238 protein-coding genes and 1 riboswitch are annotated in these 219,196 nt (G+C 61.1%); of the genes, 118 read left to right on the top strand and 120 right to left on the bottom strand.

What is annotated here, in order from left to right:
- The first annotated feature begins 58 nt into the window (after window positions 1–58).
- Complete coding sequence (locus EHF33_RS01155) at window positions 59–682, top strand: hypothetical protein (protein ID WP_124867247.1); 624 nt, start codon at window positions 59–61, stop codon at window positions 680–682.
- Between the two features lie 61 nt (window positions 683–743).
- Window positions 744–1,364 carry a DUF4097 family beta strand repeat-containing protein gene (locus tag EHF33_RS01150; protein ID WP_124867246.1) on the top strand — a complete coding sequence of 207 codons (621 nt, stop codon included), beginning with the start codon at window positions 744–746 and terminating at the stop codon, window positions 1,362–1,364.
- A 16-nt stretch (window positions 1,365–1,380) separates the two neighbouring features.
- Here EHF33_RS01150 and EHF33_RS01145 read toward each other — a convergent pair whose 3' ends face one another.
- From EHF33_RS01145 to EHF33_RS01060, 19 genes are all read right to left on the bottom strand, one after another.
- Entirely contained in the window at window positions 1,381–2,499 is a 1,119-nt protein-coding gene (locus EHF33_RS01145; protein WP_124867245.1) for a pyridoxal phosphate-dependent aminotransferase, read from the bottom strand.
- Window positions 2,500–2,610: 111 nt separating this feature from the next.
- Window positions 2,611–3,129 carry a hypothetical protein gene (locus tag EHF33_RS01140; RefSeq protein WP_124867244.1) on the bottom strand — a complete coding sequence of 173 codons (519 nt, stop codon included), beginning with the start codon at window positions 3,127–3,129 and terminating at the stop codon, window positions 2,611–2,613.
- A gap of 157 nt (window positions 3,130–3,286) precedes the next feature.
- Entirely contained in the window at window positions 3,287–3,622 is a 336-nt protein-coding gene (locus EHF33_RS01135; protein ID WP_124867243.1) for a hypothetical protein, read from the bottom strand.
- 5 nt (window positions 3,623–3,627) lie between these two features.
- The gene (locus EHF33_RS20980; protein WP_164473374.1) at window positions 3,628–3,777 is read right to left on the bottom strand and encodes a hypothetical protein; all 150 of its coding nucleotides are present in this window, start codon (window positions 3,775–3,777) and stop codon (window positions 3,628–3,630) included.
- A 139-nt stretch (window positions 3,778–3,916) separates the two neighbouring features.
- The gene (locus EHF33_RS01130; protein WP_124872670.1) at window positions 3,917–5,329 is read right to left on the bottom strand and encodes an NADH-quinone oxidoreductase subunit N; all 1,413 of its coding nucleotides are present in this window, start codon (window positions 5,327–5,329) and stop codon (window positions 3,917–3,919) included.
- A gap of 38 nt (window positions 5,330–5,367) precedes the next feature.
- Window positions 5,368–6,795 (bottom strand): NADH-quinone oxidoreductase subunit M, encoded by a 1,428-nt coding sequence (locus EHF33_RS01125; RefSeq protein WP_124867242.1) that lies wholly within the window; start codon window positions 6,793–6,795, stop codon window positions 5,368–5,370.
- A 91-nt stretch (window positions 6,796–6,886) separates the two neighbouring features.
- Window positions 6,887–8,800 carry an NADH-quinone oxidoreductase subunit L gene (gene nuoL / locus EHF33_RS01120; RefSeq protein WP_124867241.1) on the bottom strand — a complete coding sequence of 638 codons (1,914 nt, stop codon included), beginning with the start codon at window positions 8,798–8,800 and terminating at the stop codon, window positions 6,887–6,889.
- Between the two features lie 3 nt (window positions 8,801–8,803).
- Entirely contained in the window at window positions 8,804–9,112 is a 309-nt protein-coding gene (nuoK, locus tag EHF33_RS01115) for an NADH-quinone oxidoreductase subunit NuoK (protein ID WP_124867240.1), read from the bottom strand.
- A complete protein-coding gene (locus EHF33_RS01110) occupies window positions 9,113–9,667 on the bottom strand; it encodes an NADH-quinone oxidoreductase subunit J family protein (RefSeq protein WP_124867239.1) in 555 nt (184 codons plus the stop codon). It abuts the gene before it with no gap.
- 64 nt (window positions 9,668–9,731) lie between these two features.
- On the bottom strand, window positions 9,732–10,271 hold the full coding sequence (gene nuoI / locus EHF33_RS01105) for an NADH-quinone oxidoreductase subunit NuoI (protein ID WP_124867238.1): 540 nt from the start codon (window positions 10,269–10,271) through the stop codon (window positions 9,732–9,734).
- A gap of 32 nt (window positions 10,272–10,303) precedes the next feature.
- On the bottom strand, window positions 10,304–11,479 hold the full coding sequence (gene nuoH / locus EHF33_RS01100) for an NADH-quinone oxidoreductase subunit NuoH (RefSeq protein WP_124867237.1): 1,176 nt from the start codon (window positions 11,477–11,479) through the stop codon (window positions 10,304–10,306).
- Window positions 11,479–13,644, bottom strand: coding sequence for an NADH-quinone oxidoreductase subunit NuoG (nuoG, locus tag EHF33_RS01095; RefSeq protein ID WP_124867236.1), 2,166 nt, complete (start codon window positions 13,642–13,644; stop codon window positions 11,479–11,481). Before nuoG ends, nuoH begins: the two co-directional genes overlap by 1 nt.
- Window positions 13,645–13,747: 103 nt before the next feature.
- On the bottom strand, window positions 13,748–15,082 hold the full coding sequence (nuoF, locus tag EHF33_RS01090) for an NADH-quinone oxidoreductase subunit NuoF (RefSeq protein WP_124867235.1): 1,335 nt from the start codon (window positions 15,080–15,082) through the stop codon (window positions 13,748–13,750).
- Entirely contained in the window at window positions 15,079–15,741 is a 663-nt protein-coding gene (nuoE, locus tag EHF33_RS01085; protein ID WP_124867234.1) for an NADH-quinone oxidoreductase subunit NuoE, read from the bottom strand. Before nuoE ends, nuoF begins: the two co-directional genes overlap by 4 nt.
- 1 nt (window position 15,742) lies before the next feature.
- Window positions 15,743–16,234: a DinB family protein gene (locus EHF33_RS01080; protein ID WP_124867233.1), complete on the bottom strand. Its 492-nt coding sequence runs from the start codon at window positions 16,232–16,234 to the stop codon at window positions 15,743–15,745.
- Window positions 16,231–17,472: an NADH dehydrogenase (quinone) subunit D gene (nuoD, locus tag EHF33_RS01075; RefSeq protein WP_124872668.1), complete on the bottom strand. Its 1,242-nt coding sequence runs from the start codon at window positions 17,470–17,472 to the stop codon at window positions 16,231–16,233. Before nuoD ends, EHF33_RS01080 begins: the two co-directional genes overlap by 4 nt.
- A 121-nt stretch (window positions 17,473–17,593) precedes the next feature.
- A complete protein-coding gene (locus EHF33_RS01070; RefSeq protein ID WP_206431590.1) occupies window positions 17,594–18,289 on the bottom strand; it encodes an NADH-quinone oxidoreductase subunit C in 696 nt (231 codons plus the stop codon).
- Entirely contained in the window at window positions 18,277–18,813 is a 537-nt protein-coding gene (locus tag EHF33_RS01065) for a NuoB/complex I 20 kDa subunit family protein (RefSeq protein WP_124867232.1), read from the bottom strand. The genes EHF33_RS01070 and EHF33_RS01065 overlap by 13 nt, the downstream gene beginning before the upstream one ends.
- Window positions 18,814–18,856: 43 nt before the next feature.
- A complete protein-coding gene (locus EHF33_RS01060) occupies window positions 18,857–19,183 on the bottom strand; it encodes an NADH-quinone oxidoreductase subunit A (protein WP_124872664.1) in 327 nt (108 codons plus the stop codon).
- 319 nt (window positions 19,184–19,502) lie between these two features.
- Window positions 19,503–19,610, top strand: a riboswitch (TPP riboswitch).
- 54 nt (window positions 19,611–19,664) lie between these two features.
- Here EHF33_RS01060 and EHF33_RS01055 point away from each other — a divergent pair.
- A complete protein-coding gene (locus EHF33_RS01055) occupies window positions 19,665–20,711 on the top strand; it encodes a thiamine ABC transporter substrate-binding protein (protein ID WP_124867231.1) in 1,047 nt (348 codons plus the stop codon).
- Window positions 20,712–20,720: 9 nt separating this feature from the next.
- On the opposite strand, the gene EHF33_RS01050 is transcribed toward EHF33_RS01055, so the two are convergent.
- Genes EHF33_RS01050 through rlmB form a run of 3 tightly spaced genes read right to left on the bottom strand, consistent with a single transcriptional unit; the run spans window position 20,721 to window position 22,909 of the window.
- Entirely contained in the window at window positions 20,721–21,281 is a 561-nt protein-coding gene (locus tag EHF33_RS01050; protein ID WP_124867230.1) for a class I SAM-dependent methyltransferase, read from the bottom strand.
- The gene (locus EHF33_RS01045) at window positions 21,282–22,187 is read right to left on the bottom strand and encodes an aldose 1-epimerase (RefSeq protein ID WP_241191197.1); all 906 of its coding nucleotides are present in this window, start codon (window positions 22,185–22,187) and stop codon (window positions 21,282–21,284) included.
- Window positions 22,184–22,909 (bottom strand): 23S rRNA (guanosine(2251)-2'-O)-methyltransferase RlmB, encoded by a 726-nt coding sequence (rlmB, locus tag EHF33_RS01040; protein ID WP_124867229.1) that lies wholly within the window; start codon window positions 22,907–22,909, stop codon window positions 22,184–22,186. Before rlmB ends, EHF33_RS01045 begins: the two co-directional genes overlap by 4 nt.
- 39 nt (window positions 22,910–22,948) lie before the next feature.
- On the opposite strand from rlmB, the gene EHF33_RS01035 reads away from it, so the two are divergent.
- The 6 genes from EHF33_RS01035 to EHF33_RS01010 all read left to right on the top strand — a co-directional run bounded on the left by EHF33_RS01035 (window position 22,949) and on the right by EHF33_RS01010 (window position 26,398).
- A complete protein-coding gene (locus EHF33_RS01035) occupies window positions 22,949–23,341 on the top strand; it encodes a hypothetical protein (protein ID WP_124867228.1) in 393 nt (130 codons plus the stop codon).
- Window positions 23,338–23,661 carry a hypothetical protein gene (locus tag EHF33_RS01030; RefSeq protein WP_164473373.1) on the top strand — a complete coding sequence of 108 codons (324 nt, stop codon included), beginning with the start codon at window positions 23,338–23,340 and terminating at the stop codon, window positions 23,659–23,661. The genes EHF33_RS01035 and EHF33_RS01030 overlap by 4 nt, the downstream gene beginning before the upstream one ends.
- Window positions 23,662–23,670: 9 nt before the next feature.
- Window positions 23,671–24,066: a hypothetical protein gene (locus EHF33_RS01025; protein ID WP_124867226.1), complete on the top strand. Its 396-nt coding sequence runs from the start codon at window positions 23,671–23,673 to the stop codon at window positions 24,064–24,066.
- Window positions 24,067–24,104: 38 nt separating this feature from the next.
- Window positions 24,105–24,728, top strand: coding sequence for a DNA-3-methyladenine glycosylase (locus EHF33_RS01020; RefSeq protein WP_124867225.1), 624 nt, complete (start codon window positions 24,105–24,107; stop codon window positions 24,726–24,728).
- A gap of 102 nt (window positions 24,729–24,830) precedes the next feature.
- Window positions 24,831–25,133, top strand: a complete 303-nt coding sequence (locus EHF33_RS01015) for a hypothetical protein (RefSeq protein ID WP_124867224.1) — start codon at window positions 24,831–24,833, stop codon at window positions 25,131–25,133.
- A 245-nt stretch (window positions 25,134–25,378) separates the two neighbouring features.
- Window positions 25,379–26,398 (top strand): aspartate-semialdehyde dehydrogenase, encoded by a 1,020-nt coding sequence (locus EHF33_RS01010; protein WP_124867223.1) that lies wholly within the window; start codon window positions 25,379–25,381, stop codon window positions 26,396–26,398.
- A gap of 88 nt (window positions 26,399–26,486) precedes the next feature.
- On the opposite strand, the gene acs is transcribed toward EHF33_RS01010, so the two are convergent.
- A complete protein-coding gene (gene acs, locus EHF33_RS01005; protein ID WP_124867222.1) occupies window positions 26,487–28,439 on the bottom strand; it encodes an acetate--CoA ligase in 1,953 nt (650 codons plus the stop codon).
- 165 nt (window positions 28,440–28,604) lie between these two features.
- Between acs and moaA the strand changes: the two genes are divergently transcribed.
- From moaA to nrdR, 7 genes are all read left to right on the top strand, one after another.
- Complete coding sequence (gene moaA / locus EHF33_RS01000) at window positions 28,605–29,642, top strand: GTP 3',8-cyclase MoaA (protein WP_338135029.1); 1,038 nt, start codon at window positions 28,605–28,607, stop codon at window positions 29,640–29,642.
- A gap of 225 nt (window positions 29,643–29,867) precedes the next feature.
- The gene (locus tag EHF33_RS00995) at window positions 29,868–30,560 is read left to right on the top strand and encodes a GntR family transcriptional regulator (RefSeq protein WP_124867221.1); all 693 of its coding nucleotides are present in this window, start codon (window positions 29,868–29,870) and stop codon (window positions 30,558–30,560) included.
- A 73-nt stretch (window positions 30,561–30,633) separates the two neighbouring features.
- Window positions 30,634–31,236 carry a TetR/AcrR family transcriptional regulator gene (locus EHF33_RS00990; protein WP_124867220.1) on the top strand — a complete coding sequence of 201 codons (603 nt, stop codon included), beginning with the start codon at window positions 30,634–30,636 and terminating at the stop codon, window positions 31,234–31,236.
- Between the two features lie 249 nt (window positions 31,237–31,485).
- Window positions 31,486–32,832: a replicative DNA helicase gene (gene dnaB, locus EHF33_RS00985; protein WP_124867219.1), complete on the top strand. Its 1,347-nt coding sequence runs from the start codon at window positions 31,486–31,488 to the stop codon at window positions 32,830–32,832.
- Window positions 32,832–33,692, top strand: coding sequence for an NUDIX hydrolase (locus tag EHF33_RS00980; RefSeq protein WP_241191196.1), 861 nt, complete (start codon window positions 32,832–32,834; stop codon window positions 33,690–33,692). The genes dnaB and EHF33_RS00980 overlap by 1 nt, the downstream gene beginning before the upstream one ends.
- A 73-nt stretch (window positions 33,693–33,765) precedes the next feature.
- A complete protein-coding gene (locus tag EHF33_RS00975; protein ID WP_124867218.1) occupies window positions 33,766–34,461 on the top strand; it encodes an SDR family NAD(P)-dependent oxidoreductase in 696 nt (231 codons plus the stop codon).
- Window positions 34,458–34,904, top strand: coding sequence for a transcriptional regulator NrdR (gene nrdR, locus EHF33_RS00970; protein ID WP_124867217.1), 447 nt, complete (start codon window positions 34,458–34,460; stop codon window positions 34,902–34,904). Before EHF33_RS00975 ends, nrdR begins: the two co-directional genes overlap by 4 nt.
- Before the next feature lie 4 nt (window positions 34,905–34,908).
- Here the strand turns inward: nrdR and EHF33_RS00965 are convergent, their stop codons facing one another.
- Window positions 34,909–35,511, bottom strand: a complete 603-nt coding sequence (locus EHF33_RS00965; RefSeq protein WP_124867216.1) for a 1-acyl-sn-glycerol-3-phosphate acyltransferase — start codon at window positions 35,509–35,511, stop codon at window positions 34,909–34,911.
- Between the two features lie 48 nt (window positions 35,512–35,559).
- Here EHF33_RS00965 and EHF33_RS00960 point away from each other — a divergent pair, with 48 nt between their 5' ends.
- Window positions 35,560–35,787: a DUF3248 domain-containing protein gene (locus EHF33_RS00960; protein WP_124867215.1), complete on the top strand. Its 228-nt coding sequence runs from the start codon at window positions 35,560–35,562 to the stop codon at window positions 35,785–35,787.
- A 28-nt stretch (window positions 35,788–35,815) separates the two neighbouring features.
- Complete coding sequence (locus EHF33_RS00955; RefSeq protein WP_124867214.1) at window positions 35,816–36,289, top strand: DUF3809 domain-containing protein; 474 nt, start codon at window positions 35,816–35,818, stop codon at window positions 36,287–36,289.
- Window positions 36,290–36,370: 81 nt separating this feature from the next.
- On the opposite strand, the gene EHF33_RS00950 is transcribed toward EHF33_RS00955, so the two are convergent.
- Complete coding sequence (locus tag EHF33_RS00950; protein ID WP_124867213.1) at window positions 36,371–37,321, bottom strand: NUDIX domain-containing protein; 951 nt, start codon at window positions 37,319–37,321, stop codon at window positions 36,371–36,373.
- A 56-nt stretch (window positions 37,322–37,377) separates the two neighbouring features.
- Between EHF33_RS00950 and EHF33_RS00945 the strand changes: the two genes are divergently transcribed.
- Window positions 37,378–38,655, top strand: a complete 1,278-nt coding sequence (locus tag EHF33_RS00945) for an aminotransferase class I/II-fold pyridoxal phosphate-dependent enzyme (protein WP_124867212.1) — start codon at window positions 37,378–37,380, stop codon at window positions 38,653–38,655.
- 16 nt (window positions 38,656–38,671) lie between these two features.
- Here the strand turns inward: EHF33_RS00945 and EHF33_RS00940 are convergent, their stop codons facing one another.
- Complete coding sequence (locus EHF33_RS00940; protein WP_124867211.1) at window positions 38,672–39,454, bottom strand: glucose 1-dehydrogenase; 783 nt, start codon at window positions 39,452–39,454, stop codon at window positions 38,672–38,674.
- Window positions 39,455–39,614: 160 nt separating this feature from the next.
- Here EHF33_RS00940 and EHF33_RS00935 point away from each other — a divergent pair, with 160 nt between their 5' ends.
- Genes EHF33_RS00935 through EHF33_RS00925 form a run of 3 tightly spaced genes read left to right on the top strand, consistent with a single transcriptional unit; the run spans window position 39,615 to window position 41,866 of the window.
- Window positions 39,615–40,565, top strand: a complete 951-nt coding sequence (locus EHF33_RS00935; RefSeq protein WP_124867210.1) for an FAD:protein FMN transferase — start codon at window positions 39,615–39,617, stop codon at window positions 40,563–40,565.
- 53 nt (window positions 40,566–40,618) lie between these two features.
- The gene (locus tag EHF33_RS00930; protein WP_124867209.1) at window positions 40,619–41,215 is read left to right on the top strand and encodes a DUF2271 domain-containing protein; all 597 of its coding nucleotides are present in this window, start codon (window positions 40,619–40,621) and stop codon (window positions 41,213–41,215) included.
- A 6-nt stretch (window positions 41,216–41,221) separates the two neighbouring features.
- Window positions 41,222–41,866 carry a PepSY-associated TM helix domain-containing protein gene (locus EHF33_RS00925; protein WP_124867208.1) on the top strand — a complete coding sequence of 215 codons (645 nt, stop codon included), beginning with the start codon at window positions 41,222–41,224 and terminating at the stop codon, window positions 41,864–41,866.
- A 388-nt stretch (window positions 41,867–42,254) separates the two neighbouring features.
- On the opposite strand, the gene leuB is transcribed toward EHF33_RS00925, so the two are convergent.
- The 5 genes from leuB to EHF33_RS00900 all read right to left on the bottom strand — a co-directional run bounded on the left by leuB (window position 42,255) and on the right by EHF33_RS00900 (window position 48,143).
- Entirely contained in the window at window positions 42,255–43,292 is a 1,038-nt protein-coding gene (gene leuB / locus EHF33_RS00920) for a 3-isopropylmalate dehydrogenase (protein ID WP_124867207.1), read from the bottom strand.
- Window positions 43,285–43,875, bottom strand: coding sequence for a 3-isopropylmalate dehydratase small subunit (locus tag EHF33_RS00915; RefSeq protein WP_124867206.1), 591 nt, complete (start codon window positions 43,873–43,875; stop codon window positions 43,285–43,287). The genes leuB and EHF33_RS00915 overlap by 8 nt, the downstream gene beginning before the upstream one ends.
- A 1-nt stretch (window position 43,876) precedes the next feature.
- Entirely contained in the window at window positions 43,877–45,157 is a 1,281-nt protein-coding gene (locus EHF33_RS00910; RefSeq protein WP_124867205.1) for a hypothetical protein, read from the bottom strand.
- Complete coding sequence (locus tag EHF33_RS00905) at window positions 45,157–46,458, bottom strand: homoaconitate hydratase family protein (RefSeq protein WP_124867204.1); 1,302 nt, start codon at window positions 46,456–46,458, stop codon at window positions 45,157–45,159. The genes EHF33_RS00910 and EHF33_RS00905 overlap by 1 nt, the downstream gene beginning before the upstream one ends.
- Before the next feature lie 314 nt (window positions 46,459–46,772).
- On the bottom strand, window positions 46,773–48,143 hold the full coding sequence (locus tag EHF33_RS00900; RefSeq protein ID WP_124867203.1) for an MFS transporter: 1,371 nt from the start codon (window positions 48,141–48,143) through the stop codon (window positions 46,773–46,775).
- Between the two features lie 307 nt (window positions 48,144–48,450).
- Between EHF33_RS00900 and EHF33_RS00895 the strand changes: the two genes are divergently transcribed.
- Window positions 48,451–49,491, top strand: coding sequence for a C40 family peptidase (locus tag EHF33_RS00895; RefSeq protein WP_164473372.1), 1,041 nt, complete (start codon window positions 48,451–48,453; stop codon window positions 49,489–49,491).
- Window positions 49,492–49,559: 68 nt separating this feature from the next.
- Here EHF33_RS00895 and EHF33_RS00890 read toward each other — a convergent pair whose 3' ends face one another.
- The gene (locus EHF33_RS00890; RefSeq protein ID WP_124867201.1) at window positions 49,560–49,994 is read right to left on the bottom strand and encodes a M67 family metallopeptidase; all 435 of its coding nucleotides are present in this window, start codon (window positions 49,992–49,994) and stop codon (window positions 49,560–49,562) included.
- Window positions 49,995–50,105: 111 nt separating this feature from the next.
- Here EHF33_RS00890 and EHF33_RS00885 point away from each other — a divergent pair, with 111 nt between their 5' ends.
- The 3 genes from EHF33_RS00885 (at window position 50,106) to EHF33_RS00875 (ending at window position 54,875) form a co-directional block, all read left to right on the top strand.
- Complete coding sequence (locus EHF33_RS00885) at window positions 50,106–53,165, top strand: FtsK/SpoIIIE family DNA translocase (RefSeq protein WP_124867200.1); 3,060 nt, start codon at window positions 50,106–50,108, stop codon at window positions 53,163–53,165.
- Window positions 53,166–53,296: 131 nt separating this feature from the next.
- On the top strand, window positions 53,297–54,016 hold the full coding sequence (hspR, locus tag EHF33_RS00880) for a heat shock protein transcriptional repressor HspR, fused homodimer type (RefSeq protein ID WP_124867199.1): 720 nt from the start codon (window positions 53,297–53,299) through the stop codon (window positions 54,014–54,016).
- A gap of 28 nt (window positions 54,017–54,044) precedes the next feature.
- Window positions 54,045–54,875, top strand: a complete 831-nt coding sequence (locus EHF33_RS00875) for a metallophosphoesterase (RefSeq protein ID WP_124872656.1) — start codon at window positions 54,045–54,047, stop codon at window positions 54,873–54,875.
- A gap of 8 nt (window positions 54,876–54,883) precedes the next feature.
- Here the strand turns inward: EHF33_RS00875 and EHF33_RS00870 are convergent, their stop codons facing one another.
- Entirely contained in the window at window positions 54,884–55,372 is a 489-nt protein-coding gene (locus EHF33_RS00870; protein ID WP_124867198.1) for a peroxiredoxin family protein, read from the bottom strand.
- A gap of 41 nt (window positions 55,373–55,413) precedes the next feature.
- Window positions 55,414–56,907, bottom strand: a complete 1,494-nt coding sequence (gene gltX, locus EHF33_RS00865; RefSeq protein WP_206431589.1) for a glutamate--tRNA ligase — start codon at window positions 56,905–56,907, stop codon at window positions 55,414–55,416.
- Between the two features lie 59 nt (window positions 56,908–56,966).
- Between gltX and EHF33_RS00860 the strand changes: the two genes are divergently transcribed.
- Window positions 56,967–57,350, top strand: a complete 384-nt coding sequence (locus tag EHF33_RS00860; protein ID WP_124867197.1) for a 4a-hydroxytetrahydrobiopterin dehydratase — start codon at window positions 56,967–56,969, stop codon at window positions 57,348–57,350.
- Window positions 57,347–57,796 carry an acyl-CoA thioesterase gene (locus tag EHF33_RS00855; protein WP_124867196.1) on the top strand — a complete coding sequence of 150 codons (450 nt, stop codon included), beginning with the start codon at window positions 57,347–57,349 and terminating at the stop codon, window positions 57,794–57,796. The genes EHF33_RS00860 and EHF33_RS00855 overlap by 4 nt, the downstream gene beginning before the upstream one ends.
- A gap of 106 nt (window positions 57,797–57,902) precedes the next feature.
- Here EHF33_RS00855 and EHF33_RS20975 read toward each other — a convergent pair whose 3' ends face one another.
- Window positions 57,903–58,067 (bottom strand): hypothetical protein, encoded by a 165-nt coding sequence (locus EHF33_RS20975; protein WP_164473371.1) that lies wholly within the window; start codon window positions 58,065–58,067, stop codon window positions 57,903–57,905.
- Between the two features lie 268 nt (window positions 58,068–58,335).
- Here EHF33_RS20975 and EHF33_RS00850 point away from each other — a divergent pair, with 268 nt between their 5' ends.
- The 3 genes from EHF33_RS00850 to EHF33_RS00840 all read left to right on the top strand — a co-directional run bounded on the left by EHF33_RS00850 (window position 58,336) and on the right by EHF33_RS00840 (window position 60,817).
- Complete coding sequence (locus EHF33_RS00850) at window positions 58,336–58,695, top strand: phage holin family protein (RefSeq protein ID WP_338135028.1); 360 nt, start codon at window positions 58,336–58,338, stop codon at window positions 58,693–58,695.
- Between the two features lie 75 nt (window positions 58,696–58,770).
- Complete coding sequence (gene panC, locus EHF33_RS00845; protein ID WP_124867195.1) at window positions 58,771–59,679, top strand: pantoate--beta-alanine ligase; 909 nt, start codon at window positions 58,771–58,773, stop codon at window positions 59,677–59,679.
- Window positions 59,680–59,743: 64 nt separating this feature from the next.
- Entirely contained in the window at window positions 59,744–60,817 is a 1,074-nt protein-coding gene (locus tag EHF33_RS00840) for a type IV pilus twitching motility protein PilT (RefSeq protein ID WP_124867194.1), read from the top strand.
- A gap of 14 nt (window positions 60,818–60,831) precedes the next feature.
- On the opposite strand, the gene EHF33_RS00835 is transcribed toward EHF33_RS00840, so the two are convergent.
- Entirely contained in the window at window positions 60,832–61,314 is a 483-nt protein-coding gene (locus tag EHF33_RS00835) for a DUF664 domain-containing protein (protein ID WP_124867193.1), read from the bottom strand.
- Window positions 61,315–61,352: 38 nt separating this feature from the next.
- Here EHF33_RS00835 and mnmE point away from each other — a divergent pair, with 38 nt between their 5' ends.
- Entirely contained in the window at window positions 61,353–62,660 is a 1,308-nt protein-coding gene (gene mnmE, locus EHF33_RS00830; RefSeq protein WP_124867192.1) for a tRNA uridine-5-carboxymethylaminomethyl(34) synthesis GTPase MnmE, read from the top strand.
- A gap of 40 nt (window positions 62,661–62,700) precedes the next feature.
- Here the strand turns inward: mnmE and EHF33_RS00825 are convergent, their stop codons facing one another.
- Complete coding sequence (locus tag EHF33_RS00825) at window positions 62,701–63,849, bottom strand: TerD family protein (protein WP_124867191.1); 1,149 nt, start codon at window positions 63,847–63,849, stop codon at window positions 62,701–62,703.
- Between the two features lie 171 nt (window positions 63,850–64,020).
- Here EHF33_RS00825 and dnaJ point away from each other — a divergent pair, with 171 nt between their 5' ends.
- A complete protein-coding gene (dnaJ, locus tag EHF33_RS00820; RefSeq protein WP_124872650.1) occupies window positions 64,021–65,130 on the top strand; it encodes a molecular chaperone DnaJ in 1,110 nt (369 codons plus the stop codon).
- 86 nt (window positions 65,131–65,216) lie between these two features.
- Window positions 65,217–65,381 (top strand): hypothetical protein, encoded by a 165-nt coding sequence (locus EHF33_RS20970; RefSeq protein ID WP_164473370.1) that lies wholly within the window; start codon window positions 65,217–65,219, stop codon window positions 65,379–65,381.
- Between the two features lie 27 nt (window positions 65,382–65,408).
- On the opposite strand, the gene EHF33_RS00815 is transcribed toward EHF33_RS20970, so the two are convergent.
- The 4 genes from EHF33_RS00815 to EHF33_RS00800 form a co-directional block, all read right to left on the bottom strand.
- A complete protein-coding gene (locus tag EHF33_RS00815) occupies window positions 65,409–65,984 on the bottom strand; it encodes a DUF1579 domain-containing protein (RefSeq protein WP_124867190.1) in 576 nt (191 codons plus the stop codon).
- A gap of 177 nt (window positions 65,985–66,161) precedes the next feature.
- The gene (locus EHF33_RS00810; protein ID WP_124867189.1) at window positions 66,162–66,611 is read right to left on the bottom strand and encodes a hypothetical protein; all 450 of its coding nucleotides are present in this window, start codon (window positions 66,609–66,611) and stop codon (window positions 66,162–66,164) included.
- Window positions 66,608–68,260: a phosphoglucomutase (alpha-D-glucose-1,6-bisphosphate-dependent) gene (gene pgm, locus EHF33_RS00805; protein ID WP_124867188.1), complete on the bottom strand. Its 1,653-nt coding sequence runs from the start codon at window positions 68,258–68,260 to the stop codon at window positions 66,608–66,610. The genes EHF33_RS00810 and pgm overlap by 4 nt, the downstream gene beginning before the upstream one ends.
- 341 nt (window positions 68,261–68,601) lie before the next feature.
- Window positions 68,602–69,216, bottom strand: coding sequence for a DUF2726 domain-containing protein (locus tag EHF33_RS00800; RefSeq protein WP_124867187.1), 615 nt, complete (start codon window positions 69,214–69,216; stop codon window positions 68,602–68,604).
- A 272-nt stretch (window positions 69,217–69,488) separates the two neighbouring features.
- On the opposite strand from EHF33_RS00800, the gene EHF33_RS00795 reads away from it, so the two are divergent.
- Together EHF33_RS00795 and EHF33_RS00790 are read left to right on the top strand one after the other, a co-directional pair.
- Window positions 69,489–70,121: an MOSC domain-containing protein gene (locus EHF33_RS00795; RefSeq protein ID WP_124867186.1), complete on the top strand. Its 633-nt coding sequence runs from the start codon at window positions 69,489–69,491 to the stop codon at window positions 70,119–70,121.
- Window positions 70,122–70,323: 202 nt separating this feature from the next.
- Window positions 70,324–71,451 (top strand): prephenate dehydrogenase, encoded by a 1,128-nt coding sequence (locus EHF33_RS00790; protein ID WP_124867185.1) that lies wholly within the window; start codon window positions 70,324–70,326, stop codon window positions 71,449–71,451.
- A gap of 122 nt (window positions 71,452–71,573) precedes the next feature.
- Here the strand turns inward: EHF33_RS00790 and EHF33_RS00785 are convergent, their stop codons facing one another.
- Complete coding sequence (locus EHF33_RS00785) at window positions 71,574–72,179, bottom strand: LON peptidase substrate-binding domain-containing protein (protein ID WP_124867184.1); 606 nt, start codon at window positions 72,177–72,179, stop codon at window positions 71,574–71,576.
- Between the two features lie 183 nt (window positions 72,180–72,362).
- On the opposite strand from EHF33_RS00785, the gene EHF33_RS00780 reads away from it, so the two are divergent.
- From EHF33_RS00780 to EHF33_RS00770, 3 genes are read left to right on the top strand one after another with little or no spacing between them, the layout of a single operon-like run.
- Window positions 72,363–73,307, top strand: a complete 945-nt coding sequence (locus EHF33_RS00780) for a diacylglycerol/lipid kinase family protein (RefSeq protein ID WP_241191195.1) — start codon at window positions 72,363–72,365, stop codon at window positions 73,305–73,307.
- A 44-nt stretch (window positions 73,308–73,351) separates the two neighbouring features.
- A complete protein-coding gene (locus EHF33_RS00775; RefSeq protein WP_124867183.1) occupies window positions 73,352–73,666 on the top strand; it encodes a PadR family transcriptional regulator in 315 nt (104 codons plus the stop codon).
- An 11-nt stretch (window positions 73,667–73,677) separates the two neighbouring features.
- The gene (locus EHF33_RS00770; RefSeq protein WP_124867182.1) at window positions 73,678–74,328 is read left to right on the top strand and encodes a hypothetical protein; all 651 of its coding nucleotides are present in this window, start codon (window positions 73,678–73,680) and stop codon (window positions 74,326–74,328) included.
- Between the two features lie 35 nt (window positions 74,329–74,363).
- Here EHF33_RS00770 and EHF33_RS00765 read toward each other — a convergent pair whose 3' ends face one another.
- Window positions 74,364–75,116, bottom strand: coding sequence for a DsbA family oxidoreductase (locus tag EHF33_RS00765; protein WP_124867181.1), 753 nt, complete (start codon window positions 75,114–75,116; stop codon window positions 74,364–74,366).
- Window positions 75,117–75,407: 291 nt separating this feature from the next.
- On the opposite strand from EHF33_RS00765, the gene carB reads away from it, so the two are divergent.
- Window positions 75,408–78,503 carry a carbamoyl-phosphate synthase large subunit gene (carB, locus tag EHF33_RS00760; protein ID WP_124867180.1) on the top strand — a complete coding sequence of 1,032 codons (3,096 nt, stop codon included), beginning with the start codon at window positions 75,408–75,410 and terminating at the stop codon, window positions 78,501–78,503.
- A 128-nt stretch (window positions 78,504–78,631) separates the two neighbouring features.
- Window positions 78,632–79,087 (top strand): SHOCT domain-containing protein, encoded by a 456-nt coding sequence (locus tag EHF33_RS00755; RefSeq protein WP_124867179.1) that lies wholly within the window; start codon window positions 78,632–78,634, stop codon window positions 79,085–79,087.
- 75 nt (window positions 79,088–79,162) lie between these two features.
- Here EHF33_RS00755 and EHF33_RS00750 read toward each other — a convergent pair whose 3' ends face one another.
- From EHF33_RS00750 to EHF33_RS00715, 8 genes are all read right to left on the bottom strand, one after another.
- The gene (locus tag EHF33_RS00750) at window positions 79,163–79,510 is read right to left on the bottom strand and encodes a type II toxin-antitoxin system PemK/MazF family toxin (RefSeq protein WP_124867178.1); all 348 of its coding nucleotides are present in this window, start codon (window positions 79,508–79,510) and stop codon (window positions 79,163–79,165) included.
- Window positions 79,501–79,746, bottom strand: a complete 246-nt coding sequence (locus EHF33_RS00745; protein WP_124867177.1) for a CopG family ribbon-helix-helix protein — start codon at window positions 79,744–79,746, stop codon at window positions 79,501–79,503. The genes EHF33_RS00750 and EHF33_RS00745 overlap by 10 nt, the downstream gene beginning before the upstream one ends.
- 67 nt (window positions 79,747–79,813) lie before the next feature.
- Window positions 79,814–80,233, bottom strand: coding sequence for a type II toxin-antitoxin system VapC family toxin (locus tag EHF33_RS00740; protein WP_277425536.1), 420 nt, complete (start codon window positions 80,231–80,233; stop codon window positions 79,814–79,816).
- A 2-nt stretch (window positions 80,234–80,235) separates the two neighbouring features.
- Window positions 80,236–80,616, bottom strand: coding sequence for a helix-turn-helix domain-containing protein (locus tag EHF33_RS00735; protein ID WP_124867175.1), 381 nt, complete (start codon window positions 80,614–80,616; stop codon window positions 80,236–80,238).
- A 220-nt stretch (window positions 80,617–80,836) separates the two neighbouring features.
- Window positions 80,837–81,373: a hypothetical protein gene (locus tag EHF33_RS00730; RefSeq protein ID WP_124867174.1), complete on the bottom strand. Its 537-nt coding sequence runs from the start codon at window positions 81,371–81,373 to the stop codon at window positions 80,837–80,839.
- Between the two features lie 61 nt (window positions 81,374–81,434).
- Entirely contained in the window at window positions 81,435–81,932 is a 498-nt protein-coding gene (locus EHF33_RS00725) for a hypothetical protein (protein WP_124867173.1), read from the bottom strand.
- A 77-nt stretch (window positions 81,933–82,009) separates the two neighbouring features.
- Entirely contained in the window at window positions 82,010–82,819 is an 810-nt protein-coding gene (locus EHF33_RS00720; RefSeq protein WP_124867172.1) for a Cof-type HAD-IIB family hydrolase, read from the bottom strand.
- 34 nt (window positions 82,820–82,853) lie between these two features.
- Window positions 82,854–83,675: a class I SAM-dependent methyltransferase gene (locus EHF33_RS00715; RefSeq protein ID WP_124867171.1), complete on the bottom strand. Its 822-nt coding sequence runs from the start codon at window positions 83,673–83,675 to the stop codon at window positions 82,854–82,856.
- 115 nt (window positions 83,676–83,790) lie between these two features.
- Here EHF33_RS00715 and trmFO point away from each other — a divergent pair, with 115 nt between their 5' ends.
- The gene (trmFO, locus tag EHF33_RS00710) at window positions 83,791–85,173 is read left to right on the top strand and encodes a methylenetetrahydrofolate--tRNA-(uracil(54)-C(5))-methyltransferase (FADH(2)-oxidizing) TrmFO (RefSeq protein ID WP_124867170.1); all 1,383 of its coding nucleotides are present in this window, start codon (window positions 83,791–83,793) and stop codon (window positions 85,171–85,173) included.
- Between the two features lie 149 nt (window positions 85,174–85,322).
- Here trmFO and EHF33_RS00705 read toward each other — a convergent pair whose 3' ends face one another.
- A complete protein-coding gene (locus tag EHF33_RS00705) occupies window positions 85,323–87,905 on the bottom strand; it encodes a BamA/OMP85 family outer membrane protein (RefSeq protein WP_124867169.1) in 2,583 nt (860 codons plus the stop codon).
- Between the two features lie 365 nt (window positions 87,906–88,270).
- On the opposite strand from EHF33_RS00705, the gene EHF33_RS00700 reads away from it, so the two are divergent.
- Both EHF33_RS00700 and EHF33_RS00695 read left to right on the top strand, forming a co-directional pair.
- Window positions 88,271–88,939, top strand: coding sequence for a YggS family pyridoxal phosphate enzyme (locus EHF33_RS00700; RefSeq protein ID WP_124867168.1), 669 nt, complete (start codon window positions 88,271–88,273; stop codon window positions 88,937–88,939).
- Window positions 88,936–89,877, top strand: coding sequence for a DivIVA domain-containing protein (locus EHF33_RS00695; protein WP_124867167.1), 942 nt, complete (start codon window positions 88,936–88,938; stop codon window positions 89,875–89,877). Before EHF33_RS00700 ends, EHF33_RS00695 begins: the two co-directional genes overlap by 4 nt.
- Before the next feature lie 15 nt (window positions 89,878–89,892).
- Here EHF33_RS00695 and EHF33_RS00690 read toward each other — a convergent pair whose 3' ends face one another.
- Genes EHF33_RS00690 through EHF33_RS00680 form a run of 3 tightly spaced genes read right to left on the bottom strand, consistent with a single transcriptional unit; the run spans window position 89,893 to window position 91,617 of the window.
- Complete coding sequence (locus EHF33_RS00690; RefSeq protein WP_164473369.1) at window positions 89,893–90,831, bottom strand: alpha/beta hydrolase family protein; 939 nt, start codon at window positions 90,829–90,831, stop codon at window positions 89,893–89,895.
- Between the two features lie 32 nt (window positions 90,832–90,863).
- On the bottom strand, window positions 90,864–91,331 hold the full coding sequence (gene msrB / locus EHF33_RS00685) for a peptide-methionine (R)-S-oxide reductase MsrB (protein WP_124867165.1): 468 nt from the start codon (window positions 91,329–91,331) through the stop codon (window positions 90,864–90,866).
- Window positions 91,332–91,377: 46 nt separating this feature from the next.
- Window positions 91,378–91,617: a hypothetical protein gene (locus EHF33_RS00680; RefSeq protein ID WP_124867164.1), complete on the bottom strand. Its 240-nt coding sequence runs from the start codon at window positions 91,615–91,617 to the stop codon at window positions 91,378–91,380.
- A 65-nt stretch (window positions 91,618–91,682) separates the two neighbouring features.
- On the opposite strand from EHF33_RS00680, the gene EHF33_RS00675 reads away from it, so the two are divergent.
- From EHF33_RS00675 to sucD, 8 genes are all read left to right on the top strand, one after another.
- On the top strand, window positions 91,683–92,207 hold the full coding sequence (locus EHF33_RS00675) for a DUF2946 family protein (RefSeq protein ID WP_124867163.1): 525 nt from the start codon (window positions 91,683–91,685) through the stop codon (window positions 92,205–92,207).
- 47 nt (window positions 92,208–92,254) lie between these two features.
- Window positions 92,255–92,710 (top strand): DUF1775 domain-containing protein, encoded by a 456-nt coding sequence (locus EHF33_RS00670; RefSeq protein WP_124867162.1) that lies wholly within the window; start codon window positions 92,255–92,257, stop codon window positions 92,708–92,710.
- A gap of 108 nt (window positions 92,711–92,818) precedes the next feature.
- Window positions 92,819–93,232 carry a copper resistance CopC family protein gene (locus tag EHF33_RS00665; RefSeq protein ID WP_241191193.1) on the top strand — a complete coding sequence of 138 codons (414 nt, stop codon included), beginning with the start codon at window positions 92,819–92,821 and terminating at the stop codon, window positions 93,230–93,232.
- Window positions 93,233–93,240: 8 nt separating this feature from the next.
- Entirely contained in the window at window positions 93,241–94,329 is a 1,089-nt protein-coding gene (locus tag EHF33_RS00660; RefSeq protein ID WP_124867161.1) for a CopD family protein, read from the top strand.
- A gap of 140 nt (window positions 94,330–94,469) precedes the next feature.
- Window positions 94,470–95,081 (top strand): ParA family protein, encoded by a 612-nt coding sequence (locus EHF33_RS00655; protein ID WP_124867160.1) that lies wholly within the window; start codon window positions 94,470–94,472, stop codon window positions 95,079–95,081.
- Between the two features lie 7 nt (window positions 95,082–95,088).
- A complete protein-coding gene (locus EHF33_RS00650; RefSeq protein WP_124867159.1) occupies window positions 95,089–95,343 on the top strand; it encodes a hypothetical protein in 255 nt (84 codons plus the stop codon).
- A gap of 208 nt (window positions 95,344–95,551) precedes the next feature.
- The gene (sucC, locus tag EHF33_RS00645) at window positions 95,552–96,730 is read left to right on the top strand and encodes an ADP-forming succinate--CoA ligase subunit beta (protein ID WP_124867158.1); all 1,179 of its coding nucleotides are present in this window, start codon (window positions 95,552–95,554) and stop codon (window positions 96,728–96,730) included.
- Window positions 96,727–97,632, top strand: a complete 906-nt coding sequence (gene sucD, locus EHF33_RS00640; protein ID WP_124867157.1) for a succinate--CoA ligase subunit alpha — start codon at window positions 96,727–96,729, stop codon at window positions 97,630–97,632. Before sucC ends, sucD begins: the two co-directional genes overlap by 4 nt.
- 158 nt (window positions 97,633–97,790) lie before the next feature.
- Here the strand turns inward: sucD and EHF33_RS00635 are convergent, their stop codons facing one another.
- Window positions 97,791–99,020, bottom strand: coding sequence for a transcription antitermination factor NusB (locus EHF33_RS00635; protein ID WP_124867156.1), 1,230 nt, complete (start codon window positions 99,018–99,020; stop codon window positions 97,791–97,793).
- 263 nt (window positions 99,021–99,283) lie between these two features.
- Here EHF33_RS00635 and EHF33_RS00630 point away from each other — a divergent pair, with 263 nt between their 5' ends.
- Window positions 99,284–99,676: a hypothetical protein gene (locus tag EHF33_RS00630; RefSeq protein WP_124867155.1), complete on the top strand. Its 393-nt coding sequence runs from the start codon at window positions 99,284–99,286 to the stop codon at window positions 99,674–99,676.
- Window positions 99,677–99,685: 9 nt separating this feature from the next.
- Here EHF33_RS00630 and EHF33_RS00625 read toward each other — a convergent pair whose 3' ends face one another.
- On the bottom strand, window positions 99,686–100,300 hold the full coding sequence (locus tag EHF33_RS00625) for a hypothetical protein (protein WP_420889949.1): 615 nt from the start codon (window positions 100,298–100,300) through the stop codon (window positions 99,686–99,688).
- A 311-nt stretch (window positions 100,301–100,611) separates the two neighbouring features.
- Here EHF33_RS00625 and EHF33_RS00620 point away from each other — a divergent pair, with 311 nt between their 5' ends.
- From EHF33_RS00620 to EHF33_RS00600, 5 genes are all read left to right on the top strand, one after another.
- A complete protein-coding gene (locus tag EHF33_RS00620) occupies window positions 100,612–101,475 on the top strand; it encodes a GNAT family N-acetyltransferase (RefSeq protein ID WP_124867154.1) in 864 nt (287 codons plus the stop codon).
- A gap of 89 nt (window positions 101,476–101,564) precedes the next feature.
- Window positions 101,565–101,882: a hypothetical protein gene (locus EHF33_RS00615; protein WP_124867153.1), complete on the top strand. Its 318-nt coding sequence runs from the start codon at window positions 101,565–101,567 to the stop codon at window positions 101,880–101,882.
- Between the two features lie 42 nt (window positions 101,883–101,924).
- A complete protein-coding gene (locus EHF33_RS00610) occupies window positions 101,925–102,878 on the top strand; it encodes an RluA family pseudouridine synthase (protein WP_124867152.1) in 954 nt (317 codons plus the stop codon).
- Between the two features lie 291 nt (window positions 102,879–103,169).
- A complete protein-coding gene (locus EHF33_RS00605; protein ID WP_124867151.1) occupies window positions 103,170–103,793 on the top strand; it encodes a superoxide dismutase in 624 nt (207 codons plus the stop codon).
- A gap of 149 nt (window positions 103,794–103,942) precedes the next feature.
- Window positions 103,943–104,440: a hypothetical protein gene (locus EHF33_RS00600; RefSeq protein WP_124867150.1), complete on the top strand. Its 498-nt coding sequence runs from the start codon at window positions 103,943–103,945 to the stop codon at window positions 104,438–104,440.
- An 84-nt stretch (window positions 104,441–104,524) separates the two neighbouring features.
- On the opposite strand, the gene EHF33_RS00595 is transcribed toward EHF33_RS00600, so the two are convergent.
- Complete coding sequence (locus tag EHF33_RS00595; RefSeq protein WP_164473368.1) at window positions 104,525–105,025, bottom strand: DUF4142 domain-containing protein; 501 nt, start codon at window positions 105,023–105,025, stop codon at window positions 104,525–104,527.
- 215 nt (window positions 105,026–105,240) lie between these two features.
- Between EHF33_RS00595 and EHF33_RS00590 the strand changes: the two genes are divergently transcribed.
- From EHF33_RS00590 to EHF33_RS00570, 5 genes are all read left to right on the top strand, one after another.
- Window positions 105,241–106,773 carry a sensor domain-containing diguanylate cyclase gene (locus tag EHF33_RS00590; protein WP_124867148.1) on the top strand — a complete coding sequence of 511 codons (1,533 nt, stop codon included), beginning with the start codon at window positions 105,241–105,243 and terminating at the stop codon, window positions 106,771–106,773.
- Between the two features lie 80 nt (window positions 106,774–106,853).
- Window positions 106,854–109,427 carry a DNA mismatch repair protein MutS gene (mutS, locus tag EHF33_RS00585; RefSeq protein WP_241191192.1) on the top strand — a complete coding sequence of 858 codons (2,574 nt, stop codon included), beginning with the start codon at window positions 106,854–106,856 and terminating at the stop codon, window positions 109,425–109,427.
- A gap of 49 nt (window positions 109,428–109,476) precedes the next feature.
- Window positions 109,477–111,129, top strand: a complete 1,653-nt coding sequence (mutL, locus tag EHF33_RS00580; protein ID WP_124867147.1) for a DNA mismatch repair endonuclease MutL — start codon at window positions 109,477–109,479, stop codon at window positions 111,127–111,129.
- A gap of 79 nt (window positions 111,130–111,208) precedes the next feature.
- Entirely contained in the window at window positions 111,209–111,433 is a 225-nt protein-coding gene (rpmE, locus tag EHF33_RS00575; RefSeq protein WP_124867146.1) for a 50S ribosomal protein L31, read from the top strand.
- Window positions 111,434–111,554: 121 nt separating this feature from the next.
- Window positions 111,555–112,166, top strand: a complete 612-nt coding sequence (locus EHF33_RS00570; protein WP_124867145.1) for a thymidine kinase — start codon at window positions 111,555–111,557, stop codon at window positions 112,164–112,166.
- 12 nt (window positions 112,167–112,178) lie between these two features.
- On the opposite strand, the gene EHF33_RS00565 is transcribed toward EHF33_RS00570, so the two are convergent.
- Both EHF33_RS00565 and recO read right to left on the bottom strand, forming a co-directional pair.
- Window positions 112,179–112,703 (bottom strand): hypothetical protein, encoded by a 525-nt coding sequence (locus EHF33_RS00565; protein ID WP_124867144.1) that lies wholly within the window; start codon window positions 112,701–112,703, stop codon window positions 112,179–112,181.
- A 52-nt stretch (window positions 112,704–112,755) separates the two neighbouring features.
- Window positions 112,756–113,487: a DNA repair protein RecO gene (recO, locus tag EHF33_RS00560; RefSeq protein ID WP_124867143.1), complete on the bottom strand. Its 732-nt coding sequence runs from the start codon at window positions 113,485–113,487 to the stop codon at window positions 112,756–112,758.
- Between the two features lie 148 nt (window positions 113,488–113,635).
- Here recO and EHF33_RS00555 point away from each other — a divergent pair, with 148 nt between their 5' ends.
- Window positions 113,636–114,019 carry a hypothetical protein gene (locus EHF33_RS00555; RefSeq protein ID WP_124867142.1) on the top strand — a complete coding sequence of 128 codons (384 nt, stop codon included), beginning with the start codon at window positions 113,636–113,638 and terminating at the stop codon, window positions 114,017–114,019.
- 17 nt (window positions 114,020–114,036) lie between these two features.
- Here the strand turns inward: EHF33_RS00555 and EHF33_RS00550 are convergent, their stop codons facing one another.
- On the bottom strand, window positions 114,037–114,894 hold the full coding sequence (locus EHF33_RS00550) for a VOC family protein (RefSeq protein ID WP_124867141.1): 858 nt from the start codon (window positions 114,892–114,894) through the stop codon (window positions 114,037–114,039).
- Window positions 114,891–115,373, bottom strand: a complete 483-nt coding sequence (locus EHF33_RS00545) for a MarR family winged helix-turn-helix transcriptional regulator (protein ID WP_164473367.1) — start codon at window positions 115,371–115,373, stop codon at window positions 114,891–114,893. Before EHF33_RS00545 ends, EHF33_RS00550 begins: the two co-directional genes overlap by 4 nt.
- 217 nt (window positions 115,374–115,590) lie before the next feature.
- Here EHF33_RS00545 and EHF33_RS00540 point away from each other — a divergent pair, with 217 nt between their 5' ends.
- The 4 genes from EHF33_RS00540 to pruA all read left to right on the top strand — a co-directional run bounded on the left by EHF33_RS00540 (window position 115,591) and on the right by pruA (window position 119,334).
- Window positions 115,591–116,316, top strand: coding sequence for a GntR family transcriptional regulator (locus EHF33_RS00540; protein ID WP_124867140.1), 726 nt, complete (start codon window positions 115,591–115,593; stop codon window positions 116,314–116,316).
- On the top strand, window positions 116,313–117,245 hold the full coding sequence (locus tag EHF33_RS00535; RefSeq protein ID WP_124867139.1) for a proline dehydrogenase family protein: 933 nt from the start codon (window positions 116,313–116,315) through the stop codon (window positions 117,243–117,245). Before EHF33_RS00540 ends, EHF33_RS00535 begins: the two co-directional genes overlap by 4 nt.
- A gap of 23 nt (window positions 117,246–117,268) precedes the next feature.
- Window positions 117,269–117,682, top strand: a complete 414-nt coding sequence (locus EHF33_RS00530) for a hypothetical protein (protein WP_124867138.1) — start codon at window positions 117,269–117,271, stop codon at window positions 117,680–117,682.
- A gap of 80 nt (window positions 117,683–117,762) precedes the next feature.
- Window positions 117,763–119,334: an L-glutamate gamma-semialdehyde dehydrogenase gene (pruA, locus tag EHF33_RS00525; protein ID WP_124867137.1), complete on the top strand. Its 1,572-nt coding sequence runs from the start codon at window positions 117,763–117,765 to the stop codon at window positions 119,332–119,334.
- A gap of 180 nt (window positions 119,335–119,514) precedes the next feature.
- Here the strand turns inward: pruA and deoD are convergent, their stop codons facing one another.
- Together deoD and EHF33_RS00515 are read right to left on the bottom strand one after the other, a co-directional pair.
- A complete protein-coding gene (gene deoD / locus EHF33_RS00520) occupies window positions 119,515–120,225 on the bottom strand; it encodes a purine-nucleoside phosphorylase (RefSeq protein WP_124867136.1) in 711 nt (236 codons plus the stop codon).
- Between the two features lie 81 nt (window positions 120,226–120,306).
- Window positions 120,307–121,053, bottom strand: coding sequence for a metallophosphoesterase family protein (locus EHF33_RS00515; protein ID WP_124867135.1), 747 nt, complete (start codon window positions 121,051–121,053; stop codon window positions 120,307–120,309).
- A 305-nt stretch (window positions 121,054–121,358) separates the two neighbouring features.
- Between EHF33_RS00515 and EHF33_RS00510 the strand changes: the two genes are divergently transcribed.
- The 4 genes from EHF33_RS00510 (at window position 121,359) to EHF33_RS00495 (ending at window position 124,829) form a co-directional block, all read left to right on the top strand.
- Window positions 121,359–121,964 carry a C40 family peptidase gene (locus EHF33_RS00510; protein WP_124867134.1) on the top strand — a complete coding sequence of 202 codons (606 nt, stop codon included), beginning with the start codon at window positions 121,359–121,361 and terminating at the stop codon, window positions 121,962–121,964.
- A 193-nt stretch (window positions 121,965–122,157) separates the two neighbouring features.
- The gene (gene ftsZ / locus EHF33_RS00505) at window positions 122,158–123,231 is read left to right on the top strand and encodes a cell division protein FtsZ (RefSeq protein ID WP_124867133.1); all 1,074 of its coding nucleotides are present in this window, start codon (window positions 122,158–122,160) and stop codon (window positions 123,229–123,231) included.
- Window positions 123,232–123,316: 85 nt separating this feature from the next.
- Entirely contained in the window at window positions 123,317–123,907 is a 591-nt protein-coding gene (locus EHF33_RS00500) for an NUDIX domain-containing protein (protein WP_124867132.1), read from the top strand.
- Window positions 123,908–123,914: 7 nt separating this feature from the next.
- Window positions 123,915–124,829 (top strand): bifunctional riboflavin kinase/FAD synthetase, encoded by a 915-nt coding sequence (locus EHF33_RS00495; RefSeq protein WP_124867131.1) that lies wholly within the window; start codon window positions 123,915–123,917, stop codon window positions 124,827–124,829.
- A 49-nt stretch (window positions 124,830–124,878) separates the two neighbouring features.
- Here EHF33_RS00495 and hpf read toward each other — a convergent pair whose 3' ends face one another.
- On the bottom strand, window positions 124,879–125,433 hold the full coding sequence (gene hpf, locus EHF33_RS00490; RefSeq protein ID WP_124867130.1) for a ribosome hibernation-promoting factor, HPF/YfiA family: 555 nt from the start codon (window positions 125,431–125,433) through the stop codon (window positions 124,879–124,881).
- Window positions 125,434–125,606: 173 nt separating this feature from the next.
- Between hpf and EHF33_RS00485 the strand changes: the two genes are divergently transcribed.
- On the top strand, window positions 125,607–126,200 hold the full coding sequence (locus tag EHF33_RS00485) for an MOSC domain-containing protein (protein ID WP_124867129.1): 594 nt from the start codon (window positions 125,607–125,609) through the stop codon (window positions 126,198–126,200).
- Window positions 126,201–126,286: 86 nt separating this feature from the next.
- Here the strand turns inward: EHF33_RS00485 and EHF33_RS00480 are convergent, their stop codons facing one another.
- From EHF33_RS00480 to EHF33_RS00460, 5 genes are all read right to left on the bottom strand, one after another.
- On the bottom strand, window positions 126,287–127,417 hold the full coding sequence (locus tag EHF33_RS00480) for a bifunctional 3-deoxy-7-phosphoheptulonate synthase/chorismate mutase (RefSeq protein WP_124867128.1): 1,131 nt from the start codon (window positions 127,415–127,417) through the stop codon (window positions 126,287–126,289).
- Between the two features lie 102 nt (window positions 127,418–127,519).
- Window positions 127,520–128,293, bottom strand: coding sequence for a twin-arginine translocase subunit TatC (gene tatC / locus EHF33_RS00475; protein WP_124867127.1), 774 nt, complete (start codon window positions 128,291–128,293; stop codon window positions 127,520–127,522).
- Window positions 128,294–128,307: 14 nt separating this feature from the next.
- Complete coding sequence (gene tatA, locus EHF33_RS00470) at window positions 128,308–128,475, bottom strand: twin-arginine translocase TatA/TatE family subunit (protein ID WP_420889948.1); 168 nt, start codon at window positions 128,473–128,475, stop codon at window positions 128,308–128,310.
- 210 nt (window positions 128,476–128,685) lie between these two features.
- Window positions 128,686–130,161, bottom strand: coding sequence for a bifunctional UDP-N-acetylglucosamine diphosphorylase/glucosamine-1-phosphate N-acetyltransferase GlmU (gene glmU / locus EHF33_RS00465; protein WP_241191191.1), 1,476 nt, complete (start codon window positions 130,159–130,161; stop codon window positions 128,686–128,688).
- A gap of 111 nt (window positions 130,162–130,272) precedes the next feature.
- Window positions 130,273–133,404 (bottom strand): DEAD/DEAH box helicase, encoded by a 3,132-nt coding sequence (locus tag EHF33_RS00460; protein WP_124867125.1) that lies wholly within the window; start codon window positions 133,402–133,404, stop codon window positions 130,273–130,275.
- A 531-nt stretch (window positions 133,405–133,935) separates the two neighbouring features.
- On the opposite strand from EHF33_RS00460, the gene EHF33_RS00455 reads away from it, so the two are divergent.
- On the top strand, window positions 133,936–134,259 hold the full coding sequence (locus tag EHF33_RS00455) for a hypothetical protein (protein WP_124867124.1): 324 nt from the start codon (window positions 133,936–133,938) through the stop codon (window positions 134,257–134,259).
- 342 nt (window positions 134,260–134,601) lie between these two features.
- Window positions 134,602–134,745, top strand: a complete 144-nt coding sequence (locus tag EHF33_RS20965) for a hypothetical protein (protein ID WP_164473366.1) — start codon at window positions 134,602–134,604, stop codon at window positions 134,743–134,745.
- A gap of 62 nt (window positions 134,746–134,807) precedes the next feature.
- On the opposite strand, the gene EHF33_RS00450 is transcribed toward EHF33_RS20965, so the two are convergent.
- The 4 genes from EHF33_RS00450 to EHF33_RS00435 form a co-directional block, all read right to left on the bottom strand.
- Window positions 134,808–135,347: a hypothetical protein gene (locus EHF33_RS00450; RefSeq protein WP_124867123.1), complete on the bottom strand. Its 540-nt coding sequence runs from the start codon at window positions 135,345–135,347 to the stop codon at window positions 134,808–134,810.
- Between the two features lie 12 nt (window positions 135,348–135,359).
- On the bottom strand, window positions 135,360–136,286 hold the full coding sequence (locus EHF33_RS00445) for a hypothetical protein (protein ID WP_124867122.1): 927 nt from the start codon (window positions 136,284–136,286) through the stop codon (window positions 135,360–135,362).
- Between the two features lie 325 nt (window positions 136,287–136,611).
- Window positions 136,612–136,908, bottom strand: a complete 297-nt coding sequence (gene nadS / locus EHF33_RS00440; protein ID WP_124867121.1) for a NadS family protein — start codon at window positions 136,906–136,908, stop codon at window positions 136,612–136,614.
- Window positions 136,905–137,222, bottom strand: coding sequence for a type II toxin-antitoxin system RelE/ParE family toxin (locus EHF33_RS00435; RefSeq protein ID WP_124867120.1), 318 nt, complete (start codon window positions 137,220–137,222; stop codon window positions 136,905–136,907). Before EHF33_RS00435 ends, nadS begins: the two co-directional genes overlap by 4 nt.
- Before the next feature lie 117 nt (window positions 137,223–137,339).
- Between EHF33_RS00435 and EHF33_RS00430 the strand changes: the two genes are divergently transcribed.
- Window positions 137,340–137,540 (top strand): YwbE family protein, encoded by a 201-nt coding sequence (locus EHF33_RS00430; protein WP_124867119.1) that lies wholly within the window; start codon window positions 137,340–137,342, stop codon window positions 137,538–137,540.
- 6 nt (window positions 137,541–137,546) lie between these two features.
- On the opposite strand, the gene EHF33_RS00425 is transcribed toward EHF33_RS00430, so the two are convergent.
- Both EHF33_RS00425 and EHF33_RS00420 read right to left on the bottom strand, forming a co-directional pair.
- Window positions 137,547–138,704, bottom strand: a complete 1,158-nt coding sequence (locus EHF33_RS00425) for a sensor histidine kinase (RefSeq protein ID WP_124867118.1) — start codon at window positions 138,702–138,704, stop codon at window positions 137,547–137,549.
- Between the two features lie 99 nt (window positions 138,705–138,803).
- Entirely contained in the window at window positions 138,804–140,852 is a 2,049-nt protein-coding gene (locus EHF33_RS00420; RefSeq protein WP_124867117.1) for a M3 family metallopeptidase, read from the bottom strand.
- 155 nt (window positions 140,853–141,007) lie between these two features.
- On the opposite strand from EHF33_RS00420, the gene EHF33_RS00415 reads away from it, so the two are divergent.
- Both EHF33_RS00415 and EHF33_RS00410 read left to right on the top strand, forming a co-directional pair.
- Window positions 141,008–143,257, top strand: coding sequence for an ATP-binding cassette domain-containing protein (locus tag EHF33_RS00415; RefSeq protein ID WP_124867116.1), 2,250 nt, complete (start codon window positions 141,008–141,010; stop codon window positions 143,255–143,257).
- Window positions 143,258–143,324: 67 nt separating this feature from the next.
- The gene (locus EHF33_RS00410; protein ID WP_124867115.1) at window positions 143,325–144,308 is read left to right on the top strand and encodes a GNAT family N-acetyltransferase; all 984 of its coding nucleotides are present in this window, start codon (window positions 143,325–143,327) and stop codon (window positions 144,306–144,308) included.
- Window position 144,309: 1 nt separating this feature from the next.
- On the opposite strand, the gene queA is transcribed toward EHF33_RS00410, so the two are convergent.
- The 4 genes from queA to EHF33_RS00390 all read right to left on the bottom strand — a co-directional run bounded on the left by queA (window position 144,310) and on the right by EHF33_RS00390 (window position 147,808).
- On the bottom strand, window positions 144,310–145,356 hold the full coding sequence (queA, locus tag EHF33_RS00405) for a tRNA preQ1(34) S-adenosylmethionine ribosyltransferase-isomerase QueA (RefSeq protein ID WP_241191190.1): 1,047 nt from the start codon (window positions 145,354–145,356) through the stop codon (window positions 144,310–144,312).
- Between the two features lie 3 nt (window positions 145,357–145,359).
- Complete coding sequence (locus EHF33_RS00400; RefSeq protein WP_124867113.1) at window positions 145,360–145,902, bottom strand: LabA-like NYN domain-containing protein; 543 nt, start codon at window positions 145,900–145,902, stop codon at window positions 145,360–145,362.
- A 215-nt stretch (window positions 145,903–146,117) separates the two neighbouring features.
- The gene (locus EHF33_RS00395; protein WP_206431588.1) at window positions 146,118–146,861 is read right to left on the bottom strand and encodes an AIM24 family protein; all 744 of its coding nucleotides are present in this window, start codon (window positions 146,859–146,861) and stop codon (window positions 146,118–146,120) included.
- A gap of 101 nt (window positions 146,862–146,962) precedes the next feature.
- Window positions 146,963–147,808, bottom strand: a complete 846-nt coding sequence (locus EHF33_RS00390; RefSeq protein ID WP_164473365.1) for an META domain-containing protein — start codon at window positions 147,806–147,808, stop codon at window positions 146,963–146,965.
- 179 nt (window positions 147,809–147,987) lie between these two features.
- Here EHF33_RS00390 and ftsY point away from each other — a divergent pair, with 179 nt between their 5' ends.
- Window positions 147,988–148,977 (top strand): signal recognition particle-docking protein FtsY, encoded by a 990-nt coding sequence (gene ftsY, locus EHF33_RS00385; RefSeq protein ID WP_124867111.1) that lies wholly within the window; start codon window positions 147,988–147,990, stop codon window positions 148,975–148,977.
- A gap of 691 nt (window positions 148,978–149,668) precedes the next feature.
- On the opposite strand, the gene mnmA is transcribed toward ftsY, so the two are convergent.
- Complete coding sequence (mnmA, locus tag EHF33_RS00380; RefSeq protein WP_124867110.1) at window positions 149,669–150,793, bottom strand: tRNA 2-thiouridine(34) synthase MnmA; 1,125 nt, start codon at window positions 150,791–150,793, stop codon at window positions 149,669–149,671.
- 81 nt (window positions 150,794–150,874) lie between these two features.
- Here mnmA and lysA point away from each other — a divergent pair, with 81 nt between their 5' ends.
- Complete coding sequence (lysA, locus tag EHF33_RS00375; protein ID WP_124867109.1) at window positions 150,875–152,008, top strand: diaminopimelate decarboxylase; 1,134 nt, start codon at window positions 150,875–150,877, stop codon at window positions 152,006–152,008.
- 89 nt (window positions 152,009–152,097) lie between these two features.
- On the opposite strand, the gene EHF33_RS00370 is transcribed toward lysA, so the two are convergent.
- From EHF33_RS00370 to EHF33_RS00300, 15 genes are all read right to left on the bottom strand, one after another.
- On the bottom strand, window positions 152,098–152,301 hold the full coding sequence (locus EHF33_RS00370) for a hypothetical protein (RefSeq protein ID WP_124867108.1): 204 nt from the start codon (window positions 152,299–152,301) through the stop codon (window positions 152,098–152,100).
- 55 nt (window positions 152,302–152,356) lie between these two features.
- On the bottom strand, window positions 152,357–153,049 hold the full coding sequence (locus tag EHF33_RS00365; protein WP_124867107.1) for an aspartate/glutamate racemase family protein: 693 nt from the start codon (window positions 153,047–153,049) through the stop codon (window positions 152,357–152,359).
- Window positions 153,050–153,073: 24 nt separating this feature from the next.
- A complete protein-coding gene (locus EHF33_RS00360; RefSeq protein WP_124867106.1) occupies window positions 153,074–154,066 on the bottom strand; it encodes a lipocalin-like domain-containing protein in 993 nt (330 codons plus the stop codon).
- Between the two features lie 75 nt (window positions 154,067–154,141).
- On the bottom strand, window positions 154,142–154,507 hold the full coding sequence (locus EHF33_RS00355; RefSeq protein WP_124867105.1) for a hypothetical protein: 366 nt from the start codon (window positions 154,505–154,507) through the stop codon (window positions 154,142–154,144).
- Window positions 154,508–154,601: 94 nt separating this feature from the next.
- Window positions 154,602–154,982, bottom strand: a complete 381-nt coding sequence (locus tag EHF33_RS00350) for a hypothetical protein (RefSeq protein ID WP_124867104.1) — start codon at window positions 154,980–154,982, stop codon at window positions 154,602–154,604.
- 16 nt (window positions 154,983–154,998) lie between these two features.
- Window positions 154,999–155,292, bottom strand: a complete 294-nt coding sequence (locus EHF33_RS00345) for an antibiotic biosynthesis monooxygenase family protein (protein WP_124867103.1) — start codon at window positions 155,290–155,292, stop codon at window positions 154,999–155,001.
- Window positions 155,289–155,675, bottom strand: a complete 387-nt coding sequence (locus tag EHF33_RS00340) for a hypothetical protein (RefSeq protein ID WP_124867102.1) — start codon at window positions 155,673–155,675, stop codon at window positions 155,289–155,291. The genes EHF33_RS00345 and EHF33_RS00340 overlap by 4 nt, the downstream gene beginning before the upstream one ends.
- Before the next feature lie 90 nt (window positions 155,676–155,765).
- Window positions 155,766–157,352: a 2-isopropylmalate synthase gene (locus EHF33_RS00335; protein ID WP_124867101.1), complete on the bottom strand. Its 1,587-nt coding sequence runs from the start codon at window positions 157,350–157,352 to the stop codon at window positions 155,766–155,768.
- Between the two features lie 245 nt (window positions 157,353–157,597).
- Complete coding sequence (locus tag EHF33_RS00330) at window positions 157,598–158,149, bottom strand: YsnF/AvaK domain-containing protein (protein WP_124867100.1); 552 nt, start codon at window positions 158,147–158,149, stop codon at window positions 157,598–157,600.
- A 94-nt stretch (window positions 158,150–158,243) separates the two neighbouring features.
- On the bottom strand, window positions 158,244–159,110 hold the full coding sequence (locus EHF33_RS00325; protein ID WP_124867099.1) for a PRC and DUF2382 domain-containing protein: 867 nt from the start codon (window positions 159,108–159,110) through the stop codon (window positions 158,244–158,246).
- A 356-nt stretch (window positions 159,111–159,466) separates the two neighbouring features.
- Window positions 159,467–160,207 (bottom strand): DUF4388 domain-containing protein, encoded by a 741-nt coding sequence (locus tag EHF33_RS00320; protein WP_241191189.1) that lies wholly within the window; start codon window positions 160,205–160,207, stop codon window positions 159,467–159,469.
- Between the two features lie 82 nt (window positions 160,208–160,289).
- Entirely contained in the window at window positions 160,290–160,631 is a 342-nt protein-coding gene (locus EHF33_RS00315; RefSeq protein WP_338135027.1) for a hypothetical protein, read from the bottom strand.
- The gene (locus EHF33_RS00310; RefSeq protein WP_206431587.1) at window positions 160,615–160,980 is read right to left on the bottom strand and encodes a YbjQ family protein; all 366 of its coding nucleotides are present in this window, start codon (window positions 160,978–160,980) and stop codon (window positions 160,615–160,617) included. The genes EHF33_RS00315 and EHF33_RS00310 overlap by 17 nt, the downstream gene beginning before the upstream one ends.
- 40 nt (window positions 160,981–161,020) lie before the next feature.
- Complete coding sequence (locus tag EHF33_RS00305; RefSeq protein ID WP_124867098.1) at window positions 161,021–161,824, bottom strand: [LysW]-aminoadipate kinase; 804 nt, start codon at window positions 161,822–161,824, stop codon at window positions 161,021–161,023.
- A 65-nt stretch (window positions 161,825–161,889) separates the two neighbouring features.
- The gene (locus tag EHF33_RS00300) at window positions 161,890–162,996 is read right to left on the bottom strand and encodes an AI-2E family transporter (RefSeq protein ID WP_124867097.1); all 1,107 of its coding nucleotides are present in this window, start codon (window positions 162,994–162,996) and stop codon (window positions 161,890–161,892) included.
- A 289-nt stretch (window positions 162,997–163,285) separates the two neighbouring features.
- On the opposite strand from EHF33_RS00300, the gene EHF33_RS00295 reads away from it, so the two are divergent.
- Complete coding sequence (locus tag EHF33_RS00295) at window positions 163,286–163,909, top strand: hypothetical protein (RefSeq protein WP_124867096.1); 624 nt, start codon at window positions 163,286–163,288, stop codon at window positions 163,907–163,909.
- Between the two features lie 47 nt (window positions 163,910–163,956).
- Entirely contained in the window at window positions 163,957–164,397 is a 441-nt protein-coding gene (locus EHF33_RS00290; RefSeq protein ID WP_124867095.1) for a response regulator, read from the top strand.
- Window positions 164,398–164,421: 24 nt separating this feature from the next.
- Here the strand turns inward: EHF33_RS00290 and EHF33_RS00285 are convergent, their stop codons facing one another.
- From EHF33_RS00285 to icd, 4 genes are all read right to left on the bottom strand, one after another.
- A complete protein-coding gene (locus EHF33_RS00285; RefSeq protein WP_124867094.1) occupies window positions 164,422–165,645 on the bottom strand; it encodes an alanine--tRNA ligase-related protein in 1,224 nt (407 codons plus the stop codon).
- A gap of 4 nt (window positions 165,646–165,649) precedes the next feature.
- Window positions 165,650–166,168 carry a GNAT family N-acetyltransferase gene (locus EHF33_RS00280; protein WP_124867093.1) on the bottom strand — a complete coding sequence of 173 codons (519 nt, stop codon included), beginning with the start codon at window positions 166,166–166,168 and terminating at the stop codon, window positions 165,650–165,652.
- A gap of 39 nt (window positions 166,169–166,207) precedes the next feature.
- A complete protein-coding gene (locus EHF33_RS20960; protein WP_164473364.1) occupies window positions 166,208–166,357 on the bottom strand; it encodes a hypothetical protein in 150 nt (49 codons plus the stop codon).
- 107 nt (window positions 166,358–166,464) lie between these two features.
- Window positions 166,465–167,712: an NADP-dependent isocitrate dehydrogenase gene (icd, locus tag EHF33_RS00275; RefSeq protein ID WP_124867092.1), complete on the bottom strand. Its 1,248-nt coding sequence runs from the start codon at window positions 167,710–167,712 to the stop codon at window positions 166,465–166,467.
- Window positions 167,713–167,859: 147 nt separating this feature from the next.
- Here icd and EHF33_RS00270 point away from each other — a divergent pair, with 147 nt between their 5' ends.
- From EHF33_RS00270 to EHF33_RS00260, 3 genes are all read left to right on the top strand, one after another.
- Window positions 167,860–168,108 carry a hypothetical protein gene (locus tag EHF33_RS00270; protein ID WP_124867091.1) on the top strand — a complete coding sequence of 83 codons (249 nt, stop codon included), beginning with the start codon at window positions 167,860–167,862 and terminating at the stop codon, window positions 168,106–168,108.
- Window positions 168,109–168,263: 155 nt separating this feature from the next.
- Window positions 168,264–170,432: a polyribonucleotide nucleotidyltransferase gene (gene pnp, locus EHF33_RS00265; RefSeq protein ID WP_124867090.1), complete on the top strand. Its 2,169-nt coding sequence runs from the start codon at window positions 168,264–168,266 to the stop codon at window positions 170,430–170,432.
- An 11-nt stretch (window positions 170,433–170,443) separates the two neighbouring features.
- Entirely contained in the window at window positions 170,444–171,010 is a 567-nt protein-coding gene (locus EHF33_RS00260; protein WP_241191188.1) for a nucleotidyltransferase family protein, read from the top strand.
- A 3-nt stretch (window positions 171,011–171,013) separates the two neighbouring features.
- Here the strand turns inward: EHF33_RS00260 and EHF33_RS00255 are convergent, their stop codons facing one another.
- Complete coding sequence (locus EHF33_RS00255) at window positions 171,014–171,295, bottom strand: hypothetical protein (protein ID WP_124867089.1); 282 nt, start codon at window positions 171,293–171,295, stop codon at window positions 171,014–171,016.
- 22 nt (window positions 171,296–171,317) lie between these two features.
- Window positions 171,318–171,605 (bottom strand): hypothetical protein, encoded by a 288-nt coding sequence (locus EHF33_RS00250; protein ID WP_124867088.1) that lies wholly within the window; start codon window positions 171,603–171,605, stop codon window positions 171,318–171,320.
- A gap of 92 nt (window positions 171,606–171,697) precedes the next feature.
- Between EHF33_RS00250 and EHF33_RS00245 the strand changes: the two genes are divergently transcribed.
- On the top strand, window positions 171,698–172,012 hold the full coding sequence (locus EHF33_RS00245; RefSeq protein WP_124867087.1) for a hypothetical protein: 315 nt from the start codon (window positions 171,698–171,700) through the stop codon (window positions 172,010–172,012).
- Between the two features lie 9 nt (window positions 172,013–172,021).
- Here EHF33_RS00245 and EHF33_RS00240 read toward each other — a convergent pair whose 3' ends face one another.
- Genes EHF33_RS00240 through trhO form a run of 4 tightly spaced genes read right to left on the bottom strand, consistent with a single transcriptional unit; the run spans window position 172,022 to window position 174,609 of the window.
- Entirely contained in the window at window positions 172,022–172,411 is a 390-nt protein-coding gene (locus tag EHF33_RS00240) for a YbaN family protein (protein ID WP_124867086.1), read from the bottom strand.
- A gap of 54 nt (window positions 172,412–172,465) precedes the next feature.
- Window positions 172,466–173,305 carry a metallophosphoesterase gene (locus tag EHF33_RS00235; protein ID WP_124867085.1) on the bottom strand — a complete coding sequence of 280 codons (840 nt, stop codon included), beginning with the start codon at window positions 173,303–173,305 and terminating at the stop codon, window positions 172,466–172,468.
- Entirely contained in the window at window positions 173,302–173,610 is a 309-nt protein-coding gene (locus tag EHF33_RS00230) for a hypothetical protein (protein ID WP_124867084.1), read from the bottom strand. The genes EHF33_RS00235 and EHF33_RS00230 overlap by 4 nt, the downstream gene beginning before the upstream one ends.
- Before the next feature lie 24 nt (window positions 173,611–173,634).
- On the bottom strand, window positions 173,635–174,609 hold the full coding sequence (gene trhO / locus EHF33_RS00225; protein WP_124867083.1) for an oxygen-dependent tRNA uridine(34) hydroxylase TrhO: 975 nt from the start codon (window positions 174,607–174,609) through the stop codon (window positions 173,635–173,637).
- Between the two features lie 307 nt (window positions 174,610–174,916).
- Here trhO and purC point away from each other — a divergent pair, with 307 nt between their 5' ends.
- The 10 genes from purC (at window position 174,917) to EHF33_RS00180 (ending at window position 182,789) form a co-directional block, all read left to right on the top strand.
- Entirely contained in the window at window positions 174,917–175,648 is a 732-nt protein-coding gene (purC, locus tag EHF33_RS00220; RefSeq protein ID WP_124867082.1) for a phosphoribosylaminoimidazolesuccinocarboxamide synthase, read from the top strand.
- A 77-nt stretch (window positions 175,649–175,725) separates the two neighbouring features.
- The gene (purS, locus tag EHF33_RS00215) at window positions 175,726–176,004 is read left to right on the top strand and encodes a phosphoribosylformylglycinamidine synthase subunit PurS (RefSeq protein ID WP_124867081.1); all 279 of its coding nucleotides are present in this window, start codon (window positions 175,726–175,728) and stop codon (window positions 176,002–176,004) included.
- A complete protein-coding gene (locus tag EHF33_RS00210) occupies window positions 176,001–176,372 on the top strand; it encodes a cupin domain-containing protein (RefSeq protein ID WP_124867080.1) in 372 nt (123 codons plus the stop codon). The genes purS and EHF33_RS00210 overlap by 4 nt, the downstream gene beginning before the upstream one ends.
- Window positions 176,369–177,031: a phosphoribosylformylglycinamidine synthase subunit PurQ gene (gene purQ, locus EHF33_RS00205; protein ID WP_124867079.1), complete on the top strand. Its 663-nt coding sequence runs from the start codon at window positions 176,369–176,371 to the stop codon at window positions 177,029–177,031. Before EHF33_RS00210 ends, purQ begins: the two co-directional genes overlap by 4 nt.
- A gap of 18 nt (window positions 177,032–177,049) precedes the next feature.
- Window positions 177,050–177,406 (top strand): hypothetical protein, encoded by a 357-nt coding sequence (locus tag EHF33_RS00200; RefSeq protein WP_124867078.1) that lies wholly within the window; start codon window positions 177,050–177,052, stop codon window positions 177,404–177,406.
- Window positions 177,403–177,870, top strand: a complete 468-nt coding sequence (locus tag EHF33_RS00195) for a DinB family protein (RefSeq protein WP_124867077.1) — start codon at window positions 177,403–177,405, stop codon at window positions 177,868–177,870. The genes EHF33_RS00200 and EHF33_RS00195 overlap by 4 nt, the downstream gene beginning before the upstream one ends.
- Before the next feature lie 16 nt (window positions 177,871–177,886).
- Window positions 177,887–178,036 carry a hypothetical protein gene (locus tag EHF33_RS20955; RefSeq protein WP_164473363.1) on the top strand — a complete coding sequence of 50 codons (150 nt, stop codon included), beginning with the start codon at window positions 177,887–177,889 and terminating at the stop codon, window positions 178,034–178,036.
- A gap of 63 nt (window positions 178,037–178,099) precedes the next feature.
- Window positions 178,100–180,373: a phosphoribosylformylglycinamidine synthase subunit PurL gene (gene purL, locus EHF33_RS00190; protein WP_124867076.1), complete on the top strand. Its 2,274-nt coding sequence runs from the start codon at window positions 178,100–178,102 to the stop codon at window positions 180,371–180,373.
- Between the two features lie 71 nt (window positions 180,374–180,444).
- Window positions 180,445–181,899 (top strand): amidophosphoribosyltransferase, encoded by a 1,455-nt coding sequence (purF, locus tag EHF33_RS00185; protein ID WP_124867075.1) that lies wholly within the window; start codon window positions 180,445–180,447, stop codon window positions 181,897–181,899.
- Window positions 181,900–182,114: 215 nt separating this feature from the next.
- Window positions 182,115–182,789, top strand: coding sequence for a haloacid dehalogenase type II (locus EHF33_RS00180; protein ID WP_124867074.1), 675 nt, complete (start codon window positions 182,115–182,117; stop codon window positions 182,787–182,789).
- A gap of 43 nt (window positions 182,790–182,832) precedes the next feature.
- Here the strand turns inward: EHF33_RS00180 and EHF33_RS00175 are convergent, their stop codons facing one another.
- A complete protein-coding gene (locus EHF33_RS00175) occupies window positions 182,833–183,072 on the bottom strand; it encodes a hypothetical protein (RefSeq protein ID WP_124867073.1) in 240 nt (79 codons plus the stop codon).
- A 72-nt stretch (window positions 183,073–183,144) separates the two neighbouring features.
- On the opposite strand from EHF33_RS00175, the gene EHF33_RS00170 reads away from it, so the two are divergent.
- From EHF33_RS00170 to EHF33_RS00150, 5 genes are all read left to right on the top strand, one after another.
- Window positions 183,145–184,140, top strand: coding sequence for a type I phosphomannose isomerase catalytic subunit (locus EHF33_RS00170; protein ID WP_124867072.1), 996 nt, complete (start codon window positions 183,145–183,147; stop codon window positions 184,138–184,140).
- A 36-nt stretch (window positions 184,141–184,176) separates the two neighbouring features.
- Complete coding sequence (gene zapE / locus EHF33_RS00165) at window positions 184,177–185,196, top strand: cell division protein ZapE (RefSeq protein WP_124867071.1); 1,020 nt, start codon at window positions 184,177–184,179, stop codon at window positions 185,194–185,196.
- Between the two features lie 283 nt (window positions 185,197–185,479).
- Entirely contained in the window at window positions 185,480–186,625 is a 1,146-nt protein-coding gene (locus EHF33_RS00160; protein ID WP_124867070.1) for a M20 family metallopeptidase, read from the top strand.
- A 40-nt stretch (window positions 186,626–186,665) separates the two neighbouring features.
- The gene (locus tag EHF33_RS00155) at window positions 186,666–186,974 is read left to right on the top strand and encodes a hypothetical protein (protein ID WP_124867069.1); all 309 of its coding nucleotides are present in this window, start codon (window positions 186,666–186,668) and stop codon (window positions 186,972–186,974) included.
- An 80-nt stretch (window positions 186,975–187,054) separates the two neighbouring features.
- Window positions 187,055–188,050, top strand: coding sequence for a hypothetical protein (locus EHF33_RS00150; protein WP_124867068.1), 996 nt, complete (start codon window positions 187,055–187,057; stop codon window positions 188,048–188,050).
- Between the two features lie 61 nt (window positions 188,051–188,111).
- Here EHF33_RS00150 and EHF33_RS00145 read toward each other — a convergent pair whose 3' ends face one another.
- The 5 genes from EHF33_RS00145 to EHF33_RS00125 form a co-directional block, all read right to left on the bottom strand.
- Entirely contained in the window at window positions 188,112–191,657 is a 3,546-nt protein-coding gene (locus EHF33_RS00145) for an efflux RND transporter permease subunit (RefSeq protein WP_241191187.1), read from the bottom strand.
- A gap of 3 nt (window positions 191,658–191,660) precedes the next feature.
- Window positions 191,661–192,941, bottom strand: a complete 1,281-nt coding sequence (locus EHF33_RS00140; protein WP_124867067.1) for an efflux RND transporter periplasmic adaptor subunit — start codon at window positions 192,939–192,941, stop codon at window positions 191,661–191,663.
- On the bottom strand, window positions 192,941–194,032 hold the full coding sequence (locus EHF33_RS00135) for a TolC family protein (RefSeq protein WP_124867066.1): 1,092 nt from the start codon (window positions 194,030–194,032) through the stop codon (window positions 192,941–192,943). Before EHF33_RS00135 ends, EHF33_RS00140 begins: the two co-directional genes overlap by 1 nt.
- Entirely contained in the window at window positions 194,029–195,525 is a 1,497-nt protein-coding gene (locus EHF33_RS00130) for a TolC family protein (protein WP_164473362.1), read from the bottom strand. Before EHF33_RS00130 ends, EHF33_RS00135 begins: the two co-directional genes overlap by 4 nt.
- Window positions 195,526–195,622: 97 nt before the next feature.
- Window positions 195,623–196,231, bottom strand: coding sequence for a TetR/AcrR family transcriptional regulator (locus EHF33_RS00125; RefSeq protein WP_124867064.1), 609 nt, complete (start codon window positions 196,229–196,231; stop codon window positions 195,623–195,625).
- 278 nt (window positions 196,232–196,509) lie between these two features.
- Here EHF33_RS00125 and hisD point away from each other — a divergent pair, with 278 nt between their 5' ends.
- The 3 genes from hisD (at window position 196,510) to EHF33_RS00110 (ending at window position 200,220) form a co-directional block, all read left to right on the top strand.
- Window positions 196,510–197,826 carry a histidinol dehydrogenase gene (hisD, locus tag EHF33_RS00120; RefSeq protein ID WP_124867063.1) on the top strand — a complete coding sequence of 439 codons (1,317 nt, stop codon included), beginning with the start codon at window positions 196,510–196,512 and terminating at the stop codon, window positions 197,824–197,826.
- A gap of 249 nt (window positions 197,827–198,075) precedes the next feature.
- Entirely contained in the window at window positions 198,076–199,467 is a 1,392-nt protein-coding gene (locus EHF33_RS00115) for a hypothetical protein (protein ID WP_124867062.1), read from the top strand.
- A 108-nt stretch (window positions 199,468–199,575) separates the two neighbouring features.
- Window positions 199,576–200,220: a glycosyltransferase family 2 protein gene (locus EHF33_RS00110; RefSeq protein ID WP_225429895.1), complete on the top strand. Its 645-nt coding sequence runs from the start codon at window positions 199,576–199,578 to the stop codon at window positions 200,218–200,220.
- A gap of 109 nt (window positions 200,221–200,329) precedes the next feature.
- Here the strand turns inward: EHF33_RS00110 and EHF33_RS00105 are convergent, their stop codons facing one another.
- Together EHF33_RS00105 and proC are read right to left on the bottom strand one after the other, a co-directional pair.
- Window positions 200,330–200,872: a hypothetical protein gene (locus tag EHF33_RS00105; RefSeq protein ID WP_124867060.1), complete on the bottom strand. Its 543-nt coding sequence runs from the start codon at window positions 200,870–200,872 to the stop codon at window positions 200,330–200,332.
- A gap of 60 nt (window positions 200,873–200,932) precedes the next feature.
- On the bottom strand, window positions 200,933–201,724 hold the full coding sequence (gene proC / locus EHF33_RS00100) for a pyrroline-5-carboxylate reductase (protein ID WP_124867059.1): 792 nt from the start codon (window positions 201,722–201,724) through the stop codon (window positions 200,933–200,935).
- Window positions 201,725–201,794: 70 nt separating this feature from the next.
- Here proC and EHF33_RS00095 point away from each other — a divergent pair, with 70 nt between their 5' ends.
- From EHF33_RS00095 to EHF33_RS00080, 4 genes are all read left to right on the top strand, one after another.
- The gene (locus EHF33_RS00095; RefSeq protein WP_124867058.1) at window positions 201,795–202,613 is read left to right on the top strand and encodes a 50S ribosomal protein L11 methyltransferase; all 819 of its coding nucleotides are present in this window, start codon (window positions 201,795–201,797) and stop codon (window positions 202,611–202,613) included.
- Between the two features lie 13 nt (window positions 202,614–202,626).
- Complete coding sequence (locus tag EHF33_RS00090; RefSeq protein ID WP_124867057.1) at window positions 202,627–203,325, top strand: 16S rRNA (uracil(1498)-N(3))-methyltransferase; 699 nt, start codon at window positions 202,627–202,629, stop codon at window positions 203,323–203,325.
- A 39-nt stretch (window positions 203,326–203,364) separates the two neighbouring features.
- Window positions 203,365–203,748: an Hsp20/alpha crystallin family protein gene (locus EHF33_RS00085; protein WP_124867056.1), complete on the top strand. Its 384-nt coding sequence runs from the start codon at window positions 203,365–203,367 to the stop codon at window positions 203,746–203,748.
- 102 nt (window positions 203,749–203,850) lie between these two features.
- Window positions 203,851–204,531 carry a Bax inhibitor-1/YccA family protein gene (locus EHF33_RS00080; protein WP_124867055.1) on the top strand — a complete coding sequence of 227 codons (681 nt, stop codon included), beginning with the start codon at window positions 203,851–203,853 and terminating at the stop codon, window positions 204,529–204,531.
- Window positions 204,532–204,726: 195 nt separating this feature from the next.
- Here the strand turns inward: EHF33_RS00080 and EHF33_RS00075 are convergent, their stop codons facing one another.
- Window positions 204,727–205,791: an SGNH/GDSL hydrolase family protein gene (locus tag EHF33_RS00075; protein ID WP_124867054.1), complete on the bottom strand. Its 1,065-nt coding sequence runs from the start codon at window positions 205,789–205,791 to the stop codon at window positions 204,727–204,729.
- An 85-nt stretch (window positions 205,792–205,876) separates the two neighbouring features.
- Between EHF33_RS00075 and EHF33_RS00070 the strand changes: the two genes are divergently transcribed.
- Both EHF33_RS00070 and aat read left to right on the top strand, forming a co-directional pair.
- Window positions 205,877–206,311 carry a PaaI family thioesterase gene (locus EHF33_RS00070; protein WP_124867053.1) on the top strand — a complete coding sequence of 145 codons (435 nt, stop codon included), beginning with the start codon at window positions 205,877–205,879 and terminating at the stop codon, window positions 206,309–206,311.
- A 110-nt stretch (window positions 206,312–206,421) separates the two neighbouring features.
- Window positions 206,422–207,063, top strand: a complete 642-nt coding sequence (gene aat, locus EHF33_RS00065; protein ID WP_164473361.1) for a leucyl/phenylalanyl-tRNA--protein transferase — start codon at window positions 206,422–206,424, stop codon at window positions 207,061–207,063.
- A 217-nt stretch (window positions 207,064–207,280) separates the two neighbouring features.
- Here the strand turns inward: aat and glgC are convergent, their stop codons facing one another.
- Both glgC and EHF33_RS00055 read right to left on the bottom strand, forming a co-directional pair.
- Complete coding sequence (glgC, locus tag EHF33_RS00060; protein WP_124867051.1) at window positions 207,281–208,522, bottom strand: glucose-1-phosphate adenylyltransferase; 1,242 nt, start codon at window positions 208,520–208,522, stop codon at window positions 207,281–207,283.
- 168 nt (window positions 208,523–208,690) lie between these two features.
- Window positions 208,691–209,494, bottom strand: a complete 804-nt coding sequence (locus EHF33_RS00055) for a WecB/TagA/CpsF family glycosyltransferase (RefSeq protein WP_124867050.1) — start codon at window positions 209,492–209,494, stop codon at window positions 208,691–208,693.
- Between the two features lie 142 nt (window positions 209,495–209,636).
- On the opposite strand from EHF33_RS00055, the gene EHF33_RS00050 reads away from it, so the two are divergent.
- From EHF33_RS00050 to EHF33_RS00015, 8 genes are all read left to right on the top strand, one after another.
- Window positions 209,637–210,311, top strand: coding sequence for a Crp/Fnr family transcriptional regulator (locus EHF33_RS00050; protein ID WP_124867049.1), 675 nt, complete (start codon window positions 209,637–209,639; stop codon window positions 210,309–210,311).
- A 73-nt stretch (window positions 210,312–210,384) separates the two neighbouring features.
- Window positions 210,385–211,977, top strand: coding sequence for a bacillithiol biosynthesis cysteine-adding enzyme BshC (gene bshC, locus EHF33_RS00045; protein WP_124867048.1), 1,593 nt, complete (start codon window positions 210,385–210,387; stop codon window positions 211,975–211,977).
- 74 nt (window positions 211,978–212,051) lie between these two features.
- Complete coding sequence (gene murF, locus EHF33_RS00040) at window positions 212,052–213,344, top strand: UDP-N-acetylmuramoyl-tripeptide--D-alanyl-D-alanine ligase (protein WP_124867047.1); 1,293 nt, start codon at window positions 212,052–212,054, stop codon at window positions 213,342–213,344.
- The gene (locus EHF33_RS00035; protein ID WP_241191186.1) at window positions 213,341–214,114 is read left to right on the top strand and encodes a hypothetical protein; all 774 of its coding nucleotides are present in this window, start codon (window positions 213,341–213,343) and stop codon (window positions 214,112–214,114) included. The genes murF and EHF33_RS00035 overlap by 4 nt, the downstream gene beginning before the upstream one ends.
- 126 nt (window positions 214,115–214,240) lie before the next feature.
- Window positions 214,241–215,164 (top strand): phospho-N-acetylmuramoyl-pentapeptide-transferase, encoded by a 924-nt coding sequence (locus tag EHF33_RS00030; protein ID WP_124867046.1) that lies wholly within the window; start codon window positions 214,241–214,243, stop codon window positions 215,162–215,164.
- A 209-nt stretch (window positions 215,165–215,373) separates the two neighbouring features.
- Window positions 215,374–215,922 (top strand): YceI family protein, encoded by a 549-nt coding sequence (locus tag EHF33_RS00025; protein ID WP_124867045.1) that lies wholly within the window; start codon window positions 215,374–215,376, stop codon window positions 215,920–215,922.
- Between the two features lie 117 nt (window positions 215,923–216,039).
- A complete protein-coding gene (locus EHF33_RS00020; RefSeq protein WP_124867044.1) occupies window positions 216,040–217,059 on the top strand; it encodes an aldo/keto reductase in 1,020 nt (339 codons plus the stop codon).
- 243 nt (window positions 217,060–217,302) lie between these two features.
- Window positions 217,303–217,758 (top strand): tellurite resistance TerB family protein, encoded by a 456-nt coding sequence (locus EHF33_RS00015; RefSeq protein WP_124867043.1) that lies wholly within the window; start codon window positions 217,303–217,305, stop codon window positions 217,756–217,758.
- 99 nt (window positions 217,759–217,857) lie between these two features.
- On the opposite strand, the gene EHF33_RS00010 is transcribed toward EHF33_RS00015, so the two are convergent.
- The 3 genes from EHF33_RS00010 to EHF33_RS21385 are packed head-to-tail and all read right to left on the bottom strand — an operon-like array spanning window position 217,858 to window position 219,196.
- Window positions 217,858–218,655, bottom strand: coding sequence for a type III pantothenate kinase (locus EHF33_RS00010; RefSeq protein WP_124867042.1), 798 nt, complete (start codon window positions 218,653–218,655; stop codon window positions 217,858–217,860).
- Window positions 218,656–218,706: 51 nt separating this feature from the next.
- Window positions 218,707–219,000, bottom strand: a complete 294-nt coding sequence (locus EHF33_RS21390; protein ID WP_241191331.1) for a response regulator — start codon at window positions 218,998–219,000, stop codon at window positions 218,707–218,709.
- Window positions 219,001–219,025: 25 nt separating this feature from the next.
- Complete coding sequence (locus EHF33_RS21385; protein WP_241191185.1) at window positions 219,026–219,196, bottom strand: response regulator; 171 nt, start codon at window positions 219,194–219,196, stop codon at window positions 219,026–219,028.

Below are 219,196 nucleotides of genomic sequence, written 5' to 3'. Positions count from 1 at the left end.
GCGAACCCTGACCAAAGACAAAAACCCATTCGCCGCCCTTCACCGTAGACTGAGACCAATGTCTCACTGCCATCTCCGTTTTCCATTGGTCAGTTTATTGGCTGTTTTCACCCTCTGCACTGGCAGTTTGGCCGGACTTGCAGAAACGTACAACAGCCTGAACCTCACTTTAATTCAACAAAAGGGCAATTTAAGCGTCAGTAAAGAAGTAGACGCGCCACCGATAAGTAAGGCCATTGCTAGAAATAAAGTGGGTTTTGCAACGCTCAACAGCACTTCCCCGAATTGGTCGCTTCAACTGAGTCCCGAGCGGCCAATCAGCTTAACTGTGCAGCACAATCAAGGCAACGCCAGACTGGATCTTCGTTCGCTCAAACTCAAGACTCTCCATGTGACACAGCAAGACGGCATTTTAGAAATCTGGCTTCCCAAAAGCAGCTTGGTTTTGACTCTTGACCAGCAGCAGGTGACCACCCATTTGCACTTACCAAAAAACGTCGGTGTTTTGGTCAAGATAGATCAGTTTAGCCAGGGCGATTTGATTCTGTTCGGAAAAACAATAGCGACCGGCACGGACTCAGATGACCGCTATCAAAGCCACAACTACGCCACTGCCAAAGAAAAAGTCGTGGTGCATTTAACGATGATTCAGGGCCACCTAGAGATTGAAGAACAATCTTGAGCTCTTCACTTCAATAAGTGATCTGACACGGATTTGACTTCGGTCATCTATACTCAGGGCCATGTCCTTACATTCTGTTTTTAGCCGTGGGCTGAATTTTTCAGCATTTGCCTTGCTTCTCAGCAGCGCAGCACTGGCCGCCACGCCGTACAACAGCGTCAACCTCACACTCAAGCAGGAGTTGGGGAATTTGTCGCTCAGTGTCAATACCAAGGCTTCGCCCATCATGGGTGTCAGCAAACCCACCGTCAAGAACGGCGTGGCTTATATCAGCGCGTCACACTCGATGGGCGACTGGGCCATTGGCCTGAGTCCAAAGCTGCCTCTCAGCTTGACCCTAGACCGGCAACAAGGCGACGCCGCACTTGATTTGCGCTCACTCAAACTCTCGGCGCTCAGCATTACTCAGCAACTCGGCGACCTTACTTTGAACCTTCCTGCCGCCACTTTGCAGGCAACGCTCACCCAAACGCAAGGCGACACGACCATTACTTTGCCGAGCAATGTGGGTCTGCGCTTGAATGTCAAGAAATTTACCCAAGGCACGCTCATCATGAGCGGCAAAACAGTAGCGGACGGCTTTAAATTTAGCGGTGTTTATATGACTGCCAATTATGACAGCGCCGCCTATAAAGTGAACATGACCATCAATAAAGAACAGGGCAATTTGACCGTCAAGTAACGGCAGCCTCTGAGGATTAGCGCTCCAAAAAAGTTTTGAGCCGCCGCAGCGCTTCTTGAATCTCGGCTTCTTTTTTGCAAAAAGCAAACCGCATCATATCGGGCGGCGCAGCGTGCTGGCGGTAAAAAGCGCTCATAGGAATCACCGCCACGCCGCCCCTAATGACCAGTTCTTCAGCATTGACATTCGGTAAGCGGGCGGTGAGAAAGTAAGTGCCCTGCGGCGTAAACACTTCTGCACCCAGCTGGCGCAACCCCGCCGCCAAACTTTGCATTCGGGCCGCATAACTGGCCCGCAATTGATCGTAAAAGCCGTTTTGCCGCGCTTCTATGAGTGCAGAGGCCACCGCCGCTTGAAGGGGTGCGGGGGCGCAAAACGTTGTCCACTGATGCAGGCCAGCGACTTCGGGGGCAAGCCCCTCGGGCGTGATGATCCAGCCGATGCGCCAGCCAGTCGCTTCCAAGCGCTTGCCCGCGCTGCCCACCGTAAAGGTGCGTTCGGGGGCCAGTGTGCGCAGCGATATGGGCCGCTCAGCGTAATACAGTTCGTCGTATACCTCGTCGCTGATCAGCCAGAAGTCGTGCTGGCGGGCCAGATCTACCACCGCTTGCAACTCGGCCCGCGTAAAAATGCTACCAGTGGGGTTAAAGGGGCTGTTGATGATGAGCGCTTTGGTGCGCGGGGTGATGGCCTGCCGGAGTGCATCAATATCCAACTCCCAGCCAGCCGCCCCCAGCACCATCGGCACGCCGACGAACTTCGCGCCGACGATCTCAGTTTGCGGCACGTAAATGTCAAAGACGGGTTCAAAGGCAATCACCTCATCGCCCGCACCGTAGAGCGTTTGTGCCAGCGCCAGCATCGCCTCGGTTGCGCCGCAGGTGATGACCACTTGCTCCGCATTCACCTCTAGGTCTTGGGCGACTGCCTCTCGCAGCAGAGGCAAACCAATCGGCGGCGAATACTGATCCACTGTGCCCACCGCTTGTCTGGCGGCTTCCAGCAAAAAAGTGGGCGGCGGGTTGCTGGGAAAGCCCTGTCCCAAATTGATTGCGCCGTGCTGAAGAGCGAGGCGGCTCATGCGCGAGAAAATGCTTTCGGCAGAGAGGGACGTGCGGGCGTGCAAACTGGGCATAAGTCAGTCTGGCGCTTTGGAGCAGCGTGCGGGGCGGCGCGTACAGACAAGCACAAGCAAGCCAAAAAAACTCCCCCACCCAGCAGGCGAGGGAGCACTTCAAACAGCTGTTTAGTTCAGGCGGTAGTTGGCGCCCAAACGCAGGCCGGGGGCAAAGTAAACGCTGGTGCCGCCCCCACCCAAGCCGACGCCCAAGCCCACTGACCCTTCCAAGAAGACGCTAAACGGATCGGCCAAGTTGAACTCGACGCCCACCAGTGCGGCAGGAGCTATAGTGAAGCCCGCACCCGTGTAACCGGCGACTCTTGCGATGTTAGCTCCTAAGCCGAGTTGCGCTCCGTAGTAAAGGTCGTAGGCTTTGACTGCATCGACACCGTTGACGACACTTTGCGCTGCGCCAACAGTCGTGTTGAGAGGCAGCAGGTAGGAGATGTCGCCACCGATAGAAATATAACCGCCGCTGTTAAACAAGCCCAGGCCCGGAACGCCGACGCCGTAGCGCAGGGCGGTACCGTTGCTCTGCTCCTGAGTATATTGAGCGCCTAATAAGTAGCCGCCGACTTTATCAGCGGAAGCGGTGGTGGCCGAAGCAAAAGTGAGTGCAGCAAGTCCAACGAGAATCTTATTCATAAGAGGCAGTATGAGACACTGGGCTGGCCCCCGCCCAAACGTCTTCTTAATAATAACGAGAGAAACAGCAGAACGCTGGCGAGAAAGGAGCCGCTCAGTTGGCGCTAAACGTGAGGTTTTTAAAACTTAGAGGAGCGCTGCCGAATCATCATAAACCTCACCCGGCGGTTTCACGCTGTCTCCAACCCTCCGCAGCGGAACGCAGCGCACGCCCACCTTCTGAGCCGCCTCGGCGTCGTAGTGGGTATCTCCGACCACCAGCGCCAAGTTTTCCTAGCGCCGCCGCCACAATATTGGTGGCGGGTTTGCTGGCCTTCACTTCACCGGAAGCCACACACCAAAGTTTGAGTTCTCCTCGTCTGAGGTACTCCAGTTCCTGCTCCATGATCTCGTCTTCCCCACTGCTGCTCAGCATGATTTTGAGGCCCAACTCACCCCACAGGTACGTCACCAACTCGGAGGCAGTGTGGGTGGCCCTGAGGCTGGGAATCATCAGATTCAGGGCTGTGTGTAGCTTTGAATCAGCGCTTTGCTCTGCCCGCTCTTTGCGTCTATGCCGCTCATTCTAGAAATGATTTTGTTGCCACCCATGCCCATCAGAGTGATAACGGCTTGAGTTTGGGATGCTTGTTTGGCCAAAGAAGTCATGGAGCAAGGCTAAATAGTAAGGGCCTGCGACGAGAGGTGTGCAGCTTGTAAAAAGGAAAATGGTTTGTTGAGTTGATCCAAGTAAAAAAGCCTCCGTTCACTGTTCAGAACGGAGGCTGCCTTACCGGGTACAACTTTCCTATCTGCCCGCCAAAACCGTCCAAATCGCCGGATTGGCAACCAAGCCGTAGGCCAGATTCGGAAGGACGCCCAGTACGGTGACGCCGACCACGCCCAACACCACAGCGGCGGTGGTGGGTGTGCGCTCGCCGGGATACTCGCGGGCGGGGGTGCGGTCATGCATGAACATCAGCATGGCGGGGCGCAAATAATAAATCAGCGCCGCCACGCTGCCCATTGCCGCGATGAGGGTCAGGCCGACATAACCGGCTTGGAAGGCGGCCTGAAACGCCAAATACTTGCCCATAAAGCCTGCGAACGGCGGTAAGCCTGCCAGCGAGGCGAGGCAAACCGCCAGCGCCACCGCGTAAGCCGGATGGCGGTAAAACAGGCCGCGCATGTCATCTAAAGAAAAGCCTTCCTCGGTGCGCTGGAGGGCGGCCAAGACAGCAAACGCGCCCGCCGTCATCAGGGTGTACACCAGCAGGTAATAGGTCAGGGCCGGGCCGCCCGTCGCCGGATTGGCCAGCAAAGCCAGCGCCAGAAAGCCGGTGTGGGCCACCGCCGAGTAGGCCATCAGGCGCTTGAAATTGGTCTGGAAGAGTGCCCCGAGATTGCCTATCACGATGGTGGCAATAATCAGGATTTGCATCACGCTGGCCCAGGCCGGAACATTTTGCATGGCTCCGCCGAAAACGCGCAGCATTCCGGCAAAAGCGGCCACCTTGACCACCGTGCTCAGAAAAAGGCCGACCACGGTAGGCGCACCCGAATACAGATCCGGAGTCCACTGGTGAAAGGGAGCCAGCGCCACCTTGAAGCCGAACCCGCATAGCAGCAGCAGTGCGCCGACGACCAGCAGACTGATGTTCTCGACTTGCAAGCCCGCCGTCGCGTCGCGGATGCCCACGTAGCTGAAGGTGCCGGTTGCGCCGTAGACCAAAGCGATACCGTAAATCAGCGTGGCGCTGCCGACTGCGCCGAGCAGGAAGTACTTCATGCCCGCTTCCTCGGCGCGGCGGCTGTTTTGCAGGGTGGCGATCACGTAACCCGACAAACTCATAACTTCCAGGCCAATCAGCATGGTGACCAGATCACCGGAAAAGGCGATCAGCAGCGTGCCGGTCACGGCATAGAGCAGCAGCGCGTCAAATTCTGGGAAGGCTAGCTTGGCGCGGGCAGCAGTGTCAAAACTGACCAGCAGGGTCATCAGCGAGCCGAGCAGAATAATCAGGCCGATAGAAAGCGCCACGTTGTCGGCCTGCAAACTGCCGTTAAAGGAAGTCAGACCGCCGTTCCAGAGCGTGACCATGCTGACGCCCGACAGTACCAGCGTCACCATGCTGATGACCGTAATAGCGCGGCGCGGCAAGAAAAAGCCCAGCAAGGTGGCCGCAATTGCGCCGAGCAAGGTAATCAGAATCGGCAGCATCGGCGCGAGCGCGACGTCGGGAAGAACCAAAGCGGGATTCACAGTCCTCCTCCCAGTCCAGCCATCCAAGTCCTGACGACCGGCTGCACCAACGCGAGAGCGGGGCCGCTATAGACGCCGAAGAAAATCGACACCGCAATCGGAGCGCCCAAAATCAACCAGTCCAAATCTCTCAGATCATGTGCCAGCACCGCGCCAGCGGGCCGAACTTGCCAGTAGGTCGTTTGGAAGGCCGTCAGACCGTAAGCGGCGGCGGCAATGGTGGTCAGGCCCGCGATAAAAGCGAGCCAGGGCGAGACCTGATAAGCGCCCAGCAAAATGCTGAACTCGCCCACGAAGCCGACCAGTCCCGGCACGCCGATCGAGGCGAACCAAAGGGTCATGGTCATGCCGCTGAGCGCTCCGGCCTGGGTCATGATCCCGCCGACCTTGGTGCTGAGGCTGCCGACCCGTTCCTGAAGCATTCCAGCGGCCAGAAACAGCGCTCCGGTGTAGATATTCTGGAAGGCCAGCAAAAAGAGCGCTCCGATCATGGCGGTTTCGTTCATGGAGAAGATGCCCAACCCGACAAAGCCCATATGGCTCAACCCCGCGTAAGCCAGGAGCCGCTTCCAATCGGTTTGCGAAAAGGCAATCCACGCCGCGTAAAGGGCAGTGAAGGCCGCCAAGCCCATCAGAATCGGGCGCAGTTCCAGCATGGCGTCGGGAAACAGCACCACCGCAAAACGGAACAAGCCGTAAGCACCGACCTTGTAGAGCGTGCCCATCACGTCGGCCACACCGCTGTCGTGGTTTTGGGCGTGGAAATCCGGCAGCCAGGCGTGCATTGGAAAGAGCGGGAGCTTGACGGCCATCGCTGCCAAAAAGCCGAGGAACAGCCACGTTTGCAAGGTGCCGGTGACCGGGTGCGCCTGCAAATCCACGAGCGCGAAGGTGGGGCTGCCGCCGTAATACTTGAGGCCAATGATAGAGATCAGCATCAGCAAGCTGCCGAACAAGGTGTAGGCCGCGAATTTGACGAGGGCGGCCATTCGGTTGGCTTTGCCGTAAATGGCCAGCATCAGCAGAGCCGGAATCAGCGCGTCCTCGAAGAACACATAAAATAACACCAGATCGCGGGCAGCATAAATGCCCAACAGTCCGGTTTCCATCATCAGAATCAGCGAGAGCATGGTGCCGGGGTTGGGAATGCGTTTTCCGGCGTAGATGATGGCGATCAGGGTCATGAAGGCGGTGACGATGCCGAGCAGCAAGCTGACACCGTCCATCTGCACGCTGTAAGTAACGCCCAGCGCCGGAATCCACGGAACCGAGTAATACGACAGTCCGCCGACTGACCAAGACCACAGCCCGCCCGCTAAGGTCAGGCCCGCCGCCGCGCCCGCGAACTCCTCACGCCAGCGCACCGGCACCAGGAAGATCAGCAAGCTGGCGAGAACGGGCAAGAAGATGAAGAAGTGGATCATTGAAGGCCCGCCTTAACCGCAAGATGTTGGAAAGAGTAAGAGCTGGGGAGGAGGTTACACTCGACTTTTTTCAACTGAACGAAAAAGTCCCTCATACGCCTCCCCCAATGGCTTTGAGCGCCCAGTAACCCACAATCAGCGCGGTGCCGAGGAGCATGCTCAGAGCGTAAACGCGCACGAAGCCGCTTTGCCAGACCGTCACCAGCCAGCCCGGAGCGCCGACGTTGCGGGCGACGCCGGACATGGCTCCGTCCACGCCGTTGTCCATAACGTCCAGACCCTGCGAAATGACGCGGCTGCCCCCACCGATCACCGCGTTGTAAAAGCGGTCGAGGTAGAGCGCCTGCAAACTGGTTTGGCCCAGCGGCCCGACTTGCAGGGCGCTCCGGCGGTGGTCGTAAAAGGCCCAGCCGAGGCCAATCAGACCGGTTGCTACCGCGATGCCGGTAATGAGCCACTCGGTGCTGACCGGGATTTCGTGTTCGTGAACGGGGATGGCTCGGCCCAGAAAATTGTCCAGAACGTGGGTGCCACCGAACAGAAAAGCGGGCACATTGAAAAAGCCGCCGATGGTCGCCAGCGCCGCCAGCACGCCCAGTGGAGCGCTCAGCAGGGCGTCGCCGTCGTGGGGGTGCAATTGGGCGTCTCCCCTGTAAGTGCCGCGCCACACCAGGAAATACCAACGGCCCATATAAAAGGCAGTCAGCAGTGCCACGAACAAACCGATCAGGTACAGCGGGGTGTTTTGGGCAAAGGCCGAAGCCAGGATGCCATCTTTGGAGAAAAAGCCCGCGAAAATCGGAATGCCGGTGATGGCAAGTACCCCAATGGCTGAAACCCAGTGGGTAAACGGCATGGATTTGGCGAGGCCGCCCATTTTGCGGACATCTTGTTCTTCGTGCAGGGCGTGAATAACCGCGCCCGCCGCGAGGAACAGCAGTGCCTTGAAGAAGGCGTGGGTGACGAGATGAAAAATCGCCGCCGTGTAGCTGTGTAGACCCACCGCCAAAAACATGTAACCGAGTTGCGAAACGGTGGAATAGGCCAGAATCTTCTTGATATCGGTTTGATTGAGCGCCGAGAGTGCGCCGTAAAGGGCGGTGAGTCCACCGGCCCAGGCCACCCACATGCTCGCGCCGGGGGCCAGATCGTAGAAGAAATTGCTGCGGGCAATCAGGTAGACGCCTGCCGTGACCATCGTGGCGGCGTGAATCAGGGCCGAAACGGGGGTAGGGCCAGCCATCGCGTCGGGCAGCCAGGTGGTGAGCGGAAGCTGTCCACTTTTGCCGACTGCGCCGACCAAAAGGAAAAGGCAGATCAGCTCGATCAGCGGGCGCGAGGTGACCAGCAGAGTCGCCCCCTGTGCGGCGAGTTCGGGAATCACCAGCGTGCCAAAAACCTTATAAATCAGAAACATGCCCAGCATGAAGCCCAAATCGCCGATGCGGTTCATGATGAAGGCTTTGCGGGCGGCGTTGGAGTTATTGACGCCCTCGGCTGCGTTGTGGTCTTTGTGTCCGGCGAACCAAAAGCCGATCAGCAGGTAACTGGCCATGCCTACGCCTTCCCAGCCGACGAACATCAGCGGGTAAGAGTCGGCCAGCACCAAAATCAGCATCATCGCCACGAAGAAATTCATGAAAGCGAAGAAGCGGGTGAAGCGGGCGTCTCCCTTCATATAGCTGATGGAGTAGACGTGAATCAGGAAGCCGACGCCGGTAATCACCAAAGTCATGACCGAGGAAAGCTGATCGAGATAAAAGCCGATTTTCAAGTTGGCCGAGATGCCCGCTGTGCCGAGCGCCATGTTGGGCAGCCAGGTCCAGAGGGTTTCGTGGGCCGGAACGTCGCTGAGGCCGAAGAAGCGGATCAGAGCGACAACAAAAGCCGCACCGATCAGGCCGGAGCCGAGCCAGCCGCCGGAGGTACCGCTAAACCATTTGCCACCGCAAATCAGCAGCGCGAAGCCGATTAAGGGGAGTAAGGGGAGCCAGTAGAGTGCCATCAATTACCCCTTGAGGGACGCCAGATCGTCCACATTGGTAGTTTCGCGTTTGCGGAAAATGGCCACGATGATGGCCAGCCCGATGGCCACTTCAGCGGCGGCGAGGGTCATCACGATAAAGACTGCGGTTTGGCCGACCAGATCGCCCCAAGCGCGGGCAAACGCCACCAAGGACAAGTTGGCGGCGTTGAGCATCAGCTCGACCGATAAGAAGACCATCACGGCGGTGCGGCGCGTCAGCACACCGATCATGCCCAGCGCAAAAAGAATGCCGGACAGGGCGATGTAGTAGGCGGTGGGAACTTCAGCCACTTAAGCCACCTCTCCTTCCAGCGCAGCCAATTCGGGTGTTTGCTCGGGATCAGCTTGCACGGCGGGCCGCTGCACCAACGCCACCGAACCCACCACTGCCACCAGCAGCAAAATGCTGACGGCTTCAAACGGCAACAAAAAGCGGGTCAGCAAGGTTTCACCGACGGGGCCGGGTGCGCCGTTGGCCAGCGCGGCGGTACTTTCGGCCAGGGGGCGCGGGTCTTTGTAGGTGAAGGCCAAAATGGCGAACGCACCTGCCAGAATCGCTCCGCCCACGCCTGCCAGCGGCGCGACGAACGGCAGCGGGTTAGCTTCCTCGACAGGACGGTTGGCGTCCAGCAGCATGATGACGAAGAGGAACAGCACCATCACCGCGCCCGCGTAGACGATGACCTGAGTGGCGGCCAGAAACGAAGCATTCAGGGTGGCGTAAATACCCGCCACCATCAGCAAAGTGCCGACCAGGCCCAGCGAAGCGTGAACCGCATTCCGCGCCGAGATGGTCAAAATTCCGCCCGCGACGGTCAGGACGGCGAGAACGAGGAAGGTCAGCACAGGCGACCTCGCCTTGGGGCCTTTGATCGTTCGGCAAGCCGCAATTTACAAGCTACAAGCCTTTTCATGTTGGGTACTTGACTCCTTCCAGCTCGGCACGCGGCCCGCCTTCCACCTTGAAGCCCACCCGCACCGGCTGGTTTTTTTGTGCGGCCTCGCGGCGCTGCGGAATACTGCCTTCCACGCCCACCAGCATGTCTTCTTTGGCATAGACGAAATCGCGGTAACGGTAATCGGCCATTTCAAATTCGTTGCCCATCACCACCGCGCCGGTTGGGCAAGCTTCCTCGCACATCCCGCAGAAAATACACCTGAGCATGTTGATCTCGTAGACGCTGGCGTAGCGCTCGCCCGGCGAGGTTGGGTTGGCTGGATCGTTCTCGGCGGCTTCTACATAAATGGCGTAGGAGGGGCAAGCGGCGGCGCACAGCGAGCAGCCGATGCACTTTTCCAGACCAGTGCCGGGGTGACGGGTCAGGATGTGCCGCCCCCGAAAGCGCGGCTTGATGCTGGCCCGCTGCTCGGGGTAACTGACGGTGACGGGCTTGGTAAACAGTTTGCCAAGCGTGACGCCCATGCCTTTGGCGAGTTCTAGAACGCCCATTGGGCACCTCCGGTGAAACGGTAAACAAACATTCAGTCTCCCCCGACAGGCCGGCTGGCCGCTGGCCGCTCGGCATCTGGCCGGTGCGTGGGCGTATTCCAAAGGCGGCGGGCGCGGTCACTCATGACGATCAGCAGCACCAAGCCGATCAAGCCCAAAATCCCCAGCGGCCACAGGCCCGCGCCCCGGAAGTAGGTCAGGTAAAAGCCGGTGATCACGGTGTTGGCCAGCGACAACGGGAAGATGAGCTTCCAGCCGAAGCGCATCAGTTGGTCGTAGCGCAGACGCGGCAAGGTGGCCCGCACCCAGATGAACAAAAATAGGAAGAAGGCGATCTTGAGAATCAGCCAGATAAACGGCCAGTTGGAAATGCCGGGAATCAGGCCGTCGAGGAAGACCGGCCCTTTGTAGCCGCCGAAAAACAGCGTCGCCATCAGCGCCGAGGCGGTGATCATGTTGACGTACTCGGCCATTTGAAACAGCGCCCACTTGATCGCCGAATACTCGGTCAGGTAGCCGGCCACCAGTTCCTGCTCGGCTTCGGGCAGGTCAAAGGGGGTGCGGTTGACTTCAGCAAAACTGCTGACCAGAAAAGTGGCGAAGGCAAAGACCTGAAAGACGATCAGCCAGCCGTTGGTGGCTTGCCAGCCGATGATCGACTGAAACGAAGCGCTGCCCACCAGCATGAGGAGGCCCAGAATGCTCAGCCCCATGCCGAGTTCGTAGGAGATGATCTGCGCCGCGCTTCGGAGACCGCCCAGCAGCGGGTATTTGGAACCCGATGCCCAGCCGCCCAAAAAGATGCCGTAGACGCCCATGCTGGTAATCGCCAGCAGGCCGATCACGCCGACGTCCAAGCTGTAGACCCAGGGATTGAGGCCGAAGAAACTGCCTGCCGGGCCAGCCGGAATGCCGCCAAACGCGGTGAGGGCGCAGGTGATGGCGATCAGCGGCGCGAGGGTGTAGACGAGCTGATCGGCCTTGGTGATCCGCAAATCTTCTTTGAAGATACTTTTAATGGCGTCGGCCAGCGGTTGCAGCAGGCCCATCGGCCCGACGCGGTTCGGCCCCCAGCGAATTTGCATGCGGGCCAGCAAGCGGCGCTCGATCAGGGTCATGTAAGCAAAGGTGGTCAGCAGCGCCAGAGCCACCAGCACGCCTTTAACCACCGTCCAGAGCAGGTCGAGCCACCAAGCAGTGTCAGGCATCAGTCGTCACCGGCCACGAACGTGGGGGTGGAGGCCATCGGGAGTTCAATCATTCCGGCGCTGTAGACGGGGTCGCTGCGTTTCATGCCTTCCTTCCAGAGAAGCGGGGTATACGGTGCGGCGGGCGCGTCGTAGCGCATCCCCAGCGGAGCGATCAGCCCGTGAATAGGCAGTTCGGCCACGTTGACGCCCAGCCGCTCACTGAGCAAGTTCTGGGCGCTGCGGATGCCGCGAATGCTGGTTTTGATCTCCAGCGCTTCGGCCACGATGCTCAGGGCACGGATAAAATCGGCCGCCTCACCGTTTTTGAGGGCGGCGGGGCGCAGCGGCAGCAGACGGCCTTCCAAGTTGACGGTGGTGCCGCGCTTCTCATAATTGGTCACGGCGGGCAAGATCACGTCGGCTTGCAGAGCGGTGGCGGTCAAGTGAGTGTCGTGGGAAATCAGGAAGCGGGGGCGGCTCTGCCCCTCGGCCAGCGGGTTGAGGCGACTCACCAAAGCGACCCGTGCCTGAGAAAGTTGATCGTAGCGCAGACCGCCGGAACGCGGCACCAAGTTCAGCGAGGCCAGCCCGCGTGCATTGGCCCCGGCGGGCAGAGCCAGAATGCGGGTCTTGGTGCGCTGGGTGAGGGTTTGCAGAGCGCTGCGGGCCGCGCCGCTGAGACTGGCTAATGCTTCCGCGCCCAGAACCAGAATCGGGCGCTCGGCGGTTTTGAGGATGTTGGCGGCGGCGCTCACGGCAGCATTATCGGAGCTGCCCGTCAGGCCCGCCAGCGCAGTGGCAGCGTCCAGCTGAGCGCTGAATCCGGCGTTTTCGCTGAGGCGGCTGGATTTGGATGAAATGACGGCCAGCTTCTCGCGCTTGCGGGCGGGGCGCTCCACCAACCGGAGATCGGCAATGGCGGTGCCGTGGTCAAACTCAGCCGGCAAAATCCCGCCGCGCAGCATTTCCAAAATGCGGAGTTCCAGGATGGGGGCTTCCTCGCCCAGATCGGCTCCCAGCACGACAACGCCGTCAGACTGCGCGACTTCAGTCAGCGTGGGAGCGTCAGTGCCGTAGGTGGCCTGACGCGGCCAGTAATCGACGCTGGCCAGTCCGGTCAGCCCCACGAAGGCTTCGGCAGCGATACCCTCTTCCAAAGTGGAATCGGCGTTGAGGAAGATGGCCAGATCGTGCGCGTCCAGTCCGGCCATGCCTGCGCGGATGGCGTCTACCGCTTGATCCCAGGTGGCGGCAACCAGTTCGCCGTCTTCGTTGCGGATCATCGGGGTGGTCAGGCGGTTTTCGGAGGCGAAGACGTGTCCGAAGCGTCCAGCGTCGCAAATCCAGGCTTCGTTGACCTCGCGGTTTTCACCCGCCACTATGCGCTCGAGCTGGCCGTTGCGGGCGTCCACCGTGATGGAGCAGCCGACCGGGCACAGCGTGCAGGTGGTGTGGGTGTGGTCGTACTCCCAGTTGCGGCCCCGGAAGCGGGCCACGTTGTCGAGCAGCGCCCCCACCGGGCAGATGTCGGTGATGTTGCCCTGGAAGCCGACCGGCAAGCCGCCCTCCGCCGTGTCAATGAAAGTGTGGCTGCCGCGCTCGATGAAGTCGAGGACTTCCTGGCCCGGCACCTCCTCGAAGTAACGCACGCAGCGTTTGCAGTGAATGCAGCGCTCCTGATCGAGAATCACGTAATCGGACAGCGGGTAGTGCTTCTCGGCGTGGCGGCGGTCGAAGCCGAAGCGGCTCGCGCCGTAGCCGTACTCGAAGGCCCGGTCTTGCAACTCGCACGCTCCGCCCTTGTCGCAGGTGGGGCAGTCGAGCGGGTGATTGAGCAGCGTGAACTCCATCATGCCTGCTTGCGATTTGGCGACGACTTCACTGGTGGCGGCAGTCTTGATCTGCATGCCCTCGGTGGCCATCATGGTGCAAGCAGCCATCGGCTTGGGAAACCAGAAGATTTTGGGCGTGGCGGCGTTGCCCTCACCTTCCATGATGAAGGTGCCGTCCGGGTTCTTGCGCGGGCTGCCGGACTCGACGAGGCACATCCGGCACGCTCCCACCGGCGAGAGGTACGGGTGGGCGCAGAAATACGGCACATCTTTTCCGGCCTGAAACACCGCGTCGATGGCGGACGTTCCGGCGGGGAGATCTAGGGAAATGCCGTCTACATGGACTTTCATAACTTGCCTCCGGCAAAGGCCTGTGAATCATGGTTTGTGGTTCGTGGACAAAGAAAGGGACGGCCAAAGCTTAAACGCTTGCTCCCGCCTCCGCAAGCCGTACTCACGCGTCCCGCCACCGATTCCGCGCCGGATAAATGGGTTTGCCGGTATTCGCCAGCGAGTCGTACTCGTCGCGGAACAATTTAATGCTGCTCATCACCGGCGAGAGGCAAGCGTCGGCCAAAGCGCAAAAACTTCTGCCGCCGATGTTGTCGCACATGTCCAGAATCAGTTGCACGTCGCCGGGTTGGCCCTGACCGCGCACCTGTTTCTCGTACATCTTGACCATCCAGCTACCGATGCCCTCGCGGCAGGGCGTGCATTTGCCGCAGGATTCGTGGGCATAAAAGCGAACGATGTTCCAGGTGGCGTTGACGATGCAGTCGGCTTTGGGAATCAGGGTGACGCCGCCGGTGCCGAGCGAACTGCCCGCCGCCGCCAGCGCTTCGTAGTCCATGCCGGTGTCGAGAATCGCCTCGGTGTAGGGCAACATCATGCAGCTGCTGCCGCCGGGAATAATCACCTTGATATCTTCGAGCGGCCCGCCCGCCCAGTCGAAAATCAGTTCGCGGAAGGTGGTGCCCAGCGGCAACTCGTAAATGCCGGGCCGGGCAACAGGGCCGGAAATCTGAAACAGCTTGGTGCCCTTACTCTTCTCGGTGCCCATGCCCGCGTGCCATTCCCAGCCGTATTTCAGAATCTGGGTGGCGGCGCAGAATGTTTCGACGTTGTTGATGGTGGTGGGCAGCCCGTAAAGGCCCGAGGCGGCGGGAAACGGCGGCTTGAGGCGCGGATTGGCCCGCAGTCCCTCCAGACTGTTCATCAGCGCGGTTTCCTCGCCGCAGATGTACGCGCCCGCGCCCCGGTGAACTTGCAGGTCGAAGTCGAAGCCGCTGCCGAGAATATTCTTGCCCAGGAAACCGGCTTCCCGTGCCTCTTGTATAGCGGCCCAGATACGCTCGGCGGCCTGCACATACTCGCCCCGGATATAGATGTAACCGAGGCTGGCCCGCATGGCGAAGCCACCGATGATCATGCCCTCGATCAATTGGTGCGGGTCTTCGGACATCAGATAGCGGTCTTTGAAGGTGCCGGGTTCGGATTCGTCGGCGTTGCACAAAATCAGGTGCGGCTTGCCGTCATTGAGCGGCATAAATGACCACTTGAGCCCGGTGGCAAAGCCCGCGCCACCGCGCCCACGTAGGCCCGACTTCTTGACTTCGTCAATCACCGCGTCGTTGCCGATGGCAAAGGCCCGCTGCACGGCTTGGTAGCCGCCGGACAGCAGATAACTGCTGAGCGTCCAGCTTTCGGGGCGGCCCACGTTGGCGTACAGCGTCGGCGCGAAGCGGGGGTCTTTGCCACTGGTCACGGGTCTGGGGGGAGCGATGGTCATGATGGGTTCCCGTTGGCCGCTGCTTGATGGGGCAGCGGGTACAAAGCGTCAGTACTGCCGCCCGCCGCCTCGCCGCTGGAGAGGTACTGGCGTCCGTCTTCAGCGACGACCACGGGTACCGGATGGTGGTCTACGGCCAGTGCGTTTCCTAGCCGCATGGCCTGAAGCAGATGGTCGCAGCGGGCGCGGGTCACGGATTCGTAGTAGCCCTCATCGTTGAGTTGCATCACGGGCGCGGTGCCGCAACTGCCCAAGCACTCCACCTTTTGCAAGCTGAAATAACCGTCCGGCGTGACTTCACCCGGCTGCACGTCTAGTGTCTCGACCAGGTAATCCCACAGCTCGTCGCTGCCCGAAAGCGCACACATCAGCGTGGAGCAGACTTGCAGGTGATACTTGCCGGTGGGGAGGGTGTGATAGGTGGAGTAAAAGCTCATGACGCTGCGGACTTCGGTGGGGGTGGTACCGCACAGCGCAGCGATTTCGGCCAGCCGCGATTCGTGAACGAAGCCCTCGGCATCTTGGACTTCGCGCAGCAGCGGCATGAGAGCGCTTCTCTTGCCCTGCGGCGAGTTGGGGTAGCGGCTGAAGATATCAGCAACCAGGGGTTGTTTATTGGCAAAGTAGTGAACAAGGGAAGCAGTCTGGGCTTGGGTCACGTCATTCTCTCCAAATCGGCCAAGTGGCACTTTCCAGCGCGGCCATCTGCTCGGCGGTGTGCCCGCCTTGCCGCAGCAGGGTCATCAGCTGTCCCCGGTGGTGGGCGTCGTGGACGAGGGTGTGCTGCAAAAAGTGAACCGGATGGCTTTCGTACTGTCCTTCAAAGTTCCGGTGCTCGCTGAGCGCGGCTTCCACAGCAGCCAGCACGGCGCTGTCACTTTCAGTAAAGGCGCGACGCAACTCGCCTAGGTCGCGGGTGGTGAGCGTATTGTTTGAACCCAGCTCAAACTCAATCGCGTCGGCGTGAGCAGGCGAAATCTCGTTGAGCCAGTCCTTGCGGAAGCCTGCCATATGCGCCAGTTGCTCCACGACGCTCATCCCGCCCTGTCCGTCGGAGATGTTCAGATCGGCGTCGGAGAGGTGATCCAGCACAGCGGTGTTGACTCTGGCATTGCGCGAAAAGGATTCCAAGATCAGTTCGGGTATGCTCACCGGTCCACATCTCCCAGCACTGGGTCAATCGTCGCCAGAATGGTGATCAAATCGGCGAACTGCCCGCCCACACAGGCGTATTCCAGCGCCTGAAGGTTGACGAAACTCGGAGCGCGAATCTTGACACGGTACGGCATAGAGCCGCCGTCGGAGATGATGTAATAGCCGACCTCGCCGCGTGCAGTTTCCACCGGCACATACACTTCGCCAATCGGCGGGTGAAAGCCTTCGGTGACCAGTTTGAAATGGTGAATCACCGCTTCCATGCTGGTTTCCAGCTCGTGACGCGGCGGCAAGCTGATTTTGCGGTTGGGGTCTTTGACCGGGCCGGGCTTGAGGCGCTTGAGGGCCTGGCGCACGATCTTGGCACTCTCGCGCATTTCGTCGAGGCGCAGCACGAAGCGGGCCTGCGAGTCTCCAGCTTGGCTGACCGGCACGTTGAAATCGTAGGTCTCGAAGCCGCAGTACGGATTGGCTTTGCGGTGATCGAGCGGTACTCCCGAAGCGCGGAGGTTCGGCCCGGTCAGGCCCAGATCAATAGCCACGTCCGCCGGAATAACGCCCACGCCCACCGCACGGTCCAAGAAAATCGGGTTGGTGACAAAAAGACTCGCGTATTCGTCCACGTGCTTGTCAAAGGTGTCGACAAACTTCTGCACGTTTGCAGTCCAACCGTCGGGAATGTCGCGTGACAACCCACCCACCCGGAAGTAGCCCTGATTCATCCGGTAGCCGCAGACTTCTTCAAAGAGGTCTTGCACCGCTTCTTTTTCGCGGAAGCAGTAGAAAAACGGCGTGATCGCGCCCAAATCCATCAGCGCCGTGCCGATGAACACCAAGTGCGAGTGAATCCGGCCCAGTTCGTGCAGCAGCACACGCACGGTGGTGGCGCGTTCGGGCACCTCGGCCTGCATCAGCTTTTCCACGCCCAGCACGTAGGCCAGCTCATGGCCGAACGAATGCAGGTAATCGGTGCGCGGCGCGTAAGTCACGCCCTGCTGATAGGTGCGGTGCTCAAATGTCTTCTCAAAGCCGGTGTGCAGGTAGCCCATGTGCGGCGTCACTTTGATGACGTATTCGCCGTCCATGTCCACCACCAGACGCAACACGCCGTGGGTGCTGGGGTGCTGCGGCCCCACGTTCAGACTCATGATCTCGGTGTGCATCAGTGCCCCGGACTGCGCGGTCAGCGATCCGACCCGCTCCGGGCGGCTGCTTTCCTGATGGTCGGGCTGCATCTCGCGGCGGGGTAAGGTGCCGCTCTTCTTGTCTACTGGGGGTCTTTCTTTGAGACTCATGGTGTCACCTCAGTCCGTACACGAGTGGGGCAAGCTGCCGCGCCGCCTGATCCTGAACCGCTCACTTCGGCCCGCCTTCGGGCATCACCGGCGGCTCGATCTCGCGGGTGCTGCCTTTACGCAGGCTGCCGCGCCAGCCAGTTAGGCCCGCGCTCTGGCCGGTCATGCCCGCGCGGAAGGCGGCGGGGTCGAGGAAGCGGCCGTCCCGGAACAAAGTGGGCGTCTCCTCCAGCGGAAAATCCTTGCGGAGCGGATGGCCTTCCAAATCGTCGGGCGTCAGCACTTTGCGCAGATCAGGATGATCGTCAAACACCACGCCCATCAGGTCGTAGACTTCACGCTCAAGGTAATTGGCCGATTTCCACACTGGGTACAAGCTCGGCAACGACTCGCCGTCGCGCAGCCAGACGCGCATAAACAGGCGGCGGTGATCGTAGGGGTGGTAGATGTTGTAGAGCACGCTGAACCGCTGCGGGCGCGGCTGTACGTATGCGCCGTAGTCCACGCCCACCACGTCCATCAGCATGAAGCCTGCCGACTTGAGGCGCTCGGCGGCGGAGCGCAGTTGGTCGGCCTCCACCACGCCAGTCGGCTCGGCGGCGTCTTCGGGAATCAGGCCCAGCTTGCCCATCAAGGCTTCGACCACGTCTTTGAGTTCGGCAGGCGCGTGGTCGCCAGACACACTGACTCCATCTACCTGCACGCTGCCGCCGCCCGCGCTCAGCACGACTTTATCCTTGCCGTCTAGCGCGTCCATGCGTCCACCATCGGTAACTGATTGCCGAGTTGGTCAAAAGCCTCGCCGCGCACTTTTTTCTGAAGTTGCATCACGGCAAAAATGAGCGCTTCAGGCCTCGGTGGGCAGCCCGGCACGAAGATGTCCACCGGCACCACGCTATCCACGTTTTGCACGACGGCGTAATTGTTGAACATACCGCCGCTGCTGGCGCACGCGCCCATGCTGATGACCCATTTGGGATCAGGCATCTGGTCGTAGACGCGGCGCATGATCGGGGCCATTTTCTTGGAAAGGCGTCCGGCCACGATCATCACGTCGGCCTGGCGGGGCGAGGCGCGGAACACCTCCGAGCCGAAACGGGCCAGATCGTTGCGCCCGTCGGTGGCGCTCATCATTTCGATGGCGCAGCAGGCCAGACCAAAGGTGGCAGGCCAAAGCGAGTTGCTGCGGCCCCACGCCACCAGTTTTTCCAAGCTGGAAAAGAGAATGCCTTCAGATTCCAATTCTTGCCAATCGCGTTCAAAAAGTTCTTTAAGGGGCATCAAAACCCTCCCGTAGAGGAGCTTAGGAAAAAGGCCAAAGGGTTCAGTTCCATTCCAATACGCCCTTTTTGAGAATATAGAAGTAGCCCACCAGCACCAAAATCAGGAAGGTGATCATTTCCCAGAAGGCGAACGCGCCAACTTTTTGATACGCCACCGCCAGAGGATAAAAGAAGGCCGTTTCGATATCGAAGACGATAAAAAGCATGGCGACGAGGTAAAAATGCACCGGGAAGCGCTCGCGGCCTGTGCCTTCGGGATCGTTGCCGCTTTCGTAGGGCATCAGTTTGCTGAAGCTCGGCTTTTTCGGCCCCAGCAAAATGCTGACGACCACCGCCAGCACGCCGATGCCGCCTGCAATCAGCAGCATCACGATCAGGTGGGCAAATTCACTCATAGTCCTCCTTGTTGCTCTTCAACGTATTCAATCTTACGGGGTAGTCGGGCGTTTGGGTGGGCTTGTGCCGTTTTTCACGAGCGAGCCACAAAAAAGGGGGCTTGAAGAGGGGGCCTGAAGGTAAATCCGCCGCAGCGGGAAGAGTTGTGTGTGCGCCTCCCAATTTACCACGTAAAGCGGAAAAAAGGGTGCCGGGGAGCGGCGGCAGCGGCCACTCGGCCTGTCCTTAACCTGACCTTTGGTTTTGAGCTGAGAGGGCATTTTGCAGCGCCGCACTTTGCTATCTTCCCAGGTGCGTCACCGGGGGTGTCTGCCCGCACAGTTGCGGGCCGGGCTGAGATCAAACCCTAGGAACCTGAACCGGATCATACCGGCGGAGGGAGCGTGACTGCCGACCTGCCACTTATCTTGGAGGTTGGCAACGCTTCTCCTCTGACGCCAGAGGGGATTTTTTATGTTGAAACACAAACGTACATTTTTGAGTTTGTTACTGCTCGGCGGCCTCGCTTCGGCAGTCAGCGGCTCAGCCGCTCCGATCACCCTGACGGTCATCACCCACGACAGTTTTGACCTCAACAAAAAGCTGATCGCCAGCTTTGAGCAGCAAAACAACGCCAAGGTGCGCTTCATCAAGGGCGGTGACGCGGGCGAGATGCTCATCCGCCTCATTCTGACCAAAGCCAATCCGCTGGCCGACGTGGTGTACGGCTTGGACAACACGCTGGCTCCCCGCGCCGCCGCTGCCGGCCTCTTGGACGCTTACAAAAGCCCGGCGCTGAGCAAAGTGCCCGCCACTTACCGCCTCGACGCCTTTAACCTGAATACCGTGGACTACGGCTACGTGGCCTTCAACTATGACCGCGCTTGGTTCGAGAAAGCTGGTCTGGCGCTGCCCAAAACATTGGACGACCTCAAAACGCCCACCTACGCCAAGCTGACGGTGGTGGCCTCGCCCGCGACCAGCAGTCCGGGCCTCGCCTTTTGGCTGGCGAGCGTCAACCACTACGGCCAGGCCGGAGCGGTGGCGTGGTGGCAGGCGGCCCGCACCAATGGCATGAAGGTCACGCGGGGGTGGAGCGATTCGTACAACAAAGAATTTAGCCGCAACGGCGGCAAATATCCGATCGTGCTGAGCTACGCCAGCAGCCCCGCCGCCGAAGTCGCCTACGCCGAAGGCTACGACCCCAAGAAGCTGCCTGCCCAGTCACCCACCGGCAATCTGCTCCTTCCGGGCAGCGCCTTTTTGCAACTGGAAGGCGTCGGCGTACTTAAAGGCACCAAGCAGCCCGCGCTGGCCCGCAAGTTCGTGGATTTCATGCTCTCGGCAGCGGTGCAGGCCGACTTCCCGACCCGCATGTGGGTTTATCCAGCGTTGGAAGGCGCTGCACTCGATCCAGTGTTCGGGTTCGCGCAGGTGCCGAGCGGCGTCAAGGCGCTGACGCCCACCAACACGCAGCCGGTGGTGGACGTGTGGGTCAATCAGGTGTTGCGGGGGCGCTGAAGCAGCGGGTCAGGCACGCTTACGGGCGTCCAGAATGATGGAGGCAAAGCCCAGCGGCCCCTGACCCGACCTATAAGCGGCGTTGCGGTGATCAAGCAGCGCCGAGCGGTAGACCGGCCCGCCCGCTATGCTCCACGGCTGGCGGTGAAACTGGCCCTTAGCGTCGTGGTATTCCAGCAGGGTCACTTCAAAGCCCACTTGCCTGAACACTTCAGCGAAGGTTTCAACGTCGTAGACGATCTGATGGTCGGCGGCGGGATGGTCAGCAGGGCAGGGGCCGCCCACTTGTACGGTGCGCTGGTACTCAGCGTCAGGGAAGTGAGCGTCCGGCACAGCCACCCGCAGCTGTCCACTCGATTTGATAAAGCGCCAGCACAGGCGAGCGGCGGCGCGGCCCTCCTGCAAAGTCAGGTGTTCCCAGACGTGTTCGCACAAAAAAGCGTCGGCTTGCTCAGCGCTGAAAAAGCGCTCAAAACTTGAAGGGTTGGTCAGGTCAAGTTGCTCTTGCTGGGTGGCCGTCCAGCCTTCCCAAGCCTGCTCACCCGCGCCCAAGATGATGCGCTCGCCCACTCACCACTCTCCGTCCAAGCTCAGCCGCACTGCGCCGGAGAGCGATTGCTGCGGCGTGAGCGTTTTCATGTCGGTGCCGTGGACGCCATGACTCGCCAAGTTAAAAGCGTCGGTGGCATGTGAAACAGGTTCCAGCGCCAGTGAACCGTCGGGGGCGGTGAAGAGCACCAGATGCGAAAAGACGTTATCGGCAGTGAGCGTCAGCGAGCGCTGGGGCCAGCCCTCACCTGACCAGCTCAGCCGGGCCGTGCCTTCCCACGAAGCGAACACCGCATCAATTTGGGCGTCCCCGACTTGGCGGGCCGAGCTGAAGTCCAGGGCTGCGGGAATGGCCTGTGCGCCGCCCAGCGGCAAGCTGTTTTCGTCAGTGGCGTACCAACCGCCCGCTTCAAATTGCAAGGTGGGCTCTTGGCCGCCTTGCAAGCGCTGGAAGTAAGGGTGCAAACCTATTCCGGCGGGCATAACGCTGCCTGACACGTTGGTGAGCGTCAGCGCCGTGTCGCAGTGCGGGCCATTTAAGTGGTACTCCATCTGCGCGGTAAAAGCCCAGGGCCAATTGACATCGGCAAGCTCACGGCTGTCAAACGTGCACCTGATTTGGGTTTCACTAATTTTCTGAACCTGCCAGGGCCGGTTGCGAACGTCACCGTGCTGGATCAGCGTGCTGCCCGCTTTGGGGCGGAGCTGAACGGTGCGGTCTTCAAATTCAAAACGGGCGTCGCGGATACGGTTGCTGTAGGGCATCAGTGCAAACATGGCAGTGTCGCTGCTGGAGTGGACTGACTCTGTGTTTACCGGGCGCATCACCGAGCGGCCCGAAGCGGCGCTGAGATTCAGGATACTGGCTCCGTATTCCGGTGCCATGTCCAGCGTCCAGTACTCGTTTTGGATGGTGCAGGTCTTCACGGCTTCGCCTTGACCGGGCGGCTGCTGACGGCGTGGTGAATCAAGATACCTGCCGCCACACCCGCGTTGAGGCTCTTGATTTGGCCGCGCACGGCAATGCTGACCAGTTCGTCGCACTTTTCGCGCACGAGGCGGCGCATTCCCTCGCCCTCCGCGCCGATCACGAGGGCCAGTTTGCGGTCATAGTCCAGGCGGCGCAGATCAGTAGCCGCTTCGCCTGCCGCGCCGTAAATCCAAACGTTGTCTTCTTTGAGCTGGTCGATCAGCCTCGGCAGATTTTTGGTTTGGGCCACCGGCAAGTAACTGGTCGCGCCCGCCGCCGCCTTGGCGACCACGGCACTCAGCGGAGCGCTGCGGCGTTCTTCCACGACTACGCCGTGAGCGCCCAGCACCTCGGCGCTGCGGATGATCGCGCCAAAGTTGCGCGGGTCGGTGACGCCGTCAAGGAGAATCATCAGCAGTTGCTCGCCCTTTTCGTCGGCCCGGTCGAGGATGTCGTCCACCGTGGCCCATTCGAGGTCTTCCACTTCGGCCATCACGCCCTGATGCTGGGTGGTTCCGGCCAGTTGATCGAGCTCGATGCGCGGGGCAAATTTGAGGCGCACGTCAAAGGTTTTGAGTTCGCGCACGAAGCTTTCTTCGATGCCCTTGGCGACGAGCAGTTCGGAAACGCGCCCGCCTTGCAGGGCTTCTAACACGGGATTACGGCCATAAAGGAGCATACGGAGGAGTCTAGCGCGGGTCGAAGTAAACTGAGCCGCATGTGGCTGACTTACCTGATGGCTGGCTTGACTGCTCTCCTGGCCTTTCATGCGTTTCAGGAAGGCGGCCCGCTCACTGTATCGGCTGGCGTGCTGGCACTGTGCGGGTCGGTGTGGGCCATTTGGCTTGCGTACACTTGGCCACGTCAAAAAGGCAAGCTGCTTAGCACTACTCTAACCCTCCCTGTCATCGCCTTGAGCGCACTGCAAAGGCTGGCTGAACACCACGAACACGGCCCGCACCCGACTCAGCATGAAGTGTTTCTGGTGGGCGGTATGGTGATTGGTAGTGCCTTTATGGTCTGGTCTTTGCTGAAAGACCGTTCTTCAGAAGTTTTGGAGCAAAAGTGGAGAACAATCCAGTGTTTTTCCGCCAAATCATCCTCTTTATGATCGCTTTTAAAGGACTCCTAGCCCCTACAGGCATCGGCAAAGGCATGTGGAGTTTAATTGCCACTGTTTTGCTGGTTAGCGTAGCGGGAATGGCCTTTTGGCAAGTGTGGCGCTCGCTGCCGGGTCAGCCCTATATTCTGATTTGGTACATGGCTACCATGACCGCTTGGTTTTTTCAAGTATTAGCGCGAGATACTGAACATCACCTACTGATTGGTGCTTGGGATATGATTTTCCCGATTTCTACTTTGTTTACCACACTCTACTTGTGGTGGAAGATCCGGACTGGGCTGCAAAACTCTCTGCAAACGAAGCGCTAGACTTAGCCCGTGTTGAACTGGCTGCCTTACGTTGTGTATTTCATTTGCGTGCTTACAGGCCTATCTTCCCTTCGTATGTTTTGGATGGGCGGCACGCCTACACTGCTGAGCGGCTTTTTGGCACTTGGTGGCGCGATCTGGGCGGCTTGGTACGTTGCTACCGTGTCCAAACGACCGCACTTGTCAGCGGCCTTCAAAGATTTGGCCTTCTCATCCGTCTGCGGAAGCGTTAGCGCTCTGGGCTGGATGCAACGTCTGGTTTTACGCTCAGAACATGGCCCCGCACTCGATTCCTTTGAATCCGGTGTCTTCATCTTTCTGCTCTGCTTTTTGGTTTTTATGGCCGTGTCATGGCTGGTGATCCACCGCGCTCAAGACTTCAAGAGTCGCGCGGGCAGAGTGTAATTTGACTGATCCGAACCCGCTGTAAACTAAGAACATTCATGCCCACTCCCTACACCCCGGCCCACTTCGACGCTAATCCGGTCACGCTTGCCCGCGAACTGCTCGGCGCGAGGCTGGAGCGCACCCTACCTGACGGCAGAGTTTTGGCAGGCCGCGTCGTGGAAGCCGAGGCGTATGACTGCCCCCGCGATCCGAGTTGCACGGCGGGGAGGTTCCACCACATCAAAACGCTGGAGCTGGCCGCGCCGCCGGGACAGTTCGTCTTCTGGGTAGCCTACGGGCATCCGCTGCTGCAAATCGCCTGCCGCGCTGAGGGCACCGCCGCCAGCGTGCTGATTCGCGCCCTAGAGCCGCTGGAAGGCGTGGACGCCATGCTGGAACACCGCCCAGTGGCTAGTGAGCGCAACCTCACCAGCGGCCCGGCCAAGCTGGTGCAGGCACTGGCGCTCAGTCCAGCTACGTTTCGCGGCCAATCTGTCAACGGAGCGGCGCTGCGGCTGCTGCATGGCGAGGCCGTGCCAGATGAGCGGGTCAGCATCACAGCGCGGGTGGGCATCGCGGCAGGGCGCAACTTGCCTTGGCGCTTTTTTGAGACCGGCAGCAAATGGATTTCAGGCGGCGTGCCGAGCATGGAACTTGCGCCAGGTGAGCGAGGTCTTTGAGAAAAGTCCAAAGACGAAATCGCGGCGGGGCGGCTGGGGTGCGCTATCATGCCGCATTATTCCAACTGTACGGCGGGCCGATGGAAGCCGCTGGGGAGCGCTATGCCTGTCACCATTCGAATTTTTGGTCAAGAGGCCCAGTTTCATCAGGGGCAGTGGCATTGTGAAGACGACGGCGTGCTGGCCATGCTCGACGCGCTGGCTGACCCACGCGCCCAAACCCCAAATGCCGAAGAAGAACACGCGTTTTACTGCGCGGGGCGGTTCGGCGGCTCGGTCTGGGTGGGAAGCGAGTGGAAGATGGCCGAACTCCCCGAACCCGAACTCAAACTCGACGCTTACGCCCTGCCCTCGCCCAAGCCGGAGCGCGGCGGCTGGCTGCCCTGGAGCCGCAAGAAGCGCTGAAGGCTGCGCTTGGAAAGTGACAAGTGGGAAGAACGGAGGAAACAAACAACTCCCTTGACGGCCCCTCATCTGGCCGCTACTGTAACGCTATGCCGGTTGCCGCCGTTTCCTTGACTCTCCGCGTGATTCTCACTTCGCGGTAGCGGCCTGCTTCACGCATTGCCGCCCGCCCTCTTCTCGGCGGGCTTTTTTATTTTCGGTTGACGCCTCTCCCCCGCCCTTCTCAGCCCCACAGGAGAACATTTATGCGCCTTGCCATTGTCGGAGCCACCGGAGCGGTTGGACACGAACTTCTCAGCGTTCTCGAAAAAAGCAGCCTGAAGTTTGACGAGTTGCTGCTCTACGCCTCGCCGCGTTCGGCGGGCAGCACCCTCAAGTTCAAGGGGCAAGACCTGACCGTGCAGGTCACTCCTGAGGGAGCCATTCCCGCCGACGTGATTTTGGCCTCGGCGGGCGGCAGCATCAGCAAAGCACTGGCCCCCGCGTGGGTGGCGGGCGGCGCTGTAGTCATCGACAATTCCAGCGCCTTCCGCTATGACGACAGCGTGCCCTTGGTCATTCCAGAAGTCAACGGCGAGGCGGCCTTAAATCATCAGGGCATCATCGCCAATCCCAACTGCACCACCGCCATCGCCGCCGTCGTGGTCTGGCCGCTTCATCAGCGTTACGGCGTCAAGCGCATGATCGTCAGCACTTATCAGGCCACCAGCGGCGCGGGCGCAAAGGGAATGGAAGAGCTGGAAACCCAGACCCACATGGTTTTGCACGGTAAAGAAGCTCAGGCCAGCGTGTTCGCCCACCCGATTCCCTTTAACGTCATTCCGCACATCGACAGCTTTCAGGACAACGGCTACACCAAAGAAGAAATGAAAGTGGCCTGGGAAACCCAGAAGATCTTTGGCGACCCGAATCTGATCATCAGTTGCACCGCCGTGCGGATTCCCACCATGCGGACGCACTCCGAGGCGATCACCTTGGAATTTGAGCGCCCCGCCACGCCAGATGAAGCCCGCGAGTTGCTGCGGGCCGCTCCCGGCGTGGAAGTTCGCGACGATCCCGCCGCCAACCTCTACCCGATGCCCCTGACCGCCAGCGGCAAATACGATGTGGAAGTGGGCCGCATTCGCACCAGCCTCGCCTTCGAGGGCGGCCTAGAACTCTTTGTCAGCGGTGATCAGTTGCTGAAAGGCGCAGCCCTCAACGCCGTGCAAATCGCTGAATATTTGCAGGAAAAAGGGGTGTTGAAAGAAAAAGAACTGAGCTAATCTAGAGTAAGTTCATAAGGAAAAACGCCGCAACTCTGTAAATTGCGGCGTCTTTCCTTATTGAAATTTCAGATAGCTCTCCAAAGAATTACAACACTTCAGCCGCTTGCAACCGTTCCAGCACACTGGGGTCTTCTAAGGTGCTGGTATCGCCCTGAATTTCTTTGCCCGCCGCGATCTGGCGCAGAAAGCGGCGCATGATCTTGCCGCTGCGGGTTTTGGGCAGGGCGTCGGCCACGATGATGGCCTCGGGGCGGGCCAGTGCGCCGATTTCTTTGGTAATGAAGGCGCGGATGGCTGCCGGATCACACTCCATCCCACTTTGCGGCGTCACGAAGGCCACCACGCACTCGCCTTTCACCTCGTCGGGGCGGCCCACCACGGCGGCTTCCGAAATGCTGGGGTGGGCCACCAATACCGATTCGATCTCCATCGTCCCGAGGCGGTGGCCCGACACGTTCAGCACGTCGTCGACCCGGCCCATCACGGTAATGTAACCGTCGGCGTCTTTGCGTGCACCGTCACCCGCAAAATACACATGCGGAATTTCACCCCAGTAGGTCTTGCGGTAGCGCTCGTCGTCGCCGTAAACGGTACGGAGCATACTCGGCCAGGGGCGTTTGATGACCAATAAGCCTCCCTCGTCGGGGCCGAGTTCGTGGCCATCACGGGTCAGGATGGCCGGTTCGATGCCGAACATCGGCAGGCCCGCGCTGCCGGGTTTGGCTGGAAAAGCCCCCGGCAAGGTGGTCAACATGATGGTGCCGGTTTCGGTTTGCCACCAGGTGTCGATGACCGGGCAGCGCTCGCCGCCAATGACGCGGTGATACCACATCCACGCTTCGGGGTTGATCGGCTCGCCCACGCTGCCCAGCAGCCGCAAGCTGGAGAGGTCGTAGCGGTTGGGGTAGTCGTCACCCTGACGCATGAACGAGCGGATGGCAGTGGGCGCGGTATACAGAATGTTGATCTTGTGCTTTTCGATGACGCTCCAAAAGCGGCCCCAATCCGGGTGGTTGGGCGCTCCCTCGTACATCACGGCAGTTGCGCCGCACAGCAGCGGGCCGTAGACGGTGTAGCTGTGGCCGGTGACCCAGCCGACATCCGCCGTACACCAGAACACGTCGTCTTCCTTGAGGTCAAAAGCGGTCTGCATGGTCAGGAAGGCGCTGACCATATAGCCGCCAGTGGTGTGCAGCACACCTTTGGGCTTGCCGGTGCTGCCGGAAGTGTACAAAACAAACAACGGGTGCTCGCTGTCGAGCGGCGCGGCCTGGTGCTGATCGCTGGCCTGACCCACCGCCTCGCTCCACCACACGTCGCGGCCCTCTTTCATCGGCACGGCCACTCCTGCGCGGCGCACCACCAGCATTGTTTCCAAGCTCGGGGCAAGCTCGGCGGCGGCGTCGGCGTTGGCCTTGAGCGGCACGGGCGCACCTTTGCGGTAGCCCGCGTCGGCGGTGATCAGCACCTTACTCTGGGCGTCGGTGATACGGTCAGCCAGCGCTGACACCGAGAAGCCGCCGAACACCACGCTGTGCACCGCGCCGATGCGGGCGCAGGCCAGCATGGCAATCGCCGCTTCGGGAATCAGCGGCAAGTACAGCGTGACCCGGTCGCCGACTTGCACGCCCAAATCGGTCAGCGTATTGGCGGCCTTGCTCACCCCGCGCAGCAGTTCGGCGTAAGTGAATGTCCTGACTTCGCCGTCCTCGCCTTCCCAGATAAACGCCCGCTTGTCGCCGCGCCCCAGCTCCACTTGGCGGTCAAGCGCGTTGTAAGCGATGTTGGTCTGCCCGTCCACGAACCAGCGGGCATGCGGCTCTTGCCAGTCAAGCACCTGCGTCCACGGCTGCGTCCAGGTCAGTTGGCCCGCCACTTCCGTCCAGAAGGTTTCGGGATCATCCAGGCTCTGGCGGTAGCGGCGCTCATACTCCCCGCGCTTGATACTGGCCTTCGCCGCAAACTCGGCGGGCGGCTCAATGACGCGGGTTTCGTGAAGCACGTTGTCAATCAGCATGTTGTCAATTTGGTCGGTCATGCAGGGTCCCCTTGTGTGTGGTGCTGTGGAATTCGGTCGTGGTGCCATGCTATACCCGCCCGCCGATTGGCACGGGGGGTTGAAACTTATTTTCGGGAAGGCCGGGGCGGTGGATTGAACTCCAAACCCCTACGCTGCCGCCGCCGCTGAGCTATAACCGGAAGCGTGATCTCCCCCGCGCCCTCCCTGCAAAACAACTTCGTGCAAGACGCCTTGGGCCGCCCGCTGCGCGATTTGCGCATCAGCGTGACCGACCGATGCAATTTGCGCTGCACCTACTGTATGCCCCGCGAAATCTTCGGCCCCGATTACGATTTTTTGCCGCGTGAGGAGCTGCTCAGCTTCGAGGAAATCGAGCGGCTCTCTCGGCTGTTCGTCGAACTTGGCGTCCAAAAGCTCAGGATCACTGGGGGCGAGCCGCTGCTGAGACGCGATTTGCCGCAGCTCATCGAGCGCCTGAGCCGGATTGAAGGCGTGGACGACTTGGCCATGACTACCAACGGCCTGCTGCTCCCGCGCTTGGCGGGCGACCTCAAAGCGGCGGGCCTGCGGCGCGTAACGGTCAGCTTAGACAGCCTCGATCCCGAAACCTTCGGCAAGATGAACGGGCTGGGCGTTCACCCTGACAAAGTGCTGGCGGGCATTGAAGCGGCCTTGCAAGCGGGGCTGGGCGTCAAAGTCAACACGGTGGTTCAGCGCGGCGTCAACGACTCAGCGCTGGTGGAGCTGTGGACAGCGCTGCGCTCAAAGGCCGTGGTGCGCTTCATCGAGTTTATGGATGTGGGTAACCACAACGGCTGGGAGATGAGCCAAGTGGTGCCGTCGAGCGAGGTGATCGCCCGTTTGGCTGGATCAGGTTCGCCGCTGCGCCCGCTCGACGCCCATTATCAGGGTGAGGTGGCCTCCCGCTACGCCGACGCGCAGGGCTTTGAAGCGGGCGTGATCAGCAGCGTCACCGCGCCGTTTTGCGGCGACTGCTCACGGGCAAGGCTCTCGGCAGTGGGGCAGCTCTATACCTGCTTGTTTGCCACCCAGGGCACCGATCTGCGCGGCCCACTGCGGGCAGGCGAAAGCGACGCCGAACTGCTTGAACGGCTCAGGGGCGTGTGGCAAGTCCGGCGTGACCGCTACAGCGAGGAGCGCGGCGAGGCCAGCGGGAAACGCCGTGAGCAGAAAGTGGAAATGTCTCACATCGGCGGCTGAGGGCAGCCAGCGCTGGCCTTTGAACTTCAGTTCAGGCCGTCTCTCTTGGAAGCCTCAGGTTCAGCTTGCTTCCTTCGGTGTAACGGGCGCATGAACACTCCGCAGCGCAGCAGGTGTTCTCGGTACGCAAACGCGCTCCAATTCAGTTAATATGAAGCCAACTCGGCACTCGTCTAGAGGAGTGCCAGAGCAAATCTTCATGAATAGGCTGCACCGGAGGGTCAAATGGCGAAATACCCACTGATTAAAAGCACGTTGAAAGACCGCTTGCTCGGCGGACATTATCAGGAGGGATTACCGTTGCCCAGCGAGCCGCAGCTCGCCCGCGAATTTGAAGTCTCGCGGATGACCGCCCGGCGGGCCATTGACGAACTTGAGCGCGAAGGCTACGTCTACCGGGTGCAGGGCGCGGGCACCTTCCCCACCGGCAAGCGGTTTCGTCAGGGGATGTTCCGGGTGCGGCCCTTCAAAGAGTGGGCACGCCACCCCGACCACCGCACCGGGGTGCTGCACGCCATGCAGATTCAGGCCACACCGGAAATCGCCATCGTGTTGCAGGTGCAGCTCGGCGATCCGGTGATTTTTATTCACCGCCTCAGAACTGCCGGAGACGAAGCCCTGGTCATTGAAAAGCGCTATATCAACGCGGCGTTGGTGGGCGATTTGCTGTCACAAAACCTCGGCGTGGAGAGCATTCACGAAGTGATGGTGGCGATGGGCGTGCCGCTGACGCGGGTGGAGCAGGCCCTAGAAGCGGTCAACCTGCGCCAAGAAGAATCAGACTTGCTGCGGGTGCCGGTGGGATCGGCGGCCTTTTTGCTGCGCCGCACCACCTACAGCGGCACCAAGCGGGTGTCTTACGTCAATTACTGGGTGCGCGGCGACCGTTACGCCTTTCAAGACAGTTTTGAGCCGTGAGCGACCTTACTGGAAGCTTGGCCGCGTTGTACCCCGTACAAATTTGAACTCCTGTGCAGTATTTTAGATGAATATGGACGCCCCCTCCCTGCGCGAACGGCAAAAAGAAAAGCGCCGCACCCGCATTTATCACGTTGCGATTGATCTCTTCAAGCAAAGCGGCTTTCAGGCCACGACTGCCACCGACATCGCCAAAGCCTCCAACGTCTCACGCGGGACTTTTTTCAATTACTACCCTTACAAAGAAGCGGTGCTGCTCGATTACGGCGCTCAGATTATGGCGCGGCTGCGCGAGCTGGCCGAAACCCGTTTGGCACAGGGCCACGCTCCGCGCAGTGTGCTGGAAGAAGTCTGGGACAAACTGGCCGAGGAAAGTGGGCAGGAGCGCGGCCTGATTCCGCCACTGGCCTACGAAGTGATGAATCCCAGCCCTGAACGTGCCCGCACTGCTTACCAGGCTTTGCCGCTCAGCCGCGTCATCGAGCTGATCTTGCGACCGATGCAGCAGGCCGGGCAACTGAGGAGCGATCTGAGCTTGCAACGTATGAGCAACTTGATTGCCGACACCTACCTCATTATTGCCCTGCGCTGGAGCGCTTACGGCACCGACCGCTCGCTGAGCGAAGAAATGCGCCTCACGCTGGGCTTTTTGATGGAAGGCGTGGTGAAGCGCTAGAGTATTTGCTCCTTCCAATTCACCTGGGGCCGGGCTGGAGGGCTTACCTCTCCCCGCTGAACTTGGTATGATCTGCTGTAGGTCAGGCAGGGAAGCGAGATTCGCTTTTTTGCCGGGCGGGGACTTTCACCCCACATTTCAACTCTCCCACCGCAAGGCCGCGCCGCCCGCACCCCAACGGCGCTGCGGCGTTTGCGTGTGCTGGCCGCCTCTGCTCAGCCGAGCCGGGCAGCCAGTCAAAAGGCTTCTATGGAACTGACTCCCCGTGTGCCCCCCCACAACAACGACGCCGAAATCAGCGTGCTGGGCAGTATTTTGCTCGAAAACGACGTGCTGATCCAAGTCGGCGATACGGTCGCGCCGGAGATGTTTTACCGCGAAAGCCACCGCAAGATTTTTTCTGCGATGCGGACGCTGCAAGAGCGCGGCGAGCCGGTCGATTTGGTCACGCTCAGCGACGAACTGACCAAGCGCGGCACCCTCGACGAGGTGGGCGGCCTGACCTACCTGATCGGGCTGTCGGATCAAGTGCCGACCTCGGCCTACGCCGAGCACTACGCCCGCTTGGTGCAGGAAAAATACACCTTGCGTCAACTCATTTCGGCCAGTTCGCAGGCGATGAAGCTGGCCTACGACGGTCAACTGCCGCTCGAAGACTTGCTCGACAAAGCCGAGAAGCTGATCTTCGAGGTCTCCGAGCAGAAGAAAAAAGGCGAGCAACATCAGGCCATGAGTGAAGTGGTGCAAGACACCTTCGAGTACATCACCTTGCTTCACAGCAACAAAGGCATTCCCGACGGCGTGGCCAGCGGCTTCCGGGATCTGGACGAGCAGATTTCGGGCCTTCAGAAGGGCAGTTTGAACGTGCTGGCGGCCCGGCCGAGCATGGGAAAAACGGCCTTCGCCCTTTCGATTGCCCAAAACGTTGCCCTGCGCGGCGACAAGACGGTGGCGGTCTTCAGCTTAGAAATGCCCAGCGTGCAACTGGCCCTGCGAATGCTGTGCGCCGAAGCGCGGGTGGATATGAACCGCATTCGCAGCGGCAACCTCAATGAGCGCGACTTCGAGCGCCTCGCCCACGCCGCCGGACGCTTGGCCGAGGCTCCGATGGTCATTGACGACGAACCGGATCTGACGGTCAATGCGCTGAGAAGCAAGCTGCGGCGCATTCAGGCGCAGTACGGCAATCTGGGCTTGGTGGTCATCGATTACCTGCAACTGATGTCGGGCAGCAAGGGCAGCACCGGCGCGAACGAAAACCGCCAGCAGGAGATCAGCCTCATTTCGCGCAACCTCAAGAGTATTGCCCGCGAACTGGAAGTGCCGGTGATGGTGCTCTCGCAGCTCTCGCGGGCGGTGGAGCAGCGGCCCAATCACCGGCCGATGCTCTCGGATTTGAGAGAATCAGGCGCGATTGAGCAGGACGCCGACATCGTGATGTTCATTTACCGCGACGAGTATTACAACAAAGAAACCGACCAACAAGGCATTGCCGAAATCATCATCGGCAAGCAGCGTAACGGCCCGGTCGGTACCGTCAAACTGCAATTTCACAGCGCCCACGTGCGTTTCAACGACCTGGCAGGAGAGAGCTGATGCCCGAACAAAACCCCAAGGGCAAAGGCCCCACCGCCCGCACACCGTCTACTCCCCAGACGGCTTCAACCCATGCAGCGCCAACTCAAGCCGCCTCCACCCCACCGGCTCAGCCCAGCGCTCCCAAAGACCCCAATCAAGCGTCGCAGCCCAGCCGCAACAGCCGCCGCAGCCGCAGCCGGAGCCGCAACAACAACCGCAGCGGCAGAAACGACGCCCCCAGCCCGGGCCGCAGCAAAGCCGAAGTGCTGCCACCCGTGACCGCCCCGCCTTCCAAAGGCCGCAACAAACGCCCGCTGGCCGAGCCGCGCATCGGGGTGGGCTGCATCGTCATGCGCGGCGACGAAGTGCTGATCGTGCGCGAGCGGGGCCGCTGGAGCCTGCCCAAAGGCGGCCTCGAAGTCGGCGAACTGATTCAAGACGGCGCACGCCGCGAAACCTATGAAGAAACTGGGCTGATCGTGGAGCTGCGCGAGCTGGCCTTCATGGTGGAATTTCAGGCCGAGACGTGGGGCCACCATCTGCAATTTTTCTATGCTTGCCGCGAAGTCGGCGGCACGCTGGGGCCACGCGACCCTGACCGTGACGTGCAGGAAGCCAAATTCGTGCCGGTGCGCCACCTGCGCGAGTATCTGCGCTTCCGGCCCCGTTTGGTGGCCCTTGAGAGCTGGCTGCGCGACAAACGGCCCAAGCATTTTGTCTTCGACCTCGACAAAGAGCCGGCCATGCTCAAAAAGCGCACGCGGGTAGAAACCGGAGTGGGCAGAGTTGGCCGCCGCAGCGCCCATTCCAAACTGACGCCGCAAGACCCCGATCTGGAGCGCCTGACTTTTGAAGCGGGCGAGGATGAGTTGCCGTAACAAGTGGCTGTACTGTGTCCAGCGGTATCCGGTGCCCGTTTCTAAAAGGCTGCCCGCGCTATGATGCCCAGCTATGGAGCCTTCCCGTTTACGAGGCCAGATCATCGCCGTGACCAGCGGCGACCAGGGCTATGGCCGCAGCATCAGCGCCGCCTTGGCCCGCGCCGGAGCCAGTGTGGTGCTGATCGGGATCAATCCGGAGACGCTCTCCGCCCATGCCAGCAGCATCGAGCAACTCGGCGGCACCGCTATTCCGCTCAAAGCAGATGTGAGCGTGCCGCTCGATTGGGCCAGTGCCCAAGCCCGCATGCTCGAAATTTTCGGAGCGCTGCACGGCATTGTACATCTGGCCGACAAACGCTCACATTCCAATTTCACCTTGCTCAGCGAGAGCGAGTGGATGGAGCTGTTCAACTGCAACATCAAAAGCAGCGTTTCGATGACACAAAATATTCAGCGGCGCTTGCCCGGCACCTGGCTCACCATCGTCGGGCCACATTTAGATGAAATTGGCCTACAGGCTTTTCCCCAGCGCGGCGCACTGCGCGGCTTGGTGGAACGGGCGGCCAGCGATGAGCTGCGGCTGAATATGGTGCTGCCGGGCCGGGCCAGCAGTGAGGAAAAATACGACGCGCCGCTGTGCGAGGTGGTGCTGACCTTGGCGCTGCCGGAGATGCAACATCTGCGCGGCAACGTCTTGGAAGTGCCGCTGCCCGCCGTGCCCAAGTACCGCGATCAGGAGCGCGAGGTTCTGGTGAGAAATTCTTGAAGTGCCCCTACTGCTCCGCCGCCGACAGCAAAGTGGTCAATTCGCGCTCCAGCGACGACGGCACAGCCATTCGCCGCCGCCGCGAGTGCCTCAGCTGCGCCCGGCGCTTTACCACCTACGAGCGTGCCCAGCTTGAGCCGCTGATGGTCATCAAGCGCGGCGGCCTGCGCCAAGCGTTCAATCCTGACAAACTGCTGCGCGGCCTGGCGCTGGCCAGCGAAAAGCGCCCGATTCCCCAAGAAACTTTGCGGGCCTTTGCCTATGGCTTTGAAGATGAAGTGGGAGCGCCGGAAGTCGAGAGCGGCGAGATCGGCAAGCGGGCCATGGGCTTTTTGCGCCCGCTCGACGACGTGGCCTATATCCGCTTTGCCAGCGTCTACCGCGAATTTGACAGCTTGGAGCGCTTTATTGAAGAGATTCAGGGACTGAAAGAGAAAGAGTGAAGGCTCAGTCCATCACCGCCTTAGACCGAATCGGCGTGGCTTTTTGTGGGTGCTTGCCCTCTACCCCCTGATACACCGCCCGAATCTGCTGATAATCGGCTTCCATATCGTCGCTCGGCGTCAAATAGCCCAGCACGCCTACCCGCTTGCGCCGCCAATCGAAGACGATCAGCGCAATCGGCACGCCCGCTGCCTGACTCATGTGGTAAAAGCCGCTCTTCCACGCCTCGGCTTTTTCACGTGTGCCTTCCGGCGCGAGGCCCAGCACGATTTCAGGTTGAGCGGCGATCATTTGGGCCACCGCTTCTACGAAGTTGCCGCCAGCTTTGCGCCGGTCAACCGACACCCCGCCCCACGCCCGAATCAGCAGCCCCAGCGGAGGCCTGAACAAACTGTGCTTGGCGACAAATTTGAGCGGCGTGCCGGTGGCCCGGGCCCACAGCAGCGCCGGCAGCAAATCCCAGTTGCTGGTGTGCGGATAAGCCACGCCCACCAATTTGACGGATGGTTCGGCAGGCAGCAGGGCCGTCCAGCCGCTGAGGCGCAGCAAGGCCGCCGCCAACCGCGAGCGGAGGGTGGGCGGGCGGTTTTGCCAACGCGGGGTCATGAAGCGAGTATAGAGACAGCAGCGTCTGGGCCGCATTACAATACCCTCATGACCGACTCCCCTCTTCCTGAGTTGACAGCGCAGCTCGAAGCGCTCGGCGGGCAATTGGTGTGGCGTATCGGCAAAGATGACGCCAGCGACGAAGTGGTGGTGCGGCTCGGCTACGCTTCAGCCACGCCGCGCTTTGCCCACCTGCCGCGCCTGCGCAGCGCCAGCGACGACGACCTGAGCGCCGCGCTGTCGCAGGGTGCGGTGGTGATCGAATGGGTAGACTGAGTGATGGCCAGCAGCTCACGGAGCGCTTTTGATCGTTGAAGCGAGCGAACGCTTTGAATTGCCCGCGCCCGCCGACGACGCCAGTGCGTTGGCGTTTTTGCGCGACCCGGCCCGCTCACTCGCCAAGGTGCGCTTTTTGCGCGAGCTGGCGGTCAGCGGCCATGAGGTACGCGGCGTGCTGGCCGTGCAGCTTCCGATGCTCGGCGAAGTGACCTTGCCCTTTTTCAGCGTGCTCGAAGTTACACCGCTGGGCGCACGCCTGATTCCCCAACCCTTAGACAATGAGCGGGCGTGGATTGAAGTCGGCGGCGAAGGGCAACTGAAGGAAGCAGCCTTGGCTTACGTGTTCGTGTTCCGCGCTCACTTGCAGATGCCCGCCGCCGAAAAGTGGGGCGGTGAGGCTTTCGAGAAGATGGTCAGGGCCGCCGCTTCACGCACCATCGCGCGGGTGGCGCAGGAATTGCCGAGGGCAGTGGGAGAAGCGCTGGAAGGCGGGTTTTAGAGCAGCCGCTGAGGCGCACTCACCTCCTTTACCGCTTTGAAGAGTAAAGAGAGAACTTCCGCTTTGCTCCTGTAGTCTCCCTCAAATCCACTCTCTCAAATTGGCCCCAATCAGCGGCCCGCTTAACTCCTCAGCGTTGGGCAATTGATCTGGCGCGAACCAGGCCGCCTCGGTGATCTCGTCAGCAGGTAACGTCAGAGCGCCGCCCATAAACTGTCCCTCGAAAAGCTGGGACACGTAGTCCACCACGTCGCCGTGAGGATAAGTAAAGCGGTACGCCGGGCCGATATAGAGTTTGAGCGCTCGGAGTTCGCTCACTTCCAGTCCCGCTTCCTCTTTCAGTTCGCGCCGGGCAGCCTGCTCGAAGGTTTCGCCGAGTTCCATACTGCCGCCCGGCAAAGTCCAGCGCCGCATATCGCCACTTCTGAGCAGCAGCACCCTCCCCTGCTCGTCCCGTAGCAGCACATTCGCGCCGGGAGCAAACAGCGGGCGCGGCCCCACCACGGCCCGCAGCTCGCGCAGATGTTCGCCGGTGGGCTTGGGCGGCACCCAATCCAGCGGCAGCGGCGGCAGTCCCACTTCCGAGCGCAGCAAGCTGAGCGTTTGCTTGTTGACGTTGGCGCTGATGGTCGGCAGATGGGCAAGGTCAAACCAAGCCAGCTCCAACGTCTCGCCGGAGTCGTCGGGAGCGGCCTGGGCAAGCGCGGCGGCGGGCAAGTGGCCCCGGCACAGCCCGCCCACGAAGTACACTTGATCGCCATTGGGATAGCGGTGATACAGGTGCGGGCCGCTGACGGCTTGCCAGAAAGTGAGCGGCGTGTCGAGTCCGGTTTCCTCATTCAGCTCGCGGCAGGCGGCCCCTTCAAAGGTTTCGCCCAACTCCAAGCCGCCGCCCGGTAAGCCCCACAAGCCGTCGTCGCCTCGCCGCTGAAGCAGCACCCGCTGCCTTTCATCTTGCACAGCAGCGCTGGCACCGACGCTGAACAGGGGCCGAGTGCCGAGGGCGGCGCGGAGTTCACTGAGATAAGACACCCGCACACTCTAGCCGTCTGCTCTTGCTTACGGCTCAGGAGGGTTAGCATCAGGGCATGACTCCGCCTGATTATGACGCCACGCTTGATTTGCCACCCGAACTCGCCGCCGACCTTTCGTATGACACTTTAGCCGTCCACACCGGCATCGGGCGCGGAACGGGCGTGGGCGTGGGCATCCCGATTCAGCAGATGGCCGCTTTTCAGTTTGACAGCTTAGAGGCCGCCGCCAGAGAGTTTCAGACCAACACGGGCAGCAGTTACTCGCGCATTCAAAACCCCACTGTCAAAGCGCTGGAGCGCCGCATCACCGCGCTGGAAGCAGGCAGTGAGACAGTCTGCCTCAGCAGCGGGCAGGCCGCCAGCTTCACGGCGTTCTTGAGTGCTTGCCGCGCCGGAGACCACATCGTGGCGACCAGCAGCTTATTTGGCGGGTCGGTGGCGATGCTCAGCAATGTTTTGCCGCTGATGGGCATTACGGCCAGCTTGGTGCCGAATACCCCCGACGCCGTGAAAGCCGCTATGCAGCCGAACACCAAACTCATCTGGGCCGAAACCATCGGCAACCCCGCCGCCGACGTGGCCGATCTGAGCGCTCTGGCCGAGATCGCCCACGCACAGGGAGCACTGTTGGGCGTGGACAACACCTGGGGCGGGGTGGGCCTGCTGTGCCGCCCGCTGGACTTTGGAGCCGACATGGTGACCCACAGCCTAACCAAATGGGCCGGAGGACACGGCTCGGTGCTGGGCGGCAGCGTCACGGTGGGCGAGCGGCACGACCTGACCCGCAACGCCATTTACACGGACGGCGAACCGAGTTTGCTGGAAGTGCGGGGCGCGGGCGCATTGGCTTGGCGGCAGCGCTGGTTCGGCGCTTCGCAGCTCGGCATGATCTTGCCGCCGCAAAGTGCCTACGCTATAGCTCAGGGCCTGGAAACCTTGTCGCTGCGCCTCACGCGGGAATGCGAAACGGCTTTGGCGCTGGCTGAGTTTTTGGAAGGACACGCGGGCGTGGGGCGGGTCAATTATCCGGGCCTTGAGGGCAGCGAGTTTCACGCTCTCGGCCAACAGTACCTGAGCGGCGGCTTCGGGGCCGTCATGTCGTTTGAAGTGGCGCACCCCGAAGAATTTTTATCGCGCCTCAAGGTCATTCGGATGGCCCCCAACTTGGGCGACACCCGCACGCTGGTGGTGCATCCCTGGACGACCACCCACGGCAAAATGCCCGAAGCCGCCCGCCGCGCCGCTGGCGTAACGCCGCAGAGCATCCGCATGAGCGTAGGCGTGGAGTCTCTGGCCGACTTGCAAGCGGATTTGAAGCGGGCGCTGAGCTAAAGCGGCTCAGAGGCTTCTATCCTCCGTGTGAGAACGCTGGGAAATCGGTCATCGCGCCGTCTACGTAAATGGTGGTGCCGGTGACGTAACTGGCCTGCGCCGAACACAAAAACACCACCATGTTGGCAATGTCAGTGGTTTCGCCCATGCGCCCCAGTGGGATTTTGGTCAGGAGGTCGGCCAGGGTGGTGGGATCACTCCAAACACTCTGATTGATCGGCGTGCGAACCGCGCCGGGGGCCACCGCCAGCACCCGCACCCCAAACGGCGCGGCTTCTTGGGCCAAGGTCTTCATCATCATGCTTTCGCCGCCTTTGCTGGCGGTGTAAGCGCTGTAGCCGCTCCAAGCAATCTGGTCATGCACACTGGTGATATTGAGAATCACGCCGCTCTTTTGCGGCACCATCCGTTTGAGGGCTTGCTGAGCGCACAAAAACGAGCCAAACAAGTTGATCTGGAGCACCCTGAGCCAAGCGGCGGGATCGGCGTCCCAACTCAGGGCGTGCGCTCCGTCGATGCCGGCATTGTTGACCAAAATGTCCAGGCCGCCGTAGTGGCTGTCTATTTGGGCAAACATGGCAGCCACCTGCGCTGGATCGCTGACATCGGCCAACACGCTAAACGCCTCGCCGCCCGCCGCCTGAATGTCCTGCACGATTTTGTCGGCAGCTTCAGGGTGAGAAACGTAGTTGACGACCACCCGCGCTCCCGACGCGGCCAGCCCGCGCACCACCGCTTCTCCAATGCCTGAGTTGGCTCCTGTGACGAGGGCACGCTGATTGTTCAAAGTGATATCCATACCGCTCAGCTTGGAGTGAATTGGGGGGAGAGAAAATGAAATCCACCGGGCTTGGTTTGAGAATGAGGCGCAGCTTAGAGGCCATGAGCGCCGTTTGAAGAGCATAACCACATCTGAGCTGCGAAAAATCTTCACATTGCTCCGCCAGACTAACCGGGTCATGCCCTGGCCCACGCTTCCCCACTCCTTTAAACCTCGCTCCAAACGGCGTTTACGTCACTATGAAGGCGTTCTCGGCACGGCGCTGGAACTGCAACTGGTGGCAGGAAGTGAAGACCAGCTTGACACGGCAGAAACCCAACTTTTGGCCGAACTAGAGAGATTAGAGCAGGTCTTCAGCCGCTTTTTACCGCACAGCGAACTCAACCGACTGCACCATCAGCGCGGGCAACCCGTCCGTGTGTCGCCGGAGTTCGCGGCACTGCTCACCCAAGCCCAGCGCATCATGACGCTGACGGGCGGCGCATTTCATCCGGCGGCGGATACACTGGCGCGGCTGTGGGCGGTGGGCGAGCCGGACAGTCAAACTTTAAGTGGCGTGCTGGAGCAGATGCGCCAATCGCTCTGGACGCTTGAGCACCAGCACGTCACGCTTCACACTGAGCTGACGCTGAATTTCAATGCCCACGCCAAAGGCTTCATCACCGACGCGGCGGCTCAGGCGGCTTTTCAGGTGGCGGGCGTGCGGGAAGTCGTGCTCAATATCGGCGGCGACGTGCGGCACCTCGGCGCTCAGAGCGTGCCGGTGGGCATCGAAGCGCCCGGCCGCTTGGCCGACAACCGGGAGCCGCTGGCGTTTGTGCGCCTGAGCAACCAAGCGGTGGCCACCAGCGGCCTGAGTCACCGGGGAGCACATATTCTCGATCCGCGCAGTGGGCAGCAACTTACAACCCACAGCAGCGTCTCGGTGCTGGCTAAGACTTGCGCCGAGGCCGACGCGCTGGCCACCGCCTTTTTGGTGCTGGGCACAGAAGAAAGTCTGCGGCTCGCGGACTCGCTGCCGAATGTGGGCGTGCTGATTTTGGAAGAAGTTCAGGGCGGCAGCGTTGAGCAGCGCAGCAATGCCTTTTGGCGACGACATCAAACCCCCAGCTCGACACCGGCTTTCTAACCCCCGTTTTACTTCCTTATGCCACCCTTGTTTCACTGCTCAGAGGAGCCACCATGACCGATTTCAAAGCGTCCAATCCCCAAACCCGCCGCCACTTTCTGGAACGCGCCCTCAAGCTAAGCGTCGCCGCCGCTGCCGCACTGACCTTACCTCGCCTCGGCTTGACTTCGGCTTCGGCCGCTGCCGCACCCGCCGCGCTGCCCAGCACCATGGAATTGGCCGTCAACTTGACCTTGGCCGCCCCCAGCGGTTTCCGGTACAACCGCCCCTACGTGGCCGTCTACATCGAAGACGCGCAGGGCAATCCGGTGCGGACGCTCAGCTTGTGGGCCGAAACCAACCGCCACGCCCGCTACCTTTCCGACTTGCGGCGCTGGTTTTCGCAGAGCAGCGATCTGGTCGCCACCGTCTCCAGCCCGACCCGCAACCCCGGCAGCTACAGCTTGGTGTGGGACGGCAAAACCGACACCAAAAAGCCAGCAGCGCAGGGCGATTACTTTGTGTGCGTCGAAAACGCCCGCGAGCATGGCCCTTACGGCTTGGTGCGCGAGAAGATCACACTGGGGACGACCCCGCTCAAAAAGACGCTGGACAGTGGCAGCGACGCCGATTTGAGCAGCGTCACTGTGGATTACCGCAAGAAGGCGTAAGTCCTGATGCCGCCAACCACCACTACCGACGCTACCGACACGCCGCCTGCCAAGCCTACGCGCCGCCCGCGCACGCTCAAAGCCAGTTTGAACAGCTGGCTGCGCTGGCTGCACACCTACATTTCCATGTTCAGCTTGCTGCTGATTCTGTTTTTTGCGGGCACGGGCGTGACCCTCAACCACCCGGATTGGACATTCGGCGGCGTGGAAAAGCAGCAACAATTCAGCGGCAGCTTACCGGCAGGCTGGCAAAAAAACGGCACGGCCGACGCGCTGAGCATCGCCGAGTTTTTGCGGGCCAAGTACGGCCTCCACGGTATAGCCAGCGACTTTCAGTATCAGGGTGGGATAGGCGGGCTGAGCTTCCGCACGCCCGGTTACAGCGCCGACGTGCAGTTTGACCAGAGCGGCAAATACTCGGTCAACGTGGACGCGCAGGGCGCACTGGCCGTCGCCAACGATTTTCACCGGGGCAAGAATTCCGGCGGGGCGTGGCTGTGGTTTATCGACGCTTCCGGCATTTTCTTGATGGTGGTGGCGCTGACGGGGCTGGGCATCATGCTGTACTTGAGAAAAGTCCGCACGGCTTCGCTCATCAGCATCGTGGTGGGCGGGGCGGTGATGGGATTACTGATGTGGCGGGCCATGTAGTGTTGGCATCAAAAAACAGCCGCCTGTGGAGTTGGTCAGGCGGCTGCTTTCTTTTAGCGGCTTGTCGTTAGGCTTTGGCTTTCTGCTTTTAGCATTGGCCCCACCCCCCAGCCCCCGCCCCAGTGGGGCGAGGGAGCAGATCGCTGCGCTCAGCACTGTGTCTTCGCGGCGTTCCTACTGGGTGTGTCCTCCCACGTTCTCCACGATTGGCCATTCGTCTAGATTCTGGCCGCTGCGTTCCGTATCTGCCCAGTTTTCAAAATGGGAAGGCGAAGGCTGACTTCAAAGCGGAGGAAGGCTGGGGCTGGCACAGCTCCGCAGGAGAGGGGTAAATTGGCTGACACTCCCCAGGAAATAGGTGCTATCTAACCCCTGACCTTCCACCAACTCAAAGCATTGCCAGCACCGCCGCGCCCAGTTCCTGCGTCGTTCCCTTGCCGCCCAAATCCGGCGTACGGACTTCGGTGAGTGCGGCTTGAACGGCGTCTTCGATGCGCTTTGCCTCGGCGTCGCGTCCCAGCGAGTGCCTCAGCAGCATCGCCACGCTCAAGATGGTGCCGCTGGGATTGGCGATGCCCTTCCCAGCAATGTCGGGAGCGCTGCCGTGAATCGGCTCGTAGAGGCCGGGGCCGTCGCCAAGGCTGGCCGAGGGCATCACGCCCAGCGAACCGGGAATAACGGCGGCGAGGTCGGACAAAATGTCACCGAACAGATTCTCGGTCACGATCACGTCGTAGCGGCCCGGCGTTTTGACCAGCAGCATCGCCACCGAGTCCACGTATTCATGTTCCAGCTTGATATCTGGATATTCAGTGTCGTGCAGGTGCTGCACCACGCCGCGCCACAGCTCCGAGACTTCCAGCACATTGGCTTTGTCCACACTGGTGACTTCGCCCTTGCGGGTTTTGGCCGCTTCAAAAGCGACGCGGGCCACGCGGTCGACTTCTGCTTTGCTGTAGCCGATGGTGTTGTAGGCGCTGTCACCTTCGATGGCGCGGCGGGGGTCGAAGTAAGCGCCGCCGAGCAGCTCGCGCACGATCAGCACGTCCACTTGCTTGGCGAGGTCTTCGCGTAGCGGAGATAAGCTTTCCAGTCCCGGCATCACCTTGACGGGCCGCAAGTTGGCGTACACGCCCAGGGCCTTTCGCAGTTGCAGTAAGCCCGATTCGGGCCGTAAGGGGCGCGGGAGGCTGTTCCAAGGCGAGTTTTGCGCTCCACCCACCGTGCCGAGCAGCACCGCGTCGCAGTTTAAGACCGCTTCACGGGTGGCGTCGGGAAACGGCGAGCCGGTCTGGTCATACGCGCCGCCGCCGAGCAGGTGGTATTCCAGCTGCACATCCGGCGCGACTTTTTGCAGCACTTCTACCGCGCTGGCGCAGACTTCCGGGCCAATCCCGTCACCGGGCAAGACAACAACTTTAGGCACGCTGGGTTCCGGGTGCAGGGTTCTCGTCGCTGTCATGCCCGGCGTGGCCGTGTCCAGCCTCAGTGCTTTCGGCGTTCAGGGTTTCGGCTTCCAACTCCGCTTTGGAGTGGTCGCGCATGTATTCCAGCCAGCCACCCGCCGCCTTGACGTCCAGCGCGAACTGCGGCACCGGCGAGAAGGCCACGCTCTGGCCGGTGCGCTGGTTGGTGATTTTGCCGGTGGCGAGGTCAATGTCGGCCTCGTCGCCGTCCTCGAAAGCGGCCACCACATCTTCAGACTCAAGAGCCAAAAAGCCGTTGTTGATGGCATTGCGGTAAAAAATGCGGGCGAAGTTGGGCGCTAAGATGGCGCTGATGCCCGCCCCGCGCAGGCACCAGACCGCGTGTTCACGTGAGGAACCGCAGCCGAAATCCGATCCCGTCACCATGATGTCGCCGGGCTTGACGCGGTTAACAAAGTCTTTGTCGTAATCTTCCATCGCAAATTTGGCGAGTTCAGATTCGATGTCGGTGGTCAGGTAGCGGGCCGGAATAATTTCGTCGGTATTGATGTGGTCGCGGGCAAAGACATGGACTTTGGGCATTTTACTGTTCCTCGCTGGCGCTCATGAGTTCATCCGGCAAATCTTCGTAGAGATCGTGCCAAGTCTCGCCGTCAAAGCTGATCTCGTCTTCGATGACCTGAGCTTCAAATGAATCGCCGCCGTCTTCATCCTCGTAGAGATCGTTCGGCACATTGATCTTGATGGCTTGGACTTGCGGCAAGTCCTGATTTTCGTCTTCAATTTCGTAGAACGATTTCAGCACGCCCTCGGTGTAGCTTTTCCAGTTTTGTGGGTCGTCCGCTCCGGTGTATTTTTGCAAGTCGGCGCTCAGGCGCGGCGCGAGCGAAGCGTCTAAAGCGTCCTTGGGCCAGTCCATCCGCCCATCCGCCCAGATGGTCGCCGTGAAGGTGTCCACGTCGGTGAAATCACCAAATTCACCGTCATCGTCTTCCGGTTCATTCACCGGATAGTCTTGCCACGTTTGGCCGCCGTCAAGCGAGTAGGCTTGCTCCTCGGCCAGCGGATAAACCTCGAACGGGCCCACGAAGTCAAAGGGCGGGGCAAAAAACGATCTCAGCGGCGCGGGCTGGCGAAGCTCGAAGCCGGATTTGAGGGCGTTAGGCGTTTGGGCAGCATCCGTTTGGGCCTCGCCTGTTTGAATTTCGTCTGGGTCTTGCTCCAAGCGCTCGGCGTGAATCTCGGCCCACTCTTCAGGCGTTTCACCGTGCCAGCGCTGAACAAACGTCGTCAGCGCGTTCTTGAGTTCTTCCGGCGGCTGGGGCGTCCAGGTGATTGAGCCGTCACTGGACTGCTCAGCGCTGTAGCGGCCTACCCCATCGCCCTCAAGCTGCAAGGCGGGATGCTGAAAAAGGTAGCCGAGCATCTCGGCAGGGTCTTCCGGCTCGGAGAACTGCTGCCAGCTTTGATTCTCAAAGGCGTGCTGGCGGCTGCGGATTTTGACCCACGTGTTTTCAGCGCCTTCCACTTTGATTTCGCCGGGTTCATCTTGGTGATTACCCGCAGGCCACACCGCCAGCTCGCCCAGAATGCGGCGGCGCGGCGGCACGGGAATTTTTTCCACGTCCTCGCGGGTGATCAAGCGCTCTTCCGGCATTCCCGCCGAGACGAAGTCGGTGCGGTACATCTGATCCCAGTACGCGCCGCGCGGCAAGTGCTCCAGCGCCTTGATGATCTGCTGGCGCTGCACCTGACCCTCGGGCAAGCTCACCGGGGTCAGTTCACCTTCGCGGTCGAGCAAAACTTCAAAAGGATAGACGGTGGGCATCAACCCCAAAGCTTTACGGCGTTTGGCGTCTCCCATCAGTCTGCCGCCCCGCCCGTCACTTGGCCGAGCGTATGGTTGTAGGCGCGGGGATCGGCGATAAAGCCCGCCACCGCGCTGGCCGCCACCGTCGCGGGCGAGGCCAGATAAATGGCCGCCGAAGGATCGCCCATGCGGCCCACGAAGTTGCGGTTGGTGCTCGAAATACACACGTCGTTCGGCCCCAGCACACCCGAGTGCATGCCCAAACACGCGCCGCATGACGGATAAGAGACACTCGCGCCCGCGTCCACGAAGATTTCGAGCAGGCCTTCTTGCGCCGCTTGCTTCCAGATCAGTTGGGTGGCCGGAACCACGATCATCTGCACACCCTCGGCGACTTTGTTGCCTTTCAGAATGCGGGCCACGTCGCGCAAATCAGAGATGCGCCCGTTGGTGCAGCTTCCGACATAAGCGTGGGTCACGGGGATGTGGTCGCTGCCGGCCACTCGTCCGTTGCTGGGAATGTTCGGGTAGGCCACCGTCGGCTCGACCTGGCTGGCGTCCACCTCAACCACCACTTTGTATTTGGCGTCGGGATCGGACTGGTACTCGGTGTACTGATCGGGGGTCACGCCGCGCTCGGCCATGTAAGCGCGGGTGGTGTCGTCCACGGCGACGATGCCGGTTTTGCCGCCCGCTTCGATGGCCATGTTCGCCAGAGTAAAACGGCCTTCCATATCGAGGTTGTCGATATAGTCACCGACCCACTCCATCACCAGGTAGTTGGCTCCGTCGGCTCCGATGCGCTTGATGACTTCCAGCACGATGTCTTTGGGGGTGACGCCCTGCTGGGTCTGGCCAGTGACTTTAATTAGCATGGTTTCGGGAACTTTGAACCAGACCATGCCCGCGTAGATGGCTCCGGCGAGGTCGGTGCTGCCGACACCTGTGGCAAATGTTCCGAGCGCTCCGGCGTTGCAGGTGTGCGAGTCGCCAGACACCAGCGTTTGGCCGGGCTTCATCAGGCCGGTATTTTCGAGAACGACGTGGGCAATGCCGCCGCGCCCCACGTCGTAAAAGTGCTTGATGCCTTTTTCTTTGACCCAGCTCTTGAGCTTTTGGTACATCTGGGCGGCTTTAATATTCATGGCCGGAACCGAGTGATCCGGCACCGCCACGATTTGATCGGGGTTAAAGACCCTGTCCATGCCGCGCTCTTCGAGCATCCGCAGGGCGGCGGGAGTGGTGATCTCATGGCACAGCACCCAATCGGTTTGGCACTCGATGAGTTGGCCCGGCGTGAGGGTGGTATGGCCGCTGTGGGCCGCCAGAATTTTTTCGGCAATCGTCATTCCCATGTGCTTGCTCCTCCTCCCAGCTCCCGCCCATAAAAAGTCCCCGAACTGCGAGTGAGTTCGGGGACGGTGGACGAACGCGAGGGCCTGCGCTCACCGCCCCGAGCAAAGAAGAAGCACGCCTTTGTGGGCGTCTCCGGCTTGGCGGGCGGTCAACATGCTGAGCAGTCTAGTGCTTTGGGAGCGGGGGGGCAAGGGCGAGGAGAGGAAGCAGAAAAGAAAACGAGAAAGCAGGCGGTAGCGTCAACTTGGGAGAATATTTTCAAGATCTTTCACAATCAACCGTCCTTCCCCAAATCAAGAATAGGCGAACTGTTTCATCGCTTCTCCCCCATCACTGGCGCTTGCATCGGCTTTTTACCGGCCTCCAGCGTTCCAGCTTGCACGGCCTGGGCCACTTCCAGCGGTGTTTCGGCGCGGGTCATGCCTTTAGGCAACCGCCGCCAGACCGCCACCACTGCCAGCAGCGCCAGCACTCCCACCACGATCAGCCCCTGACGCGGCCCCAGCGGGCCAGATTTGTCAATCAGGTAACTGACCAGCAAAGCTCCGGGCGGCCCCATTCCGGCCAGCACCAGCGAATACAGGCTCATCACGCGGCCCCGCAGGGCGTTGGGCACGGTGAGCTGAACGGTGCTGTTGGCGCTGATCAAAAAAGTCAGCATCCCGAAGCCGCAAACGGCCAGCACCAGCGAGGCCAGCAAAGCCGAGGGCGTCAGCGCAAAGACTGCCAAACTGATAATCAAAATTATTGCGCCGGAACGCAAATTTTTGGCTGGATCGGCCTGCGAGGCTTGCCACAGCGCCCCCACCATCGCGCCCACCCCGAACGCGGCGTTCATGGCCCCAAAGCCGCCCTCGCGCAGGTTATAGACCGCGCGAGCAAAATACGGAATGATCACGTTGAAATTGATGGCTGTTAAGCTCAGCAGCGCCACCAGCACCATCGTCATGGCGATATTGGGCGTGGCACGCACATAGCGCAGGCCCTCTTTGATGTCGTCGATGACCGCCCGCTGCCCGCCCACTTCACGCGCCGGAAATGGCAAAGTCGCCAGCACGTAAATCACCAAACCGAACGACACCACGTTCAGGTAAAAGGGAAACGCGAGGCCCTCGATGGAGCTGCTGGCTGCCCCGCGCCCGGCGAACAAAGCCACGCCCAGCGCCGCCACTCCGCCGAATACCGCCTGCCCCAAAGTGCGCGAGACATTAAACGACAAGCTGTTGAGCGCCACCGCGTTGGGCACGTCCTCACGCGGCACGAAGTCCACCACCATACTTTGACGGGCCGGCATGTCAAAGGCGTTGGCTATCCCGCTGATCCCCGCCAAGATCAGCACCAGCTCGAAGCTGACCAAGCCGAGGTGGGTGGTGATGGCCAAGATGATGGCGGTGATCATCAAGGTGATCTGGGTCGACATCAGCACTCGGCGGCGCGGCACCCGGTCAACAATGGCTCCGGCAAACAGCGACAGCAGCAAACTCGGGGTGAACTGGGCCGCCGTGACCCACCCCAGAGCCGCCGCGTTGTTGTTGGTCAGTTCTAAAACCAAGTACGACTGGGCCGTGGACTGCATCCAGGATCCCACCAAGCTGAGAAGCTGTGAAAACCAGTACCGGCGGTAATTGGGATGGCGCAGAGCGCGGAAAGTCTTGACGCGCCACGCCTGAGCGGCAACGAGCATGAGTTTACCGTGCGCCCGCATCAGATTGGAAACATGAGTGCCGGTGAAACTCAGCTTGTCTCACCCCAAATGCCCCCCGTCAGCGTCTTTAGGAAGCTTGATCTGGGTCTCACATTCTACCGTGAACCGTGTTACACTAGGCCAAAGCTTCACTGGACATTCATCTGCGCTTCCCCCGCATCTTCCACCCCGAACCGCCGCGCCGAAGGCCCCAGCCGCTGCACTTTGAGCACTGACCGCCTGCCAGCCAACCGAGGTCTCCGTGTTGAGAACGCCAACGTGCCGAACTTTCCTGAGCTGCCTCTCATTGGGCAGGCCCTTAACGAGCTGGACTTTACCGCGCCGAACGCTGGTCTGCGCTTCTCTCCTACTCCCCGGCCTCGCGCTGGCGTCCAGCGGCTCCGCTGCAAGCTCGGCAAGTTCGTTTCCGGCGGGCCTGAGCATCAAAGTGCAGCCCAAAGACACCGCCTACAGCTTGGCCAAAAAGTACAACCTCAGCGTAGATTCGCTGCTCAGCCTCAACAATCTCAGCTCTTCAAATTTAACGGTTGGACAACTCCTGCTCGTGTCGCCCCCGACGTACACCGTCACCAAGGGCGACACGGCTTTTTCAATTGCACGCAAAAACAACTTGACGGTCGACGCTCTGCTCAGCCTCAACAACCTCAGCAGCACCAAAGTCAACTTGGGGCAGGTGCTGAAAGTGGTGGCCGTGAGCGCTTCCACCGCAAACTTGGCCAGCGGCGCGGCGAGCAGCAGCGCGGTCAGTGTGGCCAGCACCGTGATCAGCTCCAGCATCACCGTGACGCCCGCTGCCGCTGCCGTGCCGCCCGTGAGCTACGCGCAGGAAGCGCCGCCCAGCACCCTGCTGGAAGCCGCGCTGACCCCGCCCGTTCAGACCACCACCGCCAGCATCATCACCACCTTGCCGCCCACCGCCTCCGCTGACTCGCCCAGTCTCAGCACCGACTGGCTCAGCAATGCCCAGGGCCTTTTGGGCGTGCCTTATGTCTACGGCGGCAAAAGCCGGAGCGGTACCGATTGCAGCGGCTTTGTCTTGCAAGTGTTCACGCCGCTGGGCCTGAGCTTGCCGCGCGTCAGCGCCGATCAAGCCCAGGTCGGGGTTTCGGTGGAGCGCTCGAATCTTCAGAGCGGCGACTTGGTGTTCTTCGATACCGAGGGGCGCGGCAAAGTCACCCACGTCGGCATCGTGGTGGACGGCAACAGTTTTATCAATGCCAATTCATTCGCGGGCCGCGTCACCATCGACGACCTCAGCAGCCGCTACTGGGCCACCCGTTACCTCGGCGCGAGGCGCGTGCTGGGCGTGATGGCCGCCAGCCACTAAATACCGGCTCCTAACAACGAAGTTGGGAAGAACAGGACTTGGAGCGGGGGGATGGAATTTCTCCCGCTCTACTCGTCTGGCCTCAATTCGCACTCCACTCCCTCTGGCAACAGATAAGCACTCAGGTGGCCGCTGAAGAGATCGGCGATAAGGTACGGCACGTCGTAAGCAGCCTGCTGCTGGTCAGTAAGGCTGAAGTGGGCTGGGCCGTGCGGGTGGCTGTGATAGATGGCCACCAGCTCCAGCGCCTCTGCCCGCATGGATTTCAGAGCCCGCAGCAGGCCCGCCGCTTCGGCCAGGTACTCGCGCTGGGGGTGGGCGGCTCGGTTGACCAGCGGATACAGCCTGCTGGCCTGCCACCCACCACCCGCCACCGACCAATCGCCCACCTGCCACCCGCCCAACACGCCAACGCATTCCTGCGGCGCATCTCGGCGGGCGTGTTGCCAGAGCTGAGTTTCAAGTCGCCTTGGTAGCAGCAAGCGGGGCGCAGCGTCAGACATCTGCCCAGCTTGCACCGCCGGACGCGGGCGAAACAAGTTGGCAAGTCTTACATGTGAAGGCCTCCAGCAAGCCCAAAGCCAAAACCAGTCCTCAGCCGCTAAACTAATCTCATGACCACCAAGAAACGCGCCAAACCCGTCCAGAACCGCTTTGACGGAGAAGCCTTCGGCTTGGTGCTGTTCGCGCTGGGGATTTTTTTGATCGTGACGCTGGTGTTGCCCACGCAGGGAGCCGGATTCATGTCGCAGGCCCACGCGCTGCTGATGACCTGGCTGGCGTGGGGCAGCTACACCTTGCCGCTGGTGCCGCTGTGTTACGGCATTCTCATTTTCCTGAACAAGGATCTGCGAAACCTCACCCGCCGCCTGCTGGGGGCGGCCGTGGTGGTGGTGTCGCTGCTGGCCCTAGAGGGCGTCATTTGGCCGGGCGCGGCGGGCAAACTCGCCGCTCTGGCGGTCAGTCCGCTTCAGCCCCTGTCGTACGCAGCGGCGCTGCTTCCTCTCGTCACCTTGACGCTCGGCTGCGAGTTGGTGCTGGGAATGCCGGCGCTGAGCCTACTCAAAGGTTTTTTTCGTGGCCTCAGCGCCGGAGTGGGCGTTGTGCTGGGCTGGGGCCAAGCCGCCGTAGAAACCCGCCAGGAAGGCAAAGAAACCGCCCAGCAGCGCCAGCACATGCGCCAGCACCTCTCGTCTCACAGCCGCAACCTGGAGACGCTGACCAAGCTGTATCCCGAAAGCCGCGAACTTCAAAGCTGGAAAAACGAAACAAAAGACGCCAGTAAGCAGGTGCGTGCGCTCGACGAACACGGCCTGAGAGACATGGAAGCCGACCTGAAGCACTGGCAAGACATCAGCAGTTCGTTTGTGCAGAGTGCCGGGCGCGACCTTCAAGCGGCGGTGAGCAGCGAAGCGCCGGACGCGGGCGCACAGGTCGAGGTGATGGCCCAAGACGTGCGCTCCAGCCGCCACGAACTCGGCCTAGAGTTGCCCTCCACGCTGGCCAGCGGGGCGCTGGAACGGCTGCGCCGCAGCATGATGATGGATCTCTACCGCCTCGCCGCCAAAGCTGCCAGCCTGGAGCGCGAGCGCGGGCGGGCCGCCAAAGCCTTGGAGAAACCCGATCCGGCATTGCTATCCCGCGAGCGCCCCGCCCACGCCCAGCGGGTGCAGAGCTGGCGCGAACTGAGTGAGGGCTACGCCGCTTGGAAGGAGCGCTCCGCCCTCTACGCTGGCTGGCCCGCACTGGCCCGCGCCTACGACGCTTCCCCGACCCGCCTCGCCGAAAACCTTGAGCAAGCCCTGCTGACCGACCCTGACGGCACCCTCAGCGAGCAGGCGGTTTGGCAGCAGCGCTTGGAAGAGGTGCAGCACGACAGCGGCACCCACACGCCGCTGATGGATTTTGATTTCGGCGGCCCAGCCGACTCTTTTTCTGCGTCGGAGCAGGCCCAAAGCGCCGGGTTCGGTGCGGATTTAACGTATCAACCGCCGCTGATGGACTTTCAGCTGGGCGGTCAACCCGCCGGGACTCAGGCAGCGCCAGCACAGGCGGCGGTCTTGGTGGCCTCCACATCGCCCGCCCAAACGGTAGGCAGCAGCAACGCCAGTACTTCTTTGCCGCAGCCATCGGGCCGCAAGCTGGAAGAAGACCACTTGCCCTGGGAGGAAGCGCCGCAGAGCCTGCCTCCCAAACGCAGCCGCCCGGCGCAGGGCGCTCTTGAACTGGCCATTCCGGGCACCGATTTGCTCGACCCGCTTCCGCCGGCACTCCACAACACCTTGCAGCTCGACATCTCGGCGCGGCAGCGGGCCGGCCTGATCAACGAAACGCTGGGACAGTTCGGCTTGTCGGCCAAAGTGGTGGACTTTGCACGCGGCCCCACCGTCACCCGCTACGAAATCGAGCCGGCTCCCGGCGAGAAGATCAGCCGGATTGCCAGCCTCAGCAACGACCTTGCCCGCGCCCTCGCCGTCGGCGGCGTGCGCGTCGAGGCTCCAGTACCGGGCAAAAGCGTGATCGGCCTCGAAGTCCCCAATGCCGAGCGCGAACCCGTCACCTTTCACACGGCGGTGGCGGCCAGCAGCTTTCAGAACACCCGCGCCCGCTTGCCGATCATTTTGGGCAAAAGCATCGACGGCGAACTGATGGTGGGTGACCTCGCCAAGATGCCGCACCTGCTGATCGCCGGTTCTACGGGGTCGGGCAAGTCGGTGTGTGTCAACACCCTGATCACCTCGCTGCTCTACAAATACCTGCCCACCGAGTTGCGCTTCTTGATGATCGATCCCAAGATGGTCGAACTCACGCCCTACGACGGCATTCCCCACTTGGTGCGCGGCGTCGTCACCAATCCGGTGGACGCGGCGGGCGTGCTGCTCGGCGCGGTGGCCCACATGGAGCGGCGCTACAAGATGATGTCGCAGGCCGGAGCCAAAAACTTGGAGCAGTACAACGCCAAGATGCGCCAGATCAACGAAACCGAGTTGCCGCACTTGGTGATTATCATCGACGAGCTGGCCGATTTGATGATCACCTCGCCCAAAGAAGTGGAGTCGGCCATTATGCGCCTCGCCCAAATGGCCCGCGCCACCGGAATGCACCTGGTGTTGGCCACCCAGCGCCCCAGCGTGGATATCTTGACCAGTTTGATTAAAGTCAACGTTCCGGCCCGCATTGCGTTTGCGGTCAGCAGTTCGCACGATTCGCGCACCATTTTGGACAGCATGGGAGCCGAGCGGCTGACCGGCATGGGCGACATGCTGTTTTATCAGCCGGGCTTGGTCAAGCCGATCCGCCTTCAGGGGCCGTATATCAGCGAGGACGAATCGAGCCGCATCACCGAAGAACTGCGCCGCCAAGTCTTTGACGACGCCTTCGTGGAACTCTACGGCCCCGACTTTGACGGCGGCATCGAAGCGGGCGGCCCCAGCCACGACAAAAGCAACATGGACTTTTCTGACCCGCTGCTGCGCCAAGCCGCTGAAATCTGCATCGAGGAAGGCCAGGGCAGTGTCAGCCGCTTGCAGCGCCGCCTCTCGGTGGGCCACGCCAGAGCCGGCAAGCTGATGGATTTGCTGGAGGCGATGGGCATTGTCAGCAAGCACCAAGGCAGCAAACCGAGAGACATTTTGATTAACAGAGAAGATTTGCCGGAGTATTTTGGGAAATGAAGTGTCTGAGGCTGCGCCCTGCAAGTTTTGAACTAAAGGTGCTAGCGATACCCGCCCCGCTTGCCTCAAAGCTGCCGAGTACCCACTGCCCCCCAATCACACAATCTGCTTGAGGTATACTCAAGGAACCGATGGCCTCCGACACCAAGCAACGCCCCGTCTACGTCATCAGCATTGCCGCTGAATTGGTGGATATGCACCCACAGACCTTGCGCTTGTATGAGCGCAAGGGCCTGATTCGTCCGGGACGCACCAGCGGTAAAACGCGGCTGTATTCCGAGCGCGACATCGAGCATTTGCGCGAAATTCGGCGGCTGACGCAGGAGTTGGGCGTCAACTTGGCGGGCGTGGAAGAAGTCATGCGGCTGCAACACGAACTCGACGACATGCAAGACGAGCTGGAGCAAGAGATCGAGCGAATCGAAAACGAGATTCGCGCTCAGGTCGCTCAGCCGCTGCCGGCGCTGGGGCAAACGCTCGATTCCAAAGACCGGCCCGTGTATGTGATCAGCATTGCTGCCGAGCTGGTGGACATGCACCCGCAGACTCTGCGCTTATATGAACGCAAGGGCCTGATTCGTCCAGGACGCAGCAGCGGCAAGACCCGGCTGTATTCGGAGCGCGACATAGACCACTTGCGCGAAATCCGGCGACTGACTCAGGAATTAGGCGTTAATCTGGCAGGCGTGGAAGAAATCATGCGTCTGAGATTTGAACTTGACGCCAACCGGGGCCGCCTGGAAAACCGGATTGCCGATATCCAGCAAGACATCACTGAGCGGATGACCCGGTGGCGCGAACTGCCCGCCCCGCCCCACAGCCACTCGGAGGCGGACGACACCAGTGAGTGAGTGGCCCGCACCCAGCACCATTTTGCCGATGTCCGAGACCCTCTGGGTGGTGGGAGACATTCACGGCGCACTCAGCAAGCTCAAGCTGCTGCTGCTGCGCTCTGGCCTGACCGATTTTGACGGCTCATGGCGCGGGGGCGCGGCGCACCTGGTCTTTCTGGGCGATTACCTCGACCGGGGCGAAGACGGCGCGGGCGTACTGCGCCTGATACGTACTTTGCAGCGCCAAGCCTTGCTGGCCGGCGGGCGGGTCGACGCGCTGCTCGGCAACCATGAAGTGATGTTTTTGGCGGCCATGCTGTTTCGGCAAAAAGACCCGAGGGACGAACACGGCTTTTACGAGTACTGGCACAGCAACGGCGGTCAGCCGCGCGACATGACCTTAATCGAACCCGGCGACCTCGGCTGGCTCTCGGAGCGCCCCGCCATGCTGCGGGTCGGGCCGTGGCTGATGCAGCACGCCGACAGCGCCATGTATCTCAAGCTGGCTCCCAGCATTCCTGAGGTCAATGCGGCGGTGGCCAGCAAACTTCAGTCCACGGAGCCCAGAGTCTGGCAGGAGTTTCTCAGCGCCTTTGCCGCCCGCTTCGCCTTCGCGGGCCAAGACGGCGCACCCCTGATTCAGCGGGTACTCAGCACCTTTGGCGCGGAACGCATCGTGCACGGACACACGCCCATCAATTTGCTGCTCGGCACTTCCGGCGAAGAACCGGGTGCGCCGCTGCCTTACGCTTCCCGCCTGTGCCTAGACATCGACAGCGCCATGGCCTACATCCCCGGCGCGGGCTTCATGACCCGCCTCGATAATGAGGGCATCGCCGAAGTGGTGCCTTACCCGCCGCTGAGTTTTGCGCGGTGAGGGTGAGCTTAGCCCAGCAGCACGGCAAACTTATTTTTCAAATATTCACCGTAAATGTCCGGCTTGGCCCGGTTGCCCACATCTTTGAGCACAATCTTGCCTTCCGAATTGATCAGCACAAGTGACGGATACGTCCCGATTTGGTAAGCGGTGTTGATTGGCCCGCCGAAATCCAAGATGTTGCCGCGCTGAGCGTAGATGGTTTGGTCTTCGGGGGCGTCCGACTTGGTGTACCTGTCCACGATGAGCAGATCCACGCCTGACTGATGACAAGCTGCCGCCACCTGCATATCGATCAAACCGCAAACCGTGCAGCCCCGCGTGCGGAAATAAAGCAGGGTGTTGCGGGCAGGCTCCAGCGGAAGCTGCGGCAGCCTCGGCGCGGCCCTGCCCAGCCATTTTCGGGCCAACAAACCGGAAGTCAGCACTGTCCACAGACTTGGGCTTGAGGTGTCGCCGCCGTTGCCAGTCCGCTGAATCTTGATTTTGAGGCCCATCGGTACCCTCCCCTTTACGCCCGCCCGCTAAGCTCAGCTCGTCACTGGCCTTCCATCACCCGCTCCAGCCGCCTCAGCACCCGCTCCTTGCCCAGCGCTTCGAGCATTTCAAACAGGCCGGGGCTTTCGCTGGTTCCGGCAATGGCGGCCCGCAGCGGCTGCATCACCTTGCCCGCTTTCAGGCCCTCGGTTTCGGCCAGCCCGCGCAGCGCGGCGTCGGTGGTGTCATGGGCGAAATCCGGCAGCGCCGTCAAGGTGGCTTGCAGCTTGGGCAAGAGTTCGCGCCCATCGGCAATCAGCTTGGCGGCCTTGTCGTTGATGCTGTAATCCTCGGTAAAGAAATACGGCGTTTTTTCCCAGAACTCGGCCAAAGTTTCAAAGCGCGGCAGCATCATAGCGGCCACCGCATGAAAGTAAGCGTTGTTGGCAATGCCTTCCGTGTAGCCCTGCTCGGTGCCGAAAGCGTGCAAACGCTGCGTCACGTCGTCCAAGCTCAGCACCTCGCGGATGTATTTGCCGTTGAGCCAGCGCAGCTTGTCGAGGTCGAAAGTCGAGCCGCCCAGAGACACCCGCTCCCAAGTGAAGTGCTCCACCATCTCGGCAGGCGAGAAAACTTCCTGCGCCGCACCGTCTTCGCCGCTGGGCATGCTCCAGCCCATCATGCCGAGGTAATTGAGCAGGGCTTCGGGCAAAATACCCATCTTGCGGAAGTCCTCGACGCTGGGATCGCCCCGACGCTTGCTGTACTTTTTGCCGCCTTTGGAGAGCAGCCAGGGGGTGTGAATCCACTCCGGCTCATTCCAGCCCAGCCCCTGCAAAATCAGCTTGTGCACCGGGGTGCTGGTCAGCCACTCCTCGGCGCGGATAACGTGCGTGACGCCCATCAGGTGATCGTCCACCATCGCCGCGAGGTGATACGTCGGAAAGCCGTCGCGTTTGAGCAGCACTTTGTCGTCCAGCTCAGCATTGTTGAAGACCACATCGCCGCGTAGGCGATCACGCACCACCGTTTGGCCCTCCGTCGGCGCGGCCAGCCGAATCACGAACGCCTCTCCATTCTCAGCGCGGCGCTCCGATTCCTCGCGGCTGAGTGAGCGGTCACGCCGGTCATAGCCCAGAAAACTGTCTTTGCGGGCTTCGGCAGCTTTGCGGCGCTCGTCGAGCTCTTCAGGGGTATCGAAGGCCCGGTACGCCGCGCCGCTCTCCAGCAGTTGCTCGGCGTACGTTCGGTGCAACTCGGCCCGCTTCGACTGGATATACGGGCCGAATTCATCTTCCTTTCTGGGGCTAGCGTCCGACTTAAGGCCGTCCCAGACGCCGCCGAGCCAATCGAGCATATCCAGAATGCGGCCTTCGGAAGCGGCGTTGTAGCGGCTCCGATCAGTATCTTCTAGGCGCACCACGAATTTGCCGCCGTGCTGACGGGCAAACACCGCGTTGAAGAGGGCTTGGTAAGCGGTGCCGATGTGCGGATCGCCGGTGGGACTGGGCGCGATGCGCGTCACTACCGGGGAAGTGGCCATTTGAGCAGACATAAGCCGCAGGATAGCGCTTGTGGGGCCGTAAGCCGCGTCCGGTACGCTACCCTGTGAACATGACTTCAGATGCTCCCAAACCCGAACAAGGAAGGCCCGAACGCCTCAGCGAAGGCGACGTTCTCGACCACAAACCTGAAGGCTGGTGGGGCGATCACGGGCTGATCTACCGGCTGTTTGAATTTGAAACCTACCAAGCGGGCATGGACTTCGCCGTGCGGGTGGCAGAACTCGCCGAAGCGCAAAACCACCACCCGGTCATCACGGTGATGTTCAAAAAAGTCAAGATCACTTACTCCACCCACGAAACGGGCAGCTTCATCAGCGGCGTCACTCAGCTCGATCTGGACGGCGCGGAAGCGGTCAACAGTTTGTTTGCGGTGGAGGGCGCTTCGACGCCGTATCTGAAAGCGCCGCCCCCGGGTGCAGCGGATCAGGGGTGAGTGCGCCGCTCACCGACCTCAGCGCTGAGCAAGCCGCCCACACCCTGCGAACCCACACCCTGCGCGTCTGCGTGCAGCCGGAAGACATCGACGAACTCAATCACGTCAACAACGTGGTGTATCTGGTGTGGTGCGAACTGGCCGCCCGCGCTCACTCCGACAGGGTCGGCATGACTCTGCCGCGCTTAATGAAACTCGGCGCGGTGGCGGTGGCGCGGCGGCACGACATCACTTACCACATTCCGGCCCTGCTCGGCGACGAAGTGGAAGTCTGGACGAATCTGGTGTCCAGCCAGGGCATTCGGGCGCGGCGCGAGTACACCCTGACCCGCGTCAGCGACCAAAAGCGCCTCGCCGAGTGCTTCACCGATTGGGTCTGGGTCGATCCGGTATCGGGCAGGCCCAAACGGCCCAACCCAGAAATCGTGGAAGCTTTCGGGTTCTAGAGTTTAGGGATTCTTAAGGGCCGCCTCAACAGAGTTTGCCTCCCCTTCAAGTTCAAAAAGGGAGGCAAACTTTGTTGAAGTTGAGCAGCGCTGAAGAACAGCCGCTTCATCCAGCATGTTGGAACTGGGCCATACGGGCGAAAAGCCGCCTCAGCCGTTGCTCCAAACGGGTCAGAACTGGCCCGAACGTGCCTTGAGACGGCGCGTTACGCAACCCTGCCGCTTCTTGCAAACGGGCTTTGGTCAAAAGATCAAGGTCAGACGCATACATAAGGGCATTCTAATCTTTTATTTGCCCCTTTATTCCGCCAAAAGGAACAAACTGAGCGGTTAAAGCCGAAACCGTTTTAAAATCTCAAATGCAAGGCGGGAATAAGCGTTGATTCTTTTAAGTGTTTGTTCTCGGCACGGCTCTCGACGCCGAAGCTCACTCAACTTGGCGTTTGAAAAGTCGCGCCGCGACGCCTAAGCTCAGCGCAAGCAAAGCGTTTGTTTAGAGAGAGCTGACCTACCGGGCGCGGGCCGTTAAGCTCAGCAGTATGCTGAATGCCTTTCTTAAGTTCTTGATCAGTGCGCTGGCGCTTTATTTGGTCACGAGGCTTTACAGCGGCGTGTCGTTTGAACCCGGCACCACTTGGCTGGGGGTGCTGATCGCTGCGCTGGTGATGGGTGTGATCAACGCCTTGATCCGCCCAATTTTGCTGCTGCTCACCTTGCCGATCAATGTGTTGACGCTGGGCCTGTTTACTTTGGTCATCAACGCCCTGATGCTGATGTTGGTCGCCGCCCTGAGCCCGCTCAATGTCAGCGGCTTCGGGGGCGCGTTCGTGGGGGCCATCATCTTGACGGTGCTCAACTGGCTCATCGATTTGGTGATGCCGGAAAAGCTTGAGCGCTAAAGAGCGCGGCGAAGTTGCTGAGAGCGCTTAGATGAATTTGAGTTGGTGCCGATCTCTGCTACTTTGCTTGGTGTGATGCAACTCGTCCACTCGCCCGCCGAGCTTCTCAGCGTCCTGCGGAAAGATCAAACCGGCACTCCCGAGTCGCTCGGCTTGGTGCCGACCATGGGAGCGCTCCACGCTGGACACACCGAACTCATTCGCCGCGCCCGCGCCGAGAACACCCGCGTGGTGCTGAGCCTTTTTGTCAATCCCTTGCAGTTCGGCCCGCACGAAGACTTTGCCGCTTATCCCCGCGACCTCGCGGGCGACGCGCGGATAGCCGAGGACGCCGGGGTGGACATTTTGTTTGCGCCGCCAGTAAGCCAGATGTACTCCTCCGGTTTTGCTTCGCGGGTCAGCGTGGAGGGGGTCTCGGAGGGCTTTGACGGTGCGTCGCGGCCCGGTCACTTTACGGGAGTGGCGACGGTGGTGCTCAAGCTGCTCAACCTGGTGCAGCCGACCCGGGCTTACTTCGGCGAAAAAGACTGGCAGCAACTCGCGGTGGTGCGCCGGATGGTGCGCGATTTGAATGTGCCGGTGGAGATCGTGGGCGTGCCGACGGTGCGCTCGGCGTTGCCGCATGAAACGGGACTGGCGCTCAGCAGCCGCAACACCTACCTGAGCGCCGAGCAGCGATCCCGGGCCGCCGTGCTTTCCCGGGCGCTCAGGGCTGCCCAAGCCCTTTACGCGGCGGGTGAGCGGCGCAGCAAAGCGCTCCTCGCTGCCGCCAGCGCCGAACTGGCGAGCGAAAGCGGCTTGACGCTGGATTACTTGGCCTTGGTGGACGGTGACATGAATGAGAGAGAATGGGTGGATAATGAGGGAGTGTCTGCCGAGTCTTTAGCTGAATACCGCTTGTTGGTGGCCGCCCGCCTGTTTGGTGTGCGCCTGATTGACAATATGCCGCTCATTTCCGCCGACGCGCTCACGGCAGCGCTGTGAATCAGGCGGCGCTGCGAATGTGGAGTTCCCGTGAAAAAAGCCGCGACGTGAAGTGGGTGAAGCCGTGAATCTCGACGAATTGCTGCGGCAAATGCTGTCGCGCCGCGTCAGCGACGTGCATTTGCAAGCGGGCAGCCCGCCGACAGGCCGAATCGACGGTCAATTGGTGCAGTTCGGCACCCAGGTGCTGATGCCGCCGGAAACGCAGGCGCTGGCCCAGAGCATTCTCAGCCCCGATCAGTGGGAGGAGTTCGAGTACCGCAACGAACTCGACACCGCCTACAGCGTGCGCGGCATGGGCCGCTTCCGCTGCAACGTGTTTCGTCAGCGCGGCGCGGTAGGCATCGTGATGCGGGTGGTCGGTGACAGCATTCCCAACTTCGAGTCCTTGGGCTTGCCGGTAGAGGTGCTGCGGAGTTTTTCGGAGATGTCACGCGGCCTGATTCTCATCACTGGGCCGACCGGATCGGGCAAGAGCACCACGATGGCCAGCATGGTTGATCACATCAACCGCAACTTTGCCTACAACATCATCACCATCGAAGACCCGATTGAGATTTTGCACCGCAACCAGCGCAGCATCGTGGCCCAGCGCGAAATCGGCTCGGACACCCGCGACTTTCGCACCGCCCTCAAATTCGCCATGCGCCAAGACCCCGACGTCATCCTCATCGGCGAGATGCGCGACAAGGAAACGGTGGAAGCCGCCCTGACCGCCGCCCAAACCGGACACTTGGTGCTCTCTACCCTGCACACCTTGGACGCTATGCGAACCATCAACCGCATCATCGACTTTTTTGCGCCGTATGAGCGCGACCAGATTCGGGTGCTGCTGGCCGAATCGCTGGTGGGCGTGGTCAGTCAGCGCCTGCTGCGGCGGGCCGACGGCGTGGGCCGGGTGCTGGGCCACGAAGTGCTGATCAACACACCACTCATCGCCGAATTTATCCGCGACGAAAGCCGCACCCACGAAATCAAAGACGCCTTGGTCGAAGACAACATCCGTGGGATGCACACCTTCGATCAAACTCTGCTGGAGCTGTACCGCAGCCAGATGATCACGCTGGAGGAAGCCAGCGACAACGCCAGCAGCCCCAGCGAGTTTAAGGTGATGGTCACGCGCTCCGGGATGCGCTGAGCTAAAGAACCGAGTCATTCTGGCCAAGCGCCGAGCCCTTGGCGCAAGGTCACGATTTGGCCGAGGTGGTAGGCGTTATGCACGGCGATATTCACCGCCAGCTTGTAGCCCACCGTCCAGCCGGGTTCGGTGTCGGTGGCCGGATAGATCAACTGTTCAAGGACTTCGGGCTGCTCGGCATAGTCGCAGAGCTGTTGAAGTACAGACATAAAAGCACTAACCAAGTCGTTCCAAACTTCTTCCGTCAGCTCTTCCTCAGTAAAATGCAGCCATTCACCGGGCAGCTTTTCGTCTCTCCCTTCAATCAGCTTTAAGTTGAACTCCATGTTCTGAGTCATGTGGGCCACGATCTCGGCGATGCTATGCGGCATGTGCGGCAGATGCGTGGCCGCTTGCTTGGCTTGCAAATGACCGGTGATCTGCTCAGCTGAAGCAAACTCAGTGTGGCCCAGCATGGCGCTCAGGGTGTCGGGCGGTGGCCCGCGCAAGATATTCATCCCCTAAGTTAGCGCCCGCGCTCTGCTAGCCTCTGCTCATGACCGGACTCTCAGACACCATCGCCGCCATCGCCACCGCGCCGGGAAGCGCCGGAGTCGGCATCGTGCGCCTCAGCGGGCCGCTGGCCCTCACGCTGGCCGACGCCGTGTTCAGCGGGCGCAGCAAGCCGAGCCGCAGCAAAGGCGGGCGCTTTTTGTATGGTGCATTTGTAGACGCGCAGGGCCAGACGCTCGACGAAGGTCTGTGCCTGATGTTCCGCGCTCCGCACAGCTACACCGGCGAGGACGTGGCCGAACTCCAATCGCACGGCAGTCCGGCGGTGCTGGCCCGCCTGCTTTCCCGCGTGCTGGAAGTCGGAGCGCGGCCCGCGCGGCCCGGCGAGTTTACTTTGCGGGCTTACCTCGGCGGGCGGCTCGATTTGACCCAGGCCGAGGCGGTGCTCTCGCTGGTCAACGCCCAAACCGAAGCGGCCCGCCGGCAAGCCGCACTCGGCCTGACCGGAGCGCTGGCGGCGCGGGTGGAGAGCATCGCCGTCAGCGTGACCCGCACCCTGTCTGCCATTCAAGCGATGCTGGATTACCCCGAAGAAGGCGTGCCGGAAGAAGAACGCGAAGTGCCGCTGGCACAGGCCGAGGCCGAGCTCAGCGCTTTGATCGGCACCGCCCGCGCCGGACAGGTCGCCACTCGCGGCGCAAAGCTGGCCATCTTGGGCCGCCCCAACGCCGGAAAATCCAGTTTGCTCAATGCCCTCTTGGGCTACGAGCGCAGCATTGTGACGCCGCTGGCCGGCACCACCCGCGATTACCTGGAAGCCCAGCTCGAACTCGCCGGCGTGCCGATCACGCTGATCGACACGGCGGGCCTGCGCGAAACCACCGACGAAATCGAGGCAGCGGGGGTGCGCCAAGCCGAGCGCCTGGGACAGAGCGCCGACTTGGTACTGCGACTCGAAGACGGCAGCGCTGAGCGTGAGCCGCTGAATTTAGCGGGCGAGGTGGCGACGATCTTGGTGCAGACCAAAGCCGATTTGCCGCTTTGTTGGGCAGCGCCTGACGCCATTGCCGTCAGCGCGGTGACTGGGCAGGGCCTGCCGGAACTGCGCGAAGCGGTGCGCTCGGCGCTGCTGGGCAGTGAAACGCGGGGTGAAGCGTGGCTGACCACCGAACGCCAAGCCGACGCCGCCCGCCGCGCCCTGACGCACATTACTGCCGCCCAGCACCTGCCCGACGACTTGGCCAGCTACGAACTCGAACAGGGCCTGCTGGCGCTGGCCGAACTGACCGGACGTGACGTGCAAGAAGACGTGGTGGACGCGGTATTCAGAAATTTTTGCGTGGGCAAGTAGCGCTCACTCTGGCGGCAGTTGACCTCAACGCCAGCTCACCTCAACGGCTGTCGCGCAGTTCTTGCTGCGCCCGTTTGATGCTGCCGCGTGCCGTCATGGCCGGAGCGCTGATGCCCAAAGCGGTCATCTGCCAGCCGCCGCCCGCAGCGGAGCGGCTCAGGCGGCTCATCAGCATTCCGGTGGTCGCCTCACCGCCGCTGAGATCGAAGTGGGCCAGTTCCTGCTTGGTCTCGGTCACGAACAGGCGGCAAAAAGCCCGCTTGACGGCGCTGAAGTTGTGGCCCGAAAACGAGTTGACCACGAACACCAGATGCGCCGCCCGCTCCGGCAGTTTGCTCAGCTCGACAAAGATCACCTCGTCGTCGCCCTCGCCCGCGCCGGTCAGGTTGTCACCAGAGTGCCTGACCGACTTGTTGCTGCTGTTCAGGCGCATAAAAAAGACGGTTTCGAGGTGCTTGAACTGCTCGTCGAACAGCAAGCAACCGGCGTCTAAGTCAATGCTGCCTCTGCCGCCCGCCGCATCCCAACCCAGCCCCATGCTCAGAAAATCGAGGTCGGGTGCGCCGTCTTCTTTGCGCAGCGACACCTGCTCACCCTTTTTGAGCGAAATCGGTTTGCTGAGGCTGACCACTTTGACCAGACTGACGCTGGAAGCTGGAGTGGGCGGCGGCACAGGTGGAGCGGCCTGCGTGGGCGCTTCCTCAGCCGCTTCCTCGACTTCGCCGCCAAAATACCCGATCAAGTCGGCCAACCCGCCCGCGAAGCCCTGCCCGACGGCGGCCAATTTCCACTCACCCCGGTGGCGGTAGAGTTCCAGCAGCATGGCAGCCTTCTCATTTTGCAAAGCGCTGAGCGGCTCGAACGAGAAGCCCGCGACCTCGGCCCTCAGCACCCCAGCCCGCTTGAGCGGCCACTCGTCATGGCTGGCCGTCAGCATCAAGCGCTCGACACCCTGCAACTTGGTCAAATCGAGGAGGAAGGTGGCTTCGCGCTCCCCAAATTGCCCCGACACGCCGCCGCCCGGCAAGGTGGGATTGTTGTAAAACACGATGCTCTCGTCGCCCGACATCTGCCGCTCGCCGTCGAGGGCAAACAAACTGACGTCGAGGCCCGGTAGATCGTGCTGGACACGCAGTTCGAGTCGGGTCTGGGTCAGCGGCTGCTTTTCTCCAGCTTGGAGTGAGGTCATGGCCCCAGTTTAAAGGTTGCGGGCAACCCTGAAGGCTTCCGGCAACTCAGGGCGGCTCAAGGTCATTCCGCTCAACACATCACCTTTGTTGAGTGCCGTCATGTTAATCTTTGAGGTATCGCGGCGGCCTTCCTAGACCCGGCCTCCGCACATCTTTGAGGTGCTATGAACGTGGATTACTATGAACTGCTGGCCGTCTCACGCAGCGCCAGCGGCGACGAAATCAAAAGCTCTTACCGCAAACTGGCCCTGAAGTTTCACCCCGACCGCAACAAAGAAGCCGGAGCAGTCGAACAGTTTACCAAGATCAACGAAGCCTACGCCGTGCTGAGCGACCCCGACAAGCGTGCCCACTACGACCGCTTCGGCAGTGCGCCGAGCGCGTCGGGTATGCCGGGCGGCGACCCATTCGGCGGCGCGGCGGGCTTTGATCCGATGGACATTTTCGAGCAGTTGTTCGGCGGCGCGGTGAGCGCACGCGGGCGGCGCGGCCCAGCACGCGGCGACGACATCGAAACCGAAATCACCGTGACGCTGGAGCAGGCCCGCGTCGGCGCGGAAGTGCCGGTGCAAGTCGACCGCCTCAGCGAGTGCGAGCATTGTCACGGCCAGAAGTCGGAGCCGGGCGGCAAGCCGCCGCGCACTTGCCCGGCCTGCAAAGGCGCTGGCCAAGTGCAGGCGCAGGCCCGCACCATTTTCGGCAACATCATGACCCAGCAGCCCTGCCAGACGTGCCGGGGCGCGGGCCAGATCATCGAAGAGCCGTGTACGGTCTGCCGGGGACGCGGGCATACCCTCAAGTCCGAAACCGTCAAAGTCGCCCTCCCCAAAGGCATCGACGAGGGCTACCGTATCCGGGTGGCGGGCATGGGACACGAGGGAGCGGGAGGCGCAGGCGACTTGTATGTGCATATCGAGATGGCCAAGCACAGCGACCTTCAGCGCGAAGCCGAACACCTGATTTTTCCGGCCAAGATCAGCTTTCCCAAAGCGGCGCTCGGCGGCCAAATCACCGTGCCCACCCTCGACGGCCCGCAAGTGGTCGATGTCAAGCCCGGCACCCAGCACGGCGAACTCCACCGCCTGCGCGGACAAGGCATGCCCCGTTTGCAGGGCAGCGGCAGCGGGGACTTGGTGGTGATCTACGAGGTGATCGTACCCAAAACCTTCACACCCGAAGCCCGCGAGGCGCTGGCCAGTTACGCCCGTGCCAGCGGCGAAGAAGTGTCAGAGCAGCACGGCTTTTTCGATAAGATCGGCAAGATTTTCAGAGGAGATTGAGCTTTTCAGATCAAGCGCCCGCCTTCCAATTCGGAAAGGCGGGCGCTTGACGGTTAAAGGGCCGTCACAGGGAGGTAAGCTGAGGCATGACAGACTTCCTGATTCTGGTTTTCCTGATTGGTGCGCCTGCCTGGCTGACCTTCCAGTTCGTCAAAGCACGCCCTGTCATTGAAAGCAAGGGACGGTTTTCCGATCCTCTTACGGGAGCCTTCTCTCCCGTACCGGAAACCTGCCCGCAACGGTTCAAGTAACCGGGCAGTCCAGCAGCACTGAGCTGTCTACTTCATCGGCACCAAATTGGCGTTGGGCCAATCGGTGTCGCCAATGCGCTTCAGCACCATCTGAAAATTGCGAACGGGGGGCTGATCTTTAGTGATATTCTCACCGGTTTCTGTCCATGTCCCATCTTTGAATACCGCTGTGTAGCGCAGTGTTATCGGCCCTTCTGGAATCTCCCAGATGTAGCCGTCGGCGGTGGGCTTGAACATAAACTTACCCGCATTACCTCCAGAAAACGAAGTGATGCTAAATGTTTTCTCGTAGGAATCGTAAGCGAGGACGGCAAAGGCATCAAAACTGGCTGTGCCGTTGGCCTCGTAGCCGCGCCCATGCATAACTTTCAGTATTCCATCTTGCGTGGGGCCGATCTTCTCAGTTTGGGTGATGACATGGGTTTTACCATCTGGCAGAAAAATGGTCGCTGGGCCGCGCCATTCGCCGTTCATCCATGAGAACTGGGCCATCATTTTTTGCTGATCGGCTTTGAGCTGGTCTGGACTCATCTGCTGGGCAAAGGCCACAGCACTCAGACTGAGGGCCACGAGCGCAAACACTGCTTTGAAAGAACCGGACATGCGAACTCCTTTGAGCTCAAAAGTCGAGGACAACCCATCATCAACCGCGTGGATGATGTACAGGGTCAGTATTCGCCCCAAAAATGTGAGATGCAATACCGTCTAGCCCTTACACCCTCAATAAATGAAGCCGCCGTTGATGTGTCGGCGGCCTAGAACTCGCGTTGTGGACGTGGATCAGTCTGTCTTGACTTCACCCTGCGGCCCGATTTTGAGTGTCGGCGTGCCCAGCTCGGCGGCCAGCTTGAGGGTACTCAAGTACACCTGCAATGTCTCCGGCAACTCGGCCACCTTCAGCGGTGTGCGCGGCAAGGCGGCCAAGCGGTAGACACCCGCCTCCCCCGGCACCGCGTCATAAACGAATGTCCCGCGCTGCTGCGGCCCGGCCAGGTGCGCGTCGAAGCCGCCTGCCGGGGCGTTGACTTCTTCGCGCTCTGGCAAGGTGTCGATGTAGACGTGCAGGGCTTCGAGCAGTTCCTCACTGGCCAACGCCGCCTGCGGCACGGTATCGTCACCCGCCGCCAAAAACTGCGCGACGTGTCCGGCTCCGTCGCAGGCAAACCAATCGAACTCCACGCCGCTGATTTCCTCTCTGGTAATCACCGTGTGTTGCGCAATATCGGTCACTTTCCGGCTCCCAGAGCGGTGTTGACCACCTGCTCGGCTTCGCGCATGACTTCTCCCAGGTGCGCCTCACCTTTCCAGCTCTCGGCGTAGATTTTGTAAATGTCCTCGGTGCCGCTGGGCCGCGCTGCGAACCAAGCAAATTCGGTGGTGACTTTCAACCCGCCAATCTTCTCGTTGTTGCCCGGAGCGCGGGTCAGCTTGGCCGTGATGGGGTCGCCGGCCAGCGTGGTGGCGCTGACTTGTTCGGGACTGAGATTGCTCAGGATCTTCTTGGCCTCGGCGCTGGCCGGCGCGTCAGCGCGGCTGTAAGCACTGCTGCCGAATTTGGCGCTCAGGTCGGCAAAATGCTGCGAAGGCGTCTTGCCGGTTTTGGCGGTGATCTCGGCAGCCAGCAGGCCCATGATCAGGCCGTCTTTGTCAGTACTCCAGGGCCGTCCGTCCATCTTGAGGAAGCTCGCGCCCGCCGATTCTTCACCGCCGAAGCCGAGGGTGCCGGTCAGCAGGCCTTCCACGAAATACTTGAAGCCGACCGGCACTTCCACCAGTTTGCGCCCCAGATCGGCGGCCACTTTGTCGATCAAGCTGCTGGACACCAACGTCTTGCCGACGCCCGCCGTCTGGGGCCAGCCAGGACGGTTGGCAAACAGATAGTTGATGGCGACGGCCAAATAATGATTGGGATTCATCAAACCGTCCGGTGTGACAATGCCGTGCCGGTCGGCGTCGGGATCGTTGCCAATCGCCACGTCAAAGTCATCTTTGAGTGAGAGCAGCGAGGCCATGGCATACGGACTGGAGCAGTCCATTCTGATTTTGCCGTCTTTGTCTACGGTCATAAACGAAAAGGCCGGGTCTACTTTTTCATTAACGATGGTGAGCTTGAGATTCCAGCGCTTTTGTATGGCTTCCCAAACCGGCAAGCTGCTGCCGCCCAGCGGATCGACGCCGATGTTGACACCCGCTTCACGTATGGCGTCCAAGTCAATGATTTCCGGCAGCCCTTCCACATAAGGCGTGATGAAATCAAACTCGGCGGCGGCTTCGAGCGCTTCGGCATAACTGACGGTCTTGACCTCTTTGTTGCCGCCCCTGAGCAGCGCATTGGCCCGGTCTTGCACGCCCTTGGTCACGTCGGTATCGGCTGGGCCGCCGCTGGGCGGGTTGTACTTGAAGCCGCCGTCTTGGGGGGGGTTGTGGCTCGGCGTGATCACGATGCCGTCGGCCTTGCCGATGTGGTTTTCGCCGTCTGCGCCGGAGTTGTAACTCAAAATGGCGTGGCTGATCAGCGGCGTGGGGGTGAAAGCTCCGCCCTTGCTGCGCCGAACGTCTACTCCGTTGGCGACGAGTACCCGCAGGGCCGAAGCCAGCGCCGGTTCGCTCAGGGCGTGGGTGTCGGCCCCAATAAACAGCGGCCCGTGAATGCCCGCCGCTGCGCGGTACTCGGCCACCGCCTGCGACACCGCCAAAATATGGGCCTCGGTAAACGAGCCGTCTAAGCTGCTGCCCCGGTGCCCGCTGGTGCCAAAGGCGACTTGCTGCGCGGGGTCGCTGACGTCGGGCGTCACTTCGTAGTAGTTGGTCAGCAGCAAGGGAATATTGGTCAGGATGCGTTGCGGCGCGACTTTGCCCGCGAGTTCTGAAATGGCCATGGTGGTGCCTCCGTGAGTCAAAGGTTGATCTGACTCAGTTTAACGGCACGGTAGCGTCAACGGCACGGCAGCGCTAAAAACACACAAGCATGAACAGAATGTCAAAGCGGCGGCGCTTTGATGAATTCAGCGCTGAGCTTACTGAAAAAACGGTTTTCCGTTGGCCTGCATCCAAAGCTCGCGCAAAGGGTTTGTTAGGCTAATCCCATGCGCGATTTTTGGGATTACTGGTGGCGGCTCTTCAAATTGATCGCGGGCGTGATCGCTATTCCACTGGTGCTGTACCTGCTGCTGCTGTGGGCGGGCGTTTTCAAGTAGCGGCTGGCAGCATTGAGCAAGGCCTACATCCGCATCAGGTGCGGCATAACCAAGGTGGACAACTCCTCGGCGTCAATGTTGCGTTTGGCATCGATGTGCAGCAGTGGCAAGCGGGCGCTGCGAAAAGCCAGCGTCACCAGTTTGGTGTTCGCGGCAGGCAGTGAGCTGCGGGGCGGCACCTCAGCGCCGTAAGCTCGCCCCACCAGCATCAGGCCCAGAACAGGGCGGAATTCCGGCGTTTCGACCACCAAAAACCCCACCGTCTGGTCACGCAGAATGCTGAGGGTCGGCGATGAAGATTCACCGATTTCCTGAAAGACCTGGCCCAGACGAATATTCGGGAAGACTTTGTACGAGCTGCCCGCCAAAGTGGCCAGCAGCTCGGCGTAGAGATTGCTTTCGCCCGTCCCAAACAAATGCTGACGGGTTTTGATCGGCAAGGCGTCGTCCGGCGAAAAAGATGAATCGAAGCCGGAATGCAGCCGAAACTGCGGCGGCAATTCCAACTCTTCTGGGTCAGCGCCGTTTGCCGCTTCTGCGCCCTCTGCGCCTGCCCATCTCAGCCCCACACTCTGCCTAAGCCACAGCAGCAGCCCAGTCAACACAGCGGCGGTCAGAATCAGTAAGAAGGCGGTCATAGCTTTGAACGTAGCGTAGTGATTCTCACAAATTACTTGCAAGTTGGCTTATTACCCCCATTCAGACAGGGTTATACCCCCATTGGGTCGCTCGGTCGCCACTTCCCTTTCTGTACAAGCAAGTGCCAGTCCAGTCCGCCAATCCAAAGCGGATCAGCTCCCCACGAAGTCGGCCATCACCCCCTTTCGGCTGCTCAGGCTTTACCTCAATTGCCCTGCCTACAAAGCAACCCGGGCGCTTCTCAAACTGGTGGAGGGACTAGAATGGCTTCATGCAGCTCCTGAGCGTCAACATCGGCCAGCCCGAACCTATTGCCGCCAAAGACGGCCAAAGTGGCATTTTCAAGCGCCCCACCGCGCAGCCGGTACACATCGGGCGTTTGGGCTTGGCGGGCGACCATATTCAAGACACCAAGCATCACGGCGGCCCCGACCAAGCGGTGTATGTCTATACCCAACCGGATTATGAGCACTGGGCGGCGCTGCTCGGCACCGAATTGGCGGCTGGCACCTTCGGCGAAAACCTGCTGATCTCGGAACTCGAATCGGCTTCCCTGCCGATCGGCACGCAGCTAAGGGTCGGCGCGGCGCTGCTGGAAATTACCTCGGCGCGAATTCCCTGCGGCACGCTGGCCGCCCGCATGGATGACCCCAAGTTCGTCAAAACCTTCCGGCGGGTGCGCCGCCCCGGGTTTTATGCCCGCGTGCTGGAAGAAGGCGCAGTTTCGGCGGGTGACGCGGTGACGCTGGAGCGCCAGCTGGCCGGAGACGCGCCGAGCGTGCTGGACACCTTTGAGTTTTTTTATGCCAAAGCGCCGACCCGCCCGCAGATGGAGCGGCTGCTGAGCGCTCCCATCCACCACAAAATGCGCTCGGAATTGGAGACGCTCCTCGCCAAACTCTAAGTACAGCAAGATTACCGTTTCGGGATTCCGCGAAGAGCGCTCCATCCCTCCACTCCCATCTAGCCGTACTTTTCCCATCTCTCGCGTCTTGGGCAAAGCGGCACCTATTGGGCCTGCCCGCTCCGCTCGGTTTATCTAAAGATAAACATTGGCGTACTTAGCCAGACTCGCTCAACGCCAGCCGTGCTAGCCTGCTCGGTGCATGCGCGCCGCAAACACTCCGGTGAACAATCAGGGTAAGGCCCAGCCATCCGAACTCTTTGGAACGGTGGTGGTGGCGGGCGTGGGCCTGATCGGCGGCAGCGTGGCGCTGGGCCTGCGCGAGCGGCTGCTGACACGCCACATCATCGGACTCGATGCCAGCGCCGCCGCGCTTGAAGAAGCGCTGGCTCTGGGCGTGATCGACGAAGCGCGGACTTCGGTGGGCGAGTGGCTGAGGGCCGCCGACTTGGTGGTGCTGGCCGTGCCAGTCAAAGCGCTCTCTCCGCTCGCTCAGGCTCTCGCGCCGTACCTGTCACCCAGCGCCCTGATCACCGATGTGGGCAGCGTCAAAACGAGCATCGCCGCCGCGTTTGAAGCGCTCAGTGTGCGCAACTTCGTGCCGGGGCACCCGATGACCGGCTCGGAGCGCGGCGGGGTGTCCAACGCTTCGGCGGCGCTCCTGGAAAATGCCGTGTGGGTGCTGACGCCCACCGAGCGCACCCCGCTGACCGCTTTGTCGAGAATGCGCCGCCTCGTCGAGCAACTCGGCGCGGCTCCTTTGGTGATGCCGCCGGACGCCCACGACAGCTTGGTGGCCACCGTCTCGCATTTGCCGTATCTGGCCAGCTTGGCGCTGACGCATATGGTCGCCCGCGATGAGCGGCTGAGCTTACTGGCCGCAGGGGGTTTCCGCGACCTCACCCGCGTGGCCAGCGGCGACCCGCGCATGAGCCGCGACATGGTCGTGGAAAATAAACTGGCTCTCCGTGAAGCGCTGAGCAGTTTTTTGCGCCAGCTCACGCATTTGGCCGAAACGTTAGACGACCCGGAAGAATTGCTGGCCGCCGCCAGTGAAGGCAAGCGCACCCGCGACAACTTGCCAGTGGTCAAGCGCAGCTTACTGCCGCCCAAATACGACTTGGTGGTGGCGGTGCCGGACAAGCCCAACCAAATCGGCGCGATCACCCGCATTCTGGGCGAGGCCAGCATCAACATCAAAGACATCGAGGTGCTGGCCATCCGCGAACACGGCGGGGCGATTCGGCTGGGCCTCGAAGAAGCTGGCGACGTAGACCGGGCGGCCGAGTTGCTGCGCGGCGAAGGCTACATGACGCGTAACCGGGGATGAGCCGCCAATCGGCTAAGACTGGCGGCCAGCGCGGTTTCTCCCTTTTGTGGGGTGGCCGGGAAAGAAGTTCTTTGATCGCTGGCTCAACGGAAATCCGTATAAGAACCCACTCTCCCCACTCCTCAGTTCAGCTCCCGCGCTTCTACCGGCACTAAGCCGATCAGCGTCTCTAATCTATCGGTTAGGGTGGCGGCTTCCAGAACTTGCTGGCGCTCCTCGCCGCTGAGAGGCAAGAGCACCGAGGCGAACGACGCCAGCAACAGCGGCTCCGGCGGAGCGTGGCGCACAATTGCCTCGCGCTCGGCGGGGTGCAGGCGCAGCAGGTCGGTGACCAGCCGGTTGGTCAGCGCCCGCTGGATGGCGGGGGCCTGAGTGCTCGGGTCTTCCTCAAGGGGAAGCAATTCGATCTCAGCGAGCAGATACTCTTCACCCGGCACCAGCTCCCGGATCTGAAAGCGCTCGCCGCCCACCACCGTGATCGAGGACGTGCCGTCTTCATGTGGGGCCACGTCGCGCAGGTGAGCGAGGGTGCCAATCGCCGAGAGCCGGGATTCGAGGGGGCGCGGGTCTTCGGTGGAGGGCGTCAGGATTTGCAGCATCCCGAACGCCTCGCCGCTGCGCTGAACGCGGGCCAGCAGTGAGCGGTAGCGCTCCTCGAAGACGTAGAGCGGCACCACCTGTCCTGGAAAGAGAACGAATTGAGGGAGCGGAAAAAGGGGAATGACCATGTTGCCTCTATGCTGAACCTCGCTGAGCCGCTTAATTTCACCGGAAGCTACAAAGGCATCCAGACTACCCGTCTGAAAGCGGTCTTTTGCCCCGGAGGTGGCCGCTGAGCCAGCCGAACGGCGAGAAAGCTCACTTCCCCTCGGTCGCCCGGCCTGTCACAGACCCGCTATGCTGAGGCAACCGTGCCCATTTCACCTTTACCGCCTTCACCTTTCCCCTTCCGTTCGCTGGCTGTCGTTCTCAATCCGCAGGCGGGGCGCGGGCTGGCGCTGCGAGAGTGGCCCCGATTGGAAGCGGCCCTGAATGCTCATACTCTGCCGTGGAGCTGGCTGAGCGCCGCCAGTGCCGAGGACGCCCTGAGCCGCGTGCAGGCTTTGCCGCCCGGCACAGCGGTGCTGGCAGTGGGCGGTGACGGCACGGTGAACCGCTTGCTGCCCGCGCTGGTGGGCACCGGGCGAATGCTGGGCCTGGTGCCGCTGGGCACCGGCAACGACTTCGCGGGAATGCTGGGCCTCAAGCCCGGCAACTTTGACAGCGCCCTGAGCCGCCTGAGCCGCCCGCCCCGCGCCGCCGACGTGCTGCGCTGCACATACAGCGGCGCAGGGCAAACCGAACGCCAAGAATGGTTGATGAACGGACTGGGCATGGGTTTTGACGCTCAGGTGGCGGCGCTGCTGCTCAAAGCTCCGGCGCAGCTTCCCGGCTTGGGGCGCTACTTGTGGGCGGCACTGAGCGCAGTGCGGCAGCTCAAAACCGAAACGGTGGAGGTGCTGCTCGGCGGCCAGACCCTCTACGCTGGCCCGTCGTGCTTGGTGGCGGTGATGAATGGCACGCGCTACGGCGGCGGCTTTATGATTTCGCCGACTTCCGACGCCTTCGATGGGCAGCTCAACGTGGTACTGGGGACTCAACTCAGCCGGCCCCGTTTGCTGGCCCTGATGCTCAAAGTGCTGCGGGCCAGCCACATGAGCGATCCACGCGTGCGCTCTGGCAGCGGGCAGAGCGTCACAGTACGCTGGCAAAGCGGTGTCGTTTCCCACTTGGACGGCGAACTCATCGGCACTCAGCGCCAAATCAGCGTGGAGCTTGTGGCGGGAGCGGTGCAGCTTTTATCGGCTCCTGTTTGAGCTTGAGCGGCCTATACATCTCAAGCTGAGGTATAGTGGGAGCCATGAACAACAAGCAGCAACTTCGGATGCTTATTTTGGCGGTGCTGGAGCGGCAGCCTGAACACGGCTACGCCATCGCGCAGGCCATCAAGGGACGCAGCGAGGGACTGCTGAGTGCCAAGGAAGGCACGCTTTATCCGGCGCTGCACGCTCTGGAAGCTGAGCAGTTGGTCGAAAGCAGCGAAACGGAAGTCGGCGGGCGCATTCGCCGTGAGTACCGCCTGACCGAGCGGGGCCGCAAGGAGCTCACCCGGGCGCAGGGCGATTGGCAGCGCCAGATTCGGGCCGTGAGCGCGGTGATGGGCGGCGAAGGGTGAGGCGGACGCGGGTGATCGGCCCGGCCCAGCGGTTCTCCCGACCGGTCATTGCTACACCGATGACCTTTGAGGAGTGGCTAGACACCGCCACACACGGACTTCCCGCTTCAGCCCGCACCCGGCTTGAGCGCGAATACGCCGCGCACCTCGAAGACAGCGCAGCCTGCGGCCAAAGCGGCGTCCTCAGCTTGCTGGGGCATCCTGAAACCGTGCGCCAATCGTTGCGGCGACTGTATTTGTCGCAGGGCGAATTGGCGTGGCGCAGCAGCGGTCACTCGATTGGAATGGTGGTCAACGGGCTGGCGATTTTGGCGGTGTTTGCTCTTACGCTGTGGTCTTCGCTGGCGCGGCTACCGTTCTGGACAGTGATTTCGCTTCCCGCGCTCAGCTTGGTGCTGTTCGGCCTTGCTCATCTGCTGACCCAGCGCTTCGAGCGCCGCCAACGCGCCTTCGTGATGGACAGCGTGTGCGTGCTGCTGTGCTGCGCCCTGCCCGCTGGCCTGAGCCTGAGCGCTTTGCCACGCGGCGAGCGCCTCAGCTCTCTGCTCAGCGGTAGCGGTTGGCCATTGACCGCGCTGCTGGGGCTGGGGGCGCTCAGCTTGGCGGGAATGGTCTGGCAAGAACGCAAACTGCGCCGCACGCTGGCACTGGGAGCAGCCTGACCTCATTCAAATCAACTCAGTCAAATCATCAATGCTCAGCGCTGCGGCACCGCGCATGAGCCGTCTTCGCAGCCTTCCGCGTCTGCCGCACCGATCAGTTGCAGCGGCGCTTGCTCGTTCCAGACCTGCTTGAGCGCACTCAAGATCGTCCCCGGGGCCTGCGCTCCGCTGACGCCGTACTTGTTGCCCAGCACAAAGAAGGGCACGCCGCTGATGCCGTAGGCCTGGGCCTGTGCTTCGTCGCTTCTTACCGCTTCGGCGTAGGTTTGCTGCTCCAGCACGGTGCGAACTTCATCAGCGTTCAGGCCGACTTCAGCACCCAGTTTCACCAGCGTGTCGAGTTGGCCCAGATGCTGGCCCTCGCTGAAGTAGGCGAGGAGCAGCCGCTCTTTCATGGCGTCTTGCAAACCGTGTTCGGCGGCAAAGTGAATGAGCTGGTGTGACAAGAAGGTGTTGGCGGGCTGGGCCTGATCGAAGTGGTACTCCAGTCCGACTTCGGCGGCAGTCTGGGTCATGCTGTCCAGCATTCCCTGGGCTTCGGCAGCGCTGCGTCCGTACTTGCTGGCGAGGCCGTCGCGCATGGCGTTGGGGCCACTCGGCTTGCTCTGGGGCGCGGAGGGGTCAAGCTCGAAGCTGTGCCAGACGATTTCTACGTTGTCTTTGCCTTCAAACTGCTCAAGCGCCTGTTCAAAGCGCCGCTTGCCGATGTAGCACCACGGGCAGGCGATGTCCGACCAGATGTCTACTTGCAGGCGTTGGGCGGCGGGCGGGGAGAGAAGTTGAGTCATAGGCACATTCTGCCAAAACTGATGCTGGAGCGGGGGAAGGCGGGTGACAATGTAAAGCGGTTTGGTTTATTTGAATTTATGAAAACTGAATCTTTATCTGCTAATTAGAAGGTTTATACAAAAATGACGGCGTATCCAGCTGACTAGATTTGCCTCGCAGCCTGCCTCTCGGTGCTGTAATTTACCTTTCCGAGTTGCCAGCTTAGGGTGCATTACGCTCTCAATTCTCTGCATAACCATACATCTCCCCTACCACCCCACAGCCCATCCATGCCATACTCTATTTTTGGAATGCCTAAGCGAACTGACCTTCAAACGATTCTGATCCTCGGCAGCGGCCCTATTCAAATTGGGCAGGCTGCCGAGTTTGATTATTCCGGCACTCAGGCCCTCAAAGCGCTCAAGAAAGAGGGCTACCGCGTGGTGCTGGTCAACAGTAATCCGGCGACCATCATGACCGACCCCGATCTGTCGGATGCCACTTACCTGGAGCCACTGACGCCCGAATTCGTGGAAAAAGTGATCGCCAAGGAGCGCCCAGACGCCCTGCTGCCCACCCTCGGCGGCCAGACGGCGCTGAACCTCGCCATGGAGCTGCATGAGCGCGGCACGCTGGAGAAGTACGGCGTGGAGCTGATCGGCGCGGGTGTGGAGGCCATCAAGAAGGGCGAGGACCGCGAGCTGTTTCAGGCGGCCATGAAGAAAATCGGCATCGAAACCGCCAAGGGCAAGATGGTTCACAGCATGGAAGAGGCCACCGAGTACCAGAAGGAACTCGGCCTGCCGGTGGTCATCCGCCCCAGCTTCACGCTCGGCGGCACAGGCGGCGGCATCGCCCACACCTACGAGGAATTCTTAGACATCACCGAGGGTGGTTTGCGCGACTCGCCCGTGACGAGTGTGCTGCTGGAAGAAAGCATTCTCGGCTGGAAGGAATACGAGCTGGAAGTCATGCGCGACACAGCCGACACGGTGATTATCATCACGGGCATCGAGAACTTCGACCCGATGGGCGTGCATACCGGCGACTCGATCACGGTGGCCCCGGCCCAGACGCTCAGCGACGTGGAATACCAGCGGCTGCGCGACATGTCGCTAGCGATCATCCGCGAGATCGGCGTGGCGACGGGCGGCAGCAACATCCAGTTCTCGGTCAATCCCGACAACGGGCGCGTGATCGTCATCGAGATGAACCCGCGTGTGTCGCGCTCCTCGGCACTGGCGAGCAAGGCCACCGGCTTCCCGATTGCTAAAATTGCCGCGCTGCTGGCGGTGGGTTACCACCTGGATGAATTGCCCAACGACATCACCCGCGTGACGCCCGCGTCGTTCGAGCCGAGTATCGACTATGTGGTGACGAAGATTCCGCGCTTCGCCTTCGAGAAGTTCCCCGGCACGTCCGACCATCTGGGCACCCAGATGCGCTCGGTGGGCGAAGTGATGGCGCTGGGCCGCACCTTCAAGGAGAGCTTGCAGAAGGCGCTCCGAAGCACCGAGAGCGACGTGCGCGGTTTGTATGCCGAGATGGACGAGGCACAGCTGCGCGACCTGCTGTACCCCAACCCGCGCCGCCTGGAAGCCGTGATCGAGCTGCTGCGACGCGACCTCAGCGTAGACCAGTTGTTCGACCTGACCCGGATTGACCGCTGGTTCTTGGGGCAGCTTCACGAGATCGTGGCCGCCGAGCGCGAGATTCTGGAACTCGGCCCGATTGCCGAGTGGAAGTACGAGTACTGGCGCGAGGTCAAGCGGCTGGGGTTCAGCGACGCCCGCATCGGCGAGATCGTGGGCCTGACCGAGCTGGAAACCCGCGCCATTCGCAAAAAGGCCAACGCGCTGCCGGTCTACAAGACGGTGGACACCTGCGCCGCCGAGTTCGAGGCGCACACGCCGTATCACTACTCGACCTACGAGTGGGAAGACGAGGTGCGCCAGACCGACAAGCCCAAAGTGGTCATTCTGGGCAGCGGTCCCAACCGGATCGGGCAGGGTGTGGAGTTCGACTACGCCACCGTGCACGCGGTGTGGGCCTTGCAGGAAGCCGGATACGAGACCATCATGATCAATTCCAACCCCGAGACGGTCAGCACCGATTACGACACCGCCGATCGGCTGTACTTCGAGCCGCTGACCTTTGAAGACGTGATGAACATCGTGGAGCACGAGAAGCCGGTGGGCGTGATCGTGCAGCTCGGCGGGCAGACGCCGCTGAAACTGGCGGGCAAGCTGGAAGCCGCTGGAGCGCCGATCATCGGCACCAGCCCGGCCACTATCAACGAGGCCGAGGACCGGGCCAGCTTCAACGCGCTGTGTGAGCGGCTGGGCATCGCGCAGCCACGCGGCCTGGTGGCCGAGACGCCCGGCGAGGCGCAGGAACTGGCCGCCAAGCTCGGCTTTCCGCTGATGGCGCGGCCCAGTTATGTGCTGGGCGGGCGGGCCATGCGGATCGTGGGCGGCGCTGAGGAGTTGCAGACCTACTTAGACGAGGTCTACGCCGCCGTGGAAGGGCAGCCGAGCATTTTGCTCGATCAGTACCTCTCGGGGGCGCTGGAGCTGGATGTGGACTGCCTGTGCGACGGGCAGACGGCGGTGGTGGCGGGCATCATGGAGCACATCGAGGCGGCGGGCGTGCACAGCGGCGACTCGGCCTGCATCACGCCGCCGATCAGCCTCAGCGCCGAGCTGACGCAGACGGTCAAGGACACCACCGAGCGGCTGGCGCTGGCGTTGGGCGTGCGTGGGCTGATGAATGTGCAGTACGCCGTCAAGGACGGGATTGCCTACATCTTGGAAGCCAATCCCCGTGCCTCGCGCACCGTGCCGTATGTGAGCAAGGCCACCGGGCATCCGCTGGCGAAGTACGCGGCCCGCATCGCGGTGGGGCAGACGCTCGCGGAGATCGGGCTGACCGAGACGCCCAAGCCCAGCATGTACAGCGTCAAGGAAGTGCATCTGCCATTCCTGAAATTCAAGGGGGTGCTGCCGATTCTGGGGCCGGAGATGAAAAGCACTGGCGAGAGCATGGGCATTGACGCCGACCCGTATCTGGCCTTCTACCGCGCCGCGCTGGGGGCCAAGAGCAATCTGCCGCTGTCGGGCGTGGCGCTGCTGCTGGGCGAGGGGTTAGATGAAGTGGCGGGCGTGCTGGAAGGCGCGGGCCTGAGCGTCCTTCGGGAGCAGGACGGCACGGTGTTGTTTGAAGAGGCGTTGCCTGATTTGCTGATTGACGTGACCGGGAGCCAGTTGCTCCGCACGGCCCTGGAGCGCGGCGTGCCGATTGTGAGCACGAAGGAAGGGGCCGAGTGGACGGCGAAGGCGATACAGGCGGCGCAGGGGGCGGAGTTGGGGGTTCGGAGCTTGCAGGAGTGGTTGAGCGCCCGAAAATAAGTACGACAACTCAGATTTGCTTCGAATACCGTTGCCAAAGCTCGTCATACCATTATGACTTACACAGATTAAATCAACCCGTCGAGTAATTTTTTTGTAAGGCGATCCCATCTAGCATTCATCTAGATATGAATGATATAGAAATTAAGGGTGTGAACGGACAAATTTGTATCTCTGGAAATAAGGTGATCATCAAAAGGCGCGGAGGTATGGCTCTTTTTACACATGGGTTCAAAGGTGATAAGGAATTTCTGCTCACTCAGATTACATCTGTCGAGTTTAGGAAGGCCGATCTATTTATGAAAGGACACATTAGAATTATAGCTAGCGGCGTAGATGAAGGGCAAGCAGCGCTTTTATATGGAAATGCGAGTGAAAATGCTGTGATTTTCGGCTTGGAGCATAAGAAAGAATTTGACAAATTTAGAGAGGAATTTGGTAAGCGGCTTGATGAGGCAAGACAGCGATCTGCACACCCAGTATCCCTATCTGTCGCTGACGAACTTCAGAAGCTACATACACTGAAGACTTCGGGAGTTATCTCTGAAGGGGATTTTGAGCGTGCGAAAGCAAGACTTTTGTAAAAAATAGTTTTCACAATCTGCTTTCTCTCCACGCTCAGGCCCCAGCTTGGGCAGGGAACGGGGGCGGGATAGGCGCTAGAGAGCCAGATGCAGTCGCACCCGTTCGCTGAGTTGCGTCATCAGGTCTTCGGGAACGTGTCCGAGGCGGCGCAGCACCCGGCTCAGGGCCACGCTGCGAAGTTGCTCGACCTGTGCTTTGCTGTCCTCATTGAGATCGGTGCGCTCGTTGGGGAGTAGCAATTGAAAGGCGTAGACCCGCTCCACGTTACTGGTCAGCGGCACCACCGTAATGACGACGTTCTGAGCGTTGGCGGCATTGTTGGTCACGACGACGGCAGGGCGGGTGAAGTTGGCCTCGTTATTCCGGGCAGGCGAAAAGTCCACCAGGAAAATATCACCGCGCCGAATGAGTCCTACTTCCACAGCCTGTCATCCTCACCGGAGTCCAGTCCATCCCCATTTTCAAGGTCAACAAACTCGCCGGAACGGGCGTATTCGGCGTATTCCTCGGCCAGTTGCTTTTCTCGCAGAGCCTCAATGGCCTGTGCCACCGCCTCACTCCGGCTGCTGAGCTTATGGCTTTTCTGGTACTCGTCAAGATAAGTGGCAAGGTTGGACGGCAAACTGACAGTGACCCGTTGTGCAGTTTCGTATGTCATATCTGCATACTAACATGCATACAGCGGGTGCTTTGCGCTCAAGCCCCAGCTTGGGCAGGGAGCGGCGTCACGGCTGCCAGACCATCCCCGGAATCACCTGCTGCGCTATGACCCGCAAGTTCAGATCAAAAGTCATGAAGTGCAAGCCCAACGGCGCAATAGCCTGCGCGGCGGCGAGATGTACGGCGTCGTAAGCCCTCAAAGAATGGAGTGTGGTCAGATGGGCAGCGTCGTGAAGAAGCAGTTCATCGGCAGCCACATGCCGGAATGTAGCCCAGTCGGCTTCAAAGGCAGCCAGAGCAGTCTGGTAAGACGCGCTTGTGAGCAACTTACGTCGCCTGCGTCCGGTCAGAGCAGCGACAGCTTCGACATAGGTGATGGCGTGGCAGACCACGCCGCTGGACTGCGCTTTGGCACTGACCACCGTCTGATACTGCGGTTCCTGGGTATAGAGGCGAAGCAAAGCTGAAGTATCCAGATACAGCAAGGTCAAAGACTTGGCCCCAGAAATTCCGGCAAGAGGTCTTCAATAGGGGGGCCGCTGACAGGGACTGGCTCAGACAACCCTGCTGGCTTGAGGCCCCAGGGTTCGCCGCCGAGCAGCTTCAGGGCACGGTCACGGGCCGCTTGATCGGCAGGGTCAGGCACATCAACCACCTGGAGAATGTCGCCCACATCGGCCTTGACGCCCAGTTGCCTGAGACCGATAACCAGATCGACCAGTGTACTCATCTCTACCCGCTCCACACGGGCGTTATAAAGAGCGTTCAGTGTCGCAGGACGCATCCTGGCCGCCTGCGCCAGTTGCTTTTGGGTGATGTTATGCCGCTTGAGGAGGCTCGCCAAACCAATCTGCATCTGTCCATTCATTATTACTCCCAAGAGCACAATATGTCCTTTGGGAGTAATATGCAAACGTGAATTGCGGAGTGGAAAGCTCAGTCTCCAGCTGGGGCGGGTGCGAGAGTCAGATGCCGCCGCACCCGTTTGCTCAAGCTGCTTGCCAAAGGCGGGAAGCGGAGTAACACCGCCCGATAATCTAAGCGTGCAATTTCAGATGTGTCTGCCAACGTTTGCGCCGAACTGGGCCTCAGGGGCGGGCAGGCTTTACTGGCGTCGGCTCCACATACACTGGCACGGAGGTGGTTTGCGTCTGGGTGGTTTCCAGCGTGACACTCGTCCTGGGCAGCGGCACGCCCAGCGCAGGACGAGGCGTAGGGGCCGTCACGCCCTGCTTTTGCATTCTGACCTGAAAGGTAAACAGCGTGGTTTTCATCACCCCTTCGAGCTTCCCGGCTTGAACACGGGCCTTGAAGGTTCCCGCGTCGCTGCTGCCACTCGAAAGCGTCAGGTCAATAGTGCCGCCATTGGCGTCGTACGGCAGAAATCTCCCCTCCGCCGTGTAGACATTGCCGTTACTGGCGCGGGTCAAAATCCCGTTGGCGCGGCCCGTTCGGCCATTGATGTTGAGCAGCAACTCGTAACTGGCTGGAATCGGCCCCAAGCTGGCAGTGCCCTGATAATTGCCCGAGAGCAGCGAGTAATCTGGCCCGCGTGACTGGGTGGTCGGAGCACAGGCGGCCAGCAACAAGGCGGGCGAAAGCAGCAGGGCAGGCAAGAAACGCATGGCGAAAGGCTAACCCGCGCTCATGAACTCAAGCTGACCGCAGGCGGTGTAAGACCAGCGTTTAGAAAGAACCCAGCGCCACTTGGTCGCCCGAGCGGTCGTGCTCCAAGCTGATCCCGAAGTCACTGACCCGGCCCAGTTGATCGAAGCCGAACGCCACCGCCCAAACGACTTGCGGAGATTTCTCAAAAGTGGCGCTGCGAACATAGTAGGTTACGCCGCCGCGCATGAAGGTCTTTTCGGCCACCAGTTCCTTTTGCGCTCCGAACTGCTCGACGCCGGTTTTGCGGTACTGGGTAAAGCCGTCTAAGGTGCCCCACTGGGCCTTGACATCCGGCGTAAAAGCGGCCCACAACCGCTCAAGCTTGACGGCGTAAAATTCTTCAAGCAGAGCGCGGGCGCGAATCTGAACGGCTTTTTCGGCCACCGTTTGCGCCGCAGCAGCGGGAGCAGGCGCAGAAACGGCCAGCACTGAGAAAGCCAGCCCTGAGGAAGCGGGGCCGGTGGACAGCAAGCTCACGGCCCCCAGCACCATGACGCGGCAAATTGTCTTGTTCATGGTTTAGCTTAAGGCCGCGCCCAGCGGTGAGCGGTCAGATGGGTGACGATTGCCGCGCGTTCCCACACAACAACCCCTCAGGCCAGTAAGCGCTCCAATACGGCGGCCAAACCGTCCTGATCATTGCTGAGCGTCACTTCGTCTGCGGCGGCCAGCGCTTCTTCCTCGGCGTTGGCCATCGCCACGCCCCTGCCTGCCCAGCTCAGCATTTCGGCGTCGTTGAGCGCGTCACCGAAAGCCAGCACTTCCGAGGCGTCTATGCCCAGCCGATCACACAGCCGCGCCAGGCCCCACGCTTTGCTGACCCCCTCGGCCAAGATTTCCAAAAAGGGTGCGCCGCTGTGGGTCGCCGCAAAGCCGCTCAGATTGAGCGCCTGCACCTGTGCCAGCAGCTCGCGCGGCGTCAAGGTGGCGTGGCGCACGATGAATTTGAGACTGGGCAGCGCCAGCACCTCCGCCAGCTCAGCGCTGCCCATCGTGCTCGGATCGCGTTTGTGGTCTTCAAAGTGGGCGATTTCAGCGTAGCCTTGCTGAGCTACGAAGGTCGTTCCACCGTCGCGCACGCTGACAAACAGCACGTCCGGCAGCTGTGCGCTGAGCGCTTCAGCGAGGGCGCGTTGGGCGGCTTGAGTGACATGCGCCTCAAACAACCTCTCGCCGGTGCCGAGGTGAACGCCGTGAGCGCCGTTGCCGCACAGGGCGTATTCGTTAAAGCCAGCTTGCTCGGCAATCATTTTGACCCCGTGCGGTTGTCTGGCCGTCACCGGAACCGTGTGAATGCCCGCCGCCCTTGCCCGGTTCAGCGCTCTGCGGGTGCGCTCACTCACGCTCAAGTCGCTTCTCAGCAGGGTGCCGTCAAGGTCGGTGGCGATTAAGCGAATGGTCATGCAGAGAAGATAGAGCGCCGGGCCGAGTCTTGCCCTACTCCTGTCTGCGGCCCCGAATGAGATGCACCGCCGCTTCGTCTACCAGTTCGCCGTTTTCGCTGTGGGCGGCTATCCAGTCGCTGAGGTCATCCTGAAGCTGCTCGCCGAGATGCTGACGCTGCTCCTCGGTCATGGCTGCCAGATTGGGCGTTGCCGCCGCCGCGCCCTGCAAGGTGAAGGCGAAAAAGTGTTGCGGTTCAGGATAACGAACTGTGCGCGTCTGTGCTTCGACTTCCACGTCCACAAAGCCCGCCGCCATCAGGAGGTGCTCCAGCGTGGCCGCCCCGCCCAGCGCAAAAGGAGACGCGAAAACGTCCACGCCCATCCGTACTCGCCCCGCCTGATTGAGCCGGAAGAACAGCGGGTTGTGTTCAATCGCTTGATGAACCGCGAGTGCCACCCGTCCGCCCGGTTCCAGCACCCGGCGCATTTCGCGGAGCGCTCCCACCGGATCAGGGAAGAATTGCAAGCCCTGCTGACACAGCACCGCCGTGAAGGAGGCGTCTGCAAACGGCAAGCTCTGGGCGCTGCCGTGTTGCCAATCGATGACGGAGGCGTCCGGCGCGGCAGTCTCGCGGGCCACCGCCAGCATCGCCGGATTCAGGTCGAGGGCGCTGATGGCCCCACTTTCCCCCACGCGCATGGCTGCTTGCCGCGCCACAATACCCGTGCCGCAGGCCACGTCCAGCACCCGTTCGCCTTCTCGCAATCCAGCAAAGTCCAGCAGCGCCGTCGCCCAGGGCGCGAACTTATGCGGCACCATGTAGCGCTCATACGTTTGGGCGGCGCGGAGGGCTTCGTCGCTGGGCTGGGTCATGGAAATTCCTTTTGGAGCTTGAAGTTGAAGCGAAACTAGCGTTGACACCGTCAAAGACTTGTCAAAAGCGTTCCGCCTCTCCCCTCCTTGTGCCGCCACCCTCTAGACTACCCAGATGACTCTTCCCACCCCATCCATCACCGTCGTCGGCGCGGGCCTGGCCGGTTCTGAAGCGGCCCTCGCCGCCGCCAAGCTCGGCATGCAAGTCCACCTCTACGAAATGCGGCCCGTCAAAATGACCCCAGCGCACCGCAGCGGCAACTTTGCCGAATTGGTGTGCAGCAACTCGCTGGGCGGGCAGGGCGACTTGCAGGCCAAGGGCCTTCTCCAAAGCGAAATGCGGGCGGTGGGCAGCGCCATTCTGGAGAGCGCCGACGCCTCACGGCTGCCCGCAGGCGGAGCGCTGGCCGTCGAGCGCGAAGGCTTTTCCGAGCGGATTACCGGCGCGGTGCGAAACCACCCGCTGATTACTGTTCACGGCGAGGAAGTCACCGAGTTGCCGACTGGCCCCTGCGTGATCGCCACCGGCCCCCTGACCGCCGAAGCGCTGTCCGGTGAGTTGGCGCGGCTGACCGGCGACGAGCAACTGGCCTTTTACGACGCCGCCGCGCCGGTAATCGCCTTTGAGAGCATCAACATGGACATTGTGTTCCGGGCTGGACGCTATGAGCAGAGCGCCGATTACCTCAACTGCCCAATGAACCAAGAGCAGTACGACGCCTTTTACACGGCGCTGGAGCAGGCCCGGACGCATACCCCGCACGACTGGGAAAAGCTGGAATTTTTCGAGGGCTGCATGCCGATCGAAGAAATCGCGCGGCGCGGCAAAGACACGCCCCGTTACGGCCCCATGAAGCCGCGCGGCCTGACCGACCCGCGCACCGGGCGCTGGCCTTACGCGGCGGCCCAACTGCGCCAGGAAGATCAGGAAGGCCGGATGTGGTCCTTGGTCGGCTTTCAGACCGGACTCAAATGGGGCGACCAGAAGACGGTAGTGCAACTGATTCCGGGCTTGGAAAACGCCGAAATCATCCGCTACGGCGTGATGCACCGTAACACCTACCTCAACGCGCCCAAAGTGCTGGAAGCGTCCTTGGAACTCAAAATGCGCCCACAGACCTTCGTGGCAGGCGTGCTGGCCGGAACCGAAGGCTACCTTGAGTCAGCGGCGACCGGCTGGCTGGCCGGAACCAACGCCGCCCGCGCCGCGCTGGGCCTGAGCTCAATCGTGCCGCCGCAAGAAAGCATGCTCGGCGGCCTGACCCGCTACCTCGCCAGCGCCAATCCCAAGAACTACCAGCCGATGAACGTCAATTGGGCGCTGGTGCCGGAGCTCCCCGTTCCCGAAGGCCGCAAGAAGTGGGGCAAGCGAGAAAAGCGTCCGGTGCTGTACCGGCGCGGGCTGAGCGCCTTCATGGACTGGGCGCAGGGCGAGGGGTTGGAAGTCACCCTGCCGCCCGCGCCAGAAGAGGAGCCAGCCGAGGCGGTCTTGCGCTGAGAGGCAGCGGCGGCTAATCGGTAACGGACGCGGCAGCACATGAGGCGCAGCCGAAACACCGTGTAAAAAGAGCGTGAACCAAAAAAGCGTGACAGGAGCCTAAGCACCCTGTCACGCCGACACTGTTGAGATCAGCTCGCCGCCAAAACTTAAAAGACTGGCCCGATACGGAAACTGAACTTGGAGCTGTTGTTGCTGGGCGAGAAGCCGTAATCAAAGCGCAGGGCGGGCAGGAGTGCGCCGCCGATGCCGAGGTTGAGCTGGACGCCGAGGCCGAGGCCGTAAGCGCTGGCCGAGGTGCCGTTGGCCGCAAAGGCGCTGCCCGCGTCCACGAAGGCGATGCCGTAAAGGCCCTGCGCGATGGAGTTGCTGACGCCAAAATCGTAGCGGTACTCGGCGCTGCCGGTCACGTAGCTGCTGCCCTTGAGGGTGCCGGTGGGAATGCCGCGCAGCTCATAGGCGCTGACGATGCTGGCGTCGCCGATGCCGAAGGTGCTGCCCACCGGATAGTTGCCCGTCAGCGTTCCGGCGTTGACCCGAGCGGCCAGCACTTGCTGCTTGCTCTGCTGGTTAAAGCCCTTTTCAAGCGTTTTGCCGAAGCCGTAATAGGTGCTGGCTCCGCCTTCGAGCTTGAACCAACTGAGGCTGTTGCTGCCCGCCGAGCCGAAATTGTACGACGGCGAGAAGTTGGCGCGAATGCCCTGCGTGGGAAAGTCACCGCTGTTGGTCGAGTCGTAGTTCAGCGCCGGACTCAGGCGGGTAATCAAGCCGCTTTCGGGCAGCAGCGCTGTAGCTGCCGCGTCGTCGATCAGGGTCTTGCCCGCGTCGTCGGCCGTTTTTTGATCAGCGTCGGTGATTTTTTCGAGGTAGCTCACGTCGTAGCTGGTGCCCACGCCAACGCTGCCGGTCAGGTACTTGGCGAGGCTGCGGCCCACCCGCACGCTGATGCCGCTGGAGCGCTGGGTAAATTGCCGCCCGGTGGCGCTGCTGTCGGTGTTCAAAATGCCGTTGTTGGGCGACAAGGTGCTCGACAAGCTGAGCGAGACGCTGGTGGGGGTTTTGCGGAAATCGGCAAAATCGATGTCGAGCCAGGGAATGGTGTAGTTGACGCCGCCGCCGAGGAACTGCCCCGAATCGGTGGGCTGGGCCGTCACCGAGGCTTCTAAGGTGTGGCCGAGGCCAAAGACGTTGTTGTTGCTCAGGCCGAGGCTGCCCTGAAAACCGCTGACGGTGTCGTAGCTGATGCCGAACGGAACGCTGCGGGTGCTGCTCTGCTCGGTGAGGTTGATGACGTACGTCAGCACTTCGGGATTTTTGGGATCGTCCGAGCGGGTGGTCAGGTTGGTGACCTTGACGATGCCCAAACGGGTGACGCGGTCGAGGCCGTCGCGGATGCTGGCGCTGGAGACTACACCGGTCAGGTTTTGCAGTTCGCGCAAAATCACCCGGTCTTGGGTGCGGTGCGCTCCTGTCCAGCTGAGCTCAAACTTGGCCGCGCTGGTTTCGTGGATGGTGTAGGTCAGCACGCCGCTGTCAAAAGCAATCGGGTCGCGGGTCGAAATCTCGTAGCCTGCGGCCCGGTAAGCGTCGCGCAGCGCAAAAAAGCTGCTTTCGGCGAGCTGTTGAGAAAATACGTCGCCCACTTTGAGCTTGAGGGCTGCCTGCAACTCAGCGGCCGTGAGCTTGGTGTTGCCCACGAAGCGGATTTCTTTGATCGGGCCGCTGGCGGTTTGGGCGTCACCGAACACCACCGTGACTTGCGAAGGGTTTTGGGCGTCCGGCTGAAGCGCGAAGCCCACCGATTTGCCGGTTTGATTCGACAAGGTGCGGGTGTCGGCTTCCAGGGTGCTGAGCGTCAGGGGCGTGCCCTCTTTGGTCAGCAGGCCTGCCGCGCTGACGGCGCTGCCCAGAATGCTGGTGTCCACCTTGCTGACCACACCTTCGGTCAGCTTGATCTTCAGCACGCCCTTGTCGAGGGTGGTGGCGCTGACATCGATGCCACTTTGCAAAAAGCCGGCGGCTTGGTAAGCCTGAGCGATGTCCTGCGCCGCTTTGAAATACACTTCGGGCGTGAACTTTTTAGCGTCGTAAAGCGGCTTGAAGGCGTTGACGATGCTGTCGCGGGGAAGGCGGGTGTTGCCTTCAATTTCTACGCGGCTCAGCGGAGCCGTTTCGTCCACGACGTACGTCAAAGTTACGCTGCCGTCGGCTGCGGGGGTGGTTTTGGTACTGATGCTCGGCACGAACGGGTAGCCCTCGCCGCGAAAGTTCTGCGCCAGCAGTTCCTTGCTTTGATCCACCCGGTCGGTGTTGAGGGTCGCGCCGGGGGCGATGTTGAGCAGGTCGGCGATGCGGGCTTTGTAGGTATCTGCCGGAAAATAGGTCAGTCCCTGCACTTCCACCGCGCTGAGCACTGGATTAGGCTTGACCGCCAGCGTCAGCACGTTTTGGCCGTCTTGGGTACCGAGCGAGGCCGTCACGCTGCTGAAATAGCCGGTGGCCAGCGCTTCTTGCTCGATCTGACGCAGGTTGAGGCCGCTCAGCGCTGCGCCGCGCTGCACCGTCAAGCTGGCTTTGAGGAAATTGCCCAGCAGATCAGGTGCGCCAGTCACGACCACGTCACCGAGGTTGGCGGCCTGAACCGCCGCCGGAGCAGCGGGAGTGGTGCTTTGGGCAGCGGCCAGCGGTGCGGCGAGCGCCAAGGAAAGGGCCAAGGTGAGCGGGTGTTTCATCAATTCTCCTCAAGGGACAGGTGGGTCAAGTACTTTCTGGGTGGGCAACTGCTGAACGAACACTTTCTGGGCAAGCACGGTCTACGTCAGCACTGTAGAGGTAAACGCTGCCGGGCCAAACGCTACCGGCGTGACACCTTCTTCTTTGACACATTGTCTGCAATGGCCCTGAGAAAGGTGAAGAATGCTTGAATTGGTTGCGGGTGAAACGCTGGGTGCCGTGCTGGAAGGCGCGGGTTGAAGTTGGGCTGAGGGTGGCAGGCCCGTTTTCTCCCACTCTTCGAGCAGAAAGTGAACAGGTTCTCAAGGCAATCCACCATACATTTTTTACGGTACTGCGGCGCTTCCCATAGACTAATCTACAAATGAGCCTGAACCAAGTCTTATCCGAAATTCGCAGCGCGGCGCAGCAAGCGGGCCGGGCCCCTGAGAGCGCCCGCTTGGTGGTGGTCAGCAAAGGGCAGAGTCTGGAGAGCATCGAGGAAAAGATTCTGACTGGCCGAGCCTTGCCCGCGCCGATCATGCTGGCCGAGAACCGGGGCCAAGACCTGCGCGACAAGGTGCGCCAGGCTGAAGAACTCGGCTGGCAAGAGCGCTTCGGGCCGCTGGAGTGGCACTTTATCGGGCCTTTGCAGCGCAACAAAATCAAGTACCTTGAGCCAGTCAGCTTGGTGCATACCCTGGAAGAAGCGTGGCAAGCTGAGGCGATTGCCGAGGCCGCCCACAAGTGGGGCCACGCGCCCGCCGTGCTGCTGCAACTGCACAACGGCGAAGCGCAAAAGCACGGCGTCGCTCCCGAGCATCTCAAAGCGCTGTACCATGCAGCGGTGCAGACGGGTTTAGAAGTGCGCGGCCTGATGGTGATGGCTCCTTACGGCGACCTCGCAGCGGCCCAGCGGGTGTTCGCTGAGACCGCGAGGCACGCCGCCGATTTGGGACTCAGCGAACTGAGCATGGGCATGAGTGACGACTTTTTGCAGGCCATCCCGGAAGGCGCGACGCTGCTGCGAATCGGAAGGCGGCTGTTTTTGTGAGCGATTTTTTCAAAGGTGGAGGCGACCCAGAGGCGGGCCAGCCCATCAAAACCATTCTGGCAGGAGCCGCAGAACCCCAGCTTTTGCCGTCACCGAGTTCGAGTCGGCGCGGCCAAATTATGCCGCTGGACGTGCAGCACCAAGAATTCAGCTCGGGATGGCGCGGCTACCGCAAAGCCGACGTGCAGGCTTACCTCTCGGAAGTGGCGCAGTCGCTGGAAGCCGATTTGCGCGAGCGGGCCGCCCTCGAACAGCGCCTGAGCGAACTGCAGCGCCAGATTCACGATTACAAAGCGGCCGAAGACGAACTGCGCCGCACGGTGGTGGCCGCTGAACGCATCGGCCACGAACTCAAGGAGCAGTCGCGCCAAGAAGCCATGCTGACGGTTCAGAAGGCCGAACACCGCTCGGCTCTGCTGCTGGAAGTCGCCAAAAACCGCGAGCAAGAAGCCTTGGAGCGTCACGAAAGCCGCCTGCGCGAACTCGAAAGCACCTTCAGCGTGCGCCGCGCTCAACTCGAATCGCTGTACCAAGCCCAAGAGCACGAGCTGGAAAACCGCGCCCGCGAGCGCTCGGCAGCGCTGGAGCGCGAATTCAGCGCCCGCCACGCCGACTTGAGTGGCCGTCTCAGCTCGGCCCATACCGAGTACGCCCAGTTCATGTCGCAGTACCGCGCCGTGTCGCAGGCCTTCGCGCAGGCCGCCAACGCCCATTTGCTGCCGGACACGGCGGGTCTGGCGAGTTACCAGATCGGCGAAGGTACTGTCAGCAAGTCGCAGCGGCCCAGCGCGGTTGAACTGAGTAAGGGGGGGCAGTCCGATACCCCATCATCCGGCGTTCAGCAGTCCGGCGCTCAACAACCCAACACCAAGCAGCCCGACGCCAAGCAACTCAGCCCCGAAGTCGCCGCCGTACAAATCGAGGAGCAGCGCTTTTAGCCGAAGAAGAGCGGGCTAATCGAGGTTGGCCGCCAAGTACGCTTCCGCCGCTTTCCACATGGCGGGCGTACTGAGGTGATCCAAGTTTTCGTAGATCAGCAGTACGTCTTGGCCCTTGAGGGCGGGAAGCTGACTGACTGCGGCTTCGGCCGTGCAGAGTTGGCGCACCTGCGCGGTGAGGTCGGCGGGGCCGCCGTCTTTGGTTTGGCGCACCACCGACACCTTGAGTCCCATCTGGCGGCGAATGTCCAGCACCGAGCAGCTTTGCCGCAGCGGAATGAGCTGATCTCGGTCTGCGGCCACGGTCAAGAGCGGCGCTCTGAGTTGCTTAAGCGCTTCCAGGGGTCGGCGGGCTTCATAAGCGTGGCCGACTTGCTCCGCCGAGCCGCCGAGCAGCGCTTCCCAGCGCTGGGCCACGTCTGGGCGGTAGCTGAGCAACTTCAACTGCTCGGCAAAATCGGTAGGCGAGAGCAGCGTGACCACCGCCCGCACCCCTGTTGTGCTTGAAGCCGCTTTGATGGCGACGCAGCCGCCCAAACTGATTCCCAAATAGCCCACCCGCCCCCGGTCGGTCTTGTAGCGCCCCTCCACCAGACTGCGCAGGGCACGCACGTCACTGACCTCACCGCCGCAGATTTCGACTTTGCCTTGGCTCCCGCCCTGACCGCGCAGGGCGCTGGCCGCCACCACATAGCCCAGCCGAGCAAGGCGGCGGCACAGCGTCAGGTCAACCGGCGTGTCCAGCCCACCGTGAACCAAGTTGAGCAGCGGCCTGCCCAGTTTTTTATCGGGGCGGCAGACAAAGCCCTTGATGATTAGGCCGTCCACTGGGTAGGTCAGCGCTTCGGTGAGTGGGGCGGCGGCAGTCGGCGGCTTGGGCGGCGGGCTGAGCATTTGTTTTGAAGGTCGGGCGGCACCGGGCAGCAACAAGCAGGCGAGGAGCAACCACTCCACTCGCCTGCTTGGCCGCCAATGCATACGGCAGTCTACTCAAATAAAGCTTTGTATTGCCCGTATCCCTGCGCTTGCAGCTCAGGTGCGGGCACAAAGCGCAGCGCCGCCGAGTTGATGCAGTAGCGCAGACCGCCCTGGTCTTGCGGGCCGTCGTCAAAGACGTGGCCGAGGTGCGAATTGGCCGCGCTGGAGCGCACTTCGGTGCGGGTCATGAAGTGGCGCTTGTCGGTCAGCTCCTGAAGCTGGGCGTCTTGAATCGGGCGGGTAAAGCTGGGCCAACCACACCCGGCGTCGTACTTGTCGAGCGAGCTAAACAGCGCCTCACCCGACACGATGTCCACGTAAATACCCTCTTCTTGATTGTTCCAGTACTCGCCCGTAAAAGGCCGCTCGGTGCCTTCGTGCTGGGTGACTTGGTACTGCTCAGGCGTCAGGCGGGATTTGAGTTCGGCGTCACTGGGTTTGGCAAAAGCCGCGTTCGGTTTGGGGGAAGTCGTCATGGCCTCAGTTTAGAGCGGCTAAATGTGGAGGCCTTTCTAAAATCCTCTACGCTTCTTCGCCTTCTTCGGCACGCTGCAAGGTCAGGCCGCGCAAGTAAAAGTCCCAACATTCGGCGGGCCAAGTTTGGTAAATGAGGCGGCGGTTAGCGAGGTCGGCGGCGGCCAGAGCCGCGCCGAGGTGCTGAAAAAAGCGGCTGCCCTGCTCCTGCATGGCGTGGGCAATCCAGTACGGCGGAGAGTCAAGCAGGGTTTGGAGTTGGGTTTCTGGCTGGGAAGGTTCGGTCATACCGCTTATTTTGGCGGGAGTTTCGGCTGTTTTGTCCTCGTTTGCTTGCGCTAAGCTCAGCGTCCATGCGCCGCCCAGCCATTCACCGCTTTCAGCGTACGCTCGCCGCGCTGCTGTGGCTGCTGGCGTCGTTTGCTTTTATGACCCGGCAACAAGACATGCCGGCGTCGATGGACATGTCAGGCATGCTGATGGGCGGGACGGCCAACCAAGCCGCGCCGCTGACCGAAAAGCCGATGACCGAGCCGGAAATGGCCCAGATGGACAGTCCGGCTGAGCAGGCGGGCCAGGGTGTATCCCACCTCCCAGCAGCCAAGCCCACAGCAGCTCAGCTCTCAACGGCGCACGACCATCAAACCAAAACACACAACGCCAACGCGCCGCCCGCACCTACGCCGGACACTCCAAATCAACAAGGCCACGCCGGACACTGCCCATTTTGCTTCACGGCGGCTTTCGCGCTGACGGCCTCTCCGGTTGAGCTTCCGGCCCCCGAGTATGTCCAAACGGCCCACCAACTCGCCTCCATTCCCACCGCGCCGCGCCCGCTGCTGGGCTCCAAACGGGCACGCGCTCCGCCTCTTGGATGAAGTGAGTTCTCAGACTTTGAACCCCCATTCAATCCCAAGAGGTAGACATGAACCGTTCCAACACCCTGACCGCCCTGATCGCTGCCGCCGTGCTGAGCGCCGCCCCCGCTCTTGCCCACGCCGTTGTCCGCACTGAAACGGGCGCTGCCGAGAGTATGGCGGGCGCGAGCGAGACTTACCGCCTGAACGTGCCGGTCGAAAAAGACATGGCGACCACTGAAGTCCGTTTGGTGGTGCCCAAAGGTGTGAGCATCACCCGCTTTCAAGTGACGCCGGGATTTGTCCGCACCACCAAAACCGATGACGCTGGACTCGTCACGGAAGTCACCTGGAAAGGCAAAATTGCGCCGATGGAGTACGCCCGCTTCTTCTTTCAGGCCCGCAATCCGGCGGCGGCAGGCGACTTGAGTTGGAGCATCTACCAAAAATACGCCGACGGCAGCGTCGTGGCGTGGGACGGCACCGATCCGCAACTGCCCGCCAGCAAAACAGCAGTGAAGTAAGGCCTTGAGCCGCTGAGGCGTGAGCGCTCGCTGCTGCTCGGCTTTGAGCGCCCACACCTCGGTATCAAAGGGCCGAGTTCAACGGCTCATTCCCGATTGAGGAGATCTATGAAAAATTCCCCCCTGAACAAACTGCTTCCCCTGTCCGCTGCTTTGCTGATCGGCACGGCCTTGGCCCACACCCAAGTCACCAAGGTGGTTCCGGCACAGGGCAGCAGCGTGACCGCGCCCAGCGCCGTAGCCCTGACTCTCAATGAGCCGATCAACTTGCGCTTTTCCACTTTTAAGGTCTATGCCCTGCCCGCCGGAACAGACGCGGCGACTTTTACCAAAACGAAGATCAATCTCAAAGACGACGCTGAGGCCCGCGCCGATGCCTATTCCAGTTCATCCAACATGGCCGCCAAGCTGAGCATTCCGCTGCAAAGTCATCTCAAAGCGGGCCAGTACGTGGTGATGTGGCGCATTTTGTCGGACGACGGACATCCGGTCAGCGGGCAGTCCACCTTCAGCATCAAATGAGGCGCTAGGTGAGCTGGCTGGAAGTCGCCAAGCTGCTGACTTACAGCGGCCTCGCCGTGCTGCTCGGCGGCGTGGTGGTGCGGCGCTGGCGGCTTTCGGACGCGCCGCTGTGGTGGCTGGGGCTGGGCACGGGCCTGATCGTGCTCGGCGCAGGGCTGGAAGTCGGCAGCACTTTGGTTGATCTGGGATTCACCGCACCCAGCGACGTGGCTGACTTCCTGACCTCCACTCGCACGGGCAAGTCGGCCCTTGTGCGAATCATCGGCGCAGCGGTGCTGCTGGCCGCCGCCCTGCAACATTGGCGCTGGCTGGAATGGGCGGGCGGCCTGATCGTCCTCTACGCCACCTCCAACGCTGGACACGCGGGCGAGCGCGGCGGCATCTGGCTGCTGCTGGATATGCTTCACGCAGGAGCGGCAGCCATCTGGGTGGGCGGCGTGCTGGCGTTTGCGCTGGGGGCGCTCCGGGGGCGTTTGCTCTCCCCCGCCGTCACCCGCCGGTTTACACCTCTGGCTTTGTCGTGCCTCGCCGTGCTGAGCGTTTCGGGCGTCATCACCGTGTTGGGCTACATTCCACTCGCCTCACTCTGGCCTGCGCTGTGGGGCAGCACTTGGGGCGTGACGCTGCTGCTGAAGCTGGGCCTGATTGAACTAGCGCTGCTTTCGGCGGTGTTGGTGCGGCTGACCGTGGCCGCCAGACTCAGCATTCGCGCCCCAAAATGGCTCCCACTCTGCTTGGAAGCAGCGCTGCTGCTGAGCGTACTGGGCCTGTCGGGGGCGCTGGCGACTTCACCGCCGCCGAGCACCGCGCTTATTCAGCGTCAGGCCGTGCCGATTTCGGTGAAGCTGGGCCAGCAAACGCTCAGCGGGCAATTGGTGCTCAGCGGAACAGGTGACGCGGCGCTGACGCTGACGCCCGCTCTGCCCAAGCTCAGCGCCGCCCTACAAATGTTGGATCACCCGATGCCGGATCAGCCTCTACCGCTGGAAACCAAAGACAATCAGCTCAGTGGCCAGACGCGGCTGTGGATGAGCGGCAACTGGGCGCTGAAGCTGGAGCAGGGCGCAGAAACAGCGCGGGTGGAGTTCGCCTACTGAAGAAGGGGGCCGGGGAGTGGGAAGACCAAGCCTGTAATGCCGCCCGTTCTAAGGGCCGATCAAGGCCTGACATCCCCTCCTGCCTCCCCTGCTAGGCTGAGCTTCATGAAGAACGTGCAAGACGAGCAGGTGAACACCCAATGCCGCAAGTGATCGCCGTGACCTCCGAGAAAGGCGGGGTGGGCAAAAGCACCCTCAGCGTCCACCTGACCGGCGCTTTTCAGGAACGCGGTTTGAGCGCCGTGCTGATCGACGAAGACGGGCGGGTCGGCAGCGCGGTGCGCTGGGCCAGACGCGGGATGGGCCTGCCGTTTCCGGTGCTGGAACCTGAAGAGGTCAAGCCCAAGAAACTGAGAGAAGCCGACGTGATCGTCATCGACACCGAGGGCCGCCCCAAACGCAGAGATTTGCGGGCGCTGGGCGAGCGGGCCGATCTGATTTTGGTGCCGAGCGGGGTGTCGATGCTGGAACTCGACGCCACCGCCGAGCTGATGACTTTTTTGCACCAAGACCCCCAAACCCGCCGCCGCACCCGCGTGGTGATCAACCGCGTGCCGCCGGTGGGCAGGGCCGGCTTGGAAGCCCGTGAGGAGCTGCGCGAAGGCGGTGTGACCGTCTGCAACACCTTGGTGCGCTCATACGCCGCTTACGTGCGGGCCGCCGAACTCGGGGTGCTGTGTAGAGACGTGCAGGGTGACAGGGCCGCGCAGGCTTGGGCCGACATCGTGACCTTGTCGCGGGAACTGCTGTGAGGCGCTGATGGCGGGCCGCTTCGGGTACCTGGACGGCCAGAAAGTCAGCAAACGCAGCCGTCCCAAAAAGAAACACGATAAAACCAAGCCCGACCCCAACAGTTCAGAACCGCTGGAAATCGTTTATGTTCGTAAAGAAATCCTGCGGGCGGTTTGGAAGGAAGTTAAGCAAGAAGGCGGCGAAAGCGTTTCGGAGTTGGTGGACGAACTGCTCTCGGCTTGGCTGCAAACCCGTGCCGAGATGGACAGCGAGGAAAACTAGCGACAGCCCAAGCGTCCGCCTTGTTGTTCCTGACCCTGTTCTTGAGTCAGGAACAACAAGGCGGGCTATAGATGAGAGGGCAGCCTCAGCGGGTATACTCCTATATCGGGAAAGCAGTACCGCACAACTCACACCGCAACGACCCCAAGCGGCGCAGCTTAAAGCCGCCCACCCTTCTTGACCAACTTTTTTTTGAAAAGGAGTCACAGTGAAACTTCACGAATACCAAGGCAAGGAAATTCTGCGTCAGTTCGGCGTCAACGTGCAGGACGGCAAAGTGGCCTACACCCCCGACGAAGTGCGCACGATTGCCCGCGAGTACGGCCAGCCGGTCGTGGTTAAGGCGCAAGTCCACGTTGGCGGGCGCGGTAAAGCCGGCGGCGTCAAGTTCAGCCCCACCATCGACAAGGCTTTTGAAAACGCCGAGAAGATTCTGGGCATGGACATCAAAGGCCTGACCGTCAACAAAGTGCTCGTCACCAAAGCGGTGGACATCGACGCGGGCGTGGAATACTACGTCGGCATGATTGTTGACCGCAACGTGCAGAGTTTCACCTTGATGGCTTCCGCCGAGGGCGGCGTGGAAATTGAAGAAGTCGCGGCGGCCACGCCCGAAAAGATCATTCACCACCGCGTCGATCCCGTGACGGGCCTGCGCCCTTACGAGGCCCGCGAAGTCGCCATCAAAGCCGGATTCAAGGGCAACCTCAACAAAATTGCCGACATGATGGTCAAAATGAGCAAGGCCGCTCTGGAGCGCGACGCCGTGTTGGTGGAAATCAACCCGCTGTTCATCGACGCCGACGGCACGCCCCTGGCGCTCGACACCAAGTTCGAGATCGACGACAACGCCATGTACCGCCACCAAGATTTACTGAGCTGGCGCGAAACCGAAGCCGAGCACCCCTTGGAAATCGAAGCGGCCAAGTACGGCTTTGCTTACGTCAAGCTGGATAACGGCAACGTGGGCGTGTTGGGCAACGGCGCAGGCATCGTGATGACTTCTCTGGACGTGGTCAACCGCGCCGGAGCCAAGCCCGCCAACTTCCTCGACATCGGCGGCGGCGCAAAAGCCGAGATCGTCTACAACGCCGTCAAACTGGTCAGCAAAGACAGCGACGTCAAAGCCATCTTCATCAACATTTTCGGCGGTATCACCCGCGCCGACGAAGTGGCCAAAGGCGTGATTCAGGCGCTGAACGAAGGCATTTTGACCAAGCCGGTACGCATGCGCATCGCCGGAACCGCCGAAACCGAAGCCAAAGCGCTGCTGGCCGAAGTCAACAGCCCCCTCATTCAGATGTACCCCGATATGTTCCAAGCCGCTGAAGCCGCTGCCGCCGATGCCAACAAAGCAGACGCCAACACTGCCGGAGACAAGAAATGAGCATCCTCGTTAATAAAGATACCCACGTGATCGTCGTCGGCATGACCGGACGCGAGGGCGCAAACCACACCAAAGCCATGCGCGAATTCGGCACTAAAGTCGTGGCCGGCGTGACCCCCGGTAAGGGCGGACAGACCCACGAAGGCCTTCCCATCTACAACAGCGTGGGCGAGGCCGTCAGCAACCACCAGGTCGACGCCAGCATCATCTTCGTGCCGCCCGCCGGAGCCGCCGACGCGGTGCTGGAATCGGCCCACGCAGGCGTGCCACTGGTCATTTTGATCACCGAGGGCGTGCCCACCGTGGACATGATGAAAGCGGTGCAGGAAGTCAAGGCGCTCGATCACGCCAGCCGTGAAGAAGGCGGTAAAGGCGTGCGGCTCATCGGCGGCAACTGCCCCGGCCTGATCAGCAGCGGCGAGTGCAAAATCGGCATCATGCCCAACAGCATCTACGCCGAGAAGGGCCGAATTGGCCTGATCTCGCGCTCCGGCACGCTGACCTACGAAGCGGGCAAGCTGCTGCAACTGGCCGGACTCGGCACTTCCACCACCGTTGGCATCGGCGGCGACCCGGTGATCGGCACGACCTTTGCCGACGTGCTGCCCCTCTTTGAAGCCGACCCCGACACCGACGCCATCGTCGTTATCGGTGAGATCGGTGGAGCCGACGAGGAAGCCGCCGCCGAGTACATCAAGCACAACATGAAAAAGCCGGTCGTCGCGTTCATTTCGGGCCGCAGCGCCCCAGCCGGCAAGCGGATGGGCCACGCCGGAGCCATCATCATGGGCAACGTCGGCACGCCGGAAAGCAAGCTGGCCGCCTTTAAGGATGCCAATGTGCCGGTGGCCGACACCATGCCGGAGATCATCGAGCTGGTCAAGAAAGTGCTGAACAAGTAAGAACTTCAGGTCAAAAAAAAGTCGCCCCGCGAGGCGACTTTTTTTGTTGCTGAGTGCTGACAATCAAACTTCTGCTCCGCGTCGAGGGCAGGCCCGTCAACACAGAGCCAAAAGCGCAAGGCGGAGGCTTGAAACGTGGCTCCTGTCGATACCCCCGCTTAACGCCGCTGCAACCGGGCGATATAAAAGCCATCTATGCCGCCCTGCATCATGGTCAGGACGCCTGCACCCCGCTCAGTTACGGGCACCAGCAAGTCCGGCAGCGGGGCGGGCGCGAAGTCAGGATGATCGGCCAAGAAGCGCTGCATTTGCGCTGGCCCCTCGGAGGCACTGATGCTGCACACGCTGTAGACGAGTGTGCCGCCCGGTGCCACCAGCGGCGCACAGGCACGGAGAAGCTTGGCTTGCAGCTCGGCCAGTTCGCTAACGGTCTGCTCGGTCAGGCGCAAAGCGATTTCGGGGTGAGCACGCAGGGTGCCGCTGCCGCTGCAAGGCGCGTCCAGCAAGACCAGTTGGGCGGGGGCCAGATCGGAAGGGGTCCGAGTCAAATCTGCGGTCAAAAACTCGGCTTTGAGGTGCAGCCTACCCATATTTTGCCGCGCTGGGCGTGCCTTCTTCTCGTTGGCATCGACGCTGGTGACTTGTGCGCCCCTGGAAGCCAGCATGGCCGCCTTAACGCCCGCGCCGCCGGCCAAGTCCAGCACCCGCACGCCCTCCACTTCACCGAGGGCCAGCACACAAGCGAAGCTCGCCGGATTGATAGGCTGCGCCCAGCCACTCTTAAACGCCGAGGTGACGCCCAGAGGCCGTGAAAGTGAGACGCGGTAAACGTCGCCGTAACCCTCTTCCACTTCGCTGCCCTCGCCGCGCAGGGCACCCACACCTTCAGGCGTCAGCCGCAGCCAGAGCGGTTGAGGTTCGAGCAAGCTCTCCTGCACCGCCCGCGCCTGTGAACCGTAAGCGTCCTGCAGCTCGGCTTCCAACCATTCGGGCAAAGCCGAGACATTGGGTAGCCGCTCCAAGCGCCGCAGCACCGCGTTGACCAGTCCGGGCGGGCCGAAGCCGCCGCGTGCCAAGTCCACGTACTCGTTGACCACAGCGTGAACCGGCGTTTCCAGCACGAATTTTTCGTACGCTCCGGCCAGCAACACGGCGCGGGTGCTGTCGCGGGTGCTTTCCTGAAGCAGCGGTGTCAGCGCGGCGTTGAGCCGCCGGTAGTGGCGCAGGGTGCCGTAGACCAGTTGGGTGGCCAGGCCCGAGTCGCGGCCCGCCAAATGGGCGCGTTTGAGTTCACGGTCAAGCTCGGCGGAGGCGTAAGCGCCGCCGAGCACGCGGGTCAGCACCCGGAGGGCCACCTCGCGGGCAGGATTGGGGGAAGCAGCAGTCATCTGCTCAGCATAGCGTCGCAGAAGAGGTCAGCGCTTTGGAGCGAGTAGTAAGGCCGCTTTTGCTCTGCGACTGGACGAAAACATGGCCGCAAGACATTTAAATAATCTTAATCTATTGGGGAGGGCAGATCCCATACTTTCGACCCGGCGGGTGGAGAAGGAGGTCTACGTGGGCTTTTTCACATTTTCCATTAAAGAAAGTAGCCCTTTATCGTGACGGCACCACTCTGACAAAACTCCCACAATCTTGTCATGATGAGGATGTGAAAAAATTCATGGTATTGCCGCTGATGCTGGTGGCTTGTGGAACCATACCAACCGCGCCTGTGCTGAGCGGCCAAAGCGTGGCTGTTCAGCGCTGCGGAACGGAGTGCTCGGCGGTACAGACCCCCTCATCCACCGATACAGCTTCGCGCAGCTACCTCGTGAATTTCAAAGAGATTTTATATGTGCGGGCCAACGCTGTTCGCAGTACCGTGCAATTCGGCAAAGATTCGGCCAATCCGGCTTGCCTCCTCAGCGTCAAAGCCCCGAGCGGCGTCACTTCGGTCAATCGCGGCAGCGGCACAGTCATCTCAGTCAGCAACGCGCTGCTCAGCCAGAGCATCTGGAATATGGCCTGTCCCGAATACAACAGCGGGTGGAACGTTTTTTAGGGTTAAGGCCTAAGCTCCCCGTTTCCACTTGCCTTTGCTTTTGTGTCCGACCCGGTTGGCCACCACTGACATCCGGTGCTGCACCGTTTCGTCGTCGTAGCGCAGCAGCACGGCGAGGCGGACACGGCTGATGATGTGATGCGGATGCTTGGGCACAAAGGCCGTCACTACGTCCAAAAAGTCCACCGAACCCGCCGGAGTGTCAACAGTTTCAAGCTGCACGACGACGTGAAGCGGCAATTTGATGGTGCAAGCTTCAAAATACCCGGCCACCAACCAGCGGCGCTCCTGCGGATAGATGGCCCTTACCCGCCCGGACAGCAGCACCTGCATGATGTCGTGTTCCAAGAATCCCTCGGCGCGGGCGTGGTGGGTGGCGTGGGTGCAGACGTGATAGTGGCCCTCGTAGACCGCCTCGCGCAGCCGGGAGTGGGCGCGGGAAAGCAAAAAATCATCGGTGCTGACCCCCTGCAACTCGGCTTCGCGCTGCGGGCTGAGCGGCTTGAGGGCCAAGTTGGCTGGCTTGGGCGCGGGAGCGGGCTTACGCCGACTGGCCTTCTCAGCTTTGGCGAGCTGAGCGCGTAAGGCCATCAAATCTGTCTGCGAACCTGTCTGCTCTTTCAAAGCGACCCCTCCCTGGTGTTGCCTTCCTTGGCGTGCTTGTTGGGTTTTCCATTTGGTTTGCCGGCCCGCTGCTTTGCCAAAAAGGAAATGACCTGCCAAAAACAAAAAATCCCCCGAAACGCGCGTCGTGGCGTTGCGTGGGAGAGTGCAGTCCGTACCCAGTTCAGGGCATGAACAAAGTCTAGCACGCCCGCGCGGGAAAATGCCGTGAGGATTTACAGTTCGCCTTCACCGATGTACGTCTACACTGAAAAGCGTCCAACACCGTTTTGAGTTTCTGTCTTTTCCACTTGTCAAGGGAGGTCAGGTCAATGATTCGCAGCTTGCAGTCCAGCGACGGCCCAGATGTGGTGAGCTTACTTTCTTGGATGGACGGCGCTCCAGAGCGCGAAGTCTTCGCTCCAGACGCCCGCACGCCCGACGATTTGGCGCTTGAAAACAGCGGCAAAACCTGTCTGGTGACCGCCGACGACCTCGGCAGCGTCACGGCGTTCGCGGCGCTGTCGCCGTTTCAAGACGGTCTCCTGCTCGAAGGCCCGCTTTCAGAGACGCCGGGCAATTTGCCCCGCCTGCTCGGCGCGGCTCTCAAACACAGCGACAACCAAAGCGTGTACGCGTTTGCCGCCCGCGACAACGTGGCGGTGCGCGGAGCGCTGGAAGCGGCGGCTTTTTTGCCGATGCATTCCACCGATTTTTACCGCTTGTCACGCGGTCAGCTTGGCGCGGCGGCGGCGCTGACAGACGGCCTGCTAATAGATCACAGCGCCGATACCCAAACCTACCGCGCCCTTTACCGCGCCGCCGAAGACACCTGGAGCGAGCGGCTGCACTGGAGCGAGGCGCAACTGCTGACCCACCTGCACTCGCCCGACGTGCAGATCAGCGTGCTCAGGCGCGGCGGCAAGGCGCTCGGCTTTGCCGAAACCGAACTCGACGGCGACCTCGCCCGCATGACCTACCTCGCCGTTCATCCCGCCGAGCGCGGACAGGGACACGGCAAAACCCTGCTGATGCACGCCGCGAAGCGGGCTTTTGAGCGCCCCGAAGTGCGGGCGGTGCAGGTGCGTGCCCACGACCACGAAGGGCCAGCCCGCACTTTGTACACCCGCGCCGGATTCCTGCACTCCCGCAGCGTGGTGACGTATTTGCTGGAACCGGAAGGCGAGGAAGCCTAGCGCTCCCAAGTCGGGTGAGGAACAGGGCCAACACGCCGCCTGCACGTCTCACAGTCTTGTTGGTGCGGCTGCGTTACCTTTTTGCCAGTATGGCCAAGCCTAAAGCGCCCCGCGTTCCCGATGTCGCCGTAGCCTTCCGCGAGTTGCCCGGCACTTCGGTGGGCTTTTGGGTGGTGTCCGCCTGCCCGTTTTGCGGCGCTCAGCATTTCCACGCGGCGGGCGCGGGCAAAAGCGATCCGTTTGAAAAGCTCGGCGAGGTGGAAGCTCGCTGCGGGCAGGGCCGCTACGTAATCGGCTTGCCGCCCAAGCCCAAACGCAAAAAAGAGTGCCGCGCCGAGAACAAACGCGCCCGAAAAGCCCAGGGTGGCGCGTTGGACGACATTATTTTGGACGATTGGGACGAATAGCCGTTCTCTGCTCCCCACACTTCGGGCCTGTACACTTGAGGGATGTCTGCTGACCCCCTTACCTTTACTGCCGTCGCCGGACGCCTCGACGCGGCGCTTTCCGAGCTGTCGGGCGTATCCCGCTCGCAGGTGGCTCAACTCATCGCCTCAGGGCAAGTGCTGGTAGACGGCCAGCTCGCCGCCAAATCCAGTGCCAAGCTGCGCGGCGGCGAAACCCTGTCGCTGACCTTGCCGCCGCCGCGCAGCGCTCACGTCCTGCCGGAAGACGTGACTCTTGAAGTGCTCTACGAAGACGACGCCCTGGTCGCCCTTAACAAACCTGCCGGAATGACCACCCATCCGGCTCCCGGCGTCACGTCCGGCACCTTGGTCAATGCCCTCTTGGGCCGCATGAAGTTGCCGGAGCAAGACGATTTTGACACCGAAGGCGGCTACCGCCCCGGCATCGTCCACCGCCTCGATAAAGACACCAGCGGCGTGATCGTGGTGGCCAAGACGGTGGCGGCCCACGCGGCGCTCTCGGAGAGCTTCAAGGCCCGCGAAACCCAGAAGGTGTACTTGGCGATCGTGGCGGGCCAGTGGAAAGCCGAGCGGGTCGCTGAAGTGGACGCCCCGATTGGACGCCACCTGATCGAGCGCCAGCACATGACGGTGGGCGGCAGCAACTCGCGCGACGCCCAGACCCGTTTCGTGCCGCTCGCCCAGCATCCAGACGGACACGGCCGCACGCTGGCCCTGGTGCGCTGTGAGCCGCGTACCGGACGCACCCACCAATTGCGCGTCCACTTGGCTCACCTCGGCAGCCCGATTGTGGGCGACAAGGTGTATGGCCGCGCCAGCGAAGTGATCGGGCGGCAGGCCCTCCACGCTTGGCAACTGACCATTCCGCATCCCACCACTGGCGAAGAGTTGCACCTTACCGCGCCGCCGCCGGAAGACTTGCTGAGCGCTTGGGTGGCGCTGGGCGGCGCTTTGCCGGGCGAACTGGCAAACTGACACTGGAGTGAGTGCGCTCAGTCCGTAACTTGCCGCGAACCCGTCGAGCAACGTCTATTCTCAGGGCTTCCCCACTCTCCGCACGCCACAACCTTCAGATAAACCTCAGACAAGACACAGCCGCAGCGCCAAACATGAAGGCCAACTCAGCCGAGTGGCAATTTGGCAAGGCGCGTCTAAAGAAGCCCTGAAGGCCCAACCCCCAAGGCGCGGCGTTAAGATGAGGACTACGCCATGAGGCGGCTGGGCCTCCTCGCCCGCACTGGCCCAACTCAAAAAGGAGCACCCCACATGACCTATACTCTTCCCCCCCTGCCTTACGCTTACGACGCGCTGGAACCCTACATCGACACCCGCACCATGGAGATTCACCACGACAAGCACCACCAAGCCTACGTCGACAACGCCAACAAAGCCCTCGAAGGCAGCGAGATGGCCGATTTGCCTGTGGAAGAACTGATCACCAAGCTCGATCAGGTGCCCGCCGACAAAAAGACTGCCCTGCGCAACAACGCGGGCGGCCACGCTAACCACAGCCTCTTCTGGACGGTCTTGGGCAAATCGGGCACGCAGCCCAGCAGCGAACTCGCCCAGGCCATCGATGACGCTTTTGGCTCGATGGAAGCCTTCAAGGAAAAACTTGAAGACGCCGCCAAGACCCGCTTCGGCTCCGGCTGGGCGTGGCTGGTCGTGCAGGGCGGCAAATTGGCCGTCGTCAGCACCGCCAACCAAGACAGCCCGCTGATGGGCGAAGCGGTGGCGGGCGTTTCCGGCACCCCGATCTTGGGCGTGGATGTCTGGGAGCACGCTTACTACCTGAACTACCAAAACAAGCGTCCCGATTACCTCAAAGCCTTCTGGAGCGTCGTGAACTGGGACGAAGTCTCGCGCCGCCTTACACAGGCCAAAGCGTAAGTCTTATCTCACTTCTGAAAAGCGCGTCTTCGGGCGCGTTTTTTGTTGCTACCCGCCGCTGCCGTCTCCCGCCAGTGGGGGTGAAAACATTGACGCTCGGTTCACACCACCGGGCCATCAAAGAGCGTGCAATGAGAGGCGAGGTCAACATGAAAAAAACGACTCTGCTCCTGACTGCGCTTGTGCTCGGTTTGGGTTCTCCCGCTTTGGCCGTCGACGACAACGACAACTTGTCCGGCATCAAACTGTGCGTGGACGACGACTCTTTTACAGCGGGCATCGGCGGTATGGACGCCACTTCCGGCAAAGTCGCTCAGGGCCTCTACGATTATTTCGTGGCTCAGGCAGCAGCCAAAAAAATCAAGATTGAAGAACTCGGCGCTCAAACTTGCTCTGATTACGCGGTGGCGCTCGATTTCAGCGCAACCACCGGCACGCCCCGCGCTTGGTACGGCTCAATCAACGTGTACGACAGCACGTCTTATTTTTCGCCCAAAACCACCGACACGTATAAGCAGCCGGTCAGCGTGTGGAGCAGCGCTTATTACGGCGTGCTGCAAAACAATGATGGCCTATCCGACTTTTTGACCTCGCAGGGCAAAAGCATTATCGACGAGTTTTTGAAGGCTTACCTAAGCGTCAATTGAGTTCTGCCCATTCACAGATTCCGAAAAAGCAGCGTACCTAAGTATTAGGTACGCTGCTTTTTTGATTGCGCTCTTATGTTTCAATTACATTTTGGGCAATGTTTTGGCTTCGTCATGGTGCATTTTGATGGTGGGCAAAGCGTTCATCGCGGCCGCTTTGATGGTGGGATTGGCGTGGCGTGAGGCGGTGTAGTTGGCAAATAAGGTGATGGTCTTGGCGTGGCTGCTGAGCATATCGGCTTTGTAGAGCTTGTCAAAATTCTTGCCCGATTTCTTCAGTTTGTTCAGCATTCTCTGTTGGGCTTTGGATACGCTGCCCGGCAACATCATGTTGGCGTCAACTTTGGCGACTGCCGCTCGAACGTCGTTGCCCAGTTTGGTGTGGTCGCTGATCATTTGCTTGGCAAAAGTTTGATCGGCAGGGGCTTTGGTCATGGTCAGGGCCAATTGCGAGGCCTGAATCTCAAACATATTGCCCATGACCGCTTTATTTAAGAAATTGGTGTCCGTATGAGACAGTGCCGATGCAGCCTGTGCAGAAGTTGCAGCGGCGATTAAAACGCTGAAAATCAGAATCTTTTTCATACCTATATGATGAAAGCCGAGCCTAAATACGAGATGAAAGAGCCTTATTGACGTTTTCACACAAAGTCCCATTCTTTACTCATCTTTATCAAATAACCCCGAGAAGTTGACATTGCTTCCCATTGGCACGGAATGAGCGTTTGTTTGAGAAGAAGTTTACCTTGAGTGTATGTTTTGTCAGAGCAAAGAGAGCGGACAAAGAGCAGAATTGAGTAATGCAAGCGGCTCCCCTCCCCGAATCTGAATACGCACGGTTGATGGCTCTGGCCCGCTACAGCATTCTGGATTCCGCGCCCGAAGAGAGCTTTGACCGGCTCACGGCTTTGGTGGCAGAAGTCTTGAAAGTGCCTATCGTGCTGATTAATTTTGTAGATCAGTTTCGCCAGTGGGGAAAATCATGTGTTGGCATGGAGACCAGCACGGAGCTCCGTGAAGTGTCGTTTTGCAGTTGGACGATCTTGAGTAACGAAGTGATGATCGTCGAAGACGCTGCCAATGATCCGCGTTTTGAAGGCAATCCGCTGGTGGTGGGTGAGCCGCACATCTCTTTTTACGCCGGCGTGCCGCTGGTCACCCCAGATGGACACGCCCTCGGGTCGCTGTGCGTTATCGACACCCAGGCGCATCCTTTCGGTGAGCGGGAACTGCTGATGCTCAAAATCTTCGGCGCGGTGGTGATGGAGGCGCTGGAACTGCGGGTCAACCAACTGGAACTCAGCCGCCAAGTGGCCGCCAGCGCCGCGCAAGTCGATGAGTTGCGCCGTACAGCAGCCCACGCCCAAACGCTGGCAGCCATCGCCGACCTCTTTGACACCGATCTGGAACCGGCCAAAGCCGCTCAGATGAGCGCCGAGTTGCTCAGCCAAGCGGTGGAAGTCGATTGGGCGGGGCTGGTACTGCATAGCGGCGCGGAGCTCGAGTTGGTGACAGGCTGGCAGTACAGCAGCGAAGCCGCAAAACTAAAACTGGCCGTGGATCAAAGCCTCAGCGCTTACCGTCAGGGCGTGAGCGGCACGGCAGCCCAAAAGCAAAAGGCGGCTTTTATAGACGATTACCCCGCTCATCCGAACGCTCTGCCCGACTTTATCGAGCGCGGCGTGCAGGCAATGGCGGTGTTGCCGCTGGGCAGCTACCAAGATGGGCAGTACGTTTTGGTCACGCTCAGGCTACAGCCCCGGCCTTGGCGCAGCAGTGACCGGGCGCTGTGCGAAGCGGCGGCCCGAAGCATTCAGGCTTTACTGGAGCGCCAAGCTCACCTCAAACAAGTTGAAGAAGCGGCGGGCCAAGACAGCTTGACCAGCCTCGGCAACCGCCGCGCCTTCAATCAAGCGATGGCCGTTTTGGACGAACTGACCGAGCCTTACGGTGTCTTGGTGGCCGATCTAGACGGCCTCAAGCTGGTCAACGATCACGAAGGCCACGCACGTGGTGACGCGCTCTTGATGAAGTTTGCCAGCGAGATGCAGGCGCAATTTATGCCGCAGGGCAAGGTCTACCGCTTCGGCGGCGATGAATTTGCGGTGCTGTGGCCCAATCTCACGCCGCTGGCTGAGGAAGAAGCTTTGGGACGGGTGCAGCGGGCGGTGCAGCGCCTGCGAACCGCCGGATTCACTAAAGCGGGAGCCAGCGCGGGCGTGGCCTACCACCCCAGAGGCGCTGAGCCGCAAGACGCGGCGGCGCTCCTCGAATTGGCCGACAGCCGCATGTACGAAGCCAAGCGCCGCAAACGCGCAGTTCGGGCGAGCTGAACTTGGTCAAATACTGCACATTCAAACCGTGAGCTTGCTCCCCGCTACGCTCACAACAGAAACGCTAGACTGCTGAGCAGATGACGGGAACCATTTCGGCGCTCACGCTTGATCCGCAGCGCGGCAAACTCAGGGGAAACGGCTCCGGTAAGCTTCCGCCAATGCTGGAGCAATACGTGGCGCTGCGCGACGAAATCGAAGCCCAGCATTCGGGAGCGCTGCTGCTGTTTCAGTGCGGCGATTTTTTTGAGACTTTTGGCGAGGACGCCGAACGCGCTTCCCGCCTGCTCAACATCGCCCTGACCCACAAGAGCAGCAAGGACTTCTCGACCCCGATGGCCGGAATCCCGATTCGCACGCTCGACAGCTTCGTCGAACGTCTGCTGGGCAAAGGCGTCTGCGTCGCGGTGGCCGAGCAGATGGAACTTGCCGGCGCGGGCCTAGTGGAGCGCAAAGTCACTCAGCTGCTGACCCCCGGCACCGTCACCGAGGAGCGCCACCTGACCGCCGACGAGAACTATCTGGCGGCGGTGGCGACCGGCGACGGCTACGCGCTGGCGCTGCTCGACGTCTCGACCGGCGAGTTCCGCTGTGCCGCGTTCGGCAGCCGCACGGCCCTTTACGACGAACTCAGCCGCTGGCGGGCCAGAGAAGTGCTGCTGGCCCCCGAACTTTCCGAAAACGCCGCGCTCCTGAGCGATTTCAAATCGAGATTCCCGCTGATGCTCTCGCACGGCAACTTTGAAGACGAGGCTTGCCGAGGAGCGTTGGTGGCGGTACTGGGCGAGGTGCCCGGCGTTTTGGAGCAGCATTCGGGCCTGACCAGAGCTTGCGGCGCGGTGCTGAACTACGCCCGCAGCATCCACGCAGGGGTGCAGGGCGGAGACCTCAAGATGGTGCGCCGCCTGAGCCGCTTTGAACCTGGAGCGCAGATGCGCCTGAGCGAATGGGCGCTCAGAGCGCTGGAAATCTTTACGGCCCAGTCGCCGCAGGGCCGCACCCTGATGGACGCGCTGGGCGAAACGCGCACGGCGGGTGGGCGGCGCAGGTTGCGGGCGTGGCTGCGCTCACCGCTGCTCGACCGTCTCAGCTTGGAGGCCCGTTTGGACGCGGTGGAAGCCCTGACCCGTGCCAGCGATTTGCGCGGCGGCGTGCGGGCACTCCTCTACCGCGCCCACGATCTGGAGCGCTTGGCTGCCCGCGTCGCTTCGGCCCGCGCCACACCCCGCGAAGTGGCTTCGCTGGCCCGCACCTTAGAACTCCTTCCTGACGCCGCCGATTTGCTGAGTTCGGTGAGTGGCGCAGGGCTGCTGCCGGGCGTGCGGGCAAGGCTAGGCGCGTTGCCGGACGTGGTGCGCCTGATCCGCTCTGCCCTGGTAGACGAACCGCCTATTCGGGCTTCCGACGGGGGACTGATCCGCGAGGGCTTTCACGCCGGGCTGGACGGCCTGCGAACCGAGGCGCTGGGCCACCGCGCTTGGCTGGCCGAGCTGGAACGCAGTGAGCGCGAGCGCACCGGCATCGGTAGCCTCAAGGTCGGCTACAACAACGTCTTCGGCTACTTTCTGGAAGTCACGGCGGCGCACCTTTCCAAAGTGCCTGCCGATTACCGCCAGATCGCCACCCTCAAAGACCGCGCCCGCTTTACCCGGCCCGATTTACGCGAGCGTGAGCGCGAAATTGCCCGCCTGGAGCAGGCCGCCGAGCGGCTGGAAGTGGAAGTATTCACCGAACTCCGCGCCGGCCTCTCCGGCCACGCCGAGGCGCTCAGTGAAGCCGCCGGAGCCTTGAGCGAACTCGACGTGCTGTGCGCCCTTTCCGAAATCGCCGCCACCCGCGCTTGGACGCGCCCGCAGACCTTGGAGGACACCGACCAAACCGTGACCCTGCGCCAAGCCCGACATCCGGTGGTGGAGCTGGTCAGTAGCGGCACCTTCGTGCCCAACGACGCCGAACTCTCGCCGAGTCGCCGCACCCTGCTGCTGACTGGGCCGAATATGGCCGGCAAAAGCACCTACCTCCGCACCGTGGCCATCTGCGCCCTGCTTCACCAGATCGGCTCGTTCGTCCCCGCCGATGCGGCCCACCTCCCCATCTTCGACAGCATCCACACCCGTATCGGCGCGTCGGACGATCTGGCAGGCGGGCGTTCAACATTCATGGTGGAGATGCACGAACTGGCGGGCATCTTGCATCACGCCACGCCCAAATCGCTGATTATTCTGGACGAAATCGGGCGCGGCACGTCCACTTTAGACGGCCTCGCCATCGCGCAGGCGGCGCTGGAACACCTGCATGACACGGGCGCGTACACCCTGTTCGCCACCCATTATTTTGAGCTGACCCGCCTCGAAGGCCAGCTGCCCGGTTTGATCAACCTCCACGTCGCTGCCGAGGAAGACGCCGGGGCGCTGACTTTCTACCATCAGGTGGTTGCTGGGGCGGCCAGCCAAAGCTACGGTGTGGAAGTGGCCCGCTTGGCCGGGTTGCCCGCCCGCGTGACTACCCGCGCCGCTGCGCTCCTCAGCGGCCTGAACGCCCGTGACGAGAGCAAAGGGAAGGCCTTACACGCCGAACTAGGGGCGCTGGATTTGACGCGCCTCACACCGTTGAAGGCTTTGGCGACGCTGCACAAGTGGCAGGGGGAGCTGTGAGGGGGGGTGTTGAGCGAGAGTTATTCGTCTCACTCCCTCATCCCGCCCCGTGACCATCCGCCTCCTCCCTCCCGAAACTGCACGCTTAATTGCGGCTGGCGAAGTCGTTTCACGCCCGTTAGACGTGGTGCGCGAACTGCTGGACAACGCCTTAGACGCGGGGGCCAGCCGCATTGAAATAGAAGTGGACGGCGGCGGCCTGAGCCTCATTCGGGTGCGCGACAACGGCAGCGGCATTCCAGCCTCCGACGTGCCGCTCTCGCCGCTGCGGCACGCCACCAGCAAACTCGAATCGGTCGACCGTGTGACCACGCTGGGCTTCCGGGGCGAGGCGCTGTGGGCGGCGGCGCAGGCCGGGCAACTCCGGCTCGTTACCCGCCCGCCCGCGCAACTGGGGGCCACCCTACTCACCGCACACGGTGACACGGTGGAGGTTGCCAAAGTCAGCGCTCCTGCGGGCAGCACCGTCAGCGTCTCGGATCTGTTCGGGCATCTGCCCGCCCGCCGCCGCACCCAACTTCCAGCGGGTGCCGAGCTGCGCGAAATCACCGCGCTGGTCTCGCGCTACGTGCTGCACTGGCCGCGCCTGCATTGGAAACTGACACTGGACGGCGAAACGAGGCTGCTCCATGCAACCGCCGATCATAGGGGCGCGGTGGCGAGCGTTTACGGCCCGCTCAACGCCAACCGCGTCATCAGCGTCAGCACACCTACTTTCCAAGGCGTCATCAGCCGCCCCGAGCTGAGTCGCCCGCGCCGTGACCGAATGCATTTCTCGGTGAATGGCCGCCCCGTCTTGGCTCCGCCGGAACTGGAACGCGCCGTGATCGACGGGTACGCCGAACTGCTTTCTGCCGGACACGCCCCGCTGTGCGTGCTGGATTTGACTTTGCCATTCGAAGATGTGAACCCCAATGTCCATCCCGCCAAAGCGGTGGTCGCGCTGGCTGATTTGCCGGAACTCTGCCTCAAAGTGACAGCGGCAGTGCAGGCGACGCTCAGCTCGCACCCGCTCTCGCGCCCGCTGCCGGAGCTGCGGGTGCCTGCCCCCGCGCCCAACCCGACCCAGAAGGGTGCATTTCCGGCCCTGACTTTGGTGGGCCTCTACCGCCAGACCTATCTGCTGGCCGAGGGTGAGGGTGATTTGTGGGTCATTGATGCCCATGCCGCCCACGAGCGCGTCCTTTACGAAGAACTCTCGCGCCGCCTCCGCGCTGAGCCGCCGTTTGAGCTGCCGGAACCCGAACTGCTGCAACTCAGCCCCGAACAGCTTGCCCGCCTGCACGAGCGGGGCAACGACCTCAGAGGCTGGGGCCTGACGCTGGAAGAATTCGGCGCGGGGCTGGTCAGGCTGCGAAGTTTGCCTGCTGCCCTCGCTGCCCTGCCGCTGCCGAGGCTGCACGAGCAAATTATTGAATCGGCGCTGGGTGTCAGCGGTGACGCCGAGCGCGAAGTTTTGGGCCGCTTGGCCTGCGCTCCGGCACTCAAAGCGGGAATGCTGGATCAGGGGCGCGGCGAAGCCCTTCTGGTGCAGCTCGCCGCCTGCGATCAGCCCTGGTCATGTCCGCACGGACGGCCCACTGTCTTGCGCCTTTCCGAGCGCGACCTGATGCACAGCTTTGGCCGACGCAGCGTGCGCGACGTGGCGCGGGGCCGAGACGAAACCGACCTCAAAGTGCCGCTCAGCGCCGAGCAGCGCTAGCTTTTTGGCCTCTTTGCTGCTATAGTTTTTCGGTTAGCCCGTATACGCACCCTCGACGTGACGGCAAAGGAAAACCATAATGCAAAAAGACCTTCACCCCAAAGCAGTTCCCTGCAAAATCATTTATCAAGGCAAAGTCGTGCTGGAAACGCTCAGCACCAAGCCTGAAATCCACGTTGATGTCTGGAGCGGCGTTCACCCCTTCTGGACCGGCGAAGAGCGCTTCCTCGACGCCGAGGGCCGCGTAGACAAGTTCAACAAGCGCTTCGGCACCGGCTACCGCAACCGTGGCAAAACCGAGTAACAAAGCACTTTTTCAATTTATTGAAACACCAGACCGGGCCAAGTGGCTCGGTTTTTTTGTGGCGTTTACCGAACACTCCCTACCTACTCTGCCCCCTTTGCCTGATACACTCTCGCAAAGAATGCTCAAGTCTCCCTATTCCGGCGGCCACCTCGAAGTCGTCGTCGGGCCGATGTTCAGCGGCAAATCCGAAGAACTGATTCGCCGCGTCAACCGCTCGGTGATCGCTCGTCAGCGTGCCGTGGTGTTCAAGCCCGCCATCGACACCCGCTATCACGCCACCCGCGTGGCCAGCCATTCCGGCCAGAGCGCCGAGGCGGTGGCGGTGGCGGGCACGGTGGACGCCCGCGCTTATCTTAGCGGCGAGGGCGGTCTGTTCGGCTTGCCCACCGATTTGCCGGATGTGGTGGCTTTTGACGAAGCCCAGTTTTTTGACGAGGGATTGGTGCCGCTGGCTCTAGAGTTGGCGGATCAAGGCGTGCGCGTCATTTTGGCGGGCCTCGACTTGGACTTCCGGGGCGAACCGTTCGGCGTGATGCCGGAACTGCTTTCACGCGCCGAGAGCGTGGAGAAGCTGACGGCCATCTGCGTGGTCTGCGGCGCTCCCGCCACCCGTACCCAGCGACTCATCGGCGGTCAGCCCGCCCACTTCGACGATCCGGTGGTGCTGGTCGGCGCTCAGGAAGCCTACGAAGCGCGGTGTAGGGTGCATCACGAGGTCAGGCGAGACTGAAGGCAATAAAATTCAGCGCTTGAATTTCACCGTTTTGAGCGCTTTATCGAAGGCGGCGGCCTGCGCCGGAGTGGCCGCCGTGCCGATGGTCGTTTGAAAAGACAGCAAGTTTTTGGCGCTGACGCCGTACCAGATTTTTGTGCGAACCGTAACGCCGTTGGCTTTGAGGGTCAGGTCATACTGGCGCTCGGTGCCTTTGATTCCGTCTACGTCAAGTGAACGGGTGCTGAGCTGCTTGACGCTGCCGCGCCCGTCACCCCTCATCGACTCTTCCACACCGCCAATGAAATCGGCCAGCATCTTGGTGTCGTTTGGCTTTCCCTTGTGCGGCGCATAGAAAAATTGCAGCACCACCGGCGGCGGCGTGCCGGGAGCGATCACCAGCACACCGGGCAAATGATTGGGATAAGGGCGCTGTACCCAGCCGTCTGGAACATTCACCTGAAACGGCGCGGCGGAATCGGAGAGTGGAGCAGCCAGCCCGCTGCCCAGCGCAAAAAGGAAGCACGACGTCGGTAGAAAGAGAAAGCGAATCATAGTGCTCAATTTAGCGTTGCCGGACGCCCAGCACAGTGCGGATGCTCAGCGCTCAAGCCCCCACCACATCGCCGCCCACCAGCGAGCGCCAGCTTTGTACGCTGCCGATCTGCACCGTCACGAAGCGCTCCAGGCTGCGCCACACGGCGGGGCGCTGCTCGGCCATCAGCGGCGCGTCCATCAAGGCCCGTACGCTACGACGCGGCACTTCGCGCAGAAATTCAAGGCGCTCAGGGGGGTGCGGCGGCTGATTGGAGCAGGCCCCGCACAGCAGTTGGCCGCCCAGCGGATCGGGGTGCGAGGGATCGGCGGCTCCGCAGCGGGCGCAGTGGCGGGTGCGCGGCGCAAATCCGGCTAGGGCCAGCAGTTTGTAGCTCATCACCAGCGCCACCCATTCGGGGTCAGGGTGACGCGAAACGCCGCGCAAGCTGCCTGCGTACAAGTCAAAGGCCTGCTCCGAAAACTCGCCTTCCTGAAACAGCGCGTCGGCCAGTTCGGAGAGCAGGTGCGCGTAGGGGTGGCGCTCCGGCTCGGAGAGTCTGGGCAGCGCTCCTTCTAAAATGCTTTGCTGCACGGTGGCGAGGTCGGCCTGGGGCGTCTGGTAAAGCTGCACCCCGACGTGGTGAAAGAGGTTCAAGCGGCTGGCCTGCTGCCCGCGCACGCCGCCCCGCGCCACCGCTTTGATTTTGCCCTGCGGCGTCAGCAGCGTCACGATGATGTCGCCCGCTGGCGTGACTTTGCGCCGCATCACGATCCCGCTGCGGTTGGTGCTGCGCGATTTCACCCGTTTCCTTTCACTGGCCGGCTCTCACGCCTTCATTTTAGCTTACCAACAGAATACTGGTGAGCGCCTTTGTTACGGTTAGCACTTCAAGCGGGAAATGGGCGGCATCTTCTGTTTGAATTTATTCGACTTTTTTATACTGGGTGCTATGAGCGAACACTCCGAACACGACCTTTTGCGCGAGCTTTTTCCCGAAACGGCGCGGGAATGGTTCGGCGACCATCCCACGCCCCGCGAGACTCTGGGCCTGTACGCGGTGGCCGACGGACGAATGGCCCTGGTCAGCGGCGCTCAGCTCGCCGAGTTCACGCCGCTTGACCCCAAAGGCAACAAAGTTCTGCACTGCGATCTGTGCCACTACACCCGCTCGCGCAGTGAGGCCGCCGTCTACCGGGTGCTGGTCAGCTCACGCCGCACCCGCTACATGACGCTGTGCTTCGGCACTGAGAGCTGTCAGGGGCGGGCCGGAAAAGAAGGCGTGCGCCAGTTCGCTGAGCGCATTTTCCCGATTGAATCGCTGTATGCGGAGTGAAAAGACCCTGCAAGCGATCAATTCACGCTGAAACGCAGTTGGTTTCCCGCTGGATCGGTGAGGTCGGCAAACGATTCGCCCTCCTCAAACGGCAAGCCCGCCGACTGGAGCCGCTCTTTGAGGCCCGCCAGATCGTCGCGGCTAAGCTGAAAATGGGCGCGGCGTAAAGCGGGTGTGTCTTCGGCAGGAGCGGGCGCAGCGCGACTTTCCCAGACATTGAGGCCGAGGTGGTGATGGTAGCCGCCTGCTGAGAGAAACGAAGCGCCAAGAAACTGAACCGTCAACTCGAAGCCGATGAGTTGATAAAACGCTGTGGCCGTTTGCTGATCGCTGACTTTGAGGTGAATGTGGCCCATCACGGTTCCGGAGGGAAGGCCTGTCCAGACGGTGCCCTCGCTGCTGCCGAGCACGCCCGCAGCGTCCAGCGGGTCGGTGGCCATGACCAGTTGTCCGTCCACCTGGGGCCACTCGCTGCGGAGGCGGTCACGGTAGACCTCGATACCGTGTCCGTCGGGATCGTTCAGGTAGATCGCCTCGCTGACCAGATGATCGGACGCCCCGACTCTTAGCCCCAGGTCGCTGACATGCTTCAAAAAACGCCCCAGATCGGCGCGGCCCGGCAGCAGCAAGGCCAGATGATAGAGGCCCGTTGAACGCTGCGGCGGTTGCGGGTTGTCGAGGGCGTGCAGCACGATCAGCGGGCGCTCGGCGGTTCCGAGTTCGGCGCGGTGACTGGTGTGTGAACGCACCTGTAAGCCCAGCACTTCCCGGTAAAAGGCCACGCTGCGGGCCAGATCACGCACGCTGAGTTCGACCTCGGCGGGCGCGAGCGAGGCAGAAAAATGGATGGGGTCAACGGCTGGCTGGCTGGTCATCTTGGTTCTCCTTGAGTAGGTGGGCTTTGCGGATGCTGGGCGGCAGTTTGAATGAGCCGCAGCAAGGCGGCGAGTTGGTCGGCTGACAGGTGTTCGAATTGCGCGTGGTGCAGGTTATTGACCCGGACATCGAGGTCGCTCAGCAGGTCAGCGCCGAGCGGGGTCAGGCGGCTGGTCACGACGCGCCGGTCTGCTCTCTCACGGCTACGGCGGATCAGGTTCTGCTTTTCCAGACGGTCGAGCAGGCGCGTCACGTCCGGGACATAGGCCAGCAAGCGCTCACCAATTTCGCCGCAGGTCAGTCCCTCGCCGCCTTCCCCGGATTCAGCGCCGCGTAAGATCCTCAGCACGTTGAACTGCGCTGCGCTGAGACCGCCGTGCGCTTTGAGAAGTTCTGAAACCTGTGCGCCCTGCTGCTGGGCGAGACGCTGCACAGCCAGAAAAACGTCGTGTGCCGGGGATTGTTCTACAGGAGCCATATCTATAATATATTTGTTTCAACAAATACTGTCAAGACAAATATCTCGACAGTCGAAAGCAAAAGTCCATCCCTGACTTTGGGTAGAGGCCAATTCTGTTTCCAGCGGGAGGAATGGCGGCGGGCAAGGCAACTGCGTAGATGAGTGGGCGCTTCCCCACCCCAACCCGTCATTCCCAGCCTCTTTACTTCTCACCGAGATTGTATACAATATCCACATGACGCTCCCACTCTCCAATAAGCCCGCTTTCGAGCGTCCGGCATTGGTGCGTGAAGGCGTTTATCTGCATTTGCGTGAAGCTATTTTGGGCGGTGAATTTTTGCCGGGCGAGCGCCTCGGTGAAGTCGAACTCGGCGCGAGATTGGGTGTCAGCCGCACGCCGATCCGCGAAGCCCTGATGCGCCTGACCCAAGACGGCCTGATTGAAACTGAAGCCAACAAGGGCGTGCGGGTGCGTCAGCTTTCGCGGCAAGAGATTGCTGAAACGTACGTGGTGCGGGCAGAACTCGACGGCCTCGCGGCGGCGCTGGCGGCTGAGCAGCACGACCTCAATGACGCGGCGGCTTTGCGGCTGGCGCTTGCACAACTCAGCAGCGCTAAACCCAGCAACTACCGGGAGCAGACCTTGCTAGACCTCGCTTTTCACTGCCGCGTGGCGCAAGCGGCGCATAACGCGGTGTTGTTTGCGCTGTGCCGCGACCTCGAAGTCAGGGTGTCGCTCATCAAGCACCAGACCCGCACCTTTAACGCTTACCCCCGCACCCATGATCAGCACGCCGCCATTTTGGAAGCGGTGCTCAGCCGCAACCCCGAGGCGGCCCGCGCCGCTGCTCAGCAGCACGTCCGCACCTTTGCGGCGCTGGTGATGGACGAACTTCAAACACTTCAGCTTCCCTCGGCTCAGCCGCAAACGCAGGGAACGCCTTCAGGAGCCACATTATGATTGATCAGATCTACCGCAAAACTGTGCTGACCGTCGCTGGAAACAAAGCGGTGGAAAGCGTCATGCGTTCACGCGGTTGGGGCCTTGCCCAGCGTTTCGTGGCGGGCCACCAAGCCGACGACATTATTCAAGCGGTCAAAGACCTGCAAAAAGACGGGATCGGCGGTCTGCTGGATTTGCTCGGCGAGTTCGTGGACAGCCCCGACACCGCCAACGCCTTTGCCGAACAGATTCTGAGCTTGGTCGATCAGGCCGCCGCCGCCGGCATTCAGCCGTACATCACCGTGAAACTCTCGGGCCTGGGGCAGGGCTTGACAGTGGACGGCGAAGATTTGGGCCTGACCAACGCCCGCCGCATCCTGAGCCGGGCCAAACCCCACGGCGGCTTTTTGGCGCTGGATATGGAAGATCACCCCCGCGTCGATGTGACGTTGGCACAGTTCCGCCGCTTGGTTGAAGAATTTGGACATCACTATGTCGGCACGGTGCTGCAAAGCTACCTGCACCGCACCGAGAAAGATCTGGCCGATTTGGCCGACCTGAAGCCCAACCTCAGAATCGTCAAGGGCGCTTACCTCGAGCCGGAAAGTGTGGCGATGCAGGACAAGGCCGATATCAACGCCAGTTACCGCCGCTTGGTGTACGCCAACCTGAAAGCGGGCAACTACACCAACGTGGCCTCGCACGACGACGGCATCATCGACGACGTAAAAATGTTCGTGCTGGCGCACGGCATCCCGCGTGACCAGTTTGAATTTCAACTTCTTTACGGCGTGCGCCGCGACCTTCAAAAGCAGTTGGCGAGTGAGGGCTACCGCGTCCGCGCTTATATTCCTTACGGCGACGACTGGTATCCGTACTTCTCCCGCCGGATCGCCGAGCGCCCCAGCAACGCTTTGTTCGTGCTGCGCGGCATGTTCGGCGGCTGAGTTTCGGACGCCAAGGTCACACCGTGAGCGCCCGCTTTCCCGATCCTAACCACATCAACGGCTTTTATCTGGGCCAGTTTTTCGGCTTGCTCGGCTGGGCGTCGCGTTCCAGTGAAGCCGACCACGTGCTGGCGGCTTTTGATCCGGAACGCCCGGCAGACGCGGCTTATGTGGCCCAGTTGCTCTTGCCGAGCCTAGACAACCTCACCGAAGCCCAAGACGCCGCGCTGGCCCGCACCTGGGCCTACGCCCTCTCCGAGTTTGACGACCGCGATCTGAACTGGTTTTTGCTGGGCCGCCTGCCGAGTTTGCCCGAACACCCCCGAGAATTTCTGATGCAGGTGGCCGCGCAGCTCTATCCGCAGGGCCTCCCGCAAGTGGACGCCCAGATGCGGCGGCTAGACCTACAGAACGAGTCTTTATTTGATCTGGCTTGAGCGGGAAAGGGCCATCGCCGCGCTCACCCACTTTCCCCACATCTTAGACACCACACCCCCCTCCCAAGGAGTACCCAACCATGATTAAAGTCGAACCCTACCGCCCACAGGCCTTTATCGATTTCACCGTTCCCGCCAACGTGGACGCTTACCAAGCGGCTCTGACCAAAGTCCGCGCCGAGTTGCTGGGCAAGCACTACCCGCTGATCATCAACGGCGAGCGGGTAGACACCGCCGAGAAGCTCTACAGCACCAACCCCTGCGACACCTCCGAAGTGATCGGCAGCACCGCCAAAGCCACCATCGAAGACGCTCAGCGTGCCCTCGACGGCGCTTGGGCGGCCTGGGCCGACTGGAAAACCTGGAGCATGGACGCCCGCGCCCGCATCCTGCTCAAGGCGGCGGCGATCCTCAAGCGGCGGCGTTTGGAAGCTTGCGCCCTGATGACGCTGGAAGTCGGCAAGAATTACGCCGAGGCCGATGTGGAAGTGGCCGAGGGCATCGACTTTCTGGAATACTACGCCCGCGAGGCCATGAAGTATTCGGGCTTCGGCGCGGCGGAAACCACCTGGTTTGACGGCGAGGAAAACGGCTTGATGTACCTCTCGCTGGGCGTGGGCGTCAGCATTTCGCCGTGGAACTTTCCTTACGCCATTTTCGCGGGCATGTTCGCTGCGCCGATTGTCGCCGGCAACTGCGTGATCGCCAAGCCCGCCGAGGATTCGGGCATGATCGCCGGCTTCGTGGTGGACATCATGCTGGAAGCCGGAATGCCCGCTGGCGTGCTGCAATTTTTACCCGGTGTCGGTGAGGAAGTCGGCGAATACCTCGTTCAGAGTGCCCAGACCCGCTTCGTGACGTTTACCGGCTCGCGCAGCGTGGGCCTGCACATCAACGAAGTGGCGGCCAAAGTCCCCAAAGGCCAGAAGTGGCTCAAGCGGGTCATCTTGGAACTCGGCGGCAAGGACGCCCTGATCGTGGACGAAACCGCCGATCTGCCCAACGCCGTGACCGCTGCGGTGCAGGGCGCGTTCGGCTTCAACGGCCAGAAGTGCAGCGCCATGAGCCGCTTGATCGTGGTGGACGAGGTCTACGAAGAAGTGGTGGGTCAGTTCGTGGAGCGCACCAAAGCGCTCAGCGTCGGCACGGGTGAAGCCAACTGCAACGTCACAGCAGTGGTCAATCAGGAATCGTTTGACAAAGTCGGCAAGTATCAGGAGATCGGCAAGGGTGAGGCCAAGCTGCTGACCGGCGGTGAAACCCCCGGCGAGTGCGGCGGCAAAAAAGGCCACTACGTGCAGCCGACCATTTTCGGTGACGTGCCGAGTGACGCCCGCCTCGCCCAGGAAGAGATCTTCGGGCCAGTCGTGGCGGTCTTCCGCGCCCGCGACTTCAAGCACGCCCTGGAACTCGCCAACTCCACCGAGTACGGCCTGACCGGAGGCGTGTGCAGCCGCAACCGCGCCCGCTTGGAGCAGGCCAGAAACGAATTTGAAGTGGGCAACTTGTACTTCAACCGCAAAATCACCGGGGCCATCGTGGGCGTGCAGCCGTTCGGCGGCTACAACATGTCCGGCACCGACAGCAAAGCCGGTGGGCCGGAGTATTTGGGCAACTTCATGCAGCTCAAGACGGTGACTGAGCGGTTCTGAGTAGGACACTTATGAGTTCACTCGGCTAGATGAAGAAGCAGGCGGCTGAGATAACTTGGCCGCCTGCTTCTTCATCCTGAGTTGTGACCATGCCGCCGCTTCACCGCACACGGATGATGCTTGAAAACGCCCCAAGCACCGGCTGCGGTTTTACCGACTCAGTCGAGCAAAATTCGCGCCTTAAGCGGTTTCCAGCGCCGCATCCAGCGCCACTTCAATCATCCCGTTGAACGTCACTTGGCGCTCTTCGGCGGTGGTTTCCTCATGGGTGATCAGGTGATCCGATACCGTCAGAATGGTCAGCGCCCGCACGCCAAATTTGGCGGCCAAGGTGTAGAGCTGCGCGGCTTCCATCTCCACGCCCAACACACCGAACTCGGCCCAGATTTTGTACTGGTCGAAGTCGTCGTGGTAAAAGGTGTCGCTGCTCATGACATTGCCGACGTGTGAGCGCAGGCCGCGCTGCTGGGCCACCTGATAAGCCCGCAGCAGCAAGCCGAAATCGGCAATCGGCGCGTAGTTTTTGGCTCCAAAGCGGATGTTGTTGATATTGGAATCGGTGGAAGCCGCCTGCGCCAAAATAAGGTCGCGCACATGCACTTCCTCGTGGTAACTGCCGCAGGTGCCGACCCGCACCAGGGTTTTGCAGCCGTATGAGTTGATCAGCTCATGGATATAAATCCCCGCGCTGGGCATACCCATGCCGGTGCCCTGCACCGAAACCGGCTTGCCTTTGTAGGTGCCGGTAAAGCCCAGCATGCCGCGCACGTCGTTGTGCTGCACGGGGTCGGTGAAAAAAGTTTCGGCAATGTGCTTTGCCCGCAGCGGGTCACCGGGCAGCAAGACGGTGGGGGCGATTTGGCCGACTTCGGCGTTGATATGAATGCTCATGCTTGTCAGATTAGCGGAAAAGGAGCCCGGTACTCTGCTTGGTCAGCAGGTGAAGCGAAAGGAGGGCTGTGCTCGACCTGTTCAGCGCACGTCCACCCACTCGGCTACCCACTTGGCGGCGTGGGGAACTTTGGCACCCAAAAAGCCGTTCTGTACTCTTCTGGGCGCATACGGCACCTGCCGAAACTGAGGCTGAAACACCCCTGCCACCAAGTCCAGAATCAAGTAATCGGCGCGGGCCGGATTGACGTAGTGGCCGTTTCTGAGTTCAAACGGCATTCCGACCGATCCGGGGTTGAGCAGCGTCCAACCATCCAAGCTCCGCAGCAGCGGGCGGTGGGTGTGGCCGCCAATCCACAGCGGCGCGTCGCCGTACTCGGCGCGGAGTTGGTTCAAGCGCTCCTGCGGGCTACCCGCGTCCAGCACCTCGGTGTTGCTCGCTGGGCTGCCGTGAAAGGCCAGCAATTCTGGGGTGGGGCGCAAGGTCGGCTGATAGGCCCGCACCCACTCGCGCTCTTTCTCGCCCACCGCCGCGTGACTCCAAGCGTCCAAGTCGTAGATTTCTTGCTCGTCTGGCAAACCACGCGGCACGAAAGCGGGCAGCGGTTCCAGCAGAGCTTGATCGGCGTTGCCCATCACCACACCGCTGCTCACCAAATCACAGTCGAGCGCCGCCACCGCCTGCAAGCACTCGTTGGGAAAGGGGCCCGTCATTGCTACGTCCCCCAGGCACAGCAAAAAATCGGGCGCTTGAATCCTCAAATCGGCCAGCAGCGCCTCCAAAGCAGGCAAATTGCCGTGAATATCGCTAAAAAGAGCCAGACGCATCGCTTAAGTTTAGACCCTGAGCGCTTAACGAGTTTTTGGGGAGCGAGAAAGATGTGAAAAATGAGTCTTGACTCACTCAATCTCAGAGAACCGAAGCTTAAGTGTGCATCAGACACCCATAAGCCCCATAAGCTAGAAAAATCACACGTGAGCCTGAAGATGAGCTAGATGAGAGCGGCGCAGTAGATTTCAGTAAATGAGATAGGCCTTTATGTCGGTTTTTTGTCGTCCAGAACATCCAAGACTCTAAAATAAGCTGAGCGTGAATGGCTCAAAGTTAAAGGCCTGATAAACTTCTCTTATTCATGAACGCCTTCCGAATCCTCCTGACCGTAGTTGCCCTGAGCGGCAGCGCCACCGCCGCCTCCTACGCCGTCAGGGCCGGAGACACGCTGTCCAGCGTCGCCCAGCGCTACAATTTGCAGCCGCAAAAGCTGATGCAGCTCAACGGTCTGAGCAGCACCACCTTGCAAATCGGCCAGCGCCTGAATGTCGGCGGCCAGACCAGCCCGGCCAAGGCGACGGCGGCCGCGCCCCAGTCCGGCGGGAACAGCACCATCCGCTCCGCCGCGCTGCGCTTTTTGGGCATCCGCTACGCCCACGGCGGCACCGGCAACTGGGGACTGGATTGCAGCGGCTACACCCAAGCGGTCTACCGCTCGATGGGCGTGTCTTTGCCGCGCACCGCCGCTTCACAGTCGCGCAGCGGCTACGCCGTGTCACGCAGCAGCTTGCAAGCAGGCGACCTGATGTTCTTCAGCACCATGGGCGGCGGCATCTCGCATGTGGCCATCTATCTGGGCAACGGCAGCTTTGCCAACGCCAACAGCTATTACGGGCGCACTATGGTTGACAACTTGTCTAATCCGTATTGGTCGAGCCGCTACGTCAGCGCCCGCCGCATTCTGTAGTCTGTTTCCACCGCTCTCAAAGCGCCCCGGCCCACCTGCCGAGGCGCTTTTTCTTTGCATTGATGAGAAAATCTGAGCGCTCTTTTAAGCGCGGCACAGACCACCCCACCATGCCCAAGGCTTTTAGACGGTATCCTTGCGTTAAACTATCAAGTGTACGGAAGACAGCTTCCGGTCTTAAGGAGAAGAATTGATGCAAGCGGCCAGAATTCGTGTAATCGGCCTCGGTGGAGCAGGAAACAACGCCGTCAACCGCATGATTGAGTCGGGACTCGAAGGCGTGGAGTTTATCGCCGGAAACACCGACGCGCAGGTGTTGGCCAAAAGCCACGCCGAAGTCAGAATCCAACTCGGTGACCGCCTGACCCGTGGGCTGGGCGCTGGAGCCAACCCCGAAGTCGGCGAAAAAGCGGCCATGGAAGACCGTGAGCGCATCAAAGAGTACTTAGAGGGCACTGACATGCTCTTTATCACGGCGGGCATGGGCGGCGGCACCGGCACCGGCTCGGCTCCGGTGGTGGCCGAGGTCGCCCGCGAAATGAACATCCTGACGGTGGGCATCGTGACCCGGCCCTTCAAATTCGAGGGGCCGCGCCGCAGCAAAGTCGCTGAGGAAGGCATCATCAAGCTTCAGGAACGGGTCGACGGCATGATTGTGGTCAACAACGAAAAGCTGCTGACCGCCATCGACAAGAAAGTCGCCATCCGCGACGCCTTCCTGATCGCTGACCGGGTGCTGTACTACGGTGTCAAGGGCATCAGTGACGTGATCAACGTCGAAGGCATGATCAACGTGGACTTCGCCGATGTCCGCAACCTCCTTTCCAACGCGGGCGCAGTGCTGATGGGCATCGGCTCGGGGCGCGGCGATAAACTGGCCGAGGAAGCCGCCACGAGCGCCATCAACAGCCCGCTCCTCGAGCGCGGCGTGGAAGGAGCGCGACGCATTCTGGTCAACGTGACCGGCGGCTACGACCTCTCGATGAACGACGCCCACGAAATCGTCGAGAAGATCCGTGACGCCACCGGCTACGACGACCCCGACATGCTGTTCGGAGTGAGCTTTGACGAAAATGCGGGCGATGAAGTGCGCGTCACCGTGATAGCCACCGGCTTCAACGAAGCGCAAACCGCACTCAGCAGCGGGCGACTCGACCCGATTCCTTCTCCGTCCTCGACCATCCGCACATCTTCACGCGGCCAGAGTCAGTATGATCCCAAGGACTACGACATCCCGGCGTTCCTCCGTCAGGTTGACCGGGGCTAAACTCAACTAGCAATAAAGCGGGCCACAGCAACGTCAAGCGCTGTGGCCCGCTTTATTGCTCTCCCCCGCCTGCTAAACTCCACTCATGTCAGATCAGAGCGGCACCAAGAGCATTTACAGCGGGCGAGTCGTCAGCCTTGAAGTGCAGGACGGCAAATGGGAGATCGTGCGGCACGCTCCGGCAGTTTCCATCTTGCTGCAAAACGAGTCGGGTGAGCTGCTGTGCGTCAAGCAGTTTCGTCACGCCGTCAATGCCTATACCACCGAAGTTCCCGCAGGCCTGATCGACGCGGGCGAAACCCCCGAAGCCGCTGCCCGCCGCGAGCTGCAAGAGGAAGCCGGCCTCGACGCCGATATGACCTTGCTGACTCAATTTTACTCCAGCCCCGGCTTTAGCGACGAGGAACTGTTTATCTTCAAGGCCACCAACGCCCGCGAGTCGCGCTTGGAGATGGACGAAGACGAGGACATCGAAGTGGTGTGGCTCAGGCCTGAAACGATCTTGAGCGGCCTGCGCGACGGCTCCATTAAGGGTAGCGCGGCCACCGTCACCGCCGCGCTACTGGCCCTGACAGGTGCGCCGCCCGCCAGCGGGATGGGCGCAAAGGTGGATCAGCAAGGCGGGGATCAACAGGGACGAGGGCAGGAAGGCAAAGGGCAGGAAGGGCGGCACTGACTTGAGCGTGACCAACCTCAAAACCTACCTCTCTCCCAGCCAGCGCCCCGACACCGAGACGGTGGTGGCTGTCGGTTCGTTTGACGGCCTGCACCTCGGCCACCAAGCGCTCCTGGCCCGCCTCAAGGAACGCGCCCGCCATTACCACGTGCCGAGCGTGGTCTACACCTTCGACCCGCCCACCCGCGTCTTTACGCAGGGTGTGGAATTTTTGTCCACCTTGCCGGAGAAGCTGGAACTGCTCTCGCGCTACGGCATCGACGAAGTCATTGCCGTGCCATTTACAGCCGAGTTCGCCGCCCGGCCCAAGACCGATTTTCTGGATGATCTGCGGAGCCTGCGCCCACGCTCGATCGTGGTGGGTGAGGACTTTTATTTTGGCAAGGGCCGGGAGGGCAGCACCGAGGATTTGCGCCAGGTCAGCCGCGACGTGATCGCGCTGCCGATGCACAGTCTGGGCGGTGAGGACATCAAAAGCACCCGCATCCGCGAATTTCTGCGCTCCGGCAACGTGGAGAGCGCTCAGCGCTTTCTGGGCCGCCGCTACAGCGCTCAGGGCGTGGTGGTGCAGGGCGATCAGTTGGGCCGCACCATCGGCTTTCCAACGGCCAATGTGCAAGTCGCCGGGGGCAAAGCGCTGCCCCGAGGTGTCTTTGCGGTGCGGGTGCAGGTCGAATCTGGCGGAACCAGCCAAACGTACAGCGGCATGGCCAACATCGGCAGCCGCCCCACCGTCAGCGGCCTCACGCTGCGCTTTGAAGTCAACTTGCTCGACTTCGAGAGCGATTTGTATGGCAAAGAACTGCAAGTCAAGTTCTTCCACTTTATCCGCGCGGAGCAGAAGTTCGGCGGCTTGGACGAACTGAAAGCGCAACTGAAACGGGATCAAGACGCAACACGGGAGCTACTCAAAGACAGTTAGGGCACCTTGTTTCAGATGCCCCAACTCTTTTGCCGCTTACCGTTTCAGGTCAGCTCGGCTCAATCAGTCCGTAGTGGCCGTCTTTGCGGCGGTAGACCACTCCGCAGGAATCGGTGGTCATGTTCAAAAAGACGTAAAAGTCGTGGCCGAGCGCTTCCATTTGAGTCACGGCGTCCTCGGCAGACATCGGGCGCATATCGAAGCGCTTTTGCCGCACGATCTCAGGGTTAAATTCGCTGACATCGTCACCGCTGCTGTCAGCCTGCGCAGGCGCTGCAGCGTCAAGCGTCGCGTCGTTGCGGTGGCGCATAATTTTGGTTTTGAACTTGCGCAGCTGCCGCTCCAACACGTCACCGGCCTTGTCGATGGCGGCGTACATGTCGGCGTTGTGTTCCTCGGCGCGGATAATGCCGTTGGGCACGTTGAGCTGAACCTCGACCCTATTGCGGCGTGAAGCGTCCCGTACGTCTCTGACGGTAAGGGTCACGCGGGCGTCGGTAATCTGACCGTTAAATCGGTCGAGCCGCGTCAGCTTACTCTCCACGTAGTCGCGCAGGGCGTCGGTCACGTCAACATTGCGTCCGCTCAGCTTGTAGATATGCACAAAGTCACCTCTTTACCGGCCAGAAGCAGAAGTAAAAACTTGGGTTGTGGGCGCTCTGCCGGTGAACCTATGATAAGCCCAAAGTCATGAGAGCGTCAGGTGAAATGTCACGCCAGAGCCTCAGCCAAAGCGGGTACTGATCGGCGGCGAAATGTGACACAATGAGCAGGTTAATGAACAGCCGTCACAGTGAAGGTCGCAACGGAGACGCTCCTGTTGGGCAGGTCAGGGCCGTCAGCCGGAGCGGCGCACATGAGTTCAGCAAGCCGCTGCAGCCGAGCATCCGTTTGCTGGCGGGCCTCGGGGTGGAGGGGGATGCCCACAGCGGCGTGACGGTTCAGCACCGCTCACGCGTGGCCGCCGACCCGTCGCAGCCCAATTTGCGTCAGGTTCATTTGCTTCACGCCGAACTTTTCGAAGAACTGGCCGCGCAGGGATTTGAGGTCAGTGCCGGGCAACTCGGTGAAAATGTAACGACATTGGGGCTGGATTTGCTGGCGCTGCCCGTCGCTACGCGCCTGCATCTCGGCGGCGAAGCGGTGGTGGAAATCACTGGGCTGCGAAACCCCTGCGCTCAGATTGAACGGTTCGGCGCTGCCCAGCGCTCCGGTCTGCTGGCCGCCGTGCTGGGCAGAGATGATAGCGGCCAGCTGATTCGCAAAGCAGGCGTCATGGGTGTGGTGCTGCGGGGCGGCGAAATCAAAGCGGGCGACGACATCCGGGTGGAGTGGCCGCCGCAGCCGTGGACAAAGCTGGACTGGGTCTGATTTACGGTTCTCCCGCAGGGGGCGAAACCCAAAGCCCAAAACACTAGGAGAGAGCAGCGCCCCCTCCTCTCTCCCCCATTCGCTAATCAGCTCTTGACGCTCAACACACCCATCAGCGGCTTGATGGCGGCGTCAAAGGCTTCGTAGCCTGCGAAATCGAGTTGCTGCTCGTTGTCGGAGAGGGCAGTGGCGGGGCTGGGGTGGACTTCGACGTGTAGGCCGTCTGCGCCCACCGCCAGGGCAGCCTTCGCCAGCGGAATCAGTAGGTCGCGCCGCCCCGCCGCGTGGGTCACGTCCACGAAGACCGGCAGGTGGGTTTCTTGTTTGGCCAGCGCCACTGCCGAGAGGTCGAGGGTGTTGCGCGTCCATTTCTCAAAGGTGCGAATGCCGCGCTCACACAAAATGACTTGCTTGTTGCCCTCAGCCAGAATGTACTCGGCGGCGTAGAGCCACTCCTCGATGGTGGCGGCGAACCCGCGCTTGAGCAGCACCGGCATTCCGCTGCGGCCCACTTCGCGCAGCAGAGCAAAGTTGTGCATGTTCCGCGAGCCGATTTGCAGGATGTCGGCGTATTCGGCAACCACTTCCACGTCGCGGGTGTCCATCACCTCGGTGACAAACAGCATTCCCTGTTCGCGGGCCGCGCCAGCACCCAGAATCAGGCCGTCGATGCCCATGCCCTGAAAGCCGTAAGGACTGGTGCGCGGCTTATACGCTCCGCCGCGCAAAATCTTGACGCCTTTGGCCGCCAAGAAAGCGGCGGTGCTTTCCATCTGCTCCTCGCCCTCGATACTGCACGGCCCAGCGATGATGATTGGCGGCCCGTTTCCACCGATTCGCACGCCCTTGATGTCCAGAACGGTGTCGGCGCTTTGCTGCTTGCGGCTGACCAGCAACTGCTTTTTGTCGTTGGCTTCTTCCAGATCGAGGCTGGCCCGGAAGATCTCTTTGAAAATAGACTTGAGCGCCGCTGCCGTGAAAGGGCCGGGGTTGACTTCCTCAATGTATTTGAGCTGCCGCTCTTCACGGGCCGGGTCGTAGTGGTGCGGGCGGCCTTCCAGAGTCTTGATGTGGCCGATCTCGGCGGCGAGCTGGGCACGGCGCGAAATCAGGCGAATCAAATCGTCATTGATACTGTCGATCTGGGCACGGAGATCTTCAATACTCGGCAGATTTTGGCCGCTGGCATCCGGCACCGGCAAATCGTTGTGGTTCATCTGTCTAGTCTAAAAAGTGCGCTCCACCAAGATGTGGGGCGCACTAGTCAATTGACAGGTTTTCCTAGACCAGTTTCCGGCGAGGGTGCGAAATAACCGCTCTCAAGTGGGATTGCCTGACTCCAAAGCGTCGCTCGGACGAACCCGGAACACCCGCGAGAGCAGCACGCCGAGTTCGTAAAGCAGGTACAGCGGCGCGGCGGCGATACTCATGTTGATCGGATCGGGCGTCGGGGTGATGATGGCGGCCAAGATCAAGCAGACCAGGAAAGCGTATTTGCGAACCTTGCCGAGCAACATGTGGTTGACGATGCCGATGCGGGTCAGGATGACCGCCAGAATGGGAATCTCGAAACACAGGCCGAACGAGATCAGCAGCGTGATGATCTGGCCCATGTACTGACCAATCGAGAAAATCGCGCCCACCGTACCGCCGAGAAAGTCCACCAGAAACTTGACCATCGGCGGCAGGATCATGTAGTAGCAAAACGCGATGCCAGCGACGAAGCTCAGCCCTGCGCCGACGATGAAGGGGCCGCCGTACTTGCGCTCGTTGGGATACAGACCCGGCGCGATGAACAGCCAGATCTGGTGCAAGATGAACGGCAGTGCCAGCGCCAGCCCGGCCCACAGGGCGATGGTAAAGCTGAAAATAAGCTGCTCGGTTAAGCCAGTGGCAACCAGTTGGAGCTTGTCGGCTTTGTAGAGATTGGTGTAAGTCAGCGGTTCTTTGAGCAGCAAGATGATCTGCGGCACCTTCGTCCAAGCGATGCCCGCCCCGACCACCAAAAACAGCAAGCTGTAAATGATGCGGCGGCGCAACTCTTCGAGGTGATCAAAAATCGGGGCGCTGGCACCGGCATTGAGTTTGGTCATGGCCCGCGCCTTGTTTAGACGTCGCTGTCGCGGCGCGGGGTCACTACAGTGGTGTCCGTGGTGGTGTCTTTGCTGGTGGACTTGAACTCCTTGATGCCCTGGCCGAGGCCTTTGGCAATTTCAGGGATCTTCTTGGCTCCGAACAGCAAAACGACGACCAGTACAATTAAAATGACTTCCATTGGGCCCATAAAACTCCTTTAAACGCTTGGCGCGTGATTCAGTGAGAAGGTCGGGTGGAGCAAAGTTGAACTCGGCAGGGGGGCTTAGAGGTGCTTCTCTAGGTTATACGCGCTCGGCGGCAGGTCAGATGTAACGCTCTGAGCGTAGTGCCCGAACATAAAGGAGCCTTGAAGGTTCACGGCCCCTTTCTAAGCCACCTGAGGGCTTTTCTAGTCTTGCCGCGAGAGCCAGGCCGAGAGCCAGGGCAATTTCTGGGCCACCTGACGCTCCATCCTTTTCCAGTAGCGCAGGCTCCAGCCTCCGATGTTGCGCTGGGTGCCGCGCCCCACCGCCATCGCTCCTTCCGGCACGTCGGCACTGACGGTGCTGCCGCCCGCCACGAACGCCGCGTCTCCCAGAGTCACGGGAGCGATCAGGGTGGCGTTACTGCCGATAAAGACCCCCGCGCCGATCTGGGTACGGTGTTTGTTGACGCCGTCGAAGTTGGCGGTGATGGTTCCAGCCCCAATGTTGCTCTCGGCTCCGATGCTGGCGTCGCCCAAATAAGCCAGGTGGCCCGCTTTGACGCCCGCCGCGAGGTGGCTGTTTTTGACTTCCACGAAATTGCCGATGTGCACGCCCGTATCGAGCACTGCACCGGCACGCAGACGGGCAAACGGCCCCACGTCGCTGCCTTCGCCGACCCGCGCTCCCTCAAGGACGCTGTGGGGCCTGATCTGGACGCGGGCGGCGAGTTGGGTATCCGTCAGGCTGCTGTACGCGCCGATCACGGCTCCCGTGCCGATGTCGGTTTGGCCGCGCAGCACCACACCGGGTTCGAGAATGACATCGGGGGCGATGGTGACGGTGTCTTCGATGTAGGCGGTGGCCGGGTCACGCAGGGTGACGCCCGCCCGCATGTGGCGCTCATTGATGCGCCGCTGCATCAAGCGGGCGAGTTCAGCGAGCTGCACGCGGTCATTGGCTCCCATCACTTCGCTGGGATCGGGAATACAGTAGGCCGCCACCCTCGCGCCCTGCTGATGGTAGAGGGCCAGCAGATCGGTCAGGTAATATTCCTGCGCGGCGTTGTCGTTGCCGATCTGAGCAGCGAGCTCGGGAGCGCGGGCGTCCATCAGGTAGACCCCAGAATTGAACTCGGTCAGGCGCAGTTCCTCGGGGGTGGCGGCTTTTTGCTCCACGATCCGTTCCACGTCACCGCTCTCACCGCGCACGATGCGCCCGTAGCCAGTGGCGTCGTCTAAGCGGCTGGACAGTACCGTCAGGGCATTGTGCTCACTTAAATGAACATCACGCAGGGCGTTCAGCGTCTCCACGCTCAGCATTGGGCTGTCGCCGTAGAGCACCAACACGTCGGCGTCGCCGCGCAGTTTGGCCGCGCCCAGCAAGAAGGCGTGTCCGGTGCCGAGCTGCTCACCCTGCCGAGCGAAACGCACCTCTGGCCCAGCGAGGGCGGCTTCCACCTGATCTGCGCCGTGACCCGTGACCACCACGATGTCGCGTGCCCCCACGTCGCGGGCGGCTTTGACGGCCCAAGCGACCATCGGGCGGCCACACACTTCATGCAGCATCTTGGGCAGGGCCGAGCGCATTCGGGTTCCGGCTCCAGCGGCCAGCACGACCACGTCAAGCGGGCGCTGGGCGACATCAGGAGTCATCAAATCTTCAGATTGAGTTAGGGTCATGGATTGTCAAGCAGTCTACCCGCTCGGCGTGGCCTGCGGGTCAGGGCCGCTTGGAAGGCTGCGTCTGGCAGGTGGCGATCAGCCAGCGCAGCAACACAGTCTGTTCTTCACTCACCCAAAATACCCCAACACATCAATCAAAGTCCTCGCGTAATCATCCACCCTGATGCCGCGTTTCTGAATCTTGAGCGACGGCGGGAAGGTGGTCACTTCTGTTTTGTGCGGAAATTTCTTGAGGCCGCCCGCGTCATAGTCCAGCGCCTTGTACGCGAAGGTGATTTGCAGGTCGGTCATGGTTTCGCCGATGCTCAGCACGCGCCTTGCCAGGGAAGTCAGCCGCAGCTTGGCGAGGTCAATGAAGTTCTGGACTTCGGGGCTGGGCGGGCCAAACTTCTTGCGGAGGTCGCGCTCGACGCGGCTGATGGCCTGCAAGGTGCGGGCCTCCGAGAGCCGCCCGTAAGTGCTGATACGGGCTTCCTCGTCGTTGCCAAAATACTCGGCGTTGAGGCGGGCGCTGATCGGCAAGTCAACGCTGACCGTCGGCGCGGCCTTGAGCGGCTCGCCCTTGAGCTTGGCGACCGCTTCGGCCAGCATCTCGGTGTACACGTCGATGCTGACGGCCTGCACATGCCCGTGCTGCTCCTCGCCCAGAATGTTGCCGACGCCGCGAATTTCCATGTCCTTTTCGGCCAGCAGGTGCCCGCTGCCCAGGTCTTGAAGGTCGGCAATGGCCCACAGCCGCCGCGAAGCGTTCTCGGTCATGCGCGGCGGGAAGAACAGGTAGGCGTAAGCGTCGGTGCTGCGCCGCCCAACCCGCCCGCGCAACTGGTAAAGCTGTGCCAAACCTAAACGGTCAGCCCGCTCAATCAAAATGGTGTTGGCTTCTGGAATGTCCAGGCCCGTTTCTACGATGGTGGTGGACACCAACACATCGAACGCGCCCTCTTCAAAGCCGAGCATGATTTCTTCGAGTTCCTCTTCGTTCATGCGCCCGTGCGCCACGCCAATGCGAGCTTCCGGCACCAGATTACGCAGATACAGGCTGCGTGCGCCGATGCTGGCGATGCGGTCATGAATGTAGAAGACTTTGCCGCCGCGCTCAATCTCAGAGACGATGGCGTCGCGCACCGTCACCGGATCGAAGGGTGCAAGGATGGTTTGAATGGGTTTGCGGCCTTTTGGAGGCGTTTGAATGCTGGACATATCGCGCAGGCCCACCATGCTCATGTACAGCGTGCGGGGAATCGGGGTGGCGGAGAGTGCCAGCGTGTCAATGGCCTTGACGCCTTCCGGAATCTCGATTTTGCCCTCTTTATTGATTTCGGGAAGGCCGCGCATGGCCCGCAGCTTTTCCTTCTGCGAGACGCCGAAACGGTGTTCTTCGTCCACGATAATCAATCCCAGATTCTTGAAGACGATGTCGCTGGACAGCAGGCGGTGGGTGCCGATGATGATGTCCACCTTACCCTGCGCCAGATCGCCCAGGATAGATTTGGCCTGCTTGTCGCCGGTGAAGCGCGACAGCCCTTCCACCCGGACTGGCAAGTCCTTGAAGCGCTCCACGAAGACCGAGGTATGCTGTTCGGCCAGCAGCGTGGTAGGCACCAGCACCGCCACCTGCATTCCCGCGCCCACCACACGGTGAGCAGCCCGCAGCGCCACTTCGGTTTTGCCGAAGCCCACGTCGCCGGAGATCAGGCGGTCAGCGGGGTTGGGAGCTTCCAAGTCTTTGAGTGTTTCTTTGAGAGCCGTCTTCTGGTCTGCCGTCAGCTCGAATTCAAAGTTCTTTTCAATCTGACTTTCCCATTCGGGATTGGGCGCGAAGCTGTTGCCGGGCGTGACCTGGCGGGCAGCGTACTGCACCAGCAGCTTACTGGCAACCTCCTCAGCGTTCTTACGGGCGCGTTCTTTGGCCTTGGCCCAGGCGCTTTTATCGAGGCTGCTCAGCGCGGGCGGGTCGTCGGTGGTGCCGGGGTGGCGACGCAGGGTGGGGAGCAGTTCAATCGGGACGGCCAGCGAGGCTTCATTCTTGTAACTGATGTTGAGGTAATCGCGGGTGACGCCCAGCACGGTGCGGGTTTGCAGGCCCTGAAACTGGCCGATGCCGTGTTCGGGGTGAATCAGGTAGTCACCCACCGCCAGGCCCAGCGCGTCGGTGACGGGTTTGCCGCTGAGTTTCTTGCCGCGCAGCGCCGAGCCGCCCTGAAAACCGTAGATCAAGTCCTCGGTCAGCACGACCATCCGGGCCTGCTCCAAGACAAAGCCGCCCTCGCCGCTGGAGCGCAGGAACCCCAGTTCACCCGCTTCCAGACGCGGCAGATTCAGCCACTTGGGCTCCTTGTTGCCCAGCAATTTCTCGGCCAGGTAGGTAGCGGTTCGGTCATGGCGCACCAGCAGCAGCACCCGGTAGCCTGCCGCCCGCCACTCGTCCACGTCGCGGGCCAGCTCACCGAGGCGGGCGCGGTAATACGGCAGCGTCACCAGGTCGAGCGTGAAATCTTCCAGAATCAGCGGGGCGCGGCCAAAGCTGCTGACTTCGCGGGTCAGGAGGTGCGCCCACAGCACGTCGGTCATCGGGCCAAGTGTGGAGGCATAGAACTCTGGCGCGTCCAGAAAGATTCGTCCGGCGAGGAGTTCTAGGCGGGTGGCGTCCCATTTGACCTCGCTGAGATACTCGGTGGTGGGGGCCAGCGTGAACTGCGGCATCTTTTCACTGGGAAAACCGTCTTGGCTCAACTCGCGCAGGGTGTCGAGTTCATCGCCAAAAAACTCGGCCCGGAGTGCGACGATCTGGTCTTCTTGCGGGTCAGCGGTCAAGTACAAATCCAGGGTGTCGCCGCGCAACACGAAGCCGATCTCGTCCAAGCGGCCATCGATCAGACGCTCGTAGCCGAGTTTTTCTAGACGTGAGAGCAATTCCTCACGCGGATACTGGCGGCCCACTTTGAACATCAGGGCGTGGTCTTCGGGCTTTGCCGGAAACAAATCCATCGCCGTTTGAATGTCCAGCACCACGTGTTCTTTTTTGTCGTCCCACTCGCGTAGACCCGGATTGACGCTGATCGGTGCGCCGAGCTTGCCCGCGCCCTCGTAGAGCGGCAGGCGGTCGGGGGTGGTCAGCAGCACGGCGGGGCCAGCGTGGGCGGCAAACAGCGCGGCGCGGGCCACCTGCGGCAGCAAGATCAGATTGCCCACCGGCACCGTCGGCAGCAGCTTGGAAAGCGAGGGCACGGCGAGAGTCATTAGGGCAGTTTAGCGTCTGGGCGCGGGGTGAAAGTGGCAAGTCTTAAAAAGGTTACCTTGAGACTCAGGGTCAAGACGCCGACACCGAACCCCACCTCAAGCACGTCGCCAAGCCCAAGTAGATGCCTTATAAGACCCTGCTTAAACAGTTCGTCAGCGAGCGGTTGTACGGGGAGGAGAAGCAGTTGGAAAGTAACAAAGTGACGGAACGCATTTATTGACCTTGATCACTTTCTCAATTATCACACCAAAGGCAATATGTTTTAAGATCTTGACGAATCTGAGAAATTTACACGCATAATTTCAGATAAAGAAGAAATACACGATGTAATTAAGGTGGGTTGCTGCAGTTTATGGGCAACATAAAAAATGACATTCTTGAAGAGGGCATAAAAAACGGCACGATAGAAATTATTGACCTTCGTGGTGGGACTTCGCGTTTGCCCAATCCCAAAAAGTAATATCAGGTTGAGGGCGATTGTAAATATCGGGCAGAACAAACCTTTTGATACTAAACAAAGGAGTAGGGCAATGAATTCCGAAAGACTGCTGAAAGACCATAATGGTACCATTGGGATGTTTAGATCTGTTTTTACGGAGACTGTAGGGAGAAATTATAACGATGACCGAATTTTGAGCGTCGAATCTGCAGAATTCTTGATAAAAGCCCATGAGGAGAAAGGGAAGAACTCTTGGTACTTCGAACACTACGAGATCACACAAGAAGAGCAGAATTATTTTGATGAAATCATGCTTGATTATCTAGGTAGCTTGCGTAGTTGGATTCGAGAATCAGCAGAACCAAGCGATGTTGATGCGGGAATAACAACTTTTTTTGCACAAGTCTTTCATTGAGTGAAGCTGAGTGGTGACTTCAAAAGAGGCGTTTGTAGAAGCGGGAGAAGTGATCCGAGCACCGACAGCCATACTCACGCCAATAAAAATCTTCGCTGCGTTTTCCTCGCGTTCCCGTCAAGAGAGATGTCTTCCCGGCGCTGCTTGAGGCCCTTTACGAACAGCGTGCTGATCAAGGCTTGCTCGAGCTCCGCCAGATCTTTATGGACGGAGCTGCAAGTGCCGCCCATAAAGGGGGCCGGATGTTGGAAAGACCAAGAAAGGCAAAGGCCCCAAAGTGATGCTGAGGATGCAAGCCCCTGGCCCGCCCGCCGTCAACCCCGCCAGCCCAAAGACACTTTCATGACCACCCTGCGCCTTGACACAGATACCGAAACCCGCCTCAAGCACGTTGCCAGGCTCAAGCAGATGCCGTATCAGACGCTCCTCAAGCAGTTCGTCAGCGAGCGGCTGTACGAAGAGGAGAAGCGGTTGGGAGTGATTTGATCTATGAAAACTCCAACTTGTTCTCCAGCGAAATGTAAGGTCAAAATCTATATGTAGAAGGGCTAACCATCCTTCGAAGTAGGTCTATCTGTAAATTCAATTTTTTCGCTCATTTGATCTAATATACCACTTGCATCAATACGGACAATGTCTCCGAGAATTCTAACCCCTATCAGAATTCCTACAATAGATATAGTGAAAACGTAGCAAGTTATATAGAAGAGAAACAAAGATGCCGTCAAATTCTTCGGAAATACTGCTGAGAATATTCCAAAAAGTATTGTGCACCCTAACATTACGGACGATCCGCTGAAAACAAAATATATTTGTGAAAAGTATTTTTTGAGAGCACTGAATTTGAATTCAGGTTCAGTAAGTATGGTCGAAAGAACGGTAGTGCCAGCTATAACGAAGCCCGTCAAAGTTGCAGCTATGCCCGATATAGAGAGATAGAATGCAACTCCCTCAGTGATGGTAAACTTGCATACAAAATTGGGATATAGTCTTTGAATCAGTATTAGAGATATGATATATGCTATAGAGACCCAGAAAAGCTGCATCTTAGTTGACTTACCTAGATTCGGTGCAGTTTTTGGTTCCATAGTTTCACCTCTTTACAAATCTGCCTTCCGACTGAGATATTCATTGTAGATTAAATTCAGTACAGCTTTGCTGTCAACATTTCTAGCACTCATTACGTTGCTGGGAACATCGAAACTTATAGAAAATTTGCTACTTAGTAGGTTAATAACCTCGTCGCCCGCTTTTACTTTAGCTTCCTCAACATCACTCAGCGGTTTGTCTGAAATTTCCATTCCGAGAAATTTTTTTATATTTCCCAGTAGTTCATCTATATTAAATCCCCCTTTGCTATGGTATTTCTCCAGACTGATAGATATTCCTATCGAATCTGCTCCAGAAAGCTTGGATAAGGATTCTAATGCCTGTCTCGCATCATTCCCGAGCAAATGTGCGCGTACTAAGGCAGTTTTCTTTATTTTCATCTCGAAAAACTTTATTTTATTTTTTGAACTCTTCTTCTCAATCTTTTCCAATACGCCTTTCCTAAAATGCACATCTATAGATAAAGCGTTGACAGTCTTATTTAACTTCTCCGTTATATAGTATGCGAGCAGGCCCGTGCTTGGAGAGCTTTTGCTCCTATGTATAACTAGCATACAATTGCTGGTGTCTATAAGAAAGTGTGTTTTATCCAATAAATCCCGAGAGATGCTTAGAGGAGAAATAAGTCCTGTGACTGGATCGAACTGATCTGGCAAATTCTTAGATTTGATTGAATAGAAGACTCCGCTAACAATCCTTTTAGTTTTGTCATTGTCTATAACTCTGATGAAGAGAGGATCACTATCTACCTCATCTCGGCATATCAAAATTCTACCTGTAGTATCTGACTTGACTATATCTAAAGAATGTATATCCGTAAAAATATCGTTGATGTCTAACCTATGACTTGCACCGCCAGCTACTACTGGAGAACCATATGCGTTGAACTTAAAAACATATGCTTTTTTTTCCGACATTTCTCTAGTATAGCTATTTGGGGCTTGGGATAAGAAAGCTCCTGTCTTATACGTAAATAACATAATAAAAGAAAATATTACGCGAGAATGCAAGTCGAAACACAATGCCTTTATCCCAACCTACGCGCATGAATGATCCAAAAGTGCCACCAAGCTAACAACCAGTCCACTCTCGGCGTTGTACACCCCACTCCCCTAGTGGATCACTACAGGCATGAGCACGTTTATAGTCTTGAGATGATGAGAAGAATAGAATTCGTTCAGGACGTGAAATCCCTGATTCAGGTTCTTCAGATATTGCATCAGCTGTACCTGTGGTCGTCCACTAGCCCCCACCCAAATTCAAGTCCCTCAAGACTTCTGGGTATTTGTCCACCACGCTCAGCAGCACGCGGGCTGGACCTTCCGGTGTTCGGCGGCCCTGTTCCCAGTTGCGGAGGGTGGCAGTGCTAATTCCCAATAAAGCGGCAAAACGCGGCTGAGATAAGCTGAGGCGCTCGCGGATGCGGGTCACATTGACGGGCTGAAATTCAAAGGTACGCGAAGCGGTTTGCTCACCGCGCAAGATCGCCCCACCTTCCTCCACACTGGCAACCAACTCGTTAAACAATTCGTCATTCATGGATAAGTTGCCTCGATAAGTTTGCGAAGTGCCGCCACCTGACTCTTGGTGAGGTCGGCGGTTTCAGACTTGGGATAGACGTAGAGCATCAGTAGCTGCTGACGAGTCTCAGCGTAGTAATAGATCAGGCGCAAGGCTTTGCTCTTACCCAAGTTGTTATAGCTATAGCGGGTTTTGCGAAGGCCGCCGCCTCCCTGAATCACTTTTCCAAGATGGGGCCGCGCCACCAAAAGGCTTTGAAGTTCGCGGTGTTCGTCGTCAACAAGAAACTGCTGGATACGTCGGGTGAAGACACTCGTTTCAACGATGACCACGCTTGCACTATACGCCAGTGGCGTACGAATCCCAAGCTCCTCAATTGCTTTCACACTTTTCCGAACCGCTGGTTTACTCTCGGCTTTCGTCGGCTAAAAACGGTTTATCCTAACCCCATGACTCCGCCCCGCTCCCTCATCCGCCCCGGCCTGACCGTGGACGTGATTCAAAAGCACCACCAGGCCAGCGGCCAGCTCACTCGCGGCGTGGTGGCGGCGCTGCTGACCAACTCGGCCAGCCACCCGCACGGCATCAAGGTTCGCCTGATTTCGGGGGTAGTTGGACGGGTTCAGGCGCTCGTGCCAGCGCAGGGCTAGCGGCGGTTACGACACCAGTTCCGCGAAATCGTCGTCGTCTTCCTCGTCGCGGGCCAGCGGCAAGATGAAGGTGAAGGTCGATCCCTTGCCCCGCACCGATTCCACCCAGATGCGCCCGCCGTGCCCTTCAATCGCCAGCTTGCAAAACGCGAGGCCCATGCCGGTGTCAAAGCGGCCATGTAGGGTCAGGCGCGACTGCTCGAAGGCGGCGAACAAGTTGGGAATGTCATCTGCGGGAATGCCCTCGCCGTTGTCGCGGATGGTGAACTGCACGTCTTCAGCGACCTTAAGCACCTTGATTTCGATTTTGCCGTCTTTGGTGGTGTGCTTCATGGCGTTGCTCAGCAAATTGGCAAAAATGCGCCGCAAAATCCCTGGATCGGCCCGCGCCGGCGACAAGTTGGGCGCAACGTCGATGGTCAGGCGGCGCTCGCGCAGGCCCGCGCCCACGTCGCCCCGCGCCAAGTCGATCACTTCGGTATACATAGGTGAAAACATCAGCTCGAAGTCGAGATTCATTTTTCCCGCCTGAATCTTGCGGACATCGAGCATATTGACCGACAGGTGCAAGAGGTGCTGGGTTTCTTCCCGCGACAAATGCACCAGTTCTTTCATGTCTTGGGGCAGCCGCTCGTCTTCTTCCACGATTTCGAGCAGGCCCATCACCGCCGCGATAGGGTTTTTGAGGTCATGAACCAGCATGTGAACGAGTTGATCGCGCACCCGCTCCTCATGCTCCCAGGCGTCGAGCTTCTTGAGCAGGCCCAGGTTGCGCTCAGCCAGTTCGCGTTGCTGGCGCACCCGGCCCAGCAGCGTACTGATCAAAAAGGCCAGCGCTTCCGGAGCGGTGCTGTCGCTCATCAGGGCGTCGGCCCCGGCGCTGAGCAGTGCGCCCAGGCCCTGACTCCCCACCGCCAGAAAGCGAGTGTTGGCGAGGTCTTCGCGGCTCTTCAAGATGCCCAGCACCTCGCTCAGCGCGACGCTGGAGGGCAAGTCGGTATACAGCACCAGCACGTCCGGCGGGCGCAGGCGGGTTTCGCGCAGCAGCGTGTCGGCGTCGGGCGAATGAAAGACGTCGGCTTGAGGCAAGTGGCCAAAAAGCGCCGCTGCCCGCGAGGAAGTGGAAGCCGCGACCAGCACGGCAGGCTTTACGACATTCGCCATTGCTGCTCATCATAGCGTCAGAAGTGAAAGCGGGAGTGTCACAAAAACTGAACACCCCCATTCTTCCCACCCGGTCAGTTCTGGCTCAGGCCTGTCGGCTTACTGTTTGCTCAGCCCACTGCGCCGCAGCAGCGCTTCAGGGTCGGGGTCGCGGCCCATAAAGTCACGGTAAAGCTGAGCGGGCTCCACGCTGCCACCGCGTGAAAGCAGCTTATCCACGTATTCGCGCCCGGTCTGCCGGTTGAAGACGCCTTCGTTTTCGAAGCGGGAAAAGGCGTCGGCGTCGAGCACTTCGGCCCACTTGTAGCTGTAATAGCCGCCCGCATAGCCCACCGGACTGGAGAACAGATGGCCGAACTGGGTAATGAAGTTGCTTTCCGGCAGCGGCAAGAAGGTGTAGCGGTTCATCAAGGTGCGGGCAAAGTCCAGCGGATCGCCCTGCGCCTCGTCGTACTCGACGTGCAGCGCCAGATCAACCGTGGCAAAGCTGTACTGCCGCATCGCCATCCCCCCGGCGCGGAAATTGCGGGCGGCCAGCATCTTTTGGTAGAGCGCGTCCGGCAAGCCTTCGCCAGTTTGGTAATGCTTGGCGATCAGCTCAAGGCCTTCCGGCGTCCAGACCCAGTTTTCCATGATCTGCGAAGGCAATTCCACGAAGTCCCAGGCCACTTTGGTGCCGCTCAGCGACTGCACCGGCACGCGGGCAAGGGCGTGGTGAAGCAGGTGGCCGAACTCGTGAAAGACCGTTTCCACCTCGCCCAGACTCAGCAGCGAAGGCGTATCGCCGCTCGGCGGATTGAGGTTGCCGCACATCAGACCCAGGTGAGGAGCGAAACCGTCTTCGCGGGGGCCGCCGGTATAGAGGGCATTCATCCACGCGCCGCCGCGTTTGCTGTCACGGGGAAACCAATCGGTGTAAAAGCTGGCGATGTGCTCTCCGGCTTCATTGAAGATGTCGTAATACTTGACTTCTGCATGCCAGCCCGCCGCCTGTGCTTCTTTCACCTTAATCCCGAAAACCCGCCGGGTAATCTCGAACATGCCCGAGAGCACCTGCTCCATCGGAAAGTAGGGGCGCAGCACTTCGGCGTCGAAGTCGTAGCGCTCCTGACGCAATTTCTCAGCCCAGTAAGAAGCGTCCCAGGTCGCCATCTCCGGTGCGCCTTCGCCAGCTTTTTGGCGGTAATAAGCCAGCAGCTCGCGGTTTTCCTCGTCGAAAAAGGGACGGGTACGCTCTTCCAAGTCGTGCTCAAACTGGATGGCCGCCTGAGCGCTGCCCGACATCCGATCAGCGGTCACCAGGTCGGCAAAGTTCTCAAAGCCCAGCAGCGCGGCCCGTTCACGGCGCAGGCGTAAAATCTGCGGCAACAATTCGCGGTTGTCGCGCCCCTCACCGACGCCCACCAGGTTGTTGGCCCGCATCAGTTCTTCGCGCAGGCTGCGGTCATCGGCGTAAGTGATGACGGGGCCGTATACCGGCGCGTGGAGGGTCAGGCGGTGCATTCCGGCCTTCCCGTGCGCCTCGGCGTCTGCGGCGGTGGCGTCCTTGAGGCGCTGCGGCACGCCCGCCATGCGCTCTGGGCCGACGTACAACTCATAGGCTTTAATGCCGTCCATTACATTTTTGCCGTACTGGTTGGTGATTTCAGCCAAGCTGACATTGATTTCGGTGAGGCGCTGCTTGCCCGCATCACCCAAGTCGGCTCCGTTGCGGCGGAAGGCGTCCACTTCTAAGGTCAAAAAGCGCGTCCATTCGGAGCTGAGCTGCTGAGCGTCCGCGCCCTGCTGATAAGCCTTCATGGCCGCCCACAACCCCGGATGAAGGCCCAACTCGGTGAAAAAGGCGCTGACTTTGGGCAAGATCGCTTCGTTGGCCGCCCGCCACTCGTCGCTGGAAATGACGCCGTTGAGGTGGCCGACTACCGTTTGCACCGCCGCGAGTTGCTGGCCCAAGGTGTCGAGTTCCTGCAAAAAGCCCGCGAACTGACGCTCGGGGGCTTTGGCGGCCCGCTCCAAATCCTCGCGGCACTTGGCAATCAAGGTGTCTACCGCCGGTTCGGCGTGTTCGGGCTTAATTCGGTCAAAGGGAATTTCAAAACCGAGGTTGAGCAGAGGATTGTCTGTCTTGATAGGGCTGGATTGAGTCATGCAGCGAGTATAAACAGCGCCGGATAAGAGACAAAACAAACCGGAATATCCACCTTGAGGGTTTCTTCAGAAGGAAAGACATGAAGAGAAATTAAAGCTCGCCCTAAACAATTTTCATCTCCTTTTCAGGGAGTCTGAAGTTCAGGAGGCCAAACATGACCATCCAACCCGCCCGTGACTTCATCGAAATATACGGCGCACGTGAAAACAACCTCAAAGATATTTCGCTGCGCATTCCCAAAAATAAAATCACAGTGTTTACTGGCGTATCGGGTTCCGGCAAGTCGTCGCTGGTGTTCGACACGGTTGCCGCCGAGGCGCAGCGCCAGCTCAACGAAACGTTTACCGCTTTCGTGCAGGGCTTTTTGCCTCACTACGGCCAGGCCGACGTCGACCGAATCGAGCACCTCAACGCGCCGATCATCATTGACCAGAAGCGGGTCGGCGGCGGCTCACGCTCCACAGCCGGCACCTACACCGACATCGCCGCGCCGCTGAGACTCCTTTTTTCGCGCTTCGGGGAGCCCTGCGCCGGGCCAGCTTTCGCTTTTTCCTTCAACACGCCGCAGGGCATGTACCCCGAGTGCGAGGGCATCGGCAAAACAGTGCAGCTCGATTTGGAGAGGTTTTTAGACCGCTCTTTGTCGCTGAACGGCGGCGCGATTTTGCACCCCGATTTCAAGGTCGGGAGCCACTGGACTTGGAAGACTTACGCGCAGTCCGGATTTTTTGACAATGACAAACCGATTGACGAGTACAGCCCCGAAGAACTGAAGATTTTGCTGTACGGCGCTGGCGATCATAAGGTCGCCTTCACCGATTTCAACTTGAAGTACGAGGGCCTGATCGAGCGCTTTGCCCGCATGTACCTCAAAAAAGACGCGGCGGCCATGTCGGTACGCAGCAAGGCGGTGTTCGAGGCGTTTACCACCTCGCAAACCTGTCCGGTCTGTCACGGGGCACGGCTGAACGAAGCAGCGCTGAATTGCCGGATAGACGGCAAAAATATCGCCGAGCTGTCCGACTTGGAAATTGGCGAACTGATCCAGTTTTTGAAGACCTTGAGCGACCCGGCGGCAGCGCGGGTGGCGGGCAAACTGGTGGAACGCTTGCAACACCTCTGCGACATCGGGCTGGGGTATTTGAGCCTGAGCCGCGAGACGTCCACGCTGTCGGGCGGCGAGTCGCAGCGCCTCAAGATGATCCGGCACCTCGGCAACAGCCTGACCGAGATGCTGTATATCCTCGACGAACCCAGTGTGGGCCTGCACGCAAGAGATGTGGCCCGCCTCAACGGCCTGCTGCAAAAGCTGCGCGACAAAGGCAACACCGTGCTGGTGGTAGAGCACGACCCCGACGTGATCGCGGTGGCCGACCATATCGTCGACATCGGGCCAGGAGCAGGCACACACGGCGGGCAGGTGGTGTTCGAGGGCAGTTACGCCGACCTCAAGCACGCCGACACGCTGACCGGACAATTTTTGAGCCAGCACCTACCGGTCAAGAACAAAGTAAGGACGCCGACGGGCCACCTGACCATCAAAGACGCCAACTTGCACAACCTCAAAAATGTGACGGTCAACATTCCAACGGGCGTGCTGAGCATCATCACCGGCGTGGCCGGTTCGGGCAAGAGTTCGCTGATCAACGAGGTATTTTTGACGCAGCACTTGGGCGCGGTGGTGATCGATCAGTCGCGCGTAACCGCCAACAGCCGCTCGGCTCCGGCGACTTACACCGGCATCATGGACGACATCCGCAAAGCGTTTGCCGCTGCCAATAAGGTCAGCCCGTCGCTGTTCAGCTTCAACAGTGAGGGCAGTTGCCCCGAATGCAGTGGATTGGGCGTGATTTACACCGATCTGGCGTTTATGGAAGGCATGACTTCGGTGTGTGAAGTCTGTGAGGGCAAACGTTTTAAGGAAGAGGTGCTGACTTATCATCTGCGCGGAAAGTCGATTGCCGACGTGCTGGAGATGACCGCCGAGGAAGCGCTGGCCTTTTTTACCGAAAAGAAGGTGCGCTCGGTCATTCAGGCCATGAACGACGTGGGCCTGAGTTATCTGAAACTGGGGCAGCCGCTCAGCACCGTATCGGGTGGCGAGGGCCAGCGCCTCAAGCTGGCGGGCGAACTCCACAAAAAAGGCAGCGTCTACGTGATGGACGAACCCACCACCGGCCTGCATTTGTCAGATATCGGGATGCTGATGCGCTTGATTGACCGCTTGGTCGACAGCGGCAACACGGTGATCCTCATTGAGCACCATTTGGACGTGATTCGGCAGGCCGACTGGATCATCGACCTCGGCCCCGAAGGCGGCAGCGCGGGCGGCGAGGTGCTGTATGAAGGGCCGCCGAGCGGCTTGAAGGCGTGTGAGCGGAGCTTGACGGGGCAGTTCATTTGAGGGGCAGCTTAGGTCTGCTGCGCCAAATGGCAGATGCCGCCGCCATCCAAATTCGGCAAACTGGGCTATGGAACCTGACGTGATCTGGGAAGTCCTGCGCCCTCAACCACTGCTGACTGACCAACTGTACGGCGAGTGGGCTGCGTTCCTGGCGCTGGCCGAAAACAAGACCGAAACTGCCAACCACCTTCGCCGCTTCGACGAACAACGCCCCGCCGGGCAGCACCACGCGCTGACGCTGGCCCGCGTGGACGGTCAACTGGTTGGCGTGGCCGAGACGCAAGTGCCGAGGTCGCACGACAAAGCCGGCTGGTACACCCTGAGCCTCAGCGTACATCCTGATTGGCAAGGCGGCGAGCTCTCCCAAACCTTGCTGAGCCGCGCCGAGAATCAGTTGCCGCCAGACGCGGCAGTGGTGCTGGCTACCGTGCGGGAAGGCGAGTGGCAGATGGCCTTTCTTGAAGCGCAGGGCTTTGCCGAATACGAGCGGATGTGGACAAGTACGCTCGATTTGCAGGCCCTCTCCCCCATCGACTTTCAGCACCACACCGAGCGGGCGCAGCAAGCGGGGCTAAGGGTGTTGCCGCTTTCTGAAGTGGCCGACCTCAGCAATGAAAGTGAGCAGCGCCGCCTCTACGCTTTGATGATTCACCTTCTCTCGGAAGTGCCGTTTGCTGAGCCGATCACGCCTTGGCCGTTTGAGACGTGGAAAAGCCGCATTCTGGACGCGCCCGAGTTTGACGCGCAGGGATTTTTCGTGCTGCTCAGCCCTGCCGGTGAGTGGATCGGCGTCAGCGAGTTGTACCGGCCTGACCCCTCAAAGTTAAGTACCCTCCACCAGGGCCTGACCGGCGTGCGCCGCGAGTGGCGCGGCCTCGGCGGGGCTTGGCTGCTCAAACTCACAGCGGCGGCGCAGGCCAAGGCGCGGGGTTACGCGGCGGCCAATACCACCAACCACACCGGAAACGCGCCGATGCTGGCGATCAATGAGCGAATGGGGTTTGTCAGGCAGCAGGCGCGGGTGGGGTTACGGCGAGAAATGCGGGCCTAAATCAGCGCTGATTTTCCAGCAGCATTGCGTCACCCAAGCTGTAGAAGCGGTAATCGCCCGCTAAAGCTGCGTCGTAGGCCGCTTTGATCCGCTGCTCACCCGCGAAAGCCGAGACGAGCAGAAGCAGGGTGCTACCCGGCAAATGCAAATTGGTGATCAGCAAGTCCGGAACGTTGACCGGCGTTCCCGGCGTGATGAAGATGCGGGTATCGCCCTCGCCCGGCTGCACCTGTTGACCGTCCCAAGCGCTCTCTAATGTGCGAACCGTCGTCGTCCCGACTGCCACCACCCGCCGCCCCCCGGCTTTAGCGCGGTTGATGATCTGGGCCGTCTCCGTGCTCACCGAATAGCGCTCGGCGTGCATGGTGTGGTCAGCCACCGAACCCTGAATAGGCTTGAAGGTTCCGGCCCCAACATGCAGCGTCACATAAGCGCGTTCAATGCCGCGCTCGTCCAAGCGGGACAACAGCTCCGGCGTGAAATGCAGGCCCGCTGTCGGCGCGGCCACGCTACCGTTCTCGCGGGCATACACGGTCTGGTAGCGCTCACGCCACACCGAATCGTCTTCGCCCGCCTGGATGTAAGGCGGCAAAGGCAAGCGCCCGATCTCATCCAAGTGCGGCTTGAGGTCAGATTCGAAGCGCAGCAGCCGTGCACCGTCGTCCAGCACGCCGACGACTTCGGCTCTGTGTTCGCCCAACCAAAGTTCGTTCCCAGCACGGCGGGCAGGCTTGAGGTAAGCGCTCCACAGGTTCGTCTCTTCCTCGCGCAGCAGCAAGACTTCGATTTGACCGCCGCCCTGCCCGTTGACTACAGGCTTGCGGGCCATCACACGGGCCGGAATCACCCGCGACTGATTGAACACCAGCACGTCACCGGAGCGCAGCAAGTCGGGCAACTCGCTGAAGATACGGTGCTCAATCTCCGCGCCCACCACCATCAGCTTGCTGCTGTCACGCGGCTCAGCCCCAGTCTGGGCGATACGCTCGGGCGGCAAGTCGAAATTCAGCCGCGCCAGCACCGCGTCGGCATCATGAAGCGTGGACACGATTTAAGGGAGAGCGGGCTTGGGAAGGCGGGCGGGCATCAACGCTTCTTCAACGTCCGGCAAATGAATGAATCTGTCGGCGGCGTCAATCAGTTTTTGGGCGGTATGCTCGCGGAAGGCGATCACTTCGACCCGTTTGCCGCGTTCTTGCAGGAGTTCCACGATGTCGGTGAAGTCGCCGTCGCCGCTGCCCAACACCATGATGTCCAAATGATCGGAGAGCCGCACCATATCGGCCACCATCCCCATATCCCAGTTGCCTTCCCAGATCGCCTTGCCAGTTTCGGTGACGTGGTGCAGACTCAGGGTCATGCGCCGAACCTTGTAACCCAGCGCCGAAAGCTTGTAGATGAAGGGCCGGGACGTGCTGTCACCATCTTTTTCTACGGTGTAGGCGATGGCGTGAACCAGTTCGCGGTCACGGGCAGCGATGTCGAGGAGCGTTTCAAAGTTGACGGTGCGCTCGGCGAGGTCGCGGGCCGAGTGATAGAGGTTTTGAGTGTCGATAAAAAGGCCAATTCTCGGTTTATGAACGATATATTGCACACATCTCCAAACGCCTGACTCGGCCAAAAACGGTGCGGCCGAGCGGACAACAAAGGTGAGAAGGATCGGGAAACACAAAAGGGGCACTGCACAAAAAAAGAACGCGCTTATATCCTAGTCCGCCCAGCAGTTTGGGCGCAACTCGGCTCCAGACAAAGTGTTAAACCCCACACTGAGCACGGCCAGCCTGCCGTTTCGAGACAATGTTGTTCTCTCTAACTGCCCTTAGGCAAATATTCCCCGATCCGGTGCGCCACTTTGCTGGCCGACATGCTGTTGAGCCAGACCCGCCCCGGCCCGCTCAGACGAGCAAAAAACAGCGCCTCACCGGAAAAGATGATGTTGCGCAGTCCCTTGACCATCTGCACGTCGAAGGTAACGCTCTGATCGAACATAGCGACGTGGCCGGGTTCGACCAGCAGAATTTCGCCCGCGCTGAGGTGATATTCGATGGCGTCGCCGTCCAGCTCGGCAAAAGCCATGCCGGGGCCAGTCACGCTTTGCAGCACGAAGCCGTCACCGCCGACCAAGCCCGCACCAAAGCGGCGGGTAAAGGTCACGGCCAAAGTGACGCCCGCTTCCGCCGCCAAAAAAGCGTGCTTGTGCATGATGATGCTCTCGCCCGCCGCCAGATCGAGCGGCACGATCTTGCCGGGAAAGTCGGTGGCAAACGCGATCTGGCCTTCGCTGCGGGTCGTGAACTGCACCAAAAACAACGTGCCGCCGCCGACCATCCGCGCCAAACCCGACAGCAGCCCGCCGCCACCGCCACTGTTGAGGCCGGTGTTCATCTCGACGGTGGCGCTCATCCACGACATGCCGCCCGCGTCGCTGAACATCCCGTGACGGCTGTCCATATCCACAATTAAAGTGGGCTGGATGGTGCCGAAAATCCGGTAACTCATGCCGCTTCTGGCTTCGCCGTCTATCTCGGCGGGGTTGGGCAAGTCGGGAATCATAGCCGAGTCTAGATTGTGATGTTAACGGGATTATGAAAGCAAACTAAGAGCCGCGACATCAAAGACGCGGCCCATTGGGATGATTGGCAAAGCAGTTGGTTTTACGGCCTACTCAGCACCCACTGTCCGCCATTGACATCGGTCAGGGTCAGGGTCTTGCCCTGAACGGCAGCGGCAGCGCCCACCGTCAGCAGCGGCACGAGGTTGGCTTCCTGCGGCGGGCAAAAGACTTTGGTGCTCATCACGGGGCCGACAAACATCAAGCGGCCACTGGAGATATTGAGCTTGCCGCTGAACTGGTTGCAGCCGTCAAAACCGCTGATGTCCGAGCCCTTGAGCGTAAACTGCGTCGGACGGGTGTCGCTTGACAGTCGCAGTCCGGCGGGCGGGCGATTCAGCGTCCAAGTACCGTCGTATTTGCTGCGAATGCCCACGCTGGCCACCTCGCCTGCGCCTATATTTTGCGCGAACACCATGCGGTTGTTGCTGCCCGAAAAGAGAGTCAGGGTTTGGTTGCCGCTCATTCCGCTGAGTTCAAAGCGGTTGACGCCGCGCAGGAGCTTGAGGAACTGGGCTTCCAGGCCGTCGACGTAATCGGGACAGGCCCGCAGCGTGCTGGCCAGAGCGCCAAAGCGCAGGACTTTTTGGCGGGCCACATACGAAGCGCCGAAGCTGTTGCAGCCACTGGAACCCGACACCCGTTTGCCGTCGAAGTCGAGGGTGGGACGAATGGCGGCGCTGCCCGGAGCGGTGGTTTGGCCATTTTCAGTGAGTGACACCAGACTGTAACCGCCAATCGGCACGCTGTTGTCTGGCGCGGCAGTTGTTGGGGTGATTGGTGCAGCTTGGGCGAAGGTGCCAGTCAGCGGCGTGGGCGCGGCGGCAACGAAGCTGGACGTGCCGAGCGCCAGAGCCAGCAGCGGAAACAGGAAACGGGTACGGGTCATAGGCTTCAGTTTGCCCAATCCAGGTGACGGGCAGATGACCGGAGGGGTGTGAGAGTCCTCATCTTTGGCCCCAACCCATGATCCCGGCTTGATGATCGGCGGGGGCGGCCCGTCCCCTCCCCCCCTCTTCCTCGACACCGCTCCTGTTTTGCCCGCAGCAGGGGCGCTAGACTGACTACATGTCATGGCTTAATCGCCTGCGTGACGGCCTGAGCAAGACCCGTCAGCAGCTCAATCAATCCTCCGGTTTTCTGGGCACCGATCTCAAAGACGTGTTCACCAACCGCATTGAAACGCTCGAAGACCTCGAATACGCCCTGATCGCCGCCGACGTGGGCCGCGCCGCCACCGAAGAAATCCTGGAAGACGTCAAGAACAGCTCCAAACCCAACCTTCAAGAAGCGTTGATGGAAGCCATGACCTTGCAACTCGAACCCGACGCCAAGCGGGCGCAGTTTCGCAAATTCGGCTTTAACCCCGACGCCAAGCGCAGCACGGTTGATCCGCAGGGCAAAGTCATTATGGTAATCGGCGTCAACGGCGTGGGCAAAACCACCACCATCGCCAAGCTGGGGCGCTATTACCAATCGCGCGGCAAACGGGTGATGTTCGCAGCGGGCGACACCTTCCGCGCCGCCGCTGGAGCGCAACTCGGTGTCTGGGGTGAGCGGCTGGGCATCCCAGTGGTGCAGGGTGTGGACGGCGGCGACCCGGCGGCAGTGGCCTTTGACGGCGCGAACGCCCGCAAAGCCAGAGACTTTGATCTGCTGTTCGTGGACACCGCCGGACGCCTGCACAACAAGCACAACTTGATGGAAGAACTCAAAAAAGTGCGCCGCGTCATCGACAAAGCCGACCCCGGCGAGCCGCATGAAATCTGGCTGGTGCTTGACGCCGTGACCGGACAAAACGGCCTCCAGCAAGCCAAGAAGTTTCACGAAGCCATCACCCTGACTGGCGTGATCGTCACCAAGCTCGACGGCACGTCCAAGGGCGGCATCGTGGTGCCGATTGTGCGCGAACTCGGCGTGCCGATTAAGTTCATCGGCGTGGGCGAGGGCCAGGAAGACTTACAGCCGTTCGACAGCCGGGAATTCGTTCAAGCACTTTTCGACGTGAATATACCCAAGGATGAGCTGGGGAAGGGTGTGTTGAATCGGGAAGACTGAAATTAAACAACTGGCCTAACATTATTGCGGAAACTGATGATTCTATCAGAAGAATTGATACTGGTCGATCTTTTTGAAACTGTTATAGAAAAGCCGTACTGATATACGCTTAATGGCAGCTATGAACAAGAAATTGCCTTTCTAGATGGCTGCCATTTTGCTTTCACTCACCATCATATCAAGCCACATAACAAAGCTGAGAGTCAGAGTTTTAGAGATATTCTGACTCTCAGCATTTTCTAGAATACTTATCTGAGATACTCAAACTTGACCAAAAGGACGCACTCAGATCATTCAAGAATGAAGAAGGTAATCCTTACATAGTTGTGCTGGCAATTTATGCAGATTTTAAAAAGGCGATGGCCAAAAACTGACGCTGGGAGGGCGTTTGCGGTTCACCCCCACCCAGCCTCCCCCCTCAAGGAGGAGGAGCCGAAAACCTGATTCATTCTCTTTTTGGAGTCGACCTTCCTCTTCCAACGTCCCGAGCTAAACAGATACACAACGCGGCGGCCAGAACGGAACCGGAGCCCCAGCCGTGGAGAACGCGGGAGGGAATGCCCACAAGTCACGCCGCGCAGACACAGTGCCGAGCGCAGCGACTCGCTCCCCCTCACCACCGGGGAGGGGGTTGGGGGGAGGGGCAGCTAACGCGAAAGCAAAGAATCCAAAGCCCTAACCCAAACGCAAATTAAACAGGCAGCGCCCGCACGTGATCGGCAATCAACCCACCGCCCAGCAGCTTGGGCCCCGCGTACAACACAGCGCTTTGGCCAGGAGCCACCGCGAATTGGGGTTCGTCAAATTCCAATTCAAAGCCGTGTTCGTCAGCGTGCAGCACCCGTGCCCTGACCGGCGCGGTTCGGTAGCGCACCTGCACTTCCAGCTCGCTCGGCAAGTCGGTGAGGTCGATCAGGTAATTGGGCGTCAGCGCCTTGAGGCCCTTCCACAAGCAGTCCTCGTATTCGCCGACCCAGACGGTGTTGCTGCCTACTTCCAGGTGAACCACGTGCCGGACGAGGTGCGACTGAAAGAGGCCCAGTCCCTTCTTCTGACCCAGCGTGAAGAACTGAGTGCCCAGATGTTCGCCCACTACTTCGCCCGTGTGGATGTCGCGCATCTGGCCGGACTGCTGCGGCACGTACTCGGCCACAAAGTCCTGGACGGTGCCCGGCACGAAGCAGATGTTCTGGCTCTCAGCTTTCTGGGCGGTCAGCAGGCCATGCTGCTCGGCGATCTCGCGCACGCGGGGCTTTTCCATCTCTCCCACCGGAAAGAGGATATACGGCAAAGCGTCGCGCGGCGTGCCCCACAAAAAGTAGGTCTGGTCTTTGCGCGGGTCGTCGCCCCGGTGAAAGGCCACCGCGCCGCTTTCTTCCTCGACGCGCTTGACATAGTGGCCGGTTGCCACGTAATCGCAGCCGAGCATCTTGGCCTTTTTGACCAGCTCGTCGAATTTGACTTTGGTGTTGCAATTGACGCAGGGATTCGGCGTACGCCCAGCCGCGTATTCGGCCAGAAAGGGGCCGACGATGTGGCGCTGAAACTGCTCGCGGTAGTCCAGCAGGTAAAAGGGCACGCCGACTTGCTCGGCCACGCGGCGGGCTTCGTAGGCGGCGTCGGGTGAGCAGCAAGTGTCGAAGGTGTCGCTGCGCTTGTCGTCGGGCCAGAAACGCATCATCGCGCCGATCACCGCAAAGCCCTGTTCTTTGAGCAGCGCGGCGCTTACGCTGCTGTCCACGCCGCCGGACATGGCGCACAGCACCCGTCCGCCCGGTTTGATGCCCTGAGTTGTCCGTTTTGCCGTAGCCGTCATAACTTTGAAGTGTAACAGGACGGCTGACAGGTTGGGGTGAGTTGAACAACAGTGACGCCGCCACTGGCTACACTGTGCGGCATGCTCAACGACACCCAACTTTTGGAAGCCGCCCAGCGCTTCAGCACGCCGCTGTATGTCTACGACGCCGCCGAGTTGGACGCCGCGCTGGCAGGTGTGCGGGCAGCCTTCACCGACACCCGAATTTTTTATGCCATGAAAGCCAATCCGAATCTCAGTTTGCTGCGGCGCTTTCGCTCGGCGGGCGTGGGCTTTGAATGTGTCAGCGCCGGGGAACTGGCGCGGGCGGTCAAGGCGGGCGCGTCCGGCGAACACATTTTGGTCAACGGCCCCGCCAAATCGGATGAGGAATACGCTGAAGGTGGCCGTTTGGGCGCGACCTTCATCGTGGATCGGGGCGAGGAAGTGGCGCTGTTGCCGCCAAGTTCAAGGGCGCTCGTCAGGGTCAATCCGGCGCTGAGCGTCAGCACCCACGACCACCTCGCCACCGGCGCGGGCAGCAGCAAATTCGGCGTGCCGCTCAGTGAGGTTGCCGCCGTAGTGGAGGCACTGAAAGCGGCAGGCCACACCGCACGCGGCCTGCATGTGCATATCGGCAGCGCCATCCGTGACGCGGGCGACTTCGCGGCGGCCTTTGCCAAACTCAGCGAGCTGCGCCCCAGCGTGGGCGAATTGGAAGTGCTGGACGTGGGCGGCGGGTGGAGCTTGGACGCCGACCTGCACGGCATTGCTGGACAAGCTCGGCAAGCGGCTGAGGTGTTCGGCGCACAGCTGTGGGCCGAGCCGGGCCGATATTTGGTGGCGGGAGCGGGCGTGCTGCTGAGCACCGTGGTGGGAAGCAAGCAGACGGGCCGCGATTTTGTTTTGCTGGACGCTGGCATGACCGAGCTGATTCGGCCCATGCTTTACGGCGCGGTTCAGCCGATTAGAGCGCTGTGGCAAGGCGACCAGACCAAACCGTATGACCTGGCTGGCCCCGCCTGCGAAAGCGGTGATGTCTTGGCCCACGACGTGCCGCTCCCCACCCCTCAGCGCGGCGGCGTGCTGGCTCTGCTGGAAGCGGGCGCTTATGGCGCGGCCATGAGCAGCAATTATCTGAGCCGTCCGCGCCCCGCCGAAGTGCTGTGGGACGGCTCGTGGCAAGTTATCCGGCAGCGTGAAGGCCCAGAGGCGATTTGGGCGGCGGAACTTTAAAGCATTTGTGAAAAGGGCTGGCTGAATCAAAAGCACACTCAGCTAGCCCTTCCAAACGCTCTTTTTCTTTGACTCCTTAGACGCTGGACTCAGCCGTCTTCGTCACTGGGAATCAGTTCGGTGGCGCTGGCGGCGTGCTGCTGCAACTTGGCGGCGGTGTCGGTGGGCGTCTCGTTTTGGGGGTCGCTTTCAGGCACCTCCACCACATCTGGGTGCTGCTCCGGCAAGCTGGACTGCACAATTTCGCCGCTGGGCTGATCAGTTCTAGATTGGTCGGTTTGATCTGGATTCATGCCCAAACCTTAGGTCAAGCTGGCGCTGCCCGGATGGAGATTTGGGCAACGCGGCTTAACCCAGCATGAACCGTGCGGCGTCCTCGACGTGAATCGCTGACGTGTCAAAGACCGGCACGCTGACATCACCCGCGCCGACCAATAAGGTGATTTCGGTGCAGCCCAAGATGATGGCCTGCGCTCCGCGCCCGACCAACTCGGCCATCTGGCGGCGGTAAATCTGGCGCGACTCGTCGGTGATGAGGTTTTGGCACAGCTCATCGAAAATGATTCGGTGAACATCCGCACGGCCCGCTTCGTCTGGCACCAACACCTCTAGACCGTACTGCTGGTGCAGGCGGTCTTTGTAAAAGTCCTGCTCCATCGTAAAGGCGGTGCCCAGCAGGCCAGCCCGCTTCACCCCCGCTTCCTGAAGGCGGCGACCCACCGAGTCGGCAATGTGGAAAAACGGCAACGAAATGGCCGCCTCGATCTGGGGCGCGACTTTGTGCATGGTGTTGGTCGCCAGCAGCACGCCGTCCGCGCCGGCCCGCTCTAAGCCGCGTGCCACCTCGGCCAGCAGTTCACCCGCTTCGTGCCACTGCCCGCTTGTTTGCAGGGCCGCGATCTGGGCAAAGTCAACGCTGTGAATCAGCAGCCGCGCCGAGTGAAGACCGCCGCGCTGCCGGGCTACTTCGCCGTTGAGAAGGCGGTAATACTCTGCTGTCGATGTCCAAGACATGCCGCCGATGATGCCGAGTAGCTTCATGGCGCTGAGCTTACCAGCTGGCCCTTATTCCTTTGATCCGAACAGTCCACCCTCGGCTTTGGTCAGCACGCCACCGACAAATTCGCCCATGCCTTCGACCTTGACGGCGGCCCCGCCCCAGGTGCCGCTGCCGGTGATCGGTCCTTCCCAATAAGCGATTGAGGTCGTCTTGGAGAGCAACTCCTGACTGTCGTTGATGGCGCTCAGCGTCAAATCGCCCCGGTCTGAACTGACTTTCCAATCGAGGGTGTAACCGCGCCCAGACGGTGAAACCCACGTCCGCTGCGGCGTCATGGTGACGTTGCCGACAGCGCGGGCCACCCCGTCCGGGCTGACTTCAGAACCAGCCAGCTGAACGACGGTGCCGTCCAACTTCTTGACGCGGTAGAGCATCAAATCCGAGCCGTCCGAGAGGTGCACGCCGAACCAGTCCCATAGCGAATCGCGGCCCGGTTGCTGATCGCCCCACTGGTGGTCGAACCAGGCCGTGCCGCTGGCGGGCTGGCCCTCAATCGTGCCGCTGACGGCCAACCGGGTCACGCTCTGGTAATACAACTGACCCGTTTCGGGCGTGCCGGAGTAGCCGGGCGGATGCACCACTGGCCCTTTTTGCGGCGTCAGGGTGAGTTGGAGCGGGCCAGCGTCCAGCTTAAACGGCGCGGTTGGCGCGTTGGCACTCTGGGTCAATGTCCAGTCGCCCTGACTGACCTTCAGCGGTGGGAACGAGAACTTGGCGTCTTGCTGGCCCTGCTCCAGAAAGGTGACTTTGTCGGTATTTAAATCGGTCATGGCCAGATGCGACGCAAAATAAGGAATGCCTTTGTAATTGACCTTGAACTGCGCCCAGTGAAAAGCCTGCTTGGTTTCAGGGAGGTAGCCGGAGACATACCACCACTCGGTGACCGCATTGTTCGGTCCCAAGGCGGCGGGGTCAGGCATCTTGGCCGGATCGAAAGCGGCAGCGCGGGGCACGCAGGCGGTCAGAACCATCGGGGCCAGCCAAAGCAAGCGTTTCATGGCTTACTTTAAGCAGCGGGCGCGGAGAAAAACTGCGCGGGAAGCTACGCTTGGCCCTCTTTCATGCCGAGAACTTTACTGCTGGGGCCGGCGCAAAAAAGACATCACCACGCCGAACAGCAAGCAAGTCACCAGCAAGGTCATCAAGCTGACGCCGAGGCTGAAGGCGGGCGAGAGCATGTCCTGACTGAGCTTGTAGACGCCGAACGGCAGCGCCCACCCCAGCGCGTAGAGGCCCACCCGCCGGGCAAAATCGGGTGTGTTGCTGGCCTGGGGAAAAAGCTGGACGTTGAAGATGAAAGCCGGAAACAGCAAGAATTGCCCCAAATAAAACCACAGCGGCAAAGCGCTCAGGCCGCCGAACTGGCCCGCCGCAAAGAAAATATTGAGCGCTGCCATGATGACGGCAGCGATGAGAGCGATACGGAGAAGTGGAGTCATAAAAAGCAGTCTAGCTGCTGAGGATGCGGCTTACCCTGTTCATTTGCCCTTTGTGGTGGTTGCTGGCGGCCTAAAAAGAAACTACCGTAAAACTTTAACCCTGCTTTCCACGCTCCAGCCCGCTCCGCTTCTGTCCGCTGTAGCTGTAAATCCAGCCCATGAGAAGGCCCACAAACGCGCCCGTGAAAAAAGGTTTCCCCCAGTCAGGGTGAGATTTGAGGACTTGTTCGGAGAGGTTTAGAAGGAACATCATCACGCCAAACGCCGAGCCAAACCAAACACCTCGCGCACGGCCTTGGAGAGAGTCAAGGGGCTGCCGAAGAATTTGCCAAAATGACAGAGCTGCCAATAATGCAAAAATCGCCCAGTACCACAGCGGTAATTCACCTACGCGCCCGAGTTGGCCTTGTGTGGCGAACAGCAGACTGACAGCCAGTAAGGCACAGACGGCCAATAAACGGGGCCAGAGTTTCATACGTTAGTTTTCGCCCTCACAGGAAAACCTGTTTGTAATGCTCCACTACCGGGAACGGGTCATAAAAGTGATGCAGCAACGTTCTCCACTGCTGATATTCGGGGCTGCCACGAAAGCCTTCGGTATGGTCTTCCAGCGTTTCCCACCAAACGAACAAAGCATACTTGTGGTCGTCTTCTAAACAGACTTGCAACTCGTGGCGGACATAGCCAGCCATCGAACTGATGATGGCTTGGGCCTCGGCAAACGCCGCCTCAAACTCGGCAGTCTGGTTGGGACGGATGTGGAGGAGGGCGAGTTCTTGAATCATAAATGCTCCTTGCGGGAGAATTCCCCTCGAACAAAAGATACTATGAGGCTCAGCAGCATCCCTGAAACGAAATAAAAGAAAAAGCTGCGAATCAGCTCGATTTCTTCGTTAAGAGCGTCAAAAGATATAAAAAGCAGGGAGTAAAGTACGCCGTGTTTTACACCCCCAATTAGAACGCTGAGTGTATTCTTTTCCTTCTCTCTATTTGACTTCTCGACCATCGCAAATCCGGAATAGGCGATCAAAAGAGTCACATTGACCCAGAACCAAGCTGGCAATTCATCGACACGCCCCCAGTTGGATTGTGTTGCGGCAAATACGCAAAAAACAACAAGGCAGAGATCGAACACCAGCAGTTGTGGCCACGTTATGAATTTCCCCATGCTCAGCTAGGATACCTTGCCCTCTCGCTGATTCAGCACCACCAAAAAAAGAGCCGCACCCACTCGCGGCCCCCTTGTAAATTCAAACTCTTACGGCGTTTCTGCCGTCACCGCCGACTTCTCTTTGGTCTGCCCGGCCACGATGTGATTGATTACCCGCAGCCACGCCCGGGCGCTGGCTTCCACCACGTCCGAGGCCACGTCATTGCCGCTGACGGTCATCTCGCCGTAGCGGGCGCTCACGCTGACTTCGCCCAGCGCTTCAGTGCCCTTGGTCACGGCCTGCACGCGGTAAACCTCCAGCGCGGGGGCAATGCTGGTGGCGACATTGATGGCGTGAAAAATAGCTTCCACCGAGCCGTCTCCGGTGGCAGTGGCCTCGCGCACCCCGTCGGGCGTTTGCAACCTGACATAAGCCAGCGGCTGCATGTCGGTGCCCATCGCAATCTGAAAGCGCTCCAATTTGAAGGTCTCGGAGGTCTCTACGCTGCTGCCCACCAAAGCGTGGAGGTCGTCAGAGTAAATCTGGCCTTTGCGGTCAGCCAACTCCTTGAAACGCACGAACAAAGCGTTCAGCGCTTCATCGTTAAAGCCGTGATCACTGTGGCCGTCGGTGTCGTAGCCCAGATCGGCCAGCGCTTTGCGGAAGGCGGCGCGGCCCGAGTGCTTGCCCATCACCATCACAGCGGCCTCGCGGCCCACCAGCTCGGCATTCATGATCTCGTAGGTCTCTTTGTGCTTGAGCACGCCGTCTTGGTGAATGCCGGATTCGTGCGCGAAAGCATTGTCGCCAATCACGGCCTTGTTGGGCGGCACTGGCATCCCGGTCAGGCGGCTGACCAACTTGGAGACCCGGTAGAGTTCGCGGGTGCGAATCCCGGTTTCGGATTGGTAATGGTCGCGGCGGGTGTGAATTGCCATTACCACTTCTTCCAGCGCGGTGTTTCCAGCCCGCTCTCCGATGCCGTTGATGGTGCATTCGATCTGGGTCGCTCCGTTTTCGACGGCCGCCAAGCTGTTGGCCGTCGCCATGCCGAGGTCGTCGTGGCAGTGGGTACTGATTTCGACGTTGCGGCCCTTCACAATCTCGTCGCGTACGCGGGCGATCAGTGCGCCGTATCCCCCGGGAGTGCCGTAGCCCACCGTGTCGGGAATATTGATAACGGTCGCGCCCGCCTCAATTGCGGCGAGGTAGAGCTGGATCACGAAGTCAAAGTCGGCCCGCATGACGTCCTGACCGCTAAATTCCACGTCACTGGTGTACTGGCAAGCCAACTTGACGGCCGCAATCGACGACTCGATGACCTGCTCAGGCGTCTTGCGCAACATGTGCTGCATCTGCACTGCGCTGGCACTGGTAAACACGTGGATGCGGCTTTTATCGGCGGCTTCCAGCGCTTGCGCGGCCCGCTCGATATCGGCGCGGGCGGTGCGGGCCAGCGCACAGATAATCGGCCCACGCACTTCCCGCGAAATGCGCGAAACGCATTCAAAGTCGCCGTCCGAGGTAATCGGAAAGCCCGCCTCGATCACGTCCACGTTGAGGCGGGCCAGCGAGTGGGCGATCTCGATTTTCTGGTTGTGGTTCAGTGCCACGCCCGGCGACTGCTCGCCGTCACGCAGGGTGGTGTCAAAGATGTGGATACGGCGCAGGTTGGCTGGTTCGGGCTGGGTCATGGCAGTGGCTCCTCATGGGGCAGCAAAGAAAGCAGGGAGAAACGGAAAAGACGGCAACGCAACCAAAAAAAGCCCCGAAAGTGAGATTCACTCCGGGGAAGGGGGCCGCAAAAGCTTAGCGCCGCGTTCCAACCGGAAGCACGCCAAGAAGAAGTCGGCTGGATAATAATTGGCCCCACTGAACTGCTTGCATTGCCGCCATGCTACACGCTCGGCGGCAGAGGGTCAACTGAGCGGGGATCAACTTAGCTTTTGAGGTCGTCGGGCAACTCGAACGGCGGGGCCGTCTCCGGCAGGCGCTCACCAACTTGCTGCTCACGGATCAAATCGGCTGCGCCGCCGATGTCCAGCACTTCCCGGCCCAAGGTCAGGGTCTGCTGATGCACTTCACTGATCCACTCTTTGCGAATCTCGACTTGCTCGACTGCGTAGACTTCGCGGGCCACGACAGGACGCTCTTCCGTGAGGATGATCTGGTAGGTTTTGCCGGGTTCGAGCAACTCGCCGTTGAGCTTGACCGTGCCGCCTTCCAGCGCGGTGGTGAGTTCCAGCACCTCGCGCCGCAGCGTCACCGGAATCTGCACTTCTTCTTCGATGATCCGTTTCTGGAAGGTGATTTGCCGCCCTGATACGCGCTCGACAGCCACTTGGGCGCGTTCTTCGTACAGCGTCAGGTTGGCCATTTCTTTGGGAGCACGCACTTCGCGGATCGTCACTTGCTGGGCTTCGTCTAATCCGCGCCCTTGTTCCGCTTGCGGCGACTTTTTGAGATCCACTCCATCCTCTGGTCTACTCATTTCTGCTCCTCGTCTGGGCGGGCCGTCTCACGCCCCAAAACATCAAAACAGGGCAGGGAAACTGCTCCCCCGCCCTGGCGTTTGACATTTGTTCTTAGATCTTTTTGTTGTCGGACTTGATATCGGTCATGGTCTGGTCGCCGTTCTCTAAGCGCACGTCGCCGGTCTTATTGACGTCCAGCACTTCGCGGCCTACCGTCTCGCTGACGGTCTGGGTGTCGGTCACGGTACGTTTGCCGATGCCGATTTCCTCGGTGACGTAGGCCTGCTTGGTCACGTTGGCCCGCTCGGCTTCGAGGTCAATGTTGACGGTCTGGCTGCCTGCGCCCAGCACTGCGCCCTCAACCGGAGTCGAGTCGGTCACGGTGCGGCGCTCGATGACGACTTCCTCGCGCTGCAAGGCTACGTTGACATTTTCCTGACGGGTTTCGACGTGCTTGCCGATTTCTACGCTGCCCGCCTTGAAGCGGTCTTTGTTGACCACCAAGCGCTCTTCCATCAGTTGCAGCTTGTCGGGGGTGCGGTAGGCTTTGTCCTGGTAAGCGGTGCGGGCTGCCGTGTCGGTGGCGGCGGCGCTGCCCTGCTCGACGCCGCGCAGAACGCGCTCGTCAGACTCTTGGTGGTCGTTGGTGTAGCTGTCGTTGACGTTGTACTCGCGCAAATCGCCCACTTGAGCTTTGGTCAGGTCGTCGAAGTATACGCCGTCATTTTCCAAGCGGCTGTGGCCGACTGGCACCAGCACTTCTTTGGAGCTGAACCAACCGCCCGCGTCCACGATGAAGTACTGGATACGGCCCGTGTCGGCCTGCACCAAAGCGTCGCGGATGGTACCAACCTTGTCGCCGCCCACGCCGTAGGCGGTGTAGCCGGTCGGATCGTAAAGGTCTGCGCCTTGCAAGTTGTAGCTCTGGTCGCGCGAAAGGTCAGATAAACGGATCAAATTCATATTGTTCTGAGTCATAAGTCATCTCCTTGAAGCAAAAGGTAAGAACAGGATCAAAACAAACGGCAAATGCTAGAGAGAAGGCGACAAGCTGTCTTCTTTCTTTGGCACTCAGATCGTCTGGGTGATTGATATCCCTGCTCGAAGTCGTACTCAGACAGTGTGGCGATTCCTACTGATGCGTTGCTGAGACGCCGCTCATCTGACACTTGTTGAATCTTCAGAAGACGCTAAGTCAAAACCCATCTCACCTTAAATCAAGGTGAGATGGGTTTTGACTTGGTTCCTTGAATCTCTTTGAAATCCTTCCAATACGTGGTGTCTGGGGCAAATCTTCGTCCACTATCTGAACCTTCCTTGGCCTCATCCAACACTCAAAACATGAAATCGTTGCTGGCAGTGGTCGTCATGATCGCCGCCTCATGTTTGGTTTCCCAGACCAGGTCGCGCAGCACCCAGCCGCTTCCCGAAAAACGCAGGCCCAAGCGAATCTCAGCGAGCAGGTAAGCGCGTACCTCGCTGGCCGAAAATCCGCGCTCGACCACTTCGCCCAAATTGACATTGCCATCGAGGGCGCGGGCCAAAGCAGTTTGGCGCTGGCCCTGGTGATTGAGGCGCAGTCCGTACCAAGCGTAGCGGCCGGTCGGGCGCAACTTGCCTGAACTCACGGCGTCGGCGGCGCGGGAAGCCACATCAAAAAGCGGCAAACCCGCGTCACGGGCGGCGGCGCGGACACTGCGGCCTTTTTCTTGGTCGTAAAGCGGCAGTGGCCCAGTCAGCACCACACTGGGGCTGCTGATGATGGTGCCGATCTGCGCCCACTCGTCACTGACGCGTGCCCAGTCGGTCGTGAACTTCTCGAACGGCGCGATCACGCTGCCCCGCACGTCACGGCGCATGTAAGAAAAGCTGCCGCTTTCGGGCAGCATCGGGCTGGAATGCAGGGCGTCTAAACCTGTCCAGTCGAGAATGCCGCCCTCCACCACTTCGCCGTGTGCGAAGGCCACTGTGAAAGGCAACTCGGCGTTCACGTCCAGCACACCGGTTTGCCCCGTTTCGTGAAGTAAAGACAGCACTCCGATAAGAGGCACGTCCGAAAAAAGACCTTGTATCACGTTTGCGTCACCTTAACCAAGAGCTTAACAGCTTCCGGCGGCTCAGCGTTGACTTTTCCGACAAAGTGCGCCGATCACCGGGTTAGCCCATGCCAAACAGCGGCCCCAGATCGCTCAGAACACCCGTCGGCTCAGCCCCAGCAAAATGGTAAGCGCCGAACACTTCCAAAAAAGCCTGCCGCGAAAGCTGGCGGGTTTGCCCCGATGGGCCGGTGGCCTGCACTTCTTCGCCGCGCAGGGTCAGGCGGTACAGCGGCTGTTCCTGAATGGTTGGTGCGGCTGGGGGCTTCTTGCTGGACTTTAATTTTGACGCCTTACCCTGCGGCAAGACGAGCTGCACAGCGTATTCCTGCCCTCCACGCCGAAACAAAAAGCTGAGCAAATCGCTGGGCGTCATCGGCGCAGCGTCAGGAGCGCGGTTCAATCACCACCGCCGAGCCGTAAGCCAGCACTTCGGTCACGCCGTCGCTGATTTCGTTGGCGTCGTAGCGCATCGCCAGCACCGCGTTCGCGCCGCGCTCGGCAGCGTGCTGAAGCATCAGGTCGTAGGCTTCTTCGCGGGCTTTTTCGGCCAGCTCGGTATACAGCGTGATGTTGCCGCCGAGAATAGTTTGGAGCGACGCGCCGAGGCTGCCCAGCACGCTACGCGAACGCACCGTCAGGCCGCGCACCATTCCCAGGTGCTTGATGACCCGGAAGCCTTCGAGGTCATTGGTGGTGGTGACGATGATTTCGCTGATGTGGACGTGGCCCTGAGCTCTACCGTAAGTCATAGACCTTGATACGGCTGAACGTGCCGAGAAGTTGCCGCTCTCACTGCACCACCGTTCCGGCTCCGGCGAGGGCCGCGCTGACCGGCTCTCCGGCGCGGGCGTCGCCAAAAATGACTCTTCCCACCCCGCCCTTCACTGCTTCCGCCGCACCCAGCACTTTCTTTTTCATGCGGTCTTGGGCAAATTCGAGGTACGACTCTACGTCATTGGCCGGAATGCTGCGGATCAAGCTGGCTTCGTCGGGATAATCGCGCAGCAGGCCCGGCACATTAGAAAGCAGCAGCATGGTCGACGCTTTGAGCGCCACCGCCAGCGCGGCCGCCGCCCGGTCGCCGTCCACGTTGATGGCCACACCCTCGTAGCTGGCAGCAGGTGGGGTCAGCACCGGCAAGTAACCAGCACCCAGCAGCAGCTCAATCAGCCCGGTGTTGACTTTTTCCACCGTGCCGGTGTGGTCGCCCCTCAGCACCTTCACTTTGCCGCCCTCCACCGAGCGCACGCTGTCTTTGTGCTTGCCTTCAAAAATTCGCCCGTCCAAGCCGCTGAGACCCACCGCGTTGACGCCGAGGCGCTGCAACCTTTCCACAATGCCTTTGTTGATCTTGCCGCAGTAGACCATCTCGAAGATTTCGAGCGTCTGGCGATCGGTGAAGCGCGAGGTGTAGCCGCTGGGACTGGTCACGAACTTGGGCGGGTGGCCCAGCGCCTCGGCCACGCGGTTGGTCTCGCCGCTGCCGCCGTGAACCAGCACCAGCTTTTGCCCATTGTTCCAGAGGTTGGCGATATCGGCGCACACCGCGTCGTAATCGATTCCGGCGCTGCCGCCCACTTTCACTACAATCATGCCTTCACCCGTCATGCAGGCGAGGCTAGCACAGCCGGGAGACAGGCCAACAGCAGGTCAGCGGCTCAGGCTTTGGGGGGCGAGTTGTAAGCCGCGCTGGGCAGCCAGTAACGCAGAGTCCAGCGCCACAGCAGCGTCACGGTGGGAATGGCCAGCACCGCGCCGACCAGCCCACCGAGCGTCAGCCCCGCCAAAATGGCCAGCAGCACCGCCGCCGGACTGAGATTGGTGGTCTTGCCCATGATGAACGGTGACAAGAGGTTGCCCTCGATCTGGTTGGCGACGATGAACACGCCCACCACCAGCAGCACCGTGACCCAGCCGCTGGGCAGGGCCAGCAACACGGCGGGCAGCGCCGAAACCACCGGCCCCAGATACGGCACGATGTCCAGCACCGCCGCCAGCAGGCCGATGGCCAGGGCGTTGGGAATGCCCAGAAGGATCAGGCCCAGCGCCACCAGTGCGCCCACCGCCAGGCCGATCAAGAGCTGGCCGCGCAGGTAGCCGCCAAACGCCAGCGCCACGTCTTCCGAGAGCTGAAGAGCAGTGGACTGCCACGCCAGCGGCAAGATACGCAGAAGGCCGTGACCCACCCGCTCGTAATCGAGCATGAAATAAACGCTCAAGATCAGCACCAGCACGCCTTGGCCGAGCCAGCCCACCACGCTGACCACCCCGCCCAGCACCGTGCCGCCCGAAGTCAGCAGGCGCTGGAAGGTCGGCCCCAAGTTGTTTCTGAGCTGCTGGGCTTCTTGGGTCAGAAAGGTAGAAAACTGCTTCTGAGCGCTTTCCAGGCCCGGCACGCTGCTCAGGCGCTTGAGCAGCCCGCCGATCAAGTCGGGCAGGCGGGCCGCCAGCGCCGGCAACTCACCGATGAGACTGACCACCTGCGAAAGCACCGTCCAAGACAGCAGCGAAACCACCGACAGCAAAAAGACCACCACCAGCAGCACACCGAGCGTCCGTTTGACTTTGCGCTTTTCCAGCCACGCCAGCACCGGATGCACCACAAACGCCAGGGCGTAAGCGATCAGGGCCGTCACGACGACGCTGGCGAGCAGCCGAGCCAGCCCCACGACCAGCGCCACCAGCGCCAAGTAAACGAGCAGCCGCAGCCAAGGGAGCCGCCAGAGGGCCGAGAGCAGACCGGGAATACTGCGGATAGGCGTCATACGCGGTGATCCAAAGACCTGAAATGGCTAAGCAGCAACGGCATATTTTCTCCCCAACGACTGACACTTAGAGAAGCCGGATGATTACGTGGCGCGGGCCAGCAGTCCTTCCAGCAGGATTCAAAGCGCTCAAGGTCGATCTGAGGCTCAGTTTAACCGGTCAGGCTCAATACTGTTTGCGGCGCTCAAATCTCGGTCAAAACGGGGCGCTGGCCCTGCTCACGGAGCCTGAGCCAAATCTTGACTTTTGAATGACGCAATCTGAACGGGACAGCGGCAAGCTAAGGCCATGACCAGTGCTGCGCTCAACCTTCAGGCCCCTCGCTATGGCGCGGCCAACGCAGTTCAGCGGGCCGCTACCCGCTTCCAGGTGGACGCCGGACTGATCGCCGCCATCTTGGCAGATGAAGCCGCCCGCTGGGACATGGCCGATACCCTGCAAAACGTTTTGATGAAGGTGCTGGTGACGCTGTCGCCGCGCCCAGCAGGCCGCCTGCAACGCTTCGCCGCGTGGCTGACCCGCCGCCCACTGACCACCCACAGCCTGGGGCCAGCCCAGATGAAGCTCGGCACCTTGCAGGAAGTGGCCCGCAGCGGCTTCCTCCCTTTGCCCGCCGGCCAGCAAGAGCAGATTCGCTTTTTGCTCGACCCGCTGGCCGCGCCGTATCTGGTGGCCGCCAGACTGCGCCAAACACTGGATCACTGGCAAGCCGGCGGCATTGATTTGTCGCGCCGTCCAGAAATCTTGGGCACGCTCTACAGCTTGGGCCTGACGGGAAAAGGGGGCGTCCATGCCAAGCCGCAGCCCAGTTCACGCGGCCTTGAGATCGCCGCCCTCGCCGGTGCTTACCGTGCTGCGCCGCTTAAACTGGCGTCGCGCCCCCAGCCATTTCAGCGCGGGGCGACCCCGTGAGTAAGCCCTTCACTACGGGAAGCCCAAAACCTTTAGACTGTGTGAAGATGCCTCCTCATACTACGCCCATTCAAATTTTACTGGTTGAGGACAACGAACCGGACGTGCTGCTGACTCAGGAAGCCTTCTGGGAAGCGCAACTGCCCACCGAGCTGCATGTGGCCCGCGACGGTGTAGAGGCTTTGCAAATGCTGCGCCGTGAGCAGCACTACGCCCACATGCCCCGCCCCGACGTGATTTTGCTGGACATCAACATGCCGCGCAAAAACGGCCTCGAAGTGCTGGCCGAACTCAAAGCTGACCCTGACCTGCGGACTATTCCGGTGGTGGTGTTGACCACTTCGCAGGCCGAAGAAGACATTATGCGGAGTTACCAGAGCCACGCCAGCAGTTACATCGTCAAGCCGGTGGAGTTCGACGAGTTTTACAGCGCGATTCGGGCGCTCGGTCAGTACATGCTGGGCACGGTTCGGCTGCCGCCGCGCTAAACAAGCGCCGAAGCGCCCGCCACCTTACGCTTGGCTCAGCAGCTCCCGCACCACTGCCACCACGCCCGCCACGTCTTCGGTCTGGCCCTGAGCGGCTTCGGGTTTACCACCGCCCTTGCCGCCGACTTTGACAAAAGCTGAGCGCAGCAACTCGCCGGCGTGGACGCCAGAAGCGCTGCCGAAGCCGACCCTTCCACTCGGCGTTGTCACCAGCAGGACTTCACCGCTAGGCGTAGCGCTCAGGGCCATTGGAATCAGGGCGGGATCGGTGATGTTCAAAACACGCAACATCACAGCTCCAATTTGCTCAGCAGGTGCGGCGGCAACGTCATGGCCGATCAAGGCCGTTTGCGCGGCGGCGAGCTGGGCACTCTGCTCCTGAGCGCTGCGGCGCAGAGCTTCCACTCTCGCGGTGAGGTCGCCCGGGCCAGCGCTGAGGGTGGCGGCCAACGCCTTAGACGCTTGGTAGGTGCGGCCCAAAAATTCGGCGGCTTCCTCGCCCGCCACGAACACCACGCGGGTCAGGTCGCCTTTGATGCGCTCGGTTCGCAGGGTCGCCACCGGCAAGGCCATCGCCGCCCAGGGCACATGCAGGCCGCCGCAAGCGCTCACGTCAAAAAACTGACCCACTTCGCCCTCAAGGGGAGCGTCTTCAAAAACGACCAAGCGCACTTTGCCACTCACTTTAGTGGTGCGGCGCAGCGGATAGGCCCCTAACTCGGCTTCCGGCACTTCAATGTTACGGAGCTGGAGTTGGCGGCGGCCCAGCGTTTCGTGCAGCAAGGTTTCAGCCGCCCGCGCGTCGGCTTCGGTAGGCTGGCCCTGCAAATCGATGGTGCATTCGGCGCTCCGCATACTGACCGCCGCCACCGCGAATTTGGGATCGAGCCGGAAAAACGCCTGCGCCAGCAGATGCTCGGCGCTGTGGCGCTGCATACTGCGCCAGCGCGACTGGGCGTCCACCTCGCCGCGCACTTCTGCGCCGACAGGGGGCGTGTCTCCGCTGAAAGTGTGCCAGATCACGCCGCTGGTCTTGTCGGCTTTGTCCTTCTGGGTGTCCAGAATCTGCGCTTCGCCGCCGCTCCACGCCAGCCAGCCGGTGTCGGCATTTTGCCCGCCGCCTTCGGGATAAAAAGCGGTGGCAGACAGGGCCACCCGCTGCCCCTTCACTTCGGTGACGAGGGCGCTGAAGTGCAGTTGACTGGGAGAAGCGTAATACAGCGGCTGGGTGGGAATCGGCAAAATCATGGCGCTAGTTTAGAGCGGCCCACACCGACAGGTGAATGCGGGCGCGTTCCACGAACCCCAGCGACTGATACAGACGGATGGCTCTGGCGTTGCTTTCCATCACGTGCAAAAACGGCGTTTGACCTTCGCTGAAGGCTTTACGAGCCACCTGACTGACCAACGCGCCCGCAAGGCCGCGCCCGCGCCAGTCGGGGTGAGTTGACACCGCGCTGACCTCAGTAAAACCGTCCAGCCGCAGCCGTTCGCCGCTCAGCGCCACCAGTTGCCCCGCTTCCCGCACGCCGAAATACTCCCCCAGCTCGGTGGTGCGCGATCTAAACGGGCCGGGCTTGGTCAGCTTGACCAGCGCCAAGATGTCGGGGACATCGGCGGAGGTGAGCGTGGCAGTTTGAATGTCGGGACGGATCAAGCGTGAATCGTCGGGGCAGATCATCTGCACGGCGCTGCTGTGATGCGTCAGCGACCACCCGAGGGGGGCCGGTTCAAGCTGGGGCCGGAACAGCACCACGGAACGCGAAGCCAATTGAGGATCGGCCAAAGCCAGTACGAACGCCGCTTCATCTCACTCCTCAAACCCGCAGAAGGGCGCGACGTCCGGCGGATACCAGCGCAGCGGGCCAGCTTGAAGGGCAAAACCTTCTTGCAGCCCGGTCAGGGCGTGCCAAACCGGGTTGTCCAGCGGGTGCTTGTCTGCTGGCTCGGCGGCTTTCACGCCGCACACCTTACGGCGAGCCCAAGCTGAGGACAAGCCTTGCCTGCACACTCCAAACAATAAAAAAGCCGGAGCGCTTGGCCCCGGCTTTCTTGAGATTCAGAAACTTACATGTTGGCGATCAAAGCATCGGCAAAGGCGCTGGTCTTGACTTCGTTCGCGCCTTCCAAGTTGCGGGCAAAGTCGTAGGTCACAGTCTTCTCGCCGATGGTTTTGGTCAGCGAGTTGAGAATCAGGTCGGCGGCTTCGGTCCAGCCCATGTAGCGCAGCATCATCTCGCCCGACAAGATTACTGAGCTGGGGTTGATGACGTCTTTTCCGGCGTACTTGGGCGCGGTGCCGTGCGTCGCCTCGAAAATGGCGTGGCCGGTTTCGTAGTTGATGTTGGCTCCCGGCGCGATGCCGATCCCGCCGACCTGCGCGGCCAGCGCGTCGCTGAGGTAATCGCCGTTGAGGTTGAGCGTGGCGATCACGTCGTAGTCGGTGGGGCGCAACAAAATCTGCTGAAGGAAGTTGTCGGCGATCACGTCTTTGATGATGATGCCGCCGGGCAATTTCTGCCAAGGCCCACCGTCGATTTCCACGCCGCCAAATTCGCGCTTGGCGAGGTCGTAGCCCCAGTCACGGAAAGCGCCCTCGGTGAACTTCATGATGTTGCCCTTGTGAACCAGCGCCACGCTCTTTTTGTCGTTGTCGATGGCGTACTGGATCGCGGCGCGAACGAGGCGCTCAGTGCCTTCACGCGACACCGGCTTGATGCCCAGACCCACGGTATCGGGGAAGCGGATGGCGGTCACGCCCATCTCTTCGAGCAGGAATTTGCGGAGCTTGTCGCGCTCGGGGGTGCCGTCTTTGTACTCGATACCGGCGTAGATGTCCTCGGTGTTCTCGCGGAAGATGATCATGTCCACGTCTTCGGGGCGCTTAACCGGGCTGGGCACGCCTTTGAAGTACTGAACCGGCCGCACGCAGGCGTAGAGGTCGAGTTCCTGACGCAGCGCCACGTTGATGCTGCGAATGCCGCCGCCGACCGGCGTGGTCAGCGGGCCTTTGATGCCGAACAGATACTCGCGGAACATCTCCAGGGTTTCCTCGGGAAGCCAGACGCCTTCACCGTAGGTGTTGACGGCTTTTTCTCCGGCGTAGACTTCCATCCACTCGATCTTGCGCTGAGCGCCGTACGCCTTCTCGACAGCGGCGTCGAGTACGCGCACGCTGGCCCGCCAGATGTCGGGGCCGGTGCCGTCGCCTTCCACGAAAGGAATGATCGGCTGGTCGGGAACCGTCAGTTTTCCGCCTTGCATCGAAATCTTCTCGCCTTGGGTGGGCCGCTTTACGTGTGTATTTTGTGTCATATCGCTCCCCACCTTAGCGCAGTCTGCGCCCAGCCCCCGCTTATTCAAGCTGTCCTTACGGCCCCCTCATACAAGCGGGAACGCCGAGTGGCAAAGTAAAGATCACCCAAATTTTAGGGAATCCAACTTCGCAGGAGGTACTCAACGATGAGTGATGATAAATCTGCCGCCGAGAACTTTTTAGATTCCGCCAAGGCCAAAGTCAACGAGGGCGCTGACCGTTTACGCGCCGCCGGACACGAAGCAGCCAGCCACGTAGGTGGAAGCACCTTGGACAACGCCGCTGACAAAGCCAAAGCCGTGGAAGACCGGGCCAAAGCTGAAGTCCACAATGCAGAAGCGCACGCCAACTACGACGAAGGCAAACGCGAAAGCACCGACGGCGACGGGCACTAAGAGTTCTCTCTTTCAAGCCGCTCCCTGATGTTTTGGGGGCGGCTTTTTTGTGTACAACGCTCTTTTTCAAGGAGACTGATCCGCCCTGCTTCCCCCGCAGCGGCGGCTTTTACGGCTTCCATTCCTGCCCGTCCGCACACGCTAGAATCTGAATAATGACTTCTAAAACCCCCAGAACATTTACCACCATGCTCGGCGACAAAGAACTGAGCATTGAAACCGGCAAGCTCGCCAAATTGGTCAGCGGCTCGGTCACTGTGCGCTACGGCGACACCATCTTGTTGGTCACGGCGCAGGCCAGAGACGAGCGCAGCACGCTGGACTTCTTGCCGCTGACGGTGGAATTTGAAGAGCGCCACTACGCCGTGGGCAAAATTCCCGGCTCATTTCACCGCCGCGAGGGTCGGCCCGGCGAGAAGGCCATCTTGTCGGCCCGAATCACCGACCGCCAGATTCGCCCGCTGTTTCCCAAAAACTACCGCCAGGAAACCCAGGTCATCATCACCGTGATTTCGGCAGACGGCGAAAATACCCCTGACGTGCTGGGGCCAATCGGCGCTTCGGCGGCGCTGAGCATCTCGGATATTCCCTGGGAAGGCCCCACCGCCTGCGTGCGGGTCGGGCAAATTGACGGCCAGTTCGTGATCAACCCCACGCTCAGCCAGCTTGAGCACAGCCCGATGGACTTGGTGGTGGCCGGAACCAAAGACGCCATTTTGATGGTCGAAGCCGGAGCCAAAACCGTGGACGAGGACGTGCTGGTGTCGGCCATCGAGTTTGCCCACGCCCAGATGCAGCCGGTCATTGAGCTCATTGGGCAGATGCGCTCGGAGTTGGGTCAGGAGAAGTTCAGCTTCACCGCCGATGCCGACCCTGCTGCCGAGATGCTGCCCGCACTGGCCGCCGACGCCAAAACCGCTGGCCTGAGAGACGCCCTGCTGACTAACGGCAAGAAGGAGCGCGGCACCAAGATCAAGGCCCTGCGCGACGGCCTGATCGCTGCACGCGTACAGGACGCTGCCGCCGAGGGAGCCGCCGCGCTGACCACCGCTCTCAAGAATGCCTTTTACAAAGTGGAAAAACAGGAACTGCGCCGCCTGATTCTGGAAGAAGACCTCCGCGCCGACGGACGCAACACCCGCACCGTCCGGCCCATCTGGATCGAGGCCCGGCCCCTCCCCCGTGCCCACGGCTCGGCTATTTTTACACGCGGTGAAACGCAGGTTCTGGGCGTAGCCACCCTCGGCACCGAGCGCGACGAGATTCTCATTGATGACCTGACCCCCGAAACCGGCGACAAGTTCATGCTGCACTACAACTTCCCGCCCTACTCCACCGGCGAGGTCAAGCGGATGGGCGGGCAGTCGCGGCGCGAAATCGGCCACGGTAACCTCGCCAAGCGGGCCATTCGGGCGGTGCTGCCCAGCTTCGAGAGCTTCCCCTACGTGATCCGCTTGGTGGGCGAGGTGCTGGAGAGCAACGGGTCGAGCAGCATGGCCACCGTCTGTGCGGGCACGCTGGCACTGATGGACGCGGGCGTACCGATCAGCGCTCCGGTGGCGGGCGTGGCGATGGGCCTGGTCATGGAAGATGGAAAATACAAGATCCTGACCGATATTCTCGGCTCAGAAGACGCGCTAGGCGATATGGATTTTAAAGTCTGCGGCAGCGCTCAGGGCGTGACCGCTTTGCAAATGGACATCAAGATTCAGGGCATTACCCCGCAGATCATGCGCGAGGCGCTGAGCCAGGCTAAAGACGCCCGCCTGCACATTCTGGGCAAGATGGCCGAGGTACTGGCCGCGCCGCGCCCCGAACTCTCCCCCACCGCGCCGCGCATCATCAGCATCAAAATCAATCCTGAACTCATCGGCAAAGTCATTGGGCCGGGCGGCAAGCAGGTACGCGAACTCGAAGCGATGGGCGCTCAGGTCACCATCGAAGAAGACGGCACCATCCGCATCTTCAGCAGCGACGGCGCAGCGGCCAAAGCGGTGCAGGAAAAGATTGAGGCCGTGACCCGCAGCGCCAAAGTCGGCGAGGAATTCGACGGCACGGTGGTCAAGACTGCGCCGTTCGGAGCGTTCGTCAACCTGTTCGCCGGACAAGACGGGATGCTGCACATCTCGCAGATCAGCGAGGAGCGCATCAATGCCGTCGAGGACGCGCTGAACGTGGGCGACAAATTGCGGGTCAAGATCGTGAGCATCGACGACCGGGGCAAGATCGATTTGATCCGCCCTGAACTCGAAGGCAAAATTGCTCCGCGTGAAGCCCGAGCGCCACGTGACGGCGGCGAGCGGCGCGGGCCACCCAGACGCTAAATTCAACCGGCATGAACCCAACTCACATGGGTGAGGCCGAATTCAGGGCGGCGGCGCTGAGCAACCCGGTCAACGCTGCTCTGCTGGAGCGGCTGGGCGAGTTGGCGGTGCCGCAGCTCTTTTTGGTGGCGGGTTGCCTGTTCCAGACCGTTTGGAATGTGCGCTCAAACCGCCCGCCTGCCGAGGGGCTGCGCGATTACGACATCTTCTACTGGGATGAAGACACCAGCTACGAAGCCGAGGACGCCGCGATTCGCCGTGCTGAAACGCTGTATGCCGACTTGGGCGTGCGGATCGAAGTGCGCAACCAAGCCCGCGTGCATCTGTGGTTTGGCGATAAGTACGGCCACCCGCGCCCCCCCATTAGCAGTGCGGAAGAGGGCATCAAGCAGTTTTTGGTGCTTTGCACTTGCGTGGGCATGGACGCGGAAGGCGGGGTGTACGCTCCCTACGGCTTTGACGACCTCAGCGCGGGTATTTTACGGCCCAATCCGCTCAACCACACGCCCGAACTCTACGCGGCCAAAGCGGCGGATTATCAGCGGCGCTGGCCCTGGCTGCGGCTGGCCGACGGCTAAAACTCAGCCGGGCCTGGAGCGGCGGCGCAGCAAAGCCAGTTGTACGCCCACATAACCGGCGACCAATACACTGATCGGCATCCACAGCGGCGCTTTGAACACAAAGAAAAGCGCACCAGCTCCAACGTCTCCCAAAACCATGGCTATAAACGGCCAGAGAATCAGTCTGGGGTCAATCTGGCGGTCTGGGCCGAACTTGATGCGTGAAAAGAGCAGATACCCGCCCGTGCAGGTCGCGGTAATTCCGGCCAGAGTCAGGAGAACGAGGAGGGGTGTTGAGAGCATTGCTTACGCTCCAGAAATAACGTCAAACTTCAGGGAGTTGGGACGAGGGGCTACTTTTTGAAGAGTCGGCGGGGCGCGGTGTGGTGACATGCCCAAAAAAGTAGCCGAGTACGCCGATCAGCGCAGCAGGAACCGCGAGGTTGGCAGCGCCACTAAACATCAACCAGCCTGCGCCCAGCACCCCGATCAGCGCCAACGCTGCGCCGCCAAGGTTGCGGCGGCGGCCCAAAACCCGCCAACGGGCCAAGGCGGTCAGGCCCAGAAAAAGGGTCAAACTGCTCAGGAGAGAAATCGTGACCGTACTGTTCATGCCGAGGCAAAGGTAACGTGTACCTCCTCACGCAAATCTTACGTTCGGCCAATACCGCGTCAAGTTCATCAGGCCGCGCTAGACTGCCGAGTATGCGTCCGGCTTATCTCAGTGCAGCCCGTTCCCTGCAATTGGGGCGGGAAGCGGCCATTGAAAGTGATAGCAAAGCGGCTCTGGAGCTGCTCAGCGAGGCGCTCGGGACATTAAGGGTGCTGCCGCCAGAGCGCACCCGCGACGTGCTGCTTTCGCACGTGCATCTGGCTTTTTTTCAAACGCTGGCCATCATCGGCGCAGACGCCGCCGACGAGCACCTGCACCTCGGCGTCAGTTACGCCCGCTCGACCCGCGATCCGCTGGCCCGCGCTATTGCTCAGGAGTGCTTGTCGGGAATGGAAGCGGTGCTGTAAGCAAGATGCTCAGGGTACGCGCCGCAGCGGCACCCGCCAGATGATGTACCAGATGCCGAAAAGGCCAATCAGCACCCAGGTCACCTGACCGACCAGCACCGGAATGCGGCCAATGCTCAGGCTCACGGCCAGCAGGATGCTGAGGCAAGCCACGATTTTGGCTCTCAGTGGCATGCCCAAGCCGTCACGGTAATCGCGGATGAGTTGACCGGCCAGCGGCAAATTCAGCAGCCACGCTTCAAACTTGGGGCTGCTGCGCGAAAAACACCAGGCCGCCAGCACCAGAAATCCGGTGCCAGGTAGCAGCGGCAAGACGGTGCCGACCAGGCCCACAGCGGTAAAGACAAACCCCAGGCCGAGCCACAGGTGGCGGGTGATGGGGGGCGGCCTGAGCTTCATGGCTTGCCAGCATACCGCAAAGGGGAGCGGCAATCTGTCCCCTCACTCTTCCCCTCAGCGCCGTGTAGGCGCATTGTCCAGCGTCACGACGCGGGTCGGCAGCGCTTCACCGAAAGCCGGATAACGGCTGGCCCGCAGCGGATCGCCGCGCCCGCTGAGCACCGTCACCGCTTTGACCTGGTGGACTTGCAGCGGAAGCAGCGCCAGCCGCCCCGTTTCGTAAGCGCCCATATCAAGGTAGAGGTGGCGGCCCATGCGGGTGGGCACGCGCACGGGGGTGTGGCCGTGAACGCTGTAGACCACCTGCGGCGGCAGCGCAAACGGGCCTTCAAAAGGGCGCAGCCACAGCGCCGCCGACTCGGGGTTGGGGTACTGCGGGTGGCTGACCGGTGGGCTGGCGTGGGCGACCAAGACGCTCGGTTCGTCCGGCACCTGATCATGGATGATGCCGTCAGCGGTGACGTACACCACCCGTTTGAGCAAGTCGAGGTAGCGGGCCAGATTCGGCGGGAACTTTTCGAGGGTCAGCGAGGTGGGGCCGCCAAACTCTGCGGCGTAGCTGGGCATTTCTTTGCGGATGGTGTCGCCGCCCGCCTGCATCCACCACTGGTAGCCTTCCATGGCTTTGCGGTAATTGCCCATGTCGTGCGTGCCGGTGTACTGGGTGTACCAGCGCAGGCCTTCCTGGGCCATCCGCTCATGGTTGCCCATCAGGAGGGTGACGCGGCCCTGCTCGTGAAGCCTGAGCAGTTCGTCCACAGTGGCCAGGCTCTGCGGCCCCCTATCTATAGCGTCGCCCAGCGATAAAAAGTGAGCCTCGGGGAATTCACGCACGGCGGCCCTGAGCAGATCGAGCCTCCCGTGCAAATCGGGAATCACGACGACTTCGCTCATGGCCGTTCCGATGGGTCAATCGAGTCTTCAGCGTCAGAGTTTTCGGCGCTGAAATCATCACTGAAGTCCAGCAAAGTCTGCTTGCTTTTTTCGCGCAAGAGCGCCGCGCCGCCTGCTTCGGCGACGAACGTCAGGCCGCTCTCAGACACCACCGCGCGGTAGGCCTGGCCGTCAGCAACTTCGGGCAACCAGGCAGCGGGAAAAGCGTAGGTGCGGCCCTGATCGTCTTCCACTTCGGCGAGGCCGGTGTCTTCGTCAATCAGGTCAACGACCAATAAAAGTGAGGCAGCAGAAAGAGAAACCATACCTTCAGTGTAGTGCCCCTGGTCTCACGGCTGCCTTTCAACCGCTCCATTTTCGTCGGCTCGGCGCTCGTACCACTGCTGACGCTCCCGGAAGCTGGCTTTTTGCGGCTCAGTGGTGCGCGTAAAGCAGTGCTGGCAACTCACCCCGCGCTCAAACTCGGCGTGCTGGGCTTCGGAGGGTGTCAGCGGCCAGCCGCAGCTTAGGCACATCTCCCCCGCCCCGACCTTGAGGCCGTGCCCGACGGTGACCCGTTCGTCAAAGACGAAGCATTCGCCGTTCCAGCGGCTCTCAGTCTCCGGAACGTGTTCGAGATAACTCAGAATGCCGCCCCTGAGGTGATACACGTCTTCAAAGCCGAGTTCCAGCAGCAGACTGGTGGATTTTTCGCAGCGAATGCCGCCGGTGCAGAACATGGCGATTTTGCGCCCCTTCTGTGCGGCGAGGTGCTGCTCTGCCCAGGCCGGGAACTCGCCGAAGCTGCTGAGCTGCGGGTCGACCGCGCCCTCAAACGTTCCGGCTTTGATTTCGTAGGTGTTGCGGGTGTCGATCAGCAGCACGTCGGGGTCGGCCATCAAGGCGTTCCAGTCCTGGGCTTCTACGTAGCGGCCCACCCGCTGACGCGGCGCGACGTCCACGCCCAGCGTCACGATTTCGCGCTTGAGACGCACCTTGAGGCGGCGAAAGGGCCTGTGCTGACTGAGTGATTCTTTGTACTCCAGATCGTCGAAGCCGAGCTTGGCCAACTCGGTTCGCAATTGGGTCACGGCCTGACGGGTTCCGGCCAGTGTGCCGTTGACGCCTTCGGGAGCGATCAGCAGCGTGCCGCACAGGCCCAGCGGCTCCAGCACTCCAAGCAGGTGCTGACGCCATTCGCTGGGATTCTCCACCGCTTTGAACTGGTAAAGGGCGGCCACCACCCAAGCGGGCACGGCCAAATCGGCAGACGACACGTCCGCTTTCGGCGCAGTGGGAGGGGTAAACTCGGGTGAGCAGGCCATAAGCACCGCCAGTATAAAGGCTCTGGGTCGGCCAAGGCCGTCTGCGGCAGCCGCGCGGGTGTTAAGCTTTGCTCTGGATACCGAAGCGGTGTTGGTTCGGCCCTTCCTTTATTCCAGCGGCCCCCGTCTCGCCAGCCTGAAAAAGTGGCTTGAGAGGTTTTCAATTCAGCAACGTCCCGAACAATTCAGTACTTTCAGCAGCCAATACAGCGAGCCTCTTTCCCCAGTCGGAAGCGCTCGCTGCTCCCATTTTCCGGCGCAAGTTTGAAGTCAAAGTTTTTTATTCACAGTCCTGACAGGAGCGTCCATGACCCAGCCCAGCCAGCATCCCTCCACCAAAGCTGAACTCAAGTACGAAGGCAAGGCCAAGCGGGTCTACGCCACCGCCGACCCCGAGCAGTATTTGGTGGAATACAAAGACGAGGCCACCGCCTTCAACGCCCAGAAGCGTGGCAGTTGGGCGGGCAAAGGAGCCACCAACAACGCCATCGCCGCCGCGCTGTATCCGAAATTGGAGGGCGCGGGTATTCCCACCCACTTTGTTGCCAAGCTCAGCGACACCGAGCAACTGGTCAAGGCGGTGACGATTGTGCCGGTGGAAGTGATTACGCGCAATGTCGCGGCGGGCAGTTTTGCCAAGAAGCTGGGACTGGAGGAAGGCACGCCGCTCCCGCGCCCCGTGGTGGAATACTGCTACAAATCCGACGCGCTGGGCGACCCGCTGATCAACACCGATACCGCCGTGGCGCTGGGGTGGGCCAGTGAGGGCGACATGGCCCGCATCCGTGAATTGACGCTGCAAGTCAACGCGTTCTTGACGCCGTTCTTCTTGGAACGTGGCATCCGCTTGATTGATTTCAAGCTGGAATTCGGTAAGTTGCCCAGCGGTCAGATCGTGCTGGCCGACGAGATCAGCCCCGACACCTGCCGCTTCTGGGACGCCGAGACGAACGAGAAGATGGACAAAGACCGCTTCCGGCGCGATCTGGGCGGGGTCGAGGAAGCGTATGGGGAGATGCTGCGGCGGGTGCTGAGTTAAAGCTCTGAGCCGTAAGCAACAGGCCCGTCACTCTCTTTTACAAGTCGCAAGCCACACGCCCATTTCAAAGGAATTCCATGCCTCAAGATCAAACCAAAACCTATCAGGCCAAAGTTTTCGTCACCCTCAAGCCCAGCATCCTCGATCCGCAGGGACGCACGGTTGAGCGATCCCTCTCGCACCTCGGCCAGCAGGTCAGCGGCGTGCGGGTCGGCAAATACATCGAGCTGCAACTCGAAGGCGAGCGCGGCGAGGTGGAAAGTCGCCTGAAAGACATGGCCGAAAACGTGCTGAGCAATCCGGTGATGGAAAATGTGCGCTGGGAGCTGGAAGAAGCGGCGCTGGAGCCAGCGTGAGCACGCCTGACACAATCAACTTGCAAGAAAAGTTCGCTCTGTTTACTGAGCACTGGTCGCCCAGAGTGGTGGCCGACCTCAACGGCCAGCAGGTCAAAATTGCCCGCATCAGCGGCGAATTCGAGTGGCACGCCCACGAACATGAAGACGAGTTGTTCATGGTGATTAAAGGCGTGCTGCAACTCAACTTCAGAGACGGCGAGCGGATCATCAACGAGGGCGAACTGCTCGTCGTGCCGCGCGGCGTGGAGCATTTGCCCGTGGCCCAGACGGAAGAAACCTGGATCATGATGTTTGAACCCGCCAGCACCCTCAACACCGGCAACGTCGTCAGCGGACGCACCGTGAAGGAGTTGCAACACCTGTGAACGTCGCCGTGATTCAGTTTCCCGGCTCCAACTGCGACGCCGACGCGCTCCACGCCGCCCAAATGAATCTTGATCCGTCTGCCCGGTTCGTGTGGCACACCGAAGAAGGCCTTCCCAGCAACACCGATCTGGTGGTTTTGCCCGGCGGCTTTAGCTACGGCGACCACCTCCGCAGCGGCGCGGTGGCCGCCCGCAGCCCGATCATGGGGGCCGTCAAGGCGCACGCCGAACGCGGCGGCTACGTGCTGGGGATCTGCAACGGCTTTCAGGTGCTGACCGAATCGGGACTGCTGCCCGGAGCGCTCAGCCGCAACCGCGATCTGCATTTCTTGTGTAAGCCGGTACACCTGCGGGTAAACAACAATCAGACCGCCTTCACCTCGGCGTATGCACCGGGCCAGACCCTAGAAATGCCCATCGCGCACGGCGAGGGCAACTATTACGCCGACGCGGGCACCATCGAGCGGCTGGAAAGTGAGGGCCGGGTCATCTTCCGCTACTTGGACAACCCCAACGGCTCGCTGAACGACATCGCCGGAATCATCAGCGAAAAGGGCAACGTGCTGGGGATGATGCCGCACCCCGAGCGGGCGGTGGAAGCGCTTTTGGGCAGCGAGGACGGTCAGGGGTTGTTTCAGTCGCTTAAATCTGGCGTGTAAAGGCAAGGGGCGGCGGGGATGAACTGGAATATTTTGTTAGTTGGATTGCCTCTCGTGCTGGGCGCTCTGGTGTTGCTGATTCCCCTCTACTTCCTCGTCAAATTTCCCCGGAGGCTGGATTGGAAAGCGGCACTGGGATTCATCTTTGCGGGTGTGGGAACCACTTTCGTGTTGACCCTGGTTCTGGCTCTGGTGTTCAGCGCCCTGACTAGCATCTTTCCTGGCCTCAATCCTTACCGGCCTCCTGCATTCGAGTCCATAGACGGCGGGCTGTTCGTCCTCCTCGTGAGTTTGGATTTCGCTCTGCTCTTCGTCTGCACCGCCCAATGGCTTCTGATTTGGACTAGGAAGCTGAGCACAAGGAGCACCAAATGACCACTATTCAGACCTTTTTGGCCGATCAGTACGAAATAGAACTCAGCGCCTTTCGCGCCGTGCTGGAAAGCATACCCGAGGGAACGTTCAGCACGGCCAGACTCGGCCACTCTCCAGCCTGGCACGCGCTGCACATTGCCGACTGGCTGCGGCTGACGGTGCTGGAGGACAAAACCTCTACCTACAATTTTCTGGGCTGGGAAGATCAAGCCTGGGCGCAGAACTTGAACGGACTTGCCCCTGTCGACGAGGACGCTGATCAGGCTGCGATTCTGGCGCACCTCGGCAGCGTGGGCGCTCAGGCAGTGGCTTATCTGCGCGGGGCCAGCGACGCTGATTTGAGCGGCATGGCCTTTTCGCCCAGCGCTCCGAACGGCGAGCGCCCCCGCCTAGCCGCACTGGGAATGCATCTGCGGCACATCGCCTATCACCGGGGCCAGGTGCAGTTGGGGAAGAAGGCTTGAGGTATGGAGATGCGTTTTGATCTTGGAAGCTCTCTCCAGCGCCAAAACTCGCCGTTCTATTTACCGTCTTGATTTAGACATTGTGAGCAAGCTGCTTGATGAGCTGAGCCGCCTCGAAGGCCGCAAAGTCATCATCACTGATCTGATCGAGAAGACCGACCACTAACTTCCTCTACACCATCAAAATACTTTGCCACCACTTCAACCAGAGGCCTTTCAAGGACACTCCATGACCCAAACCCACACCCCCAATCCTTCCCTCCTAAACCCCTCTCTCCGAACCCGCGCCGCCACCTTCGGCCTCGCCGACACCGAATATGACCTGCTCGTTTCGCAACTGGAGCGCCACCCCAACGCCCTGGAAGCCGCCATCGTCGGCGCAATGTGGAGCGAGCACTGCGGCTATAAAAACTCGCGCCCCCTCTTCAGCGCCTTTCCCACCACTGGCCCGCAAGTCCTGCAAGGCCCCGGCGAAAACGCAGGCGTGGTGGACATCGGCGAGGGCTGGGGCGTGGCCTTCAAGATGGAATCGCACAACCACCCCTCGGCGGTGGAACCCGTGCAGGGCGCGGCAACCGGCGTCGGCGGCATCCTGCGCGACATCTTCGCGATGGGCGCTCGGCCTTTCGCGGTGCTGGATTCGCTCAGATTCGGGGACCCCGAAAGCCCCCGCACCAAGTTTTTGGTCAACGGTGTGGTGGAGGGCATATCGCACTACGGCAACGCGATTGGCGTGCCCACCGTGGGCGGCGAGGTCACTTTTCATCCCAGCTATCAGGAAAACCCGCTGGTCAACGTGATGGCGCTCGGCCTGCTGCGCCACGAAGATTTGGCAAAAGGAACGATGGGCGAGGTCGGCAACGTGATCGTCTATGTCGGCTCCAAAACGGGGCGCGACGGGCTGGGCGGCGCGGTGTTCGCCTCGGCTGATTTAAGTGACGCCTCGCAGGCTGACCGACCTGCCGTGCAGGTGGGCGACCCCTTCATGGAAAAACTGCTGTTGGAAGCCACGCTGGAGGCCATCGAGGCAGGCGTAGTGGCGGGCGTGCAGGACATGGGCGCGGCAGGTCTGGTCAGTTCCACCTGTGAAATGGCTTACCGGGCAAACCTGGGCATCACCATGAATCTCGACGACGTGCCCACCCGCGAAACCGGGATGGTGCCGATGGAACTGTGCCTCAGCGAGTCGCAGGAGCGGATGATTCTGGTGCCGGTGCCGGGACGCGAACAGGAACTCTACGACCTGCTGGCCAAGTGGGAACTGGACGTGGTTCAGATCGGGCAGGTGGAGGAGCACCACAACTACCGCCTGATGTGGAAGGGCGAAGTGGTCTGTGACCTTCCCGTGGCCCTGCTCAACGAAGCGCCCAAATACACCCGCGAGGGCGTGGAGTCGGAAGCCATCAAAGCCGCCCGCGAACGCGACCTCAGCAGCGTGCCGGTGCCCACCGATCTGGGGCAGGTGTTGCTCAAGCTGCTGTCACACCCCACCATCGCCAGCAAGCGCCCGATCTTCGAGCGCTACGACCAGCAAGTCATGACCAATACCGTGGTGCTGCCCGGAGCCGCCGACGCCGCCGTGATGCGCGTCAAGGGTTCCTCGATGGGCGTGGCCGCCACCAGCGACTGCAATCCGCGTTTCGTGCAGCTCGATCCGTATGTGGGAGCCGCCGCCGCCGTGGCCGAGGCCGCCCGCAACCTGGCCTGCGTGGGCGCGACGCCGCTGGCGATCACCGACAACCTCAACTTCGGCAACCCGCACCGGCCCGAGGTGTATTACCAGATGCAGCAGGCCGTTCAGGGCATCGGCGACGCTTGCCGGGCACTCAATACGCCAGTCACGGGCGGCAATGTCAGCTTGTATAACCAGTATGTGGAAGCCAATCCAGATGGAACACAGCGCACGGTGGCGATTCACCCCACCCCGACTATCGGCATGGTGGGCGTGCTGCCGGACATCAGCCAGCGGGCCACACTGGGGCTGAAGGGCGAAGGGCAGATGCTCTATCTGCTGGGAGAGCTGGGCGACTCTATCGGCGCTTCGCAGTACCTGGAAACCATTCACGGCCTGGAAGCGGGGCAGGTGCCGACGCTGGATTTGGCGCTGGAACAGAAGGTGATTGACGGCGTGCTGGCCCTGATTCGCGCTGGCCTGACCGACACCGCGCATGACTGTGCTGAAGGTGGGCTGGCCGTGACCCTCGCAGAAATGGCGATGGCCGGAAGTGTTGGCCTGCACGCCGAACTCAAGCACCCCGATACCCGCGCCGACGCCCTGCTATTTGGCGAGGCACACAGCCGCGTGGTGGTGGCGATCAGCACCGAGCAGCAGGCCAAAGCCGAAGCGCTGCTGACAGACCTGGCCGTGCCGTTCGTGCGCCTCGGCATCAGCGGCGGTGAGAGCGTGACCATTTTGCTCAGGGAGCAGAATGTAAACTTGAGCGTAACCCTCGCTGACTTGCGAGATGCTTACGACAATCCGCTGAAAGCTGTGCTGGCCTGAGTGGCGGGCCTTCTTGTATGGTTCGTGTCACCCTCATTTCTGGGGAAGAACGCTCAAAGGAAAGTTGACGAATGACTTTGTATGATTCCCCAGAACTTGCCTTCTACGACGGCGACGACAAACCCCACGACGAATGCGGCGTTTTCGGCATGTACTCGCCTCAGCCGCTCGACCTGGCCTGGATGACCTACCTCGGCATCTTCGCCCTCCAGCACCGGGGGCAGGAAGCGGCGGGCATCGCGGTCAGCGACGGTGACAAGTTCCACGTCGAGAAAGATCTGGGCCTGGTCACACAGGTCTTCGACGAACGCCGCCTGGATTCGGTGCGGCTCGCCAACGCCCGCGTCAGCATCGGGCACGTGCGCTACTCCACCACAGGCTCTAACCTGCGCTTCAATGCCCAGCCGCTGACCACCCGCACCAACAAGGGCATTCTGGGACTGGCGCACAACGGCAACTTCGTGAACGCCCGTGAGGTTCGCAACCAGATGCTGATGGAAGGCGCACTGTTTGCCACCACCAACGACTCCGAGGTGATGCTGAACCTGATCGCCCGCGAGTCGCACATGGATCTGGTGGAGGCCACCGCCGCCGCCATGCAGCAACTGGAAGGCGGTTACGCCTGCGTGCTGATGAGCCGCACCGCTCTGATCGGCTTCCGCGATCCCAACGGCGTGCGGCCCCTGGTGATCGGCCAGCGCGACCACCCGGAAGGCATCGGCGCTTACGTGATCGCCTCCGAGCCGTGCGCTCTGTTTGCGGTGGGAGCGAGGTTGCTGCGCGACGTGCTGCCCGGCGAACTGGTCTGGGTGGATCACAACGGCCTGCACAGCCTGATGGTGCATCCGGCCAAGCCGACACCCTGCGCCTTCGAGTGGATTTATTTTGCCCGCAGTGACAGCCAACTTGACGGCGTAGACACCCACGCCAGCCGCATCCGCATGGGCGAGCAGCTCGCCCGCGAGTTTCCGGTGGACGCCGACATCGTGGTGCCGGTGCCGGATTCGGGCATGGGCGCGGCGATTGGTTACGCCCGCGAGAGCGGCATTCCCTTTGACTACGGCCTCTACAAAAACCCCTACGCGGGCCGCACCTTCCTCGCACCCACCCAGGAAGCGCGGGACTTGAAAGTCAAGATGAAGCTCTCGCCCACCAGCGCCGTGCGCGGCAAGCGGGTGGTGCTGATTGACGACTCCATCGTGCGCGGCACCACCAGCCGCCAGATCGTCAACCTGCTGCGCGAGGCCGGAGCCACCGAGGTTCACTTCCGGGTCAGCAGCCCGCCGATCAAGCACCCCTGCTTTTACGGCATCGACACCGCCGCCCGCAAAGAGCTGGTTGCCAGCACCCACAGCATCGAGCAAATCCGTGAGCTGATCGGCGCGGACAGCCTGCGGTTCATCTCGGAGCGCGGGCTGAAGGAAGCGGTCAGCGGGCCGGGATTGTGCCTGGCCTGTTTCAACGGCGAGTATCCGGCGGGCATTCCGCTGTTTAACGACACCGATAAGCTGGCGCTGGAAGTCTAATACCAGTCACCAAAATTCCGAATGCACTTTCGGAAAAACGCCGAAAGCGCCTCCTCCATTTCTGTGACTGGTATTTTTCACTCCTCGCTCCGCTCGGAAAATTCGGCTGAACGGAGCCGAATTTTCGGTGATTGGTATAAAAACGCTCGTTTGAGTTGAACAACGCCCAAGCGCCGCCTCCCCTACTGGCCGCCTGGGCGCTTTAGCATTGGGCCATGTCTTCCTCTGCCTCCACCGTTTTTCTGGATGTCAACGAAACCTTGCTTGACCTCTCGGCGCTCGATTCACTCTTCGAAGACGCGCTGGGCGACGCCGGAGCGCGGAGGCAGTGGTTCGGGCTGCTGTTGCAACTGGCGCTGACCCAGACGGTCATTGGCGACTATCACGACTTCAAAATGTTAGGTGAAGCAGCCCTGAGTGCTTTGGGTCAAACACGGGGCCAAGTTATACCGAGCGACTTGCCCGCTCAGGTGGCCGCCGCCATGCGTCAACTCCCGCCACACCCCGACACCGCAGAGGCCCTAATGCGTCTGCGAGAAGGCGGAGCGCGGCTCTACGCTCTGACCAACAATCCGCTGGCCGTACTCGAAGCCCAACTCAAGAACGCTGGACTGCACGACTTGTTTGACGGCGCACTCTCGGTTGACGAAGCCCACCACCTCAAGCCCCACCGAGCCGCCTACGAGTACGGTCTGCGCCGGGCCGGAGCCGAGGCAAGCGGCAGTTGGCTGATCGCCGCGCACGGCTGGGACATCGCCGGAGCAAAGGCCGTGGGCATGAAAACGGGCTTTGTGGAGCGGGCCGGGCAAGCTCAAAACCCATTGGGGTTGGCGGATGTATCGGGCAGTCTGAGCGAGGTGGTGGAGGCGGTGCTGACCCGTTTAGATTGACGGCACATCTTCAACCATCGGCAGGTCGCTGAACGGCTTCACCCTATGCCCGCCGTCCCCGCACCATCATGGCCCCGCCTGCGCCTGCCAGCAGCCCGCCGATGGTGCCGAGGCCAAAGGTCAGCATGACGCTGGGCGACGGATTGGTGGTGACATTCGTTCGCAGCGCCGAGGCGATGGCGTCGAGCTTGTTGATGGTGATCACGTTGCCGAACAGCAGCGCCAGCGACACCACGATCAGCACCACGCCGACAATCCCAATGATTCGAGCGAGTAGGTTCATGGGGCCATGATAAGCCGCTTGGGCCGCCGACAGGTGCCGCAGCAAACAAACAACTGCTCTAGACTGCTCGGTATGACCCACCACGCCGCCCTGCCCCCTTTTCTCTACAAACTGCGCCCCCAGTACCACACCCGCGTGTGGGGCGGCCAGCACCTCAAAAGTGTGCCTTACGGACAAACGCCCGTCGGTGAAGCCTGGGTGGTGTTTGACGGCAATCAGGTCGAGGGCGGGCCGTTTGAGGGTCAAACCGTTGAAGACGTGCTGGCTGAATTGGGCGACACCTTTTTGGGTCAGGGCGTCTCAGGGCGCTTCGGCGGGCGCTTTCCGCTGCTGATCAAGTTGCTCGACTGCGAAGAGTGGCTCAGCGTGCAGGTGCATCCCGACGACGAGCAGGCCCGCGAGCTGGTGGGCGAAGGCGAATTCGGCAAAACCGAGGCGTGGCACTTTTTGAAAACCGACCGGGGCGCAAAGATTCTGGCGGGCGTCAAAGCGGGCACCACGCCTGAAGCGCTGGCACAGGCCATTGGCGGAGGCAGTGTGATGGAGGTGGCCGACGAACAAGCCGTGCAAGCGGGCGACACGGTGTTCATCGCGGCGGGCACTCTGCACGCGCTGGGGCCGGGCACGCTGCTTTACGAAGTTCAGCAGAGCAGCGACACCACCTACCGCGTCTACGACTGGGATCGGCCCGCCAGTGAGGGGCGCACCCTGCACCTTGAGGAAGCGCTCAAGGTGACGCGCTCCGACCTCAGCGCCGAGGTGCTGCCCCTGCCCAAGCTGGGATCGGCGGAAGCGGCGACGCTGGCCGAGTGCCCCTACTTCCGCTTGGAAGTCGCCGAAATCGCAGCGGGCGAGCGCTTGGAGAGCCACACACGCGGCCAGAGTGTCCACGCCCTGACGGTCAAAAGTGGGCGATTGGAACTGGAAACCGCCCATGAAACGCTGCACTTATCGGCCCTGGAGACGGTGCTGATCTCGGCCCACACCGGCCCTTACGTGCTGTGGGCCTTAGACGGAGACGTGCAGTTGCTGCGCTCCAGTTTGCCGCCAGAACAGGAGACGCCGTGAGCGCCGCCGCCCTGCTTACCCCACCAGCCGCCTCCCATGCTTGACCTCACCGCCCGCCGCCCCAGCCTCACGCCGCAGCAGCTCAGCGAAGGGCTGGCCCCCAGCGCCCGCTTCGAGGGGGTGCGCTTCGAGAACTACCAGCCCAATTCGGCCTTCGCCTCACAGGCGCGGGCCAGAGACGCTTTGGCCGTTTTCGCGGCTGAGGCCAAGCAAAAACCCAGCGGCTTCCGGCTCTTTAAACGCCACAAGCCTGAGGGGCGCGGCCTTTATCTGGACGGCGGCTTCGGGGTCGGCAAAACGCACCTGCTGGCCAGCACTTATCACGCGGCAAGCGGCAAGCGGGCGCTGATGAGCTTCCAAGAACTGATGTACCTCATCGGAGCGCTGGGCATGACGCGGGCGGTGGAGACGTTCAAAGACCATGATCTGCTCTTGATCGACGAATTTGAACTCGACGACCCCGGCAACACCCACATGGCCAATACCTTCCTCGGCCAACTGATGCCGCAGGGCGTGAGCGTGGTGGCCACCAGCAACACCGAACCCGGCGCACTCGGTCAGGGCCGCTTCAATGCCCGCGACTTCGAGCGCCAGATCAAAGGCATCGCCTCGCGCTTTGAAAACCTCGGTTTAGACGGCCCCGATTTTCGGCAGCGCGGCGCAGCGCCCGCCCAGGTCATGAGCGACGCCGAGTTCGGAGCGTGGGCGCAGCGGCAAGATCAGGCCACGCTGGCTGTGCTGCTGCACCGCGACCTCAGCCACCTGCTGCTCGAAGTGCATCCCTCGCGCTTCGCCAAACTGCTCTCGGGCGTCAGCGCAGTGGGCGTGCGCGGCTTGGTGCCGATGCCGGATCAAAACGTGGCCCTGCGCTTCGTGCATTTTGTCGACAAACTCTATGACCTCGGCCTCAGCGCCGCTTTTACGGGCGTCAGCTTGAACCAACTCTTCGATTCCAATTACCGGCACGGAGGGTACGCAAAGAAATACAGCCGCGCTCTATCGCGTTTATCGGAGCTTCTCACCGAAAGTGCGGCGCAGTCTGAGACTTCTGCTTAACCTCTAAACTTATGGTGGTCAGTCAAAGGCACACGAATCTGTTTCTTTTTATAGGCGTAGGTAGGCTGAATGTCTTCGGCGCATGGCGCTTGGCTGATTTGTATTTGCGTGACCGCGCCGCCCTCTCCCCTTCCAAAAGAAATAAGAGTTCCAGTCAAACCCCTAAGAAAACCCTGCTGACCCAGCCGGCAAGAAAGCCCAAGAGGCACCGAGAAAGGCGCTCCCGAAATGAAATCCCACCATTTCGAGAACAGATTGAACGCAAACCGGATAAGCTACCGGCATGACCTCTTCTGCTCAGCCCTCAGTCCCCGACCTTCAAGCCGAGCCGCTCGTCTCCTTGCTGCGCGACTTAGAGCAGTTGGTCAAGCTCGAATCGCCCACCTCCAATATGCTGGCCGTCTGCACCGTGCAGGACGCGGTGGAGCAGTGGGCCAAAGACCTCAACGCCCACACCCACGCGCTGCCCGGCGGCACACGGCAGTTTTTGTTCGGGACTTCAGAAGACACCGGCTCAGCACAGCGAAAGCGTGTTTTGGTGCTGGCCCACGCCGATACGGTCTGGCCGCAAGGCAGCCTCAGCGACATGCCGTTCCGAGTTGAGGGGATGCGGGTCTACGGCCCCGGCAGTTACGACATGAAAGGCGGCATCGTGGGCTTGTTTTACGCGCTGAGGAGCTTGGAGGGGAATTATCCGGCGGGCGGCATCGAGGTGCTGCTGACCCCCGACGAGGAAATCGGCAGCCACCACAGCCGCGCCGTGATCGAGCAAGCCGCTCAGCGTGCCCGCGTGGTGTTGGTCATAGAGCCGCCGGTGGCCGACAGCCACGCCCTCAAATCGGGGCGAAAAGGCGTCGGGCACTTTCTGGTGGAACTGCGCGGCGTAGCGGCCCACGCGGGCAACAAGCCCCTCGAGGGAGCCAGCGCCATCAGCGAAGCGGCGCATCAGATTTTGGCGGTGCAGGCGCTGGCCGACCCGGAAAAAGGCACGACGGTCAGCGTGGGCGCGGTGTCGGGCGGCGGGGCCGTCAACGTGATTCCGGCCCAAGCCCGCTTTGAAATCGATCTGCGGGTCAGCACGTTGGAAGAAGGCGAGCGGATCACTCAGGCCATGCAGGCCCTGACGCCGCACGACAGCCGCGTGGAGATCAAGGTTTCGGGAGGGCTCAACCGCCCACCGTTCGAGCGCAGCCCCGCCACGATGAAGCTTTTTGCTCAGGCCAAACAGTTGGCGGCTGGCCTCGGCTTCGATTTGACTGAGGAAGTGGTCGGCGGCGGCAGCGACGGCAATTTCACCGCGCCGTTCGTGCCCACCCTCGACGGTCTCGGCGCACCCGGCGACGGCGCACACGCGGCCCACGAACACATCCGCCTAGACCGCTGGCCCGACCACGTGCGGCTGCTGACGGCGCTGCTGCGCGAAGTCTAGAACCTCTACGGGTTAAACTGCTGGTCACTCAGGAGCAACCATGTTTAATCTTTTTGCCAAGAAACCACCCGCCAATCCCAACGTGAAAGACTTGGGCGGCGGCGTCTATAACGTGCGGCTGCGAACTTTGCGGCACGGCGATACCGTAACGCTGCGCTTTACCAAAGCGGCCCATATCGGCGTGGCCGAGGAAGGCAAAGGCTACGTGCTGCGAAAAGGCATTGTCAGTAGCGAGCATTTTGACCGGGGCGAAATCGCCGTGTATTTTGACGACAAGTACCGCATCACCGGCACCGAGGCTGAGGGCGTGGAGTTCGTGCCGGTCAGCGAGTGGCCCAGAGGCGAGTGAACTTAATCTCCGGGCAATAGGTCTTCAGGATAGCGGCACGAATAAAGGTGTAAGCAACTCAGACATAAAATAAGAGCAAGATGAAACCTCTTGCTCTCCTTGCTCTTTTACTGACTTCCGGTACTCTGGCCGCAACCCGCGTGGCTGGCACCAACACCGTCTACTCGTATTCGCTTGACCCGATCAGCGACGTCAATACCAGTGTGGTAGCCATAGACGAACAGTACGACCAGTATGGTGACACGCGCTTAACGGTGCAGTGTGCCAACCGGGGGGAGCCTGATGTGTGGGCTGCGCTGCGGAGCAAAAACGACCTGATCACCGAAGGTCAGCTTGATCAGGGTCTAAAGCCTGCTGTAACCATCCGCTTGGGCAATGATCCAGCCATCACCCTGCGCGACAGCGATTTGGTGAGCGTGGTGGATGAAAGGGACAATCTCAAGACCCGCAGTCTGGGTTTTTATGGCCCGGTCGTCGGCCAACTGGTGCGCGGCCTGCAAAGTGGCAAGCGCCTAGCGGTGCGGATCAACAGGCCCAGCGGCGGTCAGGCCCTGACTTATTTGTTTCCTGCTGCCGGGTTTAACACGGCCTGGAGTGGCGTGCGCGGCTGCGGAGGAGCGGCCAGCGCTGTCCCGGCTCGATCCATGACCCAGACGTCCAGTTCAGGCGTAGCGGCCCCCAAATTTACCCAGTGGTACTTCACGACTTGCCGGGACGCCGAGAGCGGAGTCGTTCGGACGGGCCTGATAGCGGGCCGGGCGCACCTATGCGATCTGGTCATCGACACTGTACCCAATGGAAATTTTCCAACCTCAGCCCGTTTCAACTACGAACTGGAATACCGTGAAAATGGACAGGCAGGCAAGCTCAAACTCGGCGGCGCAGACGGCTGGCAAACTGGAAGCGAGAATGTAAAGTTCCGGCGTGAGGGCAGCAAGCTCGTCTTTACCTTGCCGCTGAATGTGCGTGCCCGCAGCAACCGCGTTTATACCAGCTTGAACGTTATTGGTGAACTCGATTTCGGCGGCGTCAGCAAGAAAGTCTTCGAACCTTTGCCAGTGCGCTCAGGCAATTGAGCGGCAGTCAATAAAAAGCCTCCACCCCTCATCAGGTGGAGGCTGTCAAGAAGATTTTTGCTCAGTCCGTCGCGGGCGCGATTCCGCTCGGCAGAACTTCGGCCTGCACTTCACGCGGCTGTTGCCTGTTGCGCTCGAAGCGGTAAAACACGCTCGGCACCACATAGAAGGTCAGCAGTGTGCCGGTAATCACACCGCCCATGATCACGATGCCCAAGCCGCGCCGAAATTCCGCACCCTCGCCACCGCCGAAGATCAGCGGAATGGAGATCACCAGCACGGTGATGGTCGTCATGATGATGGGCCGGAAGCGCAACTCGGCGGCTTCGATCAGCGCTTCCTTGATGGGCAGGTGCTTCATGCGCTCCACCACGAATTCGAGGTACAGAATCGAGTTTTTGGTGGCGAGGCCCAGCAAGATCACCATACCCAGAATGGTAATCACGTCCAGCGAGGTCTTGAAGAAAAAGAGAGTCCAGACCGCGCCGACGATAGCCAGCGGCACCGGCAGCAGCAAGTACAGCGGGTAACGGAACGAGTTGAACTGGCTGCCCAGCACCAAGTAGGTCATGAGGATGGCCAGCACCAGCACGGCGGGGCCGTAGACCACCAAGTTGCCGGTCAGGCCCGCCGAGCCGAAGCTCGAAGCATTGCCCAGCGCCACTCCGTTTCCGAGAATGCCCGCTTTGGTGGCGTTACTCACAATGGTTTGCTGATACGCAAAGGCGTTGGGGCCGCCCTTTTTGAGGTTGATGTCGATGGTGGCGGTGTAAGCCTTGTTAAAGCGGTTCAGGGTCGCGGGCGCTTGCTGAAGCCGGAAGCTGCCGAGGCTGGAGAGCGGCACGTTGGCTCCCAATGCCGAGGAATACACCGTCTGCGAGAGCAGCGACTGCTCGGTTTGCAGCAAACTGGGATCGAGCTTGACCACGATGTCCACGCTGTTGTCGCCGTCACGCAGGCTCCCGGCTTTGCTGCCATCGTTGTAGCTTCTCAGCGCCTGCGCCAAGTCCGAAGTGGTCAGGCCGGAGCCGACCAGCTGAGCCTGATTCGGCACGAAGTTGCGCTCCTGACGGGTGGCGCTCAGGCTGCTGGTCGCGCTGCTGAGGTTGCCGTCTTGTCCGAGCTGACGCATCAGCTCACGGTTTTTGGCTTCCAGAATGCTCTGGTTGGGAGCGCTGAGCGCCAAGCTGATATCCGACGAGCCGCCGGGGCCGTTTTGCTGAGCGGCCACGCTGAGGGTGTCGAGCGGCACGCCCGCCAGCGCTTTTTTGATACCGACTTGGTACTTGGCCACCAAATCGTCGATGCCGGGGCGCAGTTTTTTGTCGATGAGGGTGACGGTGACGGCACTGCCGTTGGCCCCGGTGCCTTGCAGCGAGCCGCTGCCCACGCTGGTCGAAACCAGTTTGACTTCACTTTGGGCCAGCAAATAGCTTTCCATCTTGCGGGCGGCGCGGTTGGTCTGATCCAGACTGGTGCCCACCGGCAGCGTCAAGCTGGCCGTCAGAATGCCGCCGTCGCTCTTGGGCACGAAGGCAAAGCCCACCTTGCCAATCGGAATGGCGATGGTAAAGAGAAACGCCACTGCCAGCAAAATAATCAGCAAATTGCGCGGCAAGGCCCACGCCACGCTGCGGGCGTAAGCGCGAGCGAGTCGGATAACTGCGCCGTTGACGATGCCGTGCAGCGTAGTGGTGACAGCTTCGAGGAGGCCCAGCAGCACCATCAAAACGTAGCGGACGACGCCGATAATCAGCGGGTAGAGCAGCAGCGCCACGAAGATGACCGGCCCGGTTCCGGCCTGACGCGAGATCACGGCCAGCCCGATACCGAACACCACCAGGCCGAGAATGCCCCAGGCGCTCAGCAAGGTCTTGCGGGCAAAGCCCCACTTGATGATTTCAGAAAACCTTCCCAGCAAGCGGCCAAACTGCGGCCAGCCAATCGGGTCGGGGTCACTGGTGTACGCCATCCGGACGGTCAGGAACAGCAGCGATTCCAGCCAGCTCAGGGCAATCGCGGCGATCAGGCCGATGGCAAATTGCCGGAAAAATTGACCCAGAATACCCGGCATGAAGCTCAGCGGCACCAGCACGGCCAACAAGGAAAAGCTGGCAGCGGTAACGGCGCTAAACACTTCCGAGCCGCCGTAAAGTACCGATTTGAGTCGGTCATAGCCGAGGTCGCGGTAGCGCTGCACGTTCTCGGCCACCACGATGGAGTCGTCGACCACGATGCCGATGGCCACGATGATGGCCAGCAGTGAAATCAGGTTGAAGGTAAAGCCGAAGAGGTTATAGAGCAGCGGCGCGGCGCTGATCGAGATGGGAATGGCCAGCACCACCGCGAAGACGGTGTTGAGCCGCCCCAAGAACAGCAGCACGACCACGCCCACCGCCGCGATCCCGATCAAAAATTCCTTGAAGGTGTCATTGACGGTGGCGCGGGTGGTGCGGGTCGAGTCTTCGGAGAGCGACAGGCTGTAACCCTGCGGCAGCTTGACGCTTTCCATGCTGGCCCGCACGCTGTCGGCCACCGAGACCGAATTGGTGCCCGACGCCTTGCGGACGCCCAGCAGCACGGCGGGCTGGCCGTTGAAGCGGGCGTAACTGGTGGCGGCCGCCGAGGTGTCGCGCACGGTGGCCACGTCGCTGACGGTCAGGCCAGTTTGCGGATCGACGATGATGCGCCCCACGCCCTGCACGCTGGTGGGTGTGTTGCGGGTCGAAAAGCCAATGGAGTTCCCGTTCTGGGTCAGCGATCCGGCGGGAAGGTCGAGCGCCGAGGCGCTGATGGCCTGAGTCAGCCGGGCCGGAGTCAGGTTGTAGCTTTGCAACTTGGCCGGGTCGATCAGCACCTGAATTTGGCGGGTCGGCCCGCCCGATACGGTGATGTCGGCCACGCCTGCCACCCGCTGAAGGCGCGGCACCAACACGTCGCTGGCGTAGGTGGTCACGTCGGCGGCCCGCGCCGTGCCGCCCTGAAGGGCCAATGTCAAAATCGGCTGGGCGTTGGGATCGAACTTTTGCACGATCGGCGCGTTGGCGTCGCTGGGCAAGGTGCCGCGAATGGCCGCCACCGACTGAGAAACGCTGTTGGCCGCCGAATCGATGTTGGTGCCGTCTTGAAAGGTGATGATCACGGCGCTCTGGCCGCTGGTGCTGGTCGAGCGGATGTCGGAGACGCCGCTGATGGTGCTGATGGCGTCTTCGATCTTGCGCGAGATTTCACGGTCGACCTGGTCAGGCGTCGCGCCGCTGTAACTGGTGGACACCGCCAAGATCGGCACTTCAAAGTTTGGAAGCAATTCCACGCCAAGGCGGGTGGTGTTGAGCAGACCCAGCAGCACCACGGCCACGAACACGCCAATCGAGAAAACGTAGCGAGACACGCTGAACCGGATGGCCGGATTGATCTTGGGCAGCGGCTCAGAGGAGTGCGGGACAGGCGGCTGTGTATTAGCCGAACGGGAGTCCGTCGGCGCAGCTCGATTCCCCTTGCTCAAATTGACGGACTCAGCCGCCGCGCTCTGCTCCTGTCGGGCTTTCATCCGGGAGCGCATATTGCCGATTAAGTTGCCGCCATCGCCTTTGGGCTGATCCGCCATACTTTATTCACCGACCTTGATACTCGCGCCGTCCTGAAGGCTCGGCGGCACCGGATAGATGACCTGCGCTCCGCTCGGTACGCCGCTGACCGCCACTTGGCCCTGCGACTCGGCCAGAATTTTGACGGTCTGGCGCTGGGCCGCGTCTCCCCCCACCAGATAAACAGCATTGTCGCCGCTGTCATTTTGAATCGCGCCGCTGGGCAGCAGGGCTCCGGACGCCAGCGAAACGCGGTAACGCATCTGGCCGACGCCGCCCACCGGCAAGTTGCTGGCGCTCGCGCCGAACAAGCGGGTGGTCAGCGGCACCAGGCGGTCACTGCCCGTTACCCGGTCGCCTTCCTTGATCACGGCGAGATAGGTTTTGCCGCCGTAATCGAAGTTGAGCTTGCTTCCAGCCACCAGCGCGGCGGCGTCGCTGGGCGACACATTGAAGTCGGCGGTCAGGCTGCTGCCGTCCACCAATCTAAACACGGCCGTGCCGGTGTTGACATACTCGCCGAGCTTGGCACTGACGCTGGCCACGGTGCCGGAAAAGGGAGCGCGGACGCTGGCTTTGGTCAGGTTTTCCTGCGCTTGCCCCACCGAAACCTGAGCGCTCTTGACCTGATTTTGCAGCAGGGCGAGGCTGCCGCTGCCGCTCTGGCCGTTTTGGGTCAGGTTGTTTTTGGCCAGCGAGAGCGCCGACTGGGTTTGGGCCAGCGCGGCCTCACTGGCTTTGAGATCAGCCGCGCTGATGCCGCCGAGGCTCAGCAAATTGCGGTTGGCCGTGACGTCTTGCTGTGCTTTGTCGAAGTTGGCCTGAGCCGCCGCCAGCGCCGATTGAAGCTGCGGATCACCCTGATTGGTGTTGCGCTGGGTTTGGGCCAGATTGATCTGGGCGCTTTGCAGCTGAAGCTGGGCGCTCTCCAGGGTTTGGCGCAGGGCCGAGGTATCGAGCTGCACCACCACGTCGCCCGCTTTGACACTCTGGCCCGCCACCGCCAGCACCTGCGTCACCGCCCCGCCGGTCAGGGCCGCCACCTGGCTGTCTTGGGCAGCGGTGATGGTGGCGCTGGAGGTGCGGCTCACGTTCAGCTTGCCCTGCTTGGGCGTGATGGCGCTGACTTTGAGGGCGCTCGTTTTGGGCGGCGCGGCGTCCAGATTATTGGTGCTGGAGGTGCTGGGCTTGGCGTCCGCTTTTTGTGTGTCGGCAGCAGGCTTGGTGCAGGCCCCGAGCAGTAGGGCAGCGCTGAGCAAGGTCAACGCGAGCGGAGCAGTTGCAAATCGGCTCGCCGTAAGCATTACTGCACCAAGCCGGTGACATCTTTACCCGCCGCCACCGAGAGCGCGGCCAGCGCTTTCCAGGAGTTGTCTTGGGCCTGCGCCAGCGCGAATTGAGCCGAGAGCAGCAGAACCTGTGCATTTTGCACGTCAATGGCAGCGGCGGTTCCAGCTTTGAGGCGGGCCTGGGCCTGATTGAGGCTGGTTTGCTGGGCTGCCAAGCTGGCCGCGCTGATGCCGACTTGTTCACGGGCGTTTTGGGCGGCCCGGTAAGCGTCGTTCAGGGCAGTCAGGGCGACTTTGCGGCCACTGTCGAGGTCGCGCTGGGCATTGCTGAGCGCGGTCTGGGCGTCTTGTAGGGTGCGGGCCGGGGTGTAGTCGTTGTCGGAAACCTTGACCTGAAGTTGGGCGGTCTGCACCGCGTTGGCCGCCTGCACCAGCGCTGGCAAGCGGTCATCGAGGCCGGCTTGCAGCGAAGCCAAGGTGGAGCTGAGCGCGGGCGGCGCAGCCGGGTCTTTGACCGTCACGGCGGTCTGGCCCAGGCCCAAGGTTTTGGCAAGCTGAGCGGCGGCAATCGGGCGCTGGGCTTTGGCGTCAGCCAGTTCTTGCTGGTTGCTGCTGAGGCTGTTTTGGGCCTTGGTCACGTCGAGTTGGGTGGCGACTTTGGCGGCAAGCCGGGCCTGGGCAATTTGCAGGCTGCGGCTGTAAAAGTTAACCTGCGCGGCGTTGAGGCTGGTGCGCTGGTCAGCTTCGTAAATGCCGAGGTACTGCGAGATCACCGTTTGCATCACGCTGAGTTTGGTGTTGGCAATGCCCACCGTGGCGCTTTGCAGCGTCTGCTGAGCGGCCAGCTGATCGGTGATGATGCTGGTCGGATCGGCCTGCACCGCTTTGCTGTTGGCCTGCGCTTTTTGCAAGTTGGCGCGGCTGGTGTTCACGTCCGGCCCGTTGGCAATGGCGCGGGTCACGGCGCTGGCGAGGTCGAGCGTGACGGCGTTCGTTTGCGCCGTCGCCTGCGCCGCGAGGCTGAGGGTGGCCAGCAGCGCCAAGGTGTTGAGGGCAAACGGACGGGGACGGCTGGCGGTGTGACGGACTGGGGTGTGTGGGGTCATGGCTTGGCTCCGGCAGTGAGAATGAGGGCGGCGTTGAGGCGAGCGGCGGCTTTGTCGAGTTGCAATTTGGCGAGGTAGGCGTTGCTGACGGCTTGATCAACATTGGTTTGGGCGTTTTGCACCGCCACATCGGCAACTTGCACGTCAAGCGCGGTGCCGAGTCCGGCGTCCAGGCGGGCGCGGGCCGAGGCCAGCGCGGTCTGGGCGCGGGTCAGCGCGGTCTGCTGCACTTCCACCAAACGGCGGGTGCTGAGCGCGTCGTTGTCTTTGCGCCGCACGTCGAGCTCGACGCTGGTGCGGGCGCTTTGCAGGGCCAGCTCGGCGCTGCGCTGGCTGCTCTGGGCACTGGCAATCGCCGCGCTCGCCGCACTGCCGAGCACGTTGAAGCTGCCGTTCAGGCCCAGCGAGAGCGAAGTGGGAAGCGGCGTTTCGCTGCCCTTGAGCGGAAAGCTGATTTGAGCGCCCGTCACGCCGGTTTTGAAGTCGAGGCTGCCGCTCACGCTGCGCCCACCCGTGCCGCCGAGTTCGCCGTAATTGACATTGGCCGACAACCCCGGCAATCGGTCACGCTGGGCACTCACCACAGCGGCGCGGGCGTCTTCGAGTTGCGAGGCGGCTTTTTGAATTTCGCTGCGGCCCTGCAAAGCCTGGGCAAGCAAGTCTTCGACTGGTGCGGGCGCGTCGGGCAAGGCCGCCAGACTGGGCAGCACCAACTTGAGATTCAGGCCCACGTCCAACCCCAGATCGCTGAGCAGTTGCCGCTGGGTGATTTCGCGGTTGGCCTGTGCTGCAATGGCGCTGGCCTGGGCGTTTTCCAAATTGCCCTGGCGGTCGAGCAGGCCTTCCAAGCTCAGCAAGTTGTTTTGGCGCTGAACTTGGGCGGCGTCGAGTTGCTTGGCGGCCAGCGCCGCTTGAGCAGCAGTGAGGGTTTCTTGGGCGGCGGCGCTCTGGGCGGCCAGATAATTTTGCAGGGCGGTGAGCAGCAGCGTTTGGCGGCTCTCCTGCAAATCGAGGGCGGCGCGGCTCAGCGCCCGCTCAGCGGCGTGAAGCGGATCAAAGGCGCTGCCCCACGGCAATACGGCGGCCCCGACTTGGCCGGTCAGGGTGGCAGCGGCCTTGTAATCGCCGCCGTCCAGCGGGGTTTTGCCTGCCATCGCGCTGGCTCCCACACTGAGGCTGAGTCCGGTGCGGGCGCGGGCGGCGTCGAGGTTGTACTGCGCGGCGCGGTAATTTTCCTCGGCGCTGCGCCAGCCGGGAGAGGTTTTGATGGCCTGCTGCACCTGGTCAAAGCTCAGCACCGGGTTGACCAGCGCGGCGGGCGGGGCGGGCGCAGCGGCGGGAGTGGCCGTCACGGGCGGCGCAGCCAACGGAGCCGTTTGGGCCAGCGCAGAGCCAAACAGCGCCGAACCGAGCAGCGACGCGCACAGCAGCGCGGCATTCGGGTTGGCCGTGCGGCTCCGGACAAGCGGGGAAGTTCGTGGGAGAGCGTTCAAGCGCATTCACCTCGGCGGAGCAGTCAAAACAAAGAAGGAGGGCGGGAAGGCAGTTCGGGCGCAACAATTTGTTCTAACGGTTTGGTCTAGCGTGTGTCTACTCACTTTTGGATGAAGCATCTTGGGGGGCCGGCGGTGCCAAGCCCGGCCACCAGAAATCCAGCATCGTCTTGACGAAGTACTCGGCGTCAATCCCGCTGCCCTGTAAGAGTTCACGGTGAATGCGGTTGGTCAGCGCTCCCATCAGGGCGTCGGCCACCACTTCGCAGTCCACCGGGCGCAACCGGCCCAGCCCGACTTCCGCCCGCAAATACTGAGCGATCACGGCCGTGTCGGCGCTGACCGGGTCGTGGCCTCCCTTGAAATGAACTGGCGGGACTTGGCCGCGCGACCACATCATCATCAGTTGCGGCAACACCTGACGGGCCATCGTGACGATCAGCAAAGAAACTTGCTCCAAGTTGGAGCGCATATCGCCCCTACCGATCAGCGCCCGCATCTCTTTGTGCCAGTCGTGAACGTGATGCAGGCCGACAGTTTGGGCAAACAGTTCCTCCTTGGTGGCAAAGCGCTTAAAAAGCGTGCCTTCCGAAACGCCGGCGCGGCGAGCGATTTCAGCGGTCGTGGCCGAAAAACCATGTTCCAAAAAGACTTCACGGGCCGCGTCCACAATTTGCTGATCGCTGATGGTGCGTGGTCGGGCCATAAGTAAGTATGGACTCACTTACCATTGCTTTGTCAAGCACTGGCGGCGGTGGTATTGGGGGGAGATCATGGCACAAAGCGGCATAGCGCGACAGTACGGGTCGGGCGTGAAGAGGAGGAGAAGCGGTTGTGAAGATCCTGTGAAGAAGCGCCAGCAAAGGCCATCCAAGCCGTGACGACTTCAGCCGCCGCTATCTTAGAAGCCGGTGCTGCCCAGCCTTTCTCAATGGGCTCAAAGCTGACTTCACCCCTCCCCCACCCCGCAAGGAGACGTACCCGATGCAAATTCTTCAGGGCGACGCCGCAAGGCACGCACTCAGCCGCAACTTCAGCGAAATCCCCGTGCCAGAAAGCGTCCTGGCGCGTAACGAACAGCTTTACGGTGAGCGCCTGACGCCCGAACAAGTTGTGGAGCGCATTCTGGCCGACGTCAAAGTGCGCGGCGACGAAGCCCTGCTCGACTGGACGCAAAAGGTGGACGGCTTCCGGCCCACCCTGAAAGTCAGCGACGAGGACATCGCTGCCGCCGAGATCGACCCCGAACTGCACGCCGCCATTCGGCTGGCCATCCGGCGCGTCACCGATTTTTACCAAAAGCAGCCTGCCCACGGCTGGATCGATCATGGGCCGGGCGGAGCGCTGGGCCAGTTGGTACGGCCCCTCTCACGGGTGGGCGTGTATGTGCCGGGGGGCCTCGCGCCGCTGATCAGCACCCTGATTCACACCGCCGTGCCCGCACTGGTCGCCGGCGTGCCCGAGATTATCGTGACCACCCCGCCTAACCGCGACGGCCAGATTCACCCGGCCATTGTGGTGGCGGCGCGTGAACTCGGCATCTCGCAGGTGTTCCGGGTCGGCGGAGCGCAGGCGATTGCCGCGCTGGCTTACGGCACCGAGAGTATTCCGAGGGTGGACAAGGTGGCAGGCCCCGGCAATTTGTTCGTGGTGATCGCCAAGAAACTGGTGTTCGGACAAGTCGGCATCGAAAGTCTGCCCGGCCCCACCGAAACGCTGGTGATCGCCGACGACTCCGCTTCGCCGCGCTACGTGGCCGCCGATCTGCTGGCCCAAGCCGAGCACCTCGGCGCTGAGCCAGTTCTGGTGAGCACCAGCCGCCAACTGCTGACCCAAGTGCAAGCCGAAATCGGCGGGCAGCTCGAAGCTTTACCGGAACCCAACAGAAGTTGGGCGCGTGACAGCATTCAGAGCCGTATGAAGATCGTGCTAGCAAGTGACCTCACTGAAGCGCTGGAACTCTCCAACCTCTACGCGCCCGAACACCTGTGCCTCCTGACCCGCGATCCGTGGAGTCTGCTGGGCGGGGTGCGGCGGGCGGGCGGCGTCTTTGTGGGCGAGGCCAGCATGGAAGCGCTGGGCGATTATGTGGCTGGCCCCAGCCACGTCATGCCGACTGGCGGCACCGCCCGCTTCATGAGTCCGGTCAACGTGCGCGATTTTCAAACGATTATCAGCATTGTTGGCGTCAACGCCGCCGAACTGGCGCAAATCGGCCCCGCCGCCACCGTGCTGGCCCGCGCCGAAGGCTTGGAAGCCCACGCCCGCGCCATCGAGAGCCGCCTCAGTGAGCAGGATTAAGGGAGAAGAACGGGAGTTGACTCAAAATTTTTCTTGGGATCATTGCCGCGCTGAGAGAGAGGCAAGGTCAATGCCCTCTCTCCTTTTCCCACCCGCTAAAAAATGAGTTCTTAAGCTGATCCTAAGAAAAATGGAGCTTCATTTCTCATCTTTGCCCCCACAATGGTGGGATGGAGCGCTGGGTCTACCCACCAACAGGAGCGGCTCAGCACAAAAAAGCCAGATGACCACCCCCCAAAGGAGAAACACATGCCCCAACCTCAAAGCGGTATTTCCAAGAGTAGCTTGCTGCTGCTCGGCGGCTTAACGGCGCTGCTGGCCAGCTCCTCGGCCCGCGCCAAAATCGCCGGACTCGTACAGGACGCGGCCTCGGGCGCTTATACCTTGCTCGACGAAACGGTGGCCCCCGCTGCCCAGCAAGCCGCCCACACGGTCGCAGTGCGGGCCAGCGAACTCACCGAGGAAGCCAAAAAAGTCGCTGCTAACGCCCAAGACCATTTGCCCGGTCTGTTGGCCGACGTGCGCGAGCAAGCCGCCGTGCGCGGCCAGCAGCTTTTTGACAGCACTTCAGATTTGCGCGGCGACATCGCCCACCGCGCCGCTGAGGCTGCTGCCGCCGCCGCCAAAACGGCTTCCACTGTTCAGAGCAGCGTGCAAGACCGCTTCTCAGACGTTCAGCAGGAAGCTGCCAAACGCCGGGACGCCTTGCTGGACAGCGCCAGCGACGTTCAGGACACGTTGAGTCACAAACTCGGCGGCGTGGCCGAGACTGCTCATGCGACTGCGCAAAAAGTGGCTCAGAGAACACAAAAAGCCGCCGTCAGCACCCAAAAAGATGCCAAGAAGACTTGGTTAGGTCTCCTCGACACCGCTCAAGATGAAGTTCAAGACGTGCGCGGAGCCGCTCAGAAGAAGCTGAAAGGCGTCCAAAAAGATGTGCGGAAGAAAGCCAAAAAACAAATCAAACAGCAAGGTAAAAAAGTGACCAAGCAGGCCGGTAAGACCGCCGAGCAAGGCCGCCGCGCTTGGCTGTCGTTTGCCGACGACGCCCAAGACACCGTGCACAATAAAGTGCAGTCGGCCAAAGCGGACGCCCTCAAAGCCGCCGAGGCCCAGTTCAAGGACTTGAAAAAAGGCGGCGGCAAGCAGCTCAAGAAGTACGAAAAGCACATTCAGCTTCTCAACAAAGAGCTGGCCAAAACCACCGACAAGCAGCTCAAGAAGGCCGGTCTCAAAAAGCGCCGCCGCACCAGCGCCGTGATGCCAGTGTTGTTCCTGGTCGGCGGCGGGGTGGCGCTGGCCCGCATTCCGGCGGCGCGTCAGGGCATCCTGAACGCGGTGGGAGCGGTGAGCCCCGAAGCCGAGGATTGGCTGCGCGGCGCAGGCCGCAGCGTCCGCAACTTGATCGGCACGGCTTGGCTGGAGCGTATGGAAGACGTCAACCATGCTCCCGCCGCCGCCGCGCCCTCGCCCAAGCCGTCTCAGGCCACCGGCAGCGCAGCGGGCGCTTCGGTCGCTCCCGACGCTCCGGCGGCGGCACCGGCGACTCCTGCACCCACGACTTCACCGGAACCCAAAGCAGATACGCAGAGTGCCGAGACGGGCAAAACCGACGCTGGCAAAGACACCAAAACCAACTAAACGCCCGCTTTAGACAGAGCGAAAACAGAGAATGGCCCCGCGCTGTTCTCTGTTTTTTGTGCTGAAGGCTACGGCCCCAGCCGTGCGGTTTGCGTGTACCATGACCGTGTGCCAAGTGTCGCCGTCGTCATTCCCGCCTTCAACGAAGCTGAAACCGTAACAGACGTGATTCAGGCGGCTTTGAGCTTAACCGGCGACGTGGTGGTGGCCTCCGACGGCAGCACCGACAACACCGCCGAAGTCGCGCGGGCGGCGGGCGCTCAGGTGGTCGAGCTGCCTCACAATGCGGGCAAAGGGCCAGCCCTCAAAGCCGCGCTTCAGGCCACCACCGCCGATTATGTGGTGATGCTCGACGCCGACTTGGTGGGCCTTAAGCGCGAGCACCTGGACATTTTGCTGAGTCCGGTGCTGTCTGGCAAGCTCGGCATGAGCATCGGCATTTTTGACGGCGGCGGCCTGATCACCGACCTCGGCAACAAGCTGACGCCGCACCTCAGCGGACAGCGGGCCTGTGCGCGGGCGTGGCTGCTTTCGGTGCCGCACCTCGGCGCGGAGCGGTGGCCCGAACCGGCGATCACGGCGGCCCTCAAAGAGCAGCACATCAAATGGGACTACGTCGAACTCCCCAATCTCAAGCAGGTCATGAAAGAAAAAAAGCGCGGCTTTTGGAAGGGAGCGCGTTACCGCACCAAAATGTATATCGACTTGTTCGGCTTCAAGCGCCGCAAGAAAAAGGCCGAGAAGGGCGGCTGAGAAAAGTGGGATGCGTCCAGCGACGCCCGCTCCTCTCGTCGTGAATAGACGCCCTTCAGGACGCCACTCCTCCATCGTCATGAACGGACGCCTTACAAGACGCCACTCCTCACTTCACCAAGTCCACCACTTGCCCGCCTGCCGCCTGATAGCGCACCACGCCCAACCCCGGCACGAAGTAGCTGTACTGGGTGGAGGTGCTCTTGCCGCTGCTCACGTCGCTGCGAATCAGCAGGGCGTTGAAATTTCCGGCAGGCAAGCTCAGTGGCTCATTGCCCATCACCCGGCTGCTGAGCTTGAGGCCCCCGCTGCTGCTCTCCCAGCGCTGGCCCAAGCTCAGCGGCGAGGACGGGTAGACCGTCAGCGGCGGGGTATACCAGATGACTTGCTTGCCAATTCTGACGCCGCGCAGGTACACGCCGCCGCCCCGGTATTCCAGCAAATCTTCGGAGACGGTGGTTCCTCCGATCTGGTGGGCAGTGGGAATGACGCTCACACCGTTGACGGTGACGGGCTGGCCGATCACTTGCGTTTCGCCGCTGCTGTAGCGCCAAATCGTCGAGGGCGCATTGGGGAAATAATTCCCCGCCGCCAGCACCGTGCTGGAAAGCAGCGAGGCCAGGAGAGGGGCGAGCAGAAGGCCGCGTTTCATGCCTTCCACTGTAGCTGAGGCACTCTGACTTGAGATGCACAAAACGGGCCAAAATCCGTGTTACTCCTGATCGCGTCCCAACTCGGCGCTCCTGAGAGTGGCGGCCACCACCGTGCTGATGATCGCGCCGCGCACGCCGCTGCTTTCCAGCACTTCTAGACCCGCGATGGTGGTTCCGCCGGGGCTGGAGACTTCGTCTTTGAGCATGGCCGGATGCGCCCGCTGAAGCAGTAGCCCGCCGCTGGTGCTGAACAGCCGGGCGGCCAGTTCGTGGGCCAGAGCGCGGGGCAGGCCCATCCGCACGCCGCCGTCGGCCAGCGCGTCGGCAATGACCGCCAGGTAACCGGGGCCGGAACCGACCATACCGGTAAAAGCGTTGAATAAATGCTCAGCGAGGTCATAGACCTGCCCAACCGAGCCGAAGACCTCATGGGCGTACTGCATGTCGCCGCTCTGCTGGGCTTCGTCCAGACCCGTAATGGCGGTTTGCGACTGCCCGATGGTGGCCCCCAGATTGGGCATCACCCGCACCACCCGCTCGGTGAGGAGGCGTTTGGAGAGGGTCGCTACGCTGACGCCCGCCATGGTGCTGATGTAGCCTGTACCGGGTTGCCGCAGCCACTCACTGGCCTCCGGAAAGACGCGGGGCTGCAAACTGATCAACACCCGCTCCGCGCCGCCCAGCTCGCCCACCGGCAAAACGGGCGTGCCGAGCCGCTCGGCGATCATGGAAAGCCGCTCCGCGTTGGTGTCCATGATGCCGATGTCTGCGGGTTGCAGCAGACCGCGTGACAAGACCCCTTCCAAAATCGCCAAACCCAGTTTTCCCACGCCCACAATCGCCAGTTTCATGCTGGGCAGTATACGGGCACTCAGCTAGGGCCCTAAATCATGGGCCGCGCCGCTTGCTACCATACTCGGCATGTTGGTGTATATCTTGCCCGGAACTTTGGAGAGCCGTGAAGTCGACCTCGACGCCCTGTGGGAAGCCGGCGCAACCGGCCTGGAGGAGCGCGGCGGCCACCTGCGGGCCTATTTTGACGCCGAGGTGCCACTGGCCCTGAACGGCGAGTGGACGAACGAACCCGACCAGGACTGGCAAGCCGATTGGAAAAAAGGCCTGACCCCCGTGACGGCGGGCCGCTTCACCATTGCGCCCTCGTGGCTGGCGCACGAAGTTCCGCCCGGCCAGATTCCGCTGCTGATCGACCCCGGCATGGCCTTTGGTACCGGCCACCACGCCACCACCCGGCTGGCCGTGGAAGCCATCGGTCAACTCGACTTGACGGGCCGCACGGTGCTGGACGTCGGCACCGGCAGCGGCGTGCTGGCGCTGGCAGCGGCCCTCGGCGGCGCGGCTGAGGTGCTGGGCCTCGACATCGACCCCATCACCATTCCGGCAGCGTACGAGAACGCCGAACTCAACGGGCTGAGCGTCAAGAACGGTGTGGTACAGATTAAAGGCGGCACGCTGAGATTCGAGGAAGGCAGCTTAGACCTCGATCTGCTCGACGACAAGCCGATTTATACCTTGCTGGTCGCCAACCTGTTTGCCGAGCTGCACGATTTGCTGGCCGGAGCTTACCGCGCCGCTTTGCAGCCGGGTTCGCCGCTGATTCTGACCGGCATTCTGGAGGACAGGCTGCCGATGGTTCGCGCCGCCTTAGAACGCGAAGCCTTCAGCGACATCGCCGAAATACTCGACGGCGAGTGGGCCCTGGTGACGGCCCTTTCAAGCTGATGGCCCCCCTCTAATGGCCCGTCACCGCCACCGCGTCAAAGTCGCTACCCTCAGCGAGCGGATGGAACTGAGCGCCGCCGAGTTCAAGCACCTGGCAGTAATGCGCCTGAACGTGGGCGACCGCGTGGACGTGTTTGATGGGAGCGGTGAAGCAGGCGAGGCCGAGCTGATTCACCTCGACACCTTCAGCGCTGCTCTGCGTTTGCTGAGCCGACAAGACAGCGCCGCCGAGTACCCGCAACCCGTGACGCTGGCGATTGCGCTGCTCAAGGGCGACAAACTCAGCGACGTGGTGCGGGCCGGAACCGAGCTGGGCGTCAGCACCTTCCAACTGCTCCGCACCCGCTACGCCGACGTGCCCGACATCGGGGACAGTAAGCTGACCCGCCTGCGCCGGGTGGCCGAGGAAGCTGCCAAGCAGTCTCAGCGGGCGGTAGTGCCGGGCGTGCTGGCTCCGCTGCCGCTCTCGGCCCTGAGCGCAGCGGGCCAGTGCTTTTATGCCCACCCCGGCAGCCCCGGCAAGCTCCTGGAGCAGGTGACGTGGACGAGCGCCCTGACCCTTATCAGCGGCCCCGAGGGCGGCTTCGCGCCGGAAGATCTGGCCCAGCTCAGCCGCCTCGGAGCCACGCCGATCACGCTTGGCCCCCGCATTCTGCGGGCCGAAACTGCGCCGCTGGCCCTCTTGGGGGCTTTGGCGGCCAGCGGCGTGTAAAGCTGCTTATCCTGTCCGCTCCTTTGCTACGCTGGGCCGATGGATAAGCCTGTACTCGCCCGCCTTCAAAAAGTGATGCAACTGCGTGAGGAAGTCGAAACGCTCGCCAGCGGCGGCCCGTTTGCTCCCGACGCCGATTGGCTCAGCTCCGGTACCCACTTGACCTTGATGGTGGATGTGCCGGGCTGCGCTCCCGAAAGCCTGGCCCTGGAGGACGACGGCGAGGCGGTGACGCTCAGCGGCGAGCGCGGCGCGGTGCCGGAAGATCAGGAAAGCCTGCACCGTGAGCGCCGCACCGGACGTTTTAGCCGCCGCCTCAGTTTTCCGGAGCCGGTGGTGGCCCAAAGCGGCGAGGCCAGCTTGGTCAGCGGCGTGCTGAGCGTGCGCTTCGAGAAGGTGAACAAAACCATAGAAGCGGAGTGAGGAGCAGTTCAGCGTCCGCAGCGCTAAGAAGGTAAAGACCAGATCAGGCCGGTGGGGGACAAGTCGGGAACCTTTTTCAGGTGGCTGACGTATCATTGATGTATGCAAATGACTGCCACTCGCACTGAATCTGTCGTGCGTTCGTTCATGAACCGCACCTACTCTTGGATGGCTGCTGGGCTGGTGCTGACTGCCGCTATCGCCTACATTACCGCGTCTAACCAAGAACTGGCCTACCAGGTCTTGAGCATCCGCTTTCCGCTGCTGATCGTTCAGCTCGGCGTCGTCTTCGGTATGAGCTTTTTGCTGCCCCGCATCAACGCGGCGGTGGCGGGCATCCTGTTTATGGTCTACGCCGCCATCACCGGCCTGACGTTCTCGGGCCTGCTGATGGTTTACTCCACCCAAGCCGTGTATTCGGCTTTCGGCACCGCCGCGCTGACCTTTGGGGCCATGAGCGTGCTGGGTTACGTCATCAAGCGTGATCTGTCGGGCATGGGCCGCTTTTTCCTGTTCGCGCTGATCGGCCTCGTGGTGGCGATGGTCGTCAACATCTGGATCGGCGGTACCGTACTCAACTTGATGATCAGCGGCGTGGGCGTGCTGCTGTTCGCGGGCCTGACCGTCTACGACACCCAGCGCCTGCGCAACATCGCCCTGAGCGGCGTCGAGGGCGACAACGCCGAGAAAGGCGCGATTTACGGCGCACTCTCCTTGTACCTGAACTTCATCAACATGTTCCTCTTTTTGCTGCGTATCTTCAGCGGCGGCGGACGCAACTAAGCACTTCAGCCACACCAGCGGGGGCCAGACATTGAATCTGGCCCCCGCTTCTTGGTGTCTTGGTTTGATTAAGGCATTTGTCGTATAAAGTTGCAAAACTTTTATGACCGAGCGGAGCGAGTGAAATACTTGCTAGAGCAGATGGGAGTGAAATTGGTGGGGTGCTTTTCCACAACAATGCAACGGACAAATGCTCTATGGCAGCGCCACACCCAACTTGAGTTCAGCGTTCCCGAAGGTCACGATGGCGCGGGCCAGTTTGACCTGGGTTTGGGCCGAGGGGTGCACGCCGTCCTGCGAGAAATCGGGGCCGAACGGCTGGGGGCTTGCCGGGTTGGGGTCGGGGCGCTGCAACCCGGCAAGCAGCGGAGCCACATCAAAGACCGGCAGGCCGCGTTCCTGCGCCAAGCGGTGAATGCTGGCGTTGTAGGCGGCGACAATTTGCTGCAAGGCCGCGAGCTTGGCCGGCGTCAGGGCGTACGGAGCGCCGCAACTGACCGGCGCGTGAGTGATCACCCAAGTGGCGGCGACTTTGTTAGGACTGTGCTGGCATGAAACGTCAGCGAGGCCGTACCCGTAAAGCAGCTGGCCCGCGACCAACACCGGCGCGGTGGTCACGTCCGGCACCGTCAGCAGCAGCAGTTGGGCCTTGGCAGGAGCCAGTGCGCTGAGCAGTTGGCGGTAAGCCGCTTCAAAGTCATGCGGCGACGTGGCCTGATTGAGGTCGCCGGACGCCGCAGCGTTCAGCACATCGTTGCTGCCGATCCAGAGCGAGACAAAACGCGGCTTGGATTTGAGGGCCGCCTGCACCTGGGTTTGATCCGGCCCCAGAATCAGCGTGTACAGGCGGCGGGTCAGGTCGTCGCCCGCGTTTTTGGCGCTGCGGCTCAGCAAGTCGGCCACCTTTGCGCCGGGCACCGCGAAATTAGAGCCGCGCACTGCCGGGTCAAGCCGCAGACAAGACGCCGCGCTCAGGCCCGCTGCGCCCAGCGGCGGCGGACAACCCGGCCCGCCGCCCGCTGGAACGCCGAAAGGAATGCGGGCAAGCTGGGCGATCACCGCCGGATACGCTTCCCGCTGATCTTCAGCCGTCAGGCCGCCGGATTGAAAGCCAGCCGTCAGCGAGTCGCCGAGGGCCACATACGTCATCGGTGCGGGCGGTGAGGGCGCAGACGCGGCGCTGAGGGTACTCAGGAGCGCCAGCACCGCCGCAAAACCCATTCGGCTGCGGCGCTGGCCCTTGCAAGACAGTCGATTCACAGCTTTACCCTAAGAGCAGGCCGCATGAAAAGGGTAAAGGGTTGCTGCTGGGCGTTGGCCCGTGCTGCTGAGCTACACTCCCCGCATGACCGAGCAGCAAAGACCCCTCTCCGCCGCGCCAGAGTTGAGCGAAATCAACGCCCGCAGTCAGGGCCGATTACCGGGACTCCTCGGCGTCATTTTTACCCACGCCGAGCGGGGCCTGATGCGGGCGCACCTCGACATCCGGGAAGAAGTGCTGGCTCCTAACGGCTTTTTGCACGCCGCCACCGTCATCGGGCTGGCCGACACGGCTTGCGGGTACGGCACCATTTTGGCGCTTCCCGCTGGAGCGCACAATTTTACGACCATCGAACTCAAAAGCAATTTTCTCTCGACTGCCCGCAGCGGCCAGATTGAAGTGGAAGCCAAGCTGATTCATGCCGGACGCACCACCCAAGTCTGGGACGCGCAGGTGAGCGCCGCAGGCAAAACGCTGGCGCTCTTCCGCTGCACTCAGGCTGTTTTGTATCCGCGCTAAAGCTGAGGGCGGCAATGTGACATTTTTCTTAGGACTTCGGGGGTACAAAAAGCGGCGGGGGCTACCCAGTAAAGCCCAAAACCCGCTACTTTAGTGAAGTGCCAACCGCCATGTCAATGCTCAACCATCCTGATCCGCTGACCCGTGAAATCGCCAGAGGCTACGCGGGCGGCGGCTTTTTGATGGACAACGGCGAAGGCTTGGAATGGTATTCCAGCACCCGCCGCGCTCTGGTGCCGCTGGGCGAAGCGCTCCACATCCCACGCAGCTTAAGAAAGCACCTCAGCAGGTTCGAGGTGCGGATCAATGCCGACTTTCCCGGCGTGCTGGCCGGCTGCATGGCCCGCGAAGAAACGTGGATCAGCCCTGAGCTGGCCGGTATTTACCTGCACCTCAACGAAACTGGCCTCCTTCACAGCTTTGAAACGTGGCGCGGTGGCCAACTGGCGGGCGGCGTGCTGGGCTTGGCGCTGGGCGGCGCGTTCGTCGGCGAAACCATGTTTCACGCCGTCACACACGCCAGCAAGGTGGCGCTGGTGCGGTTGTCGCAGCACCTGACCCGCAGAGGCTACAGCTTTCTGGACGCCCAGATGCAAAATCCGCACCTCGAGCAGTTCGGCACGTACGAGATCACGCCCGCCGAATACGCCGGACTCCTGCGCCCCGCGCTGGGCCAAGACGTGGAGTTTGAAGCACTGGAAGAACAGCCTGCCTTTGAGCAACGCTTCCAGATTCAGGACAGCGCCGGATAAATGAGTTCATCCGGCGCTGAGTGTCAGCTCTGTACTTTTTGAATCTGGAAGATAACCTAAGTACGGCCAGATTACCGTTTTGGGATTCCGCCAAAAACGCTCCATCCCTCCACTCCCATCTAGCCGTACTTTTCCACCTTCTCGCGTCTTGGGCAGAACGGCACCTATTGGGCCTGCCCGCTTTGCTCGATTTATCTAAAGATAAACGTTGTTCTACTTAGAAGGTGTAGCTCTTGGGCACCACCACCACGCCCGCTTCGGTGACAGTAAAGCCCCTGGCACGGTCTTCCTCAGCGTTGTAGCCGATGCGGGTGCCGGGCGGCACGATCACGTCTTTGTCGATGATAGTGCGGCGAATCTGGCTGTGGCGGCCAATTTGCACGTTGTCAAACAGCACCGAGCTTTCCACCAGCGAATGCGAGTGGCTGTGTACGGCGCGGCCCAGCACGCTGTCACGGACAGTGCCGCCGGAAATGATGGTGCCCCCCGCCATGATGCTGTTAAAGGCTTGCCCGCGCCGCCCTTCGGATTCGTGGACGAATTTGGCCGGCGGTGAAAACTCGCTGCTGGTTCGCAGTGGCCAATCGGCGTTGTAGATGTCGAACTCCGGATTAACCGTCACCAGATCCATGTTGGCTTCAAAGTAAGCGTCGAGCGTGCCCACGTCGCGCCAGTACAAGTTGGGACGATCCTGACCGGGAATCGGGTTTTTGTGAAAGTCGTAGGCCATCACGTTATAGCCGTCTGAAAGCGCACGCGGGATCACGTCTTTGCCAAAGTCAAAACCCTCCTCGCCGTTCGACATGCTGGTTTCGAGCAGTTCGTCGAGTGCGCGGCGCGAAAAGATGTAATTGCCCATGCTGGTCAGGCTGATGCCGGGCTGGCCGGGAATGCTCGGCGGGTTGGCGGGTTTTTCCAAAAAGTCGGTGACTTTCCACTTTTCGTCGACGTGCATGATGCCGAATTGGTGCGCTTGGCTCTGCGGCATCGGGTAAGCGGCAATGCTCACGTCCGCCCGCGAATCGATGTGCTGCTGGAGCATGTGTTCGACGTTCATTTTGTAGATGTGATCGCCGGAAAAAATCGCCACGTAATCGGAGTTGTGGTTGTCGACCAGGTGCAGGTTTTGGTAGACGGCGTCGGCGGTGCCTCTGTACCAGACCGGGCCGAGTTCCTCGAAGCGGTACATCTGGGCCGGAACCAAAGTGATGAAGTAGTCGCTCAGAAAGGTGCCAAAGCGCCAGCCACGCTGGATGTGCTCGGTGAGGCTTTGGGCTTTGTACTGGGTCATCACGTAGATGCTGAAAAAGCCGGAGTTGATGAAATTATTGATGGCAAAATCAATAATTCGGTATTTGCTGCCAAACGGCACGGCAGGCTTGGAGCGGCGCAAAGTCAGCGGCGAGAGCCGTGAGCCTTGACCGCCGGCGAGAATCATTCCCAAAACGCGTGGCTTCATAAGTCCCCCTCAGCAACCAGAACACAGGAAGTTCGAGCATAGTGGATGTAGAACGTGGTTTGCGCTTTCCTAGTCTACTGTCAGAAATGAGCGGAGGTGAGAAGCAGGGCGCTTGATCTAGATGTCTTTAGGTTTCTAGGCTCAGCTCAACTTTTTTTGGTGTCCAGTTCAGGGCTTGGTGCGGTGGCCTGCCGCTTTGGCTTGCCGGTTGACCAACAGCACGAAACGGGCCAATCTGGGAGCGCGGCCCCAGCGCTTGCGGTCGCCGACCACACGCCAGATCCACTCGACGCCCAGCTTGCGTGTCCAGGCCGGGGCCAGCTGAGCGCTGCCCGCCAGCACGTCCAAGACGCCGCCGCAGCCGATCATCACCGGCACGCCCAACACGCCGCGCCAGTATTCGTTAAACGTCTCTTGCCGCCCCGCGCCCATGCCGGTCAGCAGCAGATCTGCGCCGCTGGCGCGAATGAGTTCGGCCACCCGCTGATCTTCGCTGGTATCGAAGTAGCCGTGATGCACGCCCGCCACCTGAATGCCGTAGCGGCTGACCGCCGCCGCCGCCGCCGCTTCAGCCACGCCCGGCTTGGAGCCGAGAAAAAAGACGCGCAGGGCGCTGCCGTGCTTGGCCATCAGGCCGCTGGTGAGGTCGAAGCCCGGCGCACGCGGCACTTCTTGGCCCAGCAGTTTACGGGCGGCCCAGACGATCCCCACTCCGTCGGCGGTGACGAGGTCGGCTTGCTGCATGGCCTGCGTAAAAGCGCTGGTCACCGCAGGCTGATCTGTTGCGGCCTGGGTCATTGCGGTTTGGGCGTCTTCGGCCCGCGCCTGCATGATGAATTCAGGATTGAGCGTCACCACCGTGTGCGCCGAGCGCTGACCCGGCTGCACCCACACGCTGAGGCGCTCGAGCGCTTGGTCGAGGGTGACGGGGTCAAGAGGCAAATCGAGCAGCGTCAGGCGGGGGCGGGTCATAGGTGTTTGGTCATAGGTAGGGGCTAAGTCCTTGTGGGCCGCAGTTTAGCACGCGCACTGATCCAGCGCCTCGCTTGACTGGTAGCTGCTAATGTGCTTTGCCTTCCCTTTACTCCGGCAATACATGAAAATACTATGAAGCATGTTGCCCGGCTTCCTTGCGGCCCTTCCCGAAGCGGCCCGCGTTTCGCTCCTCTCCACCACTCGCCAACACCACTGGAGTCGCGGCAGCATTGTGCTGCACGCCGATGACCCGGCTGAAACGCTGTACATGCTGCAAAGCGGCCACGCCCGGCTCTACCGGCTGGGCGCAAGTGCCCGCGAAGTGACGGTCAACGTGCATGGCCCCGGCGACCTGCTGGGCCTGACCGCCCTGCTCGACAACGGCAAATACGGCCTCTACGCTGAAGCGATGGATGACCTCTCCGCGCTGATGATCGGCGGCGAGGCCCTGCGCGACTTGATGAGCCGCTCGCCCGACCTCAGCGTGGCGCTCAGCACCCAGGTGGTGCGCCAGACGCGCGGCCTGCAAGACCGGCTCTCGCAATTGGTCTTTTTGGAGGTCTCGCAGCGGCTGGCGCTGGCCCTTTTGGAGCTGGCCAACGAAAGCGGCGAGCACCACGATCAGCAAGTCGCCCTGCGTGGGCGCATCTCGCATCAGGATTTGGCGCACGCAGTGGGCAGCACCCGCGAAACCATCACCAAGCTGCTCGGCGAGTTCCGCTCGCGCGGCCTGCTCGATTTGGGCTACCGCCGCATCGTGGTAATGGACAGAGGCGGCTTGGAAAAGGCCGCTCGGCAGCCGCTGGGAGCCTGAGCACCGTTAGCGGGAAAGCGTTTGGAAGCCATGAACACAAACCGTGCGCCGCAGGGTGCATGATGATACCCGCATGACTTCCGCGCCTGCCCGCCTGCCCCTGCTCGACGCTTACCGAGCGGGCCACCTGAGCGATTTTTTTGCTCGTACGCCCGCCGACTTGCCTGCCTTTTTGCAGGCGCAGCGCGTTCTTGACCGCCCCGCTCTGGCCGCCGCGCTGCGGGCTTACCACCTTGATGTGGGCTTGCCGGACGGCACGGCCAAGAAAGCCGACCCAGCCGCCAAAATGCTCGCCGCGCAACTCGAAAAGCTCTCGCACCCAGAAGCGCGGGTGGTGGTGGCCGGACAACAAGCGGGACTGCTGGGCGGCCCGGCGTACAGCGTCCACAAAGCCGCCGACGCCATTTTACTGGCCCGTCAGCTCAGCACTGAGGAGCGCCCGGTTTTGCCGGTGTTTTGGATCGCCAGCCAGGATCACGACGCCGATGAAGTGGCCTCCACCCATCTGCTCGACTTTTCGGAGCGCGAATTTGAGCCGCGCCTCGACTTGCCGCGCGGCGTGCCGGTGGGCCGCATCGCTTGGCGGGCCGAGTGGTCGGCGCAACTGCTGGAACTGATCAGCGAATTTGACGCCCCCGAAACGCACAAAGCGGCGGTGCGCTCACGTCTGGATTTTGCCTTCAAGGGCCGGGCGTATGCCGACGTGTTCGCCCGCTTGATGTACACCCTGCTGGGCGAACACGGCCTGATCGTGCTCGACCCGCTGCATCCGGCGCTGGCCCGCTTGATGGCCCCGGCGCTGGCTGCCGAAATCGATCGCCCCCTTGAAGGCCCGCAGCGCATCGAAGCTGCCGCCGAGCAACTCGGAGCGCAGGGCTACACCGCCCAGCTTCGCCGCCCGCCCGGATCGACGAACTTGTTTGTGGAAGAAGAGAGCGGCCAGCGCACCTTGCTGCGCGTCTCGCAGCAGGGCGGCAAAACCTTCGAGGGCTACACCAAAGCCGAGCTGCTCTCCCTTTTAGACAGCGACCCGAGCCGGATTACCCCCGCCGCTGGACTGCGCCCCATCATCCAAGATTACCTGCTGCCCACTGCCGCCTTCGTGGTGGGGCCGGGTGAACTGGCCTACGCTGCCGAGCTGCGCGGGGTCTACGAACTTCACGGCTTGGAGCAGCCGGTCTTGTGGCCGCGCCTGAGCGTGACTTGGCTGGAGCCGAACGTGGCCCGACTGCTGGAGCGTTTCGGCGTCACGGCGGCTCAGTTTCAGCAAGGCCCTGAAGGCACGCTCGGCAAGGCGTTGGCAAGTCAGCAGCAAGCCGCCGCGCTGAGTCAGGAGCGGATCAATCATCTGGAAGGCGAGTTCAGCGCTTTGATGAACGAACTCTCGGCGCTCGATCCGACCCTGAAAAGCAGCGTGGAGCGCAGTAAGAACCGCACCATGAGCCGCTTGGAGCGTCACCGCCAGCAAGCCTACTCGGCCCTCTCCCGCGCTGAGGACGACAAGAGCGGCCAACTGACCCGGCTCAAAAAACACCTGCTGCCCGCTGGCCACCTCCAAGAGCGCGAGATGAATTTCCTGACCTACCTCCTCAAGCACGGCGACGCCCCGCTAAAGCTGCTGCTCTCGCTGGAAGCCGGAGCGCAGGTGGACGTGGTGATTCCCTGAATTTGGGATGTGAGAAGCGAGGAACTTAGAAAGCGCTGGCCTGAGCCTCAAGCGTCCTGCCTATACTCTTTTCCATGCTTTCCCCCACCTATCTGCCTTTTGCCGCCGAGGTTCACCCGCAGGCGCGGCCCGCTGCCCGCCTGACCTGGGACTCGCGCCAAGCTGACCCCGAGACGGCCTTCGTGGCGCTGCCCGGTGAACAGATGCACGGCAACGCCTTCGTGGAGCAAGCTCTGGAGCGCGGCGCACCCTTCGTGCTCACCGATTTGAACGTGCCCCGCGCCGTGCGGGTCACTGACGCCCGCGCCGCTCTCTTCACTTGGGCCACGGCCGAGCGCGGCCACAATCCGCTGGTCGTCGGCATCACCGGCAGCGTGGGCAAAACCACCGCCAAAAGTTACGCCGCCGCCGCGCTGGACGCGCACTTTATGCCGGTCTTCAACACCCTGCCCGCCATCGCCTGCTTTTTGCTGGAATTTGGGCGCTCCGGGTCTCCTTTGGTGGTGGAAATGGGCATTGACCGCCCCGGCGAAATGCGCGAACTGGTGGACTTGGTACGACCGGACGTGGGCGTGATTACCAGCATCGGCGCGGCGCACTTGGAAGCGCTGGGCAGCGTGGCGGGCGTGGCAAGGGAAAAAGGCGTGATCTTGGAAGCGGCCCGCCGACTCGTCTCACCGCAGGCCGCCGAGTGGTTCGCGGACGTGGACACCTACGGTTTTGAAGGCGCGAGTTTCGCGGGCCAGCACCTGACGGTCAATGCCGAGGGAGCTTCTTTTACTTTCGGAGACGTACCCGTGAACTTGCCCCACGCTTCCAGGGTGCAGGCCGAAGCCGCCGTGCTGGGGCTGGCACTGGCCAAGCAGGCGGGCCTAGACCTCACACGGGCCGCCGAGCGCCTGAGCGGGGTCAGCGTACCGGGGGGCCGCTACCGCGTGCTGGCGGGGCGCTTCACCGTCATTGACGACACCTACAACGCCTCGCCGCTGAGCATGAAAGCCGCACTGGAAGCGCTGGGCACGTTTGGGGGCCGAAAGATCAGCGTGCTGGGCCAAATGCTGGAACTTGGCGAGGATGAGCGGGCCATGCACGCCGAAGTCGGAACGCTGGCTCGCCAGCACGCTGATTTGACTTACGGCGTCGGCCCGTTTGCCGAGCTGCTGGGCGAGTGGGCTTTTACCAGCGTGCCGCCTCTGCTGGACGCCCTGAGAGCCGAAGTCAGGGATGGCGACGTGATTTTGGTCAAGGCCAGCCGGGGCATCTCGTGGACGCCGGAAAAGCGGCTGGCGGAGGGCGTGGGTTTGGACAGCGTGGTGGACGCTTTGCTGGAACTGCGGGCCGATCCAGTTTGGACAGGAAAAAAGTGAAGCGCTGGCTGTCTATCCCTTTCTTGGCCGCCCCTTTCCTGGCTGCGCTCACCGCCTGCGCCCCTGCCCAAACCCATCGGCAGCCGAGCGCTCCTCTCCCCTTTCAAGCCGATTTCAGCGACGTGGGCGTGGCCTGGGTGTCAGGCGGGCAAGCCTTTGTGGCCCGCGCTCCCAGCCTGAGGGCGCAGCTCGCACCGCTGCCCGCGCCCGCTGTGGCTGCCGCTTGGGTAGGCAACGTGGCGTGGGGGGCGCTACCGAGTGCCGGACTGATCGTGACTTTAGACGGCCCGCCGGAGACGCGGGTGGTCGGGCGGGTTGCCAAACTCAGCCAGCAGCGCATTTATTTGCAGGACGGCACCGCCCTCAATTATTCCGGCGGGGCGGCAAGCGGCGTTCTCGGCACGCCCAGCGCCGTGCTGACCGGCGGCGACGGCGAAGACTACGCCTTGGTGGGCGGCAACTTGTACCGCCCCGGCAGCCCTGCCAGCTTGCTCAGCCCTACACGGATGGGAATAGACGCTCCCGCTTACCTCTACCGCCTGCCGGGGCGCGGCGTGGCGGTCAGCGGCCTTCCCAGCGTCCAAACCGGACAGGGCCTCTACCGACTCACCGGCAGCGCACTAGAGCGCTTAGGCAGCGGCGATCAGCCTGTCGCCAGTGTGCCGCACGGCCCCGGACTGATCGGCGCAGTGGACGGGCGAATCGTGACGCTCAGCGCGGCGGGCCAGATTCGAGTCTTTTTACCAGACTTGCGGGAAGTGCGGCCTTAAACCAGCCCACTTTCACAGGGATTTCAAACGAAGTTCAGGTCAAATGGCTTCGTGGTATTCTTCTGGCATTGTGCTTAATCTTCCAAAACTTCTCCGTACACTTGGCCGTACACACTCAGGCCCGCGATGATTCTCACGGCGCTGCTGTCGTGGTTTTTACTCGGTTTTTTTATTCACGTCTCCAAATTGCGTGGCTGGGGCCAGCCGGTTCGCAAAGAAGGCCCGCAGACCCATTTACAAAAGGAAGGCACGCCCACAGCGGGCGGCGTGGCCTTTGTGCTGGCGTTCGCGGCCATGTGGCTGGTGTATTTTTTCAGCGGGGCGCGGGCCGCCAACTTTAGCGCCGAGCGCGAAATCCTGATCGTGGCAGCGGCCATCGGCATGGGCCTGATCGGATTTATCGACGACTTACTCAAGATCCGCTCCCGGATGGTGGGCGGCAAAAAAGAGCTGCTGGCCCGCGAGAAGTTTCCGCTGCAACTCATCGTCGGGGCAGTGTTCGCTTACTTCGCCGCGCCGCTCTCGTCTCACTTGCTGCTGCAGAGTTTCGGCCCCATCTGGGACACCGTACTGATTACCTTGGTGATGGTGGCCGCCGTCAACGCCTTTAACTTCACCGATGGCCTAGACGGGCTGCTGGGCGGGGTGAGCTTAATCGTGCTGCTGCCGTTTCTGAGCGTTTCAGCCGCGGCGCTGCTGCTCGTCGGCGCGGTCACCGGCTTCATGTGGTACAACGCCCACCCGGCCCGCGTCTTCATGGGCGACATGGGCAGCCACGCCATCGGCGCGGTGGCGGCAGGCGTCTATGTGCTCTACGCCGACGCCTGGCTGCTGCCGATTGCTGCGATTATTCCGGTGGTCGCGGTGCTGAGCGTCATCATTCAGGTGGCTTCGTTCAAGACCACCGGCAAGCGCGTCTTTAAGATGAGTCCGATTCAGCACCATTTTGAACTCAGCGGCTGGAAAGAAACCCAGGTCACGGTGCGCTTTTGGATGATCACGGCGCTGGCCACTGCCGCCGCTTGGGGACTGATGGGCGGGAAGTGGTAAGTAGGATTGTAGAAAGTAATTTGTAGCTCACAGAAAAAAAGACCTCTGCTGCTGGCGGGGGTTTTTTATTGGTCAGGGACGGGTCAGCCGCCCCCGCAGCGCCGCTTGCAATTCAGGCCCAAAGCCGTGCCGAGCACCACATACTTAGCACTGTAAGCTGGCGCGGGCGATAGAGGATTTAATCTCACAACCGCTTGACAAACTAAAGCATGAATACACGAGTCGGAAGCTGGATGCTCGGCGGGTTATTTCTCCTGAGCAGTTTGGCAAGCGCCGCGCCTTACAAAGCCAGCGGCGGTCAGGCCGCCTTTGATTACCGGGTGATTATCATTCCAGTACACGGCGAGACGGCCCAAGTCAGCGCGGCGCTTGAGATTAATCCTGACGATCTGGCGAGTGTCGGCGGCACGCTAAAGGTCAATGTCGCCTCGCTCAAGACCGGCAACAGCCTGCGCGACGAACACATGCGTGGAGCGCTGGGCGCAGCGCAGTTTCCAGACGCCGTGTTTACCTTGACCAGCGTTCAGGGGCTGGGCAGTTTGCCCGAAGGCCAACCCGTCAGCAGCACCGTGACGGGGCAGTTTAGCCTCAGAGGTGTCAGTAAAACGCTCAACGCTCCGGTCAAGCTGACGCGCCAGGGCAACACCATCGCGGTGGCGACCCAGTTCAAATTCAACCCGCACGATTTCGGGGTCGATTACGCTGGAGGCGCGAGCAGTATCGCGGTAGGGGTCAGTTTCAGGTTGGCGACGCCGTAACTTTACGCAGGAAGCAGTCTTGTCCAAGCCTCCACAAACCCGCCCAGCTTCCCAAGCCTGCGCCAAGGGGCGGCCAGACTTGTGAGCGTTTACGAGCAATGTAAAGGGGGAGTACACATGACGACTTACCGCAGATTGGGCAAAAGCGGCCTGCACTTGTTTCCGCTGGGCCTCGGCACCATGCAGTTTGGCTGGAGCGCTGGCGAAGAAGCCGCTTTCGAAATTATGGACGCCTATTACGCGGCAGGCGGCAATTTCATCGACACCGCCGACGTGTATACGGCTTGGGCCAAAGGCAACCCCGGCGGCATCTCGGAGGAGATTGTCGGGCGCTGGGTCAAGGCGCGGGGCAACCGGGACGACATGGTCATCGCCACCAAAGTGCGGGGCGCGATGGGCGAAGGCTTTTCGCAGGGCCGCAACACCGTGCATCAGCGCGAAGGCTTGTCGAGGCGCTGGATTCTCAAGGCCTGCGAAGACAGCCTCAAGCGCCTTCAAGTCGATCACATCGACCTCTACCAAACGCATTTCATCGATCCACTCACCCCGATTGAAGAAACGCTGTCGGCCCTCACCGAACTGGTTCAGCGCGGCTACGTGCGCTATATCGGCTGCTCCAATTACAGCGCTTGGCGGCTGATGCAGGCCCTCTGGACCAGCGACAAAAAGAACTTGGAAGCCTTTGTGAGCATTCAGCCGGAATACAGCCTGCTTTCGCCCACCCGCGCTAACTTCGAGCGCGAACTTCAAAAAGTAGCGGTGGAATACGGCGTCGGGGTAATTCCCTGGAGCCCCCTCGGCGGCGGAATGCTGACCGGCAAATATCAGCGCGGCACGGCGCTCCCCGAAAGCGTAAGGGCCGATGAGAACGCGCGTCGGCGCTTCAGTGACGCCAATTTCGACACCATCGACACACTCAAAGCGGTGGCGGAAGCTCACAACGCCGTGCCCGCCCAAGTCGCTCTGGCTTGGCTTCTGGCGCAGCCCGCTATGACCGCGCCAATCATCGGGGCCAACAGCGTATCTCAGCTTAAAGAACTGCTGGGCACGGTCAGCCTCAAACTAAGCGAAAAAGATCTGGCCGAGATTTCGCGGGTCAGCGATTGGGAGCGGGCACGCACCGAGCTGGAAAGCTAAGTACAGCAAGATTACCGTTTCGGGATTCCGCATCTTGGGCAGAGCGGCGTCTTGACCAGAGCAGCGCCGATGACGACGCTTGACCGCACCTCTCGGGCCTGCCCGCTCCGCTCGGTTTATCTCAAGATAAACTTTGGCGTACTTAAGATTAAGGATTGACCAGAACATCGGGCGGCAAACTTGGCACTCCCAGACCGCGCCCGTTTACCCTGAGGATCAAGCACCTGAGTCAAAGGAGACAACATGGGATTTCTGGATCAACTCAAAACGCTGGCCAACCAAGGCGTCGCCGCCACGCAAGAAGGCTTTTCGCGTTTCAACAACGCCACTTTCGCCGACGCCAGCATGGCCGCCTGCGCCCTGATCGCCGCCGCTGACGGCAAGATCGACACCCAGGAGCGCAGCCGCACCGCCGCTTTCATCACCAGCAGCGACAAGCTCAAGTCTTTTGACGTGGGCAAATTGCGCGACAAGTACGACGCTTACTGCGATAAAGTCACCAACGACTTTGATTTCGGCAAAATTGAATTGATTCAAGTCGTCGGCAAGGCGGCCAAGAAGCAGGAAGAAGCGCGGGCCGTCGTCCAACTGGCGGTGGTGATCGCCAATGCCGATGGTGATTTCGACGAAAAAGAGCAGATGATCATGCGCGATATTATCTATGCGCTAAAGCTCCAGCCGAGCGAATTCGGACTCTAACGAGCGTTTAATCAGCTTTTACAACGGGGCAGAAGGGGAAAATCAATTCCTCTCCTGCCTTTCTTTTTTACGGGCTGTTGACTGCGCTCAAATCCATCTTCAGCGGCTGGCCCACAACTCCACCAAACCGCGCAGGGTCAGGGTATCGTCGTAATGCTCGATCTCGCGGCAGATGCCTTCCACCGTGCGGGCAAAGCCGCCGGTCGCCACTGTCACGGCGGGCGCGGGTAATTCGGCGCGGATGCGGCGCAGCAGGCCGTCCACCATCTCGGCGTAGCCAAACACCAAGCCAGATTGCAGCGCGTGAACCGTGTCTTTGCCGATGGCGCTCACCGGCGCTTCCAAGCTGATGCGCGGCAACTTGGCGGCGCGGGCGAACAGCGCGTCGGCAGACACCTGCGCTCCGGTGGCCAACACGCCGCCGATAAAGCGCCGCCCCTTACCAATCACGTCGAAATTGGTGCTGGTGCCGAAATCCACGACGATAGCGTACTCAAAGCCGTTGAGGTACTTTTCAGCGCCGAACAGATTGCACAGGCGGTCTGCGCCCACGTTGCTGGGCTGGCTCAGTTCCACGTGAACGTCCGGCAGATTTTGGGTATTAACTTCAAAGGCCTTAATCCCGAAGTGTTGGCGCAGCGCCAGCAGATAATTTTGGCCCACTGGCGGGGCCACGCTGCTCAGCACGGCGCTGTGCGGCGGTTCGAGGCCGCTAAGGTGGAAGAGGCCGCTGAGTTGCAGCGCCAGATCGTCGGGCAAGAGGTCGCGGTTGGTGCGGACGCGCCAGGTTTGGCGGAGCTTCAAGTCTGGGTCAGCGAGGCCCAGCACCGTGCTGGTGTTGCCGATGTCGATGGCCAGCAGCGGAAAGCGGGCAGTGGAGAGCGGAGAAGCGGGCATGAAGTTGTATTCTAGACGCCTAAAACGCGCTGCGCTTCATTTTAGTGTGCCTCAATTGCTGCCCGACACCTCGGCACTCTCGGGTTGTTTGATCGGCTGCGGATGCTCGTTAAGGCGCGTCCAGAAGTCAGAGGTGGCGCTGAGCGTGGTCAGAAACTGCTCAAATTCGACCGGCTTGACGACGTAAGCGCTCGCGCCTCTCTTGTAGCAGGCCCGAATATCACGCTCCTCGCGGCTGGTCGATAAGATCACCACCGGCAAGCCTTCCAAGCCCGGCTGCGCCCGAATCGCTTCCAGCACGGCCAAGCCGTCCATTTGCGGCATGTTGAGGTCAAGCAGCACCACATCCGGCAAGTGGGTTACGGCCTGCTCAGCGCGGACAGCCGGCTTGACCGCCCGCGTCAGCAGCCCGCATGGCTTCCTGACCGCTGCGGGCCACCGTCACTTCAGGAGCACGGCCCGATTTCTCGAAGGCGACCAGCGCCAACTCCAAATCGTTGGGATTGTCGTCCACCAACAAAATTCGTCCATGCCCCTGCAT

It is taken from the genome of Deinococcus psychrotolerans, from assembly GCF_003860465.1.
Taxonomy (GTDB): Bacteria; Deinococcota; Deinococci; order Deinococcales; family Deinococcaceae; genus Deinococcus; species Deinococcus psychrotolerans.
The sequence above is the reverse complement of the archived record's forward strand: the minus strand, read 5'-3'. Positions and strand labels throughout refer to the sequence as shown.

Excerpts from the sequence above, each read along its gene's own strand:
- EHF33_RS01155 (WP_124867247.1), top strand. The coding sequence starts at position 59 with ATGTCTCACTGCCATCTCCGTTTTCCATTGGTCAGTTTATTGGCTGTT.
- EHF33_RS01150 (WP_124867246.1), top strand. The coding sequence starts at position 744 with ATGTCCTTACATTCTGTTTTTAGCCGTGGGCTGAATTTTTCAGCATTT.
- EHF33_RS01145 (WP_124867245.1), bottom strand. The coding sequence starts at position 2,499 with ATGCCCAGTTTGCACGCCCGCACGTCCCTCTCTGCCGAAAGCATTTTC.
- EHF33_RS01140 (WP_124867244.1), bottom strand. The coding sequence starts at position 3,129 with ATGAATAAGATTCTCGTTGGACTTGCTGCACTCACTTTTGCTTCGGCC.
- EHF33_RS01135 (WP_124867243.1), bottom strand. The coding sequence starts at position 3,622 with ATGATTCCCAGCCTCAGGGCCACCCACACTGCCTCCGAGTTGGTGACG.
- EHF33_RS20980 (WP_164473374.1), bottom strand. The coding sequence starts at position 3,777 with ATGACTTCTTTGGCCAAACAAGCATCCCAAACTCAAGCCGTTATCACT.
- EHF33_RS01130 (WP_124872670.1), bottom strand. The coding sequence starts at position 5,329 with ATGCTGCCGATTCTGATTACCTTGCTCGGCGCAATTGCGGCCACCTTG.
- EHF33_RS01125 (WP_124867242.1), bottom strand. The coding sequence starts at position 6,795 with ATGATCCACTTCTTCATCTTCTTGCCCGTTCTCGCCAGCTTGCTGATC.
- nuoL (WP_124867241.1), bottom strand. The coding sequence starts at position 8,800 with ATGGCACTCTACTGGCTCCCCTTACTCCCCTTAATCGGCTTCGCGCTG.
- nuoI (WP_124867238.1), bottom strand. The coding sequence starts at position 10,271 with ATGGGCGTTCTAGAACTCGCCAAAGGCATGGGCGTCACGCTTGGCAAA.
- nuoH (WP_124867237.1), bottom strand. The coding sequence starts at position 11,479 with ATGCCTGACACTGCTTGGTGGCTCGACCTGCTCTGGACGGTGGTTAAA.
- nuoG (WP_124867236.1), bottom strand. The coding sequence starts at position 13,644 with ATGAAAGTCCATGTAGACGGCATTTCCCTAGATCTCCCCGCCGGAACG.
- nuoF (WP_124867235.1), bottom strand. The coding sequence starts at position 15,082 with ATGACCATCGCTCCCCCCAGACCCGTGACCAGTGGCAAAGACCCCCGC.
- nuoD (WP_124872668.1), bottom strand. The coding sequence starts at position 17,472 with ATGCAGCCCGACCATCAGGAAAGCAGCCGCCCGGAGCGGGTCGGATCG.
- EHF33_RS01070 (WP_206431590.1), bottom strand. The coding sequence starts at position 18,289 with ATGGACGCGCTAGACGGCAAGGATAAAGTCGTGCTGAGCGCGGGCGGC.
- EHF33_RS01065 (WP_124867232.1), bottom strand. The coding sequence starts at position 18,813 with ATGCCCCTTAAAGAACTTTTTGAACGCGATTGGCAAGAATTGGAATCT.
- EHF33_RS01060 (WP_124872664.1), bottom strand. The coding sequence starts at position 19,183 with ATGCTGCTGATTGCAGGCGGCATCGGCGTGCTGGCGGTGGTCGTCAGC.
- EHF33_RS01055 (WP_124867231.1), top strand. The coding sequence starts at position 19,665 with ATGTTGAAACACAAACGTACATTTTTGAGTTTGTTACTGCTCGGCGGC.
- rlmB (WP_124867229.1), bottom strand. The coding sequence starts at position 22,909 with ATGCTCCTTTATGGCCGTAATCCCGTGTTAGAAGCCCTGCAAGGCGGG.
- EHF33_RS01035 (WP_124867228.1), top strand. The coding sequence starts at position 22,949 with ATGTGGCTGACTTACCTGATGGCTGGCTTGACTGCTCTCCTGGCCTTT.
- EHF33_RS01030 (WP_164473373.1), top strand. The coding sequence starts at position 23,338 with ATGATCGCTTTTAAAGGACTCCTAGCCCCTACAGGCATCGGCAAAGGC.
- EHF33_RS01020 (WP_124867225.1), top strand. The coding sequence starts at position 24,105 with ATGCCCACTCCCTACACCCCGGCCCACTTCGACGCTAATCCGGTCACG.
- EHF33_RS01015 (WP_124867224.1), top strand. The coding sequence starts at position 24,831 with ATGCCTGTCACCATTCGAATTTTTGGTCAAGAGGCCCAGTTTCATCAG.
- EHF33_RS01010 (WP_124867223.1), top strand. The coding sequence starts at position 25,379 with ATGCGCCTTGCCATTGTCGGAGCCACCGGAGCGGTTGGACACGAACTT.
- acs (WP_124867222.1), bottom strand. The coding sequence starts at position 28,439 with ATGACCGACCAAATTGACAACATGCTGATTGACAACGTGCTTCACGAA.
- EHF33_RS00995 (WP_124867221.1), top strand. The coding sequence starts at position 29,868 with ATGGCGAAATACCCACTGATTAAAAGCACGTTGAAAGACCGCTTGCTC.
- EHF33_RS00990 (WP_124867220.1), top strand. The coding sequence starts at position 30,634 with ATGGACGCCCCCTCCCTGCGCGAACGGCAAAAAGAAAAGCGCCGCACC.
- dnaB (WP_124867219.1), top strand. The coding sequence starts at position 31,486 with ATGGAACTGACTCCCCGTGTGCCCCCCCACAACAACGACGCCGAAATC.
- EHF33_RS00980 (WP_241191196.1), top strand. The coding sequence starts at position 32,832 with ATGCCCGAACAAAACCCCAAGGGCAAAGGCCCCACCGCCCGCACACCG.
- EHF33_RS00975 (WP_124867218.1), top strand. The coding sequence starts at position 33,766 with ATGGAGCCTTCCCGTTTACGAGGCCAGATCATCGCCGTGACCAGCGGC.
- EHF33_RS00965 (WP_124867216.1), bottom strand. The coding sequence starts at position 35,511 with ATGACCCCGCGTTGGCAAAACCGCCCGCCCACCCTCCGCTCGCGGTTG.
- EHF33_RS00960 (WP_124867215.1), top strand. The coding sequence starts at position 35,560 with ATGACCGACTCCCCTCTTCCTGAGTTGACAGCGCAGCTCGAAGCGCTC.
- EHF33_RS00945 (WP_124867212.1), top strand. The coding sequence starts at position 37,378 with ATGACTCCGCCTGATTATGACGCCACGCTTGATTTGCCACCCGAACTC.
- EHF33_RS00940 (WP_124867211.1), bottom strand. The coding sequence starts at position 39,454 with ATGGATATCACTTTGAACAATCAGCGTGCCCTCGTCACAGGAGCCAAC.
- EHF33_RS00935 (WP_124867210.1), top strand. The coding sequence starts at position 39,615 with ATGCCCTGGCCCACGCTTCCCCACTCCTTTAAACCTCGCTCCAAACGG.
- EHF33_RS00930 (WP_124867209.1), top strand. The coding sequence starts at position 40,619 with ATGACCGATTTCAAAGCGTCCAATCCCCAAACCCGCCGCCACTTTCTG.
- EHF33_RS00925 (WP_124867208.1), top strand. The coding sequence starts at position 41,222 with ATGCCGCCAACCACCACTACCGACGCTACCGACACGCCGCCTGCCAAG.
- EHF33_RS00915 (WP_124867206.1), bottom strand. The coding sequence starts at position 43,875 with ATGCCCAAAGTCCATGTCTTTGCCCGCGACCACATCAATACCGACGAA.
- EHF33_RS00910 (WP_124867205.1), bottom strand. The coding sequence starts at position 45,157 with ATGGGAGACGCCAAACGCCGTAAAGCTTTGGGGTTGATGCCCACCGTC.
- EHF33_RS00905 (WP_124867204.1), bottom strand. The coding sequence starts at position 46,458 with ATGGGAATGACGATTGCCGAAAAAATTCTGGCGGCCCACAGCGGCCAT.
- EHF33_RS00900 (WP_124867203.1), bottom strand. The coding sequence starts at position 48,143 with ATGCTCGTTGCCGCTCAGGCGTGGCGCGTCAAGACTTTCCGCGCTCTG.
- EHF33_RS00890 (WP_124867201.1), bottom strand. The coding sequence starts at position 49,994 with ATGTCTGACGCTGCGCCCCGCTTGCTGCTACCAAGGCGACTTGAAACT.
- EHF33_RS00885 (WP_124867200.1), top strand. The coding sequence starts at position 50,106 with ATGACCACCAAGAAACGCGCCAAACCCGTCCAGAACCGCTTTGACGGA.
- hspR (WP_124867199.1), top strand. The coding sequence starts at position 53,297 with ATGGCCTCCGACACCAAGCAACGCCCCGTCTACGTCATCAGCATTGCC.
- EHF33_RS00875 (WP_124872656.1), top strand. The coding sequence starts at position 54,045 with ATGTCCGAGACCCTCTGGGTGGTGGGAGACATTCACGGCGCACTCAGC.
- EHF33_RS00870 (WP_124867198.1), bottom strand. The coding sequence starts at position 55,372 with ATGGGCCTCAAAATCAAGATTCAGCGGACTGGCAACGGCGGCGACACC.
- gltX (WP_206431589.1), bottom strand. The coding sequence starts at position 56,907 with ATGTCTGCTCAAATGGCCACTTCCCCGGTAGTGACGCGCATCGCGCCC.
- EHF33_RS00860 (WP_124867197.1), top strand. The coding sequence starts at position 56,967 with ATGACTTCAGATGCTCCCAAACCCGAACAAGGAAGGCCCGAACGCCTC.
- EHF33_RS20975 (WP_164473371.1), bottom strand. The coding sequence starts at position 58,067 with ATGTATGCGTCTGACCTTGATCTTTTGACCAAAGCCCGTTTGCAAGAA.
- EHF33_RS00850 (WP_338135028.1), top strand. The coding sequence starts at position 58,336 with ATGCTGAATGCCTTTCTTAAGTTCTTGATCAGTGCGCTGGCGCTTTAT.
- panC (WP_124867195.1), top strand. The coding sequence starts at position 58,771 with ATGCAACTCGTCCACTCGCCCGCCGAGCTTCTCAGCGTCCTGCGGAAA.
- EHF33_RS00835 (WP_124867193.1), bottom strand. The coding sequence starts at position 61,314 with ATGAATATCTTGCGCGGGCCACCGCCCGACACCCTGAGCGCCATGCTG.
- mnmE (WP_124867192.1), top strand. The coding sequence starts at position 61,353 with ATGACCGGACTCTCAGACACCATCGCCGCCATCGCCACCGCGCCGGGA.
- EHF33_RS00825 (WP_124867191.1), bottom strand. The coding sequence starts at position 63,849 with ATGACCTCACTCCAAGCTGGAGAAAAGCAGCCGCTGACCCAGACCCGA.
- EHF33_RS20970 (WP_164473370.1), top strand. The coding sequence starts at position 65,217 with ATGACAGACTTCCTGATTCTGGTTTTCCTGATTGGTGCGCCTGCCTGG.
- EHF33_RS00815 (WP_124867190.1), bottom strand. The coding sequence starts at position 65,984 with ATGTCCGGTTCTTTCAAAGCAGTGTTTGCGCTCGTGGCCCTCAGTCTG.
- pgm (WP_124867188.1), bottom strand. The coding sequence starts at position 68,260 with ATGGCCATTTCAGAACTCGCGGGCAAAGTCGCGCCGCAACGCATCCTG.
- EHF33_RS00800 (WP_124867187.1), bottom strand. The coding sequence starts at position 69,216 with ATGACCGCCTTCTTACTGATTCTGACCGCCGCTGTGTTGACTGGGCTG.
- EHF33_RS00795 (WP_124867186.1), top strand. The coding sequence starts at position 69,489 with ATGCAGCTCCTGAGCGTCAACATCGGCCAGCCCGAACCTATTGCCGCC.
- EHF33_RS00790 (WP_124867185.1), top strand. The coding sequence starts at position 70,324 with ATGCGCGCCGCAAACACTCCGGTGAACAATCAGGGTAAGGCCCAGCCA.
- EHF33_RS00785 (WP_124867184.1), bottom strand. The coding sequence starts at position 72,179 with ATGGTCATTCCCCTTTTTCCGCTCCCTCAATTCGTTCTCTTTCCAGGA.
- EHF33_RS00775 (WP_124867183.1), top strand. The coding sequence starts at position 73,352 with ATGAACAACAAGCAGCAACTTCGGATGCTTATTTTGGCGGTGCTGGAG.
- EHF33_RS00765 (WP_124867181.1), bottom strand. The coding sequence starts at position 75,116 with ATGACTCAACTTCTCTCCCCGCCCGCCGCCCAACGCCTGCAAGTAGAC.
- carB (WP_124867180.1), top strand. The coding sequence starts at position 75,408 with ATGCCTAAGCGAACTGACCTTCAAACGATTCTGATCCTCGGCAGCGGC.
- EHF33_RS00755 (WP_124867179.1), top strand. The coding sequence starts at position 78,632 with ATGAATGATATAGAAATTAAGGGTGTGAACGGACAAATTTGTATCTCT.
- EHF33_RS00745 (WP_124867177.1), bottom strand. The coding sequence starts at position 79,746 with ATGACATACGAAACTGCACAACGGGTCACTGTCAGTTTGCCGTCCAAC.
- EHF33_RS00735 (WP_124867175.1), bottom strand. The coding sequence starts at position 80,616 with ATGAATGGACAGATGCAGATTGGTTTGGCGAGCCTCCTCAAGCGGCAT.
- EHF33_RS00730 (WP_124867174.1), bottom strand. The coding sequence starts at position 81,373 with ATGCGTTTCTTGCCTGCCCTGCTGCTTTCGCCCGCCTTGTTGCTGGCC.
- EHF33_RS00725 (WP_124867173.1), bottom strand. The coding sequence starts at position 81,932 with ATGAACAAGACAATTTGCCGCGTCATGGTGCTGGGGGCCGTGAGCTTG.
- EHF33_RS00720 (WP_124867172.1), bottom strand. The coding sequence starts at position 82,819 with ATGACCATTCGCTTAATCGCCACCGACCTTGACGGCACCCTGCTGAGA.
- EHF33_RS00715 (WP_124867171.1), bottom strand. The coding sequence starts at position 83,675 with ATGACCCAGCCCAGCGACGAAGCCCTCCGCGCCGCCCAAACGTATGAG.
- trmFO (WP_124867170.1), top strand. The coding sequence starts at position 83,791 with ATGACTCTTCCCACCCCATCCATCACCGTCGTCGGCGCGGGCCTGGCC.
- EHF33_RS00705 (WP_124867169.1), bottom strand. The coding sequence starts at position 87,905 with ATGAAACACCCGCTCACCTTGGCCCTTTCCTTGGCGCTCGCCGCACCG.
- EHF33_RS00700 (WP_124867168.1), top strand. The coding sequence starts at position 88,271 with ATGAGCCTGAACCAAGTCTTATCCGAAATTCGCAGCGCGGCGCAGCAA.
- msrB (WP_124867165.1), bottom strand. The coding sequence starts at position 91,331 with ATGACGACTTCCCCCAAACCGAACGCGGCTTTTGCCAAACCCAGTGAC.
- EHF33_RS00680 (WP_124867164.1), bottom strand. The coding sequence starts at position 91,617 with ATGACCGAACCTTCCCAGCCAGAAACCCAACTCCAAACCCTGCTTGAC.
- EHF33_RS00675 (WP_124867163.1), top strand. The coding sequence starts at position 91,683 with ATGCGCCGCCCAGCCATTCACCGCTTTCAGCGTACGCTCGCCGCGCTG.
- EHF33_RS00670 (WP_124867162.1), top strand. The coding sequence starts at position 92,255 with ATGAACCGTTCCAACACCCTGACCGCCCTGATCGCTGCCGCCGTGCTG.
- EHF33_RS00665 (WP_241191193.1), top strand. The coding sequence starts at position 92,819 with ATGAAAAATTCCCCCCTGAACAAACTGCTTCCCCTGTCCGCTGCTTTG.
- EHF33_RS00655 (WP_124867160.1), top strand. The coding sequence starts at position 94,470 with ATGCCGCAAGTGATCGCCGTGACCTCCGAGAAAGGCGGGGTGGGCAAA.
- EHF33_RS00650 (WP_124867159.1), top strand. The coding sequence starts at position 95,089 with ATGGCGGGCCGCTTCGGGTACCTGGACGGCCAGAAAGTCAGCAAACGC.
- sucD (WP_124867157.1), top strand. The coding sequence starts at position 96,727 with ATGAGCATCCTCGTTAATAAAGATACCCACGTGATCGTCGTCGGCATG.
- EHF33_RS00635 (WP_124867156.1), bottom strand. The coding sequence starts at position 99,020 with ATGACTGCTGCTTCCCCCAATCCTGCCCGCGAGGTGGCCCTCCGGGTG.
- EHF33_RS00620 (WP_124867154.1), top strand. The coding sequence starts at position 100,612 with ATGATTCGCAGCTTGCAGTCCAGCGACGGCCCAGATGTGGTGAGCTTA.
- EHF33_RS00615 (WP_124867153.1), top strand. The coding sequence starts at position 101,565 with ATGGCCAAGCCTAAAGCGCCCCGCGTTCCCGATGTCGCCGTAGCCTTC.
- EHF33_RS00610 (WP_124867152.1), top strand. The coding sequence starts at position 101,925 with ATGTCTGCTGACCCCCTTACCTTTACTGCCGTCGCCGGACGCCTCGAC.
- EHF33_RS00605 (WP_124867151.1), top strand. The coding sequence starts at position 103,170 with ATGACCTATACTCTTCCCCCCCTGCCTTACGCTTACGACGCGCTGGAA.
- EHF33_RS00600 (WP_124867150.1), top strand. The coding sequence starts at position 103,943 with ATGAAAAAAACGACTCTGCTCCTGACTGCGCTTGTGCTCGGTTTGGGT.
- EHF33_RS00595 (WP_164473368.1), bottom strand. The coding sequence starts at position 105,025 with ATGAAAAAGATTCTGATTTTCAGCGTTTTAATCGCCGCTGCAACTTCT.
- EHF33_RS00590 (WP_124867148.1), top strand. The coding sequence starts at position 105,241 with ATGCAAGCGGCTCCCCTCCCCGAATCTGAATACGCACGGTTGATGGCT.
- mutS (WP_241191192.1), top strand. The coding sequence starts at position 106,854 with ATGACGGGAACCATTTCGGCGCTCACGCTTGATCCGCAGCGCGGCAAA.
- rpmE (WP_124867146.1), top strand. The coding sequence starts at position 111,209 with ATGCAAAAAGACCTTCACCCCAAAGCAGTTCCCTGCAAAATCATTTAT.
- EHF33_RS00570 (WP_124867145.1), top strand. The coding sequence starts at position 111,555 with ATGCTCAAGTCTCCCTATTCCGGCGGCCACCTCGAAGTCGTCGTCGGG.
- EHF33_RS00565 (WP_124867144.1), bottom strand. The coding sequence starts at position 112,703 with ATGATTCGCTTTCTCTTTCTACCGACGTCGTGCTTCCTTTTTGCGCTG.
- EHF33_RS00555 (WP_124867142.1), top strand. The coding sequence starts at position 113,636 with ATGAGCGAACACTCCGAACACGACCTTTTGCGCGAGCTTTTTCCCGAA.
- EHF33_RS00550 (WP_124867141.1), bottom strand. The coding sequence starts at position 114,894 with ATGACCAGCCAGCCAGCCGTTGACCCCATCCATTTTTCTGCCTCGCTC.
- EHF33_RS00545 (WP_164473367.1), bottom strand. The coding sequence starts at position 115,373 with ATGGCTCCTGTAGAACAATCCCCGGCACACGACGTTTTTCTGGCTGTG.
- EHF33_RS00540 (WP_124867140.1), top strand. The coding sequence starts at position 115,591 with ATGACGCTCCCACTCTCCAATAAGCCCGCTTTCGAGCGTCCGGCATTG.
- EHF33_RS00535 (WP_124867139.1), top strand. The coding sequence starts at position 116,313 with ATGATTGATCAGATCTACCGCAAAACTGTGCTGACCGTCGCTGGAAAC.
- pruA (WP_124867137.1), top strand. The coding sequence starts at position 117,763 with ATGATTAAAGTCGAACCCTACCGCCCACAGGCCTTTATCGATTTCACC.
- deoD (WP_124867136.1), bottom strand. The coding sequence starts at position 120,225 with ATGAGCATTCATATCAACGCCGAAGTCGGCCAAATCGCCCCCACCGTC.
- EHF33_RS00515 (WP_124867135.1), bottom strand. The coding sequence starts at position 121,053 with ATGCGTCTGGCTCTTTTTAGCGATATTCACGGCAATTTGCCTGCTTTG.
- EHF33_RS00510 (WP_124867134.1), top strand. The coding sequence starts at position 121,359 with ATGAACGCCTTCCGAATCCTCCTGACCGTAGTTGCCCTGAGCGGCAGC.
- ftsZ (WP_124867133.1), top strand. The coding sequence starts at position 122,158 with ATGCAAGCGGCCAGAATTCGTGTAATCGGCCTCGGTGGAGCAGGAAAC.
- EHF33_RS00500 (WP_124867132.1), top strand. The coding sequence starts at position 123,317 with ATGTCAGATCAGAGCGGCACCAAGAGCATTTACAGCGGGCGAGTCGTC.
- EHF33_RS00485 (WP_124867129.1), top strand. The coding sequence starts at position 125,607 with ATGAACAGCCGTCACAGTGAAGGTCGCAACGGAGACGCTCCTGTTGGG.
- EHF33_RS00480 (WP_124867128.1), bottom strand. The coding sequence starts at position 127,417 with ATGAACCACAACGATTTGCCGGTGCCGGATGCCAGCGGCCAAAATCTG.
- tatC (WP_124867127.1), bottom strand. The coding sequence starts at position 128,293 with ATGACCAAACTCAATGCCGGTGCCAGCGCCCCGATTTTTGATCACCTC.
- tatA (WP_420889948.1), bottom strand. The coding sequence starts at position 128,475 with ATGGAAGTCATTTTAATTGTACTGGTCGTCGTTTTGCTGTTCGGAGCC.
- glmU (WP_241191191.1), bottom strand. The coding sequence starts at position 130,161 with ATGACCCTAACTCAATCTGAAGATTTGATGACTCCTGATGTCGCCCAG.
- EHF33_RS00460 (WP_124867125.1), bottom strand. The coding sequence starts at position 133,404 with ATGACTCTCGCCGTGCCCTCGCTTTCCAAGCTGCTGCCGACGGTGCCG.
- EHF33_RS00455 (WP_124867124.1), top strand. The coding sequence starts at position 133,936 with ATGAATTCCGAAAGACTGCTGAAAGACCATAATGGTACCATTGGGATG.
- EHF33_RS20965 (WP_164473366.1), top strand. The coding sequence starts at position 134,602 with ATGACCACCCTGCGCCTTGACACAGATACCGAAACCCGCCTCAAGCAC.
- EHF33_RS00450 (WP_124867123.1), bottom strand. The coding sequence starts at position 135,347 with ATGGAACCAAAAACTGCACCGAATCTAGGTAAGTCAACTAAGATGCAG.
- EHF33_RS00445 (WP_124867122.1), bottom strand. The coding sequence starts at position 136,286 with ATGTCGGAAAAAAAAGCATATGTTTTTAAGTTCAACGCATATGGTTCT.
- nadS (WP_124867121.1), bottom strand. The coding sequence starts at position 136,908 with ATGAATGACGAATTGTTTAACGAGTTGGTTGCCAGTGTGGAGGAAGGT.
- EHF33_RS00430 (WP_124867119.1), top strand. The coding sequence starts at position 137,340 with ATGACTCCGCCCCGCTCCCTCATCCGCCCCGGCCTGACCGTGGACGTG.
- EHF33_RS00425 (WP_124867118.1), bottom strand. The coding sequence starts at position 138,704 with ATGGCGAATGTCGTAAAGCCTGCCGTGCTGGTCGCGGCTTCCACTTCC.
- EHF33_RS00420 (WP_124867117.1), bottom strand. The coding sequence starts at position 140,852 with ATGACTCAATCCAGCCCTATCAAGACAGACAATCCTCTGCTCAACCTC.
- EHF33_RS00415 (WP_124867116.1), top strand. The coding sequence starts at position 141,008 with ATGACCATCCAACCCGCCCGTGACTTCATCGAAATATACGGCGCACGT.
- EHF33_RS00410 (WP_124867115.1), top strand. The coding sequence starts at position 143,325 with ATGGAACCTGACGTGATCTGGGAAGTCCTGCGCCCTCAACCACTGCTG.
- EHF33_RS00395 (WP_206431588.1), bottom strand. The coding sequence starts at position 146,861 with ATGATTCCCGACTTGCCCAACCCCGCCGAGATAGACGGCGAAGCCAGA.
- EHF33_RS00390 (WP_164473365.1), bottom strand. The coding sequence starts at position 147,808 with ATGACCCGTACCCGTTTCCTGTTTCCGCTGCTGGCTCTGGCGCTCGGC.
- ftsY (WP_124867111.1), top strand. The coding sequence starts at position 147,988 with ATGTCATGGCTTAATCGCCTGCGTGACGGCCTGAGCAAGACCCGTCAG.
- mnmA (WP_124867110.1), bottom strand. The coding sequence starts at position 150,793 with ATGACGGCTACGGCAAAACGGACAACTCAGGGCATCAAACCGGGCGGA.
- lysA (WP_124867109.1), top strand. The coding sequence starts at position 150,875 with ATGCTCAACGACACCCAACTTTTGGAAGCCGCCCAGCGCTTCAGCACG.
- EHF33_RS00370 (WP_124867108.1), bottom strand. The coding sequence starts at position 152,301 with ATGAATCCAGATCAAACCGACCAATCTAGAACTGATCAGCCCAGCGGC.
- EHF33_RS00365 (WP_124867107.1), bottom strand. The coding sequence starts at position 153,049 with ATGAAGCTACTCGGCATCATCGGCGGCATGTCTTGGACATCGACAGCA.
- EHF33_RS00360 (WP_124867106.1), bottom strand. The coding sequence starts at position 154,066 with ATGAAACGCTTGCTTTGGCTGGCCCCGATGGTTCTGACCGCCTGCGTG.
- EHF33_RS00355 (WP_124867105.1), bottom strand. The coding sequence starts at position 154,507 with ATGACTCCACTTCTCCGTATCGCTCTCATCGCTGCCGTCATCATGGCA.
- EHF33_RS00350 (WP_124867104.1), bottom strand. The coding sequence starts at position 154,982 with ATGAAACTCTGGCCCCGTTTATTGGCCGTCTGTGCCTTACTGGCTGTC.
- EHF33_RS00345 (WP_124867103.1), bottom strand. The coding sequence starts at position 155,292 with ATGATTCAAGAACTCGCCCTCCTCCACATCCGTCCCAACCAGACTGCC.
- EHF33_RS00340 (WP_124867102.1), bottom strand. The coding sequence starts at position 155,675 with ATGGGGAAATTCATAACGTGGCCACAACTGCTGGTGTTCGATCTCTGC.
- EHF33_RS00335 (WP_124867101.1), bottom strand. The coding sequence starts at position 157,352 with ATGACCCAGCCCGAACCAGCCAACCTGCGCCGTATCCACATCTTTGAC.
- EHF33_RS00330 (WP_124867100.1), bottom strand. The coding sequence starts at position 158,149 with ATGAGTAGACCAGAGGATGGAGTGGATCTCAAAAAGTCGCCGCAAGCG.
- EHF33_RS00325 (WP_124867099.1), bottom strand. The coding sequence starts at position 159,110 with ATGACTCAGAACAATATGAATTTGATCCGTTTATCTGACCTTTCGCGC.
- EHF33_RS00310 (WP_206431587.1), bottom strand. The coding sequence starts at position 160,980 with ATGACTTACGGTAGAGCTCAGGGCCACGTCCACATCAGCGAAATCATC.
- EHF33_RS00305 (WP_124867098.1), bottom strand. The coding sequence starts at position 161,824 with ATGATTGTAGTGAAAGTGGGCGGCAGCGCCGGAATCGATTACGACGCG.
- EHF33_RS00300 (WP_124867097.1), bottom strand. The coding sequence starts at position 162,996 with ATGACGCCTATCCGCAGTATTCCCGGTCTGCTCTCGGCCCTCTGGCGG.
- EHF33_RS00295 (WP_124867096.1), top strand. The coding sequence starts at position 163,286 with ATGACCAGTGCTGCGCTCAACCTTCAGGCCCCTCGCTATGGCGCGGCC.
- EHF33_RS00290 (WP_124867095.1), top strand. The coding sequence starts at position 163,957 with ATGCCTCCTCATACTACGCCCATTCAAATTTTACTGGTTGAGGACAAC.
- EHF33_RS00285 (WP_124867094.1), bottom strand. The coding sequence starts at position 165,645 with ATGATTTTGCCGATTCCCACCCAGCCGCTGTATTACGCTTCTCCCAGT.
- icd (WP_124867092.1), bottom strand. The coding sequence starts at position 167,712 with ATGACACAAAATACACACGTAAAGCGGCCCACCCAAGGCGAGAAGATT.
- EHF33_RS00270 (WP_124867091.1), top strand. The coding sequence starts at position 167,860 with ATGAGTGATGATAAATCTGCCGCCGAGAACTTTTTAGATTCCGCCAAG.
- pnp (WP_124867090.1), top strand. The coding sequence starts at position 168,264 with ATGACTTCTAAAACCCCCAGAACATTTACCACCATGCTCGGCGACAAA.
- EHF33_RS00260 (WP_241191188.1), top strand. The coding sequence starts at position 170,444 with ATGAACCCAACTCACATGGGTGAGGCCGAATTCAGGGCGGCGGCGCTG.
- EHF33_RS00255 (WP_124867089.1), bottom strand. The coding sequence starts at position 171,295 with ATGCTCTCAACACCCCTCCTCGTTCTCCTGACTCTGGCCGGAATTACC.
- EHF33_RS00250 (WP_124867088.1), bottom strand. The coding sequence starts at position 171,605 with ATGAACAGTACGGTCACGATTTCTCTCCTGAGCAGTTTGACCCTTTTT.
- EHF33_RS00245 (WP_124867087.1), top strand. The coding sequence starts at position 171,698 with ATGCGTCCGGCTTATCTCAGTGCAGCCCGTTCCCTGCAATTGGGGCGG.
- EHF33_RS00240 (WP_124867086.1), bottom strand. The coding sequence starts at position 172,411 with ATGAAGCTCAGGCCGCCCCCCATCACCCGCCACCTGTGGCTCGGCCTG.
- EHF33_RS00235 (WP_124867085.1), bottom strand. The coding sequence starts at position 173,305 with ATGAGCGAAGTCGTCGTGATTCCCGATTTGCACGGGAGGCTCGATCTG.
- EHF33_RS00230 (WP_124867084.1), bottom strand. The coding sequence starts at position 173,610 with ATGGTTTCTCTTTCTGCTGCCTCACTTTTATTGGTCGTTGACCTGATT.
- trhO (WP_124867083.1), bottom strand. The coding sequence starts at position 174,609 with ATGGCCTGCTCACCCGAGTTTACCCCTCCCACTGCGCCGAAAGCGGAC.
- purC (WP_124867082.1), top strand. The coding sequence starts at position 174,917 with ATGACCCAGCCCAGCCAGCATCCCTCCACCAAAGCTGAACTCAAGTAC.
- purS (WP_124867081.1), top strand. The coding sequence starts at position 175,726 with ATGCCTCAAGATCAAACCAAAACCTATCAGGCCAAAGTTTTCGTCACC.
- EHF33_RS00200 (WP_124867078.1), top strand. The coding sequence starts at position 177,050 with ATGAACTGGAATATTTTGTTAGTTGGATTGCCTCTCGTGCTGGGCGCT.
- EHF33_RS00195 (WP_124867077.1), top strand. The coding sequence starts at position 177,403 with ATGACCACTATTCAGACCTTTTTGGCCGATCAGTACGAAATAGAACTC.
- purL (WP_124867076.1), top strand. The coding sequence starts at position 178,100 with ATGACCCAAACCCACACCCCCAATCCTTCCCTCCTAAACCCCTCTCTC.
- purF (WP_124867075.1), top strand. The coding sequence starts at position 180,445 with ATGACTTTGTATGATTCCCCAGAACTTGCCTTCTACGACGGCGACGAC.
- EHF33_RS00180 (WP_124867074.1), top strand. The coding sequence starts at position 182,115 with ATGTCTTCCTCTGCCTCCACCGTTTTTCTGGATGTCAACGAAACCTTG.
- EHF33_RS00175 (WP_124867073.1), bottom strand. The coding sequence starts at position 183,072 with ATGAACCTACTCGCTCGAATCATTGGGATTGTCGGCGTGGTGCTGATC.
- EHF33_RS00170 (WP_124867072.1), top strand. The coding sequence starts at position 183,145 with ATGACCCACCACGCCGCCCTGCCCCCTTTTCTCTACAAACTGCGCCCC.
- zapE (WP_124867071.1), top strand. The coding sequence starts at position 184,177 with ATGCTTGACCTCACCGCCCGCCGCCCCAGCCTCACGCCGCAGCAGCTC.
- EHF33_RS00160 (WP_124867070.1), top strand. The coding sequence starts at position 185,480 with ATGACCTCTTCTGCTCAGCCCTCAGTCCCCGACCTTCAAGCCGAGCCG.
- EHF33_RS00155 (WP_124867069.1), top strand. The coding sequence starts at position 186,666 with ATGTTTAATCTTTTTGCCAAGAAACCACCCGCCAATCCCAACGTGAAA.
- EHF33_RS00150 (WP_124867068.1), top strand. The coding sequence starts at position 187,055 with ATGAAACCTCTTGCTCTCCTTGCTCTTTTACTGACTTCCGGTACTCTG.
- EHF33_RS00145 (WP_241191187.1), bottom strand. The coding sequence starts at position 191,657 with ATGGCGGATCAGCCCAAAGGCGATGGCGGCAACTTAATCGGCAATATG.
- EHF33_RS00140 (WP_124867067.1), bottom strand. The coding sequence starts at position 192,941 with ATGCTTACGGCGAGCCGATTTGCAACTGCTCCGCTCGCGTTGACCTTG.
- EHF33_RS00135 (WP_124867066.1), bottom strand. The coding sequence starts at position 194,032 with ATGACCCCACACACCCCAGTCCGTCACACCGCCAGCCGTCCCCGTCCG.
- EHF33_RS00125 (WP_124867064.1), bottom strand. The coding sequence starts at position 196,231 with ATGGCCCGACCACGCACCATCAGCGATCAGCAAATTGTGGACGCGGCC.
- hisD (WP_124867063.1), top strand. The coding sequence starts at position 196,510 with ATGCAAATTCTTCAGGGCGACGCCGCAAGGCACGCACTCAGCCGCAAC.
- EHF33_RS00115 (WP_124867062.1), top strand. The coding sequence starts at position 198,076 with ATGCCCCAACCTCAAAGCGGTATTTCCAAGAGTAGCTTGCTGCTGCTC.
- EHF33_RS00105 (WP_124867060.1), bottom strand. The coding sequence starts at position 200,872 with ATGAAACGCGGCCTTCTGCTCGCCCCTCTCCTGGCCTCGCTGCTTTCC.
- proC (WP_124867059.1), bottom strand. The coding sequence starts at position 201,724 with ATGAAACTGGCGATTGTGGGCGTGGGAAAACTGGGTTTGGCGATTTTG.
- EHF33_RS00095 (WP_124867058.1), top strand. The coding sequence starts at position 201,795 with ATGTTGGTGTATATCTTGCCCGGAACTTTGGAGAGCCGTGAAGTCGAC.
- EHF33_RS00090 (WP_124867057.1), top strand. The coding sequence starts at position 202,627 with ATGGCCCGTCACCGCCACCGCGTCAAAGTCGCTACCCTCAGCGAGCGG.
- EHF33_RS00085 (WP_124867056.1), top strand. The coding sequence starts at position 203,365 with ATGGATAAGCCTGTACTCGCCCGCCTTCAAAAAGTGATGCAACTGCGT.
- EHF33_RS00080 (WP_124867055.1), top strand. The coding sequence starts at position 203,851 with ATGCAAATGACTGCCACTCGCACTGAATCTGTCGTGCGTTCGTTCATG.
- EHF33_RS00070 (WP_124867053.1), top strand. The coding sequence starts at position 205,877 with ATGACCGAGCAGCAAAGACCCCTCTCCGCCGCGCCAGAGTTGAGCGAA.
- aat (WP_164473361.1), top strand. The coding sequence starts at position 206,422 with ATGTCAATGCTCAACCATCCTGATCCGCTGACCCGTGAAATCGCCAGA.
- glgC (WP_124867051.1), bottom strand. The coding sequence starts at position 208,522 with ATGAAGCCACGCGTTTTGGGAATGATTCTCGCCGGCGGTCAAGGCTCA.
- EHF33_RS00055 (WP_124867050.1), bottom strand. The coding sequence starts at position 209,494 with ATGACCCGCCCCCGCCTGACGCTGCTCGATTTGCCTCTTGACCCCGTC.
- EHF33_RS00050 (WP_124867049.1), top strand. The coding sequence starts at position 209,637 with ATGTTGCCCGGCTTCCTTGCGGCCCTTCCCGAAGCGGCCCGCGTTTCG.
- bshC (WP_124867048.1), top strand. The coding sequence starts at position 210,385 with ATGACTTCCGCGCCTGCCCGCCTGCCCCTGCTCGACGCTTACCGAGCG.
- murF (WP_124867047.1), top strand. The coding sequence starts at position 212,052 with ATGCTTTCCCCCACCTATCTGCCTTTTGCCGCCGAGGTTCACCCGCAG.
- EHF33_RS00030 (WP_124867046.1), top strand. The coding sequence starts at position 214,241 with ATGATTCTCACGGCGCTGCTGTCGTGGTTTTTACTCGGTTTTTTTATT.
- EHF33_RS00025 (WP_124867045.1), top strand. The coding sequence starts at position 215,374 with ATGAATACACGAGTCGGAAGCTGGATGCTCGGCGGGTTATTTCTCCTG.
- EHF33_RS00020 (WP_124867044.1), top strand. The coding sequence starts at position 216,040 with ATGACGACTTACCGCAGATTGGGCAAAAGCGGCCTGCACTTGTTTCCG.
- EHF33_RS00015 (WP_124867043.1), top strand. The coding sequence starts at position 217,303 with ATGGGATTTCTGGATCAACTCAAAACGCTGGCCAACCAAGGCGTCGCC.
- EHF33_RS00010 (WP_124867042.1), bottom strand. The coding sequence starts at position 218,655 with ATGCCCGCTTCTCCGCTCTCCACTGCCCGCTTTCCGCTGCTGGCCATC.
- EHF33_RS21385 (WP_241191185.1), bottom strand. The coding sequence starts at position 219,196 with ATGCAGGGGCATGGACGAATTTTGTTGGTGGACGACAATCCCAACGAT.